Source organism: Nocardia sp. NPDC019323, from assembly GCF_044389845.1.
Lineage (GTDB): Bacteria > Actinomycetota > Actinomycetes > Mycobacteriales > Mycobacteriaceae > Nocardia > Nocardia implantans.
Genome location: NZ_JBIRYN010000004.1, coordinates 1 through 230,686, shown reverse-complemented (window position 1 = coordinate 230,686; position 230,686 = coordinate 1). Strand labels below are relative to the sequence as shown.

General features: G+C 69.5%; 196 protein-coding genes and 5 pseudogenes (1 of these 201 cut by a window edge). 103 read left to right on the top strand and 98 right to left on the bottom strand.

Going from position 1 to position 230,686, the window contains the following annotated elements; genetic code table 11:
* The 7 genes in view from ACH49X_RS17675 to ACH49X_RS17645 are tightly spaced (at most 40 nt apart) and all read left to right on the top strand, a layout consistent with a single transcriptional unit that may run on beyond the window.
* On the top strand, positions 1 to 254 hold the 3' end of the coding sequence (locus ACH49X_RS17675) for a sulfurtransferase (protein WP_195079241.1). It extends 643 nt beyond the left edge of the window; only the last 254 of its 897 coding nucleotides appear in the window; its start codon lies off the left edge, out of view; the stop codon is at positions 252 to 254.
* A gap of 6 nt (positions 255 to 260) precedes the next feature.
* Positions 261 to 1,208 carry an ABC transporter permease gene (locus ACH49X_RS17670; protein WP_357103025.1) on the top strand — a complete coding sequence of 316 codons (948 nt, stop codon included), beginning with the start codon at positions 261 to 263 and terminating at the stop codon, positions 1,206 to 1,208.
* Positions 1,205 to 2,056 carry an ABC transporter permease gene (locus ACH49X_RS17665; protein WP_357103023.1) on the top strand — a complete coding sequence of 284 codons (852 nt, stop codon included), beginning with the start codon at positions 1,205 to 1,207 and terminating at the stop codon, positions 2,054 to 2,056. Before ACH49X_RS17670 ends, ACH49X_RS17665 begins: the two co-directional genes overlap by 4 nt.
* The gene (locus ACH49X_RS17660) at positions 2,053 to 3,666 is read left to right on the top strand and encodes an ABC transporter ATP-binding protein (RefSeq protein ID WP_357103020.1); all 1,614 of its coding nucleotides are present in this window, start codon (positions 2,053 to 2,055) and stop codon (positions 3,664 to 3,666) included. The genes ACH49X_RS17665 and ACH49X_RS17660 overlap by 4 nt, the downstream gene beginning before the upstream one ends.
* Positions 3,659 to 5,362: an ABC transporter substrate-binding protein gene (locus tag ACH49X_RS17655; protein WP_357205634.1), complete on the top strand. Its 1,704-nt coding sequence runs from the start codon at positions 3,659 to 3,661 to the stop codon at positions 5,360 to 5,362. The genes ACH49X_RS17660 and ACH49X_RS17655 overlap by 8 nt, the downstream gene beginning before the upstream one ends.
* Before the next feature lie 40 nt (positions 5,363 to 5,402).
* Positions 5,403 to 6,401: a ScbA/BarX family gamma-butyrolactone biosynthesis protein gene (locus ACH49X_RS17650; protein ID WP_195079245.1), complete on the top strand. Its 999-nt coding sequence runs from the start codon at positions 5,403 to 5,405 to the stop codon at positions 6,399 to 6,401.
* Positions 6,398 to 7,063, top strand: coding sequence for an HAD family phosphatase (locus ACH49X_RS17645; protein ID WP_195079246.1), 666 nt, complete (start codon positions 6,398 to 6,400; stop codon positions 7,061 to 7,063). The genes ACH49X_RS17650 and ACH49X_RS17645 overlap by 4 nt, the downstream gene beginning before the upstream one ends.
* A gap of 8 nt (positions 7,064 to 7,071) precedes the next feature.
* Here ACH49X_RS17645 and ACH49X_RS17640 read toward each other — a convergent pair whose 3' ends face one another.
* Positions 7,072 to 8,481 (bottom strand): FAD-dependent monooxygenase, encoded by a 1,410-nt coding sequence (locus ACH49X_RS17640; RefSeq protein ID WP_195079247.1) that lies wholly within the window; start codon positions 8,479 to 8,481, stop codon positions 7,072 to 7,074.
* Between the two features lie 168 nt (positions 8,482 to 8,649).
* Here ACH49X_RS17640 and ACH49X_RS17635 point away from each other — a divergent pair, with 168 nt between their 5' ends.
* Positions 8,650 to 9,978 (top strand): MFS transporter, encoded by a 1,329-nt coding sequence (locus ACH49X_RS17635; protein ID WP_195079248.1) that lies wholly within the window; start codon positions 8,650 to 8,652, stop codon positions 9,976 to 9,978.
* Complete coding sequence (locus tag ACH49X_RS17630) at positions 9,975 to 11,186, top strand: cytochrome P450 (RefSeq protein ID WP_357103012.1); 1,212 nt, start codon at positions 9,975 to 9,977, stop codon at positions 11,184 to 11,186. Before ACH49X_RS17635 ends, ACH49X_RS17630 begins: the two co-directional genes overlap by 4 nt.
* Here the strand turns inward: ACH49X_RS17630 and ACH49X_RS17625 are convergent.
* Positions 11,176 to 11,520, bottom strand: coding sequence for a helix-turn-helix transcriptional regulator (locus tag ACH49X_RS17625; protein ID WP_195079250.1), 345 nt, complete (start codon positions 11,518 to 11,520; stop codon positions 11,176 to 11,178). The two genes, ACH49X_RS17630 and ACH49X_RS17625, sit on opposite strands and share 11 nt — an antisense overlap.
* Positions 11,521 to 11,762: 242 nt before the next feature.
* On the opposite strand from ACH49X_RS17625, the gene ACH49X_RS17620 reads away from it, so the two are divergent.
* From ACH49X_RS17620 to ACH49X_RS17590, 7 genes are all read left to right on the top strand, one after another.
* On the top strand, positions 11,763 to 12,176 hold the full coding sequence (locus ACH49X_RS17620; protein ID WP_195079251.1) for a YciI family protein: 414 nt from the start codon (positions 11,763 to 11,765) through the stop codon (positions 12,174 to 12,176).
* Between the two features lie 7 nt (positions 12,177 to 12,183).
* Positions 12,184 to 13,425 (top strand): DUF6596 domain-containing protein, encoded by a 1,242-nt coding sequence (locus ACH49X_RS17615; RefSeq protein WP_323124066.1) that lies wholly within the window; start codon positions 12,184 to 12,186, stop codon positions 13,423 to 13,425.
* 81 nt (positions 13,426 to 13,506) lie between these two features.
* Entirely contained in the window at positions 13,507 to 14,151 is a 645-nt protein-coding gene (locus tag ACH49X_RS17610; protein ID WP_195079253.1) for a pentapeptide repeat-containing protein, read from the top strand.
* A gap of 169 nt (positions 14,152 to 14,320) precedes the next feature.
* On the top strand, positions 14,321 to 15,358 hold the full coding sequence (locus tag ACH49X_RS17605; protein ID WP_195079254.1) for an AraC family transcriptional regulator: 1,038 nt from the start codon (positions 14,321 to 14,323) through the stop codon (positions 15,356 to 15,358).
* Between the two features lie 281 nt (positions 15,359 to 15,639).
* Entirely contained in the window at positions 15,640 to 16,662 is a 1,023-nt protein-coding gene (locus tag ACH49X_RS17600; RefSeq protein ID WP_195079255.1) for a PP2C family serine/threonine-protein phosphatase, read from the top strand.
* A 35-nt stretch (positions 16,663 to 16,697) separates the two neighbouring features.
* Complete coding sequence (locus ACH49X_RS17595) at positions 16,698 to 17,558, top strand: SDR family oxidoreductase (RefSeq protein ID WP_357205630.1); 861 nt, start codon at positions 16,698 to 16,700, stop codon at positions 17,556 to 17,558.
* A 53-nt stretch (positions 17,559 to 17,611) separates the two neighbouring features.
* Positions 17,612 to 18,139: an AAA family ATPase gene (locus ACH49X_RS17590; RefSeq protein WP_357205627.1), complete on the top strand. Its 528-nt coding sequence runs from the start codon at positions 17,612 to 17,614 to the stop codon at positions 18,137 to 18,139.
* Between the two features lie 16 nt (positions 18,140 to 18,155).
* On the opposite strand, the gene ACH49X_RS17585 is transcribed toward ACH49X_RS17590, so the two are convergent.
* From ACH49X_RS17585 to ACH49X_RS17565, 5 genes are read right to left on the bottom strand one after another with little or no spacing between them, the layout of a single operon-like run.
* Positions 18,156 to 19,661, bottom strand: coding sequence for an FAD-dependent oxidoreductase (locus ACH49X_RS17585; RefSeq protein WP_357205624.1), 1,506 nt, complete (start codon positions 19,659 to 19,661; stop codon positions 18,156 to 18,158).
* Positions 19,662 to 19,713: 52 nt separating this feature from the next.
* Positions 19,714 to 20,649: a glycosyltransferase family 9 protein gene (locus tag ACH49X_RS17580; RefSeq protein WP_357205621.1), complete on the bottom strand. Its 936-nt coding sequence runs from the start codon at positions 20,647 to 20,649 to the stop codon at positions 19,714 to 19,716.
* A complete protein-coding gene (locus ACH49X_RS17575) occupies positions 20,646 to 20,963 on the bottom strand; it encodes a hypothetical protein (RefSeq protein WP_195079260.1) in 318 nt (105 codons plus the stop codon). Before ACH49X_RS17575 ends, ACH49X_RS17580 begins: the two co-directional genes overlap by 4 nt.
* Positions 20,960 to 21,418, bottom strand: a complete 459-nt coding sequence (locus ACH49X_RS17570; RefSeq protein WP_357102998.1) for a hypothetical protein — start codon at positions 21,416 to 21,418, stop codon at positions 20,960 to 20,962. Before ACH49X_RS17570 ends, ACH49X_RS17575 begins: the two co-directional genes overlap by 4 nt.
* 58 nt (positions 21,419 to 21,476) lie before the next feature.
* On the bottom strand, positions 21,477 to 21,818 hold the full coding sequence (locus ACH49X_RS17565) for a hypothetical protein (RefSeq protein ID WP_323124065.1): 342 nt from the start codon (positions 21,816 to 21,818) through the stop codon (positions 21,477 to 21,479).
* 195 nt (positions 21,819 to 22,013) lie between these two features.
* Between ACH49X_RS17565 and ACH49X_RS17560 the strand changes: the two genes are divergently transcribed.
* Positions 22,014 to 22,430: a CBS domain-containing protein gene (locus tag ACH49X_RS17560; protein ID WP_195079262.1), complete on the top strand. Its 417-nt coding sequence runs from the start codon at positions 22,014 to 22,016 to the stop codon at positions 22,428 to 22,430.
* Positions 22,431 to 22,442: 12 nt separating this feature from the next.
* Here ACH49X_RS17560 and ACH49X_RS17555 read toward each other — a convergent pair whose 3' ends face one another.
* From ACH49X_RS17555 to ACH49X_RS17545, 3 genes are read right to left on the bottom strand one after another with little or no spacing between them, the layout of a single operon-like run.
* Complete coding sequence (locus ACH49X_RS17555) at positions 22,443 to 23,162, bottom strand: metallophosphoesterase (RefSeq protein ID WP_195079263.1); 720 nt, start codon at positions 23,160 to 23,162, stop codon at positions 22,443 to 22,445.
* 5 nt (positions 23,163 to 23,167) lie between these two features.
* On the bottom strand, positions 23,168 to 23,437 hold the full coding sequence (locus ACH49X_RS17550; RefSeq protein ID WP_323124064.1) for a BON domain-containing protein: 270 nt from the start codon (positions 23,435 to 23,437) through the stop codon (positions 23,168 to 23,170).
* A complete protein-coding gene (locus ACH49X_RS17545; RefSeq protein ID WP_357205618.1) occupies positions 23,438 to 24,001 on the bottom strand; it encodes a nucleotidyltransferase in 564 nt (187 codons plus the stop codon).
* Positions 24,002 to 24,143: 142 nt separating this feature from the next.
* Between ACH49X_RS17545 and ACH49X_RS17540 the strand changes: the two genes are divergently transcribed.
* A complete protein-coding gene (locus ACH49X_RS17540) occupies positions 24,144 to 24,569 on the top strand; it encodes a ChaB family protein (protein WP_195079264.1) in 426 nt (141 codons plus the stop codon).
* On the top strand, positions 24,556 to 25,068 hold the full coding sequence (locus ACH49X_RS17535; RefSeq protein ID WP_323124062.1) for a DUF6328 family protein: 513 nt from the start codon (positions 24,556 to 24,558) through the stop codon (positions 25,066 to 25,068). The genes ACH49X_RS17540 and ACH49X_RS17535 overlap by 14 nt, the downstream gene beginning before the upstream one ends.
* 15 nt (positions 25,069 to 25,083) lie before the next feature.
* Here ACH49X_RS17535 and ACH49X_RS17530 read toward each other — a convergent pair whose 3' ends face one another.
* Positions 25,084 to 26,295, bottom strand: coding sequence for a glycosyltransferase (locus tag ACH49X_RS17530; protein ID WP_357205615.1), 1,212 nt, complete (start codon positions 26,293 to 26,295; stop codon positions 25,084 to 25,086).
* 391 nt (positions 26,296 to 26,686) lie between these two features.
* Here ACH49X_RS17530 and ACH49X_RS17525 point away from each other — a divergent pair, with 391 nt between their 5' ends.
* From ACH49X_RS17525 to ACH49X_RS17510, 4 genes are all read left to right on the top strand, one after another.
* Positions 26,687 to 27,100, top strand: coding sequence for an STAS domain-containing protein (locus ACH49X_RS17525; RefSeq protein ID WP_195079266.1), 414 nt, complete (start codon positions 26,687 to 26,689; stop codon positions 27,098 to 27,100).
* 94 nt (positions 27,101 to 27,194) lie between these two features.
* Positions 27,195 to 27,878, top strand: coding sequence for a PAS and ANTAR domain-containing protein (locus ACH49X_RS17520; RefSeq protein ID WP_195079267.1), 684 nt, complete (start codon positions 27,195 to 27,197; stop codon positions 27,876 to 27,878).
* Between the two features lie 141 nt (positions 27,879 to 28,019).
* Positions 28,020 to 28,451, top strand: a complete 432-nt coding sequence (locus ACH49X_RS17515) for an anti-sigma regulatory factor (protein ID WP_195079268.1) — start codon at positions 28,020 to 28,022, stop codon at positions 28,449 to 28,451.
* A complete protein-coding gene (locus ACH49X_RS17510) occupies positions 28,441 to 29,226 on the top strand; it encodes an RNA polymerase sigma factor SigF (RefSeq protein WP_195079269.1) in 786 nt (261 codons plus the stop codon). The genes ACH49X_RS17515 and ACH49X_RS17510 overlap by 11 nt, the downstream gene beginning before the upstream one ends.
* 11 nt (positions 29,227 to 29,237) lie before the next feature.
* Here the strand turns inward: ACH49X_RS17510 and ACH49X_RS17505 are convergent, their stop codons facing one another.
* Positions 29,238 to 29,534 (bottom strand): hypothetical protein, encoded by a 297-nt coding sequence (locus tag ACH49X_RS17505; protein ID WP_195079270.1) that lies wholly within the window; start codon positions 29,532 to 29,534, stop codon positions 29,238 to 29,240.
* 204 nt (positions 29,535 to 29,738) lie between these two features.
* On the opposite strand from ACH49X_RS17505, the gene ACH49X_RS17500 reads away from it, so the two are divergent.
* The 7 genes from ACH49X_RS17500 (at position 29,739) to thpD (ending at position 35,609) form a co-directional block, all read left to right on the top strand.
* Positions 29,739 to 30,086, top strand: coding sequence for a hypothetical protein (locus ACH49X_RS17500; RefSeq protein WP_323124061.1), 348 nt, complete (start codon positions 29,739 to 29,741; stop codon positions 30,084 to 30,086).
* Between the two features lie 446 nt (positions 30,087 to 30,532).
* A complete protein-coding gene (locus tag ACH49X_RS17495; RefSeq protein ID WP_195079271.1) occupies positions 30,533 to 31,243 on the top strand; it encodes a response regulator transcription factor in 711 nt (236 codons plus the stop codon).
* Positions 31,209 to 32,339 (top strand): HAMP domain-containing sensor histidine kinase, encoded by a 1,131-nt coding sequence (locus tag ACH49X_RS17490; protein ID WP_323124060.1) that lies wholly within the window; start codon positions 31,209 to 31,211, stop codon positions 32,337 to 32,339. The genes ACH49X_RS17495 and ACH49X_RS17490 overlap by 35 nt, the downstream gene beginning before the upstream one ends.
* Positions 32,340 to 32,423: 84 nt before the next feature.
* Positions 32,424 to 33,026: a diaminobutyrate acetyltransferase gene (ectA, locus tag ACH49X_RS17485; protein WP_195079272.1), complete on the top strand. Its 603-nt coding sequence runs from the start codon at positions 32,424 to 32,426 to the stop codon at positions 33,024 to 33,026.
* Complete coding sequence (gene ectB / locus ACH49X_RS17480; protein WP_357205612.1) at positions 33,023 to 34,300, top strand: diaminobutyrate--2-oxoglutarate transaminase; 1,278 nt, start codon at positions 33,023 to 33,025, stop codon at positions 34,298 to 34,300. Before ectA ends, ectB begins: the two co-directional genes overlap by 4 nt.
* Positions 34,297 to 34,695 (top strand): ectoine synthase, encoded by a 399-nt coding sequence (locus ACH49X_RS17475; protein ID WP_195079274.1) that lies wholly within the window; start codon positions 34,297 to 34,299, stop codon positions 34,693 to 34,695. Before ectB ends, ACH49X_RS17475 begins: the two co-directional genes overlap by 4 nt.
* Before the next feature lie 8 nt (positions 34,696 to 34,703).
* Positions 34,704 to 35,609, top strand: a complete 906-nt coding sequence (thpD, locus tag ACH49X_RS17470) for an ectoine hydroxylase (RefSeq protein WP_195079275.1) — start codon at positions 34,704 to 34,706, stop codon at positions 35,607 to 35,609.
* Between the two features lie 81 nt (positions 35,610 to 35,690).
* Here the strand turns inward: thpD and ACH49X_RS17465 are convergent, their stop codons facing one another.
* From ACH49X_RS17465 to ACH49X_RS17455, 3 genes are all read right to left on the bottom strand, one after another.
* Positions 35,691 to 36,854: a lactate 2-monooxygenase gene (locus ACH49X_RS17465; protein ID WP_357205609.1), complete on the bottom strand. Its 1,164-nt coding sequence runs from the start codon at positions 36,852 to 36,854 to the stop codon at positions 35,691 to 35,693.
* 66 nt (positions 36,855 to 36,920) lie between these two features.
* The gene (erm, locus tag ACH49X_RS17460) at positions 36,921 to 37,733 is read right to left on the bottom strand and encodes a 23S ribosomal RNA methyltransferase Erm (protein WP_357205607.1); all 813 of its coding nucleotides are present in this window, start codon (positions 37,731 to 37,733) and stop codon (positions 36,921 to 36,923) included.
* Between the two features lie 289 nt (positions 37,734 to 38,022).
* Positions 38,023 to 40,068 carry a hypothetical protein gene (locus tag ACH49X_RS17455; RefSeq protein WP_357205604.1) on the bottom strand — a complete coding sequence of 682 codons (2,046 nt, stop codon included), beginning with the start codon at positions 40,066 to 40,068 and terminating at the stop codon, positions 38,023 to 38,025.
* A 276-nt stretch (positions 40,069 to 40,344) separates the two neighbouring features.
* Between ACH49X_RS17455 and ACH49X_RS17450 the strand changes: the two genes are divergently transcribed.
* Together ACH49X_RS17450 and ACH49X_RS17445 are read left to right on the top strand one after the other, a co-directional pair.
* Positions 40,345 to 41,427, top strand: coding sequence for a dihydrodipicolinate reductase (locus ACH49X_RS17450; protein WP_357205602.1), 1,083 nt, complete (start codon positions 40,345 to 40,347; stop codon positions 41,425 to 41,427).
* A complete protein-coding gene (locus ACH49X_RS17445; protein WP_195079280.1) occupies positions 41,424 to 41,915 on the top strand; it encodes a carboxymuconolactone decarboxylase family protein in 492 nt (163 codons plus the stop codon). The genes ACH49X_RS17450 and ACH49X_RS17445 overlap by 4 nt, the downstream gene beginning before the upstream one ends.
* A gap of 16 nt (positions 41,916 to 41,931) precedes the next feature.
* On the opposite strand, the gene ACH49X_RS17440 is transcribed toward ACH49X_RS17445, so the two are convergent.
* Positions 41,932 to 42,639: a hypothetical protein gene (locus ACH49X_RS17440; RefSeq protein ID WP_357205599.1), complete on the bottom strand. Its 708-nt coding sequence runs from the start codon at positions 42,637 to 42,639 to the stop codon at positions 41,932 to 41,934.
* A gap of 78 nt (positions 42,640 to 42,717) precedes the next feature.
* Positions 42,718 to 44,280: an amino acid permease gene (locus ACH49X_RS17435; protein ID WP_357205596.1), complete on the bottom strand. Its 1,563-nt coding sequence runs from the start codon at positions 44,278 to 44,280 to the stop codon at positions 42,718 to 42,720.
* A 153-nt stretch (positions 44,281 to 44,433) separates the two neighbouring features.
* On the opposite strand from ACH49X_RS17435, the gene ACH49X_RS17430 reads away from it, so the two are divergent.
* Entirely contained in the window at positions 44,434 to 45,804 is a 1,371-nt protein-coding gene (locus tag ACH49X_RS17430; protein WP_357205593.1) for an FAD-dependent oxidoreductase, read from the top strand.
* A 5-nt stretch (positions 45,805 to 45,809) separates the two neighbouring features.
* Here the strand turns inward: ACH49X_RS17430 and ACH49X_RS17425 are convergent, their stop codons facing one another.
* A complete protein-coding gene (locus ACH49X_RS17425) occupies positions 45,810 to 46,199 on the bottom strand; it encodes an ankyrin repeat domain-containing protein (RefSeq protein ID WP_357205590.1) in 390 nt (129 codons plus the stop codon).
* Positions 46,200 to 46,226: 27 nt separating this feature from the next.
* A complete protein-coding gene (locus ACH49X_RS17420; protein ID WP_357205588.1) occupies positions 46,227 to 46,862 on the bottom strand; it encodes a UdgX family uracil-DNA binding protein in 636 nt (211 codons plus the stop codon).
* A gap of 125 nt (positions 46,863 to 46,987) precedes the next feature.
* On the opposite strand from ACH49X_RS17420, the gene ACH49X_RS17415 reads away from it, so the two are divergent.
* Positions 46,988 to 48,295 carry a glycosyltransferase 87 family protein gene (locus tag ACH49X_RS17415; protein WP_195079286.1) on the top strand — a complete coding sequence of 436 codons (1,308 nt, stop codon included), beginning with the start codon at positions 46,988 to 46,990 and terminating at the stop codon, positions 48,293 to 48,295.
* A gap of 31 nt (positions 48,296 to 48,326) precedes the next feature.
* Here ACH49X_RS17415 and ACH49X_RS17410 read toward each other — a convergent pair whose 3' ends face one another.
* Both ACH49X_RS17410 and ACH49X_RS17405 read right to left on the bottom strand, forming a co-directional pair.
* Positions 48,327 to 48,773, bottom strand: a complete 447-nt coding sequence (locus ACH49X_RS17410; protein ID WP_195079457.1) for a nuclear transport factor 2 family protein — start codon at positions 48,771 to 48,773, stop codon at positions 48,327 to 48,329.
* 75 nt (positions 48,774 to 48,848) lie between these two features.
* Positions 48,849 to 49,040, bottom strand: a complete 192-nt coding sequence (locus ACH49X_RS17405) for a hypothetical protein (RefSeq protein ID WP_323124059.1) — start codon at positions 49,038 to 49,040, stop codon at positions 48,849 to 48,851.
* Positions 49,041 to 49,153: 113 nt separating this feature from the next.
* Between ACH49X_RS17405 and ACH49X_RS17400 the strand changes: the two genes are divergently transcribed.
* Together ACH49X_RS17400 and ACH49X_RS17395 are read left to right on the top strand one after the other, a co-directional pair.
* Positions 49,154 to 50,347 (top strand): GNAT family N-acetyltransferase, encoded by a 1,194-nt coding sequence (locus ACH49X_RS17400; protein ID WP_357205586.1) that lies wholly within the window; start codon positions 49,154 to 49,156, stop codon positions 50,345 to 50,347.
* Positions 50,348 to 50,406: 59 nt separating this feature from the next.
* On the top strand, positions 50,407 to 51,174 hold the full coding sequence (locus ACH49X_RS17395; protein ID WP_357205583.1) for a trans-aconitate 2-methyltransferase: 768 nt from the start codon (positions 50,407 to 50,409) through the stop codon (positions 51,172 to 51,174).
* Between the two features lie 9 nt (positions 51,175 to 51,183).
* Here ACH49X_RS17395 and ACH49X_RS17390 read toward each other — a convergent pair whose 3' ends face one another.
* Positions 51,184 to 51,468, bottom strand: coding sequence for an ANTAR domain-containing protein (locus ACH49X_RS17390; protein WP_323124057.1), 285 nt, complete (start codon positions 51,466 to 51,468; stop codon positions 51,184 to 51,186).
* 172 nt (positions 51,469 to 51,640) lie between these two features.
* On the opposite strand from ACH49X_RS17390, the gene ACH49X_RS17385 reads away from it, so the two are divergent.
* Positions 51,641 to 51,922, top strand: a complete 282-nt coding sequence (locus ACH49X_RS17385; RefSeq protein ID WP_195045607.1) for a hypothetical protein — start codon at positions 51,641 to 51,643, stop codon at positions 51,920 to 51,922.
* A gap of 72 nt (positions 51,923 to 51,994) precedes the next feature.
* Here the strand turns inward: ACH49X_RS17385 and ACH49X_RS17380 are convergent, their stop codons facing one another.
* The 4 genes from ACH49X_RS17380 to ACH49X_RS17365 form a co-directional block, all read right to left on the bottom strand.
* Positions 51,995 to 52,195, bottom strand: a complete 201-nt coding sequence (locus tag ACH49X_RS17380; protein ID WP_169810655.1) for a hypothetical protein — start codon at positions 52,193 to 52,195, stop codon at positions 51,995 to 51,997.
* A gap of 172 nt (positions 52,196 to 52,367) precedes the next feature.
* Complete coding sequence (locus tag ACH49X_RS17375) at positions 52,368 to 52,793, bottom strand: MerR family transcriptional regulator (RefSeq protein WP_195079288.1); 426 nt, start codon at positions 52,791 to 52,793, stop codon at positions 52,368 to 52,370.
* Positions 52,794 to 52,803: 10 nt separating this feature from the next.
* Complete coding sequence (locus ACH49X_RS17370) at positions 52,804 to 53,358, bottom strand: class I SAM-dependent methyltransferase (protein ID WP_195079289.1); 555 nt, start codon at positions 53,356 to 53,358, stop codon at positions 52,804 to 52,806.
* A gap of 279 nt (positions 53,359 to 53,637) precedes the next feature.
* Positions 53,638 to 53,808: a hypothetical protein gene (locus ACH49X_RS17365; RefSeq protein ID WP_195079290.1), complete on the bottom strand. Its 171-nt coding sequence runs from the start codon at positions 53,806 to 53,808 to the stop codon at positions 53,638 to 53,640.
* Between the two features lie 481 nt (positions 53,809 to 54,289).
* Between ACH49X_RS17365 and ACH49X_RS17360 the strand changes: the two genes are divergently transcribed.
* On the top strand, positions 54,290 to 55,081 hold the full coding sequence (locus ACH49X_RS17360) for a hypothetical protein (protein WP_195079291.1): 792 nt from the start codon (positions 54,290 to 54,292) through the stop codon (positions 55,079 to 55,081).
* Between the two features lie 168 nt (positions 55,082 to 55,249).
* Positions 55,250 to 55,855, top strand: a pseudogene (locus ACH49X_RS17355) (dienelactone hydrolase family protein); the annotation flags it as partial.
* Here ACH49X_RS17355 and ACH49X_RS17350 read toward each other — a convergent pair.
* Both ACH49X_RS17350 and ACH49X_RS17345 read right to left on the bottom strand, forming a co-directional pair.
* Positions 55,836 to 56,957, bottom strand: coding sequence for a CapA family protein (locus ACH49X_RS17350; protein WP_357205580.1), 1,122 nt, complete (start codon positions 56,955 to 56,957; stop codon positions 55,836 to 55,838). The pseudogene ACH49X_RS17355 and the gene ACH49X_RS17350 overlap by 20 nt on opposite strands.
* A gap of 118 nt (positions 56,958 to 57,075) precedes the next feature.
* A complete protein-coding gene (locus tag ACH49X_RS17345; protein WP_195079293.1) occupies positions 57,076 to 57,606 on the bottom strand; it encodes a hypothetical protein in 531 nt (176 codons plus the stop codon).
* Positions 57,607 to 58,236: 630 nt separating this feature from the next.
* On the opposite strand from ACH49X_RS17345, the gene ACH49X_RS17340 reads away from it, so the two are divergent.
* Positions 58,237 to 59,013, top strand: coding sequence for an MHYT domain-containing protein (locus tag ACH49X_RS17340; RefSeq protein WP_357205577.1), 777 nt, complete (start codon positions 58,237 to 58,239; stop codon positions 59,011 to 59,013).
* A gap of 144 nt (positions 59,014 to 59,157) precedes the next feature.
* Positions 59,158 to 60,126 carry a TIGR03557 family F420-dependent LLM class oxidoreductase gene (locus tag ACH49X_RS17335; RefSeq protein WP_195079295.1) on the top strand — a complete coding sequence of 323 codons (969 nt, stop codon included), beginning with the start codon at positions 59,158 to 59,160 and terminating at the stop codon, positions 60,124 to 60,126.
* Positions 60,127 to 60,147: 21 nt separating this feature from the next.
* Here the strand turns inward: ACH49X_RS17335 and ACH49X_RS17330 are convergent, their stop codons facing one another.
* The gene (locus ACH49X_RS17330) at positions 60,148 to 60,609 is read right to left on the bottom strand and encodes a MarR family winged helix-turn-helix transcriptional regulator (protein WP_195079296.1); all 462 of its coding nucleotides are present in this window, start codon (positions 60,607 to 60,609) and stop codon (positions 60,148 to 60,150) included.
* 113 nt (positions 60,610 to 60,722) lie between these two features.
* Here ACH49X_RS17330 and ACH49X_RS17325 point away from each other — a divergent pair, with 113 nt between their 5' ends.
* Entirely contained in the window at positions 60,723 to 61,370 is a 648-nt protein-coding gene (locus tag ACH49X_RS17325; RefSeq protein WP_195079297.1) for a nitroreductase family protein, read from the top strand.
* A 6-nt stretch (positions 61,371 to 61,376) separates the two neighbouring features.
* Here ACH49X_RS17325 and ACH49X_RS17320 read toward each other — a convergent pair whose 3' ends face one another.
* The 3 genes from ACH49X_RS17320 to ACH49X_RS17310 all read right to left on the bottom strand — a co-directional run bounded on the left by ACH49X_RS17320 (position 61,377) and on the right by ACH49X_RS17310 (position 64,757).
* A complete protein-coding gene (locus tag ACH49X_RS17320) occupies positions 61,377 to 61,988 on the bottom strand; it encodes a TetR/AcrR family transcriptional regulator (RefSeq protein WP_195079298.1) in 612 nt (203 codons plus the stop codon).
* Entirely contained in the window at positions 61,985 to 63,616 is a 1,632-nt protein-coding gene (locus ACH49X_RS17315) for an FAD-binding oxidoreductase (protein ID WP_195079299.1), read from the bottom strand. Before ACH49X_RS17315 ends, ACH49X_RS17320 begins: the two co-directional genes overlap by 4 nt.
* A gap of 103 nt (positions 63,617 to 63,719) precedes the next feature.
* Positions 63,720 to 64,757 (bottom strand): cupin domain-containing protein, encoded by a 1,038-nt coding sequence (locus tag ACH49X_RS17310; protein WP_195079300.1) that lies wholly within the window; start codon positions 64,755 to 64,757, stop codon positions 63,720 to 63,722.
* A gap of 363 nt (positions 64,758 to 65,120) precedes the next feature.
* On the opposite strand from ACH49X_RS17310, the gene ACH49X_RS17305 reads away from it, so the two are divergent.
* A complete protein-coding gene (locus ACH49X_RS17305; RefSeq protein WP_357205573.1) occupies positions 65,121 to 74,234 on the top strand; it encodes an amino acid adenylation domain-containing protein in 9,114 nt (3,037 codons plus the stop codon).
* Here ACH49X_RS17305 and ACH49X_RS17300 read toward each other — a convergent pair.
* Positions 74,224 to 75,360 (bottom strand): FAD-dependent oxidoreductase, encoded by a 1,137-nt coding sequence (locus ACH49X_RS17300; protein WP_357102935.1) that lies wholly within the window; start codon positions 75,358 to 75,360, stop codon positions 74,224 to 74,226. The two genes, ACH49X_RS17305 and ACH49X_RS17300, sit on opposite strands and share 11 nt — an antisense overlap.
* Before the next feature lie 182 nt (positions 75,361 to 75,542).
* Here ACH49X_RS17300 and ACH49X_RS17295 point away from each other — a divergent pair, with 182 nt between their 5' ends.
* The 5 genes from ACH49X_RS17295 (at position 75,543) to ACH49X_RS17275 (ending at position 104,391) form a co-directional block, all read left to right on the top strand.
* On the top strand, positions 75,543 to 76,907 hold the full coding sequence (locus tag ACH49X_RS17295) for a wax ester/triacylglycerol synthase family O-acyltransferase (RefSeq protein WP_195079303.1): 1,365 nt from the start codon (positions 75,543 to 75,545) through the stop codon (positions 76,905 to 76,907).
* Positions 76,908 to 77,072: 165 nt separating this feature from the next.
* Positions 77,073 to 77,522: a pyridoxamine 5'-phosphate oxidase family protein gene (locus tag ACH49X_RS17290; RefSeq protein ID WP_195079304.1), complete on the top strand. Its 450-nt coding sequence runs from the start codon at positions 77,073 to 77,075 to the stop codon at positions 77,520 to 77,522.
* 1,331 nt (positions 77,523 to 78,853) lie between these two features.
* Positions 78,854 to 103,315 (top strand): non-ribosomal peptide synthase/polyketide synthase, encoded by a 24,462-nt coding sequence (locus ACH49X_RS17285; protein ID WP_357205569.1) that lies wholly within the window; start codon positions 78,854 to 78,856, stop codon positions 103,313 to 103,315.
* Positions 103,309 to 104,103 (top strand): FkbM family methyltransferase, encoded by a 795-nt coding sequence (locus ACH49X_RS17280; RefSeq protein ID WP_357205566.1) that lies wholly within the window; start codon positions 103,309 to 103,311, stop codon positions 104,101 to 104,103. Before ACH49X_RS17285 ends, ACH49X_RS17280 begins: the two co-directional genes overlap by 7 nt.
* A 69-nt stretch (positions 104,104 to 104,172) precedes the next feature.
* Entirely contained in the window at positions 104,173 to 104,391 is a 219-nt protein-coding gene (locus ACH49X_RS17275; protein WP_195079307.1) for a hypothetical protein, read from the top strand.
* An 18-nt stretch (positions 104,392 to 104,409) separates the two neighbouring features.
* Here ACH49X_RS17275 and ACH49X_RS17270 read toward each other — a convergent pair whose 3' ends face one another.
* Entirely contained in the window at positions 104,410 to 106,245 is a 1,836-nt protein-coding gene (locus ACH49X_RS17270; protein ID WP_357205563.1) for an acyl-CoA dehydrogenase, read from the bottom strand.
* A 220-nt stretch (positions 106,246 to 106,465) separates the two neighbouring features.
* Positions 106,466 to 107,692 carry a TetR/AcrR family transcriptional regulator gene (locus ACH49X_RS17265; protein ID WP_357205560.1) on the bottom strand — a complete coding sequence of 409 codons (1,227 nt, stop codon included), beginning with the start codon at positions 107,690 to 107,692 and terminating at the stop codon, positions 106,466 to 106,468.
* A 209-nt stretch (positions 107,693 to 107,901) separates the two neighbouring features.
* On the opposite strand from ACH49X_RS17265, the gene ACH49X_RS17260 reads away from it, so the two are divergent.
* The gene (locus tag ACH49X_RS17260; protein ID WP_195079310.1) at positions 107,902 to 108,348 is read left to right on the top strand and encodes a MarR family winged helix-turn-helix transcriptional regulator; all 447 of its coding nucleotides are present in this window, start codon (positions 107,902 to 107,904) and stop codon (positions 108,346 to 108,348) included.
* 24 nt (positions 108,349 to 108,372) lie between these two features.
* On the opposite strand, the gene ACH49X_RS17255 is transcribed toward ACH49X_RS17260, so the two are convergent.
* Positions 108,373 to 109,029, bottom strand: coding sequence for a TetR/AcrR family transcriptional regulator (locus tag ACH49X_RS17255; protein ID WP_357205557.1), 657 nt, complete (start codon positions 109,027 to 109,029; stop codon positions 108,373 to 108,375).
* 52 nt (positions 109,030 to 109,081) lie between these two features.
* On the opposite strand from ACH49X_RS17255, the gene ACH49X_RS17250 reads away from it, so the two are divergent.
* Together ACH49X_RS17250 and gndA are read left to right on the top strand one after the other, a co-directional pair.
* Positions 109,082 to 110,005, top strand: a complete 924-nt coding sequence (locus ACH49X_RS17250) for an alpha/beta hydrolase (RefSeq protein WP_357205554.1) — start codon at positions 109,082 to 109,084, stop codon at positions 110,003 to 110,005.
* A gap of 171 nt (positions 110,006 to 110,176) precedes the next feature.
* Positions 110,177 to 111,622 (top strand): NADP-dependent phosphogluconate dehydrogenase, encoded by a 1,446-nt coding sequence (gene gndA, locus ACH49X_RS17245; protein WP_357205552.1) that lies wholly within the window; start codon positions 110,177 to 110,179, stop codon positions 111,620 to 111,622.
* A 54-nt stretch (positions 111,623 to 111,676) separates the two neighbouring features.
* On the opposite strand, the gene ACH49X_RS17240 is transcribed toward gndA, so the two are convergent.
* Complete coding sequence (locus ACH49X_RS17240; protein WP_357205549.1) at positions 111,677 to 113,635, bottom strand: heavy metal translocating P-type ATPase; 1,959 nt, start codon at positions 113,633 to 113,635, stop codon at positions 111,677 to 111,679.
* Positions 113,636 to 113,729: 94 nt separating this feature from the next.
* On the opposite strand from ACH49X_RS17240, the gene ACH49X_RS17235 reads away from it, so the two are divergent.
* The 3 genes from ACH49X_RS17235 (at position 113,730) to ACH49X_RS17225 (ending at position 116,530) form a co-directional block, all read left to right on the top strand.
* On the top strand, positions 113,730 to 114,092 hold the full coding sequence (locus ACH49X_RS17235; protein ID WP_195079315.1) for a metalloregulator ArsR/SmtB family transcription factor: 363 nt from the start codon (positions 113,730 to 113,732) through the stop codon (positions 114,090 to 114,092).
* 148 nt (positions 114,093 to 114,240) lie between these two features.
* Positions 114,241 to 115,566, top strand: a complete 1,326-nt coding sequence (locus tag ACH49X_RS17230) for a DUF1214 domain-containing protein (RefSeq protein WP_357205546.1) — start codon at positions 114,241 to 114,243, stop codon at positions 115,564 to 115,566.
* A gap of 88 nt (positions 115,567 to 115,654) precedes the next feature.
* Positions 115,655 to 116,530 carry an LLM class F420-dependent oxidoreductase gene (locus ACH49X_RS17225; RefSeq protein ID WP_195079317.1) on the top strand — a complete coding sequence of 292 codons (876 nt, stop codon included), beginning with the start codon at positions 115,655 to 115,657 and terminating at the stop codon, positions 116,528 to 116,530.
* An 86-nt stretch (positions 116,531 to 116,616) separates the two neighbouring features.
* Here ACH49X_RS17225 and ACH49X_RS17220 read toward each other — a convergent pair whose 3' ends face one another.
* Both ACH49X_RS17220 and ACH49X_RS17215 read right to left on the bottom strand, forming a co-directional pair.
* The gene (locus ACH49X_RS17220) at positions 116,617 to 117,108 is read right to left on the bottom strand and encodes an adenosine-specific kinase (RefSeq protein ID WP_323124055.1); all 492 of its coding nucleotides are present in this window, start codon (positions 117,106 to 117,108) and stop codon (positions 116,617 to 116,619) included.
* A gap of 363 nt (positions 117,109 to 117,471) precedes the next feature.
* Positions 117,472 to 118,230, bottom strand: a complete 759-nt coding sequence (locus ACH49X_RS17215) for a serine/threonine protein phosphatase (RefSeq protein WP_323124054.1) — start codon at positions 118,228 to 118,230, stop codon at positions 117,472 to 117,474.
* Between the two features lie 662 nt (positions 118,231 to 118,892).
* Between ACH49X_RS17215 and ACH49X_RS17210 the strand changes: the two genes are divergently transcribed.
* Positions 118,893 to 120,320, top strand: coding sequence for a hypothetical protein (locus ACH49X_RS17210; protein ID WP_357205543.1), 1,428 nt, complete (start codon positions 118,893 to 118,895; stop codon positions 120,318 to 120,320).
* Between the two features lie 18 nt (positions 120,321 to 120,338).
* Here the strand turns inward: ACH49X_RS17210 and ACH49X_RS17205 are convergent, their stop codons facing one another.
* Positions 120,339 to 120,677, bottom strand: coding sequence for an MmcQ/YjbR family DNA-binding protein (locus tag ACH49X_RS17205; protein WP_195079320.1), 339 nt, complete (start codon positions 120,675 to 120,677; stop codon positions 120,339 to 120,341).
* 249 nt (positions 120,678 to 120,926) lie between these two features.
* Here ACH49X_RS17205 and ACH49X_RS17200 point away from each other — a divergent pair.
* The 4 genes and pseudogenes from ACH49X_RS17200 to ACH49X_RS17185 all read left to right on the top strand — a co-directional run.
* Positions 120,927 to 121,181 (top strand): annotated as a pseudogene (locus tag ACH49X_RS17200) (CD1375 family protein); the annotation flags it as partial.
* 70 nt (positions 121,182 to 121,251) lie between these two features.
* Positions 121,252 to 122,703 (top strand): lipase maturation factor family protein, encoded by a 1,452-nt coding sequence (locus ACH49X_RS17195; protein WP_357205540.1) that lies wholly within the window; start codon positions 121,252 to 121,254, stop codon positions 122,701 to 122,703.
* Positions 122,704 to 122,848: 145 nt separating this feature from the next.
* Positions 122,849 to 122,989, top strand: a complete 141-nt coding sequence (locus tag ACH49X_RS17190) for a hypothetical protein (RefSeq protein ID WP_195079322.1) — start codon at positions 122,849 to 122,851, stop codon at positions 122,987 to 122,989.
* 51 nt (positions 122,990 to 123,040) lie between these two features.
* A complete protein-coding gene (locus ACH49X_RS17185) occupies positions 123,041 to 124,246 on the top strand; it encodes a mechanosensitive ion channel domain-containing protein (RefSeq protein ID WP_323124053.1) in 1,206 nt (401 codons plus the stop codon).
* Between the two features lie 44 nt (positions 124,247 to 124,290).
* On the opposite strand, the gene ACH49X_RS17180 is transcribed toward ACH49X_RS17185, so the two are convergent.
* From ACH49X_RS17180 to ACH49X_RS17160, 5 genes are all read right to left on the bottom strand, one after another.
* Positions 124,291 to 124,791, bottom strand: coding sequence for a metallophosphoesterase family protein (locus tag ACH49X_RS17180; protein ID WP_195079323.1), 501 nt, complete (start codon positions 124,789 to 124,791; stop codon positions 124,291 to 124,293).
* A 370-nt stretch (positions 124,792 to 125,161) separates the two neighbouring features.
* Positions 125,162 to 125,533 (bottom strand): hypothetical protein, encoded by a 372-nt coding sequence (locus ACH49X_RS17175; RefSeq protein ID WP_323124052.1) that lies wholly within the window; start codon positions 125,531 to 125,533, stop codon positions 125,162 to 125,164.
* A complete protein-coding gene (locus ACH49X_RS17170; RefSeq protein WP_323124051.1) occupies positions 125,530 to 126,405 on the bottom strand; it encodes a DUF692 domain-containing protein in 876 nt (291 codons plus the stop codon). Before ACH49X_RS17170 ends, ACH49X_RS17175 begins: the two co-directional genes overlap by 4 nt.
* The gene (locus tag ACH49X_RS17165; protein ID WP_357102888.1) at positions 126,398 to 127,303 is read right to left on the bottom strand and encodes a TIGR04222 domain-containing membrane protein; all 906 of its coding nucleotides are present in this window, start codon (positions 127,301 to 127,303) and stop codon (positions 126,398 to 126,400) included. The genes ACH49X_RS17170 and ACH49X_RS17165 overlap by 8 nt, the downstream gene beginning before the upstream one ends.
* A gap of 111 nt (positions 127,304 to 127,414) precedes the next feature.
* Positions 127,415 to 128,641, bottom strand: a complete 1,227-nt coding sequence (locus tag ACH49X_RS17160; RefSeq protein WP_357205537.1) for a helix-turn-helix domain-containing protein — start codon at positions 128,639 to 128,641, stop codon at positions 127,415 to 127,417.
* A gap of 170 nt (positions 128,642 to 128,811) precedes the next feature.
* Between ACH49X_RS17160 and ACH49X_RS17155 the strand changes: the two genes are divergently transcribed.
* The 5 genes from ACH49X_RS17155 (at position 128,812) to ACH49X_RS17135 (ending at position 134,771) form a co-directional block, all read left to right on the top strand.
* Positions 128,812 to 130,278, top strand: a complete 1,467-nt coding sequence (locus ACH49X_RS17155; protein WP_357205534.1) for an AMP-binding protein — start codon at positions 128,812 to 128,814, stop codon at positions 130,276 to 130,278.
* A gap of 98 nt (positions 130,279 to 130,376) precedes the next feature.
* A complete protein-coding gene (locus ACH49X_RS17150) occupies positions 130,377 to 132,197 on the top strand; it encodes a DUF3556 domain-containing protein (protein WP_195079327.1) in 1,821 nt (606 codons plus the stop codon).
* A 28-nt stretch (positions 132,198 to 132,225) separates the two neighbouring features.
* Positions 132,226 to 133,644: an NAD(P)/FAD-dependent oxidoreductase gene (locus ACH49X_RS17145; RefSeq protein ID WP_195079328.1), complete on the top strand. Its 1,419-nt coding sequence runs from the start codon at positions 132,226 to 132,228 to the stop codon at positions 133,642 to 133,644.
* Positions 133,645 to 133,872: 228 nt separating this feature from the next.
* The gene (locus tag ACH49X_RS17140) at positions 133,873 to 134,103 is read left to right on the top strand and encodes a hypothetical protein (RefSeq protein WP_195079329.1); all 231 of its coding nucleotides are present in this window, start codon (positions 133,873 to 133,875) and stop codon (positions 134,101 to 134,103) included.
* A gap of 95 nt (positions 134,104 to 134,198) precedes the next feature.
* Positions 134,199 to 134,771: a GNAT family N-acetyltransferase gene (locus tag ACH49X_RS17135; protein ID WP_323124049.1), complete on the top strand. Its 573-nt coding sequence runs from the start codon at positions 134,199 to 134,201 to the stop codon at positions 134,769 to 134,771.
* Between the two features lie 16 nt (positions 134,772 to 134,787).
* On the opposite strand, the gene fadD11 is transcribed toward ACH49X_RS17135, so the two are convergent.
* The 6 genes from fadD11 to ACH49X_RS17105 all read right to left on the bottom strand — a co-directional run bounded on the left by fadD11 (position 134,788) and on the right by ACH49X_RS17105 (position 142,575).
* Complete coding sequence (gene fadD11, locus ACH49X_RS17130; RefSeq protein WP_357205532.1) at positions 134,788 to 136,614, bottom strand: fatty acid--CoA ligase FadD11; 1,827 nt, start codon at positions 136,612 to 136,614, stop codon at positions 134,788 to 134,790.
* Positions 136,615 to 136,732: 118 nt separating this feature from the next.
* The gene (locus ACH49X_RS17125) at positions 136,733 to 137,611 is read right to left on the bottom strand and encodes a short-chain dehydrogenase/reductase (protein ID WP_195079331.1); all 879 of its coding nucleotides are present in this window, start codon (positions 137,609 to 137,611) and stop codon (positions 136,733 to 136,735) included.
* Positions 137,608 to 139,074: an NAD(P)/FAD-dependent oxidoreductase gene (locus tag ACH49X_RS17120; RefSeq protein WP_323124047.1), complete on the bottom strand. Its 1,467-nt coding sequence runs from the start codon at positions 139,072 to 139,074 to the stop codon at positions 137,608 to 137,610. The genes ACH49X_RS17125 and ACH49X_RS17120 overlap by 4 nt, the downstream gene beginning before the upstream one ends.
* On the bottom strand, positions 139,071 to 140,573 hold the full coding sequence (locus ACH49X_RS17115) for an aldehyde dehydrogenase family protein (RefSeq protein ID WP_195079332.1): 1,503 nt from the start codon (positions 140,571 to 140,573) through the stop codon (positions 139,071 to 139,073). Before ACH49X_RS17115 ends, ACH49X_RS17120 begins: the two co-directional genes overlap by 4 nt.
* A gap of 59 nt (positions 140,574 to 140,632) precedes the next feature.
* Entirely contained in the window at positions 140,633 to 141,685 is a 1,053-nt protein-coding gene (locus ACH49X_RS17110; protein WP_195079333.1) for a 2Fe-2S iron-sulfur cluster-binding protein, read from the bottom strand.
* Positions 141,682 to 142,575, bottom strand: coding sequence for a metal-dependent hydrolase (locus ACH49X_RS17105; protein ID WP_195079334.1), 894 nt, complete (start codon positions 142,573 to 142,575; stop codon positions 141,682 to 141,684). The genes ACH49X_RS17110 and ACH49X_RS17105 overlap by 4 nt, the downstream gene beginning before the upstream one ends.
* Positions 142,576 to 142,671: 96 nt before the next feature.
* On the opposite strand from ACH49X_RS17105, the gene ACH49X_RS17100 reads away from it, so the two are divergent.
* The gene (locus ACH49X_RS17100; RefSeq protein WP_195079335.1) at positions 142,672 to 143,304 is read left to right on the top strand and encodes a TetR/AcrR family transcriptional regulator; all 633 of its coding nucleotides are present in this window, start codon (positions 142,672 to 142,674) and stop codon (positions 143,302 to 143,304) included.
* Between the two features lie 472 nt (positions 143,305 to 143,776).
* Positions 143,777 to 145,309 (top strand): NAD(P)/FAD-dependent oxidoreductase, encoded by a 1,533-nt coding sequence (locus tag ACH49X_RS17095; RefSeq protein WP_357205529.1) that lies wholly within the window; start codon positions 143,777 to 143,779, stop codon positions 145,307 to 145,309.
* 28 nt (positions 145,310 to 145,337) lie between these two features.
* On the opposite strand, the gene ACH49X_RS17090 is transcribed toward ACH49X_RS17095, so the two are convergent.
* The 5 genes from ACH49X_RS17090 to ACH49X_RS17070 are packed head-to-tail and all read right to left on the bottom strand — an operon-like array spanning position 145,338 to position 148,138.
* On the bottom strand, positions 145,338 to 145,721 hold the full coding sequence (locus ACH49X_RS17090; protein WP_195079336.1) for a VOC family protein: 384 nt from the start codon (positions 145,719 to 145,721) through the stop codon (positions 145,338 to 145,340).
* A gap of 34 nt (positions 145,722 to 145,755) precedes the next feature.
* Positions 145,756 to 146,073, bottom strand: coding sequence for an alpha/beta hydrolase fold domain-containing protein (locus tag ACH49X_RS17085; protein ID WP_397070194.1), 318 nt, complete (start codon positions 146,071 to 146,073; stop codon positions 145,756 to 145,758).
* On the bottom strand, positions 146,021 to 146,206 hold the full coding sequence (locus ACH49X_RS17080; protein WP_195079338.1) for a hypothetical protein: 186 nt from the start codon (positions 146,204 to 146,206) through the stop codon (positions 146,021 to 146,023). Before ACH49X_RS17080 ends, ACH49X_RS17085 begins: the two co-directional genes overlap by 53 nt.
* 18 nt (positions 146,207 to 146,224) lie before the next feature.
* Entirely contained in the window at positions 146,225 to 146,983 is a 759-nt protein-coding gene (locus ACH49X_RS17075) for a glucose 1-dehydrogenase (RefSeq protein ID WP_195079339.1), read from the bottom strand.
* A 27-nt stretch (positions 146,984 to 147,010) separates the two neighbouring features.
* Positions 147,011 to 148,138 (bottom strand): LLM class flavin-dependent oxidoreductase, encoded by a 1,128-nt coding sequence (locus tag ACH49X_RS17070; RefSeq protein ID WP_357205526.1) that lies wholly within the window; start codon positions 148,136 to 148,138, stop codon positions 147,011 to 147,013.
* A gap of 217 nt (positions 148,139 to 148,355) precedes the next feature.
* On the opposite strand from ACH49X_RS17070, the gene ACH49X_RS17065 reads away from it, so the two are divergent.
* Genes ACH49X_RS17065 through ACH49X_RS17050 form a run of 4 tightly spaced genes read left to right on the top strand, consistent with a single transcriptional unit; the run spans position 148,356 to position 152,437 of the window.
* The gene (locus tag ACH49X_RS17065; protein ID WP_195079341.1) at positions 148,356 to 149,111 is read left to right on the top strand and encodes a glucose 1-dehydrogenase; all 756 of its coding nucleotides are present in this window, start codon (positions 148,356 to 148,358) and stop codon (positions 149,109 to 149,111) included.
* 14 nt (positions 149,112 to 149,125) lie between these two features.
* A complete protein-coding gene (gene kstD, locus ACH49X_RS17060; RefSeq protein ID WP_195079342.1) occupies positions 149,126 to 150,829 on the top strand; it encodes a 3-oxosteroid 1-dehydrogenase in 1,704 nt (567 codons plus the stop codon).
* Positions 150,829 to 151,560, top strand: coding sequence for a glucose 1-dehydrogenase (locus ACH49X_RS17055; RefSeq protein ID WP_357102864.1), 732 nt, complete (start codon positions 150,829 to 150,831; stop codon positions 151,558 to 151,560). Before kstD ends, ACH49X_RS17055 begins: the two co-directional genes overlap by 1 nt.
* Before the next feature lie 58 nt (positions 151,561 to 151,618).
* Entirely contained in the window at positions 151,619 to 152,437 is an 819-nt protein-coding gene (locus tag ACH49X_RS17050; RefSeq protein WP_357102861.1) for an SDR family oxidoreductase, read from the top strand.
* A gap of 136 nt (positions 152,438 to 152,573) precedes the next feature.
* On the opposite strand, the gene ACH49X_RS17045 is transcribed toward ACH49X_RS17050, so the two are convergent.
* The 4 genes and pseudogenes from ACH49X_RS17045 to ACH49X_RS17030 form a co-directional block, all read right to left on the bottom strand.
* Positions 152,574 to 152,954 (bottom strand): peptidase inhibitor family I36 protein, encoded by a 381-nt coding sequence (locus ACH49X_RS17045; protein WP_195079345.1) that lies wholly within the window; start codon positions 152,952 to 152,954, stop codon positions 152,574 to 152,576.
* Positions 152,955 to 153,101: 147 nt separating this feature from the next.
* Positions 153,102 to 153,371 (bottom strand): helix-turn-helix transcriptional regulator, encoded by a 270-nt coding sequence (locus ACH49X_RS17040; RefSeq protein WP_357205879.1) that lies wholly within the window; start codon positions 153,369 to 153,371, stop codon positions 153,102 to 153,104.
* Between the two features lie 122 nt (positions 153,372 to 153,493).
* A pseudogene (locus ACH49X_RS17035) lies at positions 153,494 to 154,000 on the bottom strand (hypothetical protein); the annotation flags it as partial.
* 304 nt (positions 154,001 to 154,304) lie between these two features.
* Positions 154,305 to 155,906 (bottom strand): FadD3 family acyl-CoA ligase, encoded by a 1,602-nt coding sequence (locus ACH49X_RS17030; RefSeq protein WP_357205523.1) that lies wholly within the window; start codon positions 155,904 to 155,906, stop codon positions 154,305 to 154,307.
* A gap of 377 nt (positions 155,907 to 156,283) precedes the next feature.
* Here ACH49X_RS17030 and ACH49X_RS17025 point away from each other — a divergent pair, with 377 nt between their 5' ends.
* Complete coding sequence (locus ACH49X_RS17025; RefSeq protein ID WP_357205520.1) at positions 156,284 to 158,446, top strand: pyruvate, phosphate dikinase; 2,163 nt, start codon at positions 156,284 to 156,286, stop codon at positions 158,444 to 158,446.
* Positions 158,436 to 159,221, top strand: coding sequence for a tyrosine-protein phosphatase (locus ACH49X_RS17020; protein ID WP_357205517.1), 786 nt, complete (start codon positions 158,436 to 158,438; stop codon positions 159,219 to 159,221). The genes ACH49X_RS17025 and ACH49X_RS17020 overlap by 11 nt, the downstream gene beginning before the upstream one ends.
* A gap of 396 nt (positions 159,222 to 159,617) precedes the next feature.
* Here the strand turns inward: ACH49X_RS17020 and ACH49X_RS17015 are convergent, their stop codons facing one another.
* The 3 genes from ACH49X_RS17015 to ACH49X_RS17005 all read right to left on the bottom strand — a co-directional run bounded on the left by ACH49X_RS17015 (position 159,618) and on the right by ACH49X_RS17005 (position 163,449).
* Positions 159,618 to 159,935: a hypothetical protein gene (locus ACH49X_RS17015; protein ID WP_195079351.1), complete on the bottom strand. Its 318-nt coding sequence runs from the start codon at positions 159,933 to 159,935 to the stop codon at positions 159,618 to 159,620.
* Between the two features lie 130 nt (positions 159,936 to 160,065).
* Positions 160,066 to 160,971, bottom strand: coding sequence for a tyrosine-protein phosphatase (locus ACH49X_RS17010; RefSeq protein WP_195079352.1), 906 nt, complete (start codon positions 160,969 to 160,971; stop codon positions 160,066 to 160,068).
* 81 nt (positions 160,972 to 161,052) lie between these two features.
* Positions 161,053 to 163,449 carry a PEP-utilizing enzyme gene (locus ACH49X_RS17005; RefSeq protein WP_357205514.1) on the bottom strand — a complete coding sequence of 799 codons (2,397 nt, stop codon included), beginning with the start codon at positions 163,447 to 163,449 and terminating at the stop codon, positions 161,053 to 161,055.
* Positions 163,450 to 163,612: 163 nt separating this feature from the next.
* On the opposite strand from ACH49X_RS17005, the gene ACH49X_RS17000 reads away from it, so the two are divergent.
* The 3 genes from ACH49X_RS17000 to ACH49X_RS16990 all read left to right on the top strand — a co-directional run bounded on the left by ACH49X_RS17000 (position 163,613) and on the right by ACH49X_RS16990 (position 166,653).
* The gene (locus tag ACH49X_RS17000; protein WP_357205511.1) at positions 163,613 to 165,094 is read left to right on the top strand and encodes an FAD-dependent oxidoreductase; all 1,482 of its coding nucleotides are present in this window, start codon (positions 163,613 to 163,615) and stop codon (positions 165,092 to 165,094) included.
* A gap of 97 nt (positions 165,095 to 165,191) precedes the next feature.
* Positions 165,192 to 166,355: a 3-hydroxy-9,10-secoandrosta-1,3,5(10)-triene-9,17-dione monooxygenase oxygenase subunit gene (gene hsaA, locus ACH49X_RS16995; RefSeq protein WP_195079355.1), complete on the top strand. Its 1,164-nt coding sequence runs from the start codon at positions 165,192 to 165,194 to the stop codon at positions 166,353 to 166,355.
* 28 nt (positions 166,356 to 166,383) lie between these two features.
* Positions 166,384 to 166,653 carry a hypothetical protein gene (locus ACH49X_RS16990; protein ID WP_357205508.1) on the top strand — a complete coding sequence of 90 codons (270 nt, stop codon included), beginning with the start codon at positions 166,384 to 166,386 and terminating at the stop codon, positions 166,651 to 166,653.
* A 19-nt stretch (positions 166,654 to 166,672) separates the two neighbouring features.
* Here ACH49X_RS16990 and ACH49X_RS16985 read toward each other — a convergent pair whose 3' ends face one another.
* From ACH49X_RS16985 to ACH49X_RS16970, 4 genes are all read right to left on the bottom strand, one after another.
* A complete protein-coding gene (locus ACH49X_RS16985) occupies positions 166,673 to 168,952 on the bottom strand; it encodes a LuxR C-terminal-related transcriptional regulator (RefSeq protein WP_357102842.1) in 2,280 nt (759 codons plus the stop codon).
* 114 nt (positions 168,953 to 169,066) lie between these two features.
* Entirely contained in the window at positions 169,067 to 170,296 is a 1,230-nt protein-coding gene (locus tag ACH49X_RS16980; RefSeq protein ID WP_195079358.1) for a bifunctional 3,4-dihydroxy-2-butanone-4-phosphate synthase/GTP cyclohydrolase II, read from the bottom strand.
* A 61-nt stretch (positions 170,297 to 170,357) separates the two neighbouring features.
* A complete protein-coding gene (locus tag ACH49X_RS16975; protein WP_195079359.1) occupies positions 170,358 to 170,933 on the bottom strand; it encodes a PadR family transcriptional regulator in 576 nt (191 codons plus the stop codon).
* A gap of 38 nt (positions 170,934 to 170,971) precedes the next feature.
* Entirely contained in the window at positions 170,972 to 171,805 is an 834-nt protein-coding gene (locus ACH49X_RS16970; RefSeq protein WP_357205505.1) for an IclR family transcriptional regulator, read from the bottom strand.
* 224 nt (positions 171,806 to 172,029) lie between these two features.
* On the opposite strand from ACH49X_RS16970, the gene ACH49X_RS16965 reads away from it, so the two are divergent.
* From ACH49X_RS16965 to ACH49X_RS16945, 5 genes and pseudogenes are all read left to right on the top strand, one after another.
* Complete coding sequence (locus ACH49X_RS16965) at positions 172,030 to 172,536, top strand: flavin reductase family protein (protein ID WP_195079361.1); 507 nt, start codon at positions 172,030 to 172,032, stop codon at positions 172,534 to 172,536.
* A gap of 93 nt (positions 172,537 to 172,629) precedes the next feature.
* Complete coding sequence (locus tag ACH49X_RS16960; RefSeq protein WP_357102834.1) at positions 172,630 to 173,772, top strand: Rieske 2Fe-2S domain-containing protein; 1,143 nt, start codon at positions 172,630 to 172,632, stop codon at positions 173,770 to 173,772.
* Between the two features lie 4 nt (positions 173,773 to 173,776).
* Positions 173,777 to 174,004 carry a hypothetical protein gene (locus tag ACH49X_RS16955; protein ID WP_195079363.1) on the top strand — a complete coding sequence of 76 codons (228 nt, stop codon included), beginning with the start codon at positions 173,777 to 173,779 and terminating at the stop codon, positions 174,002 to 174,004.
* Between the two features lie 88 nt (positions 174,005 to 174,092).
* Positions 174,093 to 174,263 (top strand): annotated as a pseudogene (locus tag ACH49X_RS16950) (2Fe-2S iron-sulfur cluster-binding protein); the annotation flags it as partial.
* Between the two features lie 166 nt (positions 174,264 to 174,429).
* Complete coding sequence (locus tag ACH49X_RS16945; protein WP_195079365.1) at positions 174,430 to 174,576, top strand: DUF1059 domain-containing protein; 147 nt, start codon at positions 174,430 to 174,432, stop codon at positions 174,574 to 174,576.
* Between the two features lie 18 nt (positions 174,577 to 174,594).
* Here ACH49X_RS16945 and ACH49X_RS16940 read toward each other — a convergent pair whose 3' ends face one another.
* Positions 174,595 to 175,194: a TetR/AcrR family transcriptional regulator gene (locus ACH49X_RS16940; protein WP_357205502.1), complete on the bottom strand. Its 600-nt coding sequence runs from the start codon at positions 175,192 to 175,194 to the stop codon at positions 174,595 to 174,597.
* Between the two features lie 65 nt (positions 175,195 to 175,259).
* Here ACH49X_RS16940 and ACH49X_RS16935 point away from each other — a divergent pair, with 65 nt between their 5' ends.
* Entirely contained in the window at positions 175,260 to 176,558 is a 1,299-nt protein-coding gene (locus tag ACH49X_RS16935; protein WP_195079367.1) for a DUF3533 domain-containing protein, read from the top strand.
* A gap of 36 nt (positions 176,559 to 176,594) precedes the next feature.
* On the opposite strand, the gene ACH49X_RS16930 is transcribed toward ACH49X_RS16935, so the two are convergent.
* The gene (locus tag ACH49X_RS16930; protein WP_357205500.1) at positions 176,595 to 178,826 is read right to left on the bottom strand and encodes a glycoside hydrolase family 3 C-terminal domain-containing protein; all 2,232 of its coding nucleotides are present in this window, start codon (positions 178,824 to 178,826) and stop codon (positions 176,595 to 176,597) included.
* A 214-nt stretch (positions 178,827 to 179,040) separates the two neighbouring features.
* On the opposite strand from ACH49X_RS16930, the gene ACH49X_RS16925 reads away from it, so the two are divergent.
* Entirely contained in the window at positions 179,041 to 181,944 is a 2,904-nt protein-coding gene (locus ACH49X_RS16925; protein WP_357205497.1) for a UPF0182 family protein, read from the top strand.
* A 15-nt stretch (positions 181,945 to 181,959) separates the two neighbouring features.
* Here the strand turns inward: ACH49X_RS16925 and ACH49X_RS16920 are convergent, their stop codons facing one another.
* The 5 genes from ACH49X_RS16920 to ACH49X_RS16900 form a co-directional block, all read right to left on the bottom strand.
* Positions 181,960 to 182,535 carry a DUF2165 domain-containing protein gene (locus tag ACH49X_RS16920; protein ID WP_195079370.1) on the bottom strand — a complete coding sequence of 192 codons (576 nt, stop codon included), beginning with the start codon at positions 182,533 to 182,535 and terminating at the stop codon, positions 181,960 to 181,962.
* A 294-nt stretch (positions 182,536 to 182,829) separates the two neighbouring features.
* On the bottom strand, positions 182,830 to 183,297 hold the full coding sequence (gene msrA, locus ACH49X_RS16915) for a peptide-methionine (S)-S-oxide reductase MsrA (protein ID WP_397070399.1): 468 nt from the start codon (positions 183,295 to 183,297) through the stop codon (positions 182,830 to 182,832).
* Between the two features lie 44 nt (positions 183,298 to 183,341).
* A complete protein-coding gene (locus ACH49X_RS16910; RefSeq protein WP_195079372.1) occupies positions 183,342 to 183,572 on the bottom strand; it encodes a hypothetical protein in 231 nt (76 codons plus the stop codon).
* 124 nt (positions 183,573 to 183,696) lie between these two features.
* On the bottom strand, positions 183,697 to 184,854 hold the full coding sequence (locus tag ACH49X_RS16905; protein ID WP_357205494.1) for a hypothetical protein: 1,158 nt from the start codon (positions 184,852 to 184,854) through the stop codon (positions 183,697 to 183,699).
* Positions 184,855 to 184,865: 11 nt separating this feature from the next.
* Complete coding sequence (locus ACH49X_RS16900) at positions 184,866 to 185,792, bottom strand: metal-dependent hydrolase (RefSeq protein ID WP_195079374.1); 927 nt, start codon at positions 185,790 to 185,792, stop codon at positions 184,866 to 184,868.
* A 227-nt stretch (positions 185,793 to 186,019) separates the two neighbouring features.
* Here ACH49X_RS16900 and ACH49X_RS16895 point away from each other — a divergent pair, with 227 nt between their 5' ends.
* Complete coding sequence (locus tag ACH49X_RS16895) at positions 186,020 to 186,640, top strand: TetR/AcrR family transcriptional regulator (protein ID WP_357102819.1); 621 nt, start codon at positions 186,020 to 186,022, stop codon at positions 186,638 to 186,640.
* Between the two features lie 187 nt (positions 186,641 to 186,827).
* Here ACH49X_RS16895 and ACH49X_RS16890 read toward each other — a convergent pair whose 3' ends face one another.
* Entirely contained in the window at positions 186,828 to 187,211 is a 384-nt protein-coding gene (locus ACH49X_RS16890) for a nitroreductase/quinone reductase family protein (RefSeq protein ID WP_323124045.1), read from the bottom strand.
* A gap of 206 nt (positions 187,212 to 187,417) precedes the next feature.
* Here ACH49X_RS16890 and ACH49X_RS16885 point away from each other — a divergent pair, with 206 nt between their 5' ends.
* Positions 187,418 to 188,641, top strand: a complete 1,224-nt coding sequence (locus tag ACH49X_RS16885) for a cytochrome P450 (RefSeq protein WP_195079376.1) — start codon at positions 187,418 to 187,420, stop codon at positions 188,639 to 188,641.
* A gap of 310 nt (positions 188,642 to 188,951) precedes the next feature.
* A complete protein-coding gene (locus ACH49X_RS16880; RefSeq protein ID WP_357205491.1) occupies positions 188,952 to 190,754 on the top strand; it encodes an alpha/beta fold hydrolase in 1,803 nt (600 codons plus the stop codon).
* A 74-nt stretch (positions 190,755 to 190,828) separates the two neighbouring features.
* Here the strand turns inward: ACH49X_RS16880 and ACH49X_RS16875 are convergent, their stop codons facing one another.
* Positions 190,829 to 191,623: an SDR family NAD(P)-dependent oxidoreductase gene (locus ACH49X_RS16875; RefSeq protein WP_357205488.1), complete on the bottom strand. Its 795-nt coding sequence runs from the start codon at positions 191,621 to 191,623 to the stop codon at positions 190,829 to 190,831.
* Between the two features lie 63 nt (positions 191,624 to 191,686).
* Between ACH49X_RS16875 and ACH49X_RS16870 the strand changes: the two genes are divergently transcribed.
* Entirely contained in the window at positions 191,687 to 192,382 is a 696-nt protein-coding gene (locus ACH49X_RS16870; protein ID WP_323124043.1) for a TetR/AcrR family transcriptional regulator, read from the top strand.
* A 155-nt stretch (positions 192,383 to 192,537) separates the two neighbouring features.
* Positions 192,538 to 193,833, top strand: a complete 1,296-nt coding sequence (locus ACH49X_RS16865) for an FAD-binding domain-containing protein (RefSeq protein ID WP_357205485.1) — start codon at positions 192,538 to 192,540, stop codon at positions 193,831 to 193,833.
* Here the strand turns inward: ACH49X_RS16865 and ACH49X_RS16860 are convergent.
* Positions 193,761 to 193,985, bottom strand: a complete 225-nt coding sequence (locus ACH49X_RS16860; RefSeq protein ID WP_357205482.1) for a hypothetical protein — start codon at positions 193,983 to 193,985, stop codon at positions 193,761 to 193,763. The two genes, ACH49X_RS16865 and ACH49X_RS16860, sit on opposite strands and share 73 nt — an antisense overlap.
* A 230-nt stretch (positions 193,986 to 194,215) precedes the next feature.
* On the opposite strand from ACH49X_RS16860, the gene ACH49X_RS16855 reads away from it, so the two are divergent.
* Positions 194,216 to 194,362, top strand: a complete 147-nt coding sequence (locus ACH49X_RS16855; protein ID WP_357205479.1) for a hypothetical protein — start codon at positions 194,216 to 194,218, stop codon at positions 194,360 to 194,362.
* 100 nt (positions 194,363 to 194,462) lie between these two features.
* On the opposite strand, the gene ACH49X_RS16850 is transcribed toward ACH49X_RS16855, so the two are convergent.
* The 3 genes from ACH49X_RS16850 to ACH49X_RS16840 form a co-directional block, all read right to left on the bottom strand.
* Positions 194,463 to 195,353, bottom strand: a complete 891-nt coding sequence (locus ACH49X_RS16850; RefSeq protein WP_195079380.1) for a manganese catalase family protein — start codon at positions 195,351 to 195,353, stop codon at positions 194,463 to 194,465.
* 183 nt (positions 195,354 to 195,536) lie between these two features.
* Positions 195,537 to 196,607 (bottom strand): NAD-dependent epimerase/dehydratase family protein, encoded by a 1,071-nt coding sequence (locus tag ACH49X_RS16845; protein WP_357205476.1) that lies wholly within the window; start codon positions 196,605 to 196,607, stop codon positions 195,537 to 195,539.
* Complete coding sequence (locus ACH49X_RS16840) at positions 196,604 to 197,236, bottom strand: hypothetical protein (RefSeq protein WP_195079382.1); 633 nt, start codon at positions 197,234 to 197,236, stop codon at positions 196,604 to 196,606. Before ACH49X_RS16840 ends, ACH49X_RS16845 begins: the two co-directional genes overlap by 4 nt.
* Before the next feature lie 168 nt (positions 197,237 to 197,404).
* Between ACH49X_RS16840 and ACH49X_RS16835 the strand changes: the two genes are divergently transcribed.
* Positions 197,405 to 198,232, top strand: a complete 828-nt coding sequence (locus tag ACH49X_RS16835) for an SDR family oxidoreductase (protein WP_195079383.1) — start codon at positions 197,405 to 197,407, stop codon at positions 198,230 to 198,232.
* Between the two features lie 21 nt (positions 198,233 to 198,253).
* Here the strand turns inward: ACH49X_RS16835 and ACH49X_RS16830 are convergent, their stop codons facing one another.
* The 6 genes from ACH49X_RS16830 to ACH49X_RS16805 all read right to left on the bottom strand — a co-directional run bounded on the left by ACH49X_RS16830 (position 198,254) and on the right by ACH49X_RS16805 (position 204,578).
* Positions 198,254 to 199,603, bottom strand: a complete 1,350-nt coding sequence (locus tag ACH49X_RS16830; protein ID WP_195079384.1) for a family 1 glycosylhydrolase — start codon at positions 199,601 to 199,603, stop codon at positions 198,254 to 198,256.
* Positions 199,604 to 199,719: 116 nt separating this feature from the next.
* Positions 199,720 to 200,301 (bottom strand): TerD family protein, encoded by a 582-nt coding sequence (locus ACH49X_RS16825; protein ID WP_067798617.1) that lies wholly within the window; start codon positions 200,299 to 200,301, stop codon positions 199,720 to 199,722.
* 119 nt (positions 200,302 to 200,420) lie between these two features.
* Positions 200,421 to 201,344 carry a phytoene/squalene synthase family protein gene (locus ACH49X_RS16820; RefSeq protein ID WP_357205473.1) on the bottom strand — a complete coding sequence of 308 codons (924 nt, stop codon included), beginning with the start codon at positions 201,342 to 201,344 and terminating at the stop codon, positions 200,421 to 200,423.
* A gap of 11 nt (positions 201,345 to 201,355) precedes the next feature.
* A complete protein-coding gene (crtI, locus tag ACH49X_RS16815; RefSeq protein WP_357205470.1) occupies positions 201,356 to 202,888 on the bottom strand; it encodes a phytoene desaturase family protein in 1,533 nt (510 codons plus the stop codon).
* 14 nt (positions 202,889 to 202,902) lie between these two features.
* Positions 202,903 to 204,018, bottom strand: a complete 1,116-nt coding sequence (locus ACH49X_RS16810) for a polyprenyl synthetase family protein (RefSeq protein WP_357205467.1) — start codon at positions 204,016 to 204,018, stop codon at positions 202,903 to 202,905.
* Positions 204,019 to 204,083: 65 nt separating this feature from the next.
* A complete protein-coding gene (locus tag ACH49X_RS16805) occupies positions 204,084 to 204,578 on the bottom strand; it encodes a DUF6764 family protein (protein ID WP_357205464.1) in 495 nt (164 codons plus the stop codon).
* A gap of 125 nt (positions 204,579 to 204,703) precedes the next feature.
* On the opposite strand from ACH49X_RS16805, the gene ACH49X_RS16800 reads away from it, so the two are divergent.
* Positions 204,704 to 205,561 carry a MerR family transcriptional regulator gene (locus ACH49X_RS16800; protein WP_357205461.1) on the top strand — a complete coding sequence of 286 codons (858 nt, stop codon included), beginning with the start codon at positions 204,704 to 204,706 and terminating at the stop codon, positions 205,559 to 205,561.
* A gap of 147 nt (positions 205,562 to 205,708) precedes the next feature.
* Here ACH49X_RS16800 and ACH49X_RS16795 read toward each other — a convergent pair whose 3' ends face one another.
* The 3 genes and pseudogenes from ACH49X_RS16795 to ACH49X_RS16785 all read right to left on the bottom strand — a co-directional run bounded on the left by ACH49X_RS16795 (position 205,709) and on the right by ACH49X_RS16785 (position 209,194).
* Positions 205,709 to 207,076, bottom strand: coding sequence for an NtaA/DmoA family FMN-dependent monooxygenase (locus ACH49X_RS16795; protein ID WP_357205458.1), 1,368 nt, complete (start codon positions 207,074 to 207,076; stop codon positions 205,709 to 205,711).
* An 11-nt stretch (positions 207,077 to 207,087) separates the two neighbouring features.
* Positions 207,088 to 208,303 (bottom strand): annotated as a pseudogene (locus ACH49X_RS16790) (LLM class flavin-dependent oxidoreductase).
* A gap of 306 nt (positions 208,304 to 208,609) precedes the next feature.
* The gene (locus tag ACH49X_RS16785) at positions 208,610 to 209,194 is read right to left on the bottom strand and encodes a TetR/AcrR family transcriptional regulator (protein ID WP_195079468.1); all 585 of its coding nucleotides are present in this window, start codon (positions 209,192 to 209,194) and stop codon (positions 208,610 to 208,612) included.
* A gap of 160 nt (positions 209,195 to 209,354) precedes the next feature.
* On the opposite strand from ACH49X_RS16785, the gene ACH49X_RS16780 reads away from it, so the two are divergent.
* Positions 209,355 to 209,816, top strand: a complete 462-nt coding sequence (locus tag ACH49X_RS16780; RefSeq protein ID WP_195079392.1) for a DUF6463 family protein — start codon at positions 209,355 to 209,357, stop codon at positions 209,814 to 209,816.
* Positions 209,817 to 209,954: 138 nt separating this feature from the next.
* Positions 209,955 to 210,986: an aldo/keto reductase gene (locus ACH49X_RS16775; protein WP_195079393.1), complete on the top strand. Its 1,032-nt coding sequence runs from the start codon at positions 209,955 to 209,957 to the stop codon at positions 210,984 to 210,986.
* A 46-nt stretch (positions 210,987 to 211,032) separates the two neighbouring features.
* On the opposite strand, the gene ACH49X_RS16770 is transcribed toward ACH49X_RS16775, so the two are convergent.
* From ACH49X_RS16770 to ACH49X_RS16750, 5 genes are all read right to left on the bottom strand, one after another.
* Positions 211,033 to 212,097, bottom strand: a complete 1,065-nt coding sequence (locus tag ACH49X_RS16770; RefSeq protein WP_195079394.1) for an LLM class flavin-dependent oxidoreductase — start codon at positions 212,095 to 212,097, stop codon at positions 211,033 to 211,035.
* Between the two features lie 402 nt (positions 212,098 to 212,499).
* Positions 212,500 to 212,826, bottom strand: coding sequence for a hypothetical protein (locus ACH49X_RS16765; RefSeq protein WP_195079395.1), 327 nt, complete (start codon positions 212,824 to 212,826; stop codon positions 212,500 to 212,502).
* The gene (locus ACH49X_RS16760; RefSeq protein ID WP_323124040.1) at positions 212,817 to 213,452 is read right to left on the bottom strand and encodes an MspA family porin; all 636 of its coding nucleotides are present in this window, start codon (positions 213,450 to 213,452) and stop codon (positions 212,817 to 212,819) included. Before ACH49X_RS16760 ends, ACH49X_RS16765 begins: the two co-directional genes overlap by 10 nt.
* Before the next feature lie 108 nt (positions 213,453 to 213,560).
* Positions 213,561 to 215,504 (bottom strand): glycoside hydrolase family 15 protein, encoded by a 1,944-nt coding sequence (locus tag ACH49X_RS16755; protein WP_195079396.1) that lies wholly within the window; start codon positions 215,502 to 215,504, stop codon positions 213,561 to 213,563.
* A 167-nt stretch (positions 215,505 to 215,671) separates the two neighbouring features.
* Positions 215,672 to 216,253 (bottom strand): TetR family transcriptional regulator, encoded by a 582-nt coding sequence (locus ACH49X_RS16750; RefSeq protein ID WP_357102761.1) that lies wholly within the window; start codon positions 216,251 to 216,253, stop codon positions 215,672 to 215,674.
* Positions 216,254 to 216,344: 91 nt separating this feature from the next.
* Between ACH49X_RS16750 and ACH49X_RS16745 the strand changes: the two genes are divergently transcribed.
* From ACH49X_RS16745 to ACH49X_RS16730, 4 genes are all read left to right on the top strand, one after another.
* Entirely contained in the window at positions 216,345 to 216,815 is a 471-nt protein-coding gene (locus tag ACH49X_RS16745; RefSeq protein WP_195079398.1) for a DUF4334 domain-containing protein, read from the top strand.
* Positions 216,816 to 216,821: 6 nt separating this feature from the next.
* The gene (locus ACH49X_RS16740; RefSeq protein ID WP_357205876.1) at positions 216,822 to 217,910 is read left to right on the top strand and encodes an NAD(P)-dependent alcohol dehydrogenase; all 1,089 of its coding nucleotides are present in this window, start codon (positions 216,822 to 216,824) and stop codon (positions 217,908 to 217,910) included.
* Positions 217,911 to 218,109: 199 nt separating this feature from the next.
* Positions 218,110 to 219,531 carry a cytochrome ubiquinol oxidase subunit I gene (locus ACH49X_RS16735; protein ID WP_195079399.1) on the top strand — a complete coding sequence of 474 codons (1,422 nt, stop codon included), beginning with the start codon at positions 218,110 to 218,112 and terminating at the stop codon, positions 219,529 to 219,531.
* 3 nt (positions 219,532 to 219,534) lie between these two features.
* On the top strand, positions 219,535 to 220,569 hold the full coding sequence (locus ACH49X_RS16730) for a cytochrome d ubiquinol oxidase subunit II (protein WP_357205453.1): 1,035 nt from the start codon (positions 219,535 to 219,537) through the stop codon (positions 220,567 to 220,569).
* Positions 220,570 to 220,644: 75 nt separating this feature from the next.
* Here ACH49X_RS16730 and ACH49X_RS16725 read toward each other — a convergent pair whose 3' ends face one another.
* On the bottom strand, positions 220,645 to 221,424 hold the full coding sequence (locus ACH49X_RS16725; RefSeq protein ID WP_357205450.1) for an NAD(P)H-dependent oxidoreductase: 780 nt from the start codon (positions 221,422 to 221,424) through the stop codon (positions 220,645 to 220,647).
* A 138-nt stretch (positions 221,425 to 221,562) separates the two neighbouring features.
* Between ACH49X_RS16725 and ACH49X_RS16720 the strand changes: the two genes are divergently transcribed.
* Positions 221,563 to 222,411 (top strand): helix-turn-helix transcriptional regulator, encoded by an 849-nt coding sequence (locus ACH49X_RS16720; RefSeq protein ID WP_195079402.1) that lies wholly within the window; start codon positions 221,563 to 221,565, stop codon positions 222,409 to 222,411.
* A gap of 513 nt (positions 222,412 to 222,924) precedes the next feature.
* Here ACH49X_RS16720 and ACH49X_RS16715 read toward each other — a convergent pair.
* Complete coding sequence (locus tag ACH49X_RS16715) at positions 222,925 to 223,185, bottom strand: hypothetical protein (RefSeq protein ID WP_195079403.1); 261 nt, start codon at positions 223,183 to 223,185, stop codon at positions 222,925 to 222,927.
* A 493-nt stretch (positions 223,186 to 223,678) separates the two neighbouring features.
* On the opposite strand from ACH49X_RS16715, the gene ACH49X_RS16710 reads away from it, so the two are divergent.
* Complete coding sequence (locus ACH49X_RS16710) at positions 223,679 to 224,413, top strand: IclR family transcriptional regulator (protein WP_195079471.1); 735 nt, start codon at positions 223,679 to 223,681, stop codon at positions 224,411 to 224,413.
* A gap of 287 nt (positions 224,414 to 224,700) precedes the next feature.
* On the top strand, positions 224,701 to 225,399 hold the full coding sequence (locus ACH49X_RS16705) for a hypothetical protein (RefSeq protein ID WP_357102750.1): 699 nt from the start codon (positions 224,701 to 224,703) through the stop codon (positions 225,397 to 225,399).
* 81 nt (positions 225,400 to 225,480) lie between these two features.
* On the opposite strand, the gene ACH49X_RS16700 is transcribed toward ACH49X_RS16705, so the two are convergent.
* Positions 225,481 to 226,212: an IclR family transcriptional regulator gene (locus ACH49X_RS16700; protein ID WP_195079472.1), complete on the bottom strand. Its 732-nt coding sequence runs from the start codon at positions 226,210 to 226,212 to the stop codon at positions 225,481 to 225,483.
* A 189-nt stretch (positions 226,213 to 226,401) separates the two neighbouring features.
* Here ACH49X_RS16700 and ACH49X_RS16695 point away from each other — a divergent pair, with 189 nt between their 5' ends.
* The 4 genes from ACH49X_RS16695 to ACH49X_RS16680 all read left to right on the top strand — a co-directional run bounded on the left by ACH49X_RS16695 (position 226,402) and on the right by ACH49X_RS16680 (position 230,323).
* Positions 226,402 to 227,220 (top strand): 2-keto-4-pentenoate hydratase, encoded by an 819-nt coding sequence (locus ACH49X_RS16695; RefSeq protein WP_195079405.1) that lies wholly within the window; start codon positions 226,402 to 226,404, stop codon positions 227,218 to 227,220.
* Between the two features lie 4 nt (positions 227,221 to 227,224).
* Entirely contained in the window at positions 227,225 to 228,208 is a 984-nt protein-coding gene (locus ACH49X_RS16690; RefSeq protein WP_195079406.1) for an acetaldehyde dehydrogenase (acetylating), read from the top strand.
* Positions 228,205 to 229,230: a 4-hydroxy-2-oxovalerate aldolase gene (dmpG, locus tag ACH49X_RS16685; protein ID WP_357205446.1), complete on the top strand. Its 1,026-nt coding sequence runs from the start codon at positions 228,205 to 228,207 to the stop codon at positions 229,228 to 229,230. The genes ACH49X_RS16690 and dmpG overlap by 4 nt, the downstream gene beginning before the upstream one ends.
* A gap of 154 nt (positions 229,231 to 229,384) precedes the next feature.
* Entirely contained in the window at positions 229,385 to 230,323 is a 939-nt protein-coding gene (locus ACH49X_RS16680) for an undecaprenyl-diphosphate phosphatase (protein ID WP_357205444.1), read from the top strand.
* Between the two features lie 20 nt (positions 230,324 to 230,343).
* Here ACH49X_RS16680 and ACH49X_RS16675 read toward each other — a convergent pair.
* On the bottom strand, positions 230,344 to 230,686 hold a 343-nt coding region (locus tag ACH49X_RS16675; RefSeq protein WP_357205441.1), incomplete at its 5' end, for a hypothetical protein.

Genomic DNA, 230,686 nt, shown 5'->3' with positions numbered 1-230,686 from the left:
GCGCGCTGAGCTTGCCCGCGCAGGATCTGCTCGACGAGCAAGGACTGCTACGGCCGGTGTCCGAACTCCGGGAGCGGGTGGCGGCGCTCGGCATCGATGATGCCGATCAGATCATCGCCTACTGCAGGCTCTCCCATCGCGCCGCGCTGGGCTGGCTGGTGTTCACCGACCTGCTCGACGATCACCGGGTCCGCGTCTACGACGGATCCTGGACCGAATGGGGCAGCCTGGTCGGCGCGCCCATCGAGGACTGAGCCGCGATGAATCCACACCGGCGCGCAGTGTTCGGCCGCATCGCGGGCGTGGTCCTGTCCGCGGTGGCGATGATGTGGGCCGCGGTCACCCTGGCGTTCCTGGCCGTGCACATCGCCCCCGGCGATCCGGTCACCGCGATCATGGGGGAGTCCAGCGATCCGGCCCTGCGCGCGCGGATCGAACAGGACTGGGGTCTGGATCGCCCGCTGCTCGTGCAGTACGGGCGACATCTCGGACGGCTGCTGCACGGCGACCTCGGCTACTCGTACGTGCGTGGCGAACCCGTGACCGACATCGTGTTCGGCGAACAAATGGGCAGCAGCGCCGAGCTCGCCGGATTCGCCTTGCTCCTCGCGCTCGTCCTCGCGCCACTGCTGGCCGTGCTCACCGCGGGCAGGCGCGATGTGCTGAGCCGGTCGATCACCACGGCCGAGATCGTGGTCGCCTCCGCGCCGCCCTTCTGGACCGGGCTGCTGTTGATCTGGATCTTCGCCTTCACGCTGAAGGTGCTGCCGGTGACCGCGGGCAACGAGTTCCAGCGCCTGATCCTGCCGGCCGTCACCCTGGCCCTGCCCATCGCGGCGGTGCTGGCCCAGGTCATGCGGGAGGGGATCGAGCGCGCGCTCGAGCAGCCGTTCGCGCTGACGGCCCGATCGCGCGGCATCGGCGCTCTCCGCCTGCGCCTGCGGCACGGCCTGCGGCACTCCCTGATCCCGGCCGCGACCCTGGCCGGATGGGCCGTGAGCGGATTGCTCACCGGGACCGTCGTCATCGAGGAGGTCTTCGGCCGGTCGGGTGTCGGACGGGCGACGGTCGAGGCCGTCGGCTATGCCGACGTTCCGGTGGTGCTGGGTGTCGCGGTGCTGTCGGCCGCGGTCTATCTGATCGTCACGGTCGTCGTCGACATCGCCTATCTCTGGATCGATCCGCGCCTGCAGGAGGCCTCCGCATGACGACAGCCTTACTGCGGCAACGCTTCACCTTCCCGGTGCCGCACCGTCCCGTCGCCGTCCTGATCGCGGGCGCTGTGCTCGTTCTCGCGGTGGCAGCGGCCCTCGTACCCACCCTGCTGGCCTCCGGCGATCCACTGCAGACCGATCTGGTGGCCGCGCATCGACCGCCGTCGCTGTCGCATCCGTTCGGCACCGATCAACTCGGCCGTGACGTGTTCACCCGTGTCGTGCACGGCGCCCGGTTGTCGCTGTTCATCGGGGTGTCGGCGACGGCGCTCGCGGTGCTGCTCGGTGTGAGCGCCGGACTGGTGGCCGGAATCGGTGGCCGGGTCGTGGACGCCGTCGCCTCGCGGGCCTTCGACCTGCTCGGCGCGTTCCCCGAGGTGCTGCTCGCCCTGGTATTGATCACCTTCACCGGCACCGGAACCGCCAATCTCGTTCCGGCCCTCGGCATCGCCGCGGCGCCGAGATTCGCCAGGGTGATGCGGGCGGAAACCCGAGCGGTGCGCGCGGCCGACCATGTCGCGCAGGCGCGGCTGCTGACCCGGTCACGCGCGCGGATCGTCGTTCGCCACATCCTGCCCAACGCGTTGCGGTCGCTGCCGGTCGTGGTCACCCTCGGCCTCGGGACCAGCATTCTCGGCGCCGCCGCCCTCAGTTTCCTCGGCTTCGGCCCGCAACCCCCCGACCCCGAGTGGGGTTCCATGCTCGCCGAGGCGCACGGCGATCTGCGTATCGCGTGGTGGTCGGTCGCCTTCCCCGGCGCCGCCGTCACGGTCGTGGTCCTGGCCACCACGGTGCTCGGCCGCCACGTGGGACACCGTTTCGAACGAAGGGCACAGCCATGACGCTCACCGCCGCCGCCGTGCCGAGCGCGGACATCGTGACCGAGACCGTGCTGAGCGTACGGAACCTGCGCGTCGGTTTCCCAGGGACCGAGGGCGATGTCGTCGAGGGCGTCGGCTTCGACCTGCGGCGCGGCGAGATCCTCGCCATCGTCGGCGAATCGGGGTCGGGCAAATCGGTGACCACACGCAGCCTTGTCGGCCTCGCGGGGGCGGGCGCCCGGGTGCGCGCCGACCGTTTCGACCTGTTCGGCGCCCCGGCACTCGGGCTGAGCGAACGGCAGTGGCGCCGGATCCGTGGCGCGCGAATCGGATTGGTGTTCCAGGACGCGCTCGTCGCCCTCGATCCGCTGCGCACCATCGCCGACGAGATGGCCGAAGCATTACGCGCCACACCGCGTTCCCTGCGCGCGGCCCGCATCGACGAGCTGCTGGTCTCGGTGGGGATCGCCGATCCCGAGGTGCGCAAGCGGCAGCGGCCGTTCCAGCTGTCGGGTGGTCAGCGCCAGCGCGCGCTGATCGCCTCCGCCCTCGCGGGCGACCCGGACATCCTCATCGCCGACGAACCGACCACGGCGCTGGATGTGACGGTCCAGGCGCAGGTGCTCGAACTGCTGGTCCGGCAGGTGGCGGGCGGACGGTCGATGATCCTGGTCAGCCACGATCTGGCGGTGGTGGCCTCGGTGGCCGATCGCATCCTGGTGATGCAAGCGGGGCGCGTCGTCGAGCAGGGGCTCGCGGCGCAGGTCATCGGTGCTCCGCGGCACGAGTACACCAAGGCACTGCTCGCCGCGGTACCGCGTGGCCGGGCGGGCGCACCGCCGTCCCGGGCGAGCGCACCGATCTTCACCGCGAGCGCGCTGACCAAGTCGTATCGGGTGCGTGGCCGTGCGGTACCGGCGGTCGCCGGCATCGGCTTCGAGGTCGGGGCCGGTGAGGTGCTCGGCGTGGTCGGTGAATCTGGTTCGGGTAAGTCGACGGTGGCGAAGATGGTCACCGGGCTGATCGAACCGGACGGCGGCGAGATGCGTTTCGGCGGAGCGCCGTTGACGCCGCGCACCCACCGTCCCGGCCGGATCGGGCTGGTCGCGCAGGATTCGACCGGCTCCTTCGACCCCCGCTACCGGGTGGGGGAGATCATCGGCGAGAGCGTCGCCCTGCGGGTCGGTCGTCGCGAGCGGCGCGCCGAAGTGCTGGATCTGCTCGACGCGGTGCACCTGCCCGCAGCCAGCATCGATCGCCACCCTCGCGAACTGTCGGGCGGACAGCGTCAGCGCGTCAATATCGCCAGGGCGCTGGGCAGCAGGCCGGAGCTGGTCGTCTGCGACGAGCCGGTGTCGGCCCTGGACATCACGGTGCAGGCCCAGATCCTCGAGCTCATCGCCGAACTCGCGCGCGAGCGCGGGGTCGGCATCCTGTTCATCTCCCACGATCTCGCCGTGGTCCGGCAGATCTGTCACCGCCTCCTCGTCCTGCACGGCGGCGCGATCGTCGAATCCGGTTCCTGCGACGACGTTTTCACGGCGCCGACTTCCCCGTACATCCGTTCCCTGCTCGATTCCGTGCCGCGTCTCACGGTAGCGGACACCACAGAAAGCCCTTCGCGTGCGTAATCGCCTCACTCGACTGTTCACCGCCCTGGCCGTCGGCGTCGCCCTCGCCGCGGGCGCCTGCGCCTCGGACCCGGAACCCGGCAGCGTGAAGGGCGGACCGACCTCGCCCGCGCAACCGGGCGGCACCTTCACCATCGCGTTGCCGTCCTATCCGACACGCGGGCTCAATCCCCATGTCGGCGCGGCCTTCGACGCCTCCCAGGTGCTGCGCAACAGCTACGACAGCCTCATCGCCGAGGACCGCGACGAACAGTTCCACCCGTGGCTCGCCTCCGAGTGGACCGTTTCCCCCGACGGCACGGTGTACGAATTCACGCTGCGCCGGGACGTGACGTTCCACAACGGGGAGAAGTTCGACGCCGCCGCGGTCAAGGCGAACATCGATGTGCTGAGGAATCCGGACACCCCCTCCTGGACGGTGCTCGGCCTGCTGCAGTACTCGAGCGTCAGCGCGGTGGACGTGGTCGACCCCTACAAGGTGCGGATCACGCTGAGCACACCCCGCGCGGACTTCCTGTCCACCCTCGCCGGACTCAGCGGCGCCATCGTGGCTCCCAGCACGCTGAACGTCGACAAGGAGGCCCTCACCAGCGGGGCCGGGCTGGTCGGCTCGGGTCCGTTCATCCTGGACAAGGCGGTGCAGGGGCAGGAACTGAGGTTCCACCGCAATCCCGGCTACCGGTGGGGTCCGGCCACCGCCGCGCATCGGGGCGCCGCGTACGTGGACGATCTCGTCGTCAAGTACATCCCCGAGGCCTCCACCCGCGCGGGCCTGCTGCGCAGCGGCGAGGTCGACGCGATCGGCACGGTGAAGGCCACCGACATCGCCCTGTTCGACGGAATCGACCGATTCCAGTACGAACAGATCGGCTCGTCGGCCGCGCCCACGGTGATCATGCTCAACCTCACCAACGGCCCGACCACGGACGTGCGGGTGCGGCGCGCCATCGCCAGGGGCGTCGACATCGCCGCGGTGGTGGACAGTCTGACCAAGGGTTCCCAGAAGCGCGCCTGGAGCCTCATCTCTCCGGACAGTGCCTACTACGACGCCAAGTACGAGACCGCGAACAAGCCCGATATCGCCGCCGCCCGCGCGTTGCTCGATCAGGCGGGCTGGACCGGCAAGGACGCCGACGGCTACCGCACCGACACGGCGGGACAGCGCCTGACCGTCCGCCTGCTCGCCACGACGCCGACCTACCCGGAGGACGATTTCCTGAAGGCATGGCAGGCCGAGCTGCGCCAGAACCTCGGTATCCGGGTCGAGTTGCAGTTCGTCGAGAACGCCCAGGTCTACGACCTGTTGGCACGCAACCGGTACGAGGCGTTCCCGCGCCAAGTCGGCGGCCTGGACCTGTCGCTGCAGTTCAACCGCGCCTACGGCTCCACCACCCCCGATCTGAAATACGGCCAGATCGACGGCATCACCCTCGGTTCCATCGTCGCGGGCGCCAAACTCGCCGACCCCCAGGTGGACCGGTGGCTCATCGAAGCGACCAAGGCGACCGACCCGCAACAGCGCAAGCGGCTGTTCGACACCATCACCGCGCACCTGCTCGACAACGCCGTCGCGATCCCGCTCTACACCGACCGCAACAGTGTCGCGGCGAGTTCCGCGATCCACAACGTGACCTCGCTGTTCGACCCGCCCCGCAACACCGTCAACGCCTGGGCATACGACATCGCCGTCCGCTGACCAGTCTGCCGCCAACCCATAGTTCCAGGAAGGCTCGATCATGACCGCCGCAACGCAAACCCTGACCTTCGATCGCAATATCCCGCGCGGCATCGTGCACCGGGAATCGATCGCCGAGGTGTTCCTCACCGACGCGCAACCGATTCTCGACGGCGCGGTGTTCGCCGCCCAATTGCCCCGCAACCACTCGTATTTCAGCGACCACCGTGGCACATCGACCACCTACGATCCCCTCCTGCTCATCGAGGTGTTCCGGCAGGTCGCGATCTACTACGCGCACACCTTCCTCGGAGTGGCCCGCGAGGAGAAGTTCATCTTCGGATCGGCGGATTTCACCATCGCCGACCCCGACACCCTGCGGATCGGCAACTGCCCTGGGCACTGCGTCATCGAGGCGCGGGTGATCGGCGAGAAGCGTCGTGACGATCAGGTCATCGGCCTGTCGCTCGAGATGGTCGCCGAGATCGAGGGCAGGGAAGCCGCACGGGAGGTGATGGTCTACCAGTGGATGCCCGCCGCGGTGTGGAACCGGATCAGGGTGCGCGGGCGCGAAGCGCTCGGCCTGCCCGCCCAGCACGCGATCCCGCAGCAGGTGCCGGTCGCGCGGATGCGGCCTGGTTCGGTCGGCAGGCACAACCCGCGCAACGCGATCCTGGCCAATCCGGTGCTGTCGGCCGAGCACGAGCTGACGGCGTCGACCATCATCGACACCAACCATCCCTCCCTGTTCGATCACGCCCTCGACCACGTCCCGGGCATGTTGCAGTTCGAAGCGGCCCGGCAGGTCGCGATGGCCGCGGCGAACGCCGTCCTCGGCCTGGACACCAGCCGCATGGTGATGCAGCGGCTCGGGATCGAGTTCACCAAGTTCGGTGAATTCGAGCGCGAGACCATCGCACGGGCCACCGTCGCCCCGCTTCCCGGTGCCGGCGGCGGCGTACGTGCGCAGGTGGCCCTGACCCAGGGCGCGGACGTGATCGCCGCCGGTGAGGTGGAGCTGCGCTTCCGTCCGGCCGACGTCGGGACGATGGTCCAGTGACCGCCGCGAAGACGGCGGGGCCGTTCGTCTGGTTCGATTTCGGCGGGGTGCTCTCCCCGCCGCTCGATGACCTGTTCCTGCGCTACGAGGAGGTCGCGGGCATTCCGCCCGACCTGCTGAAATTCGCCATCGCCGAGGTGGGCGCCGAATACGGGCTCGCGCCGCTGGCCCCGATCGAACTGGCGCTGCTAGACGAACGCGAGTGGGTCGGCAAGCTGCACGCCGTGCTCAGGGCCAAGCAACCCGAGCTCGACCTCTCCCGCAGCGAACCCGATTTCGGCAGGCAGTGGTTCGCCGGCCACCGAGCCAACAGCGTGGTCCGCGACTTCGCGATCGAGCTGGCCGACAGCGGAATTCCGGTCGGGGTGCTCAGCAACAATGTCGTCGAATGGGAGCCCTACTGGCACGAGATGATCGATCTGGACGGGGTTTTGAGCGCCCTGGTCGATTCGTGCAAGGTCGGGTTCCGCAAGCCCGATCCGGAGATCTTCGCCATCGCCGCCGAGCAGGCGGGCGTCGACGCAGGCCGGTGCCTGCTCATCGACGACCTCGCGGAGAACTGCGCCGCGGCACGGGAAGCCGGCTGGCAGGCGGTGCGGTTCCGTGCCGCCGGCCAGGCGATCGCCGAGGTGCGCGAGGTGCTGGAGCGATGGCCGGGCTGAGCGCCGGCTCACCAGGCGCGGGCAAGGTAGCCGTCCGGACGGACCAGCGCGCAGGTCCACGTCTGATCCGGAGACACCTTGCCGGTCACCGTGATCGCGTCGGCGGGGGCGTGCGGTACCGGGACGTGCTCGTCGGGCCGGATCGCCACGAACCGGCCCGCCCGCAGCAGTTCGGTGAGGGTCCGCACGCCGCCGCCTGCCTCGGTGACCACCAGATCGTGCTGGAATCCGGACTGGAACTGGCCGCTGATGAGCTGCGCGACGGCGTCGTGGACCGCCGGGACCGCGAGTACGGCCAGCATCGCCGCGCGCAGCTCGGGCTCGCGGGGGTTCATCATCCGCGATTGCAGCACGGTGTTGGCGACCACCGCCGCCGCGACGGTGACCCGTTCGCGCGAGTACTCGTCGAGGACGGCGGGCCGGTCGTGTCCGGCGACGACGCGAGCCAGTCGCCAGCCCAGCGCGAAGGCGTCCTGCATGCCGGTGTTGAGGCCCTGCCCGCCGAGGGGGTAGTGGCTGTGCGCGGCATCGCCTGCCAGCAGCAGCCGCCCGTCCCGCAGGCGGGTGCGGTAGCGGCCGTGGTCGCTGAACCGGGTGAGATGGCTGATCCCGCTCAGCGCGGGCGGTGCGCCGAGCACGTATTCCAGCCGTTGCCGGTACTCCCGCGCGCCGGGCTCGGGTCGGTGGTCGATGGCGCCGCTGAAATCCATGGCGATGATCCGCGCGGGACCGTGTGGATTCGGATTGTGCAGGGTCCATCCGGTGGGCGTCGAATGCCAGCCCGGTGGAATCCCGCCGTCGGTGGCCGTGATCGCCAGCCCGGCAATGGCGTTCATGGTCGCCGGGTACACCTGCGCCGGGAAATCGCCGGTTCGGGCGACGAGGCTGCGGGCGCCGTCGGCGCCGACGGCGTAGCGGGCGCGGACGCGCAGCGAGCGATGTTCGTCCTCGACGGCCACCTGGGCCTCCACCGCGTCGTCGCGGACCTCGAGGCCGGTGACGGTATGGCCGCGCAGGATTCGTGCGCCGAGATCACCCGCGCGCTCCTCGAAGGCCGCCTCCAGCCGTGCCTGGGGGATGCCTGCGATCGGACCGGGCTCGACGCTGGGCGCGCTGATCGTCAGCACCGGTTGCGCCGCGAACTGGAAAGGGGTCCGGCGCACACCGTGCGGATCACGCTGTATCGCTTCGGGATCCAGGGATGGGAGGTATCCGCGGCGTGCCAGCAGCGACAGCGACCGGGCGTGCACCGTGCCCGCCCGCGGGCGCGGGTCCGGTTCGGTGCGGGTCTCGGCCACGACGACCCGGACGCGCTGCAGCGCCAGTTCGGCGGCGACCAGCATGCCGACCGGGCCACCGCCGACCACCAGCACATCGGTGTCGAGAAAATCCGGTCCGGGCCGGTGCGCCGTGCTCATCACATGCTCCTGGGGCGAGGTCGGGATCTGGTCCGGGGCAACACAGTTGTACGAAGTTAATCGTAGCTACTAACATCATAGTACCTATCAGCCCGGTGGTACCTCACGCGCGTTCCGAAGTCCTCCCGCCGTGCTGAGTCCACCCGACCACCGCCCCAGGGGGTATCCATGTCGACCGTCACCACCGAAACCGAAACCCGCGGCGCGCCGCCCAGCGGTGCGACACTGCCCGTGGTGCTCGCCGCCCAGTTCGTCACGCCGATGGCCATCGCGGGCACCGCCATCGCGCTTCCGCTCATCTCGCGCGACCTCGGATCGAATCCCGCCGCGCTGCAATGGGTCGTCAACGGATTCAATGTCGCCTTCGCCCTCACCACGCTGCTGTGGGGTGCGGTCAGCGACCGCATCGGACATCGGCGCACCTTCGGGATCGGCACCGCGCTCGTGGTCGCGGGCAGTGTCGGCAGCGTCGCCGCACCGAACCTGTTCGTCCTCGACCTGGCGCGCGTGGTCGCGGGCATCGGCGCCGCGGCCATCCTGACCGGCGCCACCGCGCTGCTGTCGGCGGCTTACGAGGGACCACGCAGGACCAAGGCGTTCGCCGTCTTCGGCACCGTGAACGGCCTCGGTCTCGCGCTCGGTCCCACCATCTCCGGCATCCTCATCGCACTGCTGGACTGGCGGGGCGTCTTCCTGGTGCACGCGGTGATCCTCGCGGCCGCAGGCGTCGGCACACGGGTGCTGCCCGCCGTGAAACCCGCTGTGGCCGAACATGGTCCGATCCTCGATCTCGGCCTGCTGCGCAACCGGGAATTCCTGGCCATGTGCCTGGTCCCGGTCGCCGGATCGATCGGCTTCGTCACCCTGCTGACCTACCTGCCCTCGGCGCTGAGCGGCATCACCGACCTCTCGGCGGGCGCCTCCGGACTGCTCATGCTCGCGATGACCATTCCGGTCTTCGTCGCGCCGGTGGCCGTCGGACAGCTCGTCACCCGCTTCCCCGCACTGACCGTCGGCCGGGTGGTCTACCTCGCGCTGGGCGCCGCGATCCTCGGCAACGCCGGTGTGCTCGCGCTCTCCGAAGACCGTTCGGTGGCCTGGATCATCGTGCCGATGGTGTTGCTCGGCCTCGGTTTCGGCCTGCCCATCGGTCTCGTCGACGGCCACGCGCTGTCCGTGGTGCCCGCCGAACGGGGCGGCACCGCCGCGGGTCTGCTGAACTTCTTCCGCATCGGCAGCGAAGCGCTGTTCGTCGCCGGATACGCCGTCGTGCTGTCCACGGTCGTCGGCACCCGGCTCAGCGGGAAGGCCGCCGACGACACCGCCGCGGGCCAGTTCGGCCACCCCGACGTCTACCGCTGCGCCTTCACCGTCACCGTCGGCGTCCTCATCGCCCTGCTCGTGGTGCTCACCATCCTCATCGTCGCGGTGCGCGGCACCACACGAGCCACCGAGAACCGTGACATCGGTTCCAGCCCGGAAGGAGTCACCTCATGACCCACGCACTCGACGCGGTCCGCGTCGATCTCGACGGCATCGCCAATATCGCGCCGCCCCTGATGATCGAACCGCTACCGCAGCGTTCCGCCGGCGGATTTCCGCAGGTGAAACTCCCCAGCGGTCACACCGCCGTGCACGTCACCGCCTACCGCGACGTGCACGCGGTCCTGACCGACCTCAGCTTCGCGCGCGCCGAAACCAACGTCGAGGACGGCCCGAGCTTCCTGCCGACCATCATGCCGACGGAAATGCTGCTCAACCTCGACCACCCCGATCACGGGCGGCTCAAGGGTTTCGTGGCTTCCGCCTACAGTGCCGCCACCATGGCCCGGCGGGTGCCCGCGGTGCACCGGGTGCTCGACGACGCGCTCGCCGACCTGCGCGCACAGCACGAGCGCGGATCGGCCGATCTCGTTCGCGCGCTGCTGGATCCGGTCACCATCGGCGTCAACATCGACTACCTCGGCATCCCGACCGCCGACCTCGCCTATTTCCGGCATCTGTCGCGGGAGATGCAACTCGGCGACGACAGCGATGTGGACAAACTGCTGGCCGATTTCTGGACCTTGTACCACTACATCGAGGATCTCGTCGCCGGGCGGCGTGAGCTGCGGCCCGGCCTGATCCTCGACCTGCTCGCGGCACGCGATTCCGTGTCGCCGCCGGTCACCGACGGGGAGTACGCGGCGATCCTGCTCGGCTCGCTGGTCGGCGGCGATCAGAACATCCTGTCGGTGATCACCAAGATCGCCTACGTGGCCCTCGCCAGGCCGGAGCTGTGGCAGTACCTGGTGGACGCTCCGGACGCCATTCCCACCGCGGTGGAGGAGTTCCTGCGGTTGCTTCCGCTGGGACGGATCTCGACCTTCCCGCGCGTCAGCACACGTGAACTCGCGCTGTCGCAGGGGACGCTGTATCCCGGCGACATCGTCTACGCCGACGCGCATTCGGCCAACCGTGATCCCGAGGTGTACCCGGACCCGGCGGTGATCGACCCGGCCCGTAACGGCAAGCGGCACCTGCAATTCGGTTACGGCATGCACCACTGCATGGGTGCGGCCATGGCGCGCATGGAGATCACCGAGGTGCTGCGCAGGCTCGTCACCGAGCTGCCGACCCTGCGGCTGGCCGTTCCCGAGGACCGGATTCCCTGGGAGACCGGCATTCTCGTGCACCGACCGACATCGCTGCCGGTCACCTGGTAGCGGGCGCGGCCGGATGGCGACCCCTGTCGGCGGCGAGAATCGCCGCCAGCAGGCCGGGAAACACCTTTTCCATGTCCTCGCGTCGCAGCCTCGTCATCCGGCCGTTGCCGACATCACGCTGCCATATCAGCCCCGCCTTGCGCAGCACCCGGAAATGATGCGTGCGCGTCGACGGCGCCCATGGCATCCCGAACACGCTGCAGAACTGCTCGGTGCCCTCCGGCTCCGCATAGAGTTGCGCGATCACACTGCGCCGATTGTCGTCGGCGAGCGCGGCCAGCACCGTGGAGAGGTCGAACTCCTCGATATCGGGATGCCCATCCGCATCGGCCACGACCCACTCCTCTCCACCGCATCGGCACGCGAGCGACTGCCGAAGATATGAGAACAATAGTACCTATCCGACCGGGTTCCAGACCCTCCGGGTCGCGGTGCCCCGGCTCGTCCGCATGGTCTTCTCGAGCTCACGTCCCGGAAATGGTCTGCGCGTCCACCGCGATGTCCGAGAATGGTCGGCGGCTCCGACGTTCCAGACGAGCGGCGCCACCAGGGCGCCGACGACGCAGAGGAACCGCCATGAAATACATGATCCTGAGCTACGCCTCTCAGCGGGACTACGACGGCATGGTGGGCAAGGACACCGGCAAGCCCGCGTGGACCGCCGAAGAATTCGCGGCAATGGCCCAGTTCATGACCGAATTCAACAAGAGGCTCGAGGAATCGGGCGAACTCGTGGAGACCCGCGGCCTGGTGGAGCCGGTGCATACCAGGAGGCTGGGCGTCAAGGACGGAAAACCGTTCGTCACCGACGGCCCCTACGCCGAGACCCAGGAAGTGCTCGCGGGATTCTGGATCGTCGAATGCGAGAGCTTCGACCGCGCCACCGAAATCGCCTCCGAGCTGAACAAGTGCCCGGCGCCCGCGCACGTGCTCCAATCGGTCTACGCCGATGTGCGCCCGATCGCCGAGGCCGCCCCCGAACTCGGCTGAGCGACGCGTGCCCGATTCCGCGGCGACGGACCTGCTGCGCGCGCTGGCGCCGCAGGTCCTCGCCGCGCTCGTGCGCAGGTACGGTCATTTCGACACCGCGGAGGACGCGGTGCAGGAGGCGCTGCTCGCCGCGGCGACGCAGTGGCCGGCCGACGGTGTCCCGGCCAAGCCGCTGGCCTGGCTGATCACCGTCGCGTCGCGCAGGCTCACCGATCTGTTGCGCGCCGAGCAGGCCCGCAGGCGACGCGAAGAGACCGTGGCCCGGTGGATGCTGCCGCAGGACTGGCTGACGCCGCCCGCCGACCGGCAGCCCAGCGACGCCGACGACACGCTGATCCTGCTGTTCCTGTGCTGCCACCCCGCGCTGTCTCCCACTTCGCAGGTCGCGCTCACACTGCGCGCGGTCGGCGGCCTCACCACCGCGGAGATCGCCCGGTGCTTCCTGGTCCCGGAGGCGACCATGGCCAAACGCATCGGCCGGGCCAAGCGCGCCATCTCCGCCAGCGGCGTGCCGTTCGCCCCTCCGTCCGCGGCCGACCGCGCCGACCGGCTGGCCGCCGTGCTGCATGTGCTGTATCTGATCTTCACCGAGGGCTACGCCGCCACCTCCGGCCCCCGTCTGCATCGAGTCGAGTTGTCGGCCGAGGCGATCCGGCTCACCCGCCTGGTGCATCGCCTGCTGCCCGAGCACAACGAAGTGGCGGGGCTGCTGGCGCTGATGCTGCTCACCGACGCCCGCCGCGCCGCGCGCACGGGCCCCGGCGGCGAGTTGATCCCGATGCAGGATCAGGACCGCGGCCTGTGGGACGCCGATGCGATCGCGGAGGGCATCGCGCTGATCACCGCCGCACTGCCACGGGGGATTCCGGGGCCGTACCAGTTGCAGGCCGCGATCGCGGCACTGCACGACGAGGCGCCCAGCTACGCCGCCACGGACTGGCCGCAGATCGCACTGCTCTACGAACGCCTGCTGGCGGCGGCCGACAATCCGATGATCGCGCTGAACCACGCGGTCGCGGTGGCGATGGCCGTTGGACCCGCGGCGGGGCTGAAGCTGGCGGAGGACCTCGGCGACCGTCTCGCCGACGACCACCGGCTGCACGCCGTGCGCGGGCACCTGCTGGAGCTGCTCGGCGACATCGCCCGTGCCCGCGAGGCGTATCTGACCGCCGCGCGGCGGACGACGAGCATCCCGCAGCAGCGCTACCTGCTGTCCCGCGCCGCCCGGCTCGAGCCCGACGCCGAGTGATCCTCACTGCGCGCCCGAACTTGTCACAGCGCACCGGAATACTCGGGGCCGACCGATCCTCGAGCCGAACTGGAGGAGTGCATGGCGCGCGAACTCGACGACCTGCCCTACGCGCGGTACCTCACCGCCTTGGACGGCGACCTGGAGGCGGAGGGCGACTACGACTGCGTCCGGCTGGACGGCGGTGCACTGGAGGACCTCGACGTGCCGCACGCGCGCTTCAACGAGTCGGCGTTCGTCTCGAACACCTTCACCCGGGGAACCCTGCGCTACAGCCGGTTCACCGATGTGTGGCTGCGCCACGTCCGCTGGGTCGGCACCGAATTGGCCGACACGACATGGCTCGACGGGGAGATGGTCGCCGGCGCGCTGTCCGGCGTCGACTTCGCGGGGGCGAACCTGCGGCGGGTCCGGTTCGAAGGCTGCAAGTTCGACGCGGTCAACTTCCGCCGCGCCCGCTTGCGCGAGGTGTCTTTCGTCGACTGCGTGCTGCGCGATTGCGACTTCGCCGACGCGGCGCTGACCGAGATCACGATGCCCGGCTCGGCACTGGCGCGGCTCTCGTTGCGCAATGCCCGCCTGACGAAGGTGGACCTGCGCGGCGCGACGGCGCTCGACATCACCGACGGGCTCGACAGTCTGCGCGGCGCCACGATCAGCATTCCGCAGCTGATGGATCTCGCGCCCGCCTTCGCGCGTTCCATCGGTATCGCCGTGCGGGATTGAGTGCGCGGATCTCGCACGATACCGGACACCGCGACCGGTGCGGCGAGGGAAAACAGCCGATTGCCAGGGGTTGTCGTGACGGCATTTGCGCGAACCGCCGATACGCGCGACACCCGATTGATACATTGCGCCGACACCGCGCAGTACCGCTTCATCGAGGATACGAGCCATGGTCGATCCGGATCTCCTCCGCAGTACCGCCGGCGTGCGCGCTCTCGTCCGCATCGCCGCGGAGCGGGGCATGACGGCCGCCGAGTGCCTGGCAGGCACGGCCCTGGCGCCCGCCGAGCTGGGCGACCCGTCCGCCACGGTCACCGTGCAGGACGAACTGCGGGTCACGCACACGGTGCTCGGCCGGTTCGGCGACGAGCCGGGGCTCGGTCTCGCGGCGGTTCGCCACGATCCGCGGTCGCGCGGGCCGTGGCGCCTCGCGCTGCTGGGCAGCCGGACACTGCGCGAGCTGATCGAGGTGGGGTCGCGCTACGTCGGTCGCACGGTGCCGTGCGGGCGACTGGCCGTCGAGGAAGCCGACGGCGAAGCGCGGCTGGTGTTCGAGGACACCGGCATCCCGCCCGGGATGAAGGCGTTCTTCGCCGAGGCGGCCTTGGCCGGGTTGCCCGCCTTCGATCGCGAATTGTTCGCCGTCGGCGTCCCGGTGCGGCGCGTCAGTTTCCGGCACGCGTGCCCGCACGACATGAAGCGATACCGCGAGGTCTTCGGCGTCGTGCCGGTTTTCGGCGCGCCGACCAGCGCGGTGGTCTTCGACCGCGGGTTACTGGACCGGCCGCTGCCACCGGCGAGCGCCGCCGCGCGGGACAACTGCGGGCAACTGTGCCGCGACGTGCTGGACCGGCGCCGCTCGCGCACCGGCGTCGCGGCGTCGGTGCGCGACCGGCTGGTCCGCACTCCGGGGGAGATCCCCGATCAGGCGACGGTCGCCCTCGGGCTGTTCATGAGTTCGCGCACGCTGTCGCGGCGGTTGCACGAGGAGGGCACCTCGTTCCGGGCGCTGCTGGACGAGGTGCGCCAGACCATGTCGGAGCTGCTGCTCGCGCATACCGATATGACCACAGAACAGGTCGCCGCGCGGCTGGGGTACGCGGAGGCCGCCTCCTTCATCCGGGCCTTTCGTCGCTGGCAGGGCTGTCCGCCGCAGACGTTCCGCTCGCAGGGGCGGCGCTCGTATCGGGCACCCGAGCCGGTCTGAGCGACGCACGCTGCTGTCGTGCCGACCGCCCGGCGCCGCGTGCCGTGCCCGGTGGACGCGGGCAGACCGTGGGCTATCGTGCTGCCGGGCAGCGGGCAGGTCGATCCGGCGCGGGAATCCCGGGCCCGAACGCTCCCGTACTATCGCGAGCGGAGTCGGCCTGCCGGGGAGATGAAGGAGGAGGGTGTGGAAGTTCGCACCAGCAACGAGCCACTGTGGTTACGGTTGGGCCAACGACTTCCGGAGCATGCCGCCGCGGCGTCGGCCGGGGGAGCCGTCCGATGAACGACGAAGGCGCCGACCTACGCTGCGCCGGATGCTCGGCTGTCGGACTCGACAGCGAGCGGTGCGCGTCCTGCGGTTCGGAACTCGGCTATCGATACGTAGCGCTGCCCGGTCCCGAGGCGACCTCGTGCGCCGATTGCGGGGGTGACCACTTCTACGCCGACGGACGCTGCGCGCGGTGTGGCCGGTCCGGGCCGGTGCGGGATCGCTTCGACACCGATCTCGGCGCGGTCGCTGTGCTCACCGATCGTGGCATCGTCCACGCGCGCAACGAGGACGCCGTCGCGGCCGGGGTGCTCCCGAACGTGATGGCGGAGGTTGATACGGCCGTCGTGATCGCGGTGAGCGACGGCGTGTCGACCTCGTCGCGGCCGCAGGTGGCTTCCGGGGCGGCGGTGCGGGCCGGTGTCGGCGCCACCGCCGCCGCGCTCGCCACCGGACAGCCTGCGGCCGAGGCGATCATGGCCGGGCTGGCGGCGGCGGCGCAGGCGGTGCGCGACGTGGACGTGCCCGACGGCCCGGCGCCCTCGTGCACCTACGTCTCCGCCGTCCTCGCCCACCGCGGCGCGGAAACCGAGATCACCGTGGCCAATGTCGGCGACAGCCGTGCCTACTGGCTGCCATCGACCCAGGGCGACGAGCGAGCCGAGCGCTTGACCGTCGACGACTCGTGGGCGCAGGCGCTGGTCGAGGCGGGCGCGATGGACGAGCGCGCCGCGATGGCCGATCCGCGGGCGCATACGCTGATCCGCTGGCTCGGGGCCGACAGCCCGCCGAAGCCGTGGGCGGACAACTGCGTACGGACGGTGCGCGTCTCGGGCCCCGGCGTGCTGCTGCTGTGCTCCGACGGACTGTGGAACTACTCGCCATCGCCGTCCGCGCTGGCCGGGCAGGTGGCGGGGAAGCCGCCCGCGGAGGCGGCCCGCGCGCTCGCGGAGTTCGCGCTGCGGTGCGGCGGCGGCGACAACATCACGGTCGCGCTCGCGCCCGTTCCCGGGGAGAGCCCTTCGGTTCCATAGACAGCGGTGTTCATGGTTGCGTATGGTCGTCGACTATGACGAAGTTCGCCGGCAAAACCTGTCTGATCACCGGCGCGGCCAGCGGTCTCGGCCGCAGCACGGCGCTCGCGGCGGCGGCCGAAGGCGCTTCGCTCGTGCTGACCGACATCGCCGCCGACGGCCTGGCGCGGACCGCGGCCGACGCACGCGCCGCAGGCGCGACCGTCCACCTCGCCGAGGCGGCCGATGTCAGCGACTACGAGGAGGTCGTCGCGCTGGCGGCGAAGGTGCACGAGGTGGTCGGCAGCGTCGACATCGTCATGAACGTGGCCGGAATCGCGACCTGGGGGACCGTCGACCGGCTGACCCACGAGCAGTGGCGGCGCACCATCGACATCGACCTCATGGGCCCGATCCACGTGATCGAAGCGTTCGTTCCCGCGATGATCGCGGCCGGACGCGGCGGTCACGTGGTCAACGTGTCCTCGGCGGCCGGGCTGTTCGGCCTGCCGTGGCATGCGCCGTACAGCGCGGGCAAGTTCGGCCTGCGCGGGGTGTCGGAGGTGCTGCGTTTCGATCTGGCGCGCCACCGCATCGGTGTGAGCCTGGTGTGTCCCGGCGCCATGGCCACCCCCATGGTCGACAGCGTCGACATCGCGGGGGTCGATCGGACGGCCGAGGCGGTGCAGCGGGGCATGGCGCTGTTCATGCGGCACGCGGTCACTCCCGAGGCGGCGGCGCGGTCCATCGTGCGCGGTGTCCAGCGCAACCGCTATCTCGTGTTCACCTCGCCGGACATCCGGGTGGGTTTCTGGGCGCAGCGGTATTTCCCGCCCGCGTACAACGTCGCGATGCGCGGACTGAACTGGGCGATGAACCGCTACGTCGCGCAGCGGGCCGACGCTCCCGCGAACTGAGCGCGGCGGGGCCGCGGCAACCGGCCGTGCGGCGGGCCGCGATGATCGTTGTCATGGCATCGGCTGTCTATCTGATCACCGGCATCCAGGCCGCGGGCAAATCCACCGTCGCGCAAGCGCTGGCCGAACGGCTGCCGCGCTCGGCGCACGTGCGCGGGGACGTCTTCCGGCGGTTCGTCGTGAACGGGCGCGCGGAGATGAGCGCGGACCCCTCGCCGGAGGCGCTGGCCCAGCTGCGGCTACGGCACACCCTGGCCGCCGCGACGGCCGACGCCTACGCCGATGCCGGGTTCACAGCGGTGCTGCAAGATGTCGTCTTGGGCGAATTCCTGCCCTGGACCGCGGAGCTGATCGTCACGCGACCGCTGTACGTCGTAGTGCTGGCGCCGCGCCCCGACGTGGTCCTTGCGCGAGAGGCCGGACGCGCGAAAGACGCCTACGACGCATTCACCGTCGCGGGATTGGACCGAGTGCTGCGCGAGGACACCCCCCGGATCGGGCTCTGGCTGGACACGTCGGATCTGACGGTCGAGCAGACGGTCGATCGCATCCTCGCCGATGCCACGCCGCTGGCGGACTGAGCAGCCCGTCCGCCCCTCACCTGCTGTCGCGCGGCACGTGCAGGGGAGTCAGCGAGCTGGTGGCCGGGCCCTCGAGCAGGGTGCCGTCGGCGGCGAAGCGTGAGCCGTGCAGTGGGCAGTCCCAGGTGCGCTCGGCGTCGTTCCAATCGAGGATGCCGTACAGGTGCGGGCACACCGCCGAGACCCGGTTGGTGACGCCGTCGACCGTGCACACCGCCGTCGGGTGCAAGCCCTCGCGCAGTACGGTGCCGCAGCCTTCGGCCGGAGCGGCGCCGTCGTGGCGGGTCGCGACCCGCAGCCAGCCCGCGGAGAGTTTCTGCGCCACGGCGCCGTTGATCTTCGTCGCCGCGGGCAGCGCCTTGAACTCGTCCGGACGCCAGCTCGCCAGCGCGCCCGCCCATCGGGGCGTCGCTCCGGTGAGGCGTCCGGCCAGCGCGATCGCCGCGGCGACCCCGTTGGTCAAGCCCCACTTGGCGTAGCCGGTGGCCAGCTGGATGTCGTTCTGCCCCGGCAGCAGCGGACCGACATAGGGAAGCTCCCCGACGGGGGAGTAGTCCTGAGCCGACCAGCGGTGCGTCAGCTCGGCGCCGGGGAACCAGGTGTGAGCCCAGTTCACCAGATCCTCCACCTTCTCCCGGGTCGAACCGCCGCGGCCGACGACGTGACCGTTGCCGCCCACCAGCAGCAACTCGCCGTCCGGTCCCTGGGCGCGACGCAGGGAACGAGTCGGGCTGCCCGCGCTGATGTACATATCGCGCGGAGCCGGGCGGTCCAAGCGGAAGGCCGTCAGGTAGGAGCGTTGCGGCGTGAGGCGGGCGAAGAATCCGCCGCGATCGAGGATCGGTGTCCCGGTGGCCAACACCACCCGGCGCGCACCGAGATCGCCGTGCTCGGTCGCGACGACGAGTTCACCGCCGCCGCCGTGATGTACGCCGCGCACGAGGGTGGATTCGTAGATCGGAGCGCCGTGCGACTCCACGTCGGCCGCGAGCGCGGCCAGCAGCGCCATCGGATCGAGCTGGGCCTGATCGGCCAGGCGCACCGCGCCGCGCACCGGGAAAGGGGCGTCCACCTCGCGGAGCAGTTCGGTGGGCAGGCCCGCCTTCTGTGTCGCGGCGTATTCGGCTCGTACGGCCGACAATTCGTCGTCGTCCTGTGCGTAGGTCAACGCCGCGGCCCGCTCGACGGTGACGCCGTGCGCCGCGCAGAACCGCAGAAGCCATTCCTGCCCTTCGCGATTGGCCGCCACGTAGTCGCGCAGGACGTCGTCGGAGTGGTGCCGGGCGATCTGCTGAGCGCGCGTCCCCTGCAGCAGGCTGACTTTGCCGGTGGTCGCGCCGGTGGTGCCCGCACCGACGCGCCTTCCTTCGACCACGGCCACCTCGACGCCGTTCTCGGCCAGCAGCAGTGCGGTCACCAGTCCGGTGAGCCCGCCGCCGATCACCACCGTGTCGAAGCGCGATCCCGGCGTCAACCGCAACCGCGCCGGAACTTGCGCGCCGTGCAACCATAGGGACGTCATATGCCCGAGATAGCCGGTCTCGACGGGGTGAAACGCCCGTGCGGCGTCCTTCTCACACTCGCACGTGGTTGCTGAGTTGCCGATCGGCGGCGGCGAGCACTTCGGCGGCGCTGATCATCGCCAGCCCGGGCGCGGGCGTGTCCGACCGCGGGTCGCCGGGGTGTCCGGCCCACAGGGCGACATGGGCCGCCCGTTCCGCGGGCGGTCCCCAGACCGCGGGGGAATCGGGGCCGAAGATCAGCACCGACGGCGTGCCGAACGCCGTGGCCAGATGCCCGACGCCGGTGTCGCCGCTGAGCACCAAGGACGCGTCGGCCACCGTCACGGCGAGTTGGCGCAGCGTGAGTTCGCCTGCCAGCACATCGTTCTCGGAGAGACCGGCCTGTTCGGCGACGCTGCGCGCGAGCGGACGGTCCGCGGCGCTGCCCACGATCCGCACCGGCGCTCCCCACTCGCGCAAGCCCGCGGCCACCGCCGCGAAGCGGTCGGCCGGCCAGCGCCGAGCCGGCGCCCCGCCCGGGTAGACGACGATGGAGCGGCGCTCGCCGGTGCACTCCGGCGGCGGTGTGATGTCCAGTCGAGCCGGGTCGGCCGGGATGCCCGCCCATTCCAGCAGCCTGCACCACCGCACCGTGTCGGGCAGGCCGGGCTCCAACAGCGGGCCGGGTACACGGGGAAAGTCCTTGTGGCGGTGCGTGATGATGCTTTCCGGGTCGGTCGCGAGCAGCGCGCGCATGCTCTCGGCTCCGGCGTCGTGCAGATTGACGGCGAAGGCAGGCGCGGGGGCGTTCCAGCGCAACCCGCCCGCCATCGGCGTCGCGTGCAACTCGTCGGCGCACGCGGCCAGTTCCACGACCGGGCGCAGCCATCCCGGCGCGGCCAGGACCAGCCGGTGCCGCGGACGCGCGTCGCGCAGCGCACGCAGTGCGGGGACCGCGGTCAGCAGTTCCCGCAACCCGTGCGCCCGCAGCGCGAGCAAGACCGTCATTTCGGCACGAAGATGCCGGTGAGGTCGGCCTTGCGGATCGGGGTGTCCGGGTTGGCCTGCGCCGCGCACATCAGCTTGATCGCCGCGATCGCGGCGTCGACGGTCCTGGCGTCGGGCGTCTCGTTGCCCTCGCGCTCCTCTTCCAGGAACTTCTCGGTGGTGATGCGCTGTTTGTCGGAGTCCTGGGCGACGTATTCGTTGCACGGCGTGTCGCCGCCCTTGTTCACGATCTTCTCCGGCTCGTCGCCGCAGCCTGCCGCGCACACCGCCAGCGCGGCCAGCACGGCGACGCCCACCCGGCGCGCGGCGCTCATCGGCCGAACCCCGCCAGTGCCGACGACAGGTCCGGCACGCCGAGCGCCTGCAGCGCCTGTTCGCGCACCTCGGGGCAGGTCTGGGTGGTGATGGTGTCGATCGTGCCTCGATCGGTGACGACCACGTCGTTGAGCCCGCCGTTACGGGCCGCCCAGTTGTGCACCGTGCCGTTGAACGTCACTTTGGCCACCGTGGCGCCTTGGCCGCGCCAGGTGTCGATGTCGGCACCCATCATGTCGCACAGTTGCTTCGCCGCTTCCGCGGTGATCTGGTCGGTGTTCGGCACCTGGCGGCTACTCGGCGCGGGCATGGTGATCGAAACGGTCGCGGGTGCGGGCGTGTCCGCCGCCGAATCGCCGTCGTCGACCGAACAGGCGGTGAGCGCCGCGCCCGCGGCCAAGGCGCAGGCGAGCAGGGTGAAGCGACCCAAGGGCCGGTTGGGCTGGTTTCTCATCTTTTCTTTCTCCTGGAGTGCGAAGGCGCGTTCCCGGCGGGCGGATGTGAGCGCTCGATCAGTGACCGGCGGCGTCTCGCAGCCGCTTGCCTTCCCGTGCCTTGACCCGGCGGTGCTCGGCGACGATCACCGAGACGCCCGCGATGATGCAGACGCCGCAGACGATCCCCGCCACCACCGCCCACCCCTCGAACCCGTACCCGGCTGCGGTGAGCGTCAGCGCCATGGCCACGAGCCCGACGGCGACCAGGATGATGCCCGGCCAGTTGCGGGCGTCCTCGATGGATTCTCCGGCATGTGTCCGAATGGTGCGGGTGTCGTCCGGGAACCCGTGGGTCCGGGGCGTGTGCTGCTCTCCGGGGCCGGATCCCGCGGTCGGCTCGTTCGGTGCTGGCAGCATCGGATGTCCTTTCTGCTGAGCGGCAACGATTTCGGTGCGCGGGCAGCCCGTGGCCCGCGGTGTTCGACGCGGGCCGTCCTGGGCGGCCGTACCGGTCGAATGCCCGCGTTATGGCGTCCGAAACGGGGGTAGCACCTCAGCGAGCGGCCCCGTTCCCGGCCGCTCGTACCCGCGAGAAGTTCCAGGAGGATCCCGATGACAACAGCACGGGAGATCATGACCCCGAACGTGGAGTGCGTTCGCTCCAGCGACACGGTGGTCGCGGCCGCGCAGCGCATGGCGGAGTTGAACGTCGGCGCTCTGCCCATCTGCGGTGAGGACGACAAGCTGAAAGGAATGCTCACCGATCGCGACATCGTCGTGAAAGTGATCGCCCAGCGTAAGGACCCGCTCGGCGTCGACGCGGGCGAACTCGGGGGCGAATTGGTCACCGTCGAAGCCGATGACGACGTACGCAAGGTGATGTCGGTGATGTCGCAGCATCAGGTGCGCCGGGTGCCGGTGCTGGAGAACGGCAGGCTGGTCGGCATCATCGCGCAGGCCGACGTCGCCACCACCGTCGAGAACGCCCAGTCGGGCAGCACGGTGGAAGCGATCTCGACCGACTTCTGAGTCCGGCGGCACTCACACCGCGGCCGGGTGCATGTCGTAGACCGCGTAGGCCGCTCGGATCACCGGCTGGGCGACATTGCGCACCCGGATGCCGCCCGGGGTGGTGCCGCGCTCGGTGCCCGCGTGCGCGTGACCGTGCAACGCCAGGTCGGCGCCGTGCGCATCGATCGCCTCGCCGAGCAGGTAGGAGCCGAGGAAGGGATAGATCTCCCTCGGCTCGCCGTGCAGGGTGTCGCTGATCGGGGAGTAGTGCGTGAGCGCGACGGTGACATCGGTCTTCAGATCGGCCAGCGCGTCGCCGAGCGCGGCGGCCACGTCCACGGTGTGTCCGGCGAATTCGCGCATCAGGGGTTCACCGAAGACGCTCGCGCATTTGCCCGCGAAGCCGCCGCCGAACCCTTTCGCGCCCGCCACCCCGAGCGTGCTCCCGTCGACGTTCAGCGTCACGGAGGTGCCCTCCAGCACCGTGATGCCGTGGTCGGCCAGCACGGCGCTGATCTCCTGGTCGGCGTCGCCGTGATAGTCGTGGTTACCGAGAACGGCGACGACCGGCACCCCCAGCTCGGCGAACTCCTCCGCGACGACCCGGCCCTCCTCGACGGCGCCGTGGCGGGTCAGGTCGCCCGCCAGCAGCAGCACATCCGCCCGCTCGGACAGTCCCTCCAGCGCGGGCCGCCACTGGCCGCGCGAGTCCGCGCCGAGATGTACGTCACCGACGGCGGCTATCCGCATGCGGCTCAACTCCTTTCGGATACGTCGGGCTCCAGCGTCTCGGTCTCGACGGGTGCCGTGGGTCGGGTGACATGGACGTCGTTGTGGACGCGCGCGTGCGGAAGCTGCTCGCGGACGACGGTTTCCATCTGCTGCTTGCAGTTCTCGCTGCTCACCTCGCCGCACAGCACCACGACGTCGCCGCGAATGGTCACCTGCACACCGAGTTCGGCAGTGCGGGGATCCTCGGCCAGCGCCCGGCGCAAGCGTGCGACCAGGTATTGCGGCTGCTCCATCTACTCCACCTTTCCGGTGCGGGTGATGCCGAGATCGTCGAGCAGGCCCATGAACGCCCGCGCGTAGGGCGAGGCCTTGGTCTGTTCGCGCACCACCTCCCAGTCGACCTGTTCGCGCAGGTCGCGCGCGATGTGCAGGATCGGGCTGAGATCCAGGCGGTGCGCGTCGAAGACGAGCATCTTGTCGATCATCAGGTCGGTGCCGCTGATCACCGGGGCCTTCGCCGGTCCGATCCGCATCTCGGTGGCCCGCTCCAGCAGTTCGTCGGTCACCTCGCGATCGTTCGGGCGGTGGATGACATCGACCAGCACGTCGTCGGCGTAGACCTTGCGCAACCAGTTCTCCGGCGGGTCGCACACCCGCAGGCCCGCACGAGCCAGCGCGTTGATCGCGCGGGCGCTGTCGGCGGGTTTGACGAAGATGTCGACGTCGTGCTGGGAGGCCGGGCCGCCACGGGCGTAGACCGCGCAGCCGCCCGCCACCGCGAATCGGATATCTGTCGCCGCCAGCGCGTTCACCGTGCGGGTGAGCGCATGCAGCAGCTGATCGGTGGTAACGGCCATGCAGCGGTGGTACCCGGCGGACACCGGGTTAATCGACGTTTCACCGGGTATGCGTCCGGATATCCGGAGGGCCCGGCGTGGCCCCGCCCCGGGTTTCCGGACCACTTCGGACCGATCTCGCGAGCAGGGAAGGGAGCGACACATGCCCAAGACGACAGCGCGCGGCGAGGTGAAGAAGTCCGAGTTGCCGAGCACGCTGGAACGGTCGGAGGAGAAGGCGCAGCGCACCTTCGCCGAGGCGCACGACGCGGCGCTGGAGCAATACGACGGCAACGAACAGCGCGCCCACCGTGTCGCCTACGCCGCGCTGAAACACAGCTACGAGAAAGTCGGCGACCACTGGGAGCCCAAAGCGCGCCGCGGTCCGTCGGATGAACGCGCAAGCCAGCACGGGCCGGGCGCGCGGGGCGAGACCGCCGAAGGCGTCGACGCCAACGCGTCGAAGGAGCACCTGCTGGACATCGCCCGGCGATTGGAGGTCACCGGGCGCTCGCGGATGACCAAGGGCGAACTCGTCGAGGCGATCAAGAAGCGCAATCGCCAGGAGGCCGCGCGTGCCCGGAAGTGAGGACGACGGCTGGGCCCGCCGTGCGCGCGGTGAGACCGAGCTGGAACGACTGGACCGGAACTGGGGGAGCCTGGTCCAGGAGTTGCGCGTGGTGCAGACGGGCGTGCAATTCCTGTTCGGCGCGCTGCTGGTCCTGCCGTTTCAGGCGTCGTTCGGCACGCTGACACCGGGCATGCGAGCGCTGTATCTGGCGACGTTGGCCGCTGTGCTCGGCGCCACCGTGTTCCTGATCGCGCCGGTGTCCTGGCACCGGATCCTGTTCCGCAGGCACCGGCTCGGCAATGTCGTCGCGGCGGCCCACCGCTGCGCGATGGCGGGCGTCGCCCTGCTCGGTCTCGCGCTGATCGGTGCGGTGATCCTCGTGGTCGACTACGTGACCGGCGTGGCCGCGGCGATCGTGACCGGTGTCGCCGCCGTCGCGCTGTTCGTGTCCACCTGGCTGATCGCGCCGTGGCGCTGGCGCAGCGCGTCCGAGGACGTCCGCGCCGAGCACTACTGAGCCGGCGCTACCGGGTCACCGGGCCCACGAGACGACCTCGCCCGCGTGCGCGGGAGCGCCGCGGTGATAGGCGCTGAGCGTCTCGACCGCGACCCGATCCCAGGAACTGCGGCTGGCGGCGCGCTGATAACCTGCGGCGCCCCAGGTTTCGCGCAACGTCGAGTCCGCCAGCAGCGGGCGCACCGCCCGCACGATGGCGTCGGGTTCGGGCGGAGCGACGAATCGTCCCGTGACGCCGTCGACCACGGTGTCCAGCAGACCGCCGACGGCCGTGGCGACCACCGGCTTCCCGCAGGCCATCGCCTCCAGCGCCACCCGGCCGAACGGCTCGTACCAGGGCGTGCAGACCACGACGTCGGCGGAGCGGTACAGCCGGGGCAGCATCGGCCGCGACACCGGGCCGGCCAACCGGAGCCGTTCCCGCACACCGTGTTCCGACGCGATCCGGCGCAGCCTGCGGCCTTCGGCGTCGTCCTCGTCGTCGGCGGCCGGACCGCCGACGATCACCAGCTCGGTGTCCGGCAGCTGCGGCAGCGCCCGGATCACGGGGTCGAATCCGCTGCGGCGCACCAGCTCTCCGGCCGCCAGCAACCGGTGCGTGGCGTGCCGATCGGCGGCGGTGCCCTCCGGGGTGAACGTCGTGAGATCGACCCCGTGCGGCACGATCGAGGTCCGGAAACGCGGCACGCCCATCCTGGCCAGCTCCGCGACCTCGTCGGAGCAGGTCGCCACCACGTGCGCCGCCCGCGTCGCGATGAGCCGCTCGAACCTGATCCGCGAGCGCGGACTCGGGTCGGCGAGACCCTCGCAACGCCGCTGCACGGTGCCGAGCCCGTGGAAGGTCAGCACCACCGGGATGCCGTGCGCGCGGGAGGCGAGCTCGGCGGCGAGCCCGGACTTCCAGTAGTGCGCGTGCGCGATGTCCGGACGTTCGGTGCTCCAGTGCCGCCGCAGCACCGTGCCGAAGTCGCCGAGGTAGGGCAGCGTGCGGTCGCTCGGCAGGGGAGTCGGCGGTCCGGCCGGGACGTGGACGACGCGATAGCCGCCGTCGGCCAGCAGCTCGGCGGGGGCGCGCGGACTGATGCGCCGGGTGTAGACCGTCACGTCGTGGCCGCGGCGGACGTACGCCGCCGACAATTCCGCTACATAGGCGCCGCGGCCGCCCCCGTCCGCGGGGCTGCCCTCGGCGAGCGGGCTGGCGTCTTCGGAAACCATGGCAATCTTCACCGGGTGCTCCGTTCTCTCGTCGCGGGCAGCATCCGGACGCGCGAGTACGCGCGGTTGCCCTACGACCGGCATCGCGTGACGTTCGGGAATATGTTCGGGATATGCCCGCAGGCCGCCCGATGAAACCCCACGTCAGCGGTCAGATATCGGGCCGAACGGTCGGTTCGTCCCGGTCGCGGGCCCTTCGGCGGCGGGTCACGTTCTCCTACCGAACGCTGTCGGGAACGGGTCGGTCGTGCCACACTGTAGGGAGGTTGAGATCACAGCCGACCCCGGTTCGACGCATTCGGCGCAGCCGGTCGATGGGACGGCACGGCAACCGGTTCGCGCTCGCGCCGCCCTTCCCCGGCCGTCGCGGAGGACTGGATACCCCCTACACGGGAGGTTCGACTTGTCTGCCATTTCTCTGCTACGGGACCACGCCGACGGCGTGCATCTCAATGGTTCGGGACCGGGACGTCGTCGGGACAACCGGTTGTGGGCACAGCGGGTGGACCGCCGTCGCGAATGTGTGGTGGTCCGGGTCGAAGGCGAGTTGGACGCCGCCGTGTCGGCCGAATTCTTCGAGACGGTCGAGCGTGCGTTGCAGTCACCGTGCGATGCGGTCGTGATCGATCTGCGCGGGGCGAGATTCCTGAGTCTGCGCGCGGCCGTGCGCCTCGGCGCGCTGCGCGGCGAGGGGTTGGGTCGTCCGGATCTGCGGATCGTCGCGGGCGGGCCGGGAGTGGAGCGGGCACTGGAAGTGACCGGCGTACGGTCGCAGTTCCCCCGCTACCCGTCCATGCGCACAGCGTTGGACGCCTGAGCCGAAGGCCGCCCACACGAAGCCGTGCTCGCCGGTGTGACTGACCCGTGCCGATCCGGTCACACCGGGCGCACCGGCATCGGATACTTCAGCAGTGAGTGAGAGCAGGTCGGTCCAGCCCGAGAACGCCTTCGCGCTGGACCGGGTGATCGGTACCGGGACGCCGCAGAGTGTCGGCATTTTTCGTTTCTGGTTCGCCGGCCAGCGGTGGGAATGGTCGGACGAAGTCGCATCGATGCACGGTTACGCGCCCGGGGCGGTCACCCCGACGACGGAGTTGTTGCTCGAGCACAAACACCCCGACGATCGCGAAGCGGTGGCCAGCGCCTTGGCGCGGTCGATCGCCGACGCGGAACCGTTCTCCAGTCGCCACCGCATCATCGATACCGCAGGCGCCGTGCACCACGTGATCCTGGTCGCCGACCGGATGATCGATGACACCGGGCTGGTGGTTGGCACCTCCGGCTACTACATCGACGTCACCGACACCCTCGCCGAGCACCGGCAGGAAACGCTGGACGACGCCCTGCCCGAGCTGTACGCGGCCCGCGCGGTGATCGAGCAGGCGAAGGGCGCGCTCATGCTGATCTATGGCGTCGGCCCCGAACAGGCGTTCCGGGTACTGAGCTGGCGATCGCAGGAAACCAACGTCAAACTGCGTGAATTGGCCGCGCGGCTGGTCGCCGATCTCCCCGGGCTGGCCGGCGTGACGGCAGGGCTGCGAACCGAATTCGATCATCTGCTGCTCACCGCTCACGAGCGCATCGACGACGCCTGACCGGCGTTTCGATCCCAGCGCGGCGGGTACGCCCCCGAACGAGGAACGTGGCGATATTTCCGCTCCACAGTCCGTGGCGCCAGGGTGTGCGGTACGCAGGCCACAGTGGAGTGGCTGTGAGGACAAGGTGGTGATGGGCCAATGGGGGAGTCGACTTCCCGATCCTCGACGGACACGACGACAGTCGGTGTGCGGGTGCCCGCCCGGCTGGAACAGCTGACCATGCTGCGCGCGCTCGCCGAGACGGTCGCCCTCATCGCGGACTTCGCCTTGGACGAGGTGACCGACATCCGGCTCGCGCTGGACGAGGTGGCGACCTCGCTCATCATCGACGCCGCCCCCGGCTCGACGATCGACTGCGAGTTCAGCTACGACGACGGCAAGATGTTCGTGCACGTCTCGTCGGTGGCGGTCACCGAGTCGGTGCTCGGGCACGCCGGGCTCGGCTGGCACATCGTGCGCACGCTGACCGACTCGATCGCGGCCGCGCAGGGCTCCTACGACAGCGTGCTCGGCGGGTATCCGACGGTGATCGACTTCAGCTGGGTGCGAGGTGCCCCGAATGGCGGGTGAACCGAGGTCGCGCGGGGACACCTACGACAACATCGAGCCGCTGTTCGAGAAGATCGCCGCGCTGGACCCCGGCGATGCGCGCCGCGAGCCGTTGCGTCGGGAACTGATCGAACGATGCCTGCCGCTGGCCGAGCACATCGCGCGCAAGTTCGCCGGCCGCGGCGAGAACTTCGACGACCTGCTGCAGGTCGCCCGCCTCGGGCTGGTGCAGGCAGCCGACCGTTTCGACGTCACGCGCGGGTCGTCGTTCCTGTCCTTCGCCGTGCCGACGATCATGGGCGAGGTCCGGCGGCACTTCCGGGACAATACCTGGGCCGTGCGGGTGCCGCGCCGCACGAAGGAGATCCAGCTGAGCATCGGTCCGACCGTCGAGGCGCTGTCGCAGCGACTGGGCCGGATGCCGCGCGCCAGGGAGATCGCGGCGGAGCTGGACGTCGACCTGGTGGAGGTGACTCAAGCGCTGATCGCGGGCAACGCCTACCAGTCCTCGTCCATCGACGCGGCCACCGGCGAGGACGCCGAGAGCGCCGCGCAGCCGCTCCTGGACAGCCTCGGCGCCGAGGAGCCCTCCTATCACCTGGTCGAGGACGTGATGGCGGTCGGGCCGCTGCTCGGCGAGCTTCCCGAACGCGAGCGTCAGGTGCTGACCATGCGATTCTTCGAGTCGCTGACCCAGAACCAGATCGCCGAGCGGCTCGGGGTCTCGCAGATGCACGTCTCGCGCATTCTTTCCCGGACCCTGACTTCGCTGCGCGAGCAGGCGCTGCGCGACTGAGCGCAGACCCGCTACACCGGATTCGGCGGAGCCGGGTCCGGTGACGGTCCCGGGAGACCGGGGTCCGGCGAGGGACGGCCGGGATCCGGCACCGGCGGGGTCGGCGTGGGGCCGGGGCCCGGCGGACGCGGCGCGGGACCGGGCACCGGCGGCAGCGGAGACGGATCGGGTTCCGGCGGAACGGGACTCGGCTCCGGAATGGGGTCGGGATCGGGAATCGGCGGCACGGGATCGGGTTCCGGGATCGGCGGGACGGGATCCGGCTCGGGCGTGGGCGGGACCGGTTGTGCCGCGCTGTCGGTGGACATGCGAACTCCTCCTCGTTCGGGTGACCGGCTCGCGCGAAGTCGGCGACCGCGCTCGACCAGCCGATCATCGGCCGGTTACCCACCGATCACGGGGCCAACCGGTCCGCGCCCGGCGCCGGTGCGGCCGACCAGTTTGCCGATCCTGGCCAACGGGTAGTCAGACAGGAGCCGGACAACAGATGCCGATGGCTCGAGGAGCTCGTCATGACCGACCAGCGCCGCCCAGGCACCCGGAATCCGCGGTTCGGACCGGGTGGGCCGGGGGCGTCGACGCAGTCCCGAGGGATCTCCGTCACCAGGAACCACGACGTCATCCGCCGCTGGGCCGCCCAGCGCGGAGCGCGGCCCGCGACGGTGCCGGGCAGCGAGCAGGACGGGCGGCTGGGGGTGTTGCGATTCGACTTTCCCGGCTACGGGGGCGCCGTGCTGCGCCGGGTGGGGTGGGACGAGTGGTTCGCCACGTTCGATGCCAGAAAACTGCGCTTCTGGTATGTGGAGCGCGATGCCGACGATCCGCCGAGCAACTTCAACCGTTTGGAGCCGCCGCGATAGCCGGTCGGGCGCTGGCGCGGCCGTGAGACCGGTCACGGCCGCGCGTTCGTGAACGGCGCAGCGGAAGCGATGTGACGCACGACATGATTGCCTTGCGAGTCCCGTTGCCGCGCCTGCGGTTAGCTCCGGTGCGGACCGTCAGGATCGGGCCTTCGAAATAGGCTGTTGGCGTGCGACTTTCACGATCGAAATCGTTCTCCGTGTAATGCGATGGCGCGCGGAAGACGAACTGCGCTGCCGCCCCGATGCTGCCGGAATCGGGCCGCCGTATAGCGTCGATGGAACGACCATGAGGCCCCGTCTCGGTCTGCCGGATGTTTACCGGCCGGGCTCAGGGGTACTCGTAGCCGAGCAAAGGTTGCTCGAAAAGCGGAAAGTCGCGTCGGTATGGGGATGCGGTTGTCCGCATCGTGACGCGCTTGCGCATGTCTGCAAGGGATAAGGTCTTGAGCGCAAACCTGATGATCGTGGAAGACGACGACCGGGTCCGTGGTGCGTTACGGCTCGCTATGGAAGACGAGGGATACGACGTCGACGAGGCGGAGGAAGCCGAGGACGCGCTCACTCATCTGCGCAGCAATGGTGTTCCCGATGTGATGATCGTCGATCTGATGCTCGGCGGCATGGACGGATTCGAATGTATCCGGGAGATCCGCCGCGACCATGACGTCCCGATCATCGTGGTCAGCGCTCGCGACGACACCCACGACGTGGTGGCCGCGCTGGAAGCGGGCGCCGACGATTTCGTGACCAAGCCGTTCGAGATCAAGGAGATCACCGCGCGCATGCGCGCCGTGCGCCGCCGCGCCCGGCTGACCGCCGAGCGGGAGACGCCACAAGAGATGGTGCTCGAGGCCGACGACACGGCGCCGCTGATCCTGGCCCGCGACAGCGGGGTGGTGCGCCGCGGCGACGAGGAGATCCGGCTCACGCTCACCGAGTTCCGGCTGCTGTGTGAGCTGGCCGAGACGCCAGGCCGTGTGCTCAGCCGGACGGTGTTGCTCGAACGGGTATGGGACCGTGGCTTTTTCGGCGACGAGCGCATCGTGGACGTGCACATGCGCCGCTTGCGCACGAAGATCGAGCGGGATCCGTCCGATCCGCGCGTCGTGGTGACGGTGCGTGGGCTCGGCTATCGCCTCGATGTGCGCCGCTGAGCGCTGTCCGGACGCCGAACGCTGGAATCCGAACGCCTGGAGCCTCCGCGCCAGGGTGACCGCCGCCTTCGCGACCATCGCCGCGCTGATGTCGCTGGTCCTGGTCGTTTCGGTCTTCGTGATCAGCCGCGGCTACCTGGAAGGGCAGCGAACGCACGCGGGTAGCGAGTCGCCGGGAGATCTCAACGCCGATCTGGATCTGCTGCGCAACGTGCTCATCTGCTGCGCCGTCGTGGTCACCTCGATCGGCGCCGCGGTCGGCTGGTGGGCGAGCAGGCGGGTGCTGACGCCGCTGCACCAGCTCGCGGGCACCGCGGCGCGAATCGCCTCCGGCGACCTCGACCAGCGGCTGCCCGCGACAGGGGACCAGGATCTGGCGATCACCGTCGAGTCGTTCAACACCATGGTCGACTCGCTGCAACGACGCATCGAGCGCGAACACCGGCTCTTCGGCGACGTCAGCCACGAGCTGCGCACGCCGCTGACCACCCTGATGGCCGGCGTCGGCGTGCTCAACCGGCACCGGGGCGATCTGCCGGAACGCTCGCAGCGGGCGCTGGGACTGGTCACCGCCGAGGTCGAGCACCTGCGCAAGCTGCTGGACGATCTGCTCGCCCTGGCGCGGGTGGAAGCGGGCATGCACCACGGTGACGCCGAGCCGCTGTCGGTGCGTGACCTGCTGGTCCACACCCTCGCCGACCGCCGCTATCCGGCCGAACTGCTCACGGTGCGTCAGGACGTCACCGTGCGCGGCCGCAAGGTGGAGTTGGAGCGCGCGGTGGCCAACCTGCTGCACAACGCCGACCGGCACGGCGGCGGCGTGGTCGCGGTCACCGTCGATCGCGACGGCACCGACGCGGTGCTCACCGTCGACGACGCGGGCCCCGGTGTGCCCGCCGCGGACCGCGAGCGCATCTTCGAACGATTCGCCACCGCCCGCAGCGGGCGCCGTTCACCGGACGGGACGGGGATCGGCTTGGCGCTGGTCGCCGAGACGGTCGCCACGCACGGTGGCCGGGTGCGCTGCACCGACCGTCCCGGCGGCGGCGCGCGATTCGTCGTGCGCCTGCCCCGGCTCGGCGACATCCATCCGTAATACGACCGTAAAGAACTCGACAGGTTCACCTCAAAGTGGCTTGGCGAGCCTGGATAAGTAGTGCTGATCAGACGAGGGAGTTGTATGTCATCGCCAACCCTGTCCCCAGCGGAGATCGAGCGATCGCGCGTCGGCAACGCCGCGGCCGCTCTCCGGGCCGCCCCGGCTCGGAAAGGGGCCGGACCGGCCGTGGTCCTGCGCACGCCTCGCTTGGCCGACGGCGCTCAGATGTGGCGGATCGCCAAGGATTCCGCGGTGCTCGACGTCAATTCGAGCTACGCGTACCTGCTGTGGTGCCGAGATTTCGCCGGCACCTCGGTGGTCGCCGAGTCGGACGGGCGCGTCGTGGGATACGTGATCGGATTCGTCCGTCCGCAGGCGCCCGACACCGTCTTCGTCTGGCAGATCGCGGTGGACCGCGCGCTGCGCGGCCGCGGCATCGGTGCCCAGCTGCTCAATACGTTGCTCAACAGTGTTGCCGCTCAGGGGGTTTCGGTACTCGAAACGACCATCTCGCCGGACAACGCCGGTTCCGTCGCGCTGTTCACGTCGGTGGCCGCGACGCGCGGCGCCGAAGTGCACAAGCGCCCGTTGTTCGACGCGGGCGTCTTCCCCGACAGCCACGCACCCGAAGACCTGTATCGCATCGCCCCGACCGCCCGCACCACCGAGGAGGATCACCGATGATCAACGCGGACACCACCGTTTTCGAGAGTCTGGAGTCGAACGTGCGCGGTTACTGCCGCGCCTGGCCCACCGTGTTCACCACCGCGAAGGGCAGCTGGCTGCGCGACGAGGAAGGCAAGGACTACCTCGACTTCTTCGCGGGCGCGGGCGCGCTGAACTACGGCCACAACAACGACGTGCTCAAGAGCGCGCTGCTGGAGTACATCGCCAGCGACGGCATCACCCACGGCCTGGACATGTCGACCGGAGCCAAGCGGGAACTGCTGGAGACGCTGCGCGACACGCTCTTCACCCCGCGCGGCCTGGACTACAAGGTCCAATTCCCCGGACCGACCGGTGCGAACGCGGTGGAGGCCGCGCTCAAGCTGGCCCGTAAGGTCACCGGTCGCGAGACCATCGTCAGCTTCACCAACGCTTTCCACGGCATGACCCTCGGCGCGCTGTCGGTCACCGGCAACGCCGCCAAGCGCGCGGGGGCCGGTGTGCCGTTGGTGCACGCCGCGCACATGCCCTACGACGGCTACTTCGACGGCACCACCGCCGACTTCCAGTGGATGGAGAAGGTGCTCGACGACACCTCCTCCGGCTTCGACCGTCCCGCCGCGGTGATCGTGGAGACGGTGCAGGGCGAAGGCGGCGTCAACGTCGCCCGCGCCGAGTGGCTGCGCCACCTCGCCGGCCTGTGCGCGGAGCGGGAGATTCTGCTGATCGTCGACGACGTGCAGATGGGCTGCGGCCGCACCGGACCGTTCTTCTCCTTCGAGATCGCGGGCATCACGCCCGACATCGTGACGCTGTCGAAGTCGATCGGCGGTTACGGGCTGCCCATGGCGCTGGTGCTGTTCAAGCCGGAACTGGACGAATGGTCGCCGGGCGAGCACAACGGAACCTTCCGCGGCAACAACCCCGCGTTCGTCACCGCGACGACCGCGCTGCGCCACTACTGGTCCGACGACACGTTGCAGACGGCGACGCGGGCCAAGGGTGAGAAGGTCGCACGCGCTCTGGGCGAACTGGCCGAGTACTTCCCGGGCGTCTCGACCCGTGGCCGCGGCTTGGTGCAGGGCGTGGTGTTCGACGATCCCTCGCAGGCGGGCAAGGTCTGCCAGATCGCCTTCGAGCGCGGGCTGCTGGTGGAGACCTCCGGCTCGACCGACGAGGTGGTGAAGCTGCTGCCGCCGTTGACGGTCACCGACGACGAACTCGACCAGGGCCTGCAGATCCTCACCGGCGCGGTCGAGTCGGTGTGCGGCGGGATGGGGGCGCTGGCATGATCGTGCGCACCACCGCGGAGATCACCGATACCGAGCGCGACGTGGCGGGCGAAGGCTGGCGCAGCAAGCGCATCGTCCTCGGGGGCGACGGCGTCGGCTTCTCCTTCCACGAGACGACCATCGACGCCGGGACGGTGCACGTGTTCCATTACGTGCACCATGTGGAGGCCGTGTGGCTCATCGAGGGCGAGGGCACGCTCACCGATCTGGACAACGACGTCACCTACGAACTCGGGCCCGGCTCGATGTACCTGCTCGACGGACACGAGCGGCACCGCTTGGAGGCGCGCACCAGGATGCGGATGATGTGCGTGTTCAACCCGCCGGTCACCGGGCAGGAGGTTCACGACAGCAACGGCGTCTACCCGCTGGTCACCGCGACGATCGGAGGTTGAGCACACCTATGGTTCTGCAGCACATCGAAACACCGCCCGAGACGGCTCGCTACGATCGCTACCCGACCCGTCTCGGCGCGCCCGCTCCGCACTTGGAACGGGCCGACCCCGCGGTGTGGGGGGAGATCGAGAGCCCCGAGTTGGCGTCGTTCGACGCCGACGGGTTCGCCATCCTGGATCAGCTGCTCACTCCCGCGGAAGTGGCCGAGTACAGCGAGGAGATCGGCAGGCTTGCGAACGATCCGGCACTGCGCGACGACGACCGTGTCATCGTGGAGAAGTCGTCGAACCGGGTGCGTTCGGTCTTCGAGGTGCACAAGCTGAGCGAGGCGGTCGCCGAACTGGTGCGTCAGCCGCGGGTGCTCGGGCTGGCCGAGCAGGTGCTGGGGTCGCCGGTGTACGTGCACCAGAGCCGGGTGAACTACATGCCCGGCTTCCGCGGCGCCGGTTTCTACTGGCACTCCGATTTCGAGACCTGGCATGCCGAGGACGGCATGCCGGCGCCGCGCGCGGTGAGCCTGTCGATCGCGCTGACCGACAACTATCCGATCAACGGCAGTCTCATGGTGATGCCGGGCTCGCACCACACCTTCGTGCCGTGCCTGGGCAGCACTCCGGCCGAGCACTACCGGGAGTCGTTGCAGGAACAGGAGATCGGCGTACCGACGACCGACGACATCACCGCCCTCGCGAACCGGTACGGGATCAGTCAGTTCACCGGCCGGGCCGGCTCGGCGCTGCTGTTCGACTCCAACCTGATGCACGGATCGTCGAACAACATCACGCCGTTCCCGCGCTCGAACATCTTCGTAGTGTTCAACAGCGTGCACAACACGCTGGTCGAGCCGTTCGCCGCGCCCGCGCCGCGACCGGAGTACATCGGCAGCCGCGACTTCACGCCGCTGTCGGCCTGATCCGCCGACCGCCTCGCTCGTGCGGCCCGCTCCCTTCCGTGGGGCGGGCCGCACGAGGCGTTTTCGCGGGTTCTCCGTTGCTCAGGCCAGCCGCCGGATCGCTTCCGGGCCGAGGTCGGCGATCGTCGGGTAGCCGTCCACCGCCATCAGCAGATCGGCTTCGGCGAGCAGCGAACGCACCACGTGCACGAGGCCGTCGACACCGCCGAGGGCCAGGCCGTAGGGGTAGGGGCGGCCGATGCCGACGGCCGTGGCGCCGAGCGCAAGCGCTTTGACGATGTCGGCGCCGGTGCGGACGCCGGAGTCGAACAGCACCGGCAGGCCGTCGGCGGCCGCCGCCACCTCCGGCAGATGCTCGATCGCCGGGATGCCGCCGTTGGCCTGTCTGCCGCCGTGATTGGAGCAGTAGATGCCGTCGACGCCCGCGTCCTTGGCGCGCCGCGCGTCGTCGGGATGGCAGATGCCCTTGAGGACCAGCGGCAGATCGGTCAGCGACCGGAGCCACGCCAGGTCGTCCCAGGTCAACGGATTGCCGAAGAGCGAGATCCAGGTCAGGATGGCGGTTTTGGGATCCTGTTCGGGCGGGCTCGGCAGCAGGGCTCGGAAGACCGGATCGCTGAAATAGTTGGCCAGGCAGTGGCCGCGCAGCTGGGGGAAGTTGGACACGGACAGATCGCGCGGACGCCAGCCCGGCACCCAGGTGTCCAAGGTGACCACGATGGCCTTGAATCCCGCCGCCTCCGCCCGCTGCACCAAGCTCTGCGCGAGATCCCGATCGGTGGGGGTGTAGAGCTGGAACATCCCAGGGGTGTCGCCGAACTCCGCCGCCACCTGCTCCAGCGGGTCGACGGTGAGGGTGGAGGCGATCATCGGCACGCCCGTGCGCGCCGCGGCCTTGGCGGTGGCGATGTCGCCGTGCCCGTCCTGGGCGCACAGTCCGATCACACCGACCGGGGCCAGGAAGATCGGCGTCGGCAGCGTCATGCCGAACAACTCGATCGAAAGGTCGCGTGTCTTGCTCGCGCGCAGCATGCGGGGGATCAGGCCCAGTTTCTCGAAGGCCGTCACATTGGCACGCTGGGTGAGTTCGTCGCCCGCTCCGCCCGCGACATACGACCAGATGCCCGGTGGCAGCGCCGCCTGTGCCTTGGCTTCCAGGTCGGCGTATGTCATGGGGAAATCGGGCAGCACACCCCCGAGCCCTTGGAAGTAGATCTCGTTCTGGTAGTCGCCGAAGTTGGTCACGCTGCTCCTGCCCTCGTCTCGATGCATGAATGTATCCGATACGTTCGTGTAGCGGGTTGGTTCTCCTCAGGCGGGCAGCGCGCGGAACAGGGCGACCCAGCGATCCGGGGCGACCAGCCCGACCGGCTGGTCGAGCGATATCCCGGCCGCCCCGCAGGCGCTGCGCACCGCACGCGCGGAAAACTCCCGCCGCAACGACGCGGCCACGCTGCCTCCGACCCCCGAGAATCCCAGCTCGACCAGCCTGCGGTAAGCGCCGAGCTGCTCGCGTGGCAGCAGCGGCGAAGGCCGGGTGCGCAATCGCAGGATGGCGGCATCGACGCCGGGAACCGGGTGGAAGCTGCGCCTGCCGACGCGCGCCCCGAGTTCGATCGCGGTCGTGGGCCAATAGGTCACGGTGAGCTTGGTCCACCGGCCGTAGTGGCCGGAGTGCTTGCGGGCGAATTCGAGCTGGGTGAGCAGGGTCGCGGAGGTGAGCCCGTCGGCGGCCAGGCACCAGCGCACGATGTCGGTCGTGACGGCGAACGGCACGTTGGCCACGACCGCGAACGGCTCCCGCGGCGGGCGCACAGTGCGGAAATCGCGGTGGTACAACCGGATTCGCGGCTCGTCCGCGTATCGGCGGCGCAGTAGCGCCACGTAGCGGCGATCCTTCTCGTAGGCGCGGACCCGGCTGCCCGCGCCCAGTAATTGCCTGGTCAGCATGCCGTCACCGGGTCCGGCTTCGAGGACGAGGTCACCGGCGGCGACGCCGGAGGCGCGCACGATCAGCCGGGCGGCGCGCGCGTCGGTGAGGAAGTTCTGCGACAGCCGCTTTCGCGTGGTCGCCGGGTGGCTCTCGCCGCCGTGGGCGCGCGAAAGGGAGCGATGGCGGGACATGGGTGTCCTCCGAACGGAGTAGTGGTCGAATCGGAAAGGTCGATTCGCCCGGACCCATGCCAGGGCACGAAGAATCCCGCGACCGCTATCGGTCGCAGGCATGCATCGCGCTCGAAGGGATCAGGAGATGATCGGAGCGCTACGGTGCGCCGGCAGAGCCCGAGCCCCCGTACGCAGCCGGATGTAATACGCGCCGACCGCGTACGCTCCGTTCATCCCGGGACTACCGCACATGTCCGGCACCGTATGACGTCCGCGCGGTTGCCCGCCACTTGTTTTCGGATCGGGGTCAGCGCGCCGCCGACTGACCCACCACGTCCTGGTCTCGCTGCTCGGCGGCGTAGACCCGCCACGACTTGGCCTCCGCGTGCTTGCCGAGTTGGTCGAGCAGATCGGCGAGTTCGGCGATGGCGCGCGGCTCCCGGCGGTCGGCGGCGGTGCGCCACCAGGATTCGGCCCCGACGGGATCGCCGCGCCGTAGCCGTACCATGCCGAGTTCGTACGCGGCGCCGGCGTGCCCGGCATCGGAGGCCTGCGTCCACAGCCCGCACGCCTGCTCTTCCTCGCCGCGGCGGTACATCGCGACACCGAGGTCGTAGAGCGCCCCGCGATAGCCCGGGTCGCCCGATTGCCCGGACTCACCGGTAGGCGTGGGCGCGTCGGCCGGGGCGGCGGGGCGTTCGGCGGATTGCGCAATTCCTTCCGGCGCCGACGCGGTATCGAGGGCTCCGGTACTCGGCGCACTCGCCGCGGGGCTGCCGGTGGTGACCGCCGTGTCCACCTCAGGGACGGGTTCTCGAGCCGCGGGTGGCGCCGGCGATACTTGTGCACCGGCGGATAGGTTCGATGCACTCGCCGTGTGATTCGGCTCCGAATCCGACGGCGGAGTCTGCGCCGGGGGCGGGGTGTGCGTGCCCGCGAGGTCGAAGGCGCGATACGGCTCCGGCGCGGCGCGCGAATTCGCGACCTGCGCGCCCGACGCGGAGCGCGGACCGTCCGCCGCCGGGGGAATCGCGGCGGGGCCCGGAACAGTTCGAGTAGCTTGCGGGCCTACCGGCACGGACCCGGATCGAGGAAGCGGAGGTTCCGCCTGAGGCCGGGTGTGCGTGCCGATGGCATCGAGCGCGCGGTACGGGTCCGCGGTCAAGGGGTTCGCGACGATCGGGCTGGATGCGGTGCCCGGGCCGTTCACCGGGAGGGGAGCACTCGATGCGGGGTGCGTAGTGCCGAGCAGCCGGCCGGTACTGGAGCGTGCCGGGTCCTCGGGTGGATACGTGTGCGCGACCGGCGGTCCGAAGGTTCCGTACGAGTCCGCCGCGGGCCGTTCGGGCGCCGTCCTGGGGCGGGGATCGAGATGCTGGGCGGAGATCTCGGCCCGCGGCTGCGATCCGGGCGACGGGAACCCGCCATTCGCTTCGGGTGCGATGTCACCGGCGCGGGAATCGTGCCCGCTGTGCGCGGCGCTGGCCACGAATTCCTCGGCGGGCGAACTCGGCGCCGGGTGCGCGCCGTCCCGGGTTCGGGTGCCGGGAGCAGGATGCGGAGTTTCCGGAGTGGAGCGTGCGGCGCGGGACGACTGCAAATTCACGAAGAGACTACCGGCGCGGCGCGGCGGGGCGTGCTGCGTCGTTTTGCCCTGACCGCCACCGACGGCCGCGGACGGATCCGCGGCGGGCCGTTTGGCACGAGCCCTGGGTAGGCTCGCGGCGTCGATACGCGGAACCGGCATGGTCGGCAGGGTGGGCGGGCCCGCCGACGAGACCGGATGCGCAGTGGGCGGGTTCGTGCCGATCGGCGCGGCGGTCGCGGGCGGCTGCGGTGCGACGGGCGTGGGAGCGGTGGACAATTCCACGACCAGGTTCGCGAAGTTGGGCGGCCCCTCGCCGATGCTGCACCACAACACGACGTGACCGTTGGGCCGGTGTTCGACGACGATCCCGTAGTTGCCTGCCCACGACTTCTGCGTGCCGAATTCGTCCACCCAGACCGGTGTCAGGGTCACCAGGGTCACCGGCGCGGTGGGCGTGACGTCGAAGCTGACGCCCGCGGCGAGCGCGTCGCTCCACGCGTCGACTCCGGCGAGCGAGCGTCCGTGCAGGTCCAGATAGCCGTCGACGACCGAGAGTCCCATGCCGAGCCCGCGCAGTCCGGCGGGCGGTGCGGCGGAGATCATCGTCAAGGTGACGGTGGTGGGCGCGGGGCCGACCTGCTCGGTGTACATCGGGTAGACCATGCTGCCGTGCCAGCGGATCGGATCCGCGCTCTGATAACGCGCGGCCAGCGGCAGCTCTTCGGGCGTATTCCGGGCAGCCCACGACGAATACCGCTCGTTCACTGTCGCGCGCCTGCCTTTCCACCCGATCCCGACCGCCGCCCCCGCGCCGGGCGGCGGGGTATACCGTACTCGCCGCCAACCGGAACCGCGCCGCAATCCCGAGGCGGTAGGTAATGCCCCGAGCCCCAACGCTACCGGGGAGTTCGCGCTATTTCCCAATGGTGCGCAGTGGGGCGTGGACCGTCCGCACGGAATCGAGCGGCGCGTGCCGGCGGGGCACGGGACCGCTTTTCCGGAACGCCGATCAGCCGACCAAGCGCTTGCTACGCTCGATCGATGATCTCCACGGTTGTCTGGGGAACCGGCAACGTCGGCCGGGCGGCCATCCGGGCCGTCGACGCTCACCCCGCGCTGCGATTGACCGGGGTGCTGGTGCGCGATCCCGCGAAGATCGGGCGCGACGCGGGCGAACTCGCCGGACTCGGGCGGGAACTCGGCGTCGCCGCCGACAGCGACATCGACGGCGTTCTCGGCGCGCGCCCCGGCGCGGTGGTCTACGCGGCGTCCGGCGACATCCGGCCCGACGAGGCGCTCGCCGATATCGTGCGCGCGCTGCGCGCCGGCGCGGTGGTCGTCACGCCCGCTCTCTACGCCCTCTACGATCCGCGCAACGCACCGCCGCAGGTGCGCGACCCGGTGCTGGCAGCGATCGCCGAGGGCGGCGGATCGCTGTTCGTCTCCGGCATCGATCCCGGTTGGGGCAACGACGTGCTGCCACTGCTGATCAGCGGGCTCGGCAGCACGGTAGAGGCGATCCGCTGCCAGGAGATCTTCGACTACTCCACCTACGACCAGCCCGATTCGGTGCGCTACCTGGTCGGCATGGGCCAGCCGATGGACTACCAGCCTACGATGCTCGCGCCGTCGGTGCCGACCATGGTGTGGGGCGGGCAGATTCGGCTGATGGCACGGGCGCTCGGCGTCGAACTCGACGAGATCCGCGAGACGCTGGACCGGCGCGCCCTGGACACCACCGTGACCACGACCTCCATGGGGCAGTTCGCTGCCGGCACCCAGGGCGCCGTGCGGTTCGAGGTGCAGGGCATCGTCGCGGGGCAGCCGAGGCTGATCGTCGAGCACGTCACCCGCATCCATCCGTCCTGCGCGCCGGACTGGCCCGCACCCGCCGACGGCGGCGCGGGGGCACACCGGGTGATCATCGAGGGCCACCCGCGCATCGAAGTCACCGTCGAGGCGACCGACGACGACGGCAATCGCTCCGCGGGCGGAAACGCCACGGCCGTCGGCCGCCTGGTCGGCGCCATCGACTGGCTGGTGGCGGCGGAACCGGGACTCTACGACGCACTGGATGTCCCACTGCGTCCCGCGGTCGGCAAACTCGGAAGGAAACATCCATGATCATCGACGTCCCCGAGGGCAAGGATCCGATCGGCTACGTCTGGGGCGAGATGGTGCCCGGCATCGGCGTCGCCGCCTCGAATTTCTCACTGGCGGTGTACTCGCACAGCACGCTGGGCCTGCGCGAGTTCGAGGCGGCCCGGCTGCGGATCGCGCAGATCAACGGTTGCCTGTTCTGCATGGACTGGCGCACCGAACGCGACGGGAGCAAGGTCGAGCCCGAATTCGCCGACGCCGTCGCGAACTGGCGCACCACCGACGCCTTCGACGAACGCACCAGGCTCGCCGCCGAATACGCCGAGCGATACGCCACCGATCACCACCACCTTGACGAAGAGTTCTGGGGCCGGATGCTGGCCCGCTACAGCCAGGCCGAAGTGGTCGAACTGAGCATGAGCATCGGATCGTGGCTGGCGTTCGGCCGGCTCAACCATGTGCTCGGCCTGGACGCGGTCTGCGTGCTGCCGGGTCATTCCGGCGACCGGTGAGCCGACGCCGAAGGCGCTAAGCCGGATCCCTCGACACCCACGCCGGCTGCCCGTCGACCAGGCCGAGTTCGAACTCCTCCGGAGCGTCGAGCACCGCGCCGAGCTGGCGAAGCGCTCGATCGGCGGAGATCTCCGCGGGAAAACGGATGTACTCCAGGGTGGCTCCGGAGATCCGGGCGCGGAATCCGTACCGGAATTCCACCTGCCCCGCATAGGTCAGCGCGATGCGACCCCGCCAGTCGATGTCGTGCCTGCCGTCGGGGCGCCGGGTGAACGACACTTCCTGGTCGGCGACCGAGTCGTGCCCGAGCAGATAGATGTTGAACGCCAGGCCTTCGATGTCGTCGGCGTGCGCGAGGGGGAGCGGGTCGACCGTGAGGCACTGCGGCTGTGCGGATTTCAGGAGAAAGGGCCGGCCGGGCGCCGCGGCGCGCAACCCGGTGGCGTCGTCCTCGCCCCAGTACGTGGACGAAAGCGTGCAGCTGTGATAGTTCTGCCAGACGATCGGCGACAACCAGTCCTCGCCGTCCTCCTCGCCGTGGTCGGGGTCGCGTTCGGCGTTGTACGCCGCGGAGCGCAGGTGCAGATCGAACCACAGGCTGCCGGCCTGGTCCATGCGGCCGGTCCACGCGAACTCCTCGATCGCGTGCCCTTCCGGCCACGGATTTCCCGGGAACACAATTCTCCCGGCGGGCGAAAAACGCACCAGGTCGGTCCTTTCCATGCCGACACACCCTAGCGACCGCGACCGACAATCTCGACACGCCAGAACAGGGAGGCCGCGACCGGCCGGGATCGCGCCTCAGGCGTTGGCCTGCGCCTGTTCCTCCGGCCGGTCTGCGGGCGGCTCGTCCACCGTCCGTTTCGGCCCGGTGAACCAGGTCCGGGCCGACGCCAGCCACCAGATGCCGATCGCGCCCACTACGCCGACCAGTGCGATCGGTGCGTAATTCACGGTGTTCCAAGTGAACTCGCTGTGCCACGGATAGCCGCGGGCATCGGTGGGCAGGATGAACAGAAAGCTGATCAGCGCGATCCAGCCCAAGGCGACCACACCCACCGGGCGATACCACGCGCCCAATCGCCATGGGCCGGTGCGGAATCGGCTCCCGTGCCACTGCCGCAGCAGGATCGGAATGCCGTAGGCGATGTAGAGGCCGATGGTCGCGATCGAGGTCGCTGCGGCGTAGGCGGTCGGCGCGTTCGCCGCGGGCACCAGCATCGACGGAATCAGCAGCAGGAACGCGAAGAACGAGATGAACAGCACCGCGTGCACCGGGACTTTGCGCGCGGAAAGCCGCGCCAAGAACCTGGAACCCGGCACCGCGCCGTCACGCGCGAACGCGAACAGCATCCGCGACGCCGAGGTGACCGAGGCGTATCCGCAGAACAATTGCGCCACCGCCGCGATGATCAGCAGCAGACCCGACCAGAAGCCGTTCAGCGAGTTCTCCAGGATGTAGATGACGGGATAGCCGCTGTTGTGCGCGGGATCCAGCGCGGCGTCCAGATCCGGGATGGCGAAGGTCACCGCCATGATGAGCAGATATCCGGCGATCGCCGACACGACGATCGTGGTGATGATGCCTTTGGCCGCCATCCGCGACGCGTCGTGCGTTTCCTCCGACATGTGCGCGGAGGCGTCGTAGCCGGTGAACGTGTACTGCGCGTGCAGCAGGCCGAGCAGGAAGCTGAACGCCACCCCGCCGAATCCGATGGCGCTGTTGTCGACCGTCTCGGTGAAGACGAATCGGGCGCTTTGATGGTGCTCCGCTCCGAAACCGAGGACGACCACGAAGATCGCCACGCCGCCCACGTGCCACCACGCGGACACGTTGTTGATCACCGCCGACAGGTGCGGGCCGATGACGTTCAAAACGGCGTGCAAGACGAGGATGGCGGCGAACACCAGGAAGATCGCGGTGCGGTCGGTGCCGATGTCGATTCCGACGACGTTCAGCACCACGGTGGTGAAGATGGCTGCGCCGTAATCGATCGCCGCGGTGACGGCGATCTGCCCGATCAGGTTGAACCATCCGGTGAACCAGCCCCATACCGGCCCGCCCAGTTCGGCGGCCCACCAGTACAGCCCGCCCGAGGTGGGATAGGCGGAGGCCAGTTCCGCCATGGCCAGCCCGACGAACAGCACCATGACCGAGACCAGCGGCCAGCCCCAGGCCATGGTGATCGGGCCGCCGTTGGCCAGACCGATGCCGTAACTGGCCAATCCGCCGGTCAGGATGGACACGATCGTGAAGCTGATGGCGAAATTCGAGAAACCCGACCAGGACCTGGCCAGTTCTTGTTTGTAGCCCAGTTCGGCGAGCCGGCGTTCGTCGTCGGAAGGGGGTCGGGTCTCGGTCATGTCGCGCTCCCGGGTGAAAACGCGGCCCTCATACCACGTTTGCCAGAAGATCAGTGTGAAGTACCGATCGGTCACCCGCAGCCCAACCAGCAAATTCGCGCGGGTGCCCGGCCCACGTGCCCGCCCCGGGCCTGCCGAACGTAGCGTTTAGCCATGAGCGAGCGACTGGTGGTCATCGGCGGTGACGCGACCGGAATGTCGGCGGCCTCGCAGGCGCGCCGGATGAAGGACGCGAGCGCGCTGGAAATCGTGGTCTTCGAGCGCGGCGGGTTCACCTCCTACTCGGCCTGCGGCATTCCGTACTGGGTCGGCGGCCATGTCGCCGACCGGGACGCACTGATCGCCCGCACACCGGAAGAACATCGGTCCCGAGAGATCGACCTGCGGCTGCGCACCGAAGTGACCGAGATAGATGTCGAACAGGCGCGCGTGCGCTACCGCGACCGCGACACCGGCGATTCGGCATGGATGTCCTACGACCAGCTCGTCATCGCCACCGGAGCCCGCCCGATCCGGCCCGCGCTGCCCGGCATCGACGCGAACGGTGTGCACGGCGTGCAGACCCTCGACGACGGGCAGGCGCTGCTGGACACGTTGGAGCGGACCCGCGGCAAGCGGGCTGTCGTGGTCGGGGCCGGCTACATCGGGGTGGAGATGGCAGAGGCCCTCATCCGGCGCGGCTACGACGTCACGATGGTCAACCGCGGCACCGAACCCATGTCGACGCTCGATACCGACATGGGAGCCCTGGTGCGCGACGCGATGTGCGGAATGGGCATCAAAGTGGTCGGCGGTGCGGAGGTGTCGCAGTTCCGGACCGACGACGGCCGGGTGGCCGCGGTCGTCACCGACACCGCCGAATACCCGGCGGATGTGGTGGTGCTCGGCATCGGCGTGCGCCCGGAGACCGGACTGGCCCGCGCCGCCGGTCTGCCGCTGGGGGAGTACGGCGGGCTGCGGACCGATCCCGCCATGCGGGTGCGCGGGCACGAGAACATCTGGGCGGGCGGAGATTGCGTCGAGGTGCTGGACCTGGTGTCCGGCCGGGAACGTCATATCCCGCTCGGCACCCATGCCAACAAGCACGGTCAGATCATCGGCGCGAACATCGGCGGGGGATACGCGCTGTTTCCCGGCGTCGTCGGCACCGCGGTCAGCAAGGTCTGCGCGCTCGAGGTCGCCCGCACCGGCCTGCGCGAGAAGGACGCGCACGCGGCGGGCCTGCAATACGTGACCGTCACGGTCGAATCCACCAGCCGCGCCGGCTACTACCCGGACGCGGCGCCGATGACCGTGAAGATGCTCGCCGAGCGGTTCACCGGACGCTTGCTCGGCACCCAGATCGTGGGACGCGAAGGCGCGGGCAAGCGCGTCGACATCGCCGCGGTCGCGCTGACCGCCCGGATGACCGTCGAGCAGATGACGATGCTCGACCTCGGATACGCGCCGCCGTTCTCCCCGGTGTGGGACCCGGTTCTGGTGGCGGCGCGCAAGGCCGTCACCGCGGTGCGCGAGCGCGGGTAGCCCGCTCAGTCGAAGAGTTCCAGCAACTCGGTCCGGCCGAACATGACCGCGGCGTCGCGGGCGCTCGGGGTGCCCGCGTCGGGGTCGGCACCCGCGGCGGCGAGTTGCCGGACGATCTCGGTCTCGCCCTTGAACACCGCTCCGGCCAGCGGGGTCTGGCCTTTGTCGTTGGGGCGGTCCGGATCGGCCGACCGTTGCAGCAGCGCCGCCACGGCATCGGCGTGTCCGTGGTAGGCGGCGAGCATGAGCAGGGTGTCGCCCGCGTCGTTGGTGAGGTCGACCGGCACGCCCGCGTCCACGTACGCGGCCAACCGCGCGGTGTCGCCGCGCCGGGCGAAATCGAACACCTTGGCGGCCAGTTCGAGCAGTTCGGGGTCGATCTCGTCGGTGCTCATCCGCTCACTCCTTCCCCGGCCGCGCGGTCAGCGCGCCGCCGCGGGCTTTCCCAGTTGTTCGCGCACGATGCGCAGATCGGCGGCGAACGCGTCGTAGGCGGCGGTGCGGTCGGGCGCGCGCAGCACCGAGGACGGGTGCACAGTGGCGATCGCACGGAAATCCGCCGTCTCGACCACCTCGCCGCGACGCGTGCTGACCTTGAACGTGGGGCCGAGCACCGCCTGCGCGGCGATCGCGCCGAGACACACCACCAACCGCGGACGCAGCAGGGCGAGTTCGGCGTCGAGCCACGCCGAGCAGGCGACCACTTCGGTGCGGCCGGGTTGCTTGTGGATGCGCCGCTTGCCGCGCTCCACGAACTTGAAGTGTTTCACCGCGTTGGTGAGGTAGACCGCGTCGCGGTCGATGCCGACCTGCGCCAGCGCCCGATCGAGCAGCCGGCCCGCCGGACCGACGAACGGCAGGCCTGCCACGTCCTCCTGATCGCCGGGCTGCTCGCCGATCAGCACCACCTCCGCGTCCCGCGGTCCCGCGCCGAACACCGTCTGGGTGGCGCGCCGGTAGAGATCGCACCCGCGGCAGCCGCAGGCCGCCTGCCGCAGCCGCGTCAGGTCCGCGTCCTCGGGGACGTACATCGCGGCGCCGGGCGCCTTCGTCGCCATGACCGACCTCCTCTGCCGCCGTGTGCTGGTGGCGGCTTACCCGTTTCCGCGACCCTCACGCGACAGCCGCGAATCTGCCTCCCATGTGGTGAACGACCGGACCGGGGTCGGTATAGTCGCCGCGGATGAGTAGTGTCACCGCCACCGCCGGAACGCCGATGTCCCAGAACCGTCGACTCGCGCGCGTACTGCGCCCGGCGCCGGTCCTGGCGCTCGCGTTCTCCGCGTTCTGTCTGCTGACACCGGTCTGGCCGTTCCACAAGATCACCGGCGGGTTCATCGACCTGCAGGTGTATCGCCTCGGCGTGGATGCCATGCGGCACGGCGCCGACATGTACGGGCAATTGCCGCAGACCACCATCGGGGCGGGCCTGCCGTTCATCTACCCGCCCTTCGCCGCGCTCGCGCTCGGTCCGTTCGCGATGCTGCCGTGGGACGTGGCCGCGTTCAGCTTCTTCGTCTCGTCGGTGGCCGCGCTGGCCCTGACGCTGTATCTGGTGGCGCGGCGGGTGTGGCCGCAGGAGTCGCAGCGGGGGCTGGCGGTCTGGGCCACCGCGTGCGCGACTCCGCTGGGGCTGCTGTTGGAGCCGATCCACTCCACCCTGGACTTCGGACAGGTCAACCTGCTGCTGATGGCCCTGGTCGCCGCCGATTGCCTCACCCACAAGCCGCGCTGGCCCCGGGGCATGCTGATCGGCGTCGCCGCCGCGATCAAGCTGACGCCCGCGGCGTTCGTGCTCTACTTCCTGGTCCGGCGCGACTACCGCGCGGCCGCGACCGCCGCGATCACCGGTGCGGCCGCGACGGCGCTGGGCTTCGCGATCCTGCCGAAGGAATCGGTCAAGTACTGGTTCGGGGGGCTGGGCAATGTGTCCGGTCTGAGCGGTTCGGCATTCCATACCAATCAGTCGATTCAAGCGGTGTTCGCTCGCTTCCAAGTGCCAGAGCCCGCGTTCACCATCATCTGGCTGGTCCTCGGCGCGTTGCTGCTCGCGCTGGTCGTCACCGCCATGCGCCGCGCCGCCGACCTGCCCGCGCTCGCGCTGGCCATCAACGCCGTCTTCACCTTGCTGGTCTCGCCGATCTCCTGGTCGCACCACTGGGTGTGGATCGCGCCCGCGTTGTTCGCCGTGGCCGGTTACGCCTCCCGCCTGACCGTCAGGCGGGCGATCGGGTGGTGGGTGACCTTCGTGGTGACCGCGGCGGTGTTCGTCATCGGCCCGCACAATTGGTTGCCCGACGGCGAGCACCGGGAGACCGCGTGGACGCCGTGGCAGCATTTCATCGGCAACACCTATGTCTGGTTCAGCGTGGTGCTTGTCGTGCTGTTCCTGGTCACCAGCAGGCGCAACGTCGCGGGCGACGACGACCTCTCGCCCGGCGATCAGGCCCGCGCATCCGAGGCGGCGTCCTCGGCCCTGTCGGCGCGCTGAGGCGCGGGCGCATCGAGCGGCTCCGGTCGCGTCAGCCCATGCCGGGCGCGGACGGCGCGACGAAGAGGAAGCTCTTCTCCTCGACGCGCTCCTTGATCCGCCACCGACCGTCCACGCGGACGAATGTGTCCAGGTACCAGAGGCCGCACAGCATCATCGTCGGCGGTCCGTCGCCGCCGGAAACGAGCATCGGGTTGTGGCACATCGTCCGCCCGGTCGCGGTGTCGCCGTCGACTCGGATGGACGAGTTGCTGATCAGATGTTGGAAGGCCGGGAAGTTCGGCAGGACGGAGGCCAGGAATCGCTTCGTCGCCGCCAGATCGCCCACCGAGCCGCCCATGGCCGAGTAGTCGATGTGCGCATCGGGGGTGAAGACCTCGTCCAGCAGGTCCCACTGCCGAGTGTCGACCGCGTGCGAATATCGCACCATCAGGTCTTCGATCTCGAGTCGATCCGAAATCTCCTGCAACGACAGCATGCCTGCCTCCGATTTGACGTCGATGTCCCGGGTAGATGCCACCAGGATTCGGCGTGCGAGGCAAGGTCGGTGTCGTCAGGCCTTGCGCGGCAGGATGTTCAGCACGAGTGTGAGTCCCGCCACGATGCTCAGGCAGGCCAGGAGGGTGGCGAGCGCCGATTGGGTGAGCGTGGCGATGCCGATCGAAAAGGCCAGGCACGTGGTCAAAGCGAGCGCGCCGGTTCCCGGATCCACACCGGCGATGCGGGTTGGTCGGTAATCCGTCATAGCTATGAGATACCCACGGCGCTCCGTTACGAAACCGTGATTGACGGATCGAATCTCCGCCCAAGGCGTGCGCGCAGGTCAGCGCCCTTCAACGGCTCGGGCAAGATCGAGTCGTGACCGTCGCAGTGCACACCCTCCGGACCGAGGACGATATCCGTTCCGCCAATGCCCTTTTCCGCACGGCCATGGTTGGCTTGCCGCCGATGACCCCCACTGCGGAGCTGTCGGAGCCCGGCCGCACGCTGGGCGCTTTCATCGATGGCGAACTGATCGGCACCGCGGAGTCGTATACCAGCTGGCTGGTCGTTCCCGGCGGCGCGCGCTTGCCGCACGCGGCGGTCACCCACGTCGGAGTCCTGCCGACGCACACCCGCCGCGGAGCGCTCACCGCGTTGCTGCACCGTCAACTCGCCGACATCGCGGAGCGGGGCGAAGCGGTCGCCACGTTGCGTGCCTCGGAGGGCGGGATCTACGAGCGGTTCGGCTATGGCATCGCCAGTTCGTTCGCGCGGGTGGAGTTGCAGCGCCACCGGGCCCGGCTGCGTGACACGGTGCCGCCCTGCGGTCCGGTGCGTTTCGTCGACGGCGCCGCCGCGTGGAAACTGCTCCCACAGATCTACGCGACGGCCGACGTCGCATGGACCGGCGCGGTCGAACGCCCCGAATACTGGTGGCGATTGCAGGAATTGCTGAGCACGGAACCGAGCTACTGCCTGGTCCACGGCCCAGCGGGCGCCGAAGACGGGTTCGTCCGTTACCAGCCGGTCGATCCGAAGAGCTGGCTGTCCCGGCCGGAAAGACAAGTGGTGGTCAACGATTTCGTCGCGACGACACCCACGGCGTATCGCGGCCTGATCCGCAGGCTGTTGTCGATCGACCTGGTCGATACCTTCGTGTTCCCGTTCGTCGCCCTGGACAGCCCGCTGCGGCATCTGCTCACCGACGAACGCGCGCTGCGCGTGGTTTCGACCAGGGACGAGACCTGGTTGCGCCTGGTAGATGTCGGGCAAGCGCTGGCGGGCCGCGCGTTTCGCGACGCCGCCGCGGTGGTGGTGGAAGTCGTGGACCCGATTCTGCCGTCGAACTCGGGCCGATATCGCATCGCGGGCGAGGGCGTGCGACGAGTCCGGGAAAGCGCGGACCTCACCGCGGGGATCGCGGATCTCGCGGCGGTCTATCTGGGCGCAACCACGTGGCGCGAGCTGGCTTTCGCCGGCCGTGTCGACGAGCATCGCCCCGGGGCGGTCGCGGACGCGGACGCGCTGTTCGCCACCGAGTCGTTGCCGTTCTCGGGCACCTTCTTCTGAGCGGACGCCAGGCGTACAGTACGTGCGTACGGTTTGGGTAGCGAGTCTCGGAGTGGCCTATGTGGGATCCCCAGCAGTACCTCGCCTTCGACGATCACCGGTCGCGCCCGTTCTTCGACCTGTTGAGCCGGGTCACCGCGGCCGAACCCGGGGTGGTGGTGGACCTGGGCTGCGGTCCAGGGCATCTCACCGAGGTTCTGGCGCGGCGCTGGCCGGGCGCGCGCGTGCAAGCGCTGGACTCGTCGCCGGAGATGGTCGCGGCCGCGCGAGATCGCGGCCTCGATGCGACGCTCGGGTCGGTGCAGGACTGGCGGCCGAGCGCGCAGACCGATGTCGTGATCTGCAATGCCGTCCTCCACTGGGTGCCCGAGCATGCGGATCTGCTGTCGCGGTGGATGCGGCAGCTGCGGGCGGGAGCGTTCCTGGCCCTTCAGGTGCCCGGGAATTTCGACGCGGCATCACACCGGGCGATCCGTCAGGTGGCCGCCCGCGACGAGTGGCGCGACAGCCTCGCCCGAGCGGGCATCCTCGAGCCGAGGGCCGTACTCGATCCCGCCGGATACGCCGATCTGCTCGCCGCGGCGGGCGGGGCGGTCGACGCATGGGAGACGACGTACCTGCACCGTTTGACGGGTGACGATCCGGTGCTCGAATGGGTCACCGGCACGGCATTGCGGCCGGTGCGCGGTGCCCTCGACGACGCGCAGTGGCGGGAATTCACGGCACAACTCGCCCCCCTGTTGCGCGGCGCCTACCCGCGGCGCGCCGACGGAACCACCTGGCTGCCCTTCCGGCGCGTCTTCGTCGTGGCCCGCAAGCGGCGGTAGCCGCAGCGCTCATCGATCTTGTTCGTGCGCCGTCGACAGCAGCCGGTCGACTCGGCTACGCAGTTCGCTGGTCACCGCGGGCACGCCGACCGACGGTAGCTCGGCGGCGACGTTGGCGGCCAGAACACGCAGTTTGGTGTTGGTCTCCTGAGATCGCACGCGCAGAATGGCGAACGCTTCGTCGGCGTCGAGACCGTAGACCAGCATGACCGCGCCTTTGGCTTGTTCGATCACCGCCCGCGCGGCCACCGGGTCGAGGTCACCGCCCGCCGTCCAGTCACCGTTGCAGCTCACATGCACGCACTACCCGTCCGTGGACATCTGACACGGTTGCGCACACGAACGATGGCGTCGCGGCGATTTCGCCCAGGCTAGGGGTTGACGCGAGCGATCGGGATCGCGATACTTCGAACGTCATAGCGATTGCGTATAACTTGTCCTGCGGATACGCGACGGAGACAGATCAATGACGATCCATACGGCAGTCGAAGCATTTCTCCTGGCTCAGGTGGACGACCCGGTCCCCGAGGCCCCCCCGAACTCGGAAAAAATCCTCCAGCTGTTCCGGTATTTCACGTGGTTCGTAATTCTCTCCGGCGTCACCGGAATCGCCTACGCCGGTGGGAAATTCGCCTGGGAGAAATGGAACGGCGGTCCACTGGCGTCGGCGAAGATGGTCGCGGGCGGCATGCTCGGCGGCGTCATCGCCACCAGCGCCGGGACGATCATGAACGCATTGATCGGCTGAATCGGGCGGACGGCGCGGCGGAGTGCGGAACGGCACCCCACCCGCCGGTGCGCCCGAAGCCGGCCGCCGTGGTCAGTCGGTGACCTCCAATTCGACCAATTGACCCGGCGTGAAGGATTTTTCGCGCCGGTTGGTTTCCACACCGAAGACCGCGACCACGAGGTCGCCGCCCGGCTGGACCACTCCTGCTTGGGTGAGAGTGCCGTACCCGACGACGGATTCGCCGACATGATCGGCGAGTTCCACCGCGGGTATCCGAATCGTCCTGCTCACGGGGCACCTCTATCGAGTCGAAGTGTCAATGGCTGCTGTGTCCGAGTTCGCAGGACTCGATCCTAATGCCGGAAATGCGGTGCAGCACCCCCTGTCGCCGCCGATGCACCGCGCGGCCACCGTGTGGCGGCGAATTGCGCCGTCAGGGCGGAATTCGATGCGCCATAACGATTTACCCTCGTCGGCTTGACCGGTTCGTGACCAGTGTCAGCGCGTCGGCGACCTTGGCCTGGAAATGCGGGCACTGCCTGAAGTCCGCGGCGGCGCAGTCGAGCGCGTGGGAGATGGTCTCCAGCGCCGCGGTGGCCTGGGCGATCCGGCGGACGAGCTGGTCGCGGTGTGCGCGCAGCAGATCGCGGCGAGCGGAGCGGTCGGACGCCTCGGCGAAGAGCGCGGCGAGTTCCTCCAGTGACAAACCCACCTGCTTGCCGATCAGAATCATCGCCACGGTTTCCGCATCGTCGTCCCCATAGCGGCGACGGCCTGCCCCGTCCCGCCGCGGCGCGAGCAATCCGGCGTCCTCCCAGTGCCGCAGCACATGGGTGGCCAGACCGAACCGCGCTGCGAACTCGCCGATCGGCATGTCGTCGCCAGCCATGCTCCGCACTCTAGGCGGTACGGGCGGTGAGGCGTGTGTACAGCCCGACCGGATGACGCGGCGGACGCACCGGTTCGCGACGTACGGTCGCCGCATCGAACGAACGGCGCAACGCGCTGAGCGCGGCCGCCGACCGAAGGAACCGGAAGTCGTAGATCGCCACGGCGCCGCCCGGGCGCAATACTCGTGCCAGTTCGGCTGTCGCGCGGCCGACATCCGGCCATTCGTGCATGCTCAGGCTGGAGACGACCAAGTCGAAGCTGTCGTCGGGGTAAGGGAGCGCGGCGACGTCCCCGACCGAGAGTTCGACCGTGCCACCGGACAGCTTCGCCTCGGCGAGGTCGATCATGTGTGGTGAGAGGTCGATGCCGTGCAGGTGCAGATCCGGTCGCCGAGAAACCAACCGCGCCAGCAATTCTCCTGGCCCGGTGCCGACATCGAGCACCCACGCCCCCGTTGGCGCGTCCGCGTCGATGTCCGCGGCGATCCGGCGGTACAGGCCTTTGAGCAGCCGGGAAGCCCGCTGATCGTAGCCTCGGCTCTGCTTTGCTCCGAACGTTGTCATGGTCACCTCTCCTCGTGATGCGCTCAGCTTGCGAGTTGAGGTCGACCTGAAGTCAAGAGCTGCTACACGCACTCCCGACACCGGCCCGGCGAGGATCGCACAGTGCCGCCGCAACGGTCGATCCACGTGCGGCGGCAACTACGGTGCTCTGCCTCCCTTACGTCGGTTTGCGCGAGACCCGGCGGAATGCTTCGCCCGCCGCCGGTCGGCGGAATTGGAAAAGACTTCCCACCGGAATGCGACCCGCCGGAACGCGGCTCGGCCGCACACCAGGTGTTCTCAGATGCACCAGACGGCGCTGAAGAGCGGAATGCAGAACACTACCGAGCCCCACACCGGTGTCGCGGTGTTCGTCGGCGTCGTTTCGGCGGTTGCCGCGGGTGCCGCGAGGACGCCCAAGGAGGCGGCCATCGAGGTCGCGGCGACGAATTTCTTGATTCTGGTGGACATTGCGCATCCTTCGACTCGAATGAAACCTAACTCTGACTCACGGATTTCATGCTTCACCCATAGTCCGGTGAGCACCAGGCAAGGAAACGTCAAGTTCCCCCGCCTTACGTAACAGGAACATCACCGGTGGTGTTGTTTTCGGGGCAGCGGCAGCCGATTCGGCCGGATAACGTACCGGCAGATTTCTTTCTGCCCTATAACTGCCCGTATTGCGTGCTTCGATATGTGGCCCGGTCACCTTTGCCTATCGGAGACCTGCCGGTCGTCGATCTTGTCGTGCGGCGATCTACTAGCCTCCGATACTGTTGCCCCGGCGGCGCTGTGCGATTGGTTCGGTGCGGCGTGGCGTCACTCGGTAACGCGATCGTTACCGGAGGTCGTCTGTTCTGGTGGCGCCCGCGCCGGATCTGTATTCGGAGCCTTCCCACCGGCGGTGAGTCGGCGCCGAATTCGGACAGTGACGCGACCCTAAACTGAGGCAATGGTGCAGCCAACGCCCTGGCAGTCGGACGAAACGCGAGACGACCGCTCCGCCCAGCAGAACCGGGCGGCCCGTGGCGCCGTGGTGCCGGCGAAGGCGATTCTGGCCGCATTGCGCGGATACTGGGGCTATGTGTGGGCCGCGGTCGGCGGCCTGGTGACGCTCGTGCTGCTGTTCCAGCCGTGGCTCACCGCCGCGGGCGCCGATGGCAAGGTCAGTACCAACGCGTTCGGCCGGATGGAGATCACCACGCGGTTCCTCAACGTCTGGTCGCGCTCGGCGCCGCCCGGCGCCAAGATCACCGGCTTCTGGGCACTGCTGGCCTGTGCGGCGATCATCATCGCGATCTTCGCGGTGGTGGTGAATCTGCGCCTCCGGCTGGAGGCGCTCAATCGGCTGGCGACGCTGGCCACGGTGGTCGCCGCGCTGTTCGTGGTGTGCACCGTGCTCTACATCAACAGCAAGGGCGCCGAGCTGAAGGCGATGGTCGGACGCAGGAACGATCTCGGTGGACAGATCGGATCGTTGATGAACTGGGCGTTCGGCAACGGCAGGCTCGTCGTGCCCGGAATCGGGCAGGTCGCCTACACCTCGGCGACGCTCACGCCGTGGGCGCTGCTCGCGGGCGCGACATCGCTCGGCTCCGCGGTCGCGGCCGTCACCCAGTGGGTCCGCAACCGATCGGGCAACCTGTTCCGGCTTCCGTTGCGGGTCCAGGTCGTGAGGTCGGAGCGGCCGGCCGAAGCCGCGGACACGGAGCGGCCGCCGGCGTCGCCCGGCGGGCCCGATTAGCTTCGCCCGAACCGCTCTGCCGCCACCGCGCCCATGCGCGGACGAAGGCCCTTCCCCTCTTGCGCACGACCGGCCCGATCGGGTACGCCGGAGTGCAGGAGGTGTTCGATGCCGTTCGCACACCGGTCCTCGACGCGGACAGAGGTCATCGTGCCGTCGGAGTACACCCGGCTGGCCGGGATCCTGGCTGTCCCGCCGGACCGCACCGCGCTGATCGCCTTCGCGCATGGCAGCGGCAGCGGCAGGCGCAGTCCGCGAAACCGGTTCGTCGCCGAGGCCCTCAATCGCGCCGGATTCGCGACGATGCTGGTGGACCTGCTGACCGCCGAGGAGGAAGGCGACCGCGCCCGCGTGTTCGACATCCCGTTGCTCGCTCATCGGCTGGTCGAGGTGACCCGCTGGCTGCGGACGCGCCTGGAACTCGGTGGCCTGCCGACCGGATATTTCGGTGCGAGCACCGGCGCGGGCGCGGCGCTGTGGGCGGCGACCGAACCCGGCGCCGAGATCGCGGCGGTCGTATCCCGCGGCGGTCGTCCGGACCTGGCCGGTGCGAGGTTGGGCGCGGTACGCGCGCCTACCCTGCTCATCGTGGGTGGCAACGACAGACGGGTGCTGGAGATGAATCGGGAGGCCCAGCTACGGATGCCGTGCCCGAGCGAACTGGACATCGTTCCCGGCGCGACGCACCTGTTCGAGGAACCCGGTGCGCTCGAGCAAGTCGCCGACTCGGCGGTGCAGTGGTTCCAGCGCCACCTCACTGTCGTGCGGCACTGAATATCCGTGGCATATCGTCGGTTCCGGGCATTACACGAGTGCCGAAACCGCGGCTGATGTCCTCGAGTTTCGCGCACAGCCAGCGGGATTCGGCGCGCGGGGCCCATTCCAGGCGCATGTGCCGCACCTGCAGTGGAATCAGCCGGATCTCCGCCGGACAACGATCGACCGATACGAGATACAGCGGATGCAGATCGGTGTGGTACCGCTCGTGGCCGCGAATGCCTTCGTAGTCGTCGATGACGTCGCCGCACCCGTAGAGGACCGGTTTGCCGCGGTAGATCTCGACCGGACGCGCATGATGCGCGGAGTGCCCGTGCACCAAGTCGACTCCGGCGTCGATCAACCGGTGTGCGAACTGTCTTTCGGTTCCCGTGACCTCGTAGCCCCAGTTCGGGCCCCAATGCACCGAAACGATGCCGATGTCGTCGCCGCGCTTGTGCGCCGCCACCTCGGCGGCGACGTCGTCGGCTGCCGCGGCGCCGGGGGAGTAGCCCACTCGCCACACTCCCGGCCGGTCGCGTCGAGCCGACCAGGATTCCGGGACACCACTGGATCCGGCGGCGACCGAGACGATCACCACGCGGCGGCCGTCGGCGAGTTCCACCGTGGCGGGGGCACGCGCGCCCGCCAGGTCGGCCCCCGCGCCGGCGCGGCCGATATGGGCGGCGTCGAGCGCTTCGAGGGTGTCGGCCAACCCGGGAATCCCGAAATCGAGCACATGATTGTTGGCCAGCGCGCAGACCACCGGGGCGATGGCGGTCAACGCGGGCACGTTGTCCGGGTGCATCCGGTAATGAATGCCCTTCGCGGGGGCGAACGCGCCGTCGGCGGTGATCGACGTCTCCAGGTTGAGCAACCGCACCTCGGGGTCGAGCCGGGCGAGCAGCGGCAGTACATCGCCCCACAATTGCCGGTATCCGACCGGGTGCGGGAACGCGCCGTGCGCGCGCTCGGCCAGTTCGACGTAGGTTCGCGCGTCGTCGACGTACCGTTCGCGCAGCCTCGGGTCACCGGGATGCGGCAAGATCTGGTCCACACCCCGCCCCAGCATGACGTCGCCGCCGAGCAGCACCGTCGTCATGATCCCATTGTCGATCATCGTGGTCTCGATGGGAACGCGGTGCGTGGGTCCCGTGGGCGCCGGTGATACTCGCCGACGTCCTGGAACGGCACGGCCGGCTCGCCGAGCGCGAGCGGATGCCGCGCGGTGGCCAGAGTCACCTGCTGGACATCGAGAGCAGCTGTTGCGGGTCGTCGGCGTAGACCGTGGCGATGACGTTCGCGCGGGCGGCGAGATCACGGGCCAGATCACGGATCTCCTCCGACGCGTCCGGATCGGCGTCGATCCCGGTCAGCAGATCGCGGGTATGGATCGCCGTTGCCTGCGCGCAGCGGCGCAGCCGAGCTTTCGCGACGGTGTCGAGTGCGGCCGGGCTGAGATAGCGCTGAATGTGCTCACCCCGGTCGGTGATCCGGTTGACGACCGATTCGGTCGCCGCGTCGGTGAGCCAGCGTTCCGCGTCGGCCGTGATCTCGAAGACGAGATCGTGGTCTCGGATATCGGTGGGATTGGCGGACGTGGTCAGCAGGGCCATGCTCGCCCGCCCGATCGCGAGGAAGCCGCTCATGGCGTGGGCGAGCTGGACACGCGGGTTTGCTGTCGGCAACCCGTTGAGGCGTTGCCCGACGACGGTGACCCAGCAGGCGAGGTGTTCGGCTCCGGTATCGATCGACGTCACTGTCGGCATAGCGCGACCATACGCCGTTACCCGGGTGAGACATATCAAGAAACGCTGAAAGTTCGCCAGATGTCGCGATTTCGGTGGGGATCGACGTCGGCCGCTACCGGGATTCCCTTGTCGCGCTGCGGTAGGAGGGCCGGGACCGGTGCCTCGATCATCCCGTTCGTGCCACCCGTGAAAGGGTGATCACTGGTGAATCGGAGGCCCGGCGGGGCTGTGCCGCAGAAGGTCCGCTCGGCGCGGTTGTCCCTTCGCCGGCGTTAACTGCGATTGTGCCGGAAGCTGTTCGCCGAAACGGCGCTGCTGCCGTGCGGGCCATCGCATCCGCACGTGCATCCGGCGCTCGACCGCGTCGCGGAGCTCTTCCGCGGGTCGCGCGCGAGAGGTGTGGACCGCACGCTGTCGCCCTGTGGAAGCCAGCGGCTAGCTGGCGGTCGCGCAGGCACTCGGAGAGAAGGATGGCGGATCGAAGGGCTGCCGCTTCGTCAGCCACCAGCGCACTTCCCGCTATCCGAAACTCGTCCTATGTTTTTAAAGAGGATAGTAGTACTCTAAACTATCTACCTGCAGTTCCACTATGTGGGATTCGGGCCTCGTGTCCGTGATGTCCGAATCTATCCAGCGAGGGAGTGTCGCGTGCTGGAAATCGATCACTTCAGCCAGGGATGGCTAACGCCCATCATCGCCTATGTCATGTCGTTCACCGGATCATTGCTAGGACTCCGCTGCGTGGCCAGATCGCGCACTGGCTCCGCGCGCGACGGCTGGCTGATCGCCGCGGCGGTCGCGATCGGCGGCACCGGCATCTGGGTGATGCACTTCATCGCCATGCTCGGCTTCGCCATCGAGGGGGCGACGATCCGGTACGACGTTCCGCTCACCCTGATCAGCGCGCTGATCGCCATCACGGTCGTCTGGATCGGACTGCGCATCGCCCACCAGCGAGCGCTGGGAGCGGTGGGACTGCTGGCCGGCGGCGGCATTACCGGTCTCGGCGTCGGGGCGATGCACTACGCGGGCATGTACGCCATGAAATCCGACGCGACGATCGACTACGACGGACGGATCGTCGCGTTGTCCATGGTGATCGCCGTAGTCGCTGCCACCGCCGCGTTGTGGTTCACGCTGCACACCCGCAGCACGCTCGTCACCGTCGGCGCGGCCCTGGTCATGGGTGTCGCGGTGTCCGGCATGCACTACACGGGCATGTTCGCGATGCATGTGCACGAGGCCGAGCACATGCACGCACCTTCGGGGGCGGGCGCGACGCAGTTGCTCACCCCGCTGATCGTGAGCATCAGCCTGGTGACGGTGCTGCTACTGCTGCATCTGGGTGTCACGGAAGTCGACGACGAGAACACCTATGTGCCGCAGGGCAGGCACGCGGCAAGTTACTGGCCGACCCGGGACTGAGCCGACGGCGCGACGCCGTGTCGCCGATCGGGGGCGGACCGGAGCCGGGCGCGGGGAAGTTTTCGCCGCCGCGTGCCGGGTACGCGCGCCGAGAGCCGGTTCGTGCGGTGACCGGCCGCTCCCAGTCGAAACCAGGAGGTGGCGATGCGCATCGGGTACAAACTGGCGGCCGAGGCATTCGGTCCGAACGAGCTCGTCCGGCAAGCGATTCGAGCGGAAGAGGCTGGCTTCGATTTCGTCGAGATCAGCGATCACTTCCATCCCTGGCTGGACAATCAGGGGCATTCGCCGTTCGCCTGGACCGTGCTCGGAACCATCGCGGCGAAGACCGAACGGATCGGCCTCGCGACCGGCGTGACCTGCCCCATTCTGCGATACCACCCCGCGATCATCGCGCAGGCGGCGGCCACCCTGGCGATCCTGTCGGACAACCGGTTCACCCTCGGCGTCGGCTCGGGTGAACGTCTCAACGAGCATGTCGTCGGCCGGGAATTCCCCTCCGTGCGCATCCGGCATCGCATGCTGCGCGAGGCCATCGAGATCATCCGCTTGCTGTGGAGCGGCGGCTATCAGTCCTATGACGGGGAGTTCCTTTCCCTCTCCGAGGCCCGCGTCTTCGATCTGCCCGAGACACTTCCGCCGATCGCCGTCGCCGGCGGCGGGCCGGATGCCGCCCGCGTCGCCGCCGAACTCGGCGACGGCCTGTTCGCCACCGAGCCGAAGTCGGAAATCGTCGAGTGCTACCGCGCGGCGGGCGGCGCGGGCCCCCGGTACGCGGAAGTCGGCATGGCTTGGGCGCCCGACGAGGAGACGGCCGCGAAGGCCGCGCTCGATACCAGCCGCTGGGCGGTGACCGGATGGAAGGTGATGAGCGAGTTGCCGAATCCGGTCAATTTCGCCGCGGCGACCACCACCGTCCGGCTCGATGACATCCTCGACAACTTCGCCTGTGGCCCGGACCCCGCCCGCTACCTCGACGCCGCCAAGCAGTACACCGATGCAGGCTTCGACCATCTCGTGATGCAGAACGCGGGCCCCGACCCCGACGGCTTCCTCGACTTCTATCGCCGGGAACTCGACAAGCCGCTGCGCGCCCTGACGCCGAGCGCCTGAACTCCGCGCCGCCATGGACCTTCAGCTCGCGCCCGACAGGAGCTTGTCGAGCAGCCGGACCAGCTGTTGGCGCTCCTCCGGCTCGAGGACCGCGAAGGTTCGGCTCAGGTAGTCGGGAACCGCCTTTTCGGCTCTCGCCAGCGCCTGCTGTCCGGCCTCGGTGATCGTCACCGCGTAGGCCCGCCGGTCGGCGGGATCTCTTTCCCGCCGAACGTAGCCTGCTGCCTCGAGGTCGTCGGCGATGCCGACCATCACGCTGCGGTCGATGCGCAGTGTCTCGCTGAGCACGCGCTGCGATCGCGGGCCGACATCGGCCAGCATCTTCAGCACCAGATGCTGGCCGACGCCGAGACCCTGCTGCTGCGCGTGCGTCTCGGCCGCGCGGGCGACAGCGGTGGACACGCGGCACAGGGCGATGTCCGGGCGCTCCGTAGCGAGCCTGCGCAGGTACTCGCCCTGTGCGTGATCGGTCCTGCTCGGCATGGACGCAGCTTAGCAAATCGTCTGTCGGCAGATCGTTTGACGCCAGATCGAATGAATCGTACTGTCACAGATCATCTGTCAGCAGACTATTTTCGAGAAGATGGATTGGCGTCATGTCGTTGCACCTTTCCGCGGACGAAGTACTGTCCACCACGCGCGCTGTGCGCAAACGTCTCGACTTCACGCGGCCGGTGCCGCGCGGGTTGATCGAGGAATGCGTCGACCTGGCGACCCAGGCGCCGACCGGACGCAACCGTCAGCGATGGCACTTCCTCGTCGTCACCGACGACGCGCGGCGCGCGGTGGTCGCCGACATCTTCCGCCGCGCCGTGCATGTCGCGGAGGGACAGCCGCTCACTCCCGCCGATGTGCGGCGCATGTCCGCTCATCCCGCGTCGATGCGACGCATCGGTGAAGGCTTCCAGCACCTGTACGACAACATCCATCGGGTGCCGGCCTTCGTGATTCCGGCCGTGGAAGGCCGCACCGACCGCGCCGGAGTGCTGGAACAGTCCATGACCTGGGGCTCCATCCTCCCCGCGGTCTGGAGTTTCATGCTCGCCGCCCGTGCCCGCGGGCTCGGCACGGTGTGGACCACCGCGCACGCGCCGCTGGAGCGAGAACTCGCCGACGCGCTCGGCGTGCCCTACGAGAAGATCATGCTGGCGGCGTTCCTCCCACTCGCCTTCACCGTCGGCACCGATTTCCGTCCCGCGAAACGTGTTGCCCGCGAAGAGGTCCTGCACTGGAACCAATGGTGAGCACGATCAGGTCCGCGGGGCGGCCGTCGCGCGGATCGTGGTGAACAGGCGCAGGCAGCGCCGGGTCATGTCCTCCGGTGTGTGGCCGGGGTGGTCGCTCCACCAGGAGATGGTGGTGGACACGACGCTGAACCAGAGCGCCAGCAGCAGGGAGTGATCGTCGGGGTCGGTGATGCCGGCGTCGGCCAGAACTTCCGAAACCCCGGCCGATCCCATGCCGTTCAAGGCGTCCTGATAGTGCCGGGCCACCGTGTGGGCCGCACTCGCACGCGGCAGTGTGGGGTCGTAGACGATCTTCCAGTTCTGCGTTCGACCATCGAGCGCGCGGAAGATCCCGGTCAGGGTCGCCAGCGCCCGGTCGTGCGCACCGCGCGCGGACTGCGCAGCCGCGACCGCGTCCACCAGTCCCTGCCCGGCGCGGTGTACGCAAGCCGCGTGCAGTCCGTCGCGGGAGCCGAAGTACGCGTATACGAGCGGCTTGGAAACGCCCGCCGCCGAGGCGATTTCGGCGACCGAAGCCTTGGCGTAGCCGCGTTCACCGAACTCGGTGGTGGCGATGTCGAGAATCTGCTCCTCGCGCCGCTCGCGCGGTACGCCCTTGGTGCCCGGCCTGCTCACCGGTCCTCCCCGACGGGCCGGTGCGCGATGGGGTCGATCAGCACGCCGGGATTGAGGATGCCCGCGGGGTCGAGCGCCGATTTGGCCGCCCGCAGCGCCGCGGCGAACGGGTCGGGGCGCTGGCGGTCGTACCAGGGGCGGTGGTCGCGGCCGACGGCGTGATGGTGGGTGATGGTCGCGCCGTTGCGGTGCAGCGCCTCCGATACGGCGGCCTTGATCTCGTCCCATTGTTCGACGGTCCGCCCCCATCGGCCCGCGGCGTAGATGCCGAAGTACGGCGCGGGCCCGTCCGGGTAGACATGGGTGAACCGGCAGGTGGACACCCCCGTCACACCGGCGGATCGGAACGCGGACGTGGTCGCTTCCTGCACGGCCGCCCGCAGGGCGTCGAAACGGTCCCAGGTGCACGCTGTTTCGAAGGTCTCCACGATCATGGATTGCGCGGCGAGCGCGTCGCGCTGGTAGGGCATGCGCAGGAACGCCGAGCGCCAGGTGTCGGCCGCGCCCGTGCGAACCGAGTCCTCCGCCGAATCGGTGGTGCGGACGCCGTCCGGAATCTCGCCGCCGTGCTCGCGGCAGATCTGCACCGCACGGCGCATCGGCTCGTCGACGGGATGGTCGGCGGACTCGAAGCCGAGGACGAGCACACCGCCCGCCGCGCCGGCGCCCGCGTTGAGGAACGCCTCCACCGGATCCAGCAATCGGCAGTTCGCCGGATACAACGCGGACTGGGCGATGGCGCGCGTCGCGGCCACGGCCGCTGCGAAGTCGCCGAACACCACCGAGGCTCCGGATCGCCAGCGCGGACGGTCCTGCACACGCATCCACGCCTCGGTGATGACGCCGAGCGCGCCCTCCGAGCCGAGGAACAACCGATCGGGTGAGGGACCGGCCCCCGACGCGGGCAGTCTGCGGGATTCGCTGATCCCCGCGGGCGTGACCACCCGCATCGACTCGACCATGTCGTCGATGTGGGTGTAGACGGTGGCGTAGTGGCCGCCCGCCCTGGTGGCCAGCCAGCCGCCGAGCGTGGAGAACTCGAACGACTGCGGGAAGTGCCGCAGCGTCAACCCGTCCGGTCGCAATGCCGCCTCCAGCGCCGGGCCGAGGATGCCCGCTTGGATCCGCGCCGCCCGGCTGGTGCGGTCGAGTTCCACGATTCGATTCAGTCGGCCGGTGTCCAGCGACACCGATCCGGCGTAGGCGTCGGCCTCGCGGAATTCGACACCACCCACCACCGATGTCCCGCCGCCGAACGGCACCACGGCGACGTCGGCGCTCGCGCACCAGTCCAGGATGTCGAGCACGTCTTGCTCGGTTCGTGGCCGCAACACCTGGTCGGGCACGTGGGCGAGACGGCCGAGCAGATTGCGCACCACATCGCGGAATGCCTGCCCGTGGCCGTGCGCGACCCGATCGCCGAGCTCGTCGGAAGCCAAGGGAGCAAGCGCGTCCGGGACCCGGACGCGAGGTGCGGGGACGCGCAACGACATCAGATCCGGCGCCTCGTGCACCGTCAACTCGGCCTCCGGCAGCAGCGCCGCCACGCGCCGGGTGAGGGTTTCCCGCTCGGCGCCGGTCACCGCGTCTTCCCGGTTGCCCCATCCCCACCACGATCTCGTCGCCACCGCATCGCTCCTCGCTGAATTGACTGGATGGTAAATTACCTGACGATCAATCGACGGGGAATGGTCGAGCGCAAGGTTGTGGGCGGCGGGTGCTCAGGCGTGATTACGGGGCGAGTGCGTTGTTGCGCGTGACGATCAACGGATCGGTCGGTGTGAAGGGCAGGTCGGGAAGTTCGTCGAGGGCGACGCCGAATGTCGCCGCGAGTACTTTCCGGGAGTACGCGCTCATCGAGGCGCGGTATCCGATGTCGGCGGGCGTGGGCTGGTCGAAGAAGATCAGCAAGTGGATCTCGGGGGAGTCGACGACTTCGATGTGGTGCGGGTAGGCGCGCGGGACGAAGTACACCTCGCCCTCGCGCACGGTGTAGGTGTCCAAGGCGCCGTCCGGGTCCATGATCGTCATTCGCGCCGAGCCGCGATGGACGTAACCCATTTCGGCGGTCACGGGGTGCCAATGCGGTTCGCGCATGCCGTCTTCGCGCACCCGCAGCGAGTACATCGAGATGTCGTGCAGTGCGGGCCAGAACTGGGCGCGGGCGGTGCGAGCCGACCCGACCGGCGAGTCCACCGGCGCGGGCATCGCCTCGATCGCGAAGTGGTGCGGGTCGCCGTAGTGGGCGGCGTGCGGGATGTCGGGCTCGCCCTCGCGTCGCACGACGAGCTTGGCGGTGGTGTCGCGCCGGATCCTGGCGAAGTCCGCGGCGGGCAGGTCGTAGGTGTTGCCGAGCACCGAATCGGTCATGGCGCCGAGGCTCGCGCTGAATCCGAAGTCCTCCGGTCGTTCGTGCCGGAAGGCGAGGATGAACTCGGCCTCGGTCTCGCCGACGTTCTCCACGTGATGCAGCGCGCCGGAGTCGATGTGGAACATCTCGCCCGCACTCACCAGGAACGACGAGAATCTGCTCGCGTCGTCCAGCACCGAGACCAGTGCCCGCCCCGCGGTGCAATAGGTCAGTTCGGTGGCGTTGGCGTGCCAGTGCGGTTCGCGGATCGCGCCCGGCGCGAGCGTGAGGCGTTTGATCGACAGCCCGCTGAGGATCGGGAAGTTGTCGGCGGTGAGCCGGGTGAGCGAGCCGAGTTCGCTGCGGTGGATCTGCTCGCCCTTCCGTAGGGAGGCGACATGGACGGATGGTGTCTGCACGGTTGCTCCTCGCTCGCGGTCGAAGGATCGGTTTCGCGCGATCGCGCCGTTCTGGGCGTGCGGCAGCCCTGGAGTATCGAGCCGACCGAGTCATAGCAGATGACGATGGAAAGTTATCTTCGCCACAAAAGACACTGCCTGTTCGCGCTGCCCAAACAAGTGTTTTTCACATCACACCATGTCATAGCCCAATCTCGCGCGGGGTAACCCTGAGACCTTTCACAACCTGGGCGCGCCGATCCGATCGGTCTTCGCTAAGGTCCGTTCTGCACGCTCGGGTCATGGTTCACGCATTTGAAGCGCCGCTTCTGGCTCCATAGCCAGAGCGGATGATGATCGACCAGAGAGTGAACTCGCCGCCGCATGACCCCGACACGCCGTTCCGCACGTCGCGCTCAGCACTCCCGAGCACGCAATCTCCTTTTCCCGCAACTGCTCACCGCGGCAGTCGACACGGCCTTCGACGCGGCGGCTGTCCGGTACAATCCGACGGGCGATCCTGCCGATCAGCGTGAGCTCAGCTACCGGGAACTGGACGAGATGTCCTCGCGATGGGCCCGCTACCTGATCGGGCTCGGGGTGGGACCGGGTGACTTCGTCGCGGTGGCCGTCACCCGCTCGATCGAGTCGGTGCTCGCGGTGTGGGCGGTCGCCAAGACCGGCGCCGCCTACGTGCCCGTCGATCCCTCCTATCCGGCGGACCGGGTCGGGCACATGATCGCCGACTGCGGCGCAGGCGTCGGCCTCACCACCTCGGCGCATCGCGCGGCGCTCACCGCGCCCGGCATGACGTGGATCGAACTCGATTCCGAAACCCACCTGGCAGAAGTCGCCGCCGAACCCGGCCACTCGATCTGCTACCTGGATCGGATTCGTCCCCTCACCGAGCAGCACCTCGCCTATCTGATCTACACCTCCGGCTCGACGGGCAAGCCGAAAGGCGTGGCGGTGACCCACGCCGGGCTGGCCGGGCTGGTCGAACACGAGCTCGCCGTCCGTGCGGTGACCCGGGCATCGCGAGTCTCGCATCTGTGCAGCCCGAGCTTCGACTTCTCGGTGATCGAGATGTTGCTGGCCTTCTCGGCGGGCGCGACGCTGGTCGTGGCGCCACCCACGGTGTTCGGCGGTGTCGAACTGGCGGATCTGCTGCGGCGCGAGCGGGTCACGCATCTGTGCATCACCCCCGCGGCACTGGAATCGATCGATCCGGCGGGGTTGGACGACCTCAGGGCCATCCTGTGCGGCGGCGAGCGCGTCGGCCCCGAGCTGGCCGCCCGGTGGGCGACCGGCGGCCGGTCCTTCTACATCGTCTACGGCCCGACCGAGACCACCATCTTCGCCACCGGCACCGAAGCGCTCGGTCCGGGCGACGCGACCCATATCGGCACTCCGGTACCGGGCCTGGGTGTGCATGTGCTGGACGGGCGGCTACGAATGGTGCCCACCGGCGTGATCGGGGAGCTGTATCTGTCCGGACCGGCGCTGGCGCAGGGCTACCTCGGACGCCCCGGAACGACCGCCGACAGGTTCGTCGCGAATCCGTTCGCCGCGACGCCCGGCTCCCGCATGTATCGCACCGGCGATCTGGTGCGGCGGAATTCGGCGGGACTCCTCGAACACCACGGACGGGTGGACTTCCAGGTCAAGATCCGCGGACTGAGGATCGAGCTCGGCGAGATCGACAACGCGCTGACCGCCCACCCCGACATCGACTATGCCGCGACCATCGGCACCACACTCCCGTCCGGCGCCACCGCGCTGGTCTCCTACGTATTACCGCGAGCGAAAGGGGCTCCCGACGGCGGCGAGCGGGTGCGGCTCGACACCGCCGAACTGGCCGATCTCCTGGCGAAAACCCTTCCGGCATACATGATTCCGGCCGCGATCACAGTGCTCGACGAACTGCCGCTCACGCCGGTCGGCAAACTGGATCGCGCCGCGCTTCCGGAGCCGGTGCTCGCCACCCGGCAGTTCCGTGCGCCCGCCACGCCGACCGAGCGGATGGTCGCCGACGTCTTCGCCGCGCTGCTCCTCCCGCCGGGCGAGTGCGGCCCCGCCCGGGTCGGCGCGAACGACGACTTCTTCGAACTGGGTGGCAATTCGCTGATCGCGACGCGGGCGGCGGCGCGGCTCGGCGCCGCGCTCGGCGTTCGTGTCCCGGTCACGCTGCTGTTCGAGGCCTCGGTGGTGGCGAGACTGGCCGAACGACTGAACGAACTGGGCCGAGTCGCCCATCCGGCGCCGCGACCGATGACGCGACCGGAGCGGGTGCCGCTGTCGTATGCCCAGCGACGGATGTGGTTCCTGAATCGCTTCGACCCGGCCGGAGCGAGCAACAACATCCCCCTGGCGGTGCGGTTGAGCGGACAGCTGGACGTGGACGCGCTGCGGGCGGCGATCCGGGATCTGGTCGAGCGGCACGAGGTGCTGCGCACCAGCTATCCGGAGTACGACGGGGCGGGCACCCAGCGCGTGCACGCCATCTCGGAGCCGGGCGCGGTGCCCGAGCTGACGGTGCTCGACGTCGGCGAGGCCGAGATCCTCGAACGCACGGTGGCCGCGGTGGTCGACGGCTTCGACGTCACGGCCGCGCCGCCGATCCGGCTGCGTCTGCTGCGCTCGAGCGAGACCGAGCACGTGCTGGTCGGCGTGGTCCATCACATCGCCGCCGACGGTTCCTCGATGGGCCCGTTGACCGCCGACCTGATGAGCGCCTACTCGGCCCGGATCGCGGGCCGCGCTCCGGATTGGCAGCCGCTGCCCGTGCAGTACGCGGACTACGCGCTGTGGCAGCGCGAAACGCTCGGTGCGGAAAGCGATCCGGACTCGACACTGGCCCGTCAGATCGGCTTCTGGCGAGAGCGGCTGGCCGACCTGCCGGAACGACTGGACCTACCCGCCGACCGGCCGCGCCCCTCGGTGTTCTCCGGACGCGGCGCCACTCACGAATTCAAGATCGACGCGACGGTGCACGCCGCGCTGCAGCGGCTGGCGCACCGCCACGACGCGACACTGTTCATGGTCGCGCACGCCGCCTACGCGGTGCTGCTGGCCCGGCTGTCGAACACCCGTGACATCACCGTCGGCGCGCCGGTGGCCGGTCGCGGCGAGACCGCGGTGGACGGCCTGATCGGCATGTTCGTCAACACGCTCGCGCTGCGCACCGAAATCGACCCCGGCCACACCTTCGCCGAGTTGCTCGAGCAGGTACGCGGCCGCGACATCGAGGCGTTCGGCCATGCCGACGTGCCGTTCGAACGCCTGGTGGAGGTGCTGGACCCGGTGCGGTCGAGCGCGCACCACCCGCTGTTCCAGACCATGCTGACCTTCCAGAACTTCACCCCGACGGCGCTGGAACTGCCCGGCCTGCGAGTATCCCCGGTGGATTTCGCGCTGCCGCTGGCGAAATTCGACCTCGAGTTGACCATGGTTCCGCACGAGGACGAGCGGACGCCGCTGGGCATCTCGGCGGCGTTCACCTATTCCGCCGACCTGTTCGACGAGGCCACGGTGGCGGCATTCGCCCGGCGGCTGTGCGCGATCCTCGCGGCCGTCGCGGATTCGGCGGATCGGGCGATCGGGGAGATCGAACTGCTCGACCCCGTGGAGCGCACCACGATCCTGACTGGGTGGAACGACACCGGGCACCCGGTCGCCGCGGGCCTGGTGCTCGACGGGTACCGGCGTGCGGTGGCCCGGTATCCGGACGAGATCGCGGTCGTCCACGCGGACACGCGGCTGACCTACCGCGAGTTCGACCAGCGGGTCAACCGGCTCGCCCGGGTGCTCGTCGACCACGGCGTCGGCCCCGAAACCGTTGTTGCGCTGTCGGTCCGGCGATCGCTGGACCTCGTGACCGGCATGTACGCGATTCTCACCGCAGGCGGCGCGTACCTGCCGCTCGACCCGGATCACCCCGCCGAGCGGATCGCGCACGTGCTCGACCTCGCCCGACCGGTCTGCGTGCTCACCAGGTCCGCCGACGCGATTCCGCTGCCCGATCATGTCGCCGTCCTGCTTCTGGACGACCTCGGCGCGGATCAGCGCTCGGGCGCCGCCCTTGATCCTGGCGAACTTTCGGGGGCGGTGCGGCCGCAGCACCCCGCCTATGTGATCTTCACATCCGGTTCGACCGGACGTCCGAAAGGCGTGGTGGTCTCGCACGCCGCGATCGACAACCAGATCGAGTGGATGCTCCACCGGTACCCCCTGGGTCCGCGCGAGGTGTACCTGCAGAAGACCGCGGCCACCTTCGACGTCGCCTTGTGGGGCTACCTGATGCCGCTGCGCGCGGGCGCGAAACTCGTGCTCGCCGACCACGACGGGCACCGTGACGCGGACTACCTCGCCGCCACCGTCGCCGCGCACGGCGTCACGGTCACCGATTTCGTGCCCTCGATGCTCACCGAGTTCGCCGCGCACGCGACGCCGGAACGCCTTGCGACACTGCGAGATCTGTTCGTCATCGGGGAAGCGCTCGCGCCGGAGACCGTCCGGGCGGTCCGCGCGGTCACCGGCGCGCGGGTGCACAACCTGTACGGCCCCACGGAGGCGGCGGTCTCGGTGACGTACTGGCCCGCCGGAACAGGCGACGGCGCGACGGTGCCGATCGGCCGGCCGCAGTGGAACACGCGGGTATACGTGCTGGATTCGCGCCTGCGGCCGGTTCCGGCCGGGGTACCGGGCGAGCTGTACCTGGCCGGGGATCAGCTCGCCCGCGGTTACGTGCGGCAGGCGGCGCTGACCGCCGGCCGTTTCGTCGCCAACCCGTTCGAGCGCGGGAGGCGGATGTACCGCACCGGCGATCTGGCGCTCTGGCGCGCGCCGCGCGCCGACGAGCCCCAGCGCCTGGAATACCTCGGGCGCACCGACTTCCAGGTCAAATTCCGCGGCCAGCGCATCGAACTCGGTGAGATCGAGACCGCGTTGCTCGCGCAGCCGTCGGTGAGTCAAGCGGTCGCGGCGGTGGTGCCCTCGCCGTCGGGCGAGCGGCTGGCGGCCTATGTGGTCGCGCGACCGGGGCAGGTCGTCGATCGCGGCGAACTCGTGGCCGGGATGTCGGCGGTCCTGCCCGCCTACATGATCCCGTCCGCACTGGTGGAGCTGACCGCGCTGCCGCTGAACGCGAGCGGGAAACTCGATCGCTCGGCGCTGCCCGAGCCCGCGGTCGAGAGCAAGGCGTTCCTGGCGGCGCGCACGCCCGTCGAACAAGCCGTCGCGCAGGTGTTCGCCGAGCTGCTCGGTGTCGAACGCGTGGGCATCGACGACGACTTCTTCGCGCTGGGCGGCAATTCGTTGATCGCGACCAGGGCCGTCGCGCGGGTGAACGAGGTGCTCGGATCGCGGGTCACCGTGCGGGAACTGTTCGAGGCGCCCGTGGTGAGCGCACTCGCCGCGAAGGTGGCCGCCGGTGGGGCAGGAAACGCTCGCGCGCCTTTGACGCGCTCGCCACGGCCGGATCGGATACCGCTGTCGCTCGCGCAGCAGCGGATGTGGTTGCTCAACCGGCTCGAGCCGGACTCGCCCGCCTACAACATGCCCTTCGCCGTCCGGCTGACCGGCGCCCTCGACCTGCCCGCGCTGCGCCACGCGATCGCCGACGTGATCGAACGGCACGAGGTGCTGCGCACCCGCTACCCGGTCGACGCCGACGGGCAGCCGTATCAAGAGGTCCTGCCGACCGGCGCGGCCCTTCCCGACGGCATCGCGATCGAGCACGGAATCACCGACGTCGCGACCGTGGTGGCGGCGCTGATGTCCGCGGGCTTCGACGTGACCGCGGCCGCGCCCGTCCGGCTGAGGCTGTTCACCTCGGGCGAAGATCACCTGCTCGTCATCGTGACCCACCACATCGCCGCGGACGGGTCGTCGCTCGCGCCGCTGGCCCGCGACCTGGTGACCGCCTACGCGGCCCGGCGCGGCGGCGGCACGCCCGGCTGGTCGCCGCTGCCGGTGCAGTACGCCGATTACGCGATCTGGCAGCATGCCGCGATCGGATCCGATGACGACGAGAATTCCGTCGCGGCGCACCAATTGTCGTATTGGCGTGGGCAACTGGCCGGGCTCGCCGGACCGCTGGAACTGCCCACCGACCGCCCGCGGCCGTCGACGGTCTCGGCCCGCGGCGCGTCGACCGGCTGCACGATCCCGGCGCGGGTCGACGAGCGGCTGGCCGAGATCGCGCGTGAGCACAACGCGACGCCGTTCATGGTGTTGCACGCGGCGCTCGCCACGCTGATCGGGCGTCTGTGCGGGGGCACGGACGTCGTCATCGGCACCCCGGTGGCGGGGCGCGGTGAACGTGCGCTCGACGAGCTGGTCGGGATGTTCGTCAACACGTTGGCGCTGCGCGTCGACGTCGAGCCCGCCCTGACGTTCCACGATCTCGTCGAACGGTCCCGTGCGGCGGCTCTGTCGGCCTTCGCCAACGCGGATGTGCCCTTCGAGCGCGTGGTCGAGGAGGCCGACCCCGCGCGAACGGGCGCGCGCGCGTCGCTGTTCCCGGTGATGCTGTCGTTCCAGAACATCGAGCAGCCCGACCTGGAGTTGCCGGAGCTGACGGTCACCGCCGTGGACAACGGCGCGATCACGGCCAAATTCGACCTGCACGTGGTCGTCGAGCCACGCGTGCGCGGCGACGGCCGGACGGAATCGGCGGTGACCTTCACCTACGCCACCGACCTGTTCGACGAAGCGACCGTGCGCGCCTTCGCTCGCCGGTTCGAGCGCATCGTGTCCGCGGTCGCCGAAGATCCCTCGGTGCGGGTGTGGGACATCGACATCCTGGACGAGAGCGAACGCCGCCCGGCGGTCTCGCGGTCGCACGAGCCGCCGGCCGGGATCGCCCCCGCGCCGACCCTGCCCGAGCTGATCGCCGAGCGGGCTCGGCGCGCACCGGAGGCGCAGGCCGTGCGGTGCGGCGCTGCCACGCTGAGCTTCGGCGCGTTGCACCGGCAGGCGAATCGCGTCGCCCGCGCGCTGATCGCGGCCGGAGCCGGGCCGGAAACCGTTGTCGCCGTGGCTGTCGGGCGCACCGAACAGCTCCCGGTCGCGTTGCTCGGTGTGCTGGCCGCCGGTGCCGCGTACCTGCCCGTCGACCTCAGCTATCCGGCGCAGCGGCAGGCCTTCGTGCTCGCCGACGCGGCGCCGGTGTGCGTGCTGACCACCGCCGCCGAGCGGTCGGCCCTTCCGGACACCGCACTGCCCACCGTTCTGCTGGAGGAGGCGGCGGAGTTCTCCGACGATCCGATCACCGACGCCGACCGGGTTGCGCCGTTGCTGCCGGACAACCTCGCCTACGTCATCTACACCTCGGGATCGACGGGCGTGCCGAAGGGCGTGGGCGTGACGCATCGCAATGCGGTGCGGTTGTTCGCCGAGGCGCAACCGCTGTTCGAATTCGGCGAGCGCGACGTCTGGACGTTGTTCCATTCCTTCGCGTTCGACTTCTCGGTGTGGGAACTGTGGGGCGCGCTGGTGACCGGCGGCACCGTCGTCGTGGTCGACTACGCGACATCGCGCTCACCGGAACTGTTGCGCGAGTTGCTGATTCGCGAGCGGGTGACGGTGCTGAACCAGACGCCGTCGGCGTTCTGCCAACTGATCGACGCCGACCGCGACGCCCCGGCCGGATCCGGTGAATTCGCGCTGCGGTATGTGATCTTCGGCGGTGAGGCGCTGGATCTGCGGCAGCTGCGACGCTGGCGCGAGGGCCATCCGGGGGACTCGCCGCGACTGGTCAACATGTACGGCATCACGGAGACCACCGTGCACGTCTCGTTCCTCGACGTCGGCGCGGAACTGACGGACAGCCCGGCCAGCCTGATCGGCCGCGCGCTGCCAGGGCTGGACACCCATGTGCTGGACATCCGCTTGCGACCGGCCCCGACCGGCACTCCCGGCGAGATCTATGTCGCCGGTGATCAGCTCGCCCGCGGCTACGCGGGACGGCCAGGACTCACCGCGACGCGCTTCGTCGCGAATCCGTTCGGACCGCCCGGCTCACGGATGTACCGCTCGGGTGACCTCGCGCGCTGGGGCCGCTTCGGCGGCGAGGCCGGGCTGGCCTACGCCGGCCGCGGCGACCAGCAGGTGCAGTTGCGGGGATTCCGGATCGAACTGGGGGAAATCGAAGCGGCGCTGGTGCGGTGCTCCGGTGTGCGTCAGGCCGTCGCGCTGGTCCGGACCGATCCCACGCTCGGCGATCAGCTCGTGGGCTACGTCCTGCCCGAGCCGGGTGCGCGGCCGGATCCGGCCGAGGTACGCGACCAGGTGGCCGCGTATCTGACCGGCTACATGGTGCCCGCCGCGATCGTCGTGATCGATGCTCTCCCGTTGACCCCCAACGGCAAGCTCGACAAGCGAGCGCTGCCCGCGCCGGTCTTCCGCGCCCGCGAGTTCCGCGCGGCCGTCACTCCCGTGGAAGCGACCGTCGCCGCCGCCTTCGCCGCGGTGCTCGGCGCCGAGCGCTTCGGCATGGACGACAACTTCTTCGAACAGGGCGGCAACTCCCTGCTCGCCGCGAAGCTGACCCTTCGGCTGTCCTCCGCGCTCGGCACGCGGATTCCGGTGATGCGGGTGTTCACCGCGCCCACCCCCGCGGAACTGGTCGCCGACCTGGCTCGCCGGGCGAGCGGCGAAGTCCAGACCGAGGCGGCCTTCGACCTGCTGCTGCCGCTGCGGCCGGGCGGTTCGGCCGCGCCGCTGTTCTGCGTGCATCCGGTGTCGGGAATCTCCTGGTCGTATGCCGGGCTCGCCGCCTACCTCGACCCGCAACGACCGCTCTATGGCCTGCAGACTCCCGTGCTGGCGAGCGACGCGGTCATGCCGGGTTCGATCGAGGAATGGGCCCGCCGCTACGTCGAGCTGATCCGCGCGAAACAGCCGACCGGTCCTTACCATCTGCTCGGTTGGTCCTTCGGCGGCGTCATCGCGCACGAGATGGCGGTCCAGCTGCAACGCGAAGGCGAGCGAGTCGCGCTGCTCGCGGTGATGGACAGCTACATGGCGGATCCGCCCGGCACGCCGCCGGGTGACGCGGGCCAGGTCCCGGTGGCCGAATTGATCGGCGGTCTGCTGGGCGAGCAGGCCGGCGATCTCGGCAGCGTCGCGGATGTGGACTGGGCCGCGCTGCCGGAGAGAATGGCCGGACTTCCGGAACCCTTCGCGTCGTTCGGCTCCGACCGCGTCACCCGGATCCTCGACGCGGCCGTGCACTCGGTCGCGCTGCGCGGCGCCTACGACCCGCCGGTCTACCGGGGCGACGTCATCTATTTCACCGCCGCGCTCGACGATCCGACCGGCTGTCTCGGTGCGTCGATCTGGAGCGAGGTGGTCGACGGACGCGTGCACAACCACCTGGTGCCGACGACGCATTGGCGGATGACCGTGGCATCCGGTCTGGCCGAGATCGCCAGGGTGCTGACCCGCGCCTGGCGGGCGGCAGAACCGGACGGGGACGAGCCGGTCAGCCGGTGAACCAGCGGCGCAGCCTGGCCTCGGCCGCGGCGGCCTTCTCCCGCGCGAGTTCCGCCGACGGCGCGGTGAACGGCGCGACCGGCGCGGGGCCGGAGAGGAAATCGGCCTCCACTTTGCCGACCAGCCCGCCGCCGAACTCGATGTGGCAGGTGCCACGCCCACGGTAGCGTTCCGGCGGAGCGAGGCCGTGCAACCGCGCCCCGATGGCCGCGGCGACCGTGCCCGCGGCGTCCTCGGCGAACACACCCGCCCGGGGGACCGGTGCGTCGGCGCAGTCACCGAGCGCGTAGACGCCCGGATACGGCGTCTCGAGGGTGTGCGGGTCGACGGCGATCCAGCCGTCCGTCCCGCCCTCGGTGAGCCCCGACGCCGCGACGACCGCGGGCACCCGGTGCTTGGGGATTCCGATGAACAGGTCGTAGGGCACATCGCCGGTCTCGGTGAGCGCCATGCGCCGGGCCGGATCGAGCGCGTGCACCGCGCGCCCCGGCGCGTAGGCGATGCCACGCCCGGCCAGCGCTTCGACGATCGCGGCGGACGTGTCGGCCGACACCGGGATCGGTGCGTCCATCGGGGTGAGGAATCGCATGTCGGTGCGGCTCCTGACCCCGCGCCGGGCGAGCGTCTCGTGCAGGAGCATCGCGCCTTCGTACGGCGCGGGCGGGCACTTGAACGGAACACCGAGCACCGCCAGGACCACGGCCCCGCCGTCGAAGCGCGCGATGCGTTCGCGCAACCGGCGGGCGCCCTCGATCGAGTAGTACTCGTAGCCGTCTTCGGCGAAGCCGGGGGTCGCCCCGGGGTCGTAGTCGGCGCCCAGCGCGACGACGAGGATGTCGGGGTCGTAGACCGCCTGATCGGTGCGTACCCGGCGGGCCACCGGGTCGATCGCGGTGACCTCCTCCTGCCGGAATTCCACGCGCGGATGGGTGAAGCGGGAGTACGGCACCCGCGCGGTCTCCGGCGACAGGTCACGGAACAGGATGTCCAGTTTTGCGAAGCCGAAGGTGAACGAGTCGCTCCGGTCGATGACGACGACACGGAACTCGTCGGCCGGCGAATCCGACAGACGGGTGGCCAGCTCCAGCCCTCCGAACCCCGCACCGAGAATGAGTACGGTTCGCATACGCCGATTCTTCTCCTGCCTGCGCCGCCGAGTCGAGCGCTTGCGGTCCCCCCGGCGACCGAGGTCCCCGCGGCGGCCCGCGCCGTGGCCGGAGTGCTCTGCATTCGGTGACCTTCGGCCATCATCTGCGCCCGCGCCCCGCGCGATGCTGGAAGGACCAAGCGACTTGAACGAGCATCCGCATGACAGAATTACGCCCCCTCGATTCGGGCTTCATGGAACTAGAGGACGCCGACCGGCACATCAGTCTCGGCATCGGCGCGGTGGCGATCGTCGCCGGAGCCCCGCCGAGCCGCTCCGAGCTGAGCGGCGTTGTCGCGAGGGGGGTGGAGCGGAACGCGCGCCTGCGCCAGAAGGTGCGCCGCGCGCCGCTCGACCTGACCGTGCCGGTGTGGGAGGACGACCCGGATTTCGATCTGGCGCACCACATCCGGTGGACCGCGCTGCCCACGCCGGGTGACGAGACCGCGTTGTGCGAACTGGTGGCCACGGAGCTGGAGGAGCGACTCGATCGCGATCATCCGCTGTGGCAGTGCGTCGTCGTCGAACACCTCGCGGGAGACCGCTGGGCACTGCTGGTCAAAGCGCATCACAGCCTGGTGGACGGCGTTTCCGGGATCTCGGTGTTCCAGAGTTTCTGCGATGCCGTGACCGGGGAGCCGCGGGACACCGCCGAGCCGCAGGGGCGTACCGAGGTGCGCTGGCCGGATCTGGTTCGTGAGGTGTCGCGGCTGCCCGTCGTGTTGCCGCGGTCGGTGGCAGCCATGACGCGGGGCCTGGCTCCGCTGCTGTCCGCCCTCGTGTCGCCTGCCGTGGAGTCCTCGCTCAACGGCCCCATCGGACGGCAGCGCCGGTATGTCGTGGCCCGCGCCGCCTTGGCGGATGTCCATGAGATCGGTGCGGCGTTCGATGTCACGGTCAACGATGTCGTCCTGGCGGCGGTCGCCGCCGCTTATCGTGAACTGCTGGTCGGCCGCGGCGAACGGCTGTCGCCGGACAAACTGCGTATCCTCGTCCCGGTCTCGATGCGGTCCGAACAGGCGAAATACACCCTGGACAACCGGGTTTCGGCGGTACTGCCGTTCCTGCCGATCGAAATCGCCGACCCGGTGGAGCGGCTGAAGACGATCCGGGAGCGGATGAACCGGCACAAGTCGGGCGGCCAAGCGCAAGCGGAGGACTCGGTGCTCGCGTTGGCGGGCCTGCTGCCGTTCGCGCCCCTGGCGTGGACTTTCCGTCTGCTGGCGCGGTTTCCGCAACGAACCGTCGGCGCGTTGGTGACGAATGTGCCCGGTCCGCGGGAAGAACTGACCGTGCGCGGGCAGGTGGTCTCGCAGCTGCTGCCCGCCATGCCGATCGCGATGCGGTTGCGCACCGCGATCGCGGTCCTCAGCTATGCGGGCCACCTGACCTTCGGCATCACCGGGGATTACGACACCGCGCCCGACGTCGCCGTGCTCGCCGAAGGCATCGAGCGAGAGATCCGGCGGCTGCGGGAGCGTGCCGGGATCCGGCGACCGTCCAGGCCGGAGGTGACCTTGCCGTGACGCGCCTTTCCGGCGTGGTCTGCCTGCCTCCGGGATCGGCCGTGCGAAGAGGACGGATCGGGGACTTTCTGCCCTGTCCGGCAGGGGGACTCGGTGATGGTACGGGAGGCCGTGGTGGCGAGTGAAGACCGGAATCGCACACGCGACGCGCCCCGGGGCGAGTTCATGATCGCCTCCAACGGCCTCGCCGACAACGGCGCGCAGGCCCGTACGGTGGTCGAGATCGACCGTGAGGAGGCGTTGCGGTTGCTGGCGGGCGTCGCCTACGGCCGCGTGGTGTACACCCGCGACGCGCTGCCCGCGATCCGCCCGGTCAACCATTTCGTCGACGGCGGTGTGGTCATCGTGCGAACCCGGGTCACCTCGCGGCTCACCGACACCGTCCGTGCCGATCCCTCGGTCGTCGTGGCCTACGAGGCCGACGACATCGACGCGGTGACCCATGCGGGCTGGTCGGTCGTCGTGACCGGTCTCGCCCGCACGGTCACCGATCCGGAACGAATCGCCCGCTATACGCGCCTGCTTCGCCCGTGGGCCGACGGGGTCATGGACACCGTCGTCGCGATCGAACCCACGATCGTGACGGGAGTCCGGCTGCTCGGCGAGGAAGGGTAGCCCTCGCCGGAGGAAGATCGTCATGACCGCCGAGACGCCTGGTGGTGGGCGGCGGTCACAGATCCACGTGATGGGCTCGGTCGCTCCGGGCGGGTGACAGCTGCGTTTCAAGAGATCGCGTGGTGCCGGTGATTTGTCCGTCGGCGTCGTGCCCCGCCTGCGGTGGGAGACCGCGCGCCAATTTGCCGCACTCTCCTACCGATAATTCTTTGCGAAGACGTATCCGGCGGACCGGTACGCGGCTTCGCCGCCGACCGGTTCGGTTCCGGTCGAAATGCCTTGGACGCCGTGCCGGTGCGAGCCCGGCGCGAAAGTCCTGCATTGCTCCGGCATGGTCGCCGGAGCAATGCTCGATCAACCGCCCGCCGCGTCGCATCCACGGCCTGACCGGGGCGAGATCTGCTCGCGGGCGCTGATCGGCGGCCGCTCGCAAACGCGTGGAAATCGTCGCGGACGCGGAACTGCCGCTGCGACCCGTCCTGCTCCGGAAGCCCTCTTCGAGGCGGGCGATACCGCGAAAGGCGATCGGCGGGGCCGATATGAGTACACTGCCGAACGGAAATATGTATTGCAGGAGAGTAATCCGGTGTGACTGATTCCCGGCGTGATGGAATCCGGGATCGGATAAAAGTGGCGGCGCTCGGTGATGATTGGTAATAGTGGCATCGTTTGGCATAAATGGCAGATTGCCGGTTTATTGCTGATGTACGGATCGGTAATTGGGCAACCGAGTGGAGGCGTGGGCGGTGAGGATTTGCTGTCCACTCTCGGCCACCTCGGCGGTCTTGGCCGTCCCAGCTTGTTTGCCGCCCTGACCCGGCATGTACGATGCCCGATCGCAGGTGTCCTTCGTTGGCTTCGTCCCTCGGAACCAGGCTCTTCTCGGAGGATGGGGCGTAAGGTCCGTGGTGCCGTGCGAGGTGTGTCATGGGTCTGCATTGCTCGAATCGGGATTCGAAACACCCGGCTTCCGTGCGGGGTCCACAGGTTTGATACGACTAGACTGAGCCAGGCTGCTGTCAGATAGCTTGTCCCACCAGAGTGTCGATGCTCCACCGCAGATTCAAAAGTTCTGTTTTCAGATTTTGAGACGACTGGAAATGCCGACAAACGGGAGGTGTGGGAGCCGCCGCAGAGGTCGGGGTGTCCGATTCGGATACGGGAACCGGCCGATCGTGCTACACGCGAAACCTGAACGGCGCGGCGTACGGCAGGGGTAGCGCCGCTTCTGAGTAGACGAAGTGCAGAGAAAGCCGGATTTCGGACGCGGAGAGCCCGGCGGGCTTCCGCCATACCTTCGCGCGTCCGGGTAGGAATAAGGGGTTCATGCGATGCATCTGAAGTCAGACGGAAGCGCCGACGGCGAGCCGGGTCTGATTCCGCTCTCGAGTGCGCAATACGGCATGTGGCTCGCGGACCACATGCCCGGTGCGCCGGCTGTCAACATCGCACACTGCGTCGAGATCGAGGGGCCGGTGGATTACGACGCGTTCACCCGGGCGGTGAACGACGGCGGTCACGAAACCGAGTCGCTCGTGGTGCGCGTGATCGAATCCGACGGCAGGCCCTACCAATTCGTCGACCGGACCATCATCTACGACGAGCCGGTGCTGGATTTCAGCGACGCGGAGGATCCGGTCGCGGCGGCGATGGAGTGGATGCGCCGCGACTACAACACCAAGGCGGTCGATCTCAGCCGCGACCGGCTCACCGAGACCAGGCTCATCCGGGTCGGCGAGGACCACTACTTCTGGTACGGCCGCGCGCATCATCTGGTGATCGACGGGTACGGCGCCTTCAACAGCTTGACCCGGATGGCCGAGCACTACAACGCCCTGCTGGAGGGCAGGCCGCCGACGCGACTGGACGCGGCGAGCCTGCACGACATCGTCGCCGCGGAGCACGCCTATCGCGCCAGCTCGCGATACGAGGCGGACAGAGCGTATTGGCTGGACAAGGTTTCCGATCTGCCGAAGCCGGTCAGCCTGTCCGGCCGCACGGCCCGCTCCAGCAAGATCGATCGCGTCGCCGGTTTGCAGCTGCCCGCTCATCTCACCGACCGGCTCGACCGCTTCGCCGACGAAGTGAACGCCTCTGCCGCGCAGGTGGTGATCGCGGCGTTCGCCGCGTTCCTCGCCCGGATGACCGGCACGGAAGACGTCGCGCTGTCGCTTCCGGTGACCGCGCGGGTGACCAAGCGCCTGCGCAACGCCGCCGCGATGCTGGCGAACATGGTGCCGATCCGCTTCGCCGTGCACCACTCGACCACCGTCGGAGAGCTGGTGCGGGCCTCGGTGTCCGAGATCGTCTCGGCCATGCGCCACCAGCTGTACCGGTTCGAGGATCTGCGCCGCGACTCCGCCGCGATCGACTCGGCGGCGAACTCGTTCGGCCCGATCGTGAACATCCTGTTCTTCGACTCGGAGATCCGCCTCGGCTCGGCCGTCGGGCGCTACCGCGCGCTGACCTCGGGCGCGCTCGAGGATCTGCAGCTGAATTTGTATCGCTCCGGTGCGGACGCGCCGCTGCTGATCGAGCTGCACGGCAATCCGAATCTCTACGGGCAGGACGAACTCGAGTCGCACGCCGACCGATTCCTCGATTTCCTGCAGCGGATGATGGACGTCCCCCTCGACACCCGCATCGGTGACATCCAGCTCCTCGGCCCCGCCGAACAACAGCGCATCGTGACCGAACTCGCGGGCCGCGACGGCGAATCCCCCTCGGCCACACTGGTGGATCTGCTGACCCGGCAAGCGGCGGCGACGCCGTCCGCGGTGGCCGTGACCGCGGAGTCCACCACCCTGACCTACCGCGAACTCGACGAACGGTCCAACCGGTTCGCCCGCAGGCTCATCGCGCTCGGCGCCGGGCCGGAAGCGCTGGTGGCCATCGCGATGCCCCGCGACGCCGACCTGATCGTCGCCGCGCTCGGCGTGCTGAAATCCGGCGCCGGGTACCTTCCGCTGGACATCGCCCATCCGGCCGAGCGGCTGGAATACGTACTGAGCGACGCGAACCCCATCGCGGTGGTGACCACGCGGGAGATGCGCGAGCACGTGCCTGGCGATCCCGGCCGCGTGGTGCTGTTCGACGACGTTCTCGCCGCGCGGGAATCCGCCGATCCGATCACCGAGGCCGAGCGGACCGGCTTGCTGCGCCCCGACCACCTCGCCTATGTCATCTACACCTCCGGCTCGACCGGCCGCCCGAAAGGCGTCTCGATCACCCACCGCGCCGTGTCCACCTACCTGGTGAACTCGTGCGCGGAGATCGGGATCCGGTTCGGCGACGTCTGGACGCTGTTCCACTCCTTCGCCTTCGACTACTCGGTCTGGGAGATCTTCGGCCCGCTGGTCACCGGCGGCCGGATCGTCGTCGTGGACGGCCTCACGGCCCGTTCTCCGGATGACGTGGTGCGCCTCGCGGCGCGGGAGAAGGTCACCGTCTTCAGCCAGACGCCCTCGGCTTTCTACCAATTCGCCGCGGCACGGCAGCGGTACGCGCACGCCGGTGAACCGGAGGGTGAGTTGTCGCTGCGGCTGGTCGTCCTCTCGGGCGAAGCCCTCGATCCCGCCGGGCTGGCCGACTGGTACGAGCACAACCCCGGCCTGCCGGTGCTGGCCAACAGCTACGGGATCACCGAGACCACCGTCTTCGTCACCTACACCGCCCTCACGCCGGACATCGCCGTTCCGGGCGCGCCGAGCACGGTCGGTCCGGCGCTGCCGGGCTTGCGCACCTATGTCCTGGACGAGCGGCTGCGTCCGTGCCCGCTCGGAGCGTGGGGCGAGATCTACGTCGCGGGAACGCAGCTGGCGCGCGGCTACCTCAACCGGCCCGCGCTGAGCGCGGCGCGTTTCGTCGCCGATCCCTTCGGCGCTCCGGGGCAGCGCCTCTACCGCAGCGGTGACGTGGCGCGCTGGAACCATCAGGGCGAGCTGGAGTATCGCGGCCGCGCCGACCAGCAGGTGCAGTTGCGCGGGTTCCGCATCGAGCTCGACGAGATCCGCAACGCGCTGCTGGCCCACGGCAGCGTCGCCGCGGCCGTCGTCGTCGTGCATCTGCCCGGCACGGAGGCCGCCCGGCTGGTGGGATACGTCGTGCCCGCCGTCGGCGCCACTTGCGAGCCGGATGCCCTGCGTGCCCACGTCGGCGAGATGCTGCCGGAATACATGGTGCCGTCGAGCGTCGTCGTGATCGACGCGGTGCCGCTGACCGTCAACGGCAAAGTGGACTACCGGGCGCTGCCCGAGCCGGTGTTCGATTCGGCCGCGGCGTACGTCGCGCCACGGACGATCGTCGAGGAGTCGATCGCGGACGTGTTCGCCGAGGTGCTCGGCACCGACCGGGTGGGCGTGTTCGACAGCTTCTTCGAACTCGGCGGCAACTCGATCACCGCGACCAGCGCGGCGGTGCGCATCGCGGAGGCGACCCGGTGCGACGTGTCCGTGCGCGACCTGTTCGTCAAGCAGACCGTCGCGGAACTGGCCGCACACATCGAGGACGGACACCGCTCCGGCAGGCCGGTGCTGCGGGCGGCGGCCCGGCCCGATCCCATTCCGCTCGCCCCGGCGCAGAACCGGATGTGGCTGGTCAACCAGACCGACCCGGCCTCGGCCGCCTACAACATCCCGCTGATCGTGCAGCTCACCGGACGTCTCGACGTGGCGGCGCTGCGTGCGGCGCTGACCGACGTGATCGATCGGCACGAGTCGTTGCGCACCGTCTACCCCGCCGTGAACGGCGAACCGGCACAGGTGATCCTGCCGGCCGACGAGGTCGTCGCCGGGCTAGACCTGACGCCGCGGCCGACCGACCAGGACGACATCGAGGACCGGATTCGCGACCTGGCGTCGGTGGGGACCGATCTGCGCGAACGCGCCCCGATCCGGGTGGCGCTGCTGGCGACCGCCGACCGCACGCGGCATGTCCTGGCCGTGGTGCTGCACCACATCTGCTGCGACGGCTCGTCGCTGCGGCCCCTCGCGGCCGATGTCGCGATCGCCTACGAGGCTCGGGCGCAGAAGAAGATCCCGGACTGGGAGCCGCTGAGCGTCCAGTACGCCGACTACAGCGTCTGGCATCGCAGCCTGCTCGGCGACCCGGACGATCCGGATTCCCGCGCTGCCCGCCAATTGCGGTACTGGGCACAGCGTTTGGCGGGAATGCCGCCGGTGCTCGAGCTGCCCGCCGACCGGCCGCGTCCGGCCCGCCGTTCCATGCGCGGCGACGTCGCGAACACCGTGATCCCCGCGGAGACCTTCGCCGGGGTCGAGCGGCTGGCGCGCACGGCCAACGTCACGACGTTCATGGTCGTCCACGCCGCCCTGGCCGTGCTGCTGGCGCGGATGTCGGGCTCGGCGGACGTCACCGTCGGCACACCGGTCGCCGGTCGCGGTGAACGCGCCCTCGAGCCGCTCATCGGCATGTTCGTCAACACCGTGCCGCTGCGCACCGAGGTGTCCGCCGATGAGTCGTTCACCGAGTTCCTGACCCGCGTCAAGGGCATCGACGTGGACGCCTTCGCCAACAGCGACCTGCCCTACGAGCGGCTCGTGGACGAACTGCATCCGAAGCGGTCGCTGGCGTACGCGCCGCTGTGCCAGGTGTATCTGGCGTTCGAGAACATGGACCGGGCGAGCTTGGAGCTGTCCGAGCTGACCGTCGAGCTGCTCGATCCAGGCGCCGAACCGGCGAAGGTGGACCTCATCGTCACCGTGGCCGAGAACACCGCCGCGGGCGGCGATGTCCCGCTGCGCGTCAACTACGCGACCGACCTGTTCGATCGGGAAACCATCGAAGAACTGGCCGAACGGCTGAATCGGGTGCTCGACGCGTTCGTCACGAACCCACGCGCGCGGGTCGGCGACGTCGACCTGTTGTCGGGGGTCGAGCGTCTGGGACTGGTCCCGGCCTCCGGCGGCCGCGCCGAGCCGCCCCGGGTGCTGGCCGACGTGCTGCTGGTCGGCGAGCGCACCGCGCCCGCCGTGGTGGCGGGCGACCGGGTGCTGACCTACGGCGAGCTCGACGACTGGTCGAATCGTCTCGCGCGGGTGCTGATCGACTGGGGTGTCGGACCGGGTGATCAGGTCGCGCTGGCCATGGGGCGGTCGGTGGAGTTCGTGGTCGGCGTCTGGGCGGTGGCGCGGGCGGGCGCGGCGTTCGTGCCGATCGACCCGCGTCATCCCGGGGAGCGGGTCGCGCACATGGTCGCGGACTCGAACATCGAGATCGCGCTCACCGTCGAGGCGTCGTGCGCCCTGCTTCCCGGCCATGTGCGGCAATTGGTCCTCGACCACCCGGGCACCGAGGCGTTCCTCGCCACGCAGTCTGCGGCCGCGGTGACCGACGCGGATCGCGTACGCCCCTGCCGCGTGGCCGACGCGGCCTACGTGGTGTACACCTCGGGCTCGACCGGCAAGCCGAAGGGCGTTGCGGTCACCCACGAGGGCTTGGCGAACTTCGCGATCGAGCAGCGCGAGCGCTATCGGGTGGACCGCAGGTCACGCGTGCTGCAGGTGGCCGCGCCCGGCTTCGACGCGGTGATGCTCGAGCTGCTGATGGCGCACGCGAACGGCGCGGTGCTGGTCGTGTCGCCGCCGGAAGTGTTCGCGGGAACGCAGCTGGCGCAATTGATTCGCGCGCACGAGGTGTCGCACGCGTTCGTGACCCCCAGCGTGCTGGCGACGATGTCGCCCGCCGGACTCGATTCGCTGCGGGTGCTGGTGGCGGGCGGGGAAGCGGTGTCGGCCGAGACGGTCGCCGTCTGGGCGCCGGGGCGACGGCTGCACAACGGCTACGGCCCCACCGAGACCACGATCATGGTGGCGATCAGCGACCCGCTGTGCGTCGGCGAACCGGTGACCATCGGCGGCCCGATCCGCGGCGTCGACGCGGTGGTACTCGACGACCGGTTGCGGCCCGTCCCGGTCGGGGTGACCGGACAGTTGTACGTCTCGGGCGTGCAGCTGTCGCGCGGGTACCTCAACCGTCCCGCCTCTACCGCCGCGACGTTCGTCGCCAATCCGTACGGCCCGGCGGGCACCCGCATGTACGGCACCGGCGACCTGGCGCGCTGGACGGCCGATCACACCTTGGAGTACCTGGGGCGCACCGACTTCCAGGTCAAGATTCGCGGCCAGCGCATCGAACTGGGCGAGATCGAAGCCGTGCTCGCCGGGCATCCCACCGTCGCGGCGGCGGTCGTGGTGGGCGTGCAGGCCGAGACCGGCTCGCGGTTGGCGGCCTACGTGGTGCCTGCCGACGGGGCCGTCGACACCGCGGAACTGACCAGGTACGCGGCACAGCGCCTGCCGTCGCACATGGTGCCGGACACGGTCGTGGTGCTCGACCGGCTGCCGCTGTCGTCGGTGGGCAAGGTCGACCGCGCCGCCCTGCCGGAACCGGAATTCGCTCCCGCCGTGGAGTTCGTCGCACCGCGCAACGCCACCGAGCAGATCGTGGCCGACATCTGCGCGGGCGTGCTCGGGATCGAACGCGTCGGCGTGCTGGACAGCTTCTTCGATCTCGGCGGCAACTCGCTGTCGGCCACCCGCGCGGCCGCGCAGCTCAGCGGCGCGTTCGGCGTGGAGGTGCCGTTGCGCGCGATCTTCGAGGCGCCGACCATCGGGGCGCTGGCGGAGCGGCTGCGCAGCGCCGACGCGGCGACCAGGACGCCGCTGGCGCCGCAGGAGCGCCCGGCCCGGATCCCGCTCTCGCCCGCCCAGGCCCGGATGTGGTTTCTCAATCAATTCGACACCGGCTCGGCGGTGTACAACATCCCGCTGGTCGTGCGGATGTCGGGCGACCTCGACGTGGCCGCCATGCACGCGGCGATCGCGGATGTGCTGGAACGGCACGAGGCGCTGCGGACGGTCTACCCGGACAGCGACAGCGGGCCGCATCAGGTGATCGTCTCGGTGCCGACGGCGCTGCCCGCGCTGACGCCGGTGCCGGTCGCGGCCGACGAGGTCGAGGCTCGCGTCGCCGCCGAGGTCGCCGTGGGCTTCGACGTCACCAGCGAGGTGCCGTTCCGGGTCGCCTTGTTGCGCAGCGCGCCCGACGACCATGCCCTGGTGCTCGTCGTCCATCACATCAGCTTCGACGGGTCCTCGCTGGCGCCGCTGGCCGCGGACCTGATGACCGCCTACCGCGCCAGGGTCGGGGGCGAGGCGCCGCAGTGGGCGCCGTTGCCGGTGCAGTACGCCGATTACGCGCTGTGGCAACGGAAGTCGCTCGGCAGCGAGGACGATCCGCACAGCCCGGCCGTCGCCCAGACCCGGTACTGGCTGGCGGCCCTCGCCGGCCTGCCCGAGGTGTTGGATCTGCCCACCGACCGTCCGCGGCCTGCGCGGCAGTCCTTCCGCGGCGCGACCGTCTCGGCCATCGTCCCCGCGGAGCTGCACCGCGCGGTGGTCGCGCTGGCCCGCCGCCACGACGCGACGGTGTTCATGGTGATGCACGCGGCCTACGCGGCACTGCTGGCGCGGCTGTCCGGCACCGGGGACATCGCGGTCGGCACACCGATCGCCGGCCGCGGCGAGCCCGGGCTGGACGGCTTGGTCGGCATGTTCGTCAACACGCTGGTGCTGCGGACGCACATCGAGCCAGGCGCGTCCTTCGTCCGGATCCTGGATCAGGTGCGGGCCACCGACCTGGCCGCGTTCGAGAACGCCGACATCCCGTTCGAGCGTCTGGTGGAGGTGCTGAACCCGCCGCGCTCGACCGCGCACGCGCCGCTGACGCAGGTGGGCTTCTCGTTCCAGAACATCGAGATCCCGACGGTGCGGTTCGAGGGACTGACCGTGTCGGCGCGGATGGCCGACCCGAGCGTGGCGAAATACGACCTGCACCTGAATCTGGTCGACGCCTTGGCCGCGGATGGCGAGCCGGGTGACATGGCCGTCGAATTCGGTTACGCCACGGATCTTTTCGACGAGGCGACGATCCGGTCCATGTTCGATCGCTACCTGCTGTTGCTGCGCGCCGTCGTCGGTGACCCGACCCGCGCCATCGGCGACGTCGATCTGCTGACCGCGCGGGAGGCGCGGCGGATCGCGGCCCGCTCCAGCGGCGTGCGGACACAGGCTCCAGCGGCGACGATCGCGGACCTGTTCGCCGCGCAGGTGGCGGCGACGCCGGAACACCCTGCGGTGCTCGACGCCGCCGACGGCGCCCGGCTGGACTACCTGGAATTCGGCGCGCGGGTGAATTCGCTGGCCCGCGCGCTGATCGGGCGCGGCGTCGGGCCGGACGCCATCGTGGCGGTGGCGATGCGCCGCTCGGTGGATCTGCTGGTCACGCTGTACGCCGTCCACGCCGCCGGCGCGGCCTACTTGCCGCTGGATCCGGACCATCCGGCCGACCGGGTGCGCTCCGTGCTCTCCGCCGCGCGTCCCCGCGCGATCCTCACCCGTTCGGACGACGAGGCGAACCTGCCCGGCGACGTGCCGGTCTGGACGCTCGGCGATCTGGAGGACGAGCGCTTGGACGCCTCGCCGCTGACCGATGCCGACCGGACCCGGCCGCTGCGGCCGGAGGATCTGGCCTACGTCATCTACACCTCCGGCTCGACGGGTGTGCCCAAGGGCGTCGCCGTTCCGCACGCCGCGGTGGTCAACCAGTTGCGCTGGATGCGCGAGCACTACCGGCTCGGCGGCGGCGACGTCATGCTGCTGCGCACCCCGGTGACCTTCGACCTCTCGGTCTGGGAGCTGTTCTCCGCTCTCACCTGTGGCGCCGCCTTGGTCGTCGCGGGTCCCGACGCGCACGGCGATCCGCGCGAGATCGCCCGGCTGATGGCCGAGTACCGCGTGACCACAGTCGATTTCGTGCCGTCGCTGCTCGCGGCGTTCCTCGATGTGGCCAGTCCGGACCAATTCCCGGCTCTGCGGCGCGTCCTGTGCATCGGTGAGGCGTTGTCCGCCGAGATCGCCCGGCGCTTCCAGGGTTTCAGCGAGGCCAGGATCGACAACCTGTACGGCCCGACGGAGGCGGCGGTCAGTGTCACCGCGCACCGGATCGACGCGGTCGAAGGCGCGGCCGTGCCGATCGGCGTCCCCGAGGCGAATGTGACCGTACACGTGCTGGATTCCCGATTGCATCCCGTGCCGGTCGGCGTCACCGGCGAGCTCTACCTGGGCGGGGCGCAGTTGGCTCGCGGATACCACGAACGCCGGGATCTGACGGCGGCGACGTTCGTGGCCGATCCGTTCGGCAGTACGCACGGCGCGCGCCTCTACCGCACCGGTGACCTCGTGCGCTGGGGCGAGGACGGGAACCTGCGCTATGTCGGCCGAGCCGACACGCAGGTGAAGGTGCGCGGCCTGCGGATCGAACTCGGCGACATCGAAGCCGCGCTGATCGCGCACGAGCACGTGCGCGCGGCCGTCGCGCACGTCCGCGCCGACGGCGGCGAGCAGCGTCTGGTGGCCTACGTCGTAGCGGACGCCGCGCTGGACGTCCGGCAGGTCCGCGGTGCGCTGCTGGACCGGCTGCCCGCTTACATGGTGCCGTCGTCGGTGACCCGGATCGACTCGATTCCGCTCAACGCCAACGGCAAAGTGGACTACCGGGCATTGCCCGAGCCGGACGCGAGCATCCAGGATGCCGAGTTCCGTGCGCCGCGCGGCCTGGTCGAACAGACCGTCGCCGCGGTTTTCGCGGAACTGTTCGACCGGCCCGAGATCGGCGCGGACGACGACTTCTTCGAGTTGGGCGGCAACTCGCTGGTCGCGACGCGCGCGCTGAGCCGGATCGGGGACGTCCTCGGCGTGACCATTCCGGTGCGCGCCATCTTCGAGGCCCCGACCGTGTCCGCTCTGGCCGAGCGCATCGCGCGGTTGCGCGCGGTGCCGAGTCTGCCCGCGCCGACGCGGATGACGCGGCCGGACCGCATCCCGCTGTCGCACGCGCAGACCCGGATGTGGTTGCTCAACCAGTTCGACCCCGCGGCGCCCGGATACGTCGTGCCGCTGGCGATCCGGCTGGAAGGCGCGCTCGAACCGGCCGCTCTGACCGCTGCCGTCGGCGATGTCGTCGAGCGGCACGAGAGCCTGCGCACCATGTATCCGGCGGTCGACGGCACGCCTACGCAGGTCGTGCTGAACGCCGAGGACGTGCTGGCGACGGTCGATCTCACCCCGCAGGCGGTCGGCGAGCGGGAACTGCCGCACCGGCTGGCCGAATTCTGCGGAACCGGATTCGACGTGGCCAAGGGTGTGCCGCTGCGCGTGGCGCTGTACCAGTTGTCGGACGAGGCGTGGACGCTGGCGCTGGCCGCGCACCACATCGGTTGCGACGGCTTCTCGGTGGCGCCGCTGGCCGCCGACCTGGTGACGGCGTATCGCGCCCGCTCCGGCGGCGTCGCGCCGGACTGGGCGCCGCTGCCGGTGCAGTTCGCCGATTACGCCTTGTGGCAGCGCGCGGTCCTCGGTTCCGCGGACGACCCGGACTCGGTGGTGGCCCGCGACATCGCCTACTGGCGAACCCGCCTCGCGGGCGCACCCGAGCTGCTGGAGTTGCCGACCGACCGGCCGCGGCCGGTCGAGCAGTCGCAGCGCGGCGCGGTACTGCACCTCGCCATACCCGGTGAACTGCAGGGCCGGGTGGAATCGCTGGCACGGCGGTCCGGCGTCACCACGTTCATGGTGGTGCACGCGGCATTGGCGGTGCTGCTGTCGAGGCTGTCCGGCAGCGCCGACGTCACCATCGGCGTGCCGCACGCGGGCCGGGGCGACCGGTCGCTGGACCACCTGGTCGGGATGTTCGTCAACACCTTGGTGCTGCGGTCGCGGGTCACGCTCGACCAGACCTTCGCCGACCTGCTGGATGAGGTGCGACGCACCGACATCGAGGCGTTCGACCACGCCACCGTGCCGTTCGAGCAATTGGTGGACGCGCTGAACCCGGTGCGATCGACCGCGCACACACCGTTGTTCCAGGTGCTGCTCGCCTACCAGAACATGGCGCGTGCTCGTGTCGAGCTGCCGGGGCTCACCGTGGAGAACGTGGACCCCGGCGACAGCGCGGCGATCTACGACCTGCTGCTGATGATCAGCGAAGGGCACGGCACGCACAACGAGCCGACCGGAATGACGCTGCGCCTGACCTACGCCACGGACCTTTTCGACGAGGACACGGTGCGCCACTTCGCCGACCGGCTCGTCCGGATCCTCGATGCCGCGGCCTGCGATGCCGCGGCCACGGTCGGCGAGATCGCGTTGCTCGACGAGGCGGAGCGGTCCCGAGTGCTGGAGCGGTGGAACGACACCGGTGGCTCCGCCGCACCCGGCCGCACACTCGTCGACGTCTTCGACGAACAGGTCGCGCGCACCCCGGACGCGACGGCGCTGCGGCTTCCGGACGGAAGCACGGCGACCTACCGGGACTTCGACGCACGCGTCAACCGGCTGGCCCGCTGGCTGATCGGTCGCGGCGCCGGGCCGGAGACGGTCGTGGCGGTGGCCGTCCGCCGGTCGGCCGAGCTGGTCACGGCTCTGTACGCGGTGGTCAAGGCGGGCGCCGCGTTCCTGCCCATCGACCCGGATCACCCGAGCGCGCGGATCGCGCACGTGCTCGGCGCGGCCGATCCGCTGCTCGTGCTCACGACCGAGAACGACGGGCGCGGCCTGCCAGACGGATTCGCATACGAGCGGATCGACCGGATGGACGTGAGCGGCCTGTCCGGCGCCCGGATCACGGATACCGAGCGGCGCACACCGCTGCGGCCGAACCATCTGGCCTACGTGCTGTTCACCTCCGGGTCCACCGGCGTCCCCAAAGGCGTGGCGCTGACCCATGCCGCCACCGTGAGCCAGCTGGCGTGGGCGCAGCGGCAGTGGCCGCACGGAACGTCCGACGCGGTGCTGCACAAGACGCCGATCACCTTCGACATCGCCGTGTGGGAATTGTTCTGGCCGTTGCAGACCGGCGCGCACATCGTCGTCGCCGAACCGGGCGGACATCGCGACCCGGCATACCTGGCCGAGGTCATCGCACGGCACGAGATCACCACCGTGCACTTCGTCCCCTCGATGCTCGACGTCCTGCTGGAATCGGCAGGCGTCGCGGAACTGCCGTCGATCCGGCGGGTGTTCGTCGCGGGTGAGGCGCTGGCGCAGCGCACGGTCGACGCCGCCGCGCCCGTCTTCCCGCACGCGGAGCTGGTGAACTGGTACGGCCCCGCGGAGGCGGAGGTGGTCACCGCGCAGCGGTGCGCGCCGGGCGCGGCGGCCGTGGCGGCGGTGCCGATCGGAGCGCCCGCCGCCGGGATGAAGGTGTACGTGCTCGATTCGCGGCTGCGGCCGGTGCCGGTCGGTGTCGTCGGTGAGCTGTACGTCGCGGGTGTGCAATTGGCGCGCGGATACCACGCGCGCGCCGGCCTCACTTGCGGCGCCTTCGTCGCGAACCCGTTCGGCGCGGCGGGGGAGCGGCTCTACCGGACCGGTGACCTGGTGCGGTGGCGCAAGACGGGCGAGCTGGAGTACCTGGGGCGCAGTGACTTCCAGGTGAAGGTGCGCGGTCAGCGGGTGGAGCCCGGCGACATCGAAGCCGCGTTGCGCGCGGTCGAGCAGGTGGCGCGTGCGGTGGCCATCGTGACGACCGATCGCATCGTCGGTTACGTGACGCTGGCGCCGGGCGCGGTGACCGACGGGCGCACGGTCCGCGAGCAGCTGACGCGCACCCTGCCGTCCTATCTGGTGCCCGACGTCGTGCAGGTGCTCGACGCGATGCCGCTCACCGCCAACGGCAAGCTCGACCGGTCGGCGCTGCCGCGGCCGGTGTTCGACGAGGGCGAGTTCGTCTCGCCGCGCACCGACGCCGAGGCGGTGCTGGCGCGCCTGGTCGCCGAGCTCACCGGCGCGCGGCGGGTGAGCGTGACCGCGAACCTCTTCGAGATCGGCGTCAACTCGCTGTCGGCCGCGCAGCTCGCGGCGCGGGCGCAGGCGGGTATCGGTGTCGATGTCGGCATCAAGGACGTCTTCGACGCGCCGACCATCGCCGCATTGGCCGAGCGGATCGCGGCGCGGAGCCGGTCGACCGTGGTCGCGCTGACCGCGCGGCAGCGCCCCGCCGCGGTCCCGCTGGCGGCGGCACAGCGAAGGATCTGGTTGCTCAACCAGTTCGACACCGAGTCGGCGGCCTACAACATCTGCTTCGCGGCCCGCCTGACCGGCCCGCTGGACGCCGATGCGCTGCGCGCCGCGTTCCTCGACGTGGTGACCAGGCACGAACCCCTGCGGACGGTGTATCCGCTCGTCGACGGCGAACCCTGCCAGCTCGTGCGAGACGTCGCGAGCGTCGCCGCGGACCTGGCGTTCGACGCCGAGCCGGTCGCCGGTGAAACGGAGCTGGCCGATCGCATCCGGGCCGCGGTCGAGGCGGGATTCGACATCGCGCAAGCCGTGCCCGTGCGGGCGCGCTTGTATCGCACCGCGCCGCGGGAGCATGTGCTGGTGGTGGTGGTGCATCACATCGCGGCCGACGGCGCGTCGATGGCTCCGCTGGCCCGCGACGTGTTCGCCGCGTACCGGGCGCGGGTGAGCGGCCACGCGCCGCGCTGGGAACCGCTTGCGGTGCAGTACGCCGACTACGCCCTGTGGCAGCAGGAACTGCTCGGCTCCGAGGACGATCCGGCCTCGCCCATCGCGCGGCAGATCGATTACTGGACCGACGCTCTCGACGGTTCCCCCGAGTTGCTCGCCCTGCCGACGGACCGGCCGCGGCCTGCCACCCTCTCCACCGACGGCGGCAACGTCCGCTTCGAGCTGCCGGCGCGACTGCACGACGAGATCGTGCGGCTGGCCCACCGTGAGGGCGTCACCGTGTTCGTCGTGCTGCACGCGGCGCTGGCGATCCTGCTGGCGCGCACCGCGCACAGCGACGACATCTCCGTCGGCACTCCGGTGGCCGGACGCGGCAGGCCCGAACTCGACGATCTGGTCGGCATGTTCGTCAACACCGTGGTGTTGCGTACCCGCGTCGACGAGAACCGCTCGTTCCGGGAACTTCTCGCCGCGGTGCGGGATGTCGACCTGGAAGCGCTCGCCAACGCCGACCTGCCCTACGAACGGCTCGTCGACGTCATCGGGCGTCCGCGTTCCACGGCGTATTCGCCGCTGTTCCAGGTGATGTTCGGATTGCAGAACACCGCGGCGGCCCGGTTCGAGCTGCCCGGGATCGGCGTCGAGGTCATGGACCCCGGCATCGCGCAGGCCAAGGCCGACCTCACCGTGCTGGTGACCGAGCGCCGCGAAGGTGACCGGCCCGCCGGAATCGACGGCGAGATCATCTACGCCACCGATCTTTTCGTCGAGTCGACCGCGCATGCGCTGGCGGAGAGGTTCGTTCGCGTCCTCGAAGCGGTGACCGCCGATCCGGCGCGAGCCATCGCGGGCATCGGTCTGCTGAGCGCCGCCGATACTGGACGTCTGGTGCCCGCACGAGGCAGCGAGGGTACGCGGCCGTGCCTGCTTCCCGATCTGCTGGCCACGGCCGTGGCCGCCGCTCCGGACGCGGTCGCCCTGATCGGGGACACCGAAACCCTCACCTACGCACAGCTGGATGCCAGGGCCAACCGGCTCGCTCGTCATCTGCTCGCCCAGGGCGCCCGGCCCGGGGCATTCGTCGCGCTGGCCGTGCCCCGGTCGGTCGGCTATCACGTCGCCATGTGGGCGATCGCGAAGACCGGCGCCACGTTCGTCCCGATCGATCTGCGCTACCCCGCCGAGCGGATCGCGCACATGATCGCTGATTCCGGTGTGGACATCGGGATCACGGTCGCGACCGCCGGCGCGGAGCTGCCCGACGCCGTGCGCTGGCTGGTGCTCGACGATCCGCGCACGGCGGAGCGGATCGCGGCGAGTTCCGGTGACGCGGTGACGGACGCGGAGCGCGGACGTGCGCTGCGGATCGAGGACGCGGCATACCTGATCTACACCTCCGGTTCGACCGGAACGCCCAAGGGCGTCGTGGTCACGCATGCCGGATTGGCGAACTTCGCGGCCGAGCAAACCGATCGCTATCAAGTCGACGGCGCGTCGCGGGTACTGCAGGTGGCGGCGCCGGCGTTCGACGCGGTGCTGCTGGAAGCGCTGATGGCCCATGCCGCCCACGCGGCCTTGGTCATCTCGCCTCCGGAGGTGTTCGGCGGCCAGGAGCTGGCCGAACTGATCCGGACACACGAGGTGACGCACGCGTTCCTGACGCCGAGTGTGCTGGCGACCATGGCGCCCGCCGGTCTCGAGTCGGTGCGGATGCTCGCGGTCGGCGGCGAGATGGTGCCTGCGGAGCTGATCGCCACGTGGTCGCCCGGACGGCGGCTGCACAACATCTACGGCCCGACCGAGACGACCATCGTGATCACGATGAGCGATCCGGTGCGGCCGGGTGATCCGATCGCGATCGGCGGCCCGATCCGCGGCGCCGAGGCCTTGGTGCTGGACGCGCGCTTGCGTCCGGTGCCGGTCGGAGTCGCCGGGGAGCTGTACCTTGCGGGTGCGCAGTTGGCGCGCGGATACCTCAACCGGCGCGCGGTCACGGCAGGCGCGTTCGTCGCGAATCCCTACGGCGGGCCGGGCGCGCGGATGTACCGCACCGGTGACATCGTGCGCTGGACGGCGCGGCGCACGCTGGAATACGTCGGCCGCAGCGATTTCCAGATCAAGATCCGTGGCCAGCGCATCGAACTCGGCGAGATCGACGCCGCGTTGCTCACCCATCCGGCGGTGGCCGCCGCGGTGACCGTCAGCCGCACCGGACCGGGCGGACAGCCGGTGCTGGCCGCCTACATCGTCACCGAGGCCGCGACGGCCGCCGACCCGGACGCCGTGCTCGAACACGTCGCCTCGGTGCTGCCCGCGCACATGGTGCCGTCGGTGCTCACCGTGCTCGACCGCATGCCGATCACCTCGACCGGCAAGGTCGATCGGAAGGCGTTGCCGGAGCCCGACTTCCGCGCCGCCGCGGACGACGCCGAGGCGGCGTCGACCGATCTGGAACGCACGATCGCGGCGGCGTTCGCCGATGTGCTCGGCGTCGCGTCGGTGGGTGTCACCACCTCGTTCTTCTCCCTCGGCGGCGATTCCATCCTGTCGATCCAGCTGGCGTCCCGGTTGAAGTCCGCGGGCGTCGTCGTGACGGCACGCGACATCTTCGAGCAGAAGACCGTCCGCGGTCTGGCGCGGGTCGCCGCGGCCGCCGGACGGATCGGCCTGGCCGAGTTGCCGGGCGGCGGCGTGGGCGAGATCCCGTTCACGCCGGTCGTCCGCTGGTTCACCGAACGCCTCGGCGCCGCACCCAGGTTCGCGCAGTCGATGCTGGTGCGCTTGCCGAGCGACGCGCGAGTCGACGACGTGACCGCGACCGTGCTGGCCGTGCTGCGACAGCACGACATGCTGCGCGCGCGGCTGCGCGAACAGTGCATGCAGGTACCGCCCCCGACCGCAGCTGATGCCGCGGGCGCGGTGCTGACCCGCACCTTCGGCGCGCACAATGCACCGGGCAGCGAAGGTTTCACCGCGGTGGTGGAAGCGGCGCTGGCCGAGGCGTCGGACCGGCTCGACCCGGCCGAGGGCCGGATGGTGCAGGTCGTGTGCCTGCTGCCCGAACCGGGCCTCGACGCGGAGGCGCGGGCGCTCATCGTGATCCATCACCTGGCGGTCGACGGCGTGTCCTGGCGCATCCTGATTCCCGACTTCGCGACCGCATGGCAGCAGGTCACACAGGCACGCGCGGTGGAATTGCCCGCGCAGGGCACGTCCATGCGGCGGTGGGCGCACGCGCTGGCCGACGCCGCCGCGGCCCGCGCCGGGGAGCTCGAACTGTGGCGGCGGATGGGCGCTGCCCCCGACCCGCTGCTCGGCGGCGCGGCGCTGGATCCCGCCATCGACACGCACTCGACCGTGCGGCATCTGACGCTGTCGCTTCCGGTGGAGGTCACTTCGGCATTGCTCGACGCGGTGCCTGAGGCGGCGCACGGCACCGTCGACGACGCGTTGCTGGCCGGCCTGGCCGTGGCGGCGACGCGCTGGCGTCACCGGCGCGGTGTCGCGCACGCGGGTGTGAAAGTCCTGTTGGAGGGTCACGGCCGCGCCGAACAGATCGCCGAGGGAGCCGACGTCTCCCGCACGGTGGGCTGGTTCACCGACACCTACCCGGTGGCGCTGGATCTGAGCGGTGTCGACGCGGACGATCCGCGCGCCGCGGTGAAATCCGTGAAAGACCAGCTGCGCGCGATCCCCGACAAGGGGATCGGCTACGGCCTGCTGCGCTACCTCCACGCGGACACCCGCGACCGGCTCGCTGCCTTGCCGGAGCCGCAGATCAGCTTCAACAATCTCGGCCGGGTCGGCGTCGATCTCACGGCCCTGTCGGAGCTGGCGTGGATTCCGACCGACGAGTCGTTCGACCGGCGCGGAGCCTTCGATCCGGACATGCCCGCGGCAGCGGCCGTCACGATCGACGTGCACATCGAGGACACCGCGGCGGGACCGCGCCTGTCGGCGCACATCGGCTACGCGTCCCGGCTGCTCGAGCACGACGACGTCGCCGAACTCGCCGCCGAATGGGCCGGTGCGGTGACCGCCATCGCCACGGCGGCCCGCGCCGACGAGGACTGGGGACTCTCACCCGCCGACGTTCCGCTCGTCACGGTCGCCCAATCCGATCTGGACACCTTCGCCGGCCGCTACGGAACCCTCGGCGAGGTCTGGTCGCTGGCGCCGCTGCAGGCGGGCCTGCTGTTCCACGCCGAGCTCGCCGCGGGTGACCTGGACGTCTACACGGCGCAATCGACGCTCACCCTCGCCGGTGTGATCGACGAGGATCGGCTCGAGCGCTCCGCCGCGGCCTTGCTCGAGCGCCATCCCAACCTGCGAGCTGCCTTCGTCCGCACGGCCGACGGTGTTCCGGCGCAGGTGATTCCGGCGTCCACGGCCGTGCGCTGGCGGCGCGTCGAGTTGCGCGACGCGACGACACCGGAGGAGCTGATCGCGGCGGAGCGAGCGGTCCCGTTCGATCCCGCCGATCCTCCGTTGCTGCGATTCCTGCTCATCGCGGTCGGGCCGCAGGACTTCCGGCTGGTGCTGACGGCGCACCACCTGCTGCTGGACGGCTGGTCGTTGCCATTGCTGTGGCGGGAGTTGATCGGCCTGTACGCCGTCGGCGCGCGGACGAACCTGTTGCCCGCCGCGGCGTCGTATCGCGGCTACCTGGAATGGCTGGATCGGCGCGAGCCGACGGCCGGGCTCGAGGTGTGGCGCGAGGTCCTGCGCGATTTCACCGAACCCACCGTGGTCGCCGACGCGCGGACGCACACGACGGTCGGCATCCCGGTCGACCTGGCGGTGGTGCTGGATCGTGCCGTCACCGCGGAACTGGTGGACTTCGCCCGGGCGCGGGCGCTGACCATGGCGACGATCGTCCAGTTCGCCTGGGCCGTGGTCCTGGGGAATCTGCTCGGCGCCGAGCGCGTGGTGTTCGGCAGCACGGTGTCGGGACGTCCCGCCGACCTGCCGGGCGTGGAGTCGATGATCGGGTTGTTCATCAACACCATCCCGGTCGCGGTGCACGTCCCGCCGACGTGCACCATCGAGGACGCGCTGCGCCGGTTGCAGGATGACAACACCCGCGTGCTCGATCATCACGACGTCGAGCTGTCCCGGATCCTCTCGGCCGCCTGCGCTGCCCAGCTGTTCGACACGCTGGTCGTCTTCGAGTCCTACCCGGTCGACAGCAGCGGCCTCGGCGACGCGGACATCGACGGCATGCGGGTGGTCGCGGCGGACGGAAGCGACGCCGCGCACTACCCGATCACCGTGCAGGCTCACCAGACCGATGAGCTGCACGTCAGGATCCGCTATCAGCAGTCCCGCGTCGACGACCGGACGGCCGCCGGTCTGGCCGCCCGCATGGCGACCGTGCTGCGCGCCGTCACGCGCGATCCGCAGGCGCGGCTGGACGCGGTCGACCTGCTGAGCGCGGCCGAACGCCGTGCCCTCGTACCCGCGACGGGCGGACCCGCCGCGCCGCCCCGCCTGCTGGCGGACCTGTTGTCCGCCGGTGCCGCGGTGGATCCGGAGGCGGCAGTGGTGGTTTCGATCGGACGGACGATGTCGTACGCCGAGTTGGACGCCTGGTCGAACCGGGTCGCGCGCGAGTTGATCGACTGGGGCGTCGGTCCCGGCGACCAGGTGGCGCTGGCGATGGCCCGATCGGTCGAATTGGTGGTCGGCATGTGGGCGGTCACCAAGACCGGCGCGGCCTTCCTGCCCGTCGACCCGCGCAACCCCGCCGAACGCGTGGGGCACATGGTCGCCGATTCCCAGGTGCGGGTGGCGGTCACGGTGCTGGCGTCGCGAGAACTGGTGTCCGGCCCGGTCCGGCGACTGGTGCTCGACGATCCGGAAACCAGGAAGACGATCGAGGCGCGGTCGCCGGCCGCGGTGACCGACACGGACCGGACGCGGACGCCACACATCCGCGACACCGCGTACGTGCTGTACACCTCGGGCTCGACCGGGACGCCGAAGGGCGTGGCGGTCACCCATGAGGGGCTGGCCAATTTCGCGGCCGTGGAACGCGACCGTTTCGGCGTGGACAGCCGCTCGCGGGTACTGAACGCCTCCGCTCCCGGTTTCGACGTCGTGGTCCTCGAGTTGCTGCTGGCCCACGCCAACGGCGCGGTGCTCGTGGTACCGCCGCCGGAGGTGTTCGGCGGCCCCGAACTGGCGGAATTCATTCGCGAACAGCGGGTGTCGCATTCGTTCATGACACCGAGCGTGCTGTCGACGATGTCGCCGGAGGGGCTGGAGTCCCTGCGGGTGCTGATGGCCGGTGGCGAGGCCGTGACGCCGGAGATCGTCACGCAGTGGTCGCCGGGACGGCGACTGCTGAACGGATACGGTCCGACCGAGACGACCATTCTGGCCGGAATCAGCGGCCCGCTGCATCCCGGTGAGACCGTCACGATCGGTGGTCCGATCAGCGGCGTCGAGGCCGTCGTATTGGATGCCAGGCTGCGTCCGGTGCCGGTGGGCGTGGTCGGTGAGTTGTACCTGGCGGGTGTGCAATTGGCCCGCGGATACGTGAACCGGCCCGCGGCGACGTCGGGCTCGTTCGTCGCCGATCCGTTCGGCGCGCCGGGGTCGCGCATGTACCGCACCGGCGACCTGGCCCGCTGGACGCCGGAGCACACCGTGGAATACCTCGGTCGCAGCGACTTCCAGGTCAAGATCCGCGGGCAGCGGATCGAACTCGGTGAGATCGAGGCCGCGCTCGCCGCGCACCCCGATGTGGAACACGCGGTCGTCGTGCTGCGCGAGGACGAACGCGGCGTCGGCAGGCTCGTCGGCTATCTGGTCGGCGCCGACCATGTGGATCCGGAGGAGGTCAGGGCAGCCGTCCGGCTGCGGCTGCCCGCGCACATGGTGCCCGACGTGTGCATGGTGCTCGCCGAATTCCCGCTCACCCGAACCGGGAAGCTCGACCGCTTGGCGCTTCCCGCACCGCGGTTCGCTGCGGCGCGGGCCTGGACCGCTCCGCGTACCGAGACCGAACGGCAAGTCGCGGAAGTCTTCGGCAGCGTGCTCGGCCTCGACCGGGTCGGGGCGGGCGACAGCTTCTTCGACCTCGGCGGCAACTCGTTGTCGGCCACGCGGGTGACCGCCCAGCTGGGCACCGCGCTCGGCGTCGCCGTCGGCGTTCGCGACCTGTTCGAAGCCCCGGCGGTCGCGGAACTCGCCGCCCGCCTCGACGCTTCCGAGCGGACGATCCGGGTTCCGCTGGTCCCGCGCAGCCGTCCGGCGCTGGTGCCGCTGTCGCTGGCGCAACAGCGGATGTGGTTCCTCAACCAGCTCGACACCTCCGTGGGCGCGTACAACATCCCGCTGGTGATCCGCCTGAAAGGCGAACTCGACATCGACGCGCTGCGGCGCGCGTGCGAGCTGGTCATCGACCGGCACGAGTCGCTGCGGACCAAGTTCCCGATGACCGACGGGACGCCGCATCAGGTCGTGGTCCCCGTCGAAGAGGTCGCGACCGGTCTGACCGCCGTGCCGGTCGAGCCGGAGCGGTTGATGGAGCGCGTGCTCGCCACCGTCTCGGCGAGCTTCGACGTGACGCAGGCGCCGCCGCTGCGCACGGCGCTGTTCCGGCTCGGCGACGACGAGCACGTTCTGGTCATCGCCGTGCACCACATCTGCGCCGACGGACAGTCCATGCTGCCGCTGGCGCGGGATGTGGCGATGGCCTACCAGGCGAGCAGGCAAGGCACGCAACCGTTCTGGCCCGCTCTCGCGGTGCAGTACGCGGACTACGCGCTGTGGCAGCGCGAGGTGCTCGGTGACGAGCACGACCCAGGTTCGGTCATGTCCCGGCAGCTGCGCTTCTGGACCGACACCCTGAGCGGGCTGCCGGAACTGCTCGAACTGCCCACCGACCTGCCGCGTCCCCCGGTGGCGTCCATGCGCGGCCGGACCGTGGATTTCGAGATCCCCGCGGCGTTGCAGGAGCGCATCGGCGCGGTCGCGCGCGCGGCCAACGCGACGGTGTTCATGGTCGTGCACGCCGCGCTGAGCGTCCTGCTGTCGCGCTCGGCCGGTGTCGGCGATGTCGCGGTGGGCACCCCGGTGGCAGGCCGAGGGGAGCGCGAACTCGATGATCTGGTCGGCATGTTCGTCAACACCTTGGTGCTGCGGTCACGGGTGTCGTCGCGCCGGTCGTTCACCGAACTGCTCGCCGCGACGCGGGAAACGGATCTGGCCGCGTTCGCGCATGCCGATGTGCCGTTCGAACAGGTGGTGGAGGCGATCAATCCGCCGCGGTCAACGGCCCACCTGCCGCTGTACCAGGTGACGCTCGATGTGCAGAATCCCGGCAAGGCCGCGCTGCGGCTGCCGGGGCTGACCGTCGAACCGGTCGAGAACGGCTTCGAACCGGCGCAGGCCGACCTGAACCTCAATCTGGTCGAACGGTCCGGCGCCGAGGGTGAGGCGGACGGTATCCGGGGACGCCTGACCTACGCCACCGATCTGTTCGTCGAGGAGACGATGATCCGGTTCGCGGCGGCCTTCGTGCGGATCCTGGAGCAGGTCACCGCGAACCCGGACGTCGCGGTCGGCGACATCGACCTCGTGGGTCCGGCGCAGCGTCGCGAGCTGCTCGGCGCGGCCGGTGGCGCCGGAGTCGCGGTGCCGGAGACGACCCTCGCGGAACTGTTCGCCGCCCAGGCCGCCGCGCGCCAGGACGCGGTCGCGGTGACCGACGGCGCGTCGCGGCTGACCTACGCGGAGCTGGATCGGCGCTCCGCCGCGGTGGCGGCTCGGCTGGCGAAGCTGGGCGTGGGTCCGGAAACCCTTGTGGCCGTCGCGTTGCCGCGCTCGGCGGATCTGATCGTTGGCCTGCTCGGCGTCGTACGCGCGGGTGCGGGATATCTGCCGCTGGATGTGGCGTATCCGCCGGAGCGATTGCGATTCATGCTCGACGACGCTCGTCCGGCCGCGGTGCTGACCTCGGCGGTACTGTCTGCGGGGGTGCCGGAGTGCGCCGCGCCGGTGCTGTTCGTCGAGGACTGCGCGAGCGACGATGCGGACGCTTCCGACGCGGTGGTATCGGGCGCGCGGCCGGGCAATGTCGCCTACGTGATCTACACGTCGGGATCGACGGGCCGCCCGAAGGGTGTGACGGTCGGCCACCGGGAAGCGGTCACCCTGTTCACCAACGCGGCCGAGCGATTCGACCTCGGACCCGACGACGTGTGGACGATGTTCCATTCCTACGCTTTCGATTTCGCGGTGTGGGAGATCTGGGGCGCGCTGCTGTCCGGCGGCAAGGTCGTCGTGGTCGACTACGACACCTCCCGGTCGCCCGAGGCGTTCGTCGACGTCGTGGCGCGCGAGGGAGTGACGGTGTTGAGCCAGACGCCGTCGGCGTTCTACGGATTCATGGACGCGGAGCGCCGCTATCGCGAGTCTGGCTGCCCCGCAGGCGATCTCGCGTTGCGCTATGTCGTCTTCGGCGGTGAAGCGCTGGACGCGTCGCGATTGGACGACTGGTTCGCCGCGCACGCGCCGGGTACGCCACGGCTGATCAACATGTACGGCATCACCGAGACGACCGTGCACGTCACGTTCTCCGAGGTGACTCGGCCGGGCTCGGCGGGGATCGGTGTGCCGCTGCCCGGGTTGCGGGTGTACGTCCTCGACGACCGGCTGCGGCCGGCGCCGATCGGCGTCGCCGGAGAGATCTACGTGGCCGGTGGCCAGCTCTCGCGCGGGTATCTGGGCGCATCGGCGCTGACCGCGAGCCGATTCGTCGCGAATCCCTTCGAGCCCGGCGGCGCCCGGCTCTACCGCTCCGGGGACGTCGGCCGGTGGCGGAAGTCCGGGAGCGGACTGGAGTTGGCGTACGCGGGACGGGCCGACGCCCAGGTGCAGCTGCGCGGCTTCCGCATCGAACTCGGCGAGGTGGAGTCGGCGCTGCTGCGGCACCCGCTCGTCACCCGGGCCGCGGTCACGGTGCACCGGCACGAGCGGGGTGTGGATCAGTTGATCGGCTACGTCGTCGGCGTCGACGGCGAGCGGATCGACCCGGCCGAGGTCCGCGAGACCGCCGCCCAGGTGCTGACCGGCTACATGGTGCCCGCGACGATCATGGTGCTGCCCGCGCTGCCGCTGACGGTCAACGGCAAGCTCGACCGCAAAGCACTGCCCGACCCCGAGTTCCAGGAGCCGACGACCGCGTTCGTTGCGCCGCGGACCCACACGGAGAAGGTGATCGGCGAGGTCTACGCGCAGGTCCTCGGCGTCCAGCGGGTCGGGGCGACCGACGGGTTCTTCGATCTGGGCGGCAACTCGCTGCTGGCCACCATGGTGGTGACCGAGTTGCGCGGGCGCGGCGTGACCATCCAGTTGCCGTGGATGTTCGACGACGCGACGCCGCGAGCCCTGGCGGCCAGGGCCGACGGCACGGCGGGCGGCTCGGGGCTGCAGGTGCTGCTGCCACTGCGCGCCCACGGCCCGAAGCCTGCGGTGTTCGCGGTGCACCCCGCGGGCGGGCTGGCGTGGTTCTACGGCGGCGTGGTCGAGCACCTGCACAAGGACCGACCGGTCTACGGCTTGCAGGATCCCCATGTCGTGGCGGGCGAACCCGGTGCGCATTCGGTCGACGAACTCGCCGAACGCTATGTCGCCGAGATCCGCCGGGTGCAGCCGAGCGGCCCGTATCACCTGCTGGGGTGGTCGCTGGGCGGTGCGATCGCGCATGCCGTCGCGGTCCGGCTCCAGCGGGAGGGACAGCAGGTCGGCATGCTGGCCATGATGGACAGCGCCGTCGGCGACGCCGAGTCGCTGGCCGCATCGATGAGCGGCGCCGCGGACGAGCCCGTGCCCGGCGAACTGATGGCCGATCTGCTCGGTGGCTGGCGTGAGCTGTTCGATCTCGGCGCCGAGGTGAGCGCGCGGACCCACGAGCAGGCCTGGGCGGTGATCCGTGACCAGGTCACCGCCACCGGGATGTTCACCGCCGACCAGGTCGGCCGGGTGATGGAGAGCTTCCGGACCGCGAGCGACATCGCCCAGGAATACCGGCCGGAGGTCTTCGACGGCGATCTGGTCTTCTTCACCGCGGGTAAGGATCGCGCCGACCACGACGCCGCCGCGCGGACGTGGCGGCCGTTCGTCACCGGCGACCTGCACAACACGGTCATCGACGCACGACATCTCGAGTTGACCCACCCGCACGCTCTGGCCGTCATCGGCCCGATCCTCGAAAGGTTCTTGAACGCATGCTGAGGACTCTCGAACAACTCCAGCAACTCCGGCTCGAAGACGGCAGGACGGTCGCCTGCACCAGTCCGGCCGAGGCGCGGATGTTGTGGGGCGAGATGTCGACCGAGGGCTTCTATCGGCTGGCGGCCGCGCTATTGCGGCCAGGGGACATCGCACTGGACATCGGCGCGAACATCGGGCTGAGCGCGATGATGTTCGCCGACACCTGCCCCGGCGTCCGGGTGATCGCCGCCGAGCCCGCCCCGGCGACCTTCGACTGTCTGCAGCGCAATATCGCCGCGCACGTGCCCGGCGGCGTGCCGTTGCCGGTCGCGGTCGGCGCGGCGCCCGGCAACGCGTCGTTCACCTGGTACCCACGGGCGTCGGCGAATTCAGGTCTCTACGCCGACCGCGAAGCCGACGACCGGGCCACCGAGATCTATCTGCGCAACAGCGGCCTGAACGACGAGGCGATCGCGCTCATCACCGCCGGGCTGCACGAGGGGGAGCGGATGGACGTCGAGGTCACCACCGTCTCGCGAATCCTCGACGAGCACGGCGGCAACGCCGAGGTCGGCCTGCTCAAGATCGACGTGGAGCGCGCTGAGCTGGATGTGCTGCGCGGCATCGCCGACGCGGACTGGCCGCGCATCCGCGCCGTCGTCGCCGAGGTGCACGATCGCGACGATCGCTTGGCCCAATGCTGCGCGTTGCTGGGCAGGCACGGTCTGCACGCGCGAACGCGCCAGGACCCGAGCCTGGCCGGAACCGAGCTGCACGAGATCTACGCCGTCCGGCCGGAGACCGTCTGACGGTCGCCGTACACGGGCACGGCCCGCTTCCACATACCACCGGGCGATCATCTCGATGAGCTTGTCGCGGTGTTCGGCGGCGAGGTCGCGGGTCTCGGCGAAGTCCTCGGCGACGTGGTAGAGCTCCCAGGCGCCGGCGTCGAGCCGGCCGAGGTCGTCGGCCGTGATCGGCGTGCCGAACGGCCGGTCCGCTTCGGCGAAGGACGGGCCGGGCCGACGACGCGGGCGCGACTGTCAGTGGAGGAACCCGGCCGCCGCCGCATCGTCCGGATGCGGCGGCTCGCCTGATCCTGCTGGCCCGCCGGGTCAGAACGCGGCTTCGTCGAGATCCATGACGCTGATGTCGACATCGGAGATGACCGACCATTCCGCGCTGAGATGCGGCAGCACCGTCTTGGCGAAGAACGACGCGACGGCGATCTTGCCCTGATAGAACGCGCGGTCCTGGTGGTCGGGCTCGGCATCCAATGCGGCCGAGGCGATCTCGGCGGCGACGATCAGTCGCCAGGCGACGAGCAGGTCGCCCACGGCGAGCAGGAACCGGACGGAATTCAATCCGATCTTGTACAACTCGGTGGGTTGCTGCTGGGCGGCGAGCAGGTGCTGGGTGAACCGGCCCGCCATGTCCTGGACGTCCTCCAGCGCGGTGGCCAGCAGCACTTTCTCGGTCTTGAGCCTGCCGTTGCCCACGCTGGATTGCGCGGTGTCCCGGATCTTGCCCGCGAGGTGGGCCAGCGCGACGCCGCGGTCGCGGGCGATCTTGCGGAAGAAGAAGTCCTGCGCCTGGATCGCGGTGGTGCCCTCGTACAGCGAGTCGATCTTCGCGTCGCGGATGTACTGCTCGATCGGGTAGTCCTGCAGGAAGCCCGAACCGCCGAGGGTCTGCAGCGACTCGGTCAGGTACTGGTAGGCCCGCTCGGAGCCGACGCCCTTGACGATCGGCAGCAGCAGGTCGTTGACCCGCGCGGCCAGTTCGGCGTCCGCCCCGGAGATGTGCTGCGCCACCACGTCGTTCTGGTGGCCCGCGGTGTAGAGGTAGACCGCCCGCAAGCCCTCGGCGTACGCCTTCTGCATCATCAGCGACCGGCGCACGTCGGGATGCCGGGTGATGGCCACCTTCGGCGCGGACTTGTCCGCGATCTGCGTCAGATCGCTGCCCTGCACACGGTTCTTCGCGTAGTCGAGGGCGTTGAGGTAGCCGGTCGACAAGGTGGCGATGGCCTTGGTGCCGACCATCATCCTGGCTTCCTCGATGACGTGGAACATCTGCGCGATGCCGTTGTGCACCTCGCCGACCAGCCAGCCCTTGGCCGGGATGCCGTGGCCGCCGAAGGTGAGCTCACAGGTCGCGGAAGCTTTCAGGCCCATCTTGTGCTCGACGTTGGTGACGAAGACGCCGTTGCGCTCGCCCAGCTCACCGGTCTCGTGGTCGAAGTGGAACTTCGGCACGAAGAACAGCGACAGGCCCTTGGTGCCAGGCCCGGCGCCCTCGGGGCGGGCCAGCACCATGTGCGCGATATTGCTGAACAGATCGTCGGAATCGGCCGAGGTGATGAACCGCTTGACGCCCTCGATGTGCCAGGAGCCGTCCTCCTGCTCGATCGCCTTGGTGCGGCCCGCGCCGACGTCGGAGCCGGCGTCGGGCTCGGTCAGCACCATGGTGGCGCCCCAGTTGTGTTCGGTGATGAATCGAGCCCAGCGCCGCTGCTGCTCGGTGCCGATGCCATCGATGATGTGGGCCATCATCGGGCCGGTCAGGTACATGTAGGCCGCTGGTTGCGCCCCGAGCACGAATTCGCTGATGGCCCAGCTGACCATCGAGGGGGCGGGCACCCCGCCGACCGCCTCGGACTTGCCGACGCGCCACCATTCCGCGTCGTGCCAGGCGCGCACCGCCTTCTTGAACGACTCGGACAAGCTGACCGAGTGGGTGGCCGGATCGAAGACCGGTGGGTTGCGGTCGGTTTCGGCATACGGCTCGGCGACCGGCCCTTCGGCCAGGCGCGCGGCCTCCGCCAGCATGGATCGCACGGTGTCGCCGTCCAGGTCCCCGAACGCTTCGGTCCGGAGGATGTCGTCGAGTCCGTACACCTCGAACAAATTGAACTCGAGATCACGCGCGTTGCTCTTGTAATGGCTCACGAGCCAGGGCCTTTCGAGAAACGGCCGGTGTACCGGCGAGGGATTCGGCGGGCGCACGGATCGGTGCTCACCCACGGCACACTGTGCGGCACCGCCGACCCCGAAGGCAATCTCTTGTTAATGACCGATAAGTAAATGGTCGATTGTCTGATTGCGATCAACGCGCTGCTAGTGCGCGATTGGCCGAACTAAGTTAATAGCGACTAAGTGCTGTAAATCACTATGGCGAAACGCGGCCGGGCATCCCGGCCGTCTCGATCCGCTCGCCGATGGCCACGAGAACGTCCACGAGATCGGCGCGCCGCCGGAAGCGGGGATTGCGCACGGCATCGATGACGACGGTGCTGACGGCGCGGCTGAGCACCCGCGCGACGGGAGCGGACACGTCCGGCCGCACGGCCTGCAGCAGGCGGGCCCATTGCGCGATGCCGTCGAGGCGAACCCGCCGGTAGCGCCGTACCCCGTCCCCGGGGAGGTGACGGGTCTCGCTGACCGTGATCGCCAGAAGGTCGGGTTCGTCGACGCCGAACTGCGCGAAGCTGCGCATGAGCGAGCGCAAGGATTCCTCGGCGCTGCGGCCCTCGGCGATCGCCCTGGCCAGCAGCAGCCGAAGCCATTCGTCCTGGCGCCGGACGATCTGATCCAGCAACTCCGCCTTGCTCGCGAAATGGTGATACAGGGCCGGTCCGCTGACGCCGACGGCCGCGCCGATGTCCTCGATGCCCACCGCGGCATAGCCGCGGGTGCTGAACAACCGCGCCGCCTCGGCGAGCATTCGCTCCGACCGCAGCGCCCGGTCCAGCGCGGTGTTGCCGGTTTCCAGGCGCGGTGGCCGATGCGGTGCGTGTCCGTCCGGGTGCTCGGGCATCCGGGTGGTGATGACCGCGGCGACCGCGGCCTCGAGCACCTGCGCGGCCGCCTGCGCGGGCAACTCGGCGCGGTGATAGGACGGGCTCACCGCGATCGACAGCACGCACCAGCTCAGCAGTTCGACATCGGCCGCGCTCAGTTCCGGCCTGCGCAGGCGAATCGTGTGCCGCAGATAGCGGGTGATGCGCGTGGCGCGGACGAGCACCGCGGTCTTGTCCGCCGCGGTCAGGTTGCGGAACTCCAGTTGCCACAGCCGCGGTAAGCCGCGCAACTCCAGCCCGACCCGGACCAACTCCGCGAGCACCGCGCCGCCGGAAGCGTCGGCGCGATGCGCGGCGTCGAGCCGGTCCAGCGTGCCGTCGAGCCCTACCAGCAGGCATTGGCCCAGAAGTTGCTGCTTGTTGCGGAAGTGCCGGTACAACGCCGTGGCCGAGATGCCCACCGCCGCCGCGATGTCGGCCATCGTGGTGCCGTAATAGCCTCCGTGCGTGAAGGCGTCGACCGCGGCGTTCAGGATCATCTCGCGCCGATGCGGGGGTCTGCGCCGTGGCTGTCCGCTGTTCGCCTGTGTGCCCATCGCGGTCAGTGTCGCGCATCGAACGGTCCGCGGCGGTATCGGGCCGCGCCACCGGACGACCCGCCGACAGGGCGAATCCGTCGCGAGCGGCCGTCCGGATGACGATTCCGTCACAGCCCGCGCCGAAGTCCTACTGTCGAGTAGGCTTCCCGCAGCCATCACCAGCCCGGGGATCGTTCGTCGATCAGGTACGCAGAGGGAGTCCGCCCGTGAGCGCCGACATCGCGCACGCCACAGCACTGTCCACCATGGCGGCCCGCCTGCGCATCGCGTCCACCGTGATCCTGCGGCGCGCCCGGAGGAACCCCGACGAGCGGCGGTTGTCCGCGACGCAGTGGGCGGTGCTGGGACGACTGCATCGATACGGTCCCATGGCCGCCGTCGACCTGGCGCGGCTGGAGATGTTGCGCCCGCAGACGATGCGCAACGTGGTCGACGGCCTGCGCGATCAGGGCCTGATCGTCGGTGTGCGCGACCCCAACGACGGACGCCGGGTGAACCTGACCCTCACCGACGAAGGCCGGGCGTGGGTGTGCGGGCACCAGGCGTCCGCGAACGACGCATTGGCGCAAGCGTTGTCGGAGAGTTTGCGGACGGGCGAATTGCACAAGGTCGGCGAGGCGCTGGAACTGCTGGAACGCATCGCCTACGGGTGACCGGGAGCGCACCGGCGTGCCGGATCACCGGTGGCCTTCTCCCGCCGACTCGGCCGCCGGTCGGCAAGGGGTGGCGGGCGGCGTGAGCGCCCTGGTCCACAGATCGATGATCGCCCGGCCGCACTCGTCGGCGGTGCGCCCGTCCGGGGGATCGAGGACCGTGCCATGGATCTGCGCTTGCACCGCCTGCACGAGCAGCAACGCCGTCAACGCCGGGTCGCCGCCGCCGACCTCGAGGCGGCGTAGCTGGAACTCCACCTCGCCGGCCAGGACCCGTTCGAGTTCCCGGAGTCGTTCGACACCCTCGGCGGTGCGCGGGGCTCGATCGAACAGCAGCCGATGCAGGTCCGGTTGCGCCGTGTGCAACCGCGTCACGGCGGCGACCAGCTGCCGGATGGTTTCCACGAGGGGCGGTTGCTCGGCGCGCAGGCGCGCGGCCGTTTCCAGCAGCGTCACGGCGGCCTGCCGCAGGTGGCGTTCGGCGAGCGCGTAGAGCAGTGCGTCCTTGTTCGGGACGTAGTGATAGAGCGTGCCGATGGAGACGCCGGCGAGTTCGGCGATCTTGTTGGTCGTCGTCGCGGCGTATCCGTGTTGCTGGAAAAGCCGAGCAGCGGCGTCGAGGATCGCGTCGAAAGTGAACTCCGACCGCTGCTGGCGCGGGGTTTTCCTAGGTGTCGACATGGCGTCCTGAAGTCGAGTTGGCAAAACCGAGGATTGCTCGAATTATTGTCTCATGCACGATTCCTACCTCGCCTTTCTCCCCGAAGACCTCCACCCCGACGTGAATCGCCGGCCCTCATCCAGCACATGGTCGTGGCGCGGCCACGACGTGCGCATCGAGCGGGCCCACCGGAGGGACGCGCAGGTGCGGATGATCGTCATCCACGGCGCGGGCGGTCATGCCGCGGCCATGTGGCCGTTCGCGGCGCTGGCGGCGGCGCGGGGTTTCGACGTGCAGGTGCCCGACCTGCCCGGCTACGGCCACACCCGCGTTCCGTCGTCCCGCGCGATCCGGTACACGGACTGGGTGGACTGCGTCACCGATCTGGTCCGGGCGGCGAAAGCGGCGGATTCGCGCCCGCTGGTGCTGGTCGGGGCGAGCGTGGGCGGGATGGTGGCGTACACGGCGGCGGCCCGCACCGGCATGGTGGACGCGCTCGCGGCCACATGCCTGCTCGACCCGCGGGTGGAGCGCGTTCGCGCGGCCGTCGCCCGTCACCCGTGGCTGGGCCGGAGCGGAACTCGGTTGCTGGTCCCCGCGTTGGACGGTCTGCGCATCCCGATGCGGTTGCTGGCGAACATGTCCGCGATATCGAACGATCCCCGGTTGGCCCGGCTGGTCTCGACCGATCCCCACGGCGGAGGCACCTGGATGCCGCTGGGATTCCTCCGGACCTATCTGCGTTCCGATCCCGGTCTCGAACCGGAGGATTTCACCGCCTGCCCCGTGTGGCTGGTGCACCCCGGCGCCGATCGGTGGACGCCGCTGTCGCTGAGCCGGGCGTTCTTCGATCGGATCGCCGCCCCCAAGCGCCTGGTCGTCCTGGACGAGGCTGGGCACTTTCCCGTGGAGACGCCAGGCATCCACCAATTGGCGAACGCGTTCGCCGAGATGCACGACCAATTGGCCTCCGGTCCCGTCTCGGCCGAGATGTGAAGTCGGGCCGCGCCGGGCCCCCGCGATCTCGTCCGGCGGCGCGCGATGCGCTCCGTGCCCGCGTCGGCGGGGTGGGTAAGGTTCTGAAGCGTCGTGGAACGGACTCCACGATGCCGCCGCCGAACAGCTTCGCGCGGACGCGCCGCCCTGTCGAACGAAGAGAGCTGATTGATGCCGACCTCTACAGCGCGCGCACAGATCGGGGTCACCGGTCTGGCGGTCATGGGTAGCAACATCGCACGGAACTTCGCCAGGAACGGCTATACCGTCGCGCTGCACAACCGCAGCATCGCCAAGACCGACGCACTGCTCGAGGCCCACGGCGACGACGGCGACTTCGTGCGGACCGAGACGATCGAGGAGTTCGTCGCCGCGCTGGAGAAGCCGCGCCGGGTGCTCATCATGGTGAAGGCGGGCGCGGCGACCGACGCGGTCATCGAGGAACTCGCCGACGCCATGGAGCCGGGCGACATCATCATCGATGGCGGCAACGCCCTGTACACCGACACCATTCGCCGCGAAGCCGCGATGCGCGAGCGCGGGCTGAACTTCGTCGGAGCGGGCATCTCCGGTGGCGAGGAGGGCGCTCTCAACGGCCCCGCGATCATGCCGGGCGGCCCCAAGGAGTCCTACGACTCGCTCGGGCCGCTGCTGGAATCCATCGCGGCGAAGGTCGACGGAACGCCGTGCTGCACCCACATCGGCCCGGACGGCTCAGGGCATTTCGTGAAGATGGTGCACAACGGCATCGAGTACGCCGACATGCAGCTGATCGGTGAGGCCTACCACCTGTTCCGCGAGGCGCTCGGCTTCGACGCCAAGCAGATCGCCGACGTGTTCACCCAGTGGAACTCCGGCGACCTGGAAAGCTACCTGGTCGAGATCACCGCCGAGGTGCTGAATCAGGTCGACGCGAAGACGGGCAAGCCGCTGGTGGACGTGATCGTCGACGCGGCGGAGCAGAAGGGCACCGGGCGCTGGACGGTGAAGTCCGCGCTCGATCTCGGCGTGCCGGTGACCGGCATCGCCGAAGCGGTGTTCGCGCGGGCGCTGTCGGGTTCCCGCGCACAGCGCAAGGCGGCGCGGGACCTGGCCTCCGGCCGGCTGGCCGACAAGCCCACCGATGTGGAGCAGTTCACCGAGGACATCCGGCAGGCGCTCTACGCCTCGAAGGTGGTCGCCTACGCGCAGGGCTTCGATCAGATCGCGGCGGGCAGCGCCGAATACGACTGGAACCTGCGTCCGGGCGACCTCGCGACGATCTGGCGCGGCGGCTGCATCATCCGCGCCCGCTTCCTCAACCGGATCAAGGAAGCATACGACGAGAACCCGGCGCTGCCGAGCCTGATCCTCGCGCCGTACTTCCGGGAGGCGATCGAGACGGCCATCGACAGCTGGCGCCGCGTGGTGTCCACCGCGACCCTGCTCGGCATTCCGGTGCCCGCGTTCGCGTCGTCGCTGTCCTACTACGACGCCCTGCGCGCCGAGCGTCTCCCGGCCGCGCTCACCCAGGGGCAGCGCGACTTCTTCGGCGCGCACACCTACGAGCGGGTGGACGCCGAAGGCAAGTTCCACACGCTGTGGAGTGGTGACCGCAGCGAAGTTCGCGCCGACTAGCCGGACGCGCTGTGGCGGTGCGGAGTTCGTTTCGCACCGCCACAGCGGTCGTAGTCAGTCCCGTGCTCGCGCGGCTCGCTCCCACGCTTTCGTGCGCAGCAGCCGCAGCCCGTTGAGCCCGACCAGGACGGTGGATCCTTCGTGCCCGGCGACGCCGAGCGGCAGCGGCAGGGTTGCGGCGAGGTCCCAGACGACCAGCACGCCGATGAACGTGGCGGCGATGGACAGGTTGGCGATCACTACCCGTCGGGCCTGCCGGGACAACGCGATCACCGCCGGGATCGCGGTGAGGTCGTCGCGCACCACGACGGCGTCCGCGGTCTGCAAGGTCAGGTCTGATCCGGCGCCGCCCATGGCGATGCCGACCTCGGCCGCGGCGAGCGCGGGGGCGTCGTTGATGCCGTCACCGACCACGGTGACCTTCCGTCCGTCGGCCTGCAATTCGCGCACCGCGGTCACCTTGTCGTCGGGCAGCAGAGCGGCCCTGACGTCGGTGATCCCGACCCGCGCGGCGAGCCGCTCGGCGGTGGCGCTGTTGTCGCCGGTCAGCAGTACCGGCGCGCTGCCGGTCACCTCGGTGGTCGCGCGCACGGCCGCCACCGCTTCCGGCCGGGCCTGGTCGGTCAGCGCGAGCACGCCGATCGGCCTGCGGTCGCAGGTCACGACCACGACGGTGTAGCCGCTCGCGTGCAGGGCGTCGACGGCCTCCTGGCTTTCGCGCTCGGGTCCCGACGCGGTGGGGGATCCGACGCCGACGAGATGGTCACCGACGCGGGCGGTCACGCCGCGGCCGGGGTGAGCGGTGAATTCGGTGACCTCGGGAAGGCGCAACTCCCGGGCGCGGGCCGCGCGCACGATCGCCGCCGCCAGCGGGTGCTCGCTCGGGTGCTCGGCTGCCGCGGCGAGCCGGAGCACCTCGGTGTCGGTGAATCGCGGGTTCAAGCAGCGGATCTCGGCGAGTTCGGGGATGCCGCGGGTCAGGGTGCCGGTCTTGTCGAAGGCGACCTGCGTCGTTGCGCCGAGCTTTTCCATGACCACCGCGGATTTGACCAGCACACCGTGCCTGCCCGCGTTGGCGATGGCCGCCAGCAGGGGCGGCATGGTGGCCAGCACCACCGCGCAGGGGGAGGCGACGATCATGAACGTCATCGCGCGCAACAGTGCTCGCCGCACGGTGTCGCCGAGCAGCAGGGGGACGGCGAACACGGCCAGCGTGGCCGCGACCATGCCGACGGAGTAGCGCTGTTCGACCTTCTCGAGGAAGAGCTGGGTGCGCGCCTTGGTTCGGGATGCCTCCTCGACCAGGGCGGCGATTCGCGCGACCACGGAGTCCTGCGCACGGCGCTCGACGCGGACTCGCAGGGCGCCCGTGCCGTTGAGGGTGCCCGCGAACACTTCGTCGCCCTCGGTCTTGTTCACCGGCAACGGTTCTCCGGTGATGGTGGCCTGATCGACCTCGCTGCCGCCCGAGACGACCGTCGCGTCCGCCGCGATCCGCTCGCCGGGCCGCACGACCAGGACATCGCCAACGGAGAGTGCGGTGGCGTGCACCGTCTCTTCCTCGCCGGTGCGCGTGACCCGGGTCGCGGTGTCCGGCGCGAGATCGAGCAGCCCGCGCACCGAGTCCTCGGTCCGGGCGGTGGCCAGCGCTTCCAGGGCGCCGGAGGTCGCGAAGATGACGATCAGCAGCGCGCCGTCGGTGATCTGGCCGATGGCCGCCGCTCCGAGCGCCGCGGCGACCATGAGCAGGTCGACATCGAGCGTCTTGTCGCGTAACGCCCGCAAGCCGGCCCACCCGGGTTCCCAGCCGCCCGCGGCGTAGCAGACCAGGTACAAGCCCCAGAACAGCCAGCGGGGGCCATCGGTCAGCTGCACCGCGAGCCCGGCACAGAAGAACGTCACAGCGATTGCGGCCCAACGCATTTCGGGTAGCGCCAGCAACGGCGTCCGGCGCGGGCGTACCCGACCGGTTGGCGGAGTGGTACGAGTCGGCGCGAGCGTCGGCGCGGCCATGGGTCACCTCCAGAACGGCAGCGAACGGACAGGACCGACCATAGCAGAACACATGAACACGTCTTCATTTGTTCTTGGAGTATGCTGTTCAGTCATGGGACACGGCGTCGAAGGCAGGGACCGTCCCGCCGTGCGTCTCGATCCCGAATCGGCCACCCATGTGGCGACCACGTTGCAGGCGCTGGCCACCCCGAGCCGATTGATGATCCTCACCGAACTGCGGCAGGGGCCGCTGCCGGTGAGCGCGCTGGCCGACGCCATCGGCATGGAACAGTCCGCGGTGTCCCACCAGCTGCGGCTGCTGCGCCATCTCGGCCTGGTCACCGGCACTCGGACCGGGCGCAGCATCGTCTACAGCCTCTACGACAACCACGTCGCCCAATTACTGGACGAGGCGATCTATCACAGCGAACATCTGCGCCTGGGATTGTCCGACCGTCCCGAAACCGCGGGCTGACCGGCCGTTCGGCGGCGGCGATAGCGCCTTTCATCCGATTCGGGTGATGTCTGCCCGGTACGGCGGTGGCACCGTCCAGGAAATGACGGCCGCGGCGATGGTTGACAGCCGATACGAGTTCGCGAAAGGGTACCCGGTCGATACATCCGTGACCCGGGCCTGGGACGACAGCCTGTTCCAGCGCGCCGTGGTCGCGTACCGGTTCTGGTATCCGACCGTGTCGATGGAGGGTATCCGCACCGGCAACCGGGAGATCGGACTGAAGGACAACCGCGCGATCGGAATCCTCTCGGCCCGTCCGCGGCATCTCGGATTCACCCTCAACTCCGACACCCCATATGGTGCTGCGGCGCTGGATCTGTCGGCAGGGCCGATGGTGGTCGAGCTCCCGCCGGGACCGTACATCGGGCTGGTCGACGACCGTCATCAACGGTGGATCACCGACCTCGGCATCCCCGGTCCCGACCGAGGGCGCGGCGGCAGCTACGTCATCGTTCCTCCCGGTTACCGGGGCGCGCTGCCGGCCGGGTGTCACGTCGGGCGATCCGCCACCTTCAAAGTGCTGCTCGCGGTGCGCGCGCTTCCGATCGGCGGTGATCTGGCCGGGGCGATGGATGCGTTGCGAGCGGTCCGGGTGCATCCGGTGGGGGAGGCGGGCGCGGTGCTCCACGTCGTCGACATCACCGAGTTCGACCTGGACTGCACCTGTTTGCGCTGGGAAGACGACCTCTCGTATTGGCGGGTGCTGCACGGGGTGCTCGAGTCGGAACCGGTGGTGCCGGAGTTCTTGTCGATGTACGGGCTGCTCGGCGCCATCGGCCTCGAGCGGGGCGCCCGGTTCACGCTCGGGCGCAGGTCCGCGGCGCTGTTGACGGCCGCGGCGCGCGCCGGGCGCGACCAGATGCTCGTCTCGGCGTTCGGCGGCGCGCGCCCGGACCGTATGGCCTGGCCGGACCGCCGGTGGGAATGGGTGGGGTCGATCGATGGCGACGGCGACTTCCGCACCGCCTCGGGTCTCGACCTCGAAGCGCGCGAAAGGTGGTTCGCCCAAGCGATCACCGCCGCGCCGGGCATGTTCCGGCGGCAGGTCGGCGGCGGATCGCTGTATTGGCTCGGCCTGCGGGACGGGAGGGGCGACTATCTGGACGGTGGCGCCACTTATACCCTCGACATACCGCAACCGGTGCCGGCCGGGATGTTCTGGTCCGTCACGGTCTACGACGCCGAGACCCGCTCGCAGATCCGTGCCGACCAAGGCAAGGCCGCCCTCCGGTCGCTGTTCGAGCTGCGCGACATCCCATGCGATGGCCCCGTGCGCCTGCACTTCGGACCCACCCCTCCCGGCGGCGCCGAGCACCGCTGGCTGCAAACCGTCCCCGGTCGCGGATGGTTCGCCTATCTGCGCATCTACGGACCAGGGGAAGCGGCGTTCGACCGCACCTGGAAGCCGGGCGATTTCGCGCGCACGAGCTGACGGGCGTTCGATCGGCTACTTGACCTGGAGCGCACTCCAGCACTTAGTGTGCGGTCATACAGGGTTGTCCAGCAGAAGGAACCGCTTGATGGAGCTCGGTTTTCACATTCCCATCTTCGACATCGACGGTGGCACCACCGCCATCGCCGGTGAGCTGGCGCGGGTCGGCGCCGCCGCCGAGGAGTCCGGCGCGACCTGGCTGTCGTTCATGGACCATTACTTCCAGATCGAGCCGACCGGGTTGCCCGCGGAGGCGAACATGCTCGAGGGGTACACCACCCTCGGCTATCTGGCCGCGCACACGTCGCGCATCGATCTCGGGTTGCTCGTCACCGGCGTGACCTACCGGCACCCCGGCCTGCTGGCCAAGATCGTCACCACCCTCGACGTCCTCTCGGGCGGCCGGGCGGTCCTCGGGATCGGCGCCGCGTGGTTCGAGCGTGAACACCGCGGGCTCGGCGTGCCGTATCCGCCGACCGCCGAACGGTTCGAACGGCTGGAGGAGACGCTGCGCATCTGCCGCCAGATGTGGGACCCGCAAGACAACGGGCCGTTCGACGGGAAGTACTACCAGCTGGCCGAGACGCTGTGCTCGCCGCAGCCCATCAACCGGCCGAAGGTACTCATCGGCGGTGGGGGAGAACGCAAGACGTTGCGGTTGGTCGCGCAATACGGCGACGCCTGCAACCTGTTCGGCTCCTCGCCGGCGGACGTCGCGCACAAACTCGACGTGCTGCGTCGGCATTGCGACGACATCGGCCGCGACTATGGCGAGATCCGCAAGACGATCCTCGCCAACAATCCGCGGCCGAGCCCGGAGAACCGCGACGAATTCGTCCGCCAGATGGCCGACTACGCCGCGCTCGGCATCGAGGCCGCCATCGTCACGCCGACTACCGGCGCACCAGCGGCATGGATAGATGGCATGGCGCCCGCCGTCGCGCAGCTGGCGGAACTCGGCTGAGACGTCCCCGGCACGGGCCCGGATCGCTGTGCGGCATTCCGGGCCCAGCCGGTGCGTCGGCCGAGGTGACCGCCGTATGGACGGTCCTACAGTTTGTAGCCGATCTGGCGGAGCAATTGCCTACGGGCCGCCTGGTCGTCGGCATCCTCCACGCCGAGTGGCGCCGCACCGTCGACCACCCCGATGATTCCTCTGCCGAGTTCCGTTTCCGCGATCAGTACTTCCACGGGATTGGCTGTGGCGCAGTAGATTCCGCAGACTTCCGGGACCTGCCGCACGGCGTTGAGCACATTGACGGGGTAGCCCTCGCGAAGGAAGACGACGAAACAATGTCCGGCGCCGATGGCCACCGCGTTCTTGGTGGCGAGTTCGGTGAGCGCGTCGTCGTTGCCGGAATGGCGGACCAGGCGCGGTCCGGAGGCCTCGCAGAACGCGAGCCCGAAGCGCAGGTGGGGGCCGACCCCGACCAGCGCCTCGTGCAGGTCTTCCACGGTCTTGATGAAGTGGGACTGCCCGATGATGACGTTGAGATCGTCCGGTTTGTCGATGCGCACGGCTGTCAACTCCACAGCGCACATCCTGCGCCCCGGCGTCGCCGATTCATAGCATTTCTGCATTTGTTTCCGAACGCGTCGCGGTCGGTCCCGTGATCGCCCCGACTCGGCGGACGCACCGGCCCGATGGGCGCGCCGGACCTCCTTCGCCGATCGCCCGCTGGCCGGAGGTACGCCTGGATAAGCGCAGTCGGACCTTGGTCCGTCGTCAGCCCGCGCATGGCCGTAGCGAAGGCGGAGGTACGCCTGGATCAGCGCGGTCGGACCTTTGTCCGTCGTCAGCCCGCGCATGGCCGTAGCGAAGGCGGAGGTACGCCTGGATCAGCGCGGTCGGACCTTTGTCCGTCGTCAGCCCGCGCATGCCCGCAGCGAAGGCGGAGGTACGCCTCAGTCGTGGCCGGGCCGGGAGGGCAAGTCCACGACCAGCGCGGTGGCGTTGTCTTTTCCACCGGCCAGGAGGGCGGCGTCCACCAAGGTGCTCGCGATCGTGGGAGCCGCGTCGCCGTCGGCGAGGATGGCTTTGACCGCGGCGATGCCGAGTGGCTTGTGTACACCGTCGGTGCTCAGCAGCAGCCTGCCGGTGCTGGACCCGGTGGCGGCGTACCCGATCGCGTCCGGCCGCACGGTGCGCGCCGAGGTGGTGACCAGATGGCTCATTCGCGGGGTGGGAACGAGCCCGCGGGTGCGGTACAACTCCGCGACGGTGTGGTCGGTGGTGATCTGGTGCAGCACCCGCCCGTTCCAGCGATACGCGCGACAGTCGCCGACCCACGCCACCTCGCAAGGGCCGTCTGGTCGACCGGCGGCCGGAAGCACCGCGACCACGAGCACGCTGTCGGCCGAGGGTTCCGGGACTTCGCGCAGCAATTCCTCCTGGGCCGCGAGTATGCCCGCGCGTGCCCCATCGCGTGCGGCGACGCGTGCCGCGGTGGCGGCGACCGTTCGTGCCGCGCGGGCACCCAGCAGATGATCTCCGACCCCGTCTGCGACGACGTACGCCGTCGCTCCGGTCGTGGCGTCGGTATCGATCGCGACCGCGTCGGCGTTGATCGACCGGGACGCGCGCCGGCTGGCCGAAGCGCCCGTCGCCCCGCCCAGCCACGATGTCTGGATCCGCGGCATGCTCGCGGTGGTACCGGTAAACACGAACTGGTCTCCTCGGGGCTGGGCTGGGGAGTGCTGCCGACCAGCACCCTTCAATGACACCGCAGCACTATTTGGGCTTGGCGAGAGACGGTTGTGTGAACGCTGAGAATTCGCTTTCGATCCGGTCACGGCGGGCGTCAGGGCCGGATTCCGGCAATCAATCGGCTTACTCATCATCGCTCGGCGCATTTGCGTTCTCCGTCGGAGAACTGGCGCACACAGCGCACCACTCGCCGGCGTCGATCACGTTTGTCCGATTTGTTCGCCTCTTCGGTGCCGGTGGCCTGCGGCCGGATCGTTGCCGGCGGTACGTTCGCCCTGCTGTGGCGGGCCGTCGCTGCCGATGCGGCGCAGGGCGCAGCTGTCCATCGCGGGGGTCGGGGTGAGTGTCCAGCGCAGTAGACAACGCGCCGTAGATTTTTCGGATGTCGGTATCGCTCACTTGTTTCCGTCGCGGCTGCCGACAGACATCATGACTAGGCAAAACGCATTCGGCAGAAGGCGATTTCGATAGAGTATGCAGTTGTCGGTGACGTAGACAACATCCGAAACTCGGGTGAATTCCCAGCCTTACCGGCGGGTACGTGATCGAATGCTCTGCAACAGACGTCTCGAACCCGCGGTGACGCGTCACGGGTTCGGTAATCCGGGAGGTTGTGGCTGTGGTCGACGCAAGCGTGCCCACGCTGCGTCCGTCCGAGCTGGAGAGATTGGCCCAGCTCGACGAACACGACGAACTTTCCGCCGAGCAGGTGCGATCGAGTTCGCAGCGGCTGGGCGTGCCGGAAGAGGACCTGTGGCAGTGGTTGCGGGACCGCCGGAGTGCGTCCGCGCCCACCCGACGCATCGGCGTTCCCGATCAGCCGCCCACGAGCGTGGACGTTCCCGATCAGCCGACCGCAGCCGTCGATGTGCCCGACCCGCCGACCACGCGCGTGGAGATCTCCGACGCGCCGACCACACGTGTCGGGGCTCCCGAGCCGCCGACCACACGCATAGCCGTCCCCGACCCGCCGACCACCCGCATCGATGGTCCCGAGCCACCGACGAGGCACGTGGGATACGGGCAAACCAATCACCGGCCGTCGCGCATCATCACACTCCCCGAAGCGGCCGGAGGCGGGCTGCTGCCGCAGATCTCCGACGGGGACGTCACCACCTTCCGGGCCGATGCCTACCGCAGCCTGCCGCCGGAGGAGTTCGCGCGCATCGACGCCGTCTACACCGACGGCATCCACACCGCCTGCCGGTGGCTGGCCGAGCACACCGGACGACCGTGCAGGCACGACTTGAATCAGAACGGTGTCGGCAGCTGGCTGGGGCCACGCGGGGCGGGCTTGGCCGAATACATGCTCTCGGTGCTGCAACCGCGCCTCAGCGTCCCGGACCGTTTCCAGCAGGGCGCCGGTTTGGTCGACGAGTGGAACGACATCCTGAGCCTGTACCGGTTCCTCGGCAGCCTCGTCGCCGACAGCCCGAGCCGTGGGCATACCATCACGCGCCTGCGTGGTGCCCAAGCCGCCTTCCTGCTGCACGGTCTGCGCTTGGATCTGCCGCCCGACCTGGCCTACTCGGTCGGTCCCGGACTGACCACGGTCCCCGTCGACGACGACCTCGTCGCCCGGGTCAGGGCCAGGACGTCCGATCCGGTGGACGCGGCGGCGATCGTCACCGCACTGTTCACCGGCGCCACCGCGATGGAGCTCAACGCGATCCCGTGTGTCGCGCTCACCATCGACGCGTTGATCTTCAACGGCCCCATCGGATACACCCACGCTCCCGACCTGTATGTGTGGGTGATACCCCCGTCGGCGCGAACTCTGCTCTACGAAGCCCGCGAGCACCAGGAATCGCGCCCCACACCCAACACCAAGCTGTTCGCCGGCGCCATCGGCGGAGCGGGTTTCCGCCTCCGCAGGCTCGCCGCGGTGTGCGAGGTGACCCTGCCGGATCTGTACCACTGGCACCACAGCTGGATCCGCGAAGCCGGACTGCTCAGGAAGTCCGAACAACCGACGCCGGTCCGCAACACCGATCTGCTCTTCGGGCTGAAACTCGCGCCACGGCCACGCCGCCGCCGCGCCCGCTGACGCCGGGGCGCCGAGCGGTCACTCGGCGTTGTCGAGGAGCTGCCGCGGTGCGGCCTGCCGCCACGAGTCGCGCACGATGGCTTCGAGTTCCTCCCGGTCGTCGAGGGCGGTCAGCCGTGCGCGGACCCAGGCATTGCCTGCTTCGTGCGCGGCGATCCAGAACTTGTCCGGTTCGGCGACGACGAGTTCGTCGCGGTCGTGGATGGGACAGCGGACCGCCATAGAGGTCTCGGCTTCCGGAAGGGTGAGGAACAGTTTGCCCGCGACCCGGAAGGTCGGCATCCCCCAGGCGAATTGTTCGGACGTCTGCGGTAGCGACAGCGCGAAGGTGCGGACATCGTCCCCGGTGAAGCTCATGCACCGAATCCTGCCAGGCCACACCGGAAGTCTCGTGCCGGACCGAGCCATAGGGCGCGGTGCCAACGCAACTGCCCGCACGTTGTGAGCTACCCAGTAATCGCCTAGGGAACACGGCGCTGCCCGTCGAGCCCCCTATCGTCTGCGCAGGAGCCAGTCAGGTCGAGAGGCAGTTTGCGGATGGCCGGCACGCGCGAGAAGTTGGATCAGTTGCGGGAGACCCTCGCGATCGCTGAGGAACCCGCCGGTGCGTCCGGCATCGCGGGCAGGCGGCAGCTGGAGCAGGTGCCGGAGGAGCAGCGCGCGGCCGTGCGGGAATTCATGATCGACCAGTACAACACCACCGTGGCCACGCCGTGGATCGCGGCCGAACGCGGATACATCGACGCGGTCATCGAACCCTCCCGGACCCGGCTGGAGATACGGCACGCGCTGCGGCTGCTGCGCGACAAGGAGGCGGCTGCCGAACCCAACCCGCGCAAGCACAGCCTGTACCCGATGTAGCGCGGGTTTCCCTGCCGCCGGGCGGGGTATGCGGTGGGGGCGAAGGTCCGCGGTCGGAGGAGTTGCGGGCATGGACTGGTTCACCGCATCCGAATATTGGTTGAGCAGGCAGCTGCTGACCCGCGGTGTCGCAGCCGTCTACCTGATCGGCTTCGTGGTCGCCGCCCGGCAATTCCGGGCGCTGATCGGGGAGCACGGCATGCTGCCGGTACCGCGATGGCTGGCCCGGCGGTCCTTCCGGCATACGCCGAGCATCTTCCATCTCCACTATTCCGACCGGTTCTTCGCCGTGGTGTCCTGGTTCGGCGCGGCGCTGGCCGCGGCCATGGTGGCCGGTGCCGCCGATCTGGTGCCCCTGTGGGCGGCGATGCTGATGTGGACGCTGTTGTGGGTGCTCTACCTGTCGATCGTCAACGTGGGACAGGACTGGTACGCGTTCGGCTGGGAATCGCTGCTGCTGGAATGCGGGTTCCTGGTGATCTTCCTCGGCAACGACCGCACCGCGCCCCCGGTGCTGGTGCTGTGGCTGGCTCGCTGGTTGCTGTTCCGGGTGGAGTTCGGCGCCGGATTGATCAAATTACGCGGTGATCGGTGCTGGCGCGATCTGACCTGCCTGTACTACCACCACGAGACGCAGCCGATGCCGGGGCCGCTGAGCTGGTTGTTCCACCATCTGCCCAAGCCGCTGCACCGGGTCGAGGTGCTGGGCAACCATGTCGCCCAGCTGGTCGTGCCCTTCGGGCTGTTCGCGCCGCAGCCGGTGGCGAGCACGGCCGCGGCCGTCATCGTGATCACCCAGCTGTGGCTGGTGCTGTCGGGCAACTTCGCCTGGCTGAACTGGCTGACGATCGTCCTCGCGTGCGGCGCCGTCAGCGGGCCGGCGGCCGCCGCGGTGCTGCCGGTGCCCGCACCGCCGCCGCTGCCGGGACCGCCGCCGTGGTTCACGGGCCTGGTCATCGCGTTCACCGCGGTGGTGGTCTTCCTGAGTTACCGGCCCGCCCGCAACCTGATCTCCAGTCACCAGGCCATGAACCGGTCGTTCGACCCCTATCACTTGGTCAACACCTACGGAGCGTTCGGCAGCATCGGACGCACCCGCTACGAAGTGGTCGTCGAAGGCACCGACGAGCCTGCCGTCACCGAGCGGACGCGGTGGCGGGAATACGAATTCAAGGGCAAACCCGGTGATCCGCGCCGGCTCCCGCGCCAGTGGGCCCCGTACCACCTGCGTCTGGACTGGCTCATGTGGTTCGCCGCCGCCTCACCGCGGTACGCGCAGTCGTGGCTGGGCCCCTTCTTGGCGCGACTGCTGGAAAACGACGCGGCCACGTTACGACTGCTGCGGCACAATCCGTTCCCGGACGCCGCACCGCGCTACGTCCGAGCCCAACTGTATCTGTACCGCTTCACCACACCCCGCGAATTGGCACACACCCGGGCGTGGTGGGACCGCACGCTGGTGACGCGCTACGTTCCGCCGCTTTCGCTGGACGACCTGCATTACCGCAGCCATTCCGGCTGACGGCCGGTACCGCGTGATCGGCCGAGAATCCGTGACGGACAAGGGCTCTGCCGTGCGTGGTGGGATTCGCCACAACCGGCGTGGCGACGATCGGCGGTGAAAGCGGGTATGCGCCTCGATGACGCAACCGACCGAAGGAGGATGTATGTCCGTTTCGGCCTCGCGCTCGCAGTATCGCGCCGCCCGCCGCGGCGGCCGTCCAGGCACGGAACTTCCTGTCGAATGGACCATCGCGGCATGGGTTTTGGTGTTGGCAGTGCTGAGTATCGCCTTGGCGCTGCTGTAAGACCAGCACTCGCCCGTGTGCAGGCCCGCTCGGCGGAGCGGGAGTGAAGCATTGCACTCACCTGCCTGGGACCCGGGCAGCGTCGAATGCTCCGGATTCGTGGCGCTGCGTCGCAGGCGCGGCGAGAACCGTTGTCTCGCGGCACGGTGGGTGGACGAGGAGAAGGAGTTCGACCCGTTGGAGGAAATACTACGGCCGCTCATCGTGCTTCTCGGCACGGTGGCCATCACCGTGACGGCCGGTCTGCTGATCGATCGCTTACTGCGCTACACCGCCCGCAGACGTCCGGGCAACCAGCTCCCCACCTTGCTGCGGCGGGTGCAAATGCCCGTGCAGGTGTTGCTCGGCGCGTTGGCGTTGCACGCCACCTACCCGTTGGCGCACCTCGACCTGCGTCAGGACGCGATGATCCGGACCGGTCTGGCGACCGCGGCGATCATGGCCGCGGCATGGTGTGTCATCCGCGCCGCCGACGCGGTCGCGGAGAACACGCTGCGCTCGTATGCGCGGCGCACCCAGGACGTCACGCGGGTGCGGCAATTGCGCACCCAGCTCGGCTTGGTGCGCCGGATCGTCACCTCGGTCCTGGTGGTGACCACCGCCGCCGTCGTGATCCTGCTGCTGGTGCCGAGTCTGCGGACCCTGGGCACCTCGCTGCTGGCCTCGGCGGGGGTGATCGGCATCATCGCCGGTGTCGCCGCGCAGTCGACACTGAGCAACCTGATCGCCGGATTGCAGATCGCGTTCGGTGACTCGGTGAAGATCGGCGACACCGTCGTGGTCGAGGGGGAGTGGGGCATCGTGGAGGAGATCACTCTCGCCTTCCTCACCGTGCGGATCTGGGACGACCGACGGCTGACCATGCCGGTCTCCTACTTCAACAACAAGCCGTACGAGAACTGGTCGCGCGGCGGTTCGCAGATCACCGGGACGGTCTTCCTGTACCTGGACCACAGCACGCCGGTGCCGCTGCTGCGTGAGCACCTGGAGGAATATCTGCGCACCCGCTCGGATTGGGACGGTCGCGCCTGGGGCCTGCAGGTCACCGACAGCACGCCGACGAATATCGTGGTGCGCGCGACGATGTCGGCGGCCGACGCCGACGACGCGTGGAACCTGCGGTGCGCGGTTCGCGAGGAAATGCTCGCCTGGCTGGGCCGCAACCACCCCTACGCCCTGCCGAAGATCTCCACCGCGATCACCGATTCCCCCATCGGCGACCGGCACCTGGCGCTGGTGGGCGACCGGAGCGACTGAGGCTCACCGCGAGCGAACGCTGAAGGCGCGCGTGCACCGAAAGATCAGTGTTTCGGAACGGTGTGCAGTACGACCTGGCTCAGCTGCCCGGCCTGTATTCGCGCGGTGAGATAGGTGTGCTCCGGTTGCCTGCGGCGGTCGGTCGGCGAGCCGGGATTGAGCAGGCGCAAGCCGCTGTCCGCGACGCTGTCCCACGGAATGTGGCTGTGGCCGAAAATCAGGACATCGGTGTCCGGGAAATCCCGGGCGCAGCGTTCCTCGCGGCCCTTCGCGGGTCCGGTTTCGTGTACCACCGCCAGCCGGAGGCCGTCGAGTTCGGCGCGGGCGACCTCGGGCAGTCGCGCTCGCAGTTCCGGACCGTCGTTGTTGCCGAACACGCCGATGAGACGCGCGCTGCGCGCTTGCAGGCGGTCCAGCAAGGCGACCTCGACCCAGTCGCCCGCGTGCACGATCACGTCGGCGGTGTCGACCTCGCGCCACAGTGCCTCCGGCAGATCCCGCGCACGCTTGGGCACGTGCGTGTCGGAGATGATGAGCAACCGCATGGTGACCGGTCTACCACGGGTGCGGTGGGGGATTATCTCGGTCGAACCGCAGACCGCGTGGTAAATCGGCCGTGTGATATCTCTCACAGGATCTCGGCGACCCCGTGGAGATTGGACCTCCGGTCGTGGGTATGCCCGGCCGTGACGGTGACGCAGTGGGGCGCACCGGTGCGACAGTTTCCATCGTGTTGTCCGGGAGGGCTTGTGTCTTCGATGCTTTCGTTTCTCATGCTCATGCTGATGCTGCCGGGGATGGCGACCGTCGCTGCGTATGTGACGGTGGCGGTCAGTGTGTGGCTCGAAGAGCGTCGCGACGCCGGCGACTCCGCGGTCCCGGTCGAGGCCCGCCACCCGTAGGACCGGCCCGGACTCAGGGGGCGCCGCCCGATGCGTGATGCCGGGGAAACCAGCGCCTCCCCGCCCGGCGAGGTGTGGCCGGCCATTCGATACCGGTGGCGGACGCGAAGGCGGCGGCGTCGGCGGACGTGGTGGTCTTCGGGTGATGCCGGGCCCACGCCGTGAAGCGGGCGGTGAAGTCACCGTGACAGGCGTGCACCAGCAGCGGGAAACGCCGTGCCACCTCGCCGGCCCGCTTGCGCAGCAGGGCCTCGGCCGCCGCGCCGACGGCCTCGGCATCGAATCCGGGAGGTACGGCGGCTCCCGCGACCAGTGCGCGCACCAGCGCTGCTTGCCGCTGGGCCAGCGTCGCGCCGTCGGCAGGCCGCCCTGGCACAGCGCTCATGTCGGCACCGCCCTGGCGCCCGCGGTGATCGGCGGGCGGGCGGCGGCCGCCGCGATGGCGTCCAGTTCGTCGAGCAGTTCGGCCGCGGGCGGATAGTTGCCGTCGCGCTCCAGCATCATCGGCGCCGGACGATGCGCGCGGAATTCCGCGACGAGCGCGAGAACTTCGCCGGGAACCGGATCGGTGTGCGTGTCGTGGTAACGACCGCCGGATTCGTGACCGCCCGCGACGTGGCAGTACGCCACGTGTTCGGTGGGCAGGCGCAGCAGCTCGGCGAGCGGGTCGCGACCGCGGTTGCGGGCGTTCGCGTAGACGTTGGCGACATCGAGCAGCAGCCGGACACCGGTGCGCTCGACGAGTTCGGACAGGAATTCCGCTTCGGAGTATTCGTCTTCAGGCCAGTCGAACAGCGTGGCGATGTTCTCCACCGCGAGCGGGACGTCGAGCGCCGCCGTGGTCCGCGCGATATTGCGGGTGAGCGCGTCGAGCGCTTCCCGGGTGCGCGGTACCGGCAGCAGGTGGCCCGCCTCCAGACCGCCCGCGCGCACGAAAGCGATGTGCTCGCTCACCAGCGGCGCCGCCACCGCCGCCGCGCAGGCTGCCAAGTGCTCGATCCGCCGGCCCTCGACCGGATCCGCGCCCCCCAGCGACAGCGAGATGCCGTGCGGCACCACGGCGACGCCGCGCGCCCGCAGGGCGGCCAGTTCCTCGGGGACGGCGACCCGCCCGCCACGGTGCGGATCGCGGATCAGCGATTCGGCGATGACCTCGCAGAATTCCAGTCCGTCCAAGGCGGCGATCACCCCGCAGATCTCGGGCCGCCACCCGATGCCGAGCGCGTCCGGCGGCAGCGGGCCGGATCGCTCAGCCACCGCAACCGCCGCAGCCCCCGCCGCACCCGCTGCCGCATCCGCCTCCGTCACCGCTGTCGCCGCCCCCGTCGCCGCCGCCCGATGTACTCGGCGGCGCGACCGCCTGGGCCAGTCCAGGGTCGAGCGCGACGAGCGCACCGATACCGAAAACGGCTGCCGCGACCGCCGCGCTCTCGGCGCCGTAGGTCGCATAGGAAGGCGAATTGCTCGGCCGCAAATGCCGATTGCGCTCGGATACGGCGTCGCGGGCACGAACGCCGAGCGCGGTGAGCCGGGGTTTGCGCACCACCAACCAGTAGCCGAACGCCTGCGCGATCACCAGCACCACCAGCACACCGACCGGGTTGCCGTGCGAGGCGCCCGCGATGATCCGCACCACGCCGAGCGCGCCGGTGACCAGGAGCGGCATGCCCGCGTCACGCAGACCGTGGCGCATCTCGGGCCCCGGGAAGTACCCGAGGTCGACCATTCTGGTGCGCAACGTGTCGAGCGATCCGCCGACGATGGTGCCGACGGTTTTGCCCTGCCCCGCCGCCAGCCGGTCGTACACCGACACGGTGAACGGATCCAGCGCCCCACGCTCCTGCGCGGTGAGGGGGCGAACCGGCGCGGCGGCCGAGTCGATCGCGTCGACGCCGCGCAACCGCGCCATCGCCGCGAGCACGGCGTTCTGGTCGCCGTACAGCATCCCCAGCTCGGGCGAGGTCAGCTCCGCGCCCGGCGCGGCGGCCGCGTCGATGTCCGGATCCGCGCCCGTCACCCGTGAGCGCAGCCAGATGCCCGCGATCACGGCCACCAGCACGAGCGGTACATAGACCGCGAGGAACTGCGGCCCGGAGACACCCCAGGTATCACCGGCCGCGACAAGCCCGTCCGAGCCCACCCCGATCACCTTCATCTCCCACCTTGGAATCGGTCCAACCTGCCCTCAGTATCGGGCCGCGAAGCCGTACACGCCATGACGAATCGCCGTGAGGCGCACAGCGAGCGGTCGTGACGCGCCGTCCGGTCACTGCACGCGGCCGAGACCGAGTTGCTCGGCGACCATCAGCGCGACTTCGGTCTCCAGCCGGTTCACCGTCAACGGGTGGCCCAACACCTCTTCCGCCCTGCGGATCCGGTAGTGCACGGTGTTCTTGTGGACGTGCATGCGCGCCGCGGCGTCGGTGAGGCTGCCGCGGGCCTCCAGATAGGTCTGCACCGTCTCGCGCAGACGAGCGGTGGTCTCGTCCTCGCGCATGAGATCGCCGAGCACCCGACGCACCCATGCTTCGGTGTCGGGCAGATGGTCGACGAGCAAACTCGCCAGCGCGACGCGGGCGTGCACGGTGAGCGGGCGGGCGGGTTCGGCGAGCAGCGCGAGGCTGCGAGCGCGCTGGGCATCGCGGAAGGTCTGCCGGAAGCCGGCCAGCCCGGGGCCAGGATCGCCGACGGCGACGCTGATTCCGGGGCGGCGGCGCAGATCTCGCTCGAGCCGGTCGGCATCCAATGCCGGTTCGCCGGCCGACGATATCCACGCCCAGCAGTTCTGCTCGTCGACCAGCACCGTCAGCGGATGCTTGCCGGTCGCGGCGGCGACCATCGAGGTGCCTGCCCGCAGCAGTTCGATCGAGGACGCGCCCGGTTCACGCACCCAGACGACGGCGGCCATATGCCACCCACGCAGTGAGGCCGACAGCATCTCCTCCGCCGAGGCCACGTCGAGGTCGTCGGTGTCGAGCACCGCGCGGATCTGCGCCGCTCGCGTGGTGTCCGAACGCGCGTCCCAGCGACGGCGTTCGCTTTCGTAGATATCGATGAGGCCTTCGATGACCTGGTCGATGTAGCTGTTGACCAGCACGGCGACCCTGCTGGTGGTCGCCAGGGCGAGATCGGCGGGTGTCCCGGCCTGCCGGAGCACGGCGATGGTCTGCTGCATGAACATGTGCTCGCCGAGGCGGTACGCGCGCAGCAGGGCCTCCAGGGACATTCCGTGCTGGGCGAACCGGCGAGCGTACTCGGCGGCCGCGGGCGGCACCGTGATGTCGTCGCGCGAGATGCTCAGCATGAGCATGTCCAGGATCGCGGTGAGGTTGGACGCGGTGCTGGCGATCATCAATCGCCGCACTTCGTCGTCGTGGCGGAATTCCGGAATCACCTCGGCGAACATCGCGGTCATGCCGGAGGTCAGCCGGTCGAGATCGGCTTTGACGCGTCCGGCGACATCGCGGATGGTGCTGTCCACGTCGGCGCTCATGCCGGGACCGTACCGGAATCGGTACGGCGGTTCCGGCGCATTCCGCGTTCTCTTGTGCCGCCGGTACAAAGCCCGGCGAAAACTCTGGGATGCGGGCCCGTAGCCCGGTTGCCGCGCCGAACCTAACTTGGACTGTAATCCCCGTCACCACGGAGTAGGTGAGGATATAAGTGCAGCACATCGTAGAAATTCCCGAAGTCAGGGCGACCTGGAATCCGTCCGGACCCTGTATCGCGGACGACCGCGAGCACATCGACAATCAGACTTTCGCGAAACGGGTACGAACGGCCGCCGCCGTCCTGTCCGCGCATGGCGTTCGCGAAGGCGACGTCGTCGCCCTCGTATTGTCGAATCGGCTCGAATTCGTCGTCGTCCTTTTCGCGGCGTGGCGGCTCGGCGCCGCGGTCACTCCCGTGAAACCGGATTCGACCATCGAGGAGGTGCGCTATCAGGTCGGGGACTGCCGGGCGAAGGTGGTCGTGACCGAAGGCGGGCGCACAGCGGCGACGCTGGATGTGGCCGAGGTCGCCGGGCTCGGCCCCGAGCTCGCCGGACCAGAGCCGGCGTCGGTGGATCCCGCCGCCGCGGCGCTGATCATCTACACCAGCGGCACCACCGGGCAGCCGAAGGGTGTGGTGCTCGATCACGCCAACATCGCCGCGATGTGCGAGATGCTTGTCGAGGCACTGGCATTGCGCGACACCGACCACAGCCTGTTGATACTGCCCCTGTTCCACGTCAACGGGATCGTGGTCAGCGTCCTGTCGCCGCTGCTCGCCGGCGGCCGGGCCACCATCGCGGGCCGATTCTCCGCCTCGGCCTTCTTCGGCATCGTGGAACGTGTTCGCCCGACGTACTTCTCGGGCGTCCCCGCGATCTACGCGATGCTCGTCGCGCAGCCGGACGGATCGACGCCGGACACTTCGTCGTTACGCCGCGCGATCTGCGGGGCCGCGCCCATGCCCGCGGAACTGATCGCGCGGTTCGAAAAGCGTTTCGGCGTTCCGATCGTGGAAGGCTACGGACTGTCCGAAGGAACGTGCGCGTCGACGCTGAATCCGCCGGAGGGACCGCGGAAGCCGGGCACGGTCGGGCTCCCGCTGCCGGGGCAGACCGTCGCGATCATGGACGCCGACGGCCGAATCGTGCCTGCGGGGAGGAGCGGGGAAGTGGTCGTCCGGGGCGCGAACGTGATGCGCGGCTATCTCGGCCTGCCCGAGGCGACCGCGAACACGGTTGTCGACGGCTGGTTGCACACCGGTGACGTCGGCTATTTCGACGCGGACGGATATCTGGTCCTGGTCGACCGGATCAAGGACATGATCATCCGAGGGGGCGAGAACATCTACCCCAAAGAAATCGAGAACGTCTTGCACGCCCACCCTGCCGTTTTGGAGGCCGCGGTGGTGGGCGCTCCCGATCCGGTCCTCGGGGAGGTCCCGGTCGCCCATGTGGTGACGATGCCCGGCGCGCGGGTCGACGCGGCGGATCTCGCCGAGCACTGCCGGAAATCACTCGCCCGCCCCAAGGTTCCGGTGTCGATCGAACTCGCCGAAGCGCTGCCGCGCAATCCGGTCGGCAAAATCGACAAACGCAAGCTCCGCGCGTCGGTCGCGGAAGCGGTCACCACGGCATAGCAGAAATCCGCTCGGCGGTGAGCGGAACTCCATGATCCGAACCGATTTCGGCCGGGTCCTCGCATGCTCTATTCATCGGATGAGAAAGGTCCCGAACAATGGGATTCAAAACAGCGGATTTCCCGCCCGTCGATGTGACGACATTCCTCGACCAACCGTTGCGGGAGCGGATGAGAACGCTTGCCCTGCATTGGGTCGAATACGGTTTCGGCTCGCCGAGGATGATCCACACGATTTATCTGCTCAAGGTGCTGCTGGTCTCGGTGCTGGGCGGCGTCGCCGTGGCGACCTGGAGTTCCGGCGTCGGCCCGTTCTGGGATGTCGCGGCGTGGTGGAACGAGCCGATCGTCTACCAGAAGCTGGTGCTGTGGACGGTCTTGATCGAGGCGCTCGGCATCGCCGGGTCGTGGGGGCCGCTCGCGGGCAAGTTCCGGCCGATGACCGGCGGAATCCTGTTCTATGCCCGGCCCGGCACGATTCGCCTGCGGCCGTGGCGGCGGGTGCCGTTCACCGGCGGCGACACCCGCACGGTCGGTGACGTGCTGCTGTATCTGGCGTTCTTGGGAACGTTGCTGGCGGCGATCGCGCTGCCCGGCGTGCCCAGTGCGTCGCTCAGCGCGGCGCTGCCGGACAATACCTCCGGCTTGGTGAATCCGGCGCTGCTCGTCGCTCCGATCGTGCTGTACGTGCTGTGCGGTCTGCGGGACAAGACGATCTTCTTGACCGCGCGCGGCGAGCAGTACCTGCCCGCATTGGTGTTCTTCGCGACGTTGCCGTTCGTGGACATGATCGTCGCCGCCAAGTTGCTGATCTGCGCGGTGTGGATCGGAGCTGGTGTGTCGAAGTTCGGGCGGCACTTCAGCAACGTGGTTCCGCCGATGATGTCCAACAGTCCTGGCGTGCCCGCGAAGTGGATCAAGCGACTGCACTACCGTGACTTCCCCCGCGACATCCGGCCGTCGAAGGTCGCCTCGTTCCTGGCCCATGTCGGAGGCACGACCGTCGAGATCATCACCCCACTGGTGCTGTTGTTCTCCACCAACCACTGGCTGACGCTGGCCGGAGTGGTGCTGATGGTGGTCTTCCACGCGTTCATCACCTCGACCTTCCCGCTGGCGGTGCCGTTGGAGTGGAACGTCCTGTTCGCCTACCTGGCGGTGTTCCTGTTCCTGGGCTTCCCGAACGGGAGCGGCTATGGCCTGGGTGATATCTCCTCACCGTGGCTGGCCGTGGCAATTGTCGCGGCGCTGGCGTTCTTCCCGATCCTCGGAAACCTGCGCCCGGATCTGGTGTCGTTCCTGCCGTCGATGCGCCAGTACGCCGGCAACTGGGCCTCGGCCCTGTGGGCCTTCGCGCCCGGTGCGGAGGAGAAGCTCAACACCATCGAACACCGGCCGACGACGAACCAGATCGACCAGTTGAAGGCCATGGGGTATCCGCCCGCGGTCGCGGAGATCACCATGCAGCAGACGATCGCGTGGCGCTCGATGCACAGCCAAGGGCGCGGCCTGTTCTCCCTGCTCTACACCCACATCCCGGACATCGATCGCTGGACCGTGCGAGAGGGCGAATTCGGCTGCAATTCGCTGATCGGCTTCAACTTCGGCGATGGTCACCTGCACAATCTCGATCTGATCGAGGCCGTGCAGTCCCGCGTGGGATTCGCTCCGGGAGAATGGATCGTCGTGTGGGTGGAATCGCAGCCGATCCATCGCGGGGTCCAGGAGTATCAGGTCATCGACGCGGCGCTCGGCGTCGTCGAGCGCGGCACCTGGCGGGTGCGTGACGCGGTCGAGGCGCAGCCGTGGTTGCCCGACGGGCCGATTCCGCACGAGGTGACCTGGCGGCGCGCGGGCTACACCGTGCCGATGCCGCCGCGCGAATCGAGCCGGGTGCTCGTGCCGCAGACGGTCGGCTGAGCTAGGGATATCAGGGACGGAGAGCGATATGAGCACAGCGGTCGTGGTCGGCGGCGGTCCCAACGGCTTGGCGGCGGCCATCGTCCTGGCCCGAGCCGGGTTGGACGTCACCGTGCTGGAGGCCGCCGACGAGATCGGAGGCGGCGCCCGCAGCGGCGAGGCCATCGTGCCCGGTCTGCTGCACGACCACTGCTCGGCCATCCACCCGATGGCGGTCGGCTCTCCGTTCCTGCGCGGTCTCGACCTGGAGCGCTACGGATTGTCCTGGGCATGGCCGGAGGTCGACTGCGCTCATCCGCTCGACGACGGCACGGCGGGCGTGCTGCTGCGCTCGGTCGCGGAGACGGCGGCCGGGCTCGGCGGCGACGGCCGGGTGTGGCGGCTGCTGTTCGAGCGGACGGCCGCGGGTTACGAGCGGATGAGCGGTGACATCATGCGGCCGCTGCTGCGCGTGCCACGCCATCCGGTTTCCCTCGCCCGCTTCGGGGTTCCTGCCCTCGTCCCGGCCGCTCTGCTGGCAGGACTGTTCCGGACGGAGCAGGCCAGGGGGCTTTTCGGCGGCGTCGCGGCTCATGCCTTTCATCCACTGCATCGACCGCTCAGCGCGAGTATCGGTCTGGGCATCCTCACCGCCGGCCACACCTACGGTTGGGCGGTCGCCGCCGGTGGATCGCGGCGCATCACCGAAGCCATGGCGGCGGCCCTCGGTGACCTGGGCGGCAAGATCGAAACGGGTGTTCGCGTGCGGTCGCTGTCCGATCTGCCGACGGCGGCTGTGACGATGTGGGACTTGGCGCCCACCGCGGTCGCGGAAGTCGTGGGTGAGCGCCTGCCTCCGCGAATCAGGAGGGCGTACGACCGTTTCCGTTACGGCCCCGGCGCGTACAAGGTCGACTTCGCCGTGCACGACGGCGTGCCGTGGACGGCGCGGGCGGCCCGCCGGGCGGGGACGGTGCATCTGGGCGGCACGTTCGCCGAGGTCGCCGCGACCGAACGGGACATCCACCGCGGCCGTATGCCCGAACGCCCCTTCGTGCTGGTCGGTCAGCAGTATCTCGCCGATCCGCAACGGTCGGTCGGCGACATTCATCCGATCTGGGCATACGCTCACGTCCCGCACGGATATCGCGGCGACGCGACGGCGGCGATCACCGCCCAGATCGAACGCTTCGCTCCGGGATTCCGTGACCGGATAGTCGGGACAAGCGTGCGCAGCGCGGCGGAATTCGCCGAATACAACCCCAACTACGTCGGCGGCAACATCATGACCGGCGCGAAAGACATCCCACAGCTGCTGTTCGGCCCCCGCGTGACCCTGCAGCCCTACGACGTCGGCGTACCGGGCCACTATCTCTGCTCCGCCGCGACGCCCCCTGGTCCTGGGGCGCACGGTATGTGCGGGGCGAACGCCGCGCAGCGGGCGCTACGGCGGGCGGGTGTCGGATAGCCGGGAAAGTCGGGTAACGCGTCCCGGGCATCTGAACGCCGGCTCGCCGGGGCACCGGCCGTCCGGTTCAGGCCCGCCCGAGAGTTGCACACGAGATGGGGAAGCGTGCTGGTCGACCGGTTTCCCGTAGGTTCGCCAGGGCAATCGGTCAGCATGGATGCTGAAAACACGAGCGGAGCGGCACACGCGGCGGATACGACGTCGAGCGGCGCGCAGGGTTCCGGTCGAGTGACGCAAGACGACTTGCGTCGATTGCTGGCCACCGACGAACCGGACGCGCGCTTGGTGCTGGAAGAGGGGCACGTCAAAGTCGAACCCGGCTCCCGATCCGAGCCGCGGGGGATGCTGATCCTGTCCCGAGCCGACCTCGCCGACCGGCTCGGAGCCGATCCGGACGCCGCTGCGCTGGCCGCAGCCGCCGCCGAGCTGGACGCCGAGGTCCGCCTCCGAGGCGCCTGATCACCAGCGCCGAACTGCGCCGATGCGGAGGTGAACCAACACAGGCGCCGGAATATCCGTTGCCCGGCCGGACGCAGGGCGACCACCATAGCGGTATGGACATGCAGTCGTGCTCCGCACTCGCGCCGGGCGTCGGGCCACCCCAGCGAATCGAGGTGGACGAGCTGCTGTTGCGGCGGTGGCTTCAAGAGGATGTGCGGCCGCGGCTCGAGGCGATCAACGCGTCGTTCGACCTCATCCACCCCTGGATGGATTGGCTTCCCGAACCCGCGACGCTGGACAGTCAGCGCGCTTTCGGCCGGGAGACCGACGAGAGCTGGCCCAGCGCCGCCGGAGCGTTCAACTACGGCATCTTCGATGCCGCGGGCAGCGTGCTCGGCGCCATCGGCCTGCACGATCGGCTCGGTCCGGGTGCGGTGGAGATCGGCTACTGGTGTCACGCAGCCCACACCGGCCGCGGCGTGATCACTCGCAGCGCAGCGATCTTGACCCGTATCGCCTTGGCGCTGCCGGGCGTCGATCGGGTCGAGATCCACTGTGACGAGGCGAATGTCCGCAGCGCCGCGGTGGCCCGGCGGCTCGGCTATCGCCTGGACCGGATCGAGCCACGCGAGAAGCGCGCGCCCGCGGAGTCCGGTCGCGGCATGTACTGGATCAAGGAGCGCTGATCGGCCACCGGTCCGCTCAGGTGGTGGTCACCGGGATGGCCTGTGCGCCGGGTTCGTGGACATCCGGGCCGGGGGCGGGGTCGTAGAGTCCGGCGATCTCGGCGGCGTATTTCTCGGCGATCACCCGGCGCTTGAGTTTCATCGTGAGGGTGACTTCGTCGCCGCCCGCCTCCCAGAAAGCCGGCAAGAGGCGGAATCGCTTGACCTGCTCCACGCGGGACAATTTCGCGTTGCCCGCGGCGATGCCCGCCGCGATCTGCTCGATGACACCGGCGTCGGCCGACAACGCCGCCGCCGAGGAATCCGGCAGGTTGTGGCGCGCGGCGTACGGGCCGGCGGTTTCGGCGTCGAGGACGACCAGCGCGGTGTTGTAAGGGCGGCCGTCGCCGATCACGGCGATGGCTCCGATCAGCGGTGTCGCCGCCTTGATCGCATTCTCGATGTTGGTGGGGGACATGTTCTTTCCGGCGGAGTTGATGATCAGCTCCTTCTTGCGATCCACGACCCTGAGGTACCCCTCGTCGTCGATGGTGATCACGTCTCCGGTGCGCAGCCAGCCATCGGGGTCGACGGCCTCGGCGGTCTTGCCGCGGTCGCCGCGATAGCCTTTCATCACCAGCGGACCGCGAACGTGCAGCTCGCCGTCGTCGGCGATCCTGGCCCCCATGCCGGGCAGCAGTTTGCCCACGGTGCCGAGCCTGGCCTCGTCCGGGTGGCTGACGCTGCAGATGCAGGTGAGTTCGGACATGCCCCAGATCTCGGCGATCGGGATGCCGAGCCCGGCGAAGAAGCCGAGCGTTTCGGCCGGGATGGGCGCCGCGCCGGACATCGCCCAGCGCACGCGATCCAGACCGAGTTTCGCGCGCAGCCCCGACAGGACGAGCTGGTCGGCGCGCGCCCACTCGGCGGCGACGGAGGCGGGGACCGGCTCGCCGTTCAATTGATGGGCGCTGCGCTGGGCGGCGACCGTCAACGCCCACCGCAGAGCTGCCTTGCGCTGCTCGTCGGGTTCGTTGGCGACCGCGAATTCGATTGCCGCTTTCAGTTTCTCCCACACCCGTGGCACGGCGCCCCAGATCGTGGGGTGCAGGTCGGCCAAGGCCGAGCCGATCCGGGTCGGGTCGGCGACACAGGTCACCTGCGTGCCGAAGACCTCCTGGAAGTACAGCGCGGTCAGTCGGTCGGCGATGTGCGCGGTGGGCATGTAGGAGGTGATGGTGTCGCCGAAGCGGATGCCCAGCACCTGTTCGACCGCATAGCACTCGAACATGAGGTTCGCGTGCGTCGTCTCCACCCCTTTGGGATCGCCGGTGGTGCCCGAGGTGTAGATCAGCGTGGCGACGTCGTCGGGCCGGACCGCCCGCCAGGCGGCGTCGAAGTCGAACTCCGCCGCGCCCGCGGCGAGCACGTCGGCGACCGACAAGGTGCCCTCCGGAGCGTCGTCGACGCAGACGATGTGGTCGAGTTCGACGCCGCTCGCGCGGACCCGCTCGACATATCGCGGCTCGCAGATCAGCACGCGAACCCCGGCGTTGCGCAGTACGTACGCGATCTGCTCCGGTGACGCGGTGTTGTACACCGAGAAGCTGGTGGCGCCGAGGTGCTGGGCCCCGATCTCGAGTGGATAGAACTCGATGCGGTTGGACATCATCAGAGCCACCGTGTCGCCACGCCGCACGCCCAGTCCCGCCAGGCCGGCGGCGATCAGCCGGACCCGCTTGGCATACTCGCGCCAGGTCAGGGTGGCGGCGTCACCGGGGGTGCGCAGGGCGACCGCGTCCGGGGCGACAGTCGCGTTGTGCTGGAAGGCGGCGGGGAGGGTGTCGAAGCGTGGAGTGCTCACGGGAGGAATTCCTTCGGGTCGCAGGACGCATGCCGCCGCCGGACCGCGCCGAGTGCGGTGGCGCGACCGCGAGCCGTCGTGACCGGCGTACGCATGCGGGATGACACGGGATCGGATGTCACGACGGCTTCGTGCGCGCTTCGACCCGGCGCAACAGGTCGTGCACGCGGCGGTCGCGCGCCAGCGCGCTGTCGAGCACGACATTGACCGCCCCGCGCAGCAGCGCGTAGGGCTCCCATCCGGCCGGTGCGATGGTGCGCGCCGCGCGCCGCTCGATCCCCTCGGCGATGGTCTCGGCCGCTTCCGCCGCCGAGATGCGCACGTTCAACGGCCACGGCAGCAGATCGTCCAGCTCACGGCCGAGTTCGTCGTTGTCGAGGGTGTCGTGGGTCATGCGGGTGTCGACGATGCCGAAATAGGCGATGCCCGCCGAGGCGCCGAAGGGCGCCAGTTCCACGCGCAGCGCCCGTCCCAGCTGTTCGACCGCCGCTTTGCTGATCATGTACGGCGCGCCCGCCATGCCGGGCGCGAACGCCGCGCACGACGACACCACGACGACATGTCCTTCGGCGGCGACGACGTGATCCAGCGCGGGGCGCAGGGTGTTGAACACACCGGTGAGGTTGATGTCCATCACCCGGTCGAAGTCGCGCCCGTCCAGCGTGCGCACCGTCGCCGGGCGCGGCACCACGCCCGCGTTGGCCACCACCACGTCCAAGCGGCCGAAATGGTCGGCGGCCCGGTCGGCGACCGCCCGCATCGCCGCGCGGTCGGCGACGTCGGCGGCGATCGCGAGGGTCCGGTCGCCCAGCGCCGCGGCCGCCGCGTCGGCGGCATCCTGATCGAGATCGACCAAGACGATCGAGGCCTGCTTGCGGTGCAGCTGGGCCGCCAGTTCCCGGCCGATGCCGCGGCCCGCGCCGGTGATCAGCACGACCTTGCCCGCGACCGAATACTGGCGCCGCCCCCGGCCGATGCGGAGCAAATCGCCGATCATCCGGCCACCTCGTAGGCTCCGGTGTCGAACCGGCTGGTGCGCTGCCGGTATTCGAAGCTCCAGTTCGGGTAGAGACCGGCGTTGAGCCCGTCCGGCGTCTGGTAATAGCTCTGGCATCCGCCGGTGAGCCATACCGTCGAGGAACTCCGGCGAGCCATCTCCGCGACGAAATCGGCCTGCGCCGCGGGTCGCACCTCGATCCGGCGGATGCCATGGGAGCGTGCGTTGCGCAGAGCGTCGACGATGTAGGCGATCTGGGATTCGATCATGTAGATCGCCGACTGGTTACCGGCGGCGCCGAAGGGACCGAGCGTGCAGAAGAAGTTGGGGAACCCGGCCACCGCGACACCGAGATAGCTCTGCGGTCGCTCCCGGTAGAGCTGCGCCAGGGTGCGTCCGTCGCGCCCGGCGTAGCGCTCGTAGGCGGTCGGGATCGAGGTGAACCCGGTGCCGAAGATGATGGTGTCCACCGGGTGCTCGCTGCCGTCGCGCAGCACGATCGAATGCGGCCGGACCTCGGCGATGGGCTGGGTGAGCACGTCGACGTTCGGCTGGTCGAGCGCGGGCAGGTAGGTGTCGGAGAAGATGGCTCGCTTGCAGCCGATGACGTAATCGGGGGTGAGCTTCTTGCGCAGTTCGCGGTCGCGGACCTGACGCAGCAATTGCAGCCGGCCCAGCGCTTCGTACGGGTGGCGGAAGCGCTGATCGACCAGCGAGATGAGCCCGAAGGTCTCGATCGCCGCGTAGAAACCGCCGCGGATGGCGCGTTGCGCCAGGGGGATACGGCGCAGCAGCCGTCGCTCGAGTTCGAGAGTGCGGCGATCCATGCGCGGGACAATCCACGGCGCCGAGCGCTGGAACAGCAGCAGCCGGTCCACCTTGGGCTGGATCTCCGGCACGAACTGCACCGCCGACGCGCCCGTGCCGATCACCGCGACCCGCTCGCCGGTGAGATCGTGGTCGTGGTCCCAGTGCAGCGAATGGAACGACGTGCCCGCGAAGGAGTCGATGCCGGGTAGCTGGGGGTATTTCGCCTCGGCGAACAGGCCCGTGGCCGAGAGCAGGAAGTCCGCGGTGAGTGCGCCGCGCGAGGTCTCGATCCGCCACAGCGAACGCTGCTCGTCCCATCGGGCGTCGAGCAGTTCGGCGCCGAACCGGATGTGCCGGACGACATCGTGCTCGATGGCCACCGAGCGGATGTAGTCGAGGATCTCGGGTTGCCTGCCGTAGGTGCGCGACCAGTCCGGATTGGGCGCGAAGGAGTAGCTGTAGAGATGCGATGGCACATCGCAGGCGCAACCGGGGTAGGTGTTGGCCCGCCAGGTGCCGCCGAGGTCGTCGGCGCGTTCGAGGATCACCAGATCGTCGAAGCCCGCCTCGCGCAGTTTGATCGCCAGGCCGATGCCGCCCAGCCCGGCGCCGACGATGGCTACGGGGGTGTGCTCGATCGAATCGGATGTCACTGGCGTTTCCTTCCGTGCACGACCCCGATGAGCAGGTCGACGATCGTGTCCACGCGGTGATCGCGCCGGAACGTGGTCAGCGGTAGCGGAGACGGGAAGCGCTGGCGCGTAACGGCTTTGGCGTAGGTGAATTCTTTGAGCCCGTCCGGGCCGTGGACGCGGCCGAAGCCGGAGGCGCCGACACCGCCGAGCGGCAGCTCGGGGATGGTGGCGTGCGCGACGAACGCGTTGATGGAGACGCCGCCCGCGCGGATGCGGTCGGCGATGCGTCGCCCGTCGCGGCGGGCGAACACGGTGCCGCCCAACCCGTAAGCGCAGCGGTTGACCAGTTCGACGGCCTCGTCCATGTCCCTGACCTTGGTCACCGTCAGCGTGGGGCCGAAGGTCTCCTCGGTCACCGCGGCGGCGTCCTCCGGAACGTCCACGAGGATGGTCGGCTGGACGAACTGCCGGTCGATCGCGTCCGCACCGCCGAGCACGGCCCTGGCGCCGCGCGCGACGGCGTCCTCGATGTGGCGGCGAATGATCGCCACTTGCTTCGGCATGGTGATCGGGCCGATCTTCGCGTCCGCGCGACCGGCTTCGATCTGTCCCGCCGCCGCCAGCAGCTTGGCGAGGAACTCGTCGTAGACCTCGGCGTGGACGTAGACCCGTTCCACGGCCAGACAGGTCTGCCCCGCGTTGGACAACCCGCCCCACACCGCCGCGTCGGCGGCGGCGTCGAGATCGGCGTCGGCGTCCACGATGAGCGCGTCCTTGCCGCCGCACTCCATCAGCACCGGCGTGAGATGCTCCGCGCACGCGGCCAGCACGAGCTTTCCGGTCGCGGTGGACCCGGTGAACCCGATCTTGCCGACGCCACTGCGGCACAGCGCGTTCCCGGTCTCGCCGAGGCCGGTGACCACCTGCAGCACCGGCTCGGCGGGCGCGGTGCGAGCGAACGCTTCCGCGAGCCACAGTCCGACGCCGGGGGTGTACTCGCTGGGTTTGAACACCACCGCGTTACCGGCGGCCAGCGCGAAGGAGATGGAGCCGAGCGGAGTGAACACCGGGTAGTTCCACGGTCCGATGACGCCGACCACCCCGAGCGGAAGATATTCGACCGTGGCCGCGTGGTTGAGCGTCAGCAGGCTCGACGGCACGGAGCGACGGCCGAGCACCTTCTCGGCGTTGCGAGCGGCCCACCGCAAGTGTTCGAGGGCCATGGCGATCTCGAGTTTGGCGTCGGAGAACGGCTTGCCCATCTCCCGGTGGATGATCCGGGCCAGTTCGTCCCGGCCGAGCGCGATCTCGGCGCGCCAGGCGTCCAGATGCCGAGCGCGTCCGGCGAAGCCCAGATCGCGCCACCAGATCGCGGCCTCGTGGGCGGCGGCGACGGCGGTGTCCACGGCGTGGCGGTCGTAAACCGGGTAGGTGCCGACCACCTCGCCGGTGGCCGGATCGTGCACGTCGAAGGTCGACACGACGGGCGGTGCCGAGTTCTCGGTGGAGATGCTCATCGGGCCGTCTCCCTCGGTCGGCGACGGATAGACAACGTTGTCCCTTTCGTGTGACGGATTCAGAGATCGACCACGAGGTGATCGCCCGCGGCGCGGGAGACGCAGACCAGCATCTGGTTCTGGCGTTCGTCCGCGGTCAGCGCGCGGTCACGGTGATCGACGGCGCCGGAGACGACCGCGACTTTGCAGGTGCCGCAGAATCCCTGGCGGCAGGAGTAGGGGGTATCCGGCAAGGCGCGCTGAATGGCGCTGAGCGCTGTTTCGTCGGCCGCGACCCGGACCGTTGTCCCGGTGCGGGACAGTGTGAGGTCGAATTCCGCGCCGTCGACGACCGGGAGGGCGGAGAACCGTTCGGTGTGCAGCGAGGCGGTCGGGTTGAGGTCGAAGAGGCACCGCTGCGCCGCCTCCAGCATCGGCGGCGGCCCGCACACGTACACGGCCGCGCCGGGTTGGGCGCGGGCCAGCAGCGCGGCGACGTCCGGCGGGCCGAATTCGTCGTCGGGCCTGATGTCCGCGTCCGGCAGTTCGGTGAGAAACGGCATGGTCTCGCGGGACCGTCCGGCGTACACCAGGCGGCCACGCGCGCCGGCGGCCGCGACCATCGGGAGAATCGGGGTGATGCCGATACCACCGGCGAGGAACAGATACGACGGCGCGTCGACGAAGGTGAAGGCGTTGCGCGGCCCGCGAATCCGCAGCCGGTCGCCGACCCGCAGCGATTGATGGATCTCGCGCGATCCGCCGCCCCCTTCGGGAATGAGCCGCACCGCGATGCGATACCGGAACCGGTCGCTCGGGTCACCGCACAACGAGTACTGACGCTGGCGGCCCGAGGGTAAGAAGACGTCCACATGCGCGCCCGGCCGCCACGCGGGCAGCGGGCCGCCCCCGGCCGCGCGCAGCGTCAAGCTCACCACGTCGGCGGCTTCGCGTTCGATCCCGGTGATCGTGGTGTCCAGGTCGAAGCCGGTACGGCGCACCGTGTTCGGGCGCGACAGCAGGCCTGCGGTGCGTCCGGTGACGAACACCTTCCGATAGACGTCCATGACATCGCCGATCAGGCGCAATCCTGCGGGCGCCGGGCGCGCGGCCAGGGCAGGTGAGCCGCTCATCGGTGCGCCGCCCGCGCGGCCGGCGAGTGCGCGAGATAGCGCAGGGCCTTGTCCATCGGCCCGAGCTGGGACGGATGGAAGCCCGGCCGCAGGTACCGCGGCATCTCCGTGAAGAAGACCGTCCATTTCGGAATGACGCCACGCCGGGTCGCGCTCCAGAACTGAAGTCCCCAGAACCGGCCCTTCTCCGGCGACGGGTCCTTCCGGTACAGGTAGGCGGTCGAGACGATGAACAGCGGCAGCAACGTCGCGCTGGCGAGGATCGCCGTGCGGGCTTTGCGCGCGTAGCTGCCGTCGAGGTGCATGAAGGCGTCGTAGACGACGCTGCGGTGCTCCACCTCTTCGGCGCCGTGCCACCGGACCAGGTCCAGCATCGCCGGGTGCATGCCCTTCGCTTCGAGGATGTCGGCGTTGAGCAGCCATTCCCCCAGCACCGCTGTGTAGTGCTCCATGCCTGCGAACAGGCCGAGCCGCTCCTTGAGCCACTCCTCCTTGGCCCGGCCGGTCAAGCCGTGGTCGCCGAGGATGCGATCGACCAGCCAGGCGACTTTGCCGACGTAGGAGTCGACGTCCAGCCCGATCGATTGCAGGTGCCTGCGCGCGGCTTCATGACTGTTCGCGTGCATGGTCTCCTGCCCGATGAACCCCGTCACCTCCTCCCGCAACCGCTCGTCGTCGATGTACGGCAGCGCTTCGGCCAGCGCCTGCGCCATGGCTCGTTCCCCTTCGGGCAACACCAGGTGCATCACATTGACGATGTGGGTGGCCAAGGCCTCGCCCGGCACGTAGTGCATGGGCACGGAGTCGAAATCGAAGTGGACGTCGCGCGCATGGATGGCATGCGCTTCGTCGTGGTATCGGCGCTGCGTCGCGCCCGCCTGCTCAGCCATGCCACGACCGTACAGAACAACAAATCGCATTGCAATGTTGCAGCAACAACTCGGTGCGAATGTTGCAGGAGCGGTCGATTTTGCTAGCGTTGGCTCATGCCCACCGCCTCGAAGGCCGCTGCGAGCAGCGAGAATGCCGCCGGTACCCTCGTCACCCGGATCTTGGACGCGGCCCTGGTCCTCTTCGAGCAGGTCGGCGTCAAGAAGACGACGATCGAGGAGGTGGCCCGGAAGGCCGGCGTGGACCGGGTGACGGTCTATCGCCATGTCGGTGGCCGCGACGACTTGGTGCAGGCCGTGATCAGCCGGGAGGTTGCCGCGGTGCTCGCCGAGATCACCGAGATCGTCGAGCGCCACGAAGATGTCGGCGATCTCGTCGCCGACATCTTCGTCACCGTCATCACCCGCTGGCGCACGAATCAGCTCGTCGACCGCATGCTGGCGCTGGAACCGGCGCGCGTGGTCCTGAAGCTGACCGTCGACGGCGCGGGCCCGTTCGCGATGTCCGTCCACACCACCGCCACCGCGCTGGAGCGCGCCGTCGAGCGAGGAATCCTGCCGCCCGCGGCGGATCTGACCATCCGCGCGGAGATCGTGTGCCGGATCGTGCACTCGCTGATCCTCGCCCCGCACGGACTCGCCGAACTCCGGACCGACGAGCAACTCGACGCATTCGCGCGAACGTACCTGGTTCCGGTGGTGGCAGGGTCGCGGCGCAGCGCAACGTGAGTCGGTGGCAGCGGGTTGCCCCCGGCGCTGATTTCACAGCGCCGCAATAGGTTCCAGCTCGATCAGAAGAAGCCGTCGTCCACATGGCGATCCCGGATGTGCCGTTGATCAGCGCCACATCGGGCCGTCCTCGCGCCTGCGGCTTCCCGCTGCTCTCGGCTCGAAGCCGGCGGGGTGGCCTGCGATGCGGCCGGAAGCGATGTGGCGTCCACCCGCGAATAGCGGAAAGTGTGCTGGTGGACTGGTATGCGAGCGGTCCTCGCTGTGGTCCCCGTAGTGCCCGATCGGCCGCCAACGGATCGTCGAGTATCGTCCCGCTGATCGCGTCGTACCGTTGATCCCCTGTGCCCCCGCACTTCTGGGTCGTTCCCGTTCCACTCGCACGCATCCGCCGATCTTTCCATCCAGAAGGCTTCAGCCAACGAAGAGAGGAGGTAGCTGCACATTGACTGTGTGATGATAAGGAGGCGGGGTGGCGATCGCGCTCACCTGCGAGGTGGCTGTCGTCGGCGCTGGTTTCGGCGGCATCGGGATGGGAGTCGGGTTACGACGAGCGGGGATCACCGATTTCGTGATCTTCGATCGTGGCGGCGACGTCGGCGGGGTCTGGCGGGACAACACCTACCCGGGGTGCTCCTGTGATGTGCCGTCCCACCTGTACTCGTTCTCGTTCGCGCCCTATCGGAACAGGCGCATCCGATATCCGCGCCAGACGGAGATCCTGGCGTACCTGCGCCGGGTCGCCGCCGAGCACGGACTGACCCAGCATCTGCGGCTGGGTACCGCCATCGGCGAAGCCACCTATCTGGAAGCCGAGAACAAGTGGGAACTGACCACGTCCGACGGTGGTCGCGTCCGCGCCGAGGTGGTGATCTTCGCGGTGGGTCAGCTGCACCGCCCGAACATTCCCGAACTGGAGGGCCAAACGGATTTCGCCGGTCCGTCGTTCCATTCCGCGCGATGGGACCACCACCAGAACCTGCACGGGATGGACGTGGCCGTGATCGGCACCGGTTCGAGCGCGGCGCAGATGCTGCCGACGCTGGCCGCGACCGCCCGCCACGTCCGCGTCTTCCAGCGCACGCCGCATTGGGTACTGCCGAAACCGCCCGCCCGGTTCGGGCCGCTCGCTCGAACGGTCCTGCGGCTGCCCGGTGCTCACCGTCTCTACCGCCGGGCGCTGTACTACGGGGCCGATGTCGTCTTGGCGCCGATCATGCACCGGGGTTGGTCGGCGCGGCCCGCCGAATGGGCTGCCCGGCGGTACCTCCACAGCCGAGTCGCCGACCCTGGCCTGCGGGCGAAACTCACCCCCGACTACCCGATCGGCGGCAAGCGCATCATCTTCGACAGTCACTACTATTCGGCCTTGACGCGCGCGAACGTGGAGTTGATCACCGACCCGATCACCCGGATCACCCGCGACGGACTGCGCACCGCCGACGGCGCGCACCATCGGGCGGATGTGATCGTCTACGCCACCGGTTTCCGCGCCCCGGAGTTTCTCGTCCCCGTCACTGTGCGCGGCCGCGGCGGAGTGCTCCTGCACGACCGATGGCGCTCCGGCGCGACCGCCCTACTGGGGGTGGCGGTTCCGGGTTTTCCGAATGCCTTCTTGATCGCCGGGCCGAACAGTTTCAACCCGGCGGGCAGCAACCCGGGGATGAAGGAGCGCCAGATCGAGTACATCATCCGTTGCCTGCGCTGGCGCGAGCGGATCGGCGCGGCCGCGATCGAGGTCACGCAAGCGGCGATGCGCGCGCATCAGCAGTGGCTCGACCAAGCGATCGCCGGGACGGTATGGCCCGCCATGAAACCCGGCTGCTGGTACAAGCACGACAGCGGGCGCGTCACCAACCCGTGGCCCGCCTCGGCGCGTGCCTTCGAACGCGCATTGCGGCGACCGCCGTCCGAATCGTTCCGTGCGGTCGTCCCCGATTCTGTGCTGCCGGACCCGCAGGATGCGACCGCGTCGGAGCCGGCCGCGGGCATGCACTCCGAATGAGCTCGCTCCGCCGAGCCGTAATTCCGCGCTATTCCGGTGCTCCCGCTCGGTCTACCGGAATCGGACCAGGGCTGGTCGGTTCGTAGAGGGCGATGTGCCAGGCGCAGCCGGGCGTCGGCCGCAGCACGGCGCGGCGTTCGTGCGGGCCGACGACCGGCTGCCCTGCTGCGAAACCCCTGGCGCGCAGCCGGTTCAGGGCGGCATCCAGGTCGTCCACCTTGATCGCGAGGAACGGGTCGTCGTCCTCGCGGTCGGTGCCCGCCAGCATCACGCGGACACCGTTGCTGTCGAACTGGGCCCAGCGGTCGCCGTCGACGACGGTGGGTTCGACGGCGAGGACGGCCGTCAGCAGCGCCACGGTGGCGGGCAGGTCGTCGGTGGGGTAGGCGGGGCCGATCCGTTGGATCGTCATCAGTGGTTCCTCACAGTGCGTGGTGCGGGCTCGCTCAGCGACGCCGTTCGGCATGGGCGGCGCGGACGGCCGCGTAGGCGGCGGCATCGGCCCGGACCGCCTCGGGCAGATGGTCGGCCATGCTCATGAAGCCGTGGAACATGCCGTCGTAGCGCTGGATGTCGGTCGCGACCCCGGTTTGCCGCAACCGCTGCCCGTAGTCCTCGCCCTCGTCGCGCAATGGATCGAACTCGGCGGTGACGAAAGGCACCGACACCACGATCGCCTCCGCGCCGGCGGCCATGGCCCGGCAGAACCGGTCATGGCTGTCGAGACCGCAGATGACGAATCCGCCGCCGTGGCAGAACAGCACGATCGGCGACCGGCGCCGGGCGGGCGGCGAGCAGGCGCCGTGCTTCGGCGGCGTCCAGCACTTCGGTGCCCAGTTTCGGGAACGCGGCGCTCGCGGCCTCGACGATCACGCGCGCTTGCGGGGAAAGCGGCATGGCGGCCTGCTCCTTCCGCTACTGCTCGAGGTCCGGCGGCAAGAACTTGCCCGCCGCCAAGCCGCCGTCGATCGTCACCTCGGCGCCGGTGATGTAGGCCGAGGCGTCGGAGGCCAGGAACGCGACCAGTTCGGCGACCTCCTCCGGCGCGCCGGTGCGTTGCAGCGGCAGGGACGGGAAACTGCCGGGGCCGGTGGTCAGGTACGGGACCATCGGCGTCGCGATCGGGCCGGGATGCACCGAGTTGACCCGGATTCCGGCCGGGCCCAGCTCGAGCGCGGCCGTCTTGGTCAGCCCGCGCAGCCCCCACTTCGAGGAACCGTAGGCGGAGTGTCCCATCAACCCTTCGAGGCCGGCCTGCGAAGAGATGTTGACGATCGAGCCGCCCCCCGCCTGCGTCATCGGTCCGATCGCCGCCTGGATGCCGCGGAACGGACCGACCAGATTCACGCGCAGGATGCGCTCCAATTCCTCCGGCGCGGTGTCGGTCAGCGGTTTCGCGGTGTAGATGGCGGCGTTGTTCACCAGGACGTCCAGCTTGCCGAACGCCGAGACCGCCGTGCCGACGGCGGCTTCCCAGTCCTCACCGCGGCCGACGTCGTGGCGGACGAAACGCGCGGCGGCGCCGAGCGATTCGGCCAGTCGCGCGCCTTCGTCTTCCAGCACGTCGGTGATCACCACGCGGGCGCCGCGTGCCACGAACAGCCGCGCCTCGGCGGCGCCCTGTCCCCTGGCGGCGCCGGTGATCAGGGCGACCTTTCCCTTCAGGTCAACCATGTCGAACTCCTCGATGTCGCGCCGGGGTCAGCTGTTGCGGAAGTGGGGGATGACCTTTTCGCCCCAATGCCGGATGGTCTCCAGGCAAGCCTCTTGCGGCACGGTGCCCATCTGGATGAGGCAGAGGATCTCGTCGGCGCCCGCGGCCTGCAGCCGCTCGACGTAGGCGATGGCGTCCTCGGGGCCGCCGTAGGCGTGGTCGACGTTGAAGACCGAGGTGGCTCCGGTCTTCACCGGAATCTTGGCCTCGTGCAGGTAGGCCACGTGGTCGTCGGCCGCCTGCTTGATCGCCGCGACTTCGTCCGCGTTCGGGTCCACGGCCTCGTCCGGGGCCGGGCCCGCGCCGTAGTAGTGCTTGATCGACTGCGCGAAGAACCGCTGTCCGCGGGCTCCGATCTGCTGGGCCTTCTCCCGGTCGTCGAGGACGATGGTGGGGCACAGCGCGGCGAAATGATCGTTCACGACGGTGGAGACGAAACGCTGACCGGTGCGCGCGGCGATCGCCTCGTCATAGGTGCGCCGCAGTTCCGCGATCTCCTCCACGCCCGCGAAACCCAGGACGAGCGCGCCGATTCCGTAGTCGGCGGCCATCTTCAGCGTGTCCTTCTTGGTGCACGCCATGAACAGCGGCGGGTGCGGCAACTGCTCCGGCCTCGGCAGCAGCGAATGCGGCGAGACCTGCAAGAGCTCACCGTTGTACTCGAATTCGGCTTCCGGGTCCTGCCACGCCTTGCCGATCATGCGCAGCGACTCCTCGACCTCCTGATAGGTGCGCTCGGGGTCGACGCCGCACATGGAGGTCTCCACCGGCGTCGCGCCGCGGCCCGCGCCGAGGTCGAGCCTGCCGCCGGACAGCACGTCGAGCATCGCGGCGCGTTCGGCCGCCCGCACGGGATGGTTGAAGTTGAACGGCATGCACACCACGCCGTGCCCGATCCGGATCCGCTCGGTCTTGGCGGCCACCCAGGTCAAGAAGACCTCGGGGGCGCTCATGTGCGCGTACCACTTCAAGCCGTGGTGCTCGACCGCCCAGACGGTGTCGAATCCCATCTGATCGGCGAGCACCGCCTGCTCGACACAGTCGCGCAGCACCTGGTGCTCGTGCTCGCGCGAGGGGTCGGCCATCTGGGCCTCGAAGATCATCGAGAACTTCATCCGGTCTCCTTGTCGATCGCCCGATCGGGCGTTTCCGGTTTCGTGGGGGTGACTCGTCCCGCTGCGAGACGGTCGCAAGCGGTATGCCTAATCGAAATATGACCGGTGGAATTTCTCAGGTCAGGAGCTAGTCCCGGTGGCCGGGACGGTCCGGTGCCGCGCCCCGATCGGCGTCTTAGCGTCGGTGCGAAGCGACGGTCAGAGAGGACGGGAATCGGTGGGACAACTCGACGGCAAGGTGGCGCTGGTCACCGGTGGGGCGCGGGGGATGGGCGCCGAGCACGTGCGGCAGTTCGTGGCCGAAGGCGCGCGGGTGGTGTTCGGCGACGTGCTCGACCAGGAGGGAAAGGCGCTGGCCGCGGAGCTGGGTGACGCCGTGCGCTACGTGCACCACGATGTGACCAGCGAAGCCGAGTGGTCCACGGCGGTGTCGGAGGCGGTCACCCACTTCGGGCGGCTGGACGCCCTGGTGAACAACGCGGGCATCCTGCGGTTCGTCCCGATCGCCGAGATGACTGCGGCGGAGTTCACCACGATCATGTCGGTCAACGTGACCGGCACCTGGCTGGGCATCAAGACCGCCGCACCGGCGCTCGCCGCGACCGGAGGCGGCTCGATCGTGAACGTCTCCTCGGTGGAAGGGTTCGTCGGCGCGGCCGGTCTGTCCGCCTACAGCGCCAGCAAGTTCGCGATCCGCGGCATCACCAAGTCGGCCGCCCGCGAATTGGGCCGCCAGGGCATCCGGGTCAACTCGCTGCACCCCGGCGGCATCGCCACGCCGATGACCGCGGCGGTGTCGGGCGCGTCCGGCGCCGACGGCGACGGCTTCTTCGCGAGCCTGCCCATCCCGCGCTGGGGGCAGCCGGTCGAGGTCTCGCACGTGGCGGTGTTCCTGGCCTCGGACGCGGCCAGTTACTGCACCGGAGGCGAATTCGTCGTCGACGGCGGCATGCTCACCGGCTGCGGCTACTGACGGGAAGCGACACGATGACTCGGGAATTCGAATTCGACGTGGTGGTGGTCGGTTCCGGCGCAGCGGGCATGACCGCCGCGCTGACCGCGGCCTACCGTGGCCTGTCGGTGACGCTGATCGAGAAGAGCCGCGCGTTCGGCGGCTCCACCGCGCGCTCCGGCGGCGGCATCTGGATCCCCAACAACCCGGTGCTGCAACGCGAAGGCGTGCCCGACAGCCCGGAACTGGCCCGCACCTATCTCGCGGCGGTGGTCGGCGACCGGGTGCCGGAGGCCAAGCAGCGGGCCTTCCTGGAGCGCGGGCCGGAGATGATGCGCTATCTCGGCGCGCGCAGCAAATACTGGGAATTCGTCTACGACCGTGGCTATTCCGACTACCACCCGGAATTCCCCGGCGGTCTCGCCCAAGGGCGAAGCATCGAGCCCGCCCCGCTGGACGGGCGGCTGCTCGGCGGCGACCTGCACAAGATCAATCAGCCGACCATGTCGGGACCCAAGGGCATCGCCTTCACCGTCAGCGACTTCCACGATCTGAACATGATCGCCCGCACCTGGGCGGGCAAACGCACCGCGATCAAGGTCGGCATCCAGGCGGTGGGGAACAAGCTGCGGGGACGGCTGCCGCTGAGCCTCGGCAAGGCACTCGCGGCTCGCTTGTGGCTGTCGTTGCGCGACGCCGGGGTGCCGGTGTGGCTGAACACGCCGCTGACCGAACTTGTCACGGAGGGCAACGCGGTGGTCGGCGTACGCGCCGAGCACGATGGGACGCCGGTGCTGATCAGGGCGCGCCGGGGTGTGGTGCTGGCGGCGGGCGGCTTCGAGCACAACCTGGACATGCGCCGTCAGTACATGAGCGGCCCGCAGTCCACGGACTGGACGGTGGGCGCCACCGAGAATGTCGGTGAGGGCATCGTCGCGGGCCAGAAGGCCGGTGGCGCGGTCGATCTGATGGACGACGCCTGGTGGGGCCCGTCCGTGCGCAATCCCGACGGCCCGCCGTTCTTCTGCCTGGCCGAGCGCTCCCAGCCAGGCGGCATCATGGTGAACCACGCGGGCGAGCGGTTCGTCAACGAATCGGCCCCGTACGTGAACGTGGTGCACACGATGTACCAGCAGGAAGCGGCCGGTGCCGGGCACATCCCGGCGCACTTCATCATGGACCAGCGGTTCCGGGACCGGTATCTGTTCCTGGGCAACTTCCCGAAACGTCCGCTTCCGCAGAAGTACCTGGATGCCGGAATCATCCGGCAGGCCGACACCTTGGCCGAACTCGCGGCGAAGATCGGCGTGGCGCCCGCGGCGCTCACCGCGACGGTGGAAAGGTTCAACGGCTTCGCCCGCGCCGGTCGCGACGAAGACTTCCGCCGCGGTGAATCCGCGTACGACCGCTACTACGGCGACCCGACCGTGCGGCCGAACCCGTGCTTGGCGCCGCTCGAGCAGGGCCCCTTCTACGCCGTCGAGATGGTGCCGGGCGATCTGGGCACCAAGGGCGGTCTGGTCACCGACGAGCACGCGCGCGTCCTCGACAGCGACGACCAGCCGATACCCGGCCTGTACGCGGCCGGGAACAACTCGGCGTCGGTGATGGGCAACGACTACGCGGGCGCGGGCGCGACCATAGGTCCCGCCATGGTGTTCGGCTACATCGCGGCCGGTCACCTCGCGGACAACCAGCCGACCGCCCAGCGGGCGCAGACATCGGAAGGAGCGCGTTGATGGGACGCGTCGACGGCAAGAACGTGATCGTGACCGGGGGCGCCAGGGGGATGGGCGCGGCCTTCGCGCGGCGGCTGGTCGCCGACGGCGCCACGGTGGTGATCAGCGATGTCCTGGTGGACGACGGCGTGGCGCTGGCCGCCGAGCTGGGCGATGCGGCGACCTTCCTCCCGCTCGACGTCACCGACGCGTCGGCGTGGAACGACGCGGTCGCGTTCGCCGAGAAGGTCTTCGGGCCGGTGTCGGGCCTGGTGAACAACGCGGGCATCGTGCACGTCGATCCGATCGAACGACTGTCGGAAGCCGATTTCCGCAAGGTGATCGACGTCAACCAGGTCGGGGTGTTCCTCGGCATGAAGGCGGTGCTCGGCTCGATGCGCCGGGCGGGAGGCGGCTCGATCGTCAACATCTCTTCGATCGGCGGCATCATCGCCTTCTCCGGCATCCTCGGCTACACCGCGTCCAAATGGGCCGTGCGCGGCATGACCAAGACCGCCGCGCAGGAGTTCGCCGCCGACAACATCCGCGTCAACTCGGTGCACCCGGGTGTCGTGGTCACCGAGATGACCGCGGATTCCGCGCGCTCGCAAGGCATGTCGGGCAACCAGCCGATCCGCAGGGCCGGCCGTCCGGAGGAACTGGCGAACCTGGTGCTGTTCCTGATCAGCGACGAATCGAGCTTCAGCACCGGCTCGGAATTCGTCGCCGACGGCGGCTACACGTGCCTGTGAGGACACCCGGCAGGGCCAACCGGCGGACCGACCGCCGAGCGAGACGAGGAAATCGACTGTGAAGAATTTCGAGGGCAGGACCGCGGTGATCACCGGCGCGGGCGCGGGCATCGGCCGGGCGGTGGCGATCGAACTCGCCCGCCGCGGCGCCCGGCTGGCGCTGTCGGGCCGCAACGTGGACAACGTCGCGGAGACCGCGGCGCTGTGCGGCAAGGAAGGCGCGCAAACCCGCGCGTACAAGCTGGACGTGACCGACCGGGAGGCGGTGTACCGCCACGCCGACGAGGTGGCCGAGGACTTCGGCCGGATCAATCTGGTGGTCAACAACGCCGGAGTCTCGCTGACGGCGAACGTGGAGGAACTCAGCTGGGCGGACTTCGAATGGATCGTAGGCATCAACTTCTGGGGCGTCGCCTACGGCACCAAGGCGTTCCTGCCCCACGTCATCGCCTCCGGTGACGGCCACATCGCGAACGTGTCGAGCATGTTCGGACTGGCCGCCTGCCCCAGCCAGGGCGCCTACAGCGCGACGAAATTCGCCATCCGCGCCTTCACCGACGCACTGCGGCAGGAGATGACCATCGCCGGACACGCGGTCGGCGTCAGCAGCGTGCACCCGGGCATGATCAAGACCGACATCGCCTGGAAGGCACGGGCGGGCGGCGACCGCGATCGCGACGCACTGGCCGCCAACTTCGACCGCCTGGCCAAGACCACCCCCGAGCACGCCGCCCGCGTCATCGTGAACGGCATCCGCAAGAACAAGGCGAAGATCCTGATCGGCACGGACGCCCACGTCATCGATTGGTTGCCGCGACTTTTCGGCGCGGGTTACCAGAAGATCCTCACCGCCCAGATGAAGAACGAGGTCGCCTGACGGTCCGGGTCCTTCCCGCTGATCACGCAGTCCACGAGGTGGTCCTACCGCACTCGGGAAGTCCGCGAACTTCGATGAAATGAACCCTCCTGGCTGCGCGCCGGGAGGGTTCACCGAGTACGGCGAATCGCCACTCTCAGTGGCAGACCCACAGGGCGTCGGCCTTGTTGTCACCGTCGGCGGGCACATTGCCCTTGCTGTTGTCGGGCACCGAGACGAGCAGTTGCCACTCCCGACCGGTCCAGTTGTAGACGCCGACCGTCTTTCCCGTGCGGTTCCAATACGAACTCAGACGATCTCCGATTCCTTCGTTGCCGATGTCGTGCAACAGACAGTTGTTGTCGACCTGCACGAACATGCCGGTGCCGCCGCGCTGGTCGTAGCCGCAGAACAGTCCGCCCGGGCAGTCGTAGGCCGCCGCCGCCGGCGCCGGCGCGAGGGCTGCGCCGTACCCGGCGACCGCGAGGGTGGCCGCCGCCGCAACACTGATACGGCGGAACAGTTTGATCGAGAACATGATTGACCCTTCGAAGCCGATGGGATCGGGTATCGGTGCGGCGGAGAATCCGCCGCACTCATGATGGGCGGATCGGACCGCCCGCGACTATCCATCTCGCGCGAGTTCTGTCCGGGCCGCGCGGTAGGTTCGGCGCTGCGCGGCGGGTCAGGCGCGCAGCGTCACCGACGGCGGTACACCCCATCGCCGCCGGTACAGGGCCGAAAAACGGCCCAGATGCCAGAATCCCCAATCTGCGGCCACCGCGGCGACCGTAGTCTTGGTGGGGTCCGCGGCGGCCAGCGCGTTGTGCACGCCCACCAGCCGGGCTTCACGCAATCGTGCCGTTGGTGTGGTGTCGAGGTAGCGCCGGAAGCCCTCCTGCAGGCTACGCACCGAAAGTCCCACTGCCTCCGCGACATCGGTGACGGTGAGCATTTCGTGCGCATGGTCGATAATGAGTTGTTCGGCCAGGCGGATGGGACGCGGCGTCGAGTTCCCTGGGGCGCTGTGAGCAGGAACTCCGAGTAACTGTTCGGCTGCGCCAGCAGGAGTTGGGACATCATCAGCTGCTCGACCTGCGGCCGCAGCCGTGGATCCAGGAACAGGCCGGGGCCTTCGGCGTCGGCCTGCAGCATGCGCAGCGATTCGAGCCAGATCCGGGCGGCCGGTGACCGCAATCGCATGGCGACGGCCATCCGCAGCGGATGATCCGGCGGCCGACCCAGCATCCGCCGCAAATGGTCGTCCAACGCGGCCCGGTCGAATCGGACGAGCAGTTGCCTGCTGCTCTCGTGCCAATTCATGTCCAGGGGCGCGTCGGGATCCGGAACCGAGGCCACCGCCGGGTCGGAAGCGATATCCGCGGTCCCGTTGACCACCCGGGCCCATCCGGCCAGCGGTATTTGAACCAGGCGGAAGGTCTCGATGGGTTCGGTCCGGATCCGAACCTGAACCCCGTAATGCTTGTAGACCAGGCCGACATCGCCGTACCGGACGACATTGCAGCTGGCCTCCATGGTGGAGGCACCCGGGTCGAGCCGGTGCTCACGCAGAATGCCGCTCATCTCCGCCCGGGCCACGTCGGGGTCGGCGGTCCGGAAATAGCGATGCCCCGACAGCGGTTCCACGAACATTCCGACTGCCCTCCAAGCAGCAGGCGCCGCGCCGACGGGGCCTGGATCAGTGGATGTCGATATTGTCCGTCGACACCTGCGGACACACAATCGTTTCGCATCGACTCCCGACACCTCGGCCGGCAGTTCGCCGAGAACGGCGTCCCCGCCATCCCCGGACGACTTGCCGCCCTGCGGCAATTCGTCTTTCAGGCCGCCGCTCAGCCATACCCAACGGGATACATCTTCGAAGTGCTCAGGGCTGCGCCTCACGCGAACGCAGAGCGCGTTTCAAGACCTTGCCGTTGGCATTTCGGGGTAGTGCCGCTACGACCTCGATGCGACGCGGAAGCTTGTAGCCGGCCAGACGAGGTCGCGCCCAGGCGATTATCTCCGCAGGTTCGATCTCGGCGATGCCGTCGAGGACGACGAAGGCGTGGCCGACTTCACCGAGACGAGCGTCCGGGACGCCGACCACTGTGGCCTCCGCTACGTCGGGGTGGGTACGAAGGATGCGCTCGATTTCGGCGGGGTAGACGTTGAATCCGCCGACGACGAACATGTCCGTGCGGCGGTCGGTGATGCGCAGATAGCCATCGGCGTCCAGGGTGCCGATGTCGCCGGTGCGCAACCAGCCGCCCGCATCGATGGCGGTCGCTGTCGCTGCGGGGTCGCCGAGGTAACCGTGCATCACATTCGGGCCGCGCACCGCTATCTCGCCGGGCCGACCGACCGGCACCGGCTGCCCGGTGTCGTCCACGATCCGAATCCGTACGTCCGGCAATGCCTTTCCAACGGTGTCCCCGATCAGGATCGCAGGGGCATCTGGTGGGCAGACCGTGGCGACACCTGTCGATTCGGTCAACCCGTATCCGGTGAAGACCTTTTCGGCTCCCAATTCACGGCGGATTCGCTCCACCAACTCGGTCGGCACGCTGGAACCACCGGTGCCCGCCAGGCGTAGCGAGGTCAGGTCACGGGGCACACGCCGGTCGTGGGCGAGTAGGTCGTGGAAGAGCGTCGGAGGACCGGTCAGTACAGTGATCCGCTCGCGCTCGATGACGCTGAACACTCGCTCGGGATCGAAGCGGTCCACCGGCACCATGGTGGCGCCGCGCAGCAGGCTCGCGATGATCCCGGCCCGGTAACCGAAGGCGTGGGAGAACGGGTTGACCAGCAGATACCTGTCGTCGCCGGATAGGGTGACCGCATCGGCCCAGTGGGTGAAAGCCTCGATCGTCTGCCTGTGGGTGGTCGGCACGCCTTTCGGTACGCCCGTGGTGCCGGACGTGAACAGGATGTCGGAGATCGACTCCGGGGCCACGGACGCGCTCCGCGCGTCGGCTTCCGCGGCGGGTATCACCTCGCCGAGGGCGAGAAAGCGAGCCCACGAGAAATACTCGGGCCTGTCCTCGCGAACTTCGTCGAGCAATACGACGGTCCGCAACTCCGGCAGCCCGTGTCCCGATGCCCGCAGCATTCCCGGGTAGTCGTTGCCGAGGAAGTCGCCCACGGTGAGCAGCACGCGGCACCGGCTACGAGCGAGGATGCCCGCCGCCTCGGGACCGCGCAGTCGAGTGCTGAGGGGAACCAGCGTCGCGCCCGCACCGAGCACGCCGAGCGCGGCGATCACCCAACGCGTGGTGTTGGGCGCCCAGATCGCCACCCGCTCGCCGGGCCGCACCGCTCGCGCCATCACCGCCTGTGTGACACGCCGCGCTTCCGCGGCGGGCTCGGTGTAGGTGAGCTGCCCCTCCGGTGACGCCACCGCGATGCGCGGGCCGTCCCGCCGTGCCCGCTCGGCCAGCACCGCCGGAATCGTCGCGAGCTCACCGGTCGCTGCACCGCGTCGATCCATGCCGCGATCGTGCCGCATCGACTGTTCCACGCGGTGCGATCGCGGCCGAATATCCCGTTGACCGGGAATTCTTCCCCGATCACGCGTTCGCGGGAGCCCGTGCCCCGCCGCGAGCGGGAACCGGTATCGGCGTGGCAAGCCGATCGAGCGACGGTGGCGACGACCAGCAGAGTCGGACGACACGCCGTATCCGGCGGCTCATCGGAACCGTCCTGCTCAGCGGGACCACGGGTACGGCAGGTGACCGATGGCACGGCAGGCTCGAAGCGAGCGACAGGTGTGTGCGCCGCGGTTCGCGTCCGGTCCGGCACGGGCCGGTGTACGAGGTTCCGAATCGCGCTGGGGCGCGGATTGTTCAGTGAGTGCTGAGGAGTGACATGACGGCCGGAGCAGAGCTAGTGGAGCGAAACGACGAGGCAGCGGGCGCGGGGCCGGTCGTCGAACTCGACGGCGCCTGTTCGCTGTCCCGGGAACGCATCGGCGGGAAGGCGTGGAGCGTCAACCGCATGCGCGCGCTCGGCCTGTCGGTGCCGCCCGCGTTCGTCATCACCATCGAGGGCTGGGCCGACTTCTCGGCACGCGGGGCAATCGGCGAGGACATCTGGCACGGCGTCCAGGAGGGCATCGCCGCCATCGAGCGCGGCACCGGACGTGTCTTCGGCTCCGGCGCCCGTCCGCTGCTGGTATCGGTCCGCTCGGGCGCCGCGGTGAGCATGCCCGGGATGATGGACACGGTGCTGAACCTCGGCATGAACGAGGCGGTGGCGCGAGCACTGGCCGTGGAGACCGGGAATCCGGGCTACGCGGCCGACACCCGGGAGCGGTTCCGCGCCCAATACCGCGAAACCGTGCTGGGTGATCCCGACGGTGCGGTGCCCGAGGATCCGTGGGAGCAGTTGCGGGCGGCCATCAGCACGGTGTTCCGGTCCTGGGATTCGCCTCGGGCGCAGACGTATCGGCGCAATCGCGGCGTTGCGGGAACCCTGGGCACCGCCGTCACCGTCCAAGCCATGGTCTTCGGCAATCTCGATGCCAAGTCCGGCACCGGCGTGCTGTTCAGCCGCAACCCGAACACCGGCGACCGCGCGCTGTTCGGCGAATGGCTGGTCGGCGGGCAGGGTGAGGACGTGGTGTCCGGCCGGACCACTCCGCGGCCGCTGGACGAACTCGCGACGCTGCTGCCACAGGTGCACGCGGAACTCGTCGCGGCGGCCGACCTGCTGGAACGCGATGGCCGCGATATCCAGGACATCGAGTTCACCGTCGAATCCGGCGCCCTGTGGCTGTTGCAGTCGCGGCCGGCCAAGCGCTCCGCGCGCGCGGCCGTGCGCGCCGCGGTGGCGATGGCCGAGGAAGGGCTCATCGGCGCGGACGAGGCACTGAAGCGGGTCACCGCCGACCAGGTGCGCACCGTGCTGCGACCGGCGACCGGGGAGTACACCGGGACACCGCTTGCTCGTGGCGAAGCGGCGTGTCCCGGCCTGGCCTCGGGTGTCGTCGTCACCGATCCGCACGAGGCCGAGCGCCGCGCGGAGGCGGGCGAGGACGTGATCCTCGTACGCCCGACCACCAGCCCCGACGACCTGCACGGCATGATCGCCGCCAAGGCGATCGTCACCGAACTGGGCGGAGCCACTTCGCATGCGGCGCTGGTCGGTCGCGAGATCGGCAGACCGTGCGTGGTCGGTTGCGGCTCCGGTGTCGTCGCGGCACTGGCCGGTCGGGTGGTGACCGTGGACGGCGGCGCGGGCACGGTCTGGCCTGGACGGGTCGAAGGCAAACCCGTGGACTCCGCCACCCTCGCCGACGTCGGCCGATTGGCCGGGTGGGCGGGCACCGACATCGACGGGTTGGCGACCTGGCTCGACGCGCGGGCGACGGACGCCTCGGCGCAGGCGCACGCGGCGGCTCCGGCGACGGTAACGGAGATTCCCGACCTCGATCTGCTGCGGCTGATCGGAATCAAAGGCAGGGCCGCGCACGACGCGCTGGCCGCGGGCGTCGGCGCGCCCACCGAGACCGTCGCCGCTCGATGCGAAGAACTGGTGGCCGGGGGCTGGTGCGCCGCGACACCGATCGGCGTGCGACTCACACCGGAAGGCCGACAGCACTTGGACGGCCTGCTCGCGCTGGAGCGACGGACAGTCGATCGGGCCGCGATCGCCTCCGTCTATGCCGAATTCTGCGATTTCAACGGGATTTTGAAAGAGATCGTCACCGCATGGCAGATGAAGGACCCGGCCACCGTCAACGACCACGCCGACGCCGAGTACGACGGTGCGGTGCTGACCAGGCTGACCGATCTGCACCATGCCGTGCAACCGCTGCTGCGGCGAATCGGCGACGTCGCGCCGCGGCTGGCCCGGTACTCCGCCCGCTTCGCGCGGGCGATCGAGCGGGTCGCCGCCGGCGATCACGCCTGGGTCGCGCGACCCGTGCTCGACAGCTACCACACCGTGTGGTTCGAGCTGCACGAGGACCTGATCGGACTGTGCGGCCTCAACCGCGCCAACGAGGCGGCGGCCGGCCGTGCCCACTGACATCACGGGCGAATCCACCGCGCCACAGGAACGTTGGGTCGAGTTCGCCCAGATCGATAATGTCCGCGACCTGGGCGGGCTTCCCGTGCGGGGCGGGGGCGTCACCCGTTTCGGGGTGGTCTACCGTTCCAGCACCCCGCAGAATCTCACCGAGTCCGACCTGGCCGAACTGCTCGGGCCGATCGGCCTGCGCACCCTGATCGATCTGCGGCTGCCCGATGAGGTGGAGCGCGAGGGCTACGGACTGCTGGCCACCGCCGACGTGCGGCGGGTCTGTCTGCCGGTGCGGAAATCGCCGCAATCCTCGCTGGCGGCACGGGATCTGGTTCCCGATTCCAGCCGGGTGGATCTGGTGGACCTGTACGCGAAACTGCTGGCAGGCAGCGCTGACTCCATCGTCGCGGCGGTACGCCTGGTCATCGACGCCGACAGCCACTCGGTGCTGTTCCACTGCGCCGCGGGCAAGGACCGCACCGGCGTGCTCGCGGCGGTGCTGCTGGACGCGGTGGGCGTGCCGCCGGAGGCGATCGCGGCCGACTACGCCCTGACCGGTGAACGCATGCACCGGGTCCGCGACCGGCTCGACGCGCTCCCGTCCTACACCGGGCTGCCCCCGGTCAGTACCGGCATCCTCGGCGTCGAGGCCGAGGTGATGGGGCATTTCCTCGCGAAACTGTGCGCTGACCACGGCGGCGCAGCCGAATGGTTGCTGAGCAGCGGGCTCACCGCCGCAGAACTGGCGCGACTGCGTGAGGTGCTGATCGCCCCGGGATAGGACGCCGCGGTCGTGGCATCCTCTCCTGCCCGGTGCACCGGCGGGCCACGCCGGCAGGTCAGTCCTTGACCGGATCGGCTCCGGCCCGCTTGGTCACCGAGTCGCCGACCTCCAGCGCCTCCCACAACGCTCGGTCCACGCGAATCTTTCTCGTGCTGCCGTCCGGCAAGCGAATGTGCTAGCGCCGGTACAGATTCGCTCCGTCCAGCAACCCGCGCGACTTCTTCACGACCGTTCCGCGCCACTGCTGCTGTCCCATCGACCTACTCCCTCACTCGACTCGACGCTGACGCCGTAGCGATGCCCCGACCGGCGTGTTTCCAGTGTCACGACCCGCCGCGCTCGGCACATCACCACTGAGAAGTAGACGTGCTGTGCCCGGAGTCGGACACCACATCAGTCAGCGGGTTGATGTCGCTTCCACGCCGTCTCCGGCTCGAAAGCCCGGCGACGAGACAACGAGCGGGCGTGGCGGGTTCCTGCCATGCTGTAGTCGGCGTCGACGAACTCGCCGCACAAGTCGATGCCCGCCCGTGCCACCGCGATATCCCCGCCGCCCCACACCACGGTCGTCGGAACACTCACCCGCGGCGCGTGCAGCCAGTCGTCGCCGATAGCGCGGTACCAGTTCAGCGCGGCCGTCATCGCGCCAGGCTGGAGCAGGCGGGTGATGTGGTGGTCCGCGACCTCGCGCGCTCCAGCGGAAGCAGCCATCCCTGCATGCCAGCGGCGGGCCGCTCAGCGATCACGAGTTCGTGACCAGCCCGCGCCGCCGTCTTCCCTGTCCCGGAACGACCGAGCGGGCCGGGTGGACATGCTCCACCCGGCCCGCTGCAGTCATCGGCTACCGCGGCAGCAGCTCGGTTCTCAGCGCGTCCAGCGTGGCGCCGTCGACACCGAGCCCGTCGGTGACGAACCGGTCGAACGATCCGAAGGACGCGGCGGCCTGGTCGAAAGCGGCGTCGAGATAGTCGGCGCGCACGCCGAGAATCGGATCGAACAGCGCGGGATCGGTGACCAGCCCCTTGGCCACCAACCCGTCCAACGTCGCCTTGTTGCTCGCGGCCAGGTTGTCGTTCGATTCCAGATAGTCCTTGTACACCTGACCCTTCGGGACGCCGAGCGCCGTCATCAGGACGGCGGTCATCCATCCGGTGCGGTCCTTGCCCGCGGTGCAGTGGAACAGCACCGGCCCGTTCGCGTTCGCGACATCCCGGATGGCGGTCCCGAACTGCGCGCGAGCGCCGGCGTCGGTGACCATCCAGCGGTAGTAGTCGCGCATGATGCCCGCGGCCTTGCCGTCGCCGAACATCTGCTGCTGCACGGCGGGGCCGCCCTGCACCGCCTTGCCCACCAGCAGGTAGAAGTCGTTGCCCGGGTCGTACACCGGACGCGCGAGCGTGGGAATCGACGCGGGCAGCTTGTCCGGGTTGGCCCCTGACTCGTTCGGGCTGCGGAAATCGATCACCGCGGTGATGCCGGAGGTCACCAGTTTCTGCTGGTCGGCGGCGGTGAGCTTGTCCAGGGCGTCGGTGCGGAACACGACGCCGGTGCGGAGTTTGCCGTTGCCCTGGGTGGGGTAGTCGCCGATGTCCCTGGCATTCGGCGCCGCCGACAGCTGCATGGAGCGGTCGTGCACGGTGTGCACGAGCCCGGGGCTCGCCACCGCGGTGGTGGTGGACGGGAACACGGCGATCAATGCGGCGGCGACACCGGTCACCGCCCCGCGAACAGCACGCGAAATCGTCACTGGCTCATTCCTTCCATAGGGTCGCGGCCCGGCCGACGCCGAACCGGCATGTGGGCCGGGGTGCTCGACCCCGGCCACGACTCAGGCGTCGGCGAGCAGGGTGACCGTGCCGGCCGCCCCGTCGACGCGCACGCGCTGCCCATCGGCCAGCCGGGCGCTGGCGGTCTTGGTGTCCACGACGCAGGGAATGCCGAATTCCCTGGCGACGATGGCGGCGTGTGACGCGGAGCCGCCGATGTCGGTGACCACCGCGGCGGCGTAGGCGAACATCGCGGTGTGCCCGGTGTCGGTGACCGAAGCCACCAGGATGTCGCCCGGCTCGATGTCGTCGTCCAGCGACAGCACGCGTTTCACGGTGCCCTCCACCACGCCGGGGCACACCCCGATGCCGGTCAGGCTGTCACCGGGCAGCAACGCGTCCGCGTTCGGCAGCGGCTCCCAGTCACCCGCGATCACATCCGGCATGCGGACGCCGTGCAATCGGGTCAGCTCGGCTCGCCGTCGTGCCACCCGCTCGGCCAGATCGGCAGGCGCCCAGAGGATTTCGTCGAGCGTCAGGAAGCAGGCATCCTCGGCCTGCTGCAGCAGCCCTTGCCGGATCAGCCGCTCCGCCCGCTCCCGCACGGCGAGGCGCAGGCAGTGGGTGTAGCGGACCACGGCGTCGCGGACGCGTTCGCGCGCCATCGTCGCCCCCGCCGCCATCCGCGCGGTGCGACTCGGCGCGGGGCCGACCGGTTCCCGTTTGGGCGCGGGCATCTGCGCGGCACGCGCGGCGGCGGTCACCAGCAGCTCCGGGCGGTCGCCGAAGGTCGGATTGAGCAGTTCGCACTCACCCGGTCCGCGATGCCCGATCCGCCGCAGCTCCTCGTCCAGGGCGGCGGAGAAGGCGGGGGAGAGCGCCCGCGCGGCGGTGACGTCGCCCGCGTGCGCCGCGTCGTGCAACGCGGGGTCGGTCCGGCACAGTGCGGCGAGCCGTTCCACCGCGAGCATGGTCCTGGCCGACTCCAACCGCTCCGGATCGATGGGCACGGTCGCCGCTTCCTTGCCGCGGGAGTGGATGGCCGTGGCCGCACCGGTCATCATCACGCCGATGGACGCCGCCGCCCAGGACTGGTTCAGCCGGTCCCGCCACAGCAGGACGCGGGCGTGCAGTTGTTCATCGGTGAGCTCGCGAATCGCCGCGGCGCCGAGGGCTTCCTGATGGGCGGCGGCGTTGATGCCGTCGGTGGTCTCGCGATAGCGCAGCGCGGTGCGCAGCACGCGGCCCGCCGCGCGCCACGTGGCGCGGGTGCTGGCGAATCCGGTCGGCGTCGGCGGCTTGCCGTGCGGGGTGAGGGAGATCTCGGCCGGGATGTTGCCGTAGACGTCACGGCGGATGCTCTGCTCGTCCCAGCCGGGCATGTTCTCCGCGGCCAGCACCCCGATGGAGGCGTTGATGTAGATGTGGTGCCCGAGCACCGTGGTGACCCGGCTGGTCCAGTGCTCCAGCGCGATGCCGTCGAGCGCGATCATCCGGCCCATCGCGGCATTGGCCAGCCGGATAGCGCCCGCCTGCAGATCCACGGTCAGCGGGGTGAGCGGTCCGGGTAGCGCCTCGGACGTATTGGTCGCGGTGTGCACCGGGTAGGCCGGGTCGACGCGATCGTCGAACTCGCCCTCGAGACCGTCCGGTGCGACCGACACCAGGGCGTGGCCGTCCGAAGTCGCCGCGCGGGCGGGTATCACGTAGCCGGGCAGCGGGATCGCCCCCGGCCGGGCGACGAACTCGTCGCCGTCCAGCTTGCGACCGGCCAGTCCGCGCACGATGTCCGCCGCGACCTCGGACGCGGTCCACCCGTAGTGGAACCCCCATTCGCTCTGCGTCGCAGTGGTATCCATTCGCGGTCGCGTGCCGGACGTCCGTCGCCACTTCCGCGTCCCCGCCGCCGCACGGATGCGGTCCGCGTCCGCGCCGGAGATCACGCCGGGCGCGGCGAGTTCGACCGCGCCGGTGCGCGCGGACCCCGCGGCCAGCACCAGGAAGCGTTCGAAGTCGTCGGTGTGCAACACCTGGAATCCGCCCGCCCGGCGAGAGCCCAGCAGCCGGCGCAGGACGCGCCAACTCTCGCCATCGACGCGCCTGCCCGCGACCGGCGCGGTGCGCACGATCAAGGCCGCCGCCCCGCTGGAGCGCACGACGTCCTCGGCGACGGCATCCGAACCGGCGACCACCGGAACCACGATCCGCGCCCCGGCCGTTCGGGCCGCCGACGCGATCGGGGCGAGCGCGCCGCCCAGATACACCACCGCCGCGCACCCGGCGACGGCCTGTGCGCACAACGCGGGCTCCGCCGGGTCGCCGGTGATCACCTCGACCCGGGGGTCGACGTACCGGTGCCGTGCCCGGTCCAACCCGGCCACGTCGTGTCCGGTGGCCAGCAGCATGCGCGCCACCGCGCGACCGGTCGGATCGGAAACCCCGGTGACCAGGACCCGCATGAAATCTTCCTCCTCGCTGGCGCCCAAGCGGACGTGACGCCGTTCACACACCATCGCCACGCGGCGACCCGGCGACCGACCGCAGTCCCGATGAACGGGACCGGCGGGTCGCTCACCGAGACCGGCGCCGGCTTCTCGGGAGCCGGGCGGGAAGGTCGACTCCATGAGTGATCGGGACTCGGTCGCGCCTCGGGAGGCCGCCGAAGTGGGCGCCTACGACCTCGAGACCGATGTGCTGGTGGTCGGTTACGGATGCGCCGGAGCGGCGGCGGCCTTCGAGGCCGCGGTGACCGGCGCGCGGGTGCTCGTGCTGGATCGGATGAGCGGCCCGGGCGGCGCGTCCGCTCTGTCGGGTGGCGAGATCTATCTCGGCGGCGGCACACCGATCCAGTGGGCCTGCGGCTTCGACGACGACCCCGCGGCGATGGCCGCATTCCTGTCCGCCGCGCTGGGTCCGGGCGCCGACCCGGACAAGATCGCTCGCTACAGCGAGGACAGCGTCGCGCACTTCCACTGGCTGTCCGACCGCGGCGTGCCGTTCCAACCCACGCTGTGGGACGCTCCGGCCTGGGTGCCGCCGACGGACGACGGGTTGATGTGGCTGGGGGAGAACAGCATGCCGTTCTCCGGTCTCGCCACGCCCGCGCCGCGCGGGCATCGCCCCGCCGCCCCCGACTTCGGCGGCAAGCTGCTCATGGATCGCCTCGCCGGGGCCGCTCGGTCCGCCGGGGCGAGAGCGCTTTTCGACACCAGGGCGGCTCGCCTGATCGTCGCCGCCGACGGCACGGTCGTCGGCGCGGTGGCTCGGCGATACGGCACGCAGCTGACCATCCGGGCGCGCCGCGGCGTCGTGCTGACCACCGGTGGTTTCGTCGACAACGACGCCATGCTCGCCGCCCACGCGCCGCGACTGCTGGGGCACACCAAGGTCAGCGCGGGCACCGACGACGGAAGCGGGATCCGGATGGCGCAGGCGCTCGGCGCGGCGGTGCGGCACATGTCCACCGGCCAGGTCGGCATCTCGCTCGTTCCAGGTCTGGCCGCGCGCGGCATCGTGGTGAACGGCCACGGGCAGCGATTCGTCAACGAGGACACCTATCCCGGCCGGATCGGCCAGGCGGCGCTGTTCCGCCAGGACATGCGGACCTGGGTCGTGCTCGACGAACCAGCGTTCGACGAGGTGCCGGAACAACAGCGGTGGGGTGTGCGCCCGACCCACGTGGCGGAGACCGCCGAAGAACTCGCCGACCTCATGGGCGTGCCCGCGGCCGCGCTGGCCGACACCGTCCGCCGCTACAACCACTTCGCATCCGCCGGTGACGATCCCGAGTTCGAGAAGGCGCCGCGCTGGGTGCGGCCGCTCACGCCGCCGCTCGCCGCGATCGACGTGCGGGCGGGGGTGCGGCCGCCGTCGGAGTCCGGTGACCGCCGCGGCACCGGCGCCTCCGTGTTCACCCTCGGCGGTCTGCACACCTCGCTCGACGGCGCCGTGCTCGACATCGACGGCGCCCCGATCCCCGGACTGTTCGCCGCAGGCCGTGCCGCGAGCAACGTGCACGGCGAGGGCTATATCAGCGGCACTTCGCTCGGCGACGGCACCTTCTTCGGCCGCCGTGCCGGCGCCGCCGCGGCCCGCACCAGCTGATCCGGGCGGCGGGTTCCGGTCATCGGGATGGATCGGACCGGACGGCGCCGCACCGGCCTAGCGTCGAAAGACGGCACTACCAGGAGGATTACCGCATATGAACAACAAGGTGCTCGATCGGGTACGGGATCTGCTGCCCGCGATCCGGGCGCGAGCCGCCGACGCCGAACTGCAGCGCAGAGTGCCCGATCAGAGCATCAGGGAGCTGACCGAGGCCGGGGTGTTCCGCATGCTGCAGCCGTCCCGCTTCGGTGGCGACGAATCCTCACCGGTCGCGTTCTACGAGGTCATCCGCGCCATCGCGACCGCATGCCCGTCCACGGCGTGGGTGTCGTCGGTGCTCGGCGCGCACCCCTGGCAGCTGGCGTTGTTCCCGCCGCGGGCGCAGGAGGACGTATGGGGCGCCGATCCGGACACGCTGGTCTCGTCGTCGTACGCGCCGACCGGCAAGCTGACGCCCGTCGACGGCGGTTTCGAGATCAGCGGCCGGTGGAGTTTTTCTTCCGGTTGTGATCACGCCCGCTGGGCCTTCCTCGGCGCGGTCGTGCCGAACGACGAAGGGGGAGCGGACTACCTCACCGTCCTGGTGCCGCGCGCCGACTACCGCATCGAGGACGTCTGGCACGTGTCGGGGCTGTCCGGCACCGGCAGCAACGACATCGTCATCGAAAAGGCGTTCGTCCCCGCCCACCGGACCTACAGCGCGAGCGAACAGGCCGAGCTGCGCGGACCCGGCCAAGAGGTCAATACCGCCGCGCTCTACCGGATCTCGTTCGGCGCGGTGTTCTCCAACACCATCACCGCACCCATCATCGGCGCCGCCCAAGGCGCCTACGAAGCGCACATCGAGCGCATGCGCGAACGAGTGCGGATCTCCTACGGCGGGCAGAAGGCCGCCGAGGACCCGTTCGCGCATGTTCGGGTCGCGCGCGCCGCCTCCGAGATCGACGCCGCCATCCTCCAGATGGAGCGCAACATCGGCGAGCAACTGCGCTACGCCGAGGCGGGCGAGGAGATCCCCCTGGAACTGCGGGTACGCAGCCGCCGCGACCAGGTGCGCGGCACCGAACGCGCCATCGAGGCCATCGACCTGCTGTTCGACAACTCCGGCGGCCACGCCATCCGCAAACCCAATCCGATCGAACGGCACTGGCGCGACGCGCACGCCGGAAGCGTGCACGTCATCAACGACGTCGAGCGCGCGCTCGTCCTGTACGGCCGCGACGCGTTCGGCCTTCCGGTCACCGATCGGATGATCTGATGACGCTCACCGCGGAGAACACCACGCGTTGGAGCACGACCGGGGGCTGCGGCTGCGATATCACCAGGCGGGCTCGGGCGCGCCGCCGGTGCTGTTGCACGGCTTCGGGCCCGGCGTCTCCGGACGGGCCGACTTCGGCGCCAACCCGCCGGTGCCGGCCGAGCGTTTGCGCTGCCTGATCGTGGATCAGCCCGGCTTCGGTGCCAGCGGCCGCCCAGCGGTGGTTCCGCTGTGGGCACGACTGCGCGGCCTGCGCGCCGAGACGCAGATCCTGTGCGGGCGCGACGACCGTCTCTGAACGCCGCCGATCACGTCCATCACACCTCGTGATCACGCACCCACCCCGCGATCTGGGTCCGGGAGGTGAAACCGAGCTTGGTGAGGATGTGCTCGACGTGGGTCTCGGCGGTACGCACCGAGATCACCAGATCGGCGGCGATGCGTTTGTTGCTGTGACCCGCCGCCACCAACCGGGCGACGTCCTTCTCCCGGCGAGTGAGGACATCCGCGGCCCGAGACGCATCCGCGGCGGGCTGCGGTGGCCGCGGCGCGGCGGGCGCGCGTCCCAGCGCGTAATCGATCGCCTCGCTCAGCGACAGCGTCGCGCCGCTGTCGAAGGCCTCCTGGAACTTCCGCTCGCCCAAAGCCTCCCGCACTCGGCCGCGCATCCGGTCGCCGAGCACGCCGGTGATGGCGTGGGCCAGGCGCACCGTGCTGCGCGCCAGGATCTCCGCGGCGCCGAGCAGGCGGGCGGCTCGCTCGAAATCGGCGCGCGCGACCGCCGTCCACGCCAGCCCTTCGAACGCGGAGGCGAGCCAGACGCAGCGGTCGAACAGGGCGAACATCTCGACGGCGCTGGCGAGATACGCGGTCGCGCCGTCCTGATCGCCGCGCCGCCAGTGATCCAGTCCCATGCACCACTGCGCCAGCCCGCCGAGCAGAGAGGGCCCGCGTTCGGTGGTGACCTCGAGCAGCCGCTCGGCGAACGCGGTGCAGCGTTCGTCGGCGAGCACGAGGGCGCACACGAACGCGAAGGCGAGACTGTCCATCTCCATGGCGTGATGGCCGCATTCGGCCGCCAGATGCGTTGCGGTCTCCGCCAATTCGAGCGCTCGGGCGGTGTCGCCGTCGTTGAAGGCCAGCAGCGCCGAGTCGAGCATGGCCTCCGCGAGGATGTCGGGAGCATTGACCTTGCGTGCCAGGGCGACGCATTCGTCCACCAACTGGTGCGCGGGCCCGCGATCGGACAGCAACGCCGCCAGCGAGGCGGCCGCGGACAGTCCGCGTGCGCGCAGCTCGGTCGGTCGGCCCGCCTTCGCCAGCGCATCGGTCAGCCAGCGATAGCCCTCGGTGAGGAACCGGTTGTGCTCCCAGAACGGCCGCAGCACCGCCGCCATCTCGAGCGCCGACTCGGGTGCGTCGGTGAGGCCGGACTGCAGCGCCGCGCGCAGATTCGCGTGCTCGCGGTTGAGTTCGCGGAACCAGGCGACGTCGTCGGAACTCCAATACGCGGTGCGGCCGCGCAGCGCCAGCCGCCGGTAGTGTTCGCGGTGGCGCGCACGCGCCTCGGGCTCGTCGCCCCGCTCGGCCAGCCGGTTGTGGGCGAACCGCCGGATCGGCTCCAGCATCGAGTACCGCCCGACATCGCCGTCGTAGCGCAGGCTCAGCACCGACTTGTCGACCAGCCCGGTCAGCTCGTCCATCACGATCCGCCCGTTGGGAGCGGGCAGGCACACGGCTTCGGCGGCGTCGATGTCGAAGCCGCCGGAGAACACCGACAGTTGTTCCCACAGGCGCTGTTCGGCCGGCGTGCACAGGTCGTAGCTCCAGCGGATCGCGCCCTCGATGGTCTGCTGCCGTTCCGGCGCGATGCGCGGTCCCGCGCTCAGCAGGGCCATGGTGTCGTCGAGCCGGGCGAGGATCTGTTCGGGAGTGAACACGCGGAACCGCAACGCGGCCAGTTCCAGCGCGAGCGGAATACCGTCCAGCCTGCGGCAGATCGCGGCCAACGCGTCCCGATTCGCGGGGGTGGCCGCGAAGCCGGGGTTGGCGGCGCTCGCTCGTTCGGCGAGCAGGCGCATCGCGTCGCTGTCGGTGGTCGCTGCGTCCGGCAGCGGCAAGGGCGCGACCGGCATGACCTGTTCCCCCGGCACGCCCAGCACCTCCCTGCTGGTCGCCAGCACCCGGACCTGCGCGGTGGTGGCCACGATGCGGCCCACCAGCCGCGCGCAGGCGTCGATCAGGTGCTCGCAGTTGTCCAAGATCAACAGCAACCGTTTGTCCGCGAGGAACTCGGTGAGCCGCCGCAAGGGCGTCGCGGTGTCGTCGCGCAACGCCATGGCCTCCGCGACGGTCACCGTGACCAGATCGGGGTCGCGGACGTCGGCCAGTTCGACCAGCCACACCCCGTCCGGGAACGCGCGCGCCACCGCCACGCCGACCTGGCGGGACAGCCGGGTCTTGCCGACGCCGCCGGGGCCGAGCATGGTCAGCACCCGCGTGGTGGGCAGCAGCCGCTTCGCCGCGGCGAGTTCCTCCCGGCGCCCGACGAAACTGGTGACCTCGGCAGGGAGGTTGCCGATGGGACGCCGCGCCATGGGTGTCAACCCTAGGTACCGCGCGGGGCGCGGAAGAGCGTTCTGGACAAATTCAACTCCGATGACCGTGCCCGCGGCGTCGCGCCGACCGCGGGCGGACCGAACCGGCGCCGCTCATCGAGCGAGGGCGGCGGCGTCGACCTCGCTGAGCTGATGGCGCATCCGGTCGCGCTTGGCGCGCAGATAGCGCACGTTGTGCTCGGTGGGACTGGTCTGCAGCGGAATCCGCCGTTCGACCGCGATGCCGTGTTCGGTCAAGCCCGCCTGCTTGGCCGGATTGTTGCTGAGCAACCGGACCGACCGCACGCCCAGATCGTCCAGGATCCGCGCCGCGGCGCCGTAGTGCCGGGCGTCGACGGGCAGCCCGAGTCGCAGATTCGCGTCGACGGTGTCGGCGCCCCCGTCCTGGAGCTCGTAGGCGCGCAGTTTGTTCAGCAGTCCGATGCCGCGGCCCTCTTGTCCGCGCAGGTAGACCACGACCCCGCGGCCCTCGGCGGCCACGGCCCGCAGGGCGGCGTCGAGTTGCTCGCCGCAGTCGCAGCGCAGCGAGCCGAACGCGTCGCCGGTGAGACATTCCGAGTGCACCCGGGTGAGCACGTCCCGTTCGCCCGGCGCACCGAGCACCAGCGCGAGATGTTCGGCCCGGTCGTTCGGATCCCGATAGCCGATGAGCCGGAACTCGCCGAAGCGGGTGGGCAGCCGGGTCTCGACGACGCGCACGACGCCCGGCTCCAGCCTGCGTCGGTGCGCGATCAGCTCGGCGATGGAGATGATCGGGATCCCGTGCACCCTGGCCATGGTCAGCAGGTCGGGAAGCCGGGCCATCGACCCGTCGTCGCGCACCACCTCCGCGATGACTCCGGCGGGGCGCAGGCCCGCCATCCGCACCAGATCGACCGCGGCCTCGGTATGCCCTTGCCGCCCCAGCACGCCACGCGGGTGCGCCCGCAGCGGGAACACGTGCCCGGGGCGGGTGAAATCCCGGGGCGTGGCGCCGGGATCGGCGAGCAAGCGCATGGTGTGCGCGCGGTCGGCGGCCGATATGCCGGTGCCGATGCCCGCCGCCGCGTCCACCGAGACGGTGTAGGCGGTGGCTTTCGGGTCCTGGTTGACCGCGGTCATCGGCGGCAGCTCCAGCCGATCCAGGTCATCGCCCGTCATGGGCACGCACAGCACGCCGCTGGTGTGCCGCACCAGGAACCCGATGTTCGCCGCGGTCGCCTTCTCCGCGGCCAGCACCAGATCGCCTTCGTTCTCCCGGTCCTCGTCGTCCACGACGAGCGCCATGCCGCCGTTCGCGATCGCCGCCACCGCGGCGGGCACCGTATCCAGTTCACCGGTCATCGTCGGCCACCTCCATATGCCTAATCGAAATATGGCGGGACCGGAAGAACCAGGTGGCGTCTCACTCAGTGAGGCGTTCGATATCCGCCAGCAGCTCCCTGGCGAAATCGCGCTCCGCCTCGTAGTGCCGCACGCACCAGCGCAGCACCAACTCGGGATAGGCCCAGTCCGGGTTCGCCTCCGCGCCCTGCGCGTCGGCCTCGGCGCGCCTGCGCATCTTCTCGGCGTACTCGATGTGCTCGGTGAGTATGCCGCGCATCCGGTCCGGTTCGGCGAGGTTGCCAAGCCACGCCCGCAGCATCACGCTGTGCTTGAGCACCGGCGCCTCCACCGGCGCGTGATTGACCCAGTTCGCCGCCGCCGCACGACCTTCCGGCGTGATGGCGTACATCCGCTTGCCGCGCACGCCGTCCTCGTGCACGACCGCGCGGGAGCTGGCGTAGCCGTGCTTCTCCAGGCGTTTGAGTTCGGCGTAGATCTGGCTGAACGACGGACTCCAGTAGAAGAACTGCAGACTCCAGTCGGCCCATTTCTTCAGGTCGTAGCCGGAGAGTTCGTCGGCGTGCGAGAGCATGCCGAGTACGGCCCACGCGGTGGTCGGCAGGTCGGGCACCGCGGGTGTGACGCCATCGGTCATGGCCGGACTGTACCGTCCAGGCATAGTCGGATTCGGCACTAGCGCCAGCGCGCCCGGCGTCCGAACAGCGACCGCCCGGCCTCGTGGGAGATCTCGAGCAGCACCCGCGCCAGCTTGTCGAAGCTCATCGCCTCAGCCCGCCCGGACAGCGACAGTGCCGCGGGTGCGGTGCCTCGGCCCCGCAAAGGCGCTGCCACGCAGGCGATTCCGTCCATGGACTCCTCACGGTCCACCGCAACCCCTTGGCGCAGCCGGATCTGGGCCAAGGCCCGGTGCAGCGCGTCGGGTTCGGTGATGGTGTGCGGGGTCCGCCGCGGCAGCCGGGAATGGAACGCGGCTTCGGCGATGCTCGGCTCGAGCGTGGCGAGCATCGCCTTGCCGAGCGCGGTGCAGTGCGCGGGCATGCGGCCGCCGAGGCGGGTCGGCAGCATCGCGGCCAGGCGGCCACCCGCCTTGTCCAGATACACGATCTCGCGTCCGTCGAGCACCGCGAGGTGTCCGACCATGCCGGTGCGCTGGCACAACTCGTGCAGCAGCGGGCTGACCGCGTCGCGGATCTCGTTGTGGTCGGCGGTGAGCCCGCCCAGTTCCAAGGTGCGCATGCCGAGCCGATATCCGCCCGAGGTGTGGGCCAGCCAGCGCAGCCGGATCATCTGATCGAGGATCCGGTGCACCGTCGAGCGCGGCAGGCCGGTGCGCTCTACCAGGCCCAGCAGTGTCAGCGTCGGGGTGGCGGCATCGAACGCGTCCAGGATGAGGGTCATCCGCTCGATCATCGATACCGGCACGTCGGCTTCCGCCCCCTTGGCGCGGGTGCGGTGCGGGCCCCGGTCGGCGCGCGGCTCGGTATCGGGCAGCAGGGTGACGGTCATGCGAACCTCCGTCGGTCACAGTCGGTCTACGTCGACCAGGCATTACGCGCTCGATCGCTTGTGTCTCCCATCACACTGACGCGTCGGCGGACGGGAGGAATCGGGAGAACTACGTAGCTTCTACGGATCCGCATCTCGGTGACCGGACTCCGATCTTGACGCCCATCGGGCGATGGCTGCTGTCATAGCTGTCAGGTATATGCCTGATGGAAATCGGAGGCTCGATGGAACCGGTGCTCGAGACGGACGGATCGCCCCTGGACGTGCGCGATTTCAAAGCGGTGCTCGGTCGCTTCTGCACCGGGGTCACGGTGATCACCGCGCTGGGGGAGGACGGGCCGGTCGGTTTCACCTGCCAGTCGTTCTCGGCGCTGTCACTGGAGCCGCCCGCCGTCTGCTTCTGCCCGGCGCGCACGTCCACGTCGTGGCCGCGCATCCGCGCGGTCGGCCGGCTCTGTGTCAACATCCTGGCCCACGACCAGCAGGACCTCTGCCGTCGTCTCGCGCGCAGCGACGCGGACAAGTTCGCGGGGGTGGACTGGGAGCCGTCGCCCAACGGCTCGCCTCGGCTGGCCGGAAGCATGGCCTGGCTCGACTGCGAGGTCGAGCAGGAGGTCGACGGCGGTGACCACACCATCGTCATCGCGCGCGTCACCGCGCTGTCGGAGCATCGCGAGGCGGCGCCGCTGCTGTTCTACCGCTCCGCGTTCGGACGGCTCGATGAGGCCTGAGCGCCTCCCGGCCAGTGGGACTGCACATTTCCGCGCCGGGATGCCGAACCGAAATATCGAGGTGACAAACGTGCGCGAATTGTGGAGGAACCGATGACTACCGACACCGAGGTCCGAGTGATCGACGCGGGCGCTCCGCCGGCCCGCTACGCGCGCGGCTGGCACTGCCTGGGCCTGGCGCGGGACTTCCGGGACGGCAAGCCGCACACCGTCGAGATCTTCGGCACGGAACTGGTGGTGTTCGCCGGTGCCGACGGGCAGTTGCACGTGCTCGACGCCTACTGCAGGCACATGGGCGGGAACCTGGGTGACGGCCGGATCAAGGGCGACTCCATCGCCTGCCCCTTCCACGACTGGCGTTGGGGCGGCAACGGCCGCTGCACCGGCATTCCTTACGGCCGGCGTGTACCACCCCGGGCGCGCACCCGCTCGTGGCCGACGTTGGAGCAGAACAAACAGCTGTTCGTGTGGAACGACCCGGAGGGCAATCCGCCCCCGGAAGAGATCACCATCCCGCGCATCGACGGGGCGTTCAGCGACGAGTGGACCGACTGGACCTGGAACACCATGACGATCGACGGCGCGAATTGCCGCGAGGTCATCGACAACGTGGTGGACATGGCGCACTTCTTCTACGTGCACTTCGGATTCCCGACCTACTTCAAGAACGTGTTCGAAGGTCACGTCGCCAGCCAGTACATGACCTCGGTATCGCGCGAGGACATGATGGGGGAGACCGCGAAGGCGTTGGGCGGCAAGAACATCCTGCACTCCGACGCGTCCTACTACGGCCCTTCCTACATGATCGATCACCTGCGCAGCGAGAGCGCGGGCCTGACGGTCGAGGGCATCCTCGTCAACTGCCACTACCCGGTGTCACCCACGAAGTTCGTGCTGCAGTACGGCGCGATCGTGAAGAAGCCGCACGGCGTGCCCGCGGAGCAGGCCGAGGAGATCGCGGCGAAGTTCGCCGGTGGCCTCGGTCGCGGCTTCGAACAGGACGCCGCGATCTGGCGGCGCAAGACCCGCATCGACAATCCGCTGCTGTGCGAGGAGGACGGGCCCGTCTACCAGCTGCGCCGCTGGTACGAGCAGTTCTACACCGACGTGGCCGACATCGACCCGAAGATGACCGATCGCTTCGAGTTCGAAGTGGACACCACCAGGGCGGTCACGGCGTGGGAGGCGGAGGTCGCGGAGAACCTCGCCGGGCAGCGCGCCGGCGCCGGAGCCTGAGCGGATGGAGCGGGTCACCTGCCGTACCTGCGGGACGTGCGTGCTGGTCGAGAAGTTCAGTCCGCAGCACACCAGCGTCCAGTGGAACGCGGGCGCGGTCGCGGCGTGCGCCGAGTTCGCCGGGGCGGACGGCGCGCGGGTGCGGACCTGCGCCGCGTTGCGCGAAAGCATCGATGCCGCGGTCGCGGACGGACTCGTCGAGGTCAGCACCCGGGATGGAGACGTGCCGTGAGCGCGAACGTGACGGCCGTCGAGGATCGAAGAAAAGACGCGACAGTGGATCGGGCCCGAGCCGCCGCGTCGCCCGCCAGAAGCGCGCCCTTCGGTGGCCACGCGGCCAGGTTCTGCTCGACGTGCTGCTGGCCAACGGGCTGGAAGCGCCCTATTCCTGCCGCGAGGGCGCCCGCAGCGCCTGCACCTGCCGGGTCGTGTCCGGGGAGGTGCGGATGCGGCACAACGAAGTTCTCGACGATGCCGATCTTGCCGAGGGGTGTGCTGGTGGACGAATCCACCTACAGCGCGGAGGAGATCACCGCCCACAGCTACTGGGGCCACGAATGGTCACGTGGCCGATCCGGTGGAGCCCGTGATCGCGGCGGACCCGCGCTCGATCCCCGCGCTGTGCATAGACTGTCGGATCGAGGAGGAAGAACGCCGATGAAGCGAAAGCTGAACTGCCCCTGCGGAGAATTCATCGTCGGAACCGACGAGGACGATCTCGTGGCGAAGACGCAAGCCCATCTGGCCGAGAAGCATCCCGGCCACGACTACTCTCGCGACGAGATCCTGTTCATCGCTTACTGACCGACGGCCTGCCGTAGATCACGGTCTCGGGCGCAGGCCTTCGATCATGTGCGTGGTCGTCTCGTCCAGCAATTCGTCGGCTGCCTCGGCGGCGATCACGCCCGAGCCGACGAAGGTGGCCAGGCCTTGCAGCGCCGCGACCGCGGACAGCGCGATGCGCCGCGGATCGCCGTCGATCACTTCTCCCTGTCGCTGTGCTTCCGCGATCAGCGCGACCGGCGTCGCGAACGCCGCGTCCACGGCCTGTGACATCGCATCGCCCGCGGCGGGGCTGTGCCTGCGCGCGAACATGAGCGCGACGAGCGCCGAGTTCTCGGTCGCGAAACGGAGATAGGTCCGCGCCAAGGCTCGGATGTGCCCGTGGGCCGAGTCCGCGGCCGTGGTCTGCTCCAGGGCTGCGGCCAGACGCTGGAATCCGGATACCGCGATGGCGTCCAGCAGTGCCTGTTTGTCCTTGAAATGCCGGGTCGGAGCGGCGTGACTGACTCCGGCGTCACGGGCAAGCCCGCGTAGCGACAAGCCGTCGACCCCGGACTCCCGCAGCGTCGCCTCGGCGCGCTGGAGCAACTCGGCGCGCAGGTCGCCGTGGTGATAGGACCGGCTTCTGGTGATCGGCATGGTGTATGCAGGATAACAAAATGTAGGCGTTGCCTACTTTGTAGGCGGTGACTACATTGACTCGCATGACGGTTCGGACCTTCACCGCCCCGATCGCAGTGCTCACGGTGTTCGCGGCGCTGCTCGCCACCATGTACCTCGGCTACGCCAGCAATACCGAGAAGAATCTGCACGACTTCCCGATCGCTCTGGTGAATCAGGACGTCGGCGACACGATCGGCGGCAAGCCCGCCGATATCGGCGCCCAGGTCACCGACGCGCTGATGGCCGGTATGCCCGCGGAGAAGATCGACCTGCGCGTCGTCGGCATCGGCGAAGCGCGCAAGCAGTTGCAGGACGGCGAGGTCTACGGCGCGATCGTCATCCCGTCCGACTTCACCAAGCGGCTCGCGATACTCGGCGCCGCCGCCGTGGTGCCCGGCGCGGTCGAGCGCCCGGTCATCACGATCCACACCAACCCGCGGATCGGCCCCTACACCACCGGCATCATGCAGCGCATCGCCGACCGCGCCTTGCGCCAAGTGGACGAGACCGTCGGCAAGAGCCTGACCGATCAGGTGAACGCCGCCCTGGCCGCCGGGCCCGGCGCGCCGGTCGAGCCGAGCGGCGCGGCCCGGTTGATGCTCACCGATCCGGTGCAGATCGTCACCGCGCCCTACCGGCCGATGGACGACGGCGCCGGACAGGGCCTCGTCGCCTTCTTCTACACCTTGATCCTGCTGCTGGCCGGCTTCACCGGCGCGATGATCATCCACACGCTCGTCGACTCGGTGCTCGGTTTCACGCCGACCGAATACGGCCCGTGGTTCGTGCACCCGCCGGCCACCGGGATCTCTCGCTTCCGCACGCTACTGGTGAAATGGGCGGTCGTCGTCACCGCGGCTCCGGTGCTGTCGGGCATCTTCCTCGCCGTCGCCACGGCGTTGAGCGTCCCGCTGGGCAGCCCGCTGCTGTTGTGGCTCTACGGCACTTTGGCCATCGTCGCGGTCGGTGTGACCGCTCTCGCCGTGCTCGCCACCTTCGGCACCGCGGGGCTGCTGGTCAATCTGATCCTGTTCGTCGTCCTCGGCCTGCCCTCGTCGGCCGCGACGGTGCCGCTGGAGGCGACGCCCGCCTACATCGCGAATCTGGCCGCCTTCGAACCGATGCACCAGATCTACCTCGCCGTGCGCGCCATCCTGTTCTTCGACGCCCACGCCGAAGCGGGTTTCGCCCACGGCTTGTGGATGACGGTGCTCGGCCTCGGCATCGGCCTGCTGCTCGGGGCGACCGCGACTTACGCCTATGACCGCCGCGGCCTGCACCGGGCGTCGGCTCCCACCGAGAACGCGTCGGTCATCGGGATGCCCGCCGTAGCTCGCTGAAGCCGCCGTCGCGCCAGCGCAACCGCCGGATGCCGATCAGTCGTCTCCTCGGGCCAGTAGCGCGTCCAGCTTCTCCGGGTCGACGCCGAAACCGGTGAGGCGGTTGAGCGGGATGGAGGCGATCATCCGCATCATGTCCACGCCGAGTGCCGTCGCGTCGCCCATGCTCTCGGACATGCCGCCGAACACCTCCGCGAGCGCGGCCGCCGCCGCCGGATCGGCCATGGCTTCGCCGAGGGTCGATTCCGCCGTGATCGGGATGCGCAGGTCGTCTCCGGCGAGCTGAACCTGCCCGCCGATGCGCAGATCCCGGCTCGAAGCACCTGCCCACACCTGGTAGGCGCCGCCCTCCACGATCCAGCGATCGACCCGCGTCTCCCAGTAGGCCAGGTCGTCGCGCCGGAGCAGCAGCGAGACTTCTTCGCTCGCACCGGGTTCCAGTTCGGCGGTGACCGCGACCGCCTTCAGCTCACGAACGGGACGTGAGACAGCGGAGCCGGGCAGCGCCGTGTACACCTGCACCACCTCCCGGCCCACGCGGGAACCGGTGTTGGTGACGCGGACGCGCACCGCGATGCCCGCCGGTTCGGCCGCGAGCGCCAGATCGGAGTATTCGAAGGTGGTGTAGGACAAGCCGTGTCCGAACGGGTAGGTGACGTCCATATCCCGACTGTCGTACCAGCGGTAGCCCACATACAGGCCCTCGCCATAGCGCACATGCGAATTCTCGCCGGGGAAGCCGAGATAGGCCGGGGTGTCCTGCAACCGGACCGGCACTGTCTCCGCCAGTCGCCCGGACGGGTTCACGACACCGAACAGCACGTCGGCGAGCGCGCCGCCCCCGGCTTGGCCGAGCAGCCCGCCGTCCAGAATCGCGGGGGCCAGGGCGGCCACCGGGGCCAGCCGCACCACGCCGCCGTGCGCGAGCACCACCACCGTCTCCGGTTGCGCCCGCACCACCGCCGCCAGCAACTCCACCTGCTCGGCAGGCAACTCGATGTGCTGACGGTCGAAGCCCTCGGATTCCTGCGCGGCGGCCGAGCCGAGGAACACCACGGCCACGTCCGCGTGGCGTGCGGCGGCGACGGCCTCGGCGCGCAACGCGTCCGCGCCGACGCCGGTATCGGCCGTGGCGAACCCTCGGCTGTAGGAGACCGGCGCGGCGCCGGCGAGCGCGCGGATCTCCTCCAGCGGCACATCGAGGCGGGTCGGGTTGACGTGCGAACTGCCCCCGCCCTGGTAGCGCGGCTCGGCCGCGAATTCACCGATCACCGCCAGCGAGCGCCCGGGCGTGAGCGGCAGCAGGCCGCGGTCGTTGCGCAACAGGACGACGCACCGCGCGGCCACCGCGCGGGCCAGGCGATGGTGCTCGTCGGTGGTGTCGACGGCACGACCGAGTTCGCGTCCGGCGACGACCTTCGCCGCCAGCGTCGCCACGTTCCTGGCGGCGCGGTCGACGTCCGCCGGATCCAGCGTGCCCGCGGCCATGGCCGCCAGTACCTGTGCGTCGGAGATGCCGCTGCCGCCCGGCATCTCCAGATCCAGTCCGGCCGTCACGGAGGCGGGCCGGTCGGCCACGGCGCCCCAGTCGGAGATCACCGCGCCGTCGAAACCCCATTCGCCGCGCAGCACGTCGGTCAGCAGCCAGCGATTCTGCGCGGCGTGCACGCCGTTGATCCGGTTGTAGGAGCACATCACCGTCCACGGCCGGGCGGTGCGCACGATATGGGCGAACGCGCGCAGGTAGATCTCCCGCAGCGGACGGGGGTCGACGTCGGAACTCGACCGCATCCGGTCGTGCTCGGCGTTGTTGGCGGCGAAATGTTTGAGCGAAGCCCCCACTCCGGTGCTCTGCACACCCGTCACCCATGCCGCGCCGAGCAGACCGGTGAGTGACGGGTCCTCCGAGTAGTACTCGAAATTGCGGCCGCCGCGCGGATCCCGCTTGATGTTGACTCCCGGCCCGAGCAAAACGTCCACGCCCAGCGCGCGCGCCTCCCGGCCCAGCGCCTCGCCCACGCGGCGGACCAGATCGACGTCCCAGCTCTGCGCGAGCCCGACCGCGGGCGGGAAGCAGGTGGCGGGCAGGCTCTCGGCCGAGCCCAGGTGGTCGGTGGCCCCCGCCTGCCTGCGCACCCCGTGCGGGCCGTCGGTCATGGTCACAGCGGTGACCGAACCGATCGCCTTGGTGGTCCAGAAGTCGGCGCCGCTGCCGAGGGCGGCGCGCTGCTGCGGTGCCAGATCGGTGAGGTCGGGCGTGCTCGTCATCGAGGCTCCTCGGGTGGGGACCGTTACCGCACACAGTATGCTGGCCTGCTCACCGAGCCCGGCCGCTTCGACGGCCTGTGGACGCAGGCGGCCCACCGTAGCCGCGGGAGCCGATCGAGCGCTCCTCGGCGCGTCGACCAACCCCGGTAGTATCGAGCTTGGTTGCGCCTCGGCCGTCCACCGTTGTGCCGGGCGGCAGCCACGGGAGTGCAAGATGAGCGCGCGCGTCGGCCCCGGCCCGCGGCGGTTGCATCGCAGCACCCGGGTGCTGGTGGTCGCCGCCACGGTATTCGTCGTGTCGTTGCTGATCGTGCCCCGGCTGGTCAGGGGCTATGTCAGCTGGCTGTGGTTCGGTGAGGTCGGGTTCCGCGGTGTCTGGCTGACCGTGCTGTTCACCCGGCTCACGCTGTTCGCCGCGATCGCGCTGATCATCGGTGGCGTACTTCTCGCCGTGATGTGGCTGGCCTTCAGGTTCCGTCCGCTCTTCTTTCCCGAGTCCGAGGAAGAAGACAGCCTCCGGCCGTATCGGACGGCGGTGCTGCGGCATCCGGTGCGGTTCGGTCTCGGCGTCGCCACCGTGGTGGGGCTGGTCTGCGGCCTCGCCGCGCAGTCGAACTGGATGACGGTCCAACTGTTCCTCCACGGCGGATCCTTCGGCGTGGCCGATCCGCAGTTCGGGCACGACGTCGGGTTCTTCGTCTTCGACCTGCCCTTCTACCGTTCCGTCCTCAACTGGCTGTTCATCGCGGTGGTCCTCGCCTTCCTCGCGAACCTGGCCACGCACTACCTGCTCGGCGGGCTGCGGCTGTCCAGAAAGGCGGGCGGCCTGACGCACGCGGCCCGCGTCCAGCTCGCGATACTGGCCGGGGCGTTCATCCTCCTGAAGGCCGCCGCCTATTGGCTCGACCGATATTCCTTGCTGTCGAGTGACAGCAAGGAGCCCACGTTCGCGGGCCCCGGCTATACCGACATCAACGCGGTGCTTCCCGCCCGCCTCATTCTCTTCGCGATCGCCCTGATCTGCGCCGTGGCGGTCTTCGCCGCCGTCGTCGTGCGCGATCTGCGGATTCCGGCGATGGCGGCGGCGCTGCTGCTGTTGTCGTCGATTCTCGTCGGGGCCGTCTGGCCGTTGGCCGTCGAGCAGTTCTCCGTCCGTCCGAACGCCGCCGACATGGAGCGGGTCTACATCCAGCGCAACATCGCGGCCACCCGGCAGGCGTACGGGATCGGCAGCGACCGGGTCGAGTACCAGCCGTATTCCGGCGTCGGCACCAAGCCGCCGCCCGAGGTCCCCGCCGACGTCACCACGATCGCCGACGTCCGCCTGCTCGATCCGAACGTGCTGTCACGGACGTTCACCCAGCAGCAACAGCTGAAGAATTTCTACAGTTTCCCACCGCATCTGGACCTCGATCGCTACCGCGTCGGTGGGCAATTGCGCGACTACGTGGTGGCGACGCGCGAGCTGACCCCGAGCGCGCTGAGCGGCAACCAGCGCCATTGGGTCAACCGGCACACCGTCTACACGCACGGCAACGGGTTCGTGGCGGCGCCGGCCAACCGGGTGAACGCGGCGGTCCGCGAAGCGGCGGGCGACGCCGCGAGCAGCAACAGCGGATATCCGATCTACGCGGTCGGCGACATCGCCTCCCAGGCCTCCGGCCACCAGGTGATCCGAGTGGATCAGCCGCGCGTCTACTTCGGCGAAGTGATCGCCCATGCGAGCCCGGACTACGCCATCGTCGGCGGCGGCCCCCAGCCGCGCGAGTACGACACCGACACCACCACATACACCTACACCGGCGCGGGCGGCGTCCCGATCGGCAACTGGCTCAACCGCTTGGCCTTCGCGGTGACCTACACCGAGCGCAACATCGTCTTCTCCAAAGCGATCGGCGCCGAGTCGAAGATCATCTTCAACCGCGATCCCCGCCATCGCGTCGAACTCGTCGCACCGTGGTTGACCACCGACAACGACCCCTATCCCGCGGTCGTGAACGGCCGCATCGTCTGGATCGTCGACGCGTACACCTCGATCGACGGCTACCCCTACGCCAAGCGCAGCTCGCTGGAAGCCCTCGCTCCGGGCGAGGACACCGAGCGTGGATCGCCCCGGGAGATCTCCTACGTGCGCAACTCCATCAAAGCCACCGTCGACGCGTACGACGGCACGGTCACCCTCTACCAGGTCGACCGGCAGGACCCGGTCCTGGCGGCCTGGATGAAGGTCTTTCCCGGCACGGTGCGCCCCGAGGAGTCGATCACCCCGGAGTTGCGGGCCCACTTCCGGTACCCCGAGGACCTGTTCACGATCCAGCGCGAGATGCTGGCCAAATACCACGTCGACGAACCGCGCGAATTCTTCACCACCAACGCTTTCTGGTCGGTGCCCAGCGACCCCACCGTGGAAGCCAATCCGCATCAGCCCCCGTTCTACGTCCTGGTCGGCGACCAGACCAGCGCCGAACCATCGTTCCGGCTCGCGAGCGCCATGGTCGGCTACAACAGGGAATTCCTCTCCGCTTACGTCTCCGCCCGCTCCGACCCGGAGGGCTACGGCAAGATCACCGTCTCGCAGCTGCCCACCGACACCCTCACCCAGGGGCCGCAGCAGATCCAGAACTCGATGATCTCCGACACCAGAGTGGCTTCCGAGCGGACCTTGCTCGAGCGCTCGAACCGGATCCAATACGGGAATCTCCTCACCCTGCCGATCGCCGACGGCGGCGTGCTCTACGCCGAACCGCTGTTCACCGAACGGATCTCGACGGCGCCGAACTCCTCGACGTTCCCGCAGTTGGCGCGGGTGCTGGTCAGTTACCGCGATCCCGGCACCGGTGGTGTCCTGGTCGGCTACGCGCCGACCCTCGCCGAAGCGCTCGAGCAGGTGTTCGGCGCGGCCACCGGCAGACTCGCCACGCCGCCAGGCGGCGGTCCCGGCGCTCCGCTGCCGCCGGGCCAGCAGCCCACCGCGCCGCCGGCCGCGCAACCACCGGCGCAGGCGCCGCCGGTGGATCAAGCGAAGATCGCCGAACTCAACGCGCAGATCGACGAGATCCGCGCGGCGCTGGAACGTCTGCAGAAGCAGCTGAGCGAACTCGATCGCACCGGTCGCTGACGCTCGCGGCTGCGCCTAGCTCGATTCCGCCGCGGAATTCTCGGTGCCGAAATCACGCTGCGGGTCCGGCAGGTGGACGAGAATCAGGCCGACGCCCGCGATCAGGAAGTTCTGCAACGCGGCCGACGAAGCGTTCACGTCGTCGTTGGCCCACATGCGGAACCATTCGCCGCCGATGGTCAGGAACCCGCCCGCGAACAGCAGCACCGCCATGGTCCAGCCCAGGCTGGACAGTTTCACGGCCAACTCCGGCCCGGATCGCAGCCCGCGCGGCCGTCCGGTCAGCACCCTGCCCCACGCGGCTCCCGCGGCGAGCAGCACGAAGGCGATGAGGAATTCCCAGATCACCACGAGGATGTAGGCGACGAGCGCGACATTGCCATTGGTGATCGCGCGCCAGTCCGTGCCCGGATTGTGGATCGTCGCCTTCATCGACAGCACCGCGGCCACACCGTTGCGGTTGGTGTCGGTGTCGACGCAATTGGTGAACGCGACGAACAGGTAGTAGAAGCCGGTGATGGTGGCCAGCGTCGCCACCGCCATCCGGCGGCTGCCCACCACGTCCAGAACCTTCGTGCCGTAGCGCGTCATCTGCCTACCTCGGGTCGACCGGCCAGGAGCTCCAAGCGTCGACGATCATATAGGCGCTCGATCACGCGTTCTCCCCACGACGGGGAGTCCCCGGTGGCCGGAAACGGGCCGAATTGGTTTCTGCCGCATGCGGTTTGCGTACGGAGTCGCAGGCGGCCCCGGCTGGACGACCGGCAACGACGGTGGGAGGTCGTGGAAACGCGACGACTGCGCCACCCGGGTGCGGCGGCGCAGTCGTGTGTGTTGCCTCGGCTCGGCGGGGCCGGAACGCGACCCCGCCGAACTCGGCGGCTGCTACTGAGCGGTGGTCTGCCGCTTCGGCAGCTTCCAACCCGGCCGGGGGAAGTGGCAGGTGTACCCGTCCGGGTAACGCAGCAGGTAGTCCTGATGCTCCGGCTCGGCCTCCCAGAAGGCGCTCGCCGGGGTCACCTCGGTGACCACCTTGCCCGGCCACAGACCGGAGGCGTCCACATCGGCGATGGTGTCCAAGGCGACGCGCTTCTGGTCGTCATCGAGGTAGAAGATCGCCGAACGGTAGCTGGTTCCGATGTCGTTGCCCTGGCGGTCCTTCGTGGTCGGATCGTGGATCTGGAAGAAGAATTCCAGCAGCTGCCGGTAGTCCGTCCGGGCCGGGTCGTAGACGATCTCGATCGCCTCCGCGTGGCCAGGGTGGTTGCGGTAGGTGGGGTGGTCGTTGCGTCCACCGGTGTAGCCGACGCGGGTCGACACCACCCCCGGCTGCTTGCGGATCAGGTCCTGCATGCCCCAGAAGCATCCACCGGCCAGAATCGCCTTGCGCGTGTCGGTCACGCCTCCTCCTTCACGAAGAGAGTCTTGTACTGCCCATAGCCTTCCGCATCGAGGTCGTCGAGGTGGATGAACCGCAGCGCCTTCGAATTGATGCAGTACCGCAGGCCGCCCGCCGCGCGGGGGCCGTCGGTGAACGCCCGCTCGGTCCCGTTCTCCTGAGTGACGTGGTACTGCTCAGGCGACAGGGCGGCGATCGCCGCGGGATTCCGGTTGTACTCCCGTGCCACATGACCTCCTCATATCGGCCCCTCGTACAACCTGGACACCGGCCCGGAAAGTCCCGAGCGAGCGGGGCGTCACACCCCGGCCGGCAACCGCCGCCCTGCGCTGGCGAAAGCGCTCGGCGTGCCGCTAGGCCGTGGAGTTCACCGCCGATTCCGGCGCCGGAGAGGTAGCGCTTACCGTCGCTTTCCTCCGGGGTACCGTCCACACGGCGACCAGGCACAAGATCGCGACAACGAAGCACGCGATCGCGTACCAGAGATTCCCGATGGGGTCGCCTGCGCTGGTCACGCCGTCGACGGCGCCGAAGTAATCGGGCAACGCGGTCGCCCAGAGCAACGCCATCACCCCCAGATACACCCCGCCGTAAACGCGGACGAAGTCGTTGGTGTAAGGCGCAGCCGAGTCGCCGCGCCGCAGCCGCGACCACTGGCGGGTGAGGATCAGCACCGCGGCGACAGAGACGACGACCAGTTCGGCGGCGTAGAGCACGCCGCGCACCGTGGTGCTGCCCATGCCGAAGACCGTCGCGGGGATGGGCAGCACGGCGGTGCCCAGCGACGCGAGTACGCCGACGAGGATCGTGCGCCCGGCCAGTTGCCATCCGGAGAAGGTCCGCCCCTGGGCGACGTGGCGGCCGACGAACAGTTGGACGCAGAACGCGAGGGACATCGGCCACAGCGCGGCGAAGACCACCACGCTCGGCAGCGGCACCGAATCGAACATCGGCTGATTGATCGGGTTGTCCACCGACCATTCCCACCACCGCAGCTGCGGGCCGAGATGGTCGAAGATCTCGTAGAAGGCGTGGTGGACGAAGCCGACGCACGCCGATCCGGCGAGAACCCCGTATTGCCGGAACACGCCGAGAATCCTGACCATTTCGAACGCGAGCGTGGCCATGAACGGGTAGATCGCGACGATGTAGAGCGGTAATCGGCCCCAGAGGAATTCCACGGTGAACAGGTTGTGCGCGAACATCGTGTCGACGTGCGCGTCGATGCCGAACGCCGCAGGGAAGTACAGCGGGGGTTCGATGATGAACAGGTACGCGGTCGCCCCGAACCAGACCACCAGGTTGGTGGGGTCGCCGTGCCGGCGCAGCCGCACGATCGCGTAGACCAAGGCGAGCACCGCGCCGAGGACGATCGTGCACTCGAGGACGGGCAGCGTCCAGTTCTCCAACGCGAAAGGGTTCCGTACTTCGACCGGTCCGCCTGCCTCCTCGCACGAGAAGCCGAGCGCCGTCGCGAGCCGGTCGAAGGTGGGGGCGCAATGATCAGCCATCGGTCCGGCTCCTAACGTGCGGCCGTCTCGGCGGTGTACCAGTGCGAGACGTCGTAGCCGGCCTCGTAGCGCTCGAACCACACATCGGCCAGCGCGGGCAGCTTCTCGTGGTCCGGATTGTGCTTGGGCAACTGACTGCGGACGACGCCCACGAGCGCGACGAGCTGCTCACGGAGCGGCAGGTGGTCGAACGCGCGGGGCATCGGGCCGTTGTCCTCGGCGTGCAGGAACGGCAACCACTTGCGCAGTTTCTGCCTGCGCCGGTGATTCGCGAACATCGACAGCGCGTCGATCTTCCGCTCCTCCAGCGGGACATGCTCGTTGAAGCCCGCGCAGGCCAGCCGGATCACCTTCATCACGTGACGGAAGATCGACGGCGCCATGCGCATCCGGTACACATCGCTGCCCACGACGGAGTCGAAAATGATCAGCGCGGAGCTGCGATGCTCGACCTCTTCGACGAAGTGCCAGATGAACAGCGACGCCACCCGGTCGTCGCCCGGCCGGAACAAGGTCGAGTCGTTGTCGAGCATCAGTTTGAACACCGGGGTGAACGTCGCCTCGAGATCGGCGGTGTAGGCCAGCCGGTATTCGACCGGAGTATGCACGGTGAGGCGGTCGAATTCCGCGATCACTTCGTTGAGCGTTTCTTGCAACCCCGGGTAGCGCCGGATCAGGGCGTTGGCGTGCTGGCGGTGGGCGGTGGAATGCTGCCCCTCCTGGCGCACGAACGCGTCGGCCTCCTCGGCCACCGCGGGATCGGTGATCAAGGGCATGGCCTCGCGGATCATGTTGACGATCATCTTCTCGAAGCCGATCGCCAGGAAGGACACCGCGTTGGCCATCGAGGAGAAGGCCGGATTCTCCTCGTTCCACAAGAAGGGCACGTCGTAGTCGGCGAATGCGAAGCGCATCTTCCGGACTTGAAGATCGGTCACTGGGCTGAACCTCGACTTTCCGAAACGAACCGGTCCGGCAACGCATTCCGGCGCACCGGGCCATGTCGCAGCGATCATACACACAACTGTCCAAGTGTATGATCAGAATCGGCGCTGGAACCGAGAACAGGCAACGTTGTGATACGGTCGAGCCCCTGACCTGGATAGTCGGCAGGCTTTCCGTCAGGGGTTCGCAAGCGACAGGCTTCGAGTCGAGGAAGCGGGCAGTGGCAGGAAGGCGTGGGTGGGGCGGGAGCCCGCCGAAGGACGACGAGGAAGCCTCGCGTCGCATCGTCGCCGCCGCGGTCGAACTGATCGGGCGGACGGGTTCGGAGATCAGCATCGCCGACGTCGCGGAATCGCTCGGCGTCATCCGGCAGACGGTCTACCGGTACTTTCCCAGTGCCGACGCGCTGATGACCGCGGCGGCGATAGCGTCGGTCGACGGGTTCCTGGACCGGCTGACCGAGCACGTCAGCGGGATCGAGGACGCCGTGGAAGCGATGACCGAGGCAGTGGTGTACACCCTCGCCGAGGTTCGCCGCACGCCTCATCTCGGCATTCTGCTGTCGAGCACGTACTCGAACGTCCATCCCGAGAGCCTGACCTCCGAAGAGGCGCAGGCCTTCGGCATGACGATGATCAAGCGCTTCGACGTCGATTGGGAGCGTTACGGATACGACGACGAGTCGCTGCACGAGCTGGTCGAATACGTCCTGCGCACGATGCAGTCGTTCTTCGTCTCCCCGGGGAATCCACCGCGCGGGGAAGACGATTTGCGTCGGTATCTACGCCGGTGGATGGGGGCCGCGATCGTCGCCCAGATGGAGCCGTCGGCGAGCGTCTGAGGCTTCCCGCCGAAATCCGCTGTCGAGACTCGCCCTTACGAGCCCGCCTCGGCATTCGCATCAGCGGCGGCGCTCGGCCTTCGAGGGACGGGGTGTTCGATCAGGCGCCCCCACGTCGCCGCGTGCTCGGAAGGTGACAGCGCCTCCGTCGCTTTCGGCGCGCCGACGCGAGAAGGGAAGAGGCGGATCAGCTCGCGTCGTCGAGCCGCACTGTGACCAGGACGCGGCCGCGCTCGTCGCGCTGCGCCACCGCATGCCCGTGCCGGTCGGCGCCGTTCAGGTGCAGGGTGATCGGGCCGCCCGCACCGAGGAAGTTACGCCACCAGGACTTCTTGTCCGGCATAGCGACGCCGATGACGAGTTCGTCTCCCTTTCGCCGGTAGTTGACCGGTGTGCTGAACGTCCGCCCGGACCGGCGGCCTACATAGGTGATCACCACGAATCCCCTGCCCAGCAGGCTGCCGAGCACCGGCGCGCTCAGCAGGGCGACCACCCCGGCGTTCACTGCGCGCACGCCACGCCCCAGCACCGTCTTCGGTTCCACCATTTCCTCCCGGCCGCCCACGGACATCGAACACCGCCACCCTAACGCCTGCCGGGGCCGCGCGCCCGCGGCGCTGGGCCGGGCACGGTCACCGGATTTTCGTTTTGCGCCGCCGAGTTTCGGGTTGGAGGCACGAATCGCCGATCGGGCGGTGGCGCGGGCGGTCTCGCCTCGATACTCGTGCACGACCGTCGTCACGGCGGTCGGAGGGCAAACGCGCAGAAGGGAAACCGATGACAACCAGCCTGCCCGCATTCCCCGCGGCGAACGAGGATCTGCTGGACACCTGCATCCGGCTCCGGGAGATCGCGCCGGTGGTCGAGGTGGAGTTCCCCGGCGGCGTGCCCGCCTACCTGGCCCTGACGCACGAGGCGGTGCGCGAGATCCTCGCCGGGGACAACAAGACCTTCGCCCGGGATCCGAAGCACTGGCCCGCGCTGCACGACGGTTCGATCCCGGCGGACTGGCCGCTGCGTGCCGTGGTGCAGGGCGATCACCTGTCCACCAAGGACGGCGACGACCACCGGCGGCTGCGCGGCCTGATCAGCAAGGCCTTCACCCCGGGCCGGGTGCAGGCGCTGGAGCCGCGCGTCCAGGCGATCATCGACCGATTGCTGGACGAGGTCGTGGCCGCGGGTGACGGCGTCGATCTGGTGCCCACCTTCACCGAGGCGCTGCCCATGGCGGTGATCTGCGAACTGTTCGGGGTGCCGGAGCCGGACCGGGAACGGCTGCGCCGCTGGACCGCCACCCTCCTGGCGCACACCACACCGCCGCAGGAGGCGTTCGCGACGCAGAACTCGCTGATGACGTACCTGTACGAACTGGCGGACCGGAAACAGGAGCAGCCCGGCGACGACCTCACCACCGGCTTGGTCCAAGCTCGTGACCAGGACGACAAGCTCACCGCCGACGAACTGGTCGCCGTTCTGTGGATCATGCTGGTGGCCGGTCACGAGACCACGGTGCACCTGCTCGGCTACGCCATCCTGGCGCTGTCGCAACATCCCGAGCAGCTCGCGCTCGCCAAGGCGGAAGACCGGTGGGCCGACGTGGTCGAAGAGACCGTCCGGTACCGCCATTCGGTGATGATGACGAGCTGGCGATTCACCCTGACGGACGTGACCGTGGCCGGAGTCGCCATCCCCAAGGGACAAGCGGTGGGCGTCGCCTACCAGGCCTGCGGTATCGACCCGGCCGAGTACGGCGAGACCGCGAACGAGTTCGATATCACCAGAGAGCAGCGCGGCGGACATCTCGGCTTCGGTCACGGGCCGCGGTACTGCATCGGCGCGGGCCTGGCGCGCTTGGAGGGTCGTCTCGCGCTCGCCTCGCTCTACCGCCGGCTGCCGAACCTCGAACTCGCCATCGACCCGGCGAACATCCCGTACTCGCCGTCGTTCTTCACCGTCGGCCCGCTGTCGATTCCGGTGAAACTGGGCTCGGAAAAACAGTGAGGGTCACCGACGCGGCGGGCGGCGCTCGCAGGCTTCGTCACCGCAGCTCAGTCGCCGCTCGCTGGGCGGGTTCGGCCCGCCCGGTGCGCACTCGACGCACGTTCGCCTGGCTCGCGACTATGCGCTGAGGTCGCCCTGAGGCCGGCGACGCTCGGGGCGGATAGTCGAATCTTGCAACGTTTGCGCTGGTCAACGATCTATTGCGAACGGGATACGCATCGTCGGATCCGGACGGATCGCGGTGCGTGCCGTGTCAGGCTGCTGCGGTCCGCAGTTCCGCAGCAACTGGCAGGAAGGATCGATGACGCCGATGTCGCAAGCAGATCCGATCGTCGGGACCACGTCCGAGCAGCTCGCGAGGATCGCGCTCCAGGGGCCATGGGACGCCGAGGGGCAGGTGCGCCCGGAAGCAGTGCAGTTCGCGTCGAACTTGGTCAGCGCCGTGCAGAAGCGCAGCGGCAGGGGGCTGGTGCCCGGCGAGGTGGCCGATCTCGTGGACCGGGCGCTGAACGTCGCCGTGCCGACGTTCCCGCGCATCGAAGGGGCGGGCGGGGTCGGGCTGTCGGCGCACCTGCTGCGGCAGACCACCACCCGGCCGTGCCCGCTGGTGGTCTTCCCCGCCGGGTGGACACCCGTCGGGTGGCCGTTGTTCGAGTACGCCTATCTCACCCTCGCGTCGAAGGGCTACCACGTGCTGGCCTACACGCCGCGCGGAATCGGGTGGACCGCCATACCGGGAACGGACATGCCGTGGTTCGGCACGTCCGAAGGCACCGTCGACGTCGCCGGTCCATGTGACCGGGCCGATGGCAAGAAGGTGCTCGACTACGCGCTGGACGCGCTCGATCCCAGCGGCATCGCCTTCATGGGTGAGTCCTACGGCTCGGGCATCAGTCAGCTCGTGGCCGCGCACGACGAGCGGGTCGACGTCGTCGTCGCCCTCAGCACCTGGGGCAACCTCGCCACCAGCTTGTACGACAACGGCACTCGCCATATGAAGGCCGTCGAGGGACTGATCGGCTTGACCGGCGGCGAGCAGGCGGAGAAGTTCGACGAAGCGGCGCTGGAGATTCTGGCCAAGTTCGACGAGGGCGTGGACATGGACCCGGTCGTCGACTGGGGCACCGAACGGGCGCCGGAGAGCTATGTCGGCTCCCGCGAGATCCCCACCTTCTTCTCCAATACCTGGCACGAGGGCCTTTTCCCGGTGAACCAGGTGCTGGAGACCTTCGAGAAGCTGCCTCGGCCGAAACGGCTGAACATGTGGATCGGCGATCACGCGGCCCCGGAGGGCCCCGGCTTGATCGCGCCGCCCATGCCGGGTGCGGGACCCAACCAGCCGCTGCGCGAAGCGTACGCCTGGCTCGATTACCACCTCAAGGGCGAGGACAACGGCGTCGACGCGTGGCCGGAGATCAGCAACCAGGTCATGTTCACCTACGTGACCACGCCCGGAGCCGGGGACGGCCAGAACGTGATCGTCGAACCGGCGCGGCGCGAGGAGAAGGCGTCGTGGGCCGACGTCACCACCGGCACCGAAGTGCTGACCTTGACCGATGTGCGCGAGGGCGGCGACGGCGCGCTGACTTCCGATCCCGCGACCGGATGGGAGCGCAGTTTCACGGTGGGCGACCAGCCGGAGGTCGTCGCGATGGACAGGCTCATGACGACGGGGCAGCAGGAGTGGTCCGGCAATCCCAAGATCTATCGGATCGATGAGATCGACCGCGGCCATGCCCTCGTCTGGTCGACGGGGCCGCTGCTCGCGGCGCGCGGCGGCGTCGCCAGGCAGATCCGCGGCATTCCCCGGGTGCAGGTGACCATCGACAGCAGCGACGAGTCCGCGACGGTGATCGCCTATCTGCTCGACGTCGACGAGAACGGCGCCGCCCGGATCATCACGCACGAACCGAAGACCACCGAGTCGGCCCTGCCCGCCACCGTTTCGTGGGAGCTGCAGGCGGCCGCCTACGACGTGCCGGACGGCCATCGGCTGATGCTGGTGATCGACGGCATGGATCCGCTGTATTCCAGCGCCAACAAGGTGGATTCGACGATCACCATCAGCGCGCCGGACGGCGCCCCGTCCCGCCTGGAGCTACCGCTCGGCTGATTCCCGCGCGTGGCCCGGAACCGGCGACCGGGCCGGGCCACGCCGTGGTCGAGAACGGTGATGCCCAACCGAGTTCACCGCGTGCCGGGCCGGGCCGGTTCGGAGATGATGCGGTTGGCTTTGGCCTTGACCGCGTCGGGCAGCACGTGGTTGGCGAGGCCGAAGGCCTTGGTCAGCAGCGAGGCGGCGAAGACCTGCTGTCGCCCGCTGAGCAGGGCATCGACGCCTTGGCGCGCCACATCGGCGGGATCGTCCTTGGGCAACCGGCCGATGCGAGTGGCGAGCATTCCGGCGCGACGGAAGAAGTCGGTGTCGGTCGGGCCGGGCAGCAGGGCCGTCACGGTGACCTCCGTGTCGCGCAGTTCTTCGCGCAGCGCCTTCGCGAACGACTGGATGAAGGATTTCGACGCGTTGTACACCGCTTGGCGGGCGCCCGGCATCGTGGCGGCGATGGAGGAGGTGAACAGCAGTTTGCCGTCGTTGCGTTCGACCATGTCGCGCAGGACGAGCTTGGTCAGATGAACGGTCGAGCGGATATCGAGGTCGATGACGGCCAGTTCGTCGTCGAGGTCGGTCTCCACGAAGGCGCCCCCGCGCCCGATTCCGGCGTTGAGGGCCACGGCGTCCGGCATCCGGTCGTTCTCGGTGGCCGCCCGATAGAGCTGTTCCACACCGTCGGCGGTACGCAGGTCGACCTGCACCGGCCGCACGTCGTACCGCGGGTCGTGCAGCGCGGCCGCGGCGGTCTTGACGGCCTCGTCTTCCGCCGCGATCACGACGTCGTAGCCGTGTGCGATGAACTGCCTGGCCAGTTCGAAACCGATACCGCTGGATGCTCCGGTGACTAGGGCGAGTGGTCTGTCGGTCATGTGCTGCGGCTACCCACTGCGGCCGCGCCCATACCCGAATGGGCGGCTCGGTAGTCTGCAGGAGTGTCCGCCGCGCCCGCCGACGCCGACGCACCGATCGTTCCGGTGCGAGACGGAGTGTTCTTCACACTTCCCGCCGCGCTGCCGCGGGGGCGGCACAATCTGGGGCGTGAGCAGGTGATGGCCGCACAGCGGGAACGGCTGCTGGTCGCCGCGACCGAATTGCTCGCGGCCCGCGGTTACGCCGGATTCGGCCCCACCGATGTCGCCAAGCGCGCCGGCGTCTCGCTGGCGGCCTTCTACGACGCCTTCGCCAACAAGGACGAGTGCATCTTCGCCGGTTACGACCGCTTCATCCAGGTGCTGCTGACGCAGCTGACGGGCGCGGACATCAAGGGCCGAGACCGCAGATCCATCGTCGCCGACGCGCTCGGCCAGTACCTCGGCTCCCTGCAGAACGACCTGGTCGTGGCCCGTGCCTACCAGGTGGAGATCGACGGGCTCGGGCCTGCCGCCCGGCGGCGCAGGCGAAAGTCGATCCGCTTGTTCGCCGAGTACATCCGCGCTCTGGTGCAGAAGGCGACCGCCGATCGGCAGCCACTGCTCTCGGTCGCCGCGTACATGGGCGTCGTCTACGCCGTGCGGCAACTGACCGCCGACGCGCTCGACGAGTCACAGGAGCCGGATCTGACCGCGTTGAGCGCCGACCTGGAGCCCTGGCTCACCGATCTGTTCCGCCAGCGCCGTTCCGGTACGTGACCGCGGGCGCAACTTGACATGACAGCCCCGGTCGCGCAGCATTGGCGTAAAGCCCCTTACTCCGATACCGCTCCGAATCGGCGTGGCACGCCGCCGAATGTCCGATACCGCCGTCGCCGATCCACGCGACGGAGGCCTGTCGTCGAGAATTCCGAATGGCCGTAACAATCGTACTCTTCACCCGTGACCTTCGCGTCCACGACAACCCGGCCCTGGTGGCCGCGGTACGCGAGGGCGCGGCGGTGGTTCCGCTCTACGTCGTCGACGACCGTCTCGTCGGCAGCGCGAAGCCCGCTGGGAACAAACTCCGTTTCCTATCCGCCGCGCTCGCCGAACTCGACGCCGAACTTCGCTGTGCCGGTGGCCAACTGGTGGTTCGCCACGGTGATTACGTCGAAGCGGTGGACCGGGTGGCGGCACAGGTGCACGCCGACAGCGTCCACATCGCCGAGGACGCCACCTGGTACGGCCGATGCCGCCTACGGGCACTGAGCGAACGGCTGGCGCGGCGCAGTTGCCTGCTGCACACCCATCCGGCCACCCTGACCGCCGTGGATCCCGCCGACTGCGGCCCGTACCGGCCCGACGACGAGGTTCCGGATTTCGCGACCTACTTCCGCCGATGGTTGTCGGCGCCGAAGCGGCGGCCGCTGGCCGAGCCGACGGAGCTGATCGTTCCCCGCGTCGACAGCGATCCCGTGCCGAGATTCGACGAACTCGGCGACGCGGCCATCTCACCGCAGCTGGCGGTCGGTGGCGAGATCACCGGCCGTGCGCTGTGGCGGGGCTGCGTCGCCGACCGGCGGCAACCACGCGGCCGGGCCACCGGTGAGCTCACGCGGGAGGGCTGCGACCGACTGTCGCCGTATCTGTATTTCGGGTGCCTGTCCGCCGCCGAGATGGTGTACCACACCGACATGGCGACCACGGACGGGCGCGCTTTCCTTCGCCAGCTCGCTCGGCGCGACTTCCATCTGCAGTTCCTCGTCGCGCGGGCCGACATCGCACGGTCCGGTGAAGGTCCCGGCGAGCGGCAGGCGCACGATCCGGTCGTGGTGGGCGCCTGGCGCGACGGACGCACCGGATACCCGATCGTCGACGCGGGGATGCGGCAGCTGGCCGCGCAGGGATGGATGCCGGAGCGCGCGCGGGTGATCGCCGCTGGTTTCCTCACCACGACGCTGCGGGTGGACTGGCGGGTCGGGGCCGAACACTTCCGCCGGTGGCTGCTCGACGACGCGGCGAGCGACCGCTTCACCTGGCAGCAGGCGGGACGTCTCGACCCGGGAGCCGTCGGCACCGCGGAACGCTACGACCCCGAGGGCAACTACGTGCGGCGCTGGATTCCGGAACTGGCTTCCCTGCCGGGTTCGGAGATTCACCGCCCCTGGCGGCACAGCGTGCCGACCTCGATATATCCGGCTCCCATCGCGGGCAGGGTGAGCACGTAACCGGCCTGCCGGGCGGTTTCGCGTCCGGCCGGATCCGGCAATTGTTCGCCGAGACCGCCGACACCTCCGACCCCGTCGAACGCGAAAGCAAGTTCTTCGAGTTGCGGCGCCTGCTCGCGGTGCACGAGACCGCCGAGGAAGAGATCATCCACCCGCGCGCCCGGCGTGAGCTCGGGGAGGGCGCGTCCATCGCGGATGCGCGGCTGGAAGAGGAGAACAAGGCGAAAAAGCAGCTCGCCGAGATGGAGTCGCTGGACATCAGCTCGGTGGAATTCCAGGTCGGCCGAACTGCGCGAAGCGGTGCTGGCGCACGCCGACCACGAAGAACGGGAGGAAATTCAACCGGCTGCGCGCGAAACTCGACGACGAGACCCTGCAGAGGTTGCGCAGAACCGTCGAACTGGCCGAGACGATGGCGCCGACCCGGCCGCATCCCGGCGTGGAATCGGCCACCGCGAATGTCCTCGTCGGTCCGTTCGCCGCGATGATGGATCGCGCCAAAGACATGATCAGCAAGCCGCGGCATTGATCCGGACAGTGAGCGCGGCGCGCGGCATCAGTTGCCGCGCGCCGCGTCGCTGTGCGTCCGAGCGGCCGCCGGTTCGCCGCGGCCGCAGGCGCTGGAGAGGTCAGTCCGGGATGTGCGACTCGTGGGTGAACGGTTTGGTGCCCTGAACCGCGGGCTCGCCTTGCGGGTTGGTCTCCGCGCCGTGATTGACGCGCTCGTCGGAGTCGAGCCATTCGGTGACCGGATTGTCGATATAGCGCCACTCCGTGCCCGACGGCCACGGGCCCTGCCCTTCGTTCCAGGGACCGCGGGCGCTCGCCGCGCCGTTGGACATGTTGAACGCCACGTTCTGGAACCGATCGTCGCCGGGCAGCACACCGGGCGGGAAATTGACCGGCAATTCGTTCAGCGCGGCGGTGAACTGCTGGAAGTGGGCGACCTCGCGGGTCATCAAGAACGAAAGCGTGTCCTGCACACCGGGATCGTCGGTGAACTGCTTGAGATATTCGTAGACGATCTTGGCTCGTGACTCCGCCGCGAGATTGCTGCGCAGATCGACCGAAGGCTCACCGTTGGCGTCGACGTAGTTGCCCGACCACGGCACGCCCGCGGAGTCCTTCACCACGGGGCCGCCGCCGCTGAGCGAGAAATACAGCGGGTTCACCGCGACCTGGTGGATGACCTGATCGCGTCCAGCGGAGCTCGACACCATCGGCATCCAGTCGCACCGCTCGTTGGCCTGCTTCAGATCGTCGTTGAGCCCGTCGAGCAGCATGGTGATCATCGCGCCGACGATCTCGAGATGGCTGAGTTCCTCGGTGGCGATGTCCATGAACAGGTCGTAGGTTTTCGGATGTTTGCCACGCAGCATGAACGCCTGGTTGAAATACTGCATGGCGGCCTTCAATTCCCCGTTGGCGCCGCCGAATTGTTCCTGCAACAGGGTCGCGAAGCGCGGATCCGGACGGTCCACGCGGACTTCGAACTGGAGATCCTTGTTATGGGTGAACATCGCTCTCCTTACCAATATGGTCGGCTGTCCGAAATGGCTTTCACTGCCTAACCCAGCGCATGACGAGCAAGAGACGCGTTGCTTGTTCGCTGGCGACGATACGGGTTCGCATCACCGGTCGCTCGCAGCGACACGAGCTGCGGCCAGAGGCGATAACCCCTTGTCATCCCCGGTTTCCGGCGGTCAGCGCCGGTGCTCGCCACCGGGCCGCTGATCCTGGTGGGAAGGACGCCCGAGCCGTATCTTCCGGTCGGGGGCCAGCGGCGGGCTGTAACCGGTCCTGGCGGCGCGCATGGCGGAGACCAGCTCCGCGCCGGTCTCGTGCGCGGCGAAGCGAGGCGCCCAGCCGAGTTCGCGACGGGCTTTGGACGAGTCGATCAGGCACGCTCGGTCGGCCAGGGTCAGCCACGCCGGATGCAACGGCAGCAGCCCGGCGCGCCATCCGGTCCATGCGGCGGCATGAAGCGCGCGCCGAGGCGCGGGCAGACGGAAGCCGCCGAACATTCCCGCGAGCGCGTCCGCGCCCAGGCACGGTTCGGCGGCGAGATTGAACGCCCCGGTCGCACGCTGGTGCGCGATCCGCCGGATCGCCGCAGCCACATCCGCGCTGTGCACCAGTTGCAGCCGCAACTCGCGCCACAACGGCACGGGGGCCAGGCGTCCGCCGACCAGCCGTCGCGGCAGCCACGGCGGCAGGATCCAGTCCGCCAGTTCCGCCGCGGCCTCGGCTTGCGCGATGCCGCACGGACGGATTCGCGCCGTGCGGATTTCCGGGTGGCCCGCCGCGAAGGTGTCCAGCTGTGCTTCCAGCTCCGCCTTGCCCGAGCTGTACGCGCTACCGGGCACGCCGGACAGCCGCCATTCCTCCGATACCCGCCGCCATCGCTCCGCGGGGGTGTAGGCGGCGCAGGAGGAGGCGGCGATGAGCTGGGGCACCGCCGACCGCGCCGCGGCGCGCAGCACGTTCTCGGTGCCGAGCAGGTTGGTCCTGCGCATCGGCGGGTCACCGCGGCGCGGATGGATCGCCCACGCCAGATGCACGAGCACGTCGGCGCCCGTACAGGCGGCCCGCAGGGTCTCGACCGCGTCGACGGCGCCGATATCGCAGGACACCCACCGGACCCCCGCGTAGGGTTCCCTGGTCCGGTCCGGTGTGCGACGGGCGATGCCGACGAGTTCGCAGTCGTCTGCACGCAGTGCCCGCAACAACGCCGTCCCGACGTTGCCGCTCGCGCCGGTGATCACCACCTTCATGCGCCGCGCCGCTCGGTTCCGTCGCGACCGGAGAGGGGCGGCGGGATGAGCAGGCCGCTGTCCCACGCGCGCTCGATCAGTTCGCCGACGTCGATGCGCCGGATCTGTTGCACCTCCTGGCTGGCGAGCAGCTCACGCAGGTACGCGACGATGTGGTCGGCCACCACGGCGCGGACGTCGCCGAAGCGATCGATCACCTTGGCGGCCCGGTCCAGCGGAAGAATCTCCACGTCGACGTGTTCGGTTCCCACGTCCTCGGTGTACACCAGCAGCGTGCACGCGTCCTCCGGCAGCAAGGCGAAACGCAGGCGAACGGCGACGGCGCCCGCGAAACGGGCGACGACACCGATCATGCTGATCCGCAGCCGGAGCATGACCGGCACCTCCACGCCGACATCCCAGCCGTCGGCTTCGCAGGGGGCGGCACGCACGATCCCGGGACGTCCCTCCACGGCCGCGACCGCGAGCCGCGCCGGACCCACCCTGATCGGTCCCGCCTCGATGCGGTCGCCCACGACCAGTTCCACCACCGAGGCGATGCGTTCGGGCTTCGCGGCGGCGCGCAGGACGGCCCGCGCGAACTGCTCGGCCGTCGGCACCGCCGAATCGTCGTCGCGTACGTCGGGCATGGCCACCTCCTTCCCACGGCGCGAGTACCCCCGCACCGGGAAAGAATGTGGGTTCGGGCTGGTCGAGTGCGTAACGCCGGATCGGCGATGCGAAGGTGGGGGAAATGGTCACGTCCGGGGCGGCAATGAGCGGGGTGTGGTCCGGGGCCGCCCGGGTAGTCGCGGGACATGGCTACTACAGCTCCACTTCCGGAAGAACGAGCGGGAACTCCGCGCCGAGCCGTGGTGACCGGGGGAGACTCCGGTATCGGCGCCGCGATCGCCGTCACCCTCGCCGCGGGCGGCGCCGATGTCGGGCTGACGTTCCACAGCGACCGCAGCGGTGCGGAGGACACCGCCGCGCAGGTACGCGACCAGGGCAGGACCGCCGCGGTGCGCCGTCTCGACTTGGCGGACCCGTCGTCCGCCGGTCCGGTGATCGATGAACTCGCCGGCGAACTCGGTGGCCTCGACGTGCTGGTGAACTGCGCCGGAACCGGCTCGGCGCAGAAGGCGATGGACATGGACTTCGACACCTGGCGGCACGTGCTGTCGGTGGACTTGGACGGGGCGTTCGTCTGCTCCCAGCGCGCCGCGGCGCACATGATCGCAGCCGGTGCCGGTGGCAGGATCATCAACATCACCAGCGTGCACGAGCACGTTCCCCGGGTGGGCGCCGCACCGTACTGCGCGGCAAAGGCGGGGCTCGGCGCACTGACGAAAGTGCTGGCGCTGGAACTCGCCGAACACGACATCACCGTGAATTCGGTGGCGCCGGGCGAGATCTCCACGCCGATGACCGGGCAGGAAGACGTCGATCCCCGTGAGCAGTCCCGTCCCGGGGTGCCGCTGGGTCGAACGGGGCACGCGAAGGAAGTCGCCGCCGTGGTCGCGTTCCTCGCCTCGCCGGAGGCTGGCTATGTCACCGGGGCGTCGTACCTGGTGGACGGCGGCATGCTCCTGATGGGCCCGCAGGCCAGCACCCTGCTGACCGACGAGAAATGGCGCACGCCGTGACCAGGCCGGCGCGGGCAGCGCCTACCGTTCCGACACCGGAGTCAGGCAGCTGGCCGGTGGATCGACGAACACGCACAGGGCCGGGCCGCGGGTGGGACGGTAGCCGTCGGGCACTCCGCCCGCGGCGATGATCTGCGTGTAGGCGCCGACGGCGTCGGTGGGGCGGCGGGTGAGCGAGGGGTCGGTGCGGACGTCCACGGTGTAGAGGCCGAACCGGGGCGTGTAGCTTCCCCATTCGTAGTTGTCGGTGAGGCTCCAGTAGTTGTAGCCCATGACGTTCATGCCGTCGGCCTTGGCGCGCTGGAGCCAATAGACGGTGTCGCGCAGGTGATCACCGCGCAGATAGCCGTCGGCGCGCGGACGGCCGTCCTCGGTCGGCATCCCGTTCTCGACGACGTAGAGCGGCTTACCGGGCAACCGGCGCGAATAATACTGCAGCGCATAGTAGATGCCCTCGGTGCGCAACGGCAGTTCCCAGATGCGCGGCCCGGGCAGTGTCGGCATCGCCGAGCCGCTGGCGCGCACGATCGACTCGAGCAGCGACTGCGCCGGGTCGAAGGCGAAGTAGTAGTCGACGCCCACGTAGTCGAGCCGATCGGCGATGCGGTCCATCAGCGGGCCGTTGACCTGCGCCTCCGAACCGGCGACGTAACCCATGTTGCTGGTCACCTGTGCGCCCGGCTGCTTCTGGTGGATGTAGTCGTAGATGGCGTTGTGCGCCTGCGCGACCCGGTCGAGCATCTCGCCCGCGTCCGCGGCGCCCCGGCGGACCTCGTGCATGATATAGGCGACGGGCTCGTTCACGGTGACCCACAACGGGTTGCGCGCCGCGTAGCGGTCGACGACAGCGCGCATATTGGTCAGCCAATCGTCGACCATGCGCGGATTGCGCCAGCCCCCGCGGTCGACGGCCCAGCCGGGGTACACCCAGTGGTCGAGCGTGATCATCGGTCGCATGCCGGCCTGTTCGACGCTGGAGACGACCGCGTCGTAGAAACGGAACGCGCCCTCGTCCCACACCCCAGGCGCGGGTTGCACTCGGGCCCACTCGATCCCGATCCGGAACACCTGGACGCCGAGGTCCGCCGCGAGCTGGATGTCGGAAGCGTAGCGGCCGTAGAAGTCGACCGAATCGCCGAGCCCGTCGTAGCCGGGGGTGGAGCCGACGTATCGCGTCCAATTGCTGTCGGGCGCATGGCCTTCGGACTGGAAGCCGGAGGTCGATACGCCCCACAGGAAGTCGCCGCCCAGCGCAGGTAGGCCCGCGACCGGCTGTATCTGCGGGGTGGCCGCGGATTGCGCGGCGAGCAGCAGCGTGGTTGCCGCGGCGGCGAGCGCGGCCAGGACGGACCGACGGAACCGAGATCGCATTGGCCCAGAGTAACCGGGGGCCCTGCGCCGATGACCGGAATCCGCGTATCGCAGCGATTCGAAGACGCGAGTGCGCGGTCGGCCGACGCAGGCCGCGTCGGGTGGCACAGCGGGCGCTACTGCATGGCGAAGCGCAGCAGCGCTTGCATGTCGCCCTGCTTGATCTTGCCTTGGCGATTGAGCACTTCCAGTTGCCACTGAGCGCCGTTGCGGAAGGCGCGAGCGACCGCGTTGGCGTTGTCGGTGCCGAGCAGCGATGGCCAGATGTCGGCGACTTGCTGGCTGTTTCCGCCGGTGGCGTCGTAGATCTTGAAGGAGATGTTGTTCGCCTTGTCGAAAGAGGAGCCCTTCTTGAAAGCGGCCGCCACGAAGATGATGGCGTCGATCGCGGTGGGGACGTCGGCGAAGGTGACGTGGATGGTCTCGTCGTCGCCGGAGGCCGCGCCGGTCTGTTCGTCGCCGGTGTGCGCGACCGCGCCGTTGCCCAACGGGTCGAGCGAATCGAGTCCCGCGAAGCGCACGGGATCGTTGCCCTGCATGAGGACGGCGATCAGATCGAGGTCGACACCGCGTTTGCGGCGTGCCCAGCCGAGCGCGCCGCCGCTCGTTCCGGACGACGGATCCCAGCTCACTCCGACACTCAATTTCGTGATACCGGCGAGGTCCGCGGCACCGTCTTCTTTTCTGAGCGTAATCACGACATCAGGATACTGACGACGAGCCGCGCCGCCCGGGATGACGAATCCGCCTGCGGCGCAGGGGCGGTGCGCTGGGCATCGGACCTCCGGCGCGGGATGCGGCACTGTCGCCGTGACGATCACCGATCCGGTCGGCGCGCCCGCCACGCCTGGACCAGTCCGGCCGCGCCGACCCGTGCTCGCCGCCGGTTCGGCACGGTCGCGCGGTGATCGAAGACGGCGTAGTCGCTGGCCTCGATGCGGTCGAGGATCTCCGAGTACAGTGTCTTCGCCGTCGTGACGCACGGTCGCGAACGGCGTTGCAGCAGCGCGATTCCCGCGTCCGCGAAGCGGTAGATGTCGCGGGTGCGGGCGATTTGCGCTGCCAGGGCTCTGCGTACCCTGGGCTCGGTGCGCCGTCGGGCCGCGCACCAGCGCAGGAGATCGCGGTCGACGTCGAAGGCGGCGAGTTCGTCGGCGGGCAGATACACCCGGTCGCGCAGCAGGTCTTCGCCGATGTCCCGCAGGAAGTTGGTCAGTTGGAACGCTTTGCCGAGCGCGGCGGCGTACGGCGCGGCCTCCTCGGCGCGAGCGGCGCCCAGGATCGGCAGCAATTGCAGTCCGATCACTTCGGCCGACCCGTAGACGTAAATGTCGAGCGCGGCGCGATCGGGATAGTCGGTCACGGTCAGGTCCATTCGCATCGATGCGAGGAACGCGTCGAACAGCACCGCGGGTATGCGATAGCGATCGGCGGTGTCCAGCACCGCGGGGAGAACGGCGTCGGCGTCGGCGGCGCGGTCGCGGAAATGCCCGGCGAGCGCCTCCAGTCGCAGGGACCGTTCGGCCACATCGCGACCCGGGTCGAACTCGTCGAGGATGTCGTCGGCGCGGCGGGCGAAGCCGTACAGGGCGTGTACCGCGGGGCGCTGATCCGGCGCGAGCAGGCGGGTCGCCAGGAAGAAGGTCTTCCCGTGGCTGGCGTTGAGCCGGCGGCAGTACCGGTAGGACCGGTGCAATCGCTCGTCGCCGGGCCGGGTGGTGTCGAGGTCGGTGCGGGTCATCTGGATTCCCATCACAGTCGTTCATCGATGTGGCTGGTGGCGAGCGCGGAGACGGTGCGGCGCGGGCGCGCGGGGCGCGGGCCGGTGACGCGATCCGCGGCCAATCGGCCGGAGATCAGCACCGGGGGGATTCCCACTCCCGGCACGGTCGAGCCACCGGCCAAGACCACATTGTCGATGCCGCGAATCATGTTGGCCGGTCGGAACGGACCGGTTTGGGAGAACGTGTGCGCCAGCGCGAACGGGCTCCCGGCGAGCATGCCCCGGCGCGCCCAGTCGGCGGGTGTGTCCACGCGCAGGATCTCGACTTCGCCGAATCGTGCGCCGAGACGATCCTGAGCGACCTCCAGCATCCGCGCGGCATAGCCGGTTCCCGACCGATCCCAATCGATGCGGCCGCGCTCGAGGTTCGGCACCGGCGCGAGCACGGACAGCAGGTCCCGTCCCGCCGGCGCCAGCGACGGGTCGGTAGCCGTGGGCCGGGTGACCAGCAGCGAGGGATCGCGCATCACCTGGCCGCGGACGATGATGTCGCGGAACGACTCCTCCCACGCGCCGCCGAACAGCAGGCTGTGATGCGACATCTCGATCGTCGGCGCGCAGCCGAGATGGGCGATCACCGCCGACGGCGCGGCGGTCAGCGGCGCCGGACGCCGGGGTGTGCGCGTGACCAGGCGATAGGTCTCGTGTAGCTCCGTCGTCAGCACCACCGTGTCGCACGGGATGCGATCGCCGTCCGTGGTGTGCACCGCGGTGATCCGCGAACCGGCGCGCTCCAGCGCGGTCACGGCGGCGCCGTAGCGGAATCGGACACCGGCCCCGGTCGCCGCGTCGGCCAGCGCTGCCGGGAGCGCGCGCATCCCACCGCGCGGGAAGAACACACCGCCGATGGTGTCCATGTAGGCGATGACCGCATAGGCGGCGAGCGCCCGGCTGGGCGCGACACCCGCGTACAGCGATTGGAACGTGAAGACCCGCCGCAGTTCGGGGTCGCGAATGTAGCGCGCGACGGCGCGATCCCATCGCCCGAAACCACCGAGGGCGATCAGCCGGGCGAGCGCCGGCGTCACCATGGACAGCGGTGAGTCGAAATTCGCGGCGATGAACCGGTCCATCTCCACTCGGTACAAGCGCGTCAGCCAACGCCGCAGGCGACGATAGCCGTCCGCCTGCTCAGGGCCGCAGAACCGGCGGATCTCCTCTTCCATGCGCTCGGCATCGGCGTGCACCTCGAGCGTGCGCCCGGCGGCGAAATGCGCCCGATACGCCGGTTCCACCGGCTCGAGCCGCAAGTGGTCGGCGGTGCGTGCGCCCGCGGCCGCGAAGACATCGTCGACGATCTCGGGCATGGTCAAAACCGTCGGGCCGGTGTCGAGGCGATAGCCCGCCGGATCGGCGTACCCGGCTCGGCCGCCCGGTACCGCTTCGCGTTCCACGACGATCACTTCGCGAGAGCGGCCGGCCAGATGCGCGGCCGCGGACAACCCCGCGAGTCCGGCTCCGACCACCACCACCCGGTCGGTCGCTCCTTCGACGATGCGCATGTGCAACCTCCTGGTCATGCGACGCGTCCGGTGCAGGCGAAGGCCATGTGCGCCAAGGCGGCGCGCATCGGTGCGGTGAGATCGGCGGTGCTCAGGGCGTCCACCGCGCGGGCGACCAAGTCGGCGATCATCGTCTCGATCCGCTCGGGCGCCCCGGACTCGATGATCAGGGTTCTGGCGCGGTCGATCTCCACGGGGCGCAGTCGGGGGCGATGCAGCAGGAAGGACAATTCGGCCCGCGCCGAGTGGGTCGCCATCTCCCGCGCGAGGACCACCACGCTGGTCGCGGTGCGTTCCGCGAGGTCGCCGTCGGCGGGCTTGCCGGTCACGGCCTGCGACCCGAAGATGCCGAGTATGTCGTCCCGCAACTGGAAGGCCTCGCCCACCGCGGCGCCGTACCGGCCCAGCGCGTCCAGGACGGTCGCGGGACAGCCTGCCATCGCGGCCCCCATCTCCAAGGGGCATCGCACCGTGTAGTTGCCGGACTTGATCCGCGCGATCGCCAGCACCGAGGCCAGCGCGGGCTCGGTGCGCGCGTCGTTGAGCAGATCCGCGAATTGGCCGGTCGCCAGTTCCACCCGCATGGTGTCGTAGCGCGGCCACGCCCGCGCGAGCGCGGTTTCGGCGAGCCCGCTGTCCCGGAGCATCTGCTCGGCCCACACCAGACACATGTCCCCGAGCAGGATCGCGGCGGACTCGCCGTACCTGGCGGCGGAGCCGGGCGCCCCGATGTCGCGGTGGGCCCTGGCGAACCGGACATGCGCCGCCGGTGCGCCGCGGCGCGTCGCGGACCGGTCCATGACGTCGTCTTGGAGCAGCGCGAACGCGTGCAGCAGTTCCAGGCCGGCTGCCGCGCGCAGCGCCGCCGGGTCGTCCGGCGCGCCGCACCGCCAGCCCAGGTACATGAACGTCGATCGCAGGCACTTCCCGCCCATGGCGTATTGCCGCAGAATGTCCTCCGCGCCCAGGCGGCGAAGCGGCGCGGGGCAGGCTCGCGGGACGAAATCGCCCAACTCGGCGAGCACCGCCTTCCGCACCGTCTCCCGCCACAGCGAGATGGGGGTGGTTGCGAGGGCCGGCAGGTCACCGGCCGGTTCGCGCACTATCGATTCCGACCACACGATGTTCATTCGCGCTTTCCTTCCACGCCTCGGGCAACCACCCGCACGTCTGACATGCTGCACATAACGATGCATTATCGAGGCGAGAAGCAGGCCTGGCCTGTCTGGAAGTCGCCCGCGAACCCGAATCCGCCGCCGCAGGTCGGCGCGGTGACGCCGGTGACCGCGACCGTCGCGCCAGGGCCGGCGATGCCGATCGACAGTCCCGGGCGCACGCCGCTGGTCGTGACTCTCGCGTCGGGTCCGACGGCTATCGCGGCCGGACCCGACAGGAACGTCGAGTTCGAGGTGGCGACGCCGCCGCCCTGCGCGATCGCCAGGGAAAGGCTGCTCGGAGCTGCGTCTGCGCTGGCTGCCGCCTCGATGCCGTAGGCGGCCGCAGCGCCTCCCGTGTCGCTGCGCGCCGCGCACGATGCCGTGCCGTCGGTGCTCTGGGTGGCGGCGGGGCCGGGTGCGGAGCACGCCGCCGGAGCGGCGGTGGCGGCTGGTGCGGTGAACCACATGCCCAGCCATGCCGCGCCGACGGTGGTCGTCAGCCCGAGTGATCGGGTGAAAGTGCGTCGGTCCATAGCGCGTCCTCCTCGGGAAGTTCGGCTTGTCAGGCTTCACGCTACGCCAGTAATGATGCAAAATCGATGCATAAGCTCGAGCTTTTTCGAAGGAGTGGAACTCGTGTGCCGGATGCGGTCCGACGATGGTTGACGAGGAGTCCGGCCGATACCCGGTGGGCGCGGTGGCGAGGCGGCTGGGCATTCCGGTCGCCACGCTGCGCAGCTGGAACCAGCGCTACGGGATCGGCCCGCCGCGCAGGCAGCGGGGTGCGCACCGCCGCTACAGCGAATCAGACATCGCGACTCTGCGGCGCATGATCGACTTCATCGCGGCGGGCGCGGCGCCGGCCGGCGCCGCGCGCCGGGCGCTCGCCCAGCCTGCGCGCGCGTCGGAAGGCCGCAGCGCGCTCTTGGTCGCCGCCGACCGGCTCGAACCCGATGTCGCGCTCACGCTGATCATGGCGCGGCTCGCGCGCGACGGTGTGGTGGCGACGTGGAACGGTTTGTGCCGGCCGGCCTTCGCGACCATCGTCGCGGAGCAGGCCGATGGCGGCGGCCTGGTCGAAGTGGAACACCTGTTGTCCTGGGCGGTGATCGCGGGGTTGCATCGGATGTTCCCGCCGGTCCGGCGGCCGCGCGGCCCGCCGCCGGTTCTCCTGGCGTGCACGGCGGGGGAGAACCATGTGCTTCCCCTGGAGGTGTTGCGGGCCGCGCTGGCCGAGCAGGGCGTCGTCGCCGTGCTGCTGGGTGCGGCGGTGCCCGACTCGGCGCTGAGCGACGCCTTGGCGCATTACGACGAGCATTGCTCGCTCGTGCTCTGGTCGCAGTTGCCGCCGAGCGCCACGCCGGAAACCCTTCGGGCCGTGGGGCAGCCGACGGTGCGGGTGCTGGTGGCCGGGCCGGGCTGGTCCGCCGTTGCGCTGCCGCCCGAGGTCCCCTACGTCACCACCCTCGAGAACGCTCTCGCGACCCTGCTCGAACTCATCTCCGGCCCTGTCTGATCCCGGCTTCGCGGCCGGACTCGTCTCGACAACAAAGCCACCCGGCCGCCCGCCACACAGGCATCGACCGGCATCCGCTGCCGGGAGGGCCAGTGGGCCCGGCAGCGGACGCCGGTCGATAGGACGTGCGGACGACCGCGGCCGAACTCAGGCGTCGGCCGGCACCGCCTTCGCCGAGCGCACATCCGGCAGGCCGAGATTGTCGCGCAGGGTGGCCCCCGTGTACTCGCTGCGCAGCGCCCCGCGGTCCTGCAACAGCGGCACCACCTTGTCGACGAATTCGTCCAGGCCCCACGGCACCAGGTGGGAACCGAGAATGAAACCGTCGGAGCCGTCGTTCTGCACGAAAGCGTCGATCTGCTCCGCGACCTGCGCGGGGGTTCCGACCAGGGGGCCGCGTTCGAACTGGTCGATCACCACCTCGCGCAGCGAGAGCTTCTTCGTCTCCGCGACCTGGCGCAGCCGTTCGGCGGTGGCGAAGCGGTCCTGGTGGACGAAGGCGCGACCCTGGATGATCGGCGGCGCGTCGGGGTCGGGATCGATGTCGGGGACCGGCCCTTCCGGGTCGTAGCCGGACAGATCGCGGTTCCAGATCTGTTCCAGCAGAATCAGCGCGGTCTGCCCGGTGACCTGCTCGTCGCGGATGGCGTGGTATTTCTCGATCGCCTCGGCTTCGGTGTCGCCGAGAACGAAACTGGCCGACGGCAGGATCTTGATGTCCTCGGCGGCCCGCCCCGCCGCCACAGCGCGCGACTTGATGTCGCGGTAGAAGTCCGCGGCCTCCGGCAATTTGCCGTACGGGGAGAAGATGGCATCGGCGTTGGCCGCGGCGAAGGCGCGTCCCTGTGGTGACACGCCCGCCTGGAGGATCACCGGCCTGCCCTGAGGGCTGCGCGGCACGGTGAAGCGACCGGAGATGTCGAACGGGCTGCCGTGGAAGGCGAAAGCGCCGGCGTCCGGCCTGGCCAGAAACCGCCCGGAGTCCTTGTCGGCGACGATGTCGGCCGCGTCCCAGGAATCCCACAGCGCCCGAACGGCGTTCAGCGTCTCCTCGGCGCGCGCATAGCGGTCGGCGGGATCGAGGAATCCGCCGCGCCGGAAGTTCTGGCCGGTGAAGGCGTCGAACGAGGTCACGACGTTCCACGCGGCGCGGCCGCCGGAGAGATGGTCCAGGCTGGCGAACTGCCTGGCCAGTTCGTAGGGCTCGTTGAAGGTGGCGTTGATGGTGCCCGCGAGCCCGAGATGCTCGGTGACCGCGGCGATCGAGGCCAGCACGGTGAAGGTGTCGGGGCGGCCGATGATGTCCTGATCGAAGATCCGGCCCGCGCGTTCGCGCAGGACGAGCCCTTCGGCGAGGAAGAAGAAATCGAACTTGCCGCGTTCGGCGGTGCGGGCGGTGTGCTCGAAACTGCTGAAATCGATCTGGCTGCCCGCCTCGGGATGCCACCAGGCGGTGTGATGGTTGACGCCGCCGAGGTAGGCGCCAAGGATGACCTGCTTACGGGGGGTGCTCATGGTGACCTCGCTCAGGCAGTCGCGTAGCGGTTGGGGACGTCGGTGGGCAGGCCGAGCAGCGCGCGCAGCGAGCCGTCCGGGTAGCCGGTGCGGAACACACCGCGGCGTTGCAGCGCGGGGACGAGCCGGTCGGCCACTGCCGCCAAGTCGTCGACCGCGACGCCGGGCCGCAATCGGAACCCGTCGACCCCCTGCTCGCTCCAGTCGGTGAGCAGATCGGCGAGCTCGTCGGCGCTTCCCGCGAAGACGGCGGCGTCGGAACCGAATTCGGCACCCGCGAGTTCGCTCAGCCGGGACAGACGCTGCGGACCGGACTGCTCGTCGGTATCGAGGAAAACGGTGATGTCGGCATAGACTCGCAGCGGCTCACCGGCGCGTCCCACCCGCGCCGCGGCGGACGCGACTTGTTTCAGGATCGGGCCGGGGCCCTCGTCGCGGGTGGGCGTGACGAAGACCAGATCGGCACCGCGGGCGGTGAATTCGTAGATCAAGGGGCCGTGCGCAAGAGCCGCCACCACCGGCTGCCCTTGCGGCGGACGCGGCGTGATCGATGGCCCGCGGACGCTGAAGAAGCGGCCCTCGAAGTCGATGTAGTGCAGTTTGTCGCGATCGATGAACCGGCGAGTGGCCACATCGCGGATCTCCGCGTCGTCCTCCCAGCTGTCCCATAGCCGCCGCACCACCTCGACGGCGTCGGCGGCTTCGTCGAAGAGATCGCGCACCCGGTCGGGGAAGACGCCGGAGGCGAGGGCTTCGGCGAGTTCGGCGGGAGTCAGGTCGTGCACCCCACGGCGTCCGAAGTGGGCGGCCTCCTCGGCGGTACCGGACACCCGCGCTTGCCAACCCGCCCGGCCACCCGAGGTGTAGTCGAGGGTGGCGATCGACTTGGAGACGTGGAACGGCTCGGTGTGCGTGGTCGTCACGGTCGGAATGAGACCGATACGCCGGGTGACCGGGGCGATCCGTGCGGCGATTCAGATGCGCGTCGATCCTGGCCCTGACCTGATCGACGGCGTCGTCGGACGGTGCGTGCCCTCCACCGGGGATCCGCAGACTGTCTTCGATGCTCACGAAATCGAGCAGTGCCCGCTCCGCGGTCCGGATCAGGTCGGTCCAGTAGCCGGGGCCGAACAGTTCGGCAGGACGGGAGTTGGGCTCCCGCCACGCGGCCGGATGCCAGCCCGCCCCGTCGAGCGCGACGCCGATATGCAGTGGGTTCGGTGCCATCGTCTCCCGTTTCTCTCCATGCGCGAATATCGTGCGGTGCAACGCCCGAAACCGCTCTGCGACGGACCGAACGGGGGCTGCGAGCACGGCCGAAGACGGGCTGTGTCACCGGGCTCGACGGACCGGGAAGGAATAACGCGTGGCCACGGCGGAGAATGTGCGCACACGCTAGCCATCGCACGCGGAGTGTCAACGATTCAGATCAGCTCGATCGATGGGAAATACGGCGGCGCGACCGGTGTGCTGCGGCCCGGAACGGGGCCGAGCTCTCACGCGAAAGCCCGGCCTGCCGAACGTGCGCAGCGTTCAGCGCGGCGGACGCAGAAGGTATTCTCCGGCGAGTTCGACGGCTTCGCGAGTGGTGTAGCCGGGGTGGTCGGCGACGATGAAGTGACGGCCGATCGCGAGGGCGAAGGTCAGGGTGCTGCGTGCCTCGACCTCGTCGGGGTCGGTGATGAAGGCCCCGAACATTTTGCGCAGGAAAGTCATCCGCTCGTTGTCGATGCGCCGCAGGCGCGTGGCCACCGATTCGTCGTGGCGGGCCCAAGCGCGCACCGCGAGATCGATGCGGTGCAGGTCCTCGGTGAAGGTCAATCGTCCGGCGCGCCGGATCCGGTCGGCGGCGTCGCCGCCTTCGGCTTCGGCCTGGGCGAGGACGGCTGTCGTGCAGCGGCGTTCCCACTCGTCCAGCATTTCCGTGAGCAGCGCGGGACGGCCGTCGAAGTAGCCGTAGAACCCGCCCTTCGTCACGCCGAGCTGGGCGGCGAGCGTCTCCACGCGGACGGCATCGGGTCCACCGCGGGCGAGTGCTTCCAGACCCGCCTCGATCCAGCGGTCGCGGGTGGTGCGGGGCACGGCAGGAATCTGGCCACCTCCATTGATCGGACTGATTCTGTACGTTACCGTATAGATCAATTGTACGGAATCGTATAAAAGCGAATGTCGCGCCGCGATACGGGAAGTCGACCTCGCGATCGTCGACCCCAGCGTGAGGGGCCCCGGCGGAACCGTGACGACGCCGGAACTTCGTCGGAACAGGAAAGGTCACGAGATGAAGGACAGAAAGCGATTGCTCCGCTGGTCCGGTGCGATCCTGCTCGTGCTGGGCGCAGGGCACCTGATCCTGCTGGCACTCTCCTCCTGGGGAAACATCACCGGCTGGGCCGAGCGCGGTATATGGGCGGCCGTCCCGCTCACGCTCGGAGATGAAGACATCGTGCAGACGGCGGAGTCCTTGGAGAACAAGCTGACGTTCTGGGCCGGCCCGGGCAGCTTCGCCGTGCCGTTGATGCTGTTGGGTCTGCTGATCTGGCACCTCGCCGGACGCGGGGTGGCCGTGCCCGCTGTAATCGGCTGGGGCCTCGCGGCATGGTGCTTGCTGGGCGGTGTCCTGCTCGTGCCGTCGCCATTCTTCGTCGGAATCGTTTCCGGGGCGCTTGTCATCGTGGCGGCACGGAAGGACGATCGGCCCCCGGTGAGTGCGACAGCTTCGAGCGCGGAGAGCCGAGGCTGATCGGTCCGGCGGGAGGCGCGGCACGCGGGGGTCGGCATGGCACGACGGGTTTCGATCAGCGTGAGCCGACCGGTCGCACCGGAGGGGCCGAAGTGGTGCACTCTCGGTGATCACGCAGCGAAAGGAAGACACGCACAGATGAGTTATGGCCCCTTCGATCCGACCTATGCTGCCGCGGCGGACCGGTACGAAAAAGTCCCGTACCGCCGCACCGGTAACTCCGGCCTCGACCTTCCTGCCTTCTCGTTCGGCTTGTGGCAGAAGTTCGGCACCGATTACCCGTTCGCGACGCAACGCGAGATCATCCTGCGCGCTTTCGATCTCGGCATCACGCACTTCGATAACGCCGACCGCTACGGACCGCCGCATCGCGCCGCCCAGAAGAACTTCGGCGCGGTGCTCGGCAAGGACCTCGCTCCCTACCGTGACGAACTCATCCTCTCGACCAAGGCGGGCAACCCCATCGGGCCGAGCCCCTATCTCCGGGGCGGTTCGCGCAAGTCGATCCTCACCTCGCTCGAGCACAGCCTGCGCGACCTCGGCACCGACTACGTCGATATCTTCTACCATCACAGCCCGGATCCGAGCACGCCGTTGGAGGAGACGGTCGGCGCGCTGGTCAGCGCCGTGCAACAGGGCAAGGCGCTCTACATCGGCCTGTCCAATTACGCGCCCGACCGCACTCACGAGGCCGCCGAGCTGCTCCGGCAGGCGGGCGTTCCGCTGTTGATCCACCAGGCCCGCTACTCGATCTACGACCGCAGCCCCGAGCGCGGCGGCCTGCTGGAGACCGCCCGCGAGGACGGCTTCGGCGTGATCGTCTACTCGCCGCTGGCGCAGGGCCTGCTGACCGACAAGTACCTGGAGACGATTCCCGACGGGGCGCGGGCGCAGAACAGCAGCTTTCTGTCGCCGGATGTCATCGACGAGACCTACCGGCAGCGCACCGCCGCGCTGAACAAGATCGCCGAGGCGCGCGGCCAGTCGCTCGCGCAGCTGGCGCTGCAATGGGTGCTGCGGCGCCAGGAGGTCACCTCGGCGCTGATCGGCGCGAGTTCCACCGCGCAGCTCGATCACAACATCGCGGCGCTGAGCTTCCCCGCCCTCACCGACGACGAACTCGCCCTCATCGACGAGCACGGCGTGCACGGGACCGGCCTGAAACTCTGAGCCCGCGCCACGCGGATCGGGAGGGGCAGCGCACGCGCTGCCCGTCTCAATCCCGCAGCAACGGCAGCAGCTGCTTGCCTTGACGCTCGATCTCGGTCAGATACGGGGTGTCGGACAGCACGAAATGCGTGATGCCCAGGTCCTGATACTTGCGCAGCGATTTGGCGACGTCGTCGGGGGAGCCGACCAGCCAGGTCGTCCCTGCCCCACCGCCGCCGAACTTCCCCGGCGTGGTGTACAGGTTGTCGTCGAGCACCTCGCCCTGCGCGGCCAGCTCCAGCAATCGCTGCTGGCCCACCGCCGTTCGGCGATGCGGGTTCGGCACGGGCGCGTGGTGGTGGTCGGCCATCGCCGCGACCTTCGCCTCCGCCTCCGCCCAGGCCTGCTCGGTGGTGTCCCGGACGAAGGTGGTGACCCGCAGGCCGAACTCCAGTGGCGGGTGCTCGCGGCCGAGTTCCTCACTCAGCGACCGCAGGCGCTCGATCCGTTCCCTGACGCCCGACAGGGGCTCGCCCCAGAAGAGCTGGACATCGGCCTCGGTCGCCGCCACCCGCTCCGCGGCCTCCGAGGCACCGCCGAAGTAGAGCTTCGGATGGCGGCGCTCGCCGCGCGCGACGATCCTCGGCAGCGCGGTGGAATCGATGACCTGGTAGTACTGGCCCCGATAGGTGACGTTCTCCTCCGTCCACAGCCGGCGGACGAGTTGCAGGAACTCTTTGGTGCGGGCGTAACGCTCGGCCTGATCGCTCTCGGTCTCGCCATAGGCCGCGAGATCGTCCTTGCCCGACACGATGTTCACCCGCACCCGGCCGCCGGAGAGGTGGTCGAGGGTCGCCGCCGCCGATGCGAAGTTCGCCGGACGCCAGTAGCCCGGCCTGATGGCGACCAGCGGCTCGAACGTCGTGGTCCTCGCGGCGAGAGCCGTGGCGACGGTGAGGGTGTCCGGGCGGCCCCACCCGGTGCCGAGCAGAGCGCCCTGCCAGCCGTGTTCCTCGAGTGCCTTCGCCTGGGCGGTCAGGGTGTCCAGGCTGTTGTGATCGGCCACGACGGTGTCACCGCGATGTCCAGGCGTGACCTGATTCGGGATGTACCAAAGGAATTCGGAACTCATCGGCGCTGAATCCTGTTCGGTGGGCGTGATCAACGGGCGAATCACCCGGCTGGCGGGTCGGCCAGCCGTCGGGCACCGAAATTATCGACCGCACCCGGTGCCGTAAGTCCTTCGCCGCCCGCGCCATTCACCCTGAGGAACCGGCCCTGAACTGCGGTGATGCGCTGTGATGAGACATAAATTCATCCAGATTCCAGCGACGGCCGATGCGCCTGTCGCGATACCGGTGCGCGGGTGGACTTAGAGGCCGAGACTTCCCGTCGCGGGCCGCAGGCAGTGGAATCGCGCCGCTGCGCGAGGAAGCGAACGATAGGAGCTGATGCGAGCACACGCGCCGAGGCGATCACTGCTCGCGCTGGAATCGATGGGCCGCTCGCGGGGCGAGCGGCCCCCGACTGATCGTTATCGGATCGGCACGATCGGCTTGCCGGAGCCCGGTCCCGGCGCGGGAGGAACCAGTGCACCGGCGGGTGTGCCGGTATTGGGAGCCGACCTCCCGGGCGGGGGCGCGAGCACTTGCAACGGCAGTGCAGGTGGCGCGGCGGGCGCGCCGCGCGTCGCGGGCTTGTCGTCGCCGCAAGCCGTTGCGGGGGAGGGTATCTCGCCGCAGCTCGGTCCGACCGGCACGATCGGCTCGGCGCAGGTGGTGGGGGCGGCGATGATCAGTGCGGCCGACACCCCGATCGGCGCCAGCCAGCGTCGCAGCGCAGGCGCGGGGATCACAGCCATATCGGATCACCGTAGACCGCGACGGAATTGTCGGCCGTCGCGGTGGATATCGATACGATCGCGAACGAGCGCAGGCTCACCGCGCCCGCACACGCATCGATCTTGATCTGGATCTGATCGACGGAGATCGAGCCGTGCGGCCCGGCAAGCGGTTTGGTCCCCAGCGTGATGCTGTTGATGGTGCCCGGCTTGATGGTCGTCGACATGCTCGGCAAGGCCAGCGCGCTGCCGCCGACGGCGAGGCCGGGCGACGGGGCGACGGTCACCATGGCGTTCGGGCCGATGGCGGCGGACAGGCCCATGGTCAGGCCGTTGGAAACGTCCACCTGGCAGCCGATCTGGTATCCCAGCTGCAGCGTCCCCGAGTTCACCGCCTCCCGGCCCTCGCCGGCGATGTCGGCCGCCGCCGACAGCGTGACGAACCCTTCCCTGGTGAACGGCGTCGCGGCCAGATTGGGCACGCGCTGCACGTCTTCGGCGGTCTTGCTGATCCGCAACTGCCAGCCGTCCTCGGTGTCGACCACGCGAGACTTGTCTGCCACCGGATCAGCGGTCGCGGGGGCGGCCGTCAGGCCGAATGCCGCGGTCGCGGCGATGCCGAGCATCGCCATCGTCGAGCCCTTCAATGAAATCCTTAGTCCTGTTAACAGTCGAAGGCGATAGTACTGAGTCCGCCTCCGCGGCGGCACGAAAGGGCGCCCACCGTTGGGGTGCAGTGGATTTCACCGGCCGGGTCAGCGGTGGATGTACCCGCGAGTGAGCGGTGCGTCATCGAGCCGCGGGGCGATCGATTCACCGCCGAGTGCCTGCCGCAGGAGCGCTTGCTCGTCCTGGATGACGTGCATGACGGCATTGATCAAGGCGAGGTGGGTGAACGCCTGCGGATAGTTGCCCCAGTGCCTGCCGGTGCGGGGATCGATCTCCTCGGCGTAGAGGCCGAGCGGGCTGGCGTAGCCGAGAAGTTTCTCGCACAACTGTTTGGCCTTCTTCTTCTCGCCGATCTCCGACAGCGCCGACACCAGCCAGAACGAGCAGATCGTGAAAGCGCCTTCCTCACCAGCGCATCCGTCGTCGGTCTCCGCGACGCGGTACCGCAAGACGAGGCCGTCTTCGGTCAGTTCCTCTGCGATGGCCAGCACGGTGTTGCGTACCCGGTCGTCGTCGGGTGGCAGGAAACGCACGAGCGGGATGAGCAGGGTCGAAGCGTCCAGCGACGTGCTGCCGTAGTACTGGGTGAACACCCGCCGGGAATCGACCGCGTGTGCGCAGATGTCGGCGTGGATCTCGTCGGCGGCCTGTTGCCACCGGTGCGCGCGGGCGAAGTCCTGGTGGATCCGGGCCAGCCGGGCGCCGCGGTCGGCGGCGACCCAGCACATCACCTTGCTCGAGGTGAAGTGCCGGGGCTGCCCGCGCACCTCCCAGATGCCGTGGTCGGGCTCGCGCCAGTAGGTCAGGGCGCTCTTGACCGCACGGCCGAGCAGCGGCCATGCCCGCGCATCGATCTGATCTTGATGACGGCCGTAGAGATAGACCGCGTCCAGCGCCGCGCCCCAGACATCGTGCTGCCGCTGCCGGTACGCCTCGTTACCGATGCGCACCGGGCCCGCGTTGTCGTAGCCGCGCAGGTGGGGAAGGGTCTGTTCGGCGAGGTCGGTCTCGCCGCCGATGCCGTAGACGATCTGCATGTCCCCGGCTTCCTCGGTCAGGTCGAGGATGTAGGAGAAGAAGTCGTTCGCCTCCCAGGTGAACCCCAGCGTGTACAGGCCCCACAGGGCGAAGGCGGAGTCGCGGATCCACGAATAGCGATAGTCCCAATTGCGCTCCCCGCCAGGGGTTTCCGGTAGCGAGGTGGTGGCGGCGGCAGCGACGGCGCCGGTGGGGGCGAAGGTCAATCCCTTGAGGGTGAGGGCGCTGCGGGTGAGTTCCGCGGTCCACGGATGATCCGGGAATCGCCCGCCGGCCAGCCAGTGCCGCCAGTGGTGGATCGTGCGCAGCAGTCGCTCTTCGGCCTCCGCGACGTCGCCGGGCGCGTCCCGACTGCCCCAGGCCAGCGCGCAGAACCGGGTGTCGCCCTTCTTCAGCAGGGTCCGGGCGACCGCGTGCGTGCCCTCCAGCCCCAAGCGCATGTCCGTGCTCAAGGTCAGTTGCAGATCGATCCCGTCGGCGCAGGCCTGCGCGAGGTGATAACTGCCGAGGTACTCCCATCGCGCGCGATGCCTGCCGTAGTCGAAGGCCGGTTGGCAATCGAGCCCGAACTGGATCTGGCCGGTCTCGCAGTGCACCGTGCGCAGCAGGATGTGCTCGGCGTCGTAGTCCGTCGGCGTCCGCCGGTGCGCGCTGCGGCCGGGTTTCTGGTGCCGCCACGGCCCGACCAGCAGCACGTCACGGACCGTCGCCCAGCCCTCGCCGCTGCGCCAGCTCGTCTCCATGACCATCGTGCCCGGGATGTAGCGGCGATCGGTGGGCACCACGAAGTCGGCGGGAGCGAACCGGAACGAACCCGCGGAGCGATCGAGTATCGCGGCAAAGACGCTGGGGGAGTCCATGCGCGGCAGGCACATCCACTCGATGGCTCCGCTGGGCGCGATCAGAGCGGTGACCTCGCAATCGGAGATGAACCCGTAATCGTCGATGCGCGGGAAGGCCGTGAGCCGCGGCGTGCAATCGATCTCGTCCATGCGTTTCTCCGTCGTCGTCTCGGGGCTTACCGGCCGGTGGCCGTGCACCGGCGAGTACCTGCTGCGCCGCCTTTCGTCGGGGGAACACTGTGCGCGGTATCGAGGCGTGAGATGCAACGCTGCCACCAGCCCACCACCTGGTGGGCCGGCTCGGCAAGCCCTGCGAGCTAACGACCGGCTTCGGCGGCGGACGCCTCCGGGCTGACCAGCCGCCGGGCGGCCAGAACGGTCGCGGCGCGGCGTTCGGTGATGTTGTGCTGGGTGGTGCGGGTGGCGTGCATGGCCGCGGTGCGGGCGAGGTCGGTCAGCATGACGATCAGGGTGATGGGCGCGAACGCCTCGGTGATCAATCCCTGCTCCTGGCCGCGGCGGATCTCGGCGAGCTTTCCCGCGATGATCCGGCGGATGGCGTCCTCGGCGGCGGCGATGTGGGTCTGCTCGATCTCGGCCCACGCCTGCAACCGGGCGTTGTCGGGATGGGCGATGTAGTGGTCGAAGAGCCGGCCCACGTAACCGGGCAGGTCCGCGGCGTCGAGGGCGGTCTCCTCCGTGGTCTGGGCGACCCACTCCTCGGTGACCGCGGCGTACAACTCGTCCTTGCTCGCGAAATACGCGTATAGCCGGTCCTTACTGGCCTTGGCCGCGTCGGCGATGCGATTGATGCGCGCTCCCGCGATGCCGTACCTGGCGAACTCCGCTTTGGCCGCGACGAGGATTCGTTCGCGGGTGGCCTGACCTGCTGCGCGCATGGCCGCATCCTATCTTGCCGAACCTTTTGGTTCGGATATACAGTTGCCGAACCAAAAGGTTCTGGAAACCGCATCGGAAACGAGGATGGTCATGGGCGCTGTGGGGACTGGCTGGCGAGAATTCCTCGCACGGGAAGGCGGGGTGACGGCGGCGGAGCTGGATGCGCTGTGGGCCGGTCTGCCCGTGGCGCGCGCCGAGGACATCCTGGGCGAATGGAAGGGCGCGGCGTTCCCCACCCGGCATCCGCTGCGCAAAGCGCTGTCGGCGAGCCGCTGGCACGGCAAGACGTTCCACAGCGTGCTGGACGCCAAGCCGTTGATCTGCCGCGCCGAGGACGGATCGCTGTTCTCCAACGTCGAACTCGGCGGCGGCGGGGAAGCGACGCTGTGGAACATCGAGTTCCGCGGTGAGGTGACCGCCACCATGGTCTACGACAAGCGACCGGTCTTCGACCACTTCAAATGGCTCGATGAGAACACGCTGATGGGCATCATGAACGGCAGGCCGGAACTGGTGCTGGCCGATGGCGAGTACTTCTATTTCCTGCTCGAGCGGAGCTGAGCGATGGTGACCACCACCGCCGTGCTGTCGCGCGACCCCGCCGCTGCGTTCACCGTCGAAGCCGTCGAGATCGACGGCCCGCGTGCGGATGAGATCCTGGTCCGGGTCCAGGCCACCGGCATCTGCCACACCGATCTGGTCACCCGGGCGGCGGGCGCCGCCGATCGTCCGGTCCTGCTCGGGCACGAGGGCGCCGGCGTGGTGGAGGCCGTCGGCGCGGCGGTGACCGGCGTGCGGCCAGGCGATCGGGTGGTGTTGACCTTCCGGCACTGCGGAACATGCCGCAACTGCCGGGCGGAGCGCCCGGCGTATTGCCTGCGAGCGGCGAAACTCAATCAGTTCGGCGCTCGGGCCGACGGATCGGCTCGGGTCACCGTCGCGGGCACTCCGGTGCGGGACGGTTTCTTCGGTCAGTCCAGCTTCGCCGCGTACGCCTTGACCACCGCCGACAACACGGTGGTCGTCGACACCGAGGTCGATCCGGCCGTCCTCGCCCCACTGGGCTGCGGTTTCCTCACCGGAGCCGGGGCGGTGCTCAATGTGCTGCGGCCGGACCGGGACGCCCGCGTGGCGGTCTACGGCGCGGGCGCGGTCGGCATGGCGGGTGTGCTGGCGGCACTGGTGCGCGAGGTCGCCGAGCTGGTCGTGGTGGAACCGTCACCGGCGCGACGGGCACTGGCGCTGGAACTGGGCGCCACCGCGGCCCTCGATCCCGCGGCAGACGACATCGTGCCCGCGATCCGGAAGCTGACCGACGGCGGGGCCACCCACGCCATCGACACCACGGGATCGTCGCGTGTGCTCGCCACCGCGGCCGCCGCATCGGCGATCGGAGGCACCGTGGTCGCGGTCGGTCTGGGTGCCGGGGTCCCCGAGATCGATCTGCGGGATATCGTCCTGGGCGGCAAGGCGATTCGCGGCTGCCTCGAAGGCGACGCGGTGCCCGCGACTTTCATCCCCCAGCTGCTGGAGCTGCATGCCGCCGGACGATTCCCCATCGAGCGGCTGATCACGAGGTATCCGCATACCGAGATCAATGCCGCGCTCGCGGAGCAGCGGGCGGGCACGGTCGTCAAACCGGTGCTCACCTGGTGAGGTGACCGGAACGAGCGAACTCGACACGCTTTCGCCCGTCGGGCTGAGACCGGCACCCACGTGTCCGGGCGCATGACAGCTCCGCCGCGGCGGCAGCGCCGGTGGCGCCCTGGTTGGCGCGGCGCAAAGGGGATACCCCGCTCGAGAGCCGACGTGCGGCGCAGGCATGCGGCTCCCGAGACCGCAGGAAGGGGCTGCCATGGTGTCGAGCACGCTCGCGGCGCTGTCCCAGGCGTCGGCGGAGGGGCCACCCGGTCTGCTTCCCGCGCGCCAGCAGATGGCGTTCTCGCTGGGCTGGCACATCGTGCTCGCCTGTTTCGGGGTGGCCTTTCCCGCCATGATCTACGTCGTGCATCGCCGCGGCATCGTCCGCACCGACCCGGTCGCCTCGGCGCTGGCCAAGCGGTGGGCGACGGTATCGGCGATCCTGTTCGCCATCGGCGCGGTCTCCGGGACGGTGCTCAGCTTCGAGATGGGCCTGCTGTGGCCGGGGCTGATGGGCCGCTACGGTGACGTGCTCGGCCTGCCGTTCGCCTTCGAAGGGCTGTCGTTCTTCATCGAGGCGATCTTTCTCGGCATCTACCTCTACGGGTGGGGTCGCATGGCGCCGCGCAGGCACCTGGCGATGCTCATCCCGATGGGCGTGGCGGGGGTGGTCGGCACCTTCTGTGTGGTCAGTGTCAACGCGTGGATGAACAACCCGACCGGCTTCCGCCTCGTCGACGGGGAGGTGACCGACGTCGATCCGTGGCGAGCCATGTTCAACGACGGTGTCTACCTGCAGTTCGCGCACATGTGGGTCGGCGCTTTCATGGTCGTCGGCTTCCTGGTGTCCGGTGTCTACGCGGCCGGTCTGCTGCGCGGCCGCCGCGACGCCAACCACCGGCTCGGATTCACCGTTCCGTTCGTCTTCGCCACGGTCGCGGCGCTCGCGCAACCGCTCATCGGGCATGTGCTCGGCATGCGGGTGCACGACACGCAGCCGGCCAAGTTGGCGGCGTTCGAGCTGGCCGCCACCACCGAAGGGCCTGCCCCGCTGCGACTGGGCGGCGTCCTGGTCGACGGCGAAGTCAAGGGAGCGCTCGAGATCCCCCGGCTGGGTTCGATCATCGCCCGCAATTCCCTGACCGCACCTGTCCCCGGTCTGGACTCGGTGCCCATCGGGGACCGGCCGCCGGTCAACGTCACCCATCTCGCTTTCCAGGGCATGGTGGCCATCGGCACCCTGCTCGCGCTCCTGGTGATCGTGTTCTGGCTGCTGCGCTGGCGGCGCCGTGACCCGCTGACCGAACGCTGGTTCCTGGGCGCGTCGGTCGCCGCGGGCCCGCTGGCGATCCTCGCGCTGGAATGCGGCTGGATCGCCACCGAAGTGGGCCGTCAGCCGTGGACGGTGTGGCAGGTGCTGCGCACCACCGACGCCGCCAGCACGAGCACCGGCCTGTGGTGGAGCTATGCCAGCGTATTGCTGGTGTACGTCGGGATGACGGTGGGTGCGATCGTCGTCTTGCGTTCCATGGCTCGCCGTTGGCGCGCCGGCGCCGCGACCATCACCGCCCCCTACGGACCGGGAGCATCGCCGGTCGACCAGGCGCAGCGGGCCCGCAGCGTCGGAAAGCCGTGACCGATGGATCTCTCCGACGTGGTGGCGACGGCGATGTTCACCGGGGTTGTCCTCTACGGGCTGTTCGGTGGCGCGGATTTCGGCTCCGGATTCTGGGACCTGACCGCGGGCGGTGCGCGGCGCGGCAGCCGCCTGCGGGTGCTCATCGATCACAGCATCGGACCGGTGTGGGAAGCCAATCACGTCTGGTTGATCTACATCCTGGTCTTCCTCTGGACCGCCTACCCTGCGGTGTTCGCCGCCGTGATGACCACCTTGTTCATCCCGATGAGCCTCGCGCTGCTGGGAATCGTGCTGCGCGGCGCGAACTTCGCGTTCCGCAAGTACTCCGCGACCCTGCGCCAGGCGCGCCTGTTCGGCGCGTTGTTCGCCGGCGCGTCGCTCATCACGCCGTTCTTCTTCGGCACCGTGGCCGGCGCGATCGCGTCCGGGCGAGTGCCCGCCGAGGGGTACGGCGACCGGGTGGGGTCATGGCTGAATCCGACCTCGCTGATCGGCGGCACGCTGGCCGTCGGGACCTCGGCGTTCCTGGCCGGAGTCTTCCTCACCGCGGACGCCGCGCGCTCGGGCGACGACGCGCTGGCGGGATACCTGCGCATCCGCACGCTGATCGTCGGCGGCGTGACCGGGGCGGTCGCGATCGCGGCGATCGCCCCGATCCGTCACGACGCACCGACCCTGGGCGCCGGACTACTCGGGCGTGCCCTGCCGCTGATCGCGCTCTCGGCCGCCGCGGGCGTGCTCACCCTGATCATGGTGTACCGTCGCCGCTTCGCGTGGGCGCGCGTCCCCGCGGTGATCGCGGTCGCCGCGATCGTCATCGGATGGGCGGTCGCGCAGACGCCGTGGATCCTCGTCGACGAGACGCTCATCGCCGACGCGGCAGGGGCACGCTCGACCCTGATCGGGCTGCTGGCCGTCGTCGCCGTCGCCGCCGTCACGGTGCTGCCCGCTCTGGCCTACCTGTTCTGGCTGACCCAGACCGATGCGTGGGTCCGCGACGAGCCCGCGCAGACCGGGCAGCCCGAGAAGGCGTAGGACTTCGGGTATCACTCGACACGCTCCGCCATGGACCTGGCGACCCTTGCCCGTACAGACGGACACGAACCGGGGTCAACTCCGCACGTGCAGGCCGAAACCCGTGCGGCCTGCGGACTCCAATCCCTCCTTCAGTTGCAGCGAGGGGATCTCGTAGTCGCCGAAGTTCTGCCGGCGAAAGGCGATCGGCTCGGTCGACTCCAAGGTGAGCAGGCGCTGCTCCCAAGCCTTGGCGACGTCCGCGTAGTCCTCGCTGGTCATCCGGTCGGTGCCGTACAGCACGAACGGCGGCAGCACTTCGATGCCGGGGTAGAACAGGATGCCGTGGTGGATCGGGAACAGCAGATCCTCGATGGGCCCGTTGATCCCGCGCGCGGCGTAATGCGGCTCCGGGCCGCCTACGGTCACCGACAGCAGAGCCTTCCGGCCCGTGAGAGTGCCTTCGCCGAAGCGCTCGCCGTACCTGGTGTCGCTGTGCTCGCCGACGCCGTAGGCGAAGTGGTAGGTGAACACCCGGTCCACCCAGCCCTTGAGGATCGCGGGCATCGTGTACCACCAGAGCGGGAACTGGAAGATGATCGTGTCGGCCCACAGCAGCTTCTCCTGCTCGGCGCGCACATCCGGGGTGAGCGTCCCCGCGTCGAAGGCCCGCCCCGAGTCACGGGCGACCCGTAGCGGACTCGAGGCTCCGGGGCCGTAGTCCGTGGCGTCCACGACCGCCTTCCACTGCATCGCGTACAGATCGCTCACCCGCACCTCATGCCCCGCGGCCTCCAAGGTGGACACCGCGAGATCCTTCAGCGACCCGTTGAGCGACTTCGGCTCGGGATGGGCGTAGACGATCAATGTCTTCATCAGAACTCCTCGGGATCGGGTGCCTTCGATCCTGGGCGGCACAGCGCCCGGCGTTCAGGGGCTCCGCTTCCGTCGGACGGGACTTCCTGGTAACAGCAGGACCACCTTCACGGGCACGGCCGCAGCCATACTGGGGGCATGGACGATCTCGCGGGCTTCTTGCGAACCCGGCGTTCCCGGGTCGATCCGGCGACCGTCGGCATCCCCACCGACAGGCGCCGCCGGGTCGAAGGGCTGCGCCGCGAAGAGGTCGCGCACCTGTCCGGGGTCAGCGTCGACTACTACGTACGCCTGGAGCAGGGCCGCGCGACCGAGCCGTCCGAACAGGTCCTCGACGCGCTCGCCCGCGTCCTGGGTCTCGACGACACCGAACGCGAGCACCTCTACCGGCTGGCCCGCCAGCGCCGCCGCCGGGCGAAGGCGCCGGGCGGGCGAATCCGGCCGGAACTGTTGCGCGTGCTGGACCTGGTCACCGACGCGCCCGCGCTGATCATGGACCATCGCTTGGACGTGCGCGCGGGGAACCGCCTCGCCGGCCTGCTCTACGGCCGGCCCATGCCGGGGCTGAACACCGCCAGGCACATCTTTCTCGAGGAGGCCGAGCGCGGCCTCTACGCGGACTGGGAGACCTGCACCCTCGACGTGGTGGGGCACCTGCGCCTGGCCGCGGGCAAGTACCCCGAGGATCCCCGGCTTGCCTCACTCATCGGCGAGCTGGCGATGGGCAGCGAGCGATTCCGCCGGCTGTGGGCTCGCGCGGACGTGCGCGCCCGCACCCATGGACGCAAGGCGTACCGGCACCCGCTGGTCGGACTGCTGGAACTGCACCAGGAGAACTTCGCCCTACCGGACGCCTCGGGCATGGAGCTGCTGGTGCTGTCGGCGGCCCCCGGCAGCCCCGCCGAGGACGGGTTGCGCCTGCTCGCCGGCCTTGGTGCGGACAGCGGCGCCGCGCATCCCACAATCGACGCCCAGGTCCACGAGTAGCCTGCGCCCGGCTGGATCGCGGCCCGTGTCGGCACCGAGAACTCGGCCGCGCGCGAACGGCGCGGCATGTTCCGCGAAGCGGTACCGAAAGAACGGTTTGTTTATGGTCGCGAGTGGTACCCGGTGCACGTATCGGCTCGACAGCGCGGTCGTGCCGGTACGCGATTCGGGGTATCCCCGCTGCTCGACCACCGGCCGGTTGGACAACGATGTCATGAATAGCTTGCGCCGCACCCGAGGACGAGGGCCCCATTCCGAGGTTGGACGGCGCAAAGGAACTACATCGTGATCGAGGACGCGAACATGCCCAGCACCGACGACGAGGATCGAGACCGGATCATTTGGCCCGAGTCCCGTTTGAGCGCATGGTGGGCGGATGTCATGGGTCACCGCTTCCCCCGAACCCAGGCCACATCGAGTTGATCCCCCTCTCCGCGCACGATCGCACCGGTCAGCGGAGGGTAGTCCGGATGCGCCGATCACGCCGCTGAGGTGTCGCGTCGTGACCGTGCGCTACGCGCTGTCGGGCTGGGGTGTCCTGCGCAGCGCGAGGAGCTTGTCGACGATCTCGATCGCCGTCAGCGGAGCCGATGCGGTGCTGCCCGCGGCGGCGGCGCGAATCCGGGCGGCGAGGCCGGCGGGGCAGCGGGGCCCCGGATTGGCGGTGGTGGCGCAAGCCGAGCAGTTCTCGACGGCATCGGCGAGATGAGCTTCGACATTGCGCACATCCAGTGCGGCGATCAGATCGAGCCCGCTCAGGAAATTGATCGGCATGTCGATGGGTTCCTCCGGCTGAAAAGTCCGATCGGGGCGGGGCGTCGCCACGAGTGTTCCGGCGTGCCGCGCGGCGCGAATCGGCCCGGATATCGGACGACCGGGCGGGCGGACGTCGACCGATCTCGGGCCGTCGCATGCGAGGCACGGGCGGGCTCGCGGCGATTCGTGATGTGTGGATCCGTTTGCGGCCGACGCCGTTGTCGGCCTGCCGACGTCTTTGTCGGGACGGATGTCCGCTGACTGCGTTGTCGTCCGGATGGGGAGCAGCACGGCTTTATATAGGCTCCGCATCGGTAATGTAACAGATGGATATACTCGCTGGGAACCCGTCAGCGAACGGCAATCAGCCGGGATTTCCGCCTGCCCACGCCTGCTTTCCGGGGTGCGCGGCGGGTGGGCGGCCGCGGTTCAGCGAAAAATACGCAACGGTATGGTGTTGCAGATTTTGGTCCGGCCTGTGGACCGCCTGGTTAGTTGGAGGCGCTCGACTATGCAATCGGTACTCGGCAAGGCAAGGTTGCTGCTGGAAGCCTTCGACGCCGAGTCGGTGGCGTTGTCGCTCACCGAACTGTCCCGCCGCAGCGGAGTCGCCAAGGCGACGACGTACCGGCTGGCGAACGCCCTGGTGGAGTGGGGTGTCCTCGAACGCTCGGGGACGAAATACCGCCTCGGCCTGCGCCTGTTCGAGCTCGGGCAACTGGTGCCGACGCAACGGGTTCTGCGCGATGCGGCGCTGCCGTACCTGCAGGAACTCCATGCCGCGACGTCCGCGACGGTCCATTTCGCCATCCGCGACGGTCTCGACGTGCTCTACATCGACAAGCTCTCCGGCCACGGCGCGGTCGAGATACCGTCCCGGGTCGCGGGACGGCTGCCGCTGTACGCGACCGCGACGGGCAAGGCGATTCTCGCGTTCTCCGCGACCGATGTGGTCGCGCAGGTGGTGGAGAACGGGCTGTCGGCGTTCACCCGACGAACGGTCGCCTCGGCGGCGCATCTGTACCGCCAACTGGACATCGTCCGGCAGAACAGGCTGGCGGTGGAAGCCGAGGAGATGTCCCTCGGCGTGGTGAGCGCGGCGGTGCCCGTGTTCGGGCCGCAGTCGGTTCTGATCGGGGCGGTCGGGATGTCCACGACCACCGCTCGGATGAACCTCGACCGGATGTCCGGCCCGCTGAAGTCCGCGGCCATGGGGATCAACCGGACACTCGCGCGTTCGGCATAGCGCGCGGCGGACGCATACCGAAGAGTCGAGGCGTGCCCCGGATTAGCAAATCCGCGGCGAAGATCTCGCGAATTTTTCCATCGGTTGGTCAGCTGAGTGGACCGAATCGGTTGACCTGGCCTGACGCGCTCAGGCACCGTTCCACTACTTCCCACACGGAAGTGACGTGGGTCGCACCGACACCACAGAGCACATCATCAACAACCTGCCGGGCGCTGTCCGCGCTCGGCATCCGGTGCACTCGGCGCGCCGACACCCAGGAAGAGCCGAGAGGAAAGAAAACAAGGATGAGGAAAATCGTCACGGTGGCCGCGGGTCTCGTCGCCGCGGTCGGGATCGCTTCCGGCTCGGCCGGCGCCCAGCCCGAAGCGGAGGACGCGGTCGGTTTCACGGCTCGCGCCACCGATACCCAGTCCATCATCACGACCGATGCCGGTTCCATGGTCGTCGAGGATGGCGTGTTCAAGGTCAAGGCCGCCAACGGCACGGTGCTCACCGGCATGCCGCTGACCTTCCGGGTCGATGACTTCGAGTTCCCGATCGCTGCCGAGATCGCGGACCACACCGCCACCCTGACCCCGCAGTTCGACCTGGCGCACGCCACCTACAAGCCGGTCGCCCTTCCGTTCGAGGACAAGGCGCCCTGGAAGACCGACTACGACCGTGAGCAGGCGGCCTGGACCCGCATGACCAGCACCATCACCATGGGCGCCACCCTCGGCACCCTGGTCGGCGGTCTCGGCGGCGGCGCCGTCGGCTGCATCCTGGGTGGCATCGCGGGCGCGACGGTCGCGGCCTCCACGATCGTCGGCCTGTTCGGCGCGTTCATCCCGGCCGCGGCCATCGGCTGCCTCGGCGGCATCATCGCCGTCGGCGCGCTGGGCACCCTCGCCGGTCAGATCCTGGTCACGGCTCCGGTGGCGCTGGGCGCCGCCATCCAGTACTTCGCCACTGTCAATCAGCCGCCGATCGCACCGGCCAAGTAGGTAGTGGGGGAGCAACCCCGGCGAGCGTTCGCTCACCCGGCCCCGTCCGGCATCCGTGCCGGGCGGGGCCTTCCTCGTGGCTCAGGAAGGAGGCGCGGACAACAACCGGGCCCGCCGGGTCAGGGTGGCTCCGATGCCGTCGGCGGCCGCGCGGACCGATGCCGCGTGGGTCTCGGGCTGGAACCGATGGGACGGGCCTGCCACGCTGATCGCGGCGACCACGTCCTCCGACTCGCGAACCGGGGCGGCCACGCAGACGATGCCGGGCGCGGATTCCTCGAATTCGAAGGCGACGCCGTCGGCCGCGATCCGATCGAGCTGGTTGCGCAGCGTGCCCGGCTGGGCCATCGTGCGCGGGGTGTAGCGGCGCAGCGGTCCGGCCAGCACCTGGTCACGAAGCGCCGCGTCGGCGTTGGCGAGGAGCACTTTGCCGATGGCGGTGCAGTGCACCGGCATGCGGCCACCGATGCGGGAGGGGGCGCTGGCCTGCCTGCGTCCGCCGATCTTCGTCAGATACACGACATCCGTGCCGTCGAGCACGCCCAGATGCACGGTCTCGTGGATCCGGGCGTTGAGTTCCTCCAGGAACGGAATGGCCACCTCGAGCAGACTTCGCTCCACCGAGGCGCGCATCCCGAGTTCGAACAGGTACCCGCCGAGCCGATACCCGGCGTCGGTCCGGTCCAGCAGCCGGACGCTCACCATGTCGGCGAGGACCCGGTGCAGGGTCCCCTTCGGAATGCCGGTCCGCCGCCCCAGCTCGGCCAGGGTCAAGGTGGTGTCGTCGATCGAGTACGCCTCGAGTACGGCCATGATCTTGCCCAGCACGGTCGAACCGTCTACCGCACGGCCAGTGAACGCGGATGGCACCGCTCACCTCCTTCGCCGCGCCGACTCTATCGCGGCGGCGTTCGGCTCAGTGGAACGCGATGCTGGCGGACGGATTCCTTCCGCGGCGACAGTGAGGTCACCGTTCACTTCTCACGAGAGCCGGGACTTCCGATGCCGCTACCTCCAGACCTCGACCAACGCTCCGCGGACACCGCCACGATCGCCGCCGCCGACCTGCTCGGCGCGGCCGCCCGCTCCGGCACCCCGTGCGCCCCGGTACGCGATCTGATCGGTTCCGGCGACGTGGCCGCCGCCTACGCGGTGCAGGAATTGCTGACCGCCGAGCGCATCGCGGCGGGCGCCGAGGTGGTCGGCCGCAAGATCGGCTTGACCTCCCCGGCGGTGCAGCGGCAGCTCGGTGTCGATCAACCGGACTTCGGAGTGCTGTTCGACGACATGCGCTACCGGCAGGACACGCCCGTGCCGCTGAGCCGGTTGCTGCAGCCGAAGGCCGAAGCCGAGATCGCGTTCGTGCTCGGCGCGGACCTGGCCGACGGACCACTCGACGACCAGCAGGTCCGCGGCGCGGTCGACTACGCCGTGGCCGCGCTCGAGATCGTCGACAGCCGCATCGCCGGTTGGGACATCACCTTCGGCGACACCGTCGCCGACAACGCTTCCAGCGGTTTGTTCGTCCTCGGCGACGAACGCCGCACCCTCGATTCCTTCGAGCCCGTTTCCACCAGGATGCGGATGTCGATCGACGACGTCGAAGTCTCGACGGGAACCGGCGCGGCCTGCCTCGGCGATCCCCTGCACGCCCTGGCCTGGCTGGCGCGGACCACGCGCGAGTTCGGTCGTCCGCTGCGCGCCGGGCAGATCGTGCTCTCCGGAGCGCTCGGACCGATGGCCCCGATCGAGGGCCCTGGAACCGTCACCGCGGACATCACCGGACTCGGTTCGGTGACCGCGACCTTCATTCGGGAGTGAGACCATGAACGACAACCCCGCCACCCTCGAAGTCGCGGTGATCGGATCGGGCAACATCGGCACCGATCTGATGATCAAAGTGATCCGGCACTCGACCGTCCTGGAGATGGGCGCGATGGTCGGCATCGACCCGGAATCCGACGGTCTGGCCCGCGCGCGCAGACTCGGCGTCCCCACCACGTCCGACGGCGTCCAGGGCCTGCTGGAACTGCCGAACTTCGACGAGATCGACGTGGTCTTCGACGCGACTTCCGCCAAAGCCCACGCCGCCCACGCCGCGGTGCTCCAACCACTCGGCAAACGCCTGATCGATCTGACACCCGCCGCGCTCGGACCATTCGTCGTCCCGGCGGTGAACCTGGACGAGCACCGCCACGCGCCCAACGTCAACATGGTCACCTGCGGCGGGCAGGCCACCATCCCGATCGTCGCGGCCATCTCCCGCGTCGCACCGGTGGCCTACGCCGAGATCGTCGCGTCCATCGCCTCGAAGTCCGCCGGTCCCGGCACGCGCGCGAATATCGACGAGTTCACCGAGACCACCGCGCACGCGATCGAAACGGTGGGCGGCGCGGCGCGCGGCAAGGCCGTCATCATCCTCAATCCGGCCGACCCGCCGCTGATCATGCGCGATACGGTGCTGTGCCTGATCACCACGCCGGATCCCGGCGTGCACGAGGCGATCCGGGAATCCGTGGAGCAGATGATCGCGCACGTGGCCACCTATGTCCCCGGCTACCGCCTCAAGCAGCAGGTGCAGATCACGGCCGTGCCGCGAGACCAGCCGGTGCACACCCTCCTGACGCCTGGCACGGCCGCGGCGCCCACCCATCAGGTCACGGTGTTCCTCGAGGTCGAAGGCGCCGCCCACTACCTCCCGGCCTACGCGGGAAATCTGGACATCATGACCTCGGCGGCGGTGCGCTACGCCGAATCCATCGCCGACACGATCGCCGCGACGCCGGCGGGACAGGAAGCGCTGCGATGACCACCCGACTGTTCATCCAAGACGTCACACTCCGCGACGGCATGCACGCGGTGCGCCACCGCGTCACTCCCGTCGACGTCGGCCGGATCGTGGCGGCGCTCGACGCGGCCGGTGTCGACGGCATCGAAGTCGCCCACGGCGACGGTCTCGCCGGCGGCAGCCTGAACTACGGTCCCGGGAGCAACACCGACTGGGAGTGGATCGAAGCCGCCGCCGCCAACCTCACCCACGCCCGGCTGACCACGCTGCTGCTGCCCGGCATCGGCACCATTCGAGAACTGAAGCACGCCTACCGGCTGGGCGTGCGATCGGTGCGCGTGGCCACCCACTGCACCGAAGCCGACGTGTCCGCCCAGCACATCGCGACCGCGCGGGAACTCGGCATGGACGTCTCCGGATTCCTGATGATGTCGCACATGGCCGAACCCGCTCGCCTGGCCGAACAAGCGAAACTGATGGAATCCTATGGGGCGCAGTGCGTCTACGTCACCGACTCCGGCGGCCGGCTGACCATGAACGGCGTCCGTGACCGGGTCCGCGCCTACCGGGATGCGCTCGACCCCGGCACCGAGATCGGCATCCACGCGCACGAGAATCTCTCCCTGTCGGTGGCCAATTCCGTGGTGGCGGTCGAAGAAGGCGTCACCCGGGTCGACGCCTCGCTCGCCGGCCACGGCGCCGGCGCGGGCAACTGCCCGATCGAACCTTTCGTCGCCGTCGCCGACCTGCACGGCTGGAAACACAACTGCGATCTGTTCGCGCTGCAGGACGCGGCCGACGATCTGGTGCGCCCGCTACAGGACCGCCCGGTGCGCGTGGACCGCGAAACACTCACGCTCGGCTACGCCGGGGTCTACTCGTCCTTCCTGCGGCACGCCGAAACCGCGTCCCGGCGCTACGGCATCGACGTGCGCACGATCCTGCTCGAAGTGGGACGTCGGGGGTTGGTCGGGGGACAAGAGGATCTCATCGTGGACATCGCCCTGGACATGCTCGCCGAATCCTCCGGCGCCACCGCCTGAGCGGCATCGACCTCGCCGACAGTGGTTTTCACCCTCGGCGAGGCCGACTCGCGTGTCCCGGTCATCACCCCTCCTCGCCGCGTCGGAACCGTCGCGGCGACTGCCGGGAGAGGCCCGCACACAGTTGCGTTGCACGCGTGCGAGACTCGCAACGATGCTCACATACTTTCAAGCGACTGTGATCGGGGCGGTACAAGGGGTCACCGAACTGTTCCCGATTTCCAGCCTGGGGCACTCCGTGCTGGTCGCGGCATGGCTCGGAGGCGATTGGGAGAGATTGACCGGCCAGGGCGAAGCCGATTCCGGCACACCGTATCTGGCGTTCGTGGTGGCGCTGCACGTGGCGACCGCGCTGGCGCTGCTCGGGTACTACTGGCGCGACTGGTGCGTCATCGTGGCGGGCTTCTTCACCACGCTGCGCACCGGGCGCCTCGACACCATCCCGCAGCGGCTGGCATGGTTGATCGTGATCGCCACCATTCCGGTCGGCGTGCTCGGCTTCCTGCTGGAACATCCGCTGCACGCGCTGTTCGGCACGCCGTTCTACGCCGGAATCTTCCTCGCGCTCAACGGTGTCGTGCTGATCATCGGTGAGGGTCTGCGCCGGCGGAACGAGCCGTCGCTGGCCGAATACGGCCGGCGGTTCGCTCGGCAGGAAGCGCGCAGAGGCACCGTCACCGCCGCGGCGCGGACTCCCCGCCAGTCCGACCGGCCGCTGGCCGCCCTGGGGACGGCCGACGCCCTGGGTATCGGCTTCGCCCAAGCCGGTGCGCTGCTGACCGGTTTCAGCCGGGCGGGCCTGACCATGGTCGGCGGCTTGTGGCGCGGTCTCGCGCGCGAGCACGCGGCCAAATTCGCGTTCCTGCTGGCCACTCCGGCGATTCTCGGCGCCGGAGTGCTGGAGCTACCGGAACTGGTCGGCCCGGAGACCGAAGGCATCCGTGGACCGGTGCTGTTCGGCGCCGTCGTTTCCGGGGTGTCGTCGTGGCTGGCAGTACGGTTCCTGGAGCGCTACTTCCAGACTCGGACCCTACTGCCGTTCGCCACGTACTGCATTGCGGCGGGCACGCTCTCGGTGGTCCACTTCAGCTGAGCGCTGCCCGGCCGCGACGATCAACCGGTCACGTCTTCGCCGGTGAGCACCTCGCCCTCGGCGTCGAGGACGACCGCAGCGCCGACCATCCCGGCGGCGACCAGCGCGATCACACCCTCGGAGGATCTCGCTTCGTCGCGGTAGGGGATCTCGGATTCGTAGGTGAGTTCGTCCCGGTCGCGCAATCGCGCGGCTGCCGCGGCGAGGTCGTCGTAGCTGAGGACCTGTTGTCCGGCGAATGCCGGGTCGCTGCCGCGCAGTGGGCGGGTGCGGTGGGCGTAGGTGACCGGTCGTGGTGATTCGGCGGCGATTTCGGCGATCACGGCGGGGTCGTCGAGGGCCAGCCAGTCGACCGTGGCGGTC

Bases quoted from the DNA above. Each gene is read 5' to 3' on its own strand.
- ACH49X_RS17670 (WP_357103025.1), top strand. From the start codon at position 261: ATGAATCCACACCGGCGCGCAGTGTTCGGCCGCATCGCGGGCGTGGTC.
- ACH49X_RS17665 (WP_357103023.1), top strand. From the start codon at position 1,205: ATGACGACAGCCTTACTGCGGCAACGCTTCACCTTCCCGGTGCCGCAC.
- ACH49X_RS17660 (WP_357103020.1), top strand. From the start codon at position 2,053: ATGACGCTCACCGCCGCCGCCGTGCCGAGCGCGGACATCGTGACCGAG.
- ACH49X_RS17650 (WP_195079245.1), top strand. From the start codon at position 5,403: ATGACCGCCGCAACGCAAACCCTGACCTTCGATCGCAATATCCCGCGC.
- ACH49X_RS17640 (WP_195079247.1), bottom strand. From the start codon at position 8,481: ATGAGCACGGCGCACCGGCCCGGACCGGATTTTCTCGACACCGATGTG.
- ACH49X_RS17635 (WP_195079248.1), top strand. From the start codon at position 8,650: ATGTCGACCGTCACCACCGAAACCGAAACCCGCGGCGCGCCGCCCAGC.
- ACH49X_RS17630 (WP_357103012.1), top strand. From the start codon at position 9,975: ATGACCCACGCACTCGACGCGGTCCGCGTCGATCTCGACGGCATCGCC.
- ACH49X_RS17620 (WP_195079251.1), top strand. From the start codon at position 11,763: ATGAAATACATGATCCTGAGCTACGCCTCTCAGCGGGACTACGACGGC.
- ACH49X_RS17610 (WP_195079253.1), top strand. From the start codon at position 13,507: ATGGCGCGCGAACTCGACGACCTGCCCTACGCGCGGTACCTCACCGCC.
- ACH49X_RS17605 (WP_195079254.1), top strand. From the start codon at position 14,321: ATGGTCGATCCGGATCTCCTCCGCAGTACCGCCGGCGTGCGCGCTCTC.
- ACH49X_RS17600 (WP_195079255.1), top strand. From the start codon at position 15,640: ATGAACGACGAAGGCGCCGACCTACGCTGCGCCGGATGCTCGGCTGTC.
- ACH49X_RS17595 (WP_357205630.1), top strand. From the start codon at position 16,698: ATGACGAAGTTCGCCGGCAAAACCTGTCTGATCACCGGCGCGGCCAGC.
- ACH49X_RS17590 (WP_357205627.1), top strand. From the start codon at position 17,612: ATGGCATCGGCTGTCTATCTGATCACCGGCATCCAGGCCGCGGGCAAA.
- ACH49X_RS17585 (WP_357205624.1), bottom strand. From the start codon at position 19,661: ATGACGTCCCTATGGTTGCACGGCGCGCAAGTTCCGGCGCGGTTGCGG.
- ACH49X_RS17580 (WP_357205621.1), bottom strand. From the start codon at position 20,649: ATGACGGTCTTGCTCGCGCTGCGGGCGCACGGGTTGCGGGAACTGCTG.
- ACH49X_RS17575 (WP_195079260.1), bottom strand. From the start codon at position 20,963: ATGAGCGCCGCGCGCCGGGTGGGCGTCGCCGTGCTGGCCGCGCTGGCG.
- ACH49X_RS17570 (WP_357102998.1), bottom strand. From the start codon at position 21,418: ATGAGAAACCAGCCCAACCGGCCCTTGGGTCGCTTCACCCTGCTCGCC.
- ACH49X_RS17565 (WP_323124065.1), bottom strand. From the start codon at position 21,818: ATGCTGCCAGCACCGAACGAGCCGACCGCGGGATCCGGCCCCGGAGAG.
- ACH49X_RS17560 (WP_195079262.1), top strand. From the start codon at position 22,014: ATGACAACAGCACGGGAGATCATGACCCCGAACGTGGAGTGCGTTCGC.
- ACH49X_RS17555 (WP_195079263.1), bottom strand. From the start codon at position 23,162: ATGCGGATAGCCGCCGTCGGTGACGTACATCTCGGCGCGGACTCGCGC.
- ACH49X_RS17550 (WP_323124064.1), bottom strand. From the start codon at position 23,437: ATGGAGCAGCCGCAATACCTGGTCGCACGCTTGCGCCGGGCGCTGGCC.
- ACH49X_RS17545 (WP_357205618.1), bottom strand. From the start codon at position 24,001: ATGGCCGTTACCACCGATCAGCTGCTGCATGCGCTCACCCGCACGGTG.
- ACH49X_RS17540 (WP_195079264.1), top strand. From the start codon at position 24,144: ATGCCCAAGACGACAGCGCGCGGCGAGGTGAAGAAGTCCGAGTTGCCG.
- ACH49X_RS17515 (WP_195079268.1), top strand. From the start codon at position 28,020: ATGGGGGAGTCGACTTCCCGATCCTCGACGGACACGACGACAGTCGGT.
- ACH49X_RS17510 (WP_195079269.1), top strand. From the start codon at position 28,441: ATGGCGGGTGAACCGAGGTCGCGCGGGGACACCTACGACAACATCGAG.
- ACH49X_RS17505 (WP_195079270.1), bottom strand. From the start codon at position 29,534: ATGTCCACCGACAGCGCGGCACAACCGGTCCCGCCCACGCCCGAGCCG.
- ACH49X_RS17500 (WP_323124061.1), top strand. From the start codon at position 29,739: ATGACCGACCAGCGCCGCCCAGGCACCCGGAATCCGCGGTTCGGACCG.
- ectA (WP_195079272.1), top strand. From the start codon at position 32,424: ATGTCATCGCCAACCCTGTCCCCAGCGGAGATCGAGCGATCGCGCGTC.
- ectB (WP_357205612.1), top strand. From the start codon at position 33,023: ATGATCAACGCGGACACCACCGTTTTCGAGAGTCTGGAGTCGAACGTG.
- ACH49X_RS17475 (WP_195079274.1), top strand. From the start codon at position 34,297: ATGATCGTGCGCACCACCGCGGAGATCACCGATACCGAGCGCGACGTG.
- thpD (WP_195079275.1), top strand. From the start codon at position 34,704: ATGGTTCTGCAGCACATCGAAACACCGCCCGAGACGGCTCGCTACGAT.
- erm (WP_357205607.1), bottom strand. From the start codon at position 37,733: ATGTCCCGCCATCGCTCCCTTTCGCGCGCCCACGGCGGCGAGAGCCAC.
- ACH49X_RS17450 (WP_357205602.1), top strand. From the start codon at position 40,345: ATGATCTCCACGGTTGTCTGGGGAACCGGCAACGTCGGCCGGGCGGCC.
- ACH49X_RS17445 (WP_195079280.1), top strand. From the start codon at position 41,424: ATGATCATCGACGTCCCCGAGGGCAAGGATCCGATCGGCTACGTCTGG.
- ACH49X_RS17440 (WP_357205599.1), bottom strand. From the start codon at position 42,639: ATGGAAAGGACCGACCTGGTGCGTTTTTCGCCCGCCGGGAGAATTGTG.
- ACH49X_RS17435 (WP_357205596.1), bottom strand. From the start codon at position 44,280: ATGACCGAGACCCGACCCCCTTCCGACGACGAACGCCGGCTCGCCGAA.
- ACH49X_RS17430 (WP_357205593.1), top strand. From the start codon at position 44,434: ATGAGCGAGCGACTGGTGGTCATCGGCGGTGACGCGACCGGAATGTCG.
- ACH49X_RS17425 (WP_357205590.1), bottom strand. From the start codon at position 46,199: ATGAGCACCGACGAGATCGACCCCGAACTGCTCGAACTGGCCGCCAAG.
- ACH49X_RS17420 (WP_357205588.1), bottom strand. From the start codon at position 46,862: ATGGCGACGAAGGCGCCCGGCGCCGCGATGTACGTCCCCGAGGACGCG.
- ACH49X_RS17415 (WP_195079286.1), top strand. From the start codon at position 46,988: ATGAGTAGTGTCACCGCCACCGCCGGAACGCCGATGTCCCAGAACCGT.
- ACH49X_RS17410 (WP_195079457.1), bottom strand. From the start codon at position 48,773: ATGCTGTCGTTGCAGGAGATTTCGGATCGACTCGAGATCGAAGACCTG.
- ACH49X_RS17405 (WP_323124059.1), bottom strand. From the start codon at position 49,040: ATGACGGATTACCGACCAACCCGCATCGCCGGTGTGGATCCGGGAACC.
- ACH49X_RS17395 (WP_357205583.1), top strand. From the start codon at position 50,407: ATGTGGGATCCCCAGCAGTACCTCGCCTTCGACGATCACCGGTCGCGC.
- ACH49X_RS17385 (WP_195045607.1), top strand. From the start codon at position 51,641: ATGACGATCCATACGGCAGTCGAAGCATTTCTCCTGGCTCAGGTGGAC.
- ACH49X_RS17375 (WP_195079288.1), bottom strand. From the start codon at position 52,793: ATGGCTGGCGACGACATGCCGATCGGCGAGTTCGCAGCGCGGTTCGGT.
- ACH49X_RS17370 (WP_195079289.1), bottom strand. From the start codon at position 53,358: ATGACAACGTTCGGAGCAAAGCAGAGCCGAGGCTACGATCAGCGGGCT.
- ACH49X_RS17365 (WP_195079290.1), bottom strand. From the start codon at position 53,808: ATGTCCACCAGAATCAAGAAATTCGTCGCCGCGACCTCGATGGCCGCC.
- ACH49X_RS17360 (WP_195079291.1), top strand. From the start codon at position 54,290: ATGGTGCAGCCAACGCCCTGGCAGTCGGACGAAACGCGAGACGACCGC.
- ACH49X_RS17350 (WP_357205580.1), bottom strand. From the start codon at position 56,957: ATGATCGACAATGGGATCATGACGACGGTGCTGCTCGGCGGCGACGTC.
- ACH49X_RS17345 (WP_195079293.1), bottom strand. From the start codon at position 57,606: ATGCCGACAGTGACGTCGATCGATACCGGAGCCGAACACCTCGCCTGC.
- ACH49X_RS17335 (WP_195079295.1), top strand. From the start codon at position 59,158: ATGCGCATCGGGTACAAACTGGCGGCCGAGGCATTCGGTCCGAACGAG.
- ACH49X_RS17330 (WP_195079296.1), bottom strand. From the start codon at position 60,609: ATGCCGAGCAGGACCGATCACGCACAGGGCGAGTACCTGCGCAGGCTC.
- ACH49X_RS17325 (WP_195079297.1), top strand. From the start codon at position 60,723: ATGTCGTTGCACCTTTCCGCGGACGAAGTACTGTCCACCACGCGCGCT.
- ACH49X_RS17305 (WP_357205573.1), top strand. From the start codon at position 65,121: ATGACCCCGACACGCCGTTCCGCACGTCGCGCTCAGCACTCCCGAGCA.
- ACH49X_RS17300 (WP_357102935.1), bottom strand. From the start codon at position 75,360: ATGCGAACCGTACTCATTCTCGGTGCGGGGTTCGGAGGGCTGGAGCTG.
- ACH49X_RS17295 (WP_195079303.1), top strand. From the start codon at position 75,543: ATGACAGAATTACGCCCCCTCGATTCGGGCTTCATGGAACTAGAGGAC.
- ACH49X_RS17290 (WP_195079304.1), top strand. From the start codon at position 77,073: ATGATCGCCTCCAACGGCCTCGCCGACAACGGCGCGCAGGCCCGTACG.
- ACH49X_RS17285 (WP_357205569.1), top strand. From the start codon at position 78,854: ATGCATCTGAAGTCAGACGGAAGCGCCGACGGCGAGCCGGGTCTGATT.
- ACH49X_RS17280 (WP_357205566.1), top strand. From the start codon at position 103,309: ATGCTGAGGACTCTCGAACAACTCCAGCAACTCCGGCTCGAAGACGGC.
- ACH49X_RS17265 (WP_357205560.1), bottom strand. From the start codon at position 107,692: ATGGGCACACAGGCGAACAGCGGACAGCCACGGCGCAGACCCCCGCAT.
- ACH49X_RS17255 (WP_357205557.1), bottom strand. From the start codon at position 109,029: ATGTCGACACCTAGGAAAACCCCGCGCCAGCAGCGGTCGGAGTTCACT.
- ACH49X_RS17250 (WP_357205554.1), top strand. From the start codon at position 109,082: ATGCACGATTCCTACCTCGCCTTTCTCCCCGAAGACCTCCACCCCGAC.
- gndA (WP_357205552.1), top strand. From the start codon at position 110,177: ATGCCGACCTCTACAGCGCGCGCACAGATCGGGGTCACCGGTCTGGCG.
- ACH49X_RS17240 (WP_357205549.1), bottom strand. From the start codon at position 113,635: ATGGCCGCGCCGACGCTCGCGCCGACTCGTACCACTCCGCCAACCGGT.
- ACH49X_RS17235 (WP_195079315.1), top strand. From the start codon at position 113,730: ATGGGACACGGCGTCGAAGGCAGGGACCGTCCCGCCGTGCGTCTCGAT.
- ACH49X_RS17225 (WP_195079317.1), top strand. From the start codon at position 115,655: ATGGAGCTCGGTTTTCACATTCCCATCTTCGACATCGACGGTGGCACC.
- ACH49X_RS17220 (WP_323124055.1), bottom strand. From the start codon at position 117,108: ATGTGCGCTGTGGAGTTGACAGCCGTGCGCATCGACAAACCGGACGAT.
- ACH49X_RS17205 (WP_195079320.1), bottom strand. From the start codon at position 120,677: ATGAGCTTCACCGGGGACGATGTCCGCACCTTCGCGCTGTCGCTACCG.
- ACH49X_RS17195 (WP_357205540.1), top strand. From the start codon at position 121,252: ATGGACTGGTTCACCGCATCCGAATATTGGTTGAGCAGGCAGCTGCTG.
- ACH49X_RS17190 (WP_195079322.1), top strand. From the start codon at position 122,849: ATGTCCGTTTCGGCCTCGCGCTCGCAGTATCGCGCCGCCCGCCGCGGC.
- ACH49X_RS17180 (WP_195079323.1), bottom strand. From the start codon at position 124,791: ATGCGGTTGCTCATCATCTCCGACACGCACGTGCCCAAGCGTGCGCGG.
- ACH49X_RS17175 (WP_323124052.1), bottom strand. From the start codon at position 125,533: ATGAGCGCTGTGCCAGGGCGGCCTGCCGACGGCGCGACGCTGGCCCAG.
- ACH49X_RS17165 (WP_357102888.1), bottom strand. From the start codon at position 127,303: ATGAAGGTGATCGGGGTGGGCTCGGACGGGCTTGTCGCGGCCGGTGAT.
- ACH49X_RS17160 (WP_357205537.1), bottom strand. From the start codon at position 128,641: ATGAGCGCCGACGTGGACAGCACCATCCGCGATGTCGCCGGACGCGTC.
- ACH49X_RS17150 (WP_195079327.1), top strand. From the start codon at position 130,377: ATGGGATTCAAAACAGCGGATTTCCCGCCCGTCGATGTGACGACATTC.
- ACH49X_RS17145 (WP_195079328.1), top strand. From the start codon at position 132,226: ATGAGCACAGCGGTCGTGGTCGGCGGCGGTCCCAACGGCTTGGCGGCG.
- ACH49X_RS17135 (WP_323124049.1), top strand. From the start codon at position 134,199: ATGGACATGCAGTCGTGCTCCGCACTCGCGCCGGGCGTCGGGCCACCC.
- ACH49X_RS17125 (WP_195079331.1), bottom strand. From the start codon at position 137,611: ATGATCGGCGATTTGCTCCGCATCGGCCGGGGGCGGCGCCAGTATTCG.
- ACH49X_RS17115 (WP_195079332.1), bottom strand. From the start codon at position 140,573: ATGAGCATCTCCACCGAGAACTCGGCACCGCCCGTCGTGTCGACCTTC.
- ACH49X_RS17110 (WP_195079333.1), bottom strand. From the start codon at position 141,685: ATGAGCGGCTCACCTGCCCTGGCCGCGCGCCCGGCGCCCGCAGGATTG.
- ACH49X_RS17105 (WP_195079334.1), bottom strand. From the start codon at position 142,575: ATGGCTGAGCAGGCGGGCGCGACGCAGCGCCGATACCACGACGAAGCG.
- ACH49X_RS17100 (WP_195079335.1), top strand. From the start codon at position 142,672: ATGCCCACCGCCTCGAAGGCCGCTGCGAGCAGCGAGAATGCCGCCGGT.
- ACH49X_RS17090 (WP_195079336.1), bottom strand. From the start codon at position 145,721: ATGACGATCCAACGGATCGGCCCCGCCTACCCCACCGACGACCTGCCC.
- ACH49X_RS17080 (WP_195079338.1), bottom strand. From the start codon at position 146,206: ATGCCGCTTTCCCCGCAAGCGCGCGTGATCGTCGAGGCCGCGAGCGCC.
- ACH49X_RS17075 (WP_195079339.1), bottom strand. From the start codon at position 146,983: ATGGTTGACCTGAAGGGAAAGGTCGCCCTGATCACCGGCGCCGCCAGG.
- ACH49X_RS17070 (WP_357205526.1), bottom strand. From the start codon at position 148,138: ATGAAGTTCTCGATGATCTTCGAGGCCCAGATGGCCGACCCCTCGCGC.
- kstD (WP_195079342.1), top strand. From the start codon at position 149,126: ATGACTCGGGAATTCGAATTCGACGTGGTGGTGGTCGGTTCCGGCGCA.
- ACH49X_RS17055 (WP_357102864.1), top strand. From the start codon at position 150,829: ATGGGACGCGTCGACGGCAAGAACGTGATCGTGACCGGGGGCGCCAGG.
- ACH49X_RS17045 (WP_195079345.1), bottom strand. From the start codon at position 152,954: ATGTTCTCGATCAAACTGTTCCGCCGTATCAGTGTTGCGGCGGCGGCC.
- ACH49X_RS17040 (WP_357205879.1), bottom strand. From the start codon at position 153,371: ATGCTCACCGTCACCGATGTCGCGGAGGCAGTGGGACTTTCGGTGCGT.
- ACH49X_RS17030 (WP_357205523.1), bottom strand. From the start codon at position 155,906: ATGGATCGACGCGGTGCAGCGACCGGTGAGCTCGCGACGATTCCGGCG.
- ACH49X_RS17025 (WP_357205520.1), top strand. From the start codon at position 156,284: ATGACGGCCGGAGCAGAGCTAGTGGAGCGAAACGACGAGGCAGCGGGC.
- ACH49X_RS17015 (WP_195079351.1), bottom strand. From the start codon at position 159,935: ATGGCTGCTTCCGCTGGAGCGCGCGAGGTCGCGGACCACCACATCACC.
- ACH49X_RS17005 (WP_357205514.1), bottom strand. From the start codon at position 163,449: ATGCGGGTCCTGGTCACCGGGGTTTCCGATCCGACCGGTCGCGCGGTG.
- ACH49X_RS17000 (WP_357205511.1), top strand. From the start codon at position 163,613: ATGAGTGATCGGGACTCGGTCGCGCCTCGGGAGGCCGCCGAAGTGGGC.
- hsaA (WP_195079355.1), top strand. From the start codon at position 165,192: ATGAACAACAAGGTGCTCGATCGGGTACGGGATCTGCTGCCCGCGATC.
- ACH49X_RS16985 (WP_357102842.1), bottom strand. From the start codon at position 168,952: ATGGCGCGGCGTCCCATCGGCAACCTCCCTGCCGAGGTCACCAGTTTC.
- ACH49X_RS16980 (WP_195079358.1), bottom strand. From the start codon at position 170,296: ATGACCGGTGAACTGGATACGGTGCCCGCCGCGGTGGCGGCGATCGCG.
- ACH49X_RS16975 (WP_195079359.1), bottom strand. From the start codon at position 170,933: ATGACCGATGGCGTCACACCCGCGGTGCCCGACCTGCCGACCACCGCG.
- ACH49X_RS16970 (WP_357205505.1), bottom strand. From the start codon at position 171,805: ATGACCGTCACCCTGCTGCCCGATACCGAGCCGCGCGCCGACCGGGGC.
- ACH49X_RS16965 (WP_195079361.1), top strand. From the start codon at position 172,030: ATGGAACCGGTGCTCGAGACGGACGGATCGCCCCTGGACGTGCGCGAT.
- ACH49X_RS16960 (WP_357102834.1), top strand. From the start codon at position 172,630: ATGACTACCGACACCGAGGTCCGAGTGATCGACGCGGGCGCTCCGCCG.
- ACH49X_RS16955 (WP_195079363.1), top strand. From the start codon at position 173,777: ATGGAGCGGGTCACCTGCCGTACCTGCGGGACGTGCGTGCTGGTCGAG.
- ACH49X_RS16945 (WP_195079365.1), top strand. From the start codon at position 174,430: ATGAAGCGAAAGCTGAACTGCCCCTGCGGAGAATTCATCGTCGGAACC.
- ACH49X_RS16940 (WP_357205502.1), bottom strand. From the start codon at position 175,194: ATGCCGATCACCAGAAGCCGGTCCTATCACCACGGCGACCTGCGCGCC.
- ACH49X_RS16935 (WP_195079367.1), top strand. From the start codon at position 175,260: ATGACGGTTCGGACCTTCACCGCCCCGATCGCAGTGCTCACGGTGTTC.
- ACH49X_RS16930 (WP_357205500.1), bottom strand. From the start codon at position 178,826: ATGACGAGCACGCCCGACCTCACCGATCTGGCACCGCAGCAGCGCGCC.
- ACH49X_RS16925 (WP_357205497.1), top strand. From the start codon at position 179,041: ATGAGCGCGCGCGTCGGCCCCGGCCCGCGGCGGTTGCATCGCAGCACC.
- ACH49X_RS16920 (WP_195079370.1), bottom strand. From the start codon at position 182,535: ATGACGCGCTACGGCACGAAGGTTCTGGACGTGGTGGGCAGCCGCCGG.
- msrA (WP_397070399.1), bottom strand. From the start codon at position 183,297: ATGCAGGACCTGATCCGCAAGCAGCCGGGGGTGGTGTCGACCCGCGTC.
- ACH49X_RS16905 (WP_357205494.1), bottom strand. From the start codon at position 184,854: ATGGCTGATCATTGCGCCCCCACCTTCGACCGGCTCGCGACGGCGCTC.
- ACH49X_RS16890 (WP_323124045.1), bottom strand. From the start codon at position 187,211: ATGTCCGTGGGCGGCCGGGAGGAAATGGTGGAACCGAAGACGGTGCTG.
- ACH49X_RS16885 (WP_195079376.1), top strand. From the start codon at position 187,418: ATGACAACCAGCCTGCCCGCATTCCCCGCGGCGAACGAGGATCTGCTG.
- ACH49X_RS16880 (WP_357205491.1), top strand. From the start codon at position 188,952: ATGTCGCAAGCAGATCCGATCGTCGGGACCACGTCCGAGCAGCTCGCG.
- ACH49X_RS16875 (WP_357205488.1), bottom strand. From the start codon at position 191,623: ATGACCGACAGACCACTCGCCCTAGTCACCGGAGCATCCAGCGGTATC.
- ACH49X_RS16865 (WP_357205485.1), top strand. From the start codon at position 192,538: ATGGCCGTAACAATCGTACTCTTCACCCGTGACCTTCGCGTCCACGAC.
- ACH49X_RS16850 (WP_195079380.1), bottom strand. From the start codon at position 195,353: ATGTTCACCCATAACAAGGATCTCCAGTTCGAAGTCCGCGTGGACCGT.
- ACH49X_RS16845 (WP_357205476.1), bottom strand. From the start codon at position 196,607: ATGAAGGTGGTGATCACCGGCGCGAGCGGCAACGTCGGGACGGCGTTG.
- ACH49X_RS16840 (WP_195079382.1), bottom strand. From the start codon at position 197,236: ATGCCCGACGTACGCGACGACGATTCGGCGGTGCCGACGGCCGAGCAG.
- ACH49X_RS16835 (WP_195079383.1), top strand. From the start codon at position 197,405: ATGGCTACTACAGCTCCACTTCCGGAAGAACGAGCGGGAACTCCGCGC.
- ACH49X_RS16830 (WP_195079384.1), bottom strand. From the start codon at position 199,603: ATGCGATCTCGGTTCCGTCGGTCCGTCCTGGCCGCGCTCGCCGCCGCG.
- ACH49X_RS16820 (WP_357205473.1), bottom strand. From the start codon at position 201,344: ATGACCCGCACCGACCTCGACACCACCCGGCCCGGCGACGAGCGATTG.
- crtI (WP_357205470.1), bottom strand. From the start codon at position 202,888: ATGCGCATCGTCGAAGGAGCGACCGACCGGGTGGTGGTGGTCGGAGCC.
- ACH49X_RS16810 (WP_357205467.1), bottom strand. From the start codon at position 204,018: ATGAACATCGTGTGGTCGGAATCGATAGTGCGCGAACCGGCCGGTGAC.
- ACH49X_RS16805 (WP_357205464.1), bottom strand. From the start codon at position 204,578: ATGGACCGACGCACTTTCACCCGATCACTCGGGCTGACGACCACCGTC.
- ACH49X_RS16800 (WP_357205461.1), top strand. From the start codon at position 204,704: ATGGTTGACGAGGAGTCCGGCCGATACCCGGTGGGCGCGGTGGCGAGG.
- ACH49X_RS16795 (WP_357205458.1), bottom strand. From the start codon at position 207,076: ATGAGCACCCCCCGTAAGCAGGTCATCCTTGGCGCCTACCTCGGCGGC.
- ACH49X_RS16780 (WP_195079392.1), top strand. From the start codon at position 209,355: ATGAAGGACAGAAAGCGATTGCTCCGCTGGTCCGGTGCGATCCTGCTC.
- ACH49X_RS16775 (WP_195079393.1), top strand. From the start codon at position 209,955: ATGAGTTATGGCCCCTTCGATCCGACCTATGCTGCCGCGGCGGACCGG.
- ACH49X_RS16770 (WP_195079394.1), bottom strand. From the start codon at position 212,097: ATGAGTTCCGAATTCCTTTGGTACATCCCGAATCAGGTCACGCCTGGA.
- ACH49X_RS16765 (WP_195079395.1), bottom strand. From the start codon at position 212,826: ATGGCTGTGATCCCCGCGCCTGCGCTGCGACGCTGGCTGGCGCCGATC.
- ACH49X_RS16755 (WP_195079396.1), bottom strand. From the start codon at position 215,504: ATGGACGAGATCGATTGCACGCCGCGGCTCACGGCCTTCCCGCGCATC.
- ACH49X_RS16750 (WP_357102761.1), bottom strand. From the start codon at position 216,253: ATGCGCGCAGCAGGTCAGGCCACCCGCGAACGAATCCTCGTCGCGGCC.
- ACH49X_RS16745 (WP_195079398.1), top strand. From the start codon at position 216,345: ATGGGCGCTGTGGGGACTGGCTGGCGAGAATTCCTCGCACGGGAAGGC.
- ACH49X_RS16735 (WP_195079399.1), top strand. From the start codon at position 218,110: ATGGTGTCGAGCACGCTCGCGGCGCTGTCCCAGGCGTCGGCGGAGGGG.
- ACH49X_RS16730 (WP_357205453.1), top strand. From the start codon at position 219,535: ATGGATCTCTCCGACGTGGTGGCGACGGCGATGTTCACCGGGGTTGTC.
- ACH49X_RS16725 (WP_357205450.1), bottom strand. From the start codon at position 221,424: ATGAAGACATTGATCGTCTACGCCCATCCCGAGCCGAAGTCGCTCAAC.
- ACH49X_RS16720 (WP_195079402.1), top strand. From the start codon at position 221,563: ATGGACGATCTCGCGGGCTTCTTGCGAACCCGGCGTTCCCGGGTCGAT.
- ACH49X_RS16715 (WP_195079403.1), bottom strand. From the start codon at position 223,185: ATGCCGATCAATTTCCTGAGCGGGCTCGATCTGATCGCCGCACTGGAT.
- ACH49X_RS16710 (WP_195079471.1), top strand. From the start codon at position 223,679: ATGCAATCGGTACTCGGCAAGGCAAGGTTGCTGCTGGAAGCCTTCGAC.
- ACH49X_RS16705 (WP_357102750.1), top strand. From the start codon at position 224,701: ATGAGGAAAATCGTCACGGTGGCCGCGGGTCTCGTCGCCGCGGTCGGG.
- ACH49X_RS16700 (WP_195079472.1), bottom strand. From the start codon at position 226,212: ATGGCCGTACTCGAGGCGTACTCGATCGACGACACCACCTTGACCCTG.
- ACH49X_RS16695 (WP_195079405.1), top strand. From the start codon at position 226,402: ATGCCGCTACCTCCAGACCTCGACCAACGCTCCGCGGACACCGCCACG.
- ACH49X_RS16690 (WP_195079406.1), top strand. From the start codon at position 227,225: ATGAACGACAACCCCGCCACCCTCGAAGTCGCGGTGATCGGATCGGGC.
- dmpG (WP_357205446.1), top strand. From the start codon at position 228,205: ATGACCACCCGACTGTTCATCCAAGACGTCACACTCCGCGACGGCATG.
- ACH49X_RS16680 (WP_357205444.1), top strand. From the start codon at position 229,385: ATGCTCACATACTTTCAAGCGACTGTGATCGGGGCGGTACAAGGGGTC.